The following is a 230,686-nucleotide window of genomic DNA, read 5'->3' as shown; positions in this document are numbered from 1 at the left end:
CTTAGAAAAAGCGGTGGTACTATCGATTATTGCTATTGTGGTGACTGTCGGTATTTATGGCCTAGTTGCAGGTATTGTAAAAATTGATGATGCCGGCCTACATTTGATCGAGAAGCCAGATGCTAGTGCGGGTACGCGTAAGCTTGGTGAATTCATGCTGGCTGCTGCGCCAAAACTGATGAAGTTTTTATCGATTGCCGGTACGCTGGCGATGTTCTTAGTCGGTGGTGGTATTTTAGTACATGGTATTGGCTTTTTAGAGCATGGCGTAGAAGACTTAGCACATCTAACAGGGGTTTTTGAGAGTGCGACCACTATGTTATTAAATGGCCTGGTTGGTCTAATTGTCGGTGTAATAGTGGTTGCTATTATTACTGTCATTGGTAAAATACGAAATAAAGGCTAAGACGCACCTGCTGCCCATTAAATAAGTAGCTGATTAAAACACGTTCAGTCAAGTATAAAAAAGCCCCAAAGTTGCTGACAACTTTGGGGCTTTTGCTTTTAGACTGATTATACTAGCTTCCGTTATCTGAGCTATCTGAGTTATCTGAACTATCTAGGTTATCAGTACCAGACTCTATTTTTTCGGCTTGCGTGGGTTTTTTATGATCAGTCTTAGGCTTACGACTACGTGCCTTTGGTACTTTAGGAGTCGTTAAATTAAACATACCCATTTGCGGCAATAATTGCTCAGCCACATTTTCGATCATATTTTTATAACTGGCTATGGTCGTTTTTGACTTGTTTACCTGACTGTCCTCTTTGGCAGATTCCTCTACTAGCGACTGATCAGTTTGAGGTTGTTCCGCTTGTACAACGTCATCCGCCTCAGCTGTCACGTCGTAATCTTGATCAAGATGTAGCTGTTTCTCGCTATCAGCACTGATATCATCTGCCTGCGCCTCACTGGCTAGTGCAGTCGCTTCAACATCATGAGCATCGATTTTATGAACTGTTTCAACAGAGTCTTGATGCTGAGCATTATCTTGACTGCGTGGCTCATTTTGCTCTGCAGGCACATCTGCACTACTCACCTCGTCACTAGGAACATTTAATACAGCCTGCTCCTGTTGCGGCTCTTGATAGTCAGAATGCTGACCACGGGGATCATTGCCAGCGCGTTTGCTAATCGCACGCGGTTCAACGGCTGTTTTACCTTGCACTGCGGCAAATTGGCTGACGGCTTGAGTCATCACCTCAAAGCGTGACAGATAATCAGCTGTCAGTGGCTGATAGCCATAGTTGCTAAAGTTGAAGTGACTTAAATTGACATAGCTGGAGTCAGCGTTATTGTTATCAGCTTCGTCATTTTTAGCATTATTACTATCAACAGCAGCGTTATCAGCTGTAGATTGAGCTTGTGATGTGTGCAGCGCAATAGCAGCGATGAAACAGTTAATCACACCCTCATCTGTCAAGCGCGCTTGCGCCTCTGGTAAGGTCGCATGAATAAACTCACCAACCGTACCGCGAATAGCTGGTACATTTACCACTGCTTGCTGACCTGCTGATACCACTGGTGTCGCTTGTGGTTGAGTCTGCTGGCTACGTACAACACGTGGGTCATTACTGGCTTGACCGAACTTATTAGCCGTCACATAATGTTCAGAAAATAAGGCCTCATGAGTAAGCTCAAGCGGGGCGCTACTATCGACGTTATTGGCTGCCGGGCTATTGATAGTATTGATAGCATCATCAGTAGCAATGACCTCAACCGTATTATTATCGCTAGTCTGACGACTTTCAGGAACAGCTGGTAGCGTCTCTGCTTGAGCTGCTACTGGACTTGGGCTCTCAGTACCAGTATCAGTATCAGTATCAGACATTGGTTGCTCAGCTACAATCGGTTTGCTGTCCGTAACTTGACTGTCACTGATTTTACTGTCTTCAGAAACGCTAGACGGTGCTGCATCTTTAGTAACGTCGTCCTTCGTCGCTTCAACCCTATCATTATCAACTTGAGTGCTTTCAGCTTGAGTGATGACAGCCTGCGAGCTACCGACAGTTTTGCTATCCGTATCGGCTTGCTGCTGATCAGTATTTTGTTGATCAGTGCTTTGCTGGCCGGCTTTATTAGCTTCTAGTGCAGCACTTTCTGCTAGAGCATTTTCTGCTAGAGCACTGTCGACGCTTTGCGTGGCAGTACTTTGCTTGTCAACGACTTGTTTCCCAGCTGAGTGGCGCGACGCCTGTCCAGACTTACTATCATCTAAGGATAAATGTACCACTTCTGGTGGCTTGAGTTTGGCGGACGCTTCGCTGACCTGCAACGTCACTTCATTAGGGTCTTGGTTGCGGCGAGCGCTAGGCTGGCTTTTGCTGCTGGTAGCCTCAGTAGTCGCTAGTTGTGCACCTTGCTTAGCATTAGCATCAGCGGTTAAGGTCTCACCACGCTCAAGTTGGCCACGTGAGCTACGTTGACTGTGCGGCTTACGCTTAGCACGGGTTTGCTCTTCGCTCGAACTGCTGTCTTGCTGATTGGCGTCATTACGGGCTGCACTGTTACGATCAGAGTCGTTGCGCGCGCTCTCGTCACTACTACGTCCATTGTCTTGACGATTGTTACGGTTGCGATCGCTATTGCGTCTGTTGTCAGGCTGACGATTAGCGTTGCTGTCCGACTGTTTATTACTGTTACTACTAGCGTTACTGCTATCTATCTTATTGTCACTTTCTGCTTTATTGTCGGTATCGCTGCTATCACTACTAGCCGTCTCATCGCGCTGATCTCTTCTTTGATGCGGTTTAGAAGATCTTGACTTGCGTGGCTTGCGTCTTCTTCTATCATCGTCATTGCTGTTGTCATCAGGATTACTACTGTCGACGTTACTGTTGCCAGTACTACTGCTACTAATGTTACTACTGTTGTCATTAGTAGTGTTATTACCGCGCGCTTGCTGACGATTAGCATTGCTATCTGACTGTTTACTATCTGACTGTTTATTGCCATTAGGCTGGCTGGTCTGTGGTGCTGATGAACTCTGAGCACTGCTCAACGCATTGCTATCGACTTGACCAAACGAGCCCAAGCTTTGTGCGCCAGTATTGACTAGTGCCTCGATGGCTTCAGCGGCATCACGACTACTGACGCTATGCGCTGTTTGTGCTTGCGGTGCTTGAGCAAATAGATTGGACAGCCAAGCGACGGCTTGTGGCTTGGCGGCAGTGTCTAAGATAGCGGCCTGAGCCGCGACAGGAGCAGCATTTTGCGCCTGATTGCTTTGCGCCTGATTAGTTTGAGCTTGGTTATTTTGTGCTTGGTTATTTTGTGCGTTACTGTTTTGTACTGTACGGTTTGTCGAGTTCTGCTCATTCGCATTGTTATGGTTGCGTTGGTCATTGCTACCAGGAGTAGGGTGCTGATTAGCCGTTTGACCGTTATTGCTTTGGCCGTTATTGCTTTGGCTGTTGGTATTTTGGCTGTTGGTATTTTGGCCATTAGTACCTTGGTTATTAGTACTTTGGTTATCATTTTGATTGTTATTTGGCTGCGGTGCTCGGCTGCTCTGCTGGCCAGTTGACCGACTATTTTCAGTATCCGATACTTGACGTGGTTGGCGGGTCGGCTGCTGTTCAGGGCGTTCTTTTTCCGCAGTTTGCCAGTCAACGTTATAGCCAAGATCACTGTGCTCTTGTTGCTGAGTGTCGGTAATACGTTCATAACTGGTCGGGGCAAAACCATCACGGTTAAAGTGCAGCTTAAAGTTAGGCGACTCCAAATGCGCATGCGGTAAGATCGTGATGCGGGTACCACTGTCTTGTTCGAGGTAGACTAGACTGTCACGTTTTTCGTTCAACAAGAATGCTGCAATGTCAGTAGGCACTTCGGCCTGTACTTCACCTTGGCGCTCTTTTAGGGCAATTTGTTCAATCTGGCGCATAATGGATAGCGATAATGAACGCAAATCACGAATCATACCGTTGCCATGGCAACGTGGGCAAATATAGCCAGTCGATTCTTCTAATGATGGGCGCAGACGCTGACGGCTCATCTCCATCAAACCAAATTTAGAGATATCCCCAAACTGGACGCGCGCACGATCATATTTAGTTGCATCAATCAGGCGTTTTTCGACTTCTTTTTGGTGCTTGTTGTCATTCATGTCAATAAAGTCAATGACAATCAGGCCGCCCATATCACGCAGGCGCAGCTGGCGTGCGATTTCATCAGCCGCTTCTAGGTTGGTATGATAAGCGGTCTCGGCAACGTCTGAGCCTTTAGTCGATTTAGCAGAGTTGATGTCGATAGAGACTAATGCTTCGGTTTGGTCAATAACGATCGAGCCACCTGAGGGCAGACGTACTTCACGCTGATAAGCAGTTTCGATTTGTTTTTCAATATTAAAGCGCGAAAACATGGGCTCATAGTCGGTATATTTACGCAGCTTTTCCGCTTGGGTTGGCATTACCGCGTCAATGAAACCAGCGGCTTCAATATAAGCGTTTTCGTTATCAATCCAAATCTCAGCGATGTCATCACGTAGGTAATCACGTACCGCGCGCGTGACAACGCCTGCTTCTTGATGCACTAAACGTGGCGATGGGTATTTTTGATTTTGTTCTTGAATGGCTTGCCAGATATTAAGCAAATGGTTCAAATCGTGCTGCAAGTCTTCTTGAGTTTTACCGATACCTGCCGTGCGAATGATAACACTCATACCTTTCGCTAAATCTAGATTACTCAGCATACGCTTCATATCTTCACGAAGTTTGCCAGAGATTTGACGTGAAATACCACCACCACGAGGGTTGTTGGGCATTAATACTAGGTAACGGCCGGCCAAAGAGACGTAAGTTGACAGAGCAGCGCCTTTATTACCACGCTCTTCTTTTTCGACTTGGACGATAAGTTCATCGCCTTCTTTGATCAGTTTTTTGATATTTTCGTCGCGTGGATTACCACTGAGATATTCAGCAGAAATTTCACGAATAGGTAAGAAGCCTTGGCGCTGTGAGCCATATTCGACAAATACTGCTTCAAGCGAAGGTTCGACCCGAGTGACATGGCCTTTATAAATATTAGATTTTTTCTGCTCACGAGTACGGTTTTCTAAATCAAAATCGTACAGGTGATTGCCTTTACATAAGGCGACACGAATTTCTTCGTTTTGAGTGGCGTTGATTAAAATGCGTTTCATAATAGTATCCTATGAGTACGCATAACAACGACAAGACTGTTTTCGTGGCAGCAGCAAGCAGGGCTAATATTAAGATTAGCTGTAGATATTAGAAGCGATTTAAAAGGTAATAAATAAACTAAAATGGCTATTTTATAATGGTTCGTTTGTGTGACGGTTACTCATTATTTTTAACCTATAACTGTCAACCTAAATTCGTTGTTGAGACTGTTCAATGAGACCAGACAGTTTGTAAGGCTGCGATGGCTTAGTTCATATTTGTCATAAGGACAAAAAACGGGTTAGGTATAAAACCTAAGCGTTAAATAATTGTCTCTCAATACTCATAGCTCAAGTAGCAAGCCAATATTTTAAACTTATCTTTGATATAAGTTGTAAGCCTATATTAGAGGTAAGGCCTGCTTTTATTGCTAAGACAGGGTGGCAATATCAAGGTCTTTATAACGCTGGCGCTATAAAAATTATTACATAGCCAAAATGAGCAAACAAATTATCATTGGTCCAGGTTAACTTATTTAGGTTTAGCCTCTTTATCTATCGTTCTATCTTTTAAATATCATTAATACCAGTGTAAGCTGTAGTTAGGGTGTTGCTGCGCTGTCATTCAACGGGGCGTACTTGGCAAACAGGATAAGTAACCGGCTTATTAGCACGGCATCGTGGCACTTATCTAATATCGTGTCACTTATCTAAAAGTCATTCAAATATCATTATCTGTTTGGCCGCCAATTTCAGGCAACGGTACATTCCTAACATCAAGCTATCATCACTTGCTCAACTGCGCTTGCCAATTAACGTTGCAAAAAATATGCAAATCAAGTCGTGGTCATGCGCTAAATGAGTAATTTGTATGTTGTTATCGCTTGATAAATGGACATTTTGTTCATGTTATTCATACGATTATCTGTGGTATAAATACCAGTTGTTAGGCTTTATGCTATATTTTATCAGACATTTTGCCTTAAAAATTAGATGAAACGTACAATCTAGCATGGTATATAGTATTTACCTCGTTACTAGCAAGTAGTAAAGATGGCAAGGGGCTACTTGAAACAATGAGGATTATTGCCGCAACCTATGCGCAATTGGCGCTCAACATGCTAAACTATAGCAAATCTTTGTGTAAATACCTAACTAAAAATGACAAACTCTAAAACGATTACCGACGCACCCGTCCATGAAGCCCCTGGCATCTTTAATAGTAAAACCCGTCCGCAAAGCGCTGACGATGAGATAAGTAACTTCGAAAAAGTTAATTATCTTGAAGTGACCCGTCATCAGCACGATCAGCGAGTGGATAACTTCTTACTTAATCGCTTAAAAGGCTTACCGAAACCGCATATTTATAAGATGATTCGCTCAGATGAGATTCGAGTCAATAACAAGCGCTGCAAAGCCCATGACAGATTGCATCGTGAAGATGTTGTGCGGATTGCCCCTGTAAAGTTAGCCACCCGTGATAAGCCGATTATCAGTACTGAGTTTGCCAAAAGCTTACTGGCGCGCGTGGTCTATGAGGATGATGGATTGATCGTATTAAATAAGCCTTCAGGCATCGCCGTACATGGCGGTAGTGGACTTGACTTTGGTGTTATTGAAGCCATGCGTGAAGTGACGAATAAAAAATACTTAGAACTGATCCACCGTATTGATAAAGACACCTCAGGGTTGCTCATGATCTCTAAAAAGCGCTCGACGCTCAAAAGCTTACAACAGCATCTTATCGATAGAACTATCCAAAAGCATTATTTGTGCCTAATAAAAGGGCAGCCGGCAATGAACGAGCAGCGTATTGATGCGCCGTTACTGCGCTATACAGTCGCTAGTGGTGAGCGCCGGGTCAAAGTTGATCCTCAAGACTCGCAAGCTAAAGAAAGCCAAACCGATATTGTGGTACATGGCCGGTTTATGGTTGCCAGTCAGCCGGTAAGTCTGGTAGAAGCCAAGCCTTTGACTGGACGCACCCATCAAATCCGGGTGCATCTCGCACATATCGGTCACGCCATTTTGGGTGATAATAAATATAATGTCCATGACAAATCAGGTGTCCATCGTCTGTGCCTACACGCATGGCGCTTGGATATTCCAGGTTATGAGCCGATTATTGCACCGCTACCAGAAGATATCGCCGCCTTGTTGCCAGCAGACGTTGAGCTGCCAAAAGTATAAGCCGCTTGTTTTAGGGTTTTAGCAGTGATTGTTTCAGCCGTTACTGCTATGCAAGAGTTATTGTGAAAACATCATAGCTTGAGGTTAATATATGAGTCAGTCAAACGTCAATAGCTCAGTTAAGTCAGAGGTTGCCACAGAGTTATCGTCTATGGAAACTATGAATATCTTAGCCGATAAAACACTGATCATCTTTGATTGGGATGGCACGCTAATGGACTCCATAGGCTTGATCGTTGAGTCTATGCATATTGCTGGAGAAGCGCATGGTTTTCATACCACTGACCAAGCGGTAAAAGACATTATTGGTCTCAGTCTGCTGACAGGGATCGATATTTTATATCCGGATGCTACTGATGAGCAAAAGCTAGCGATTCAGCACAGCTACAGCGACTACTATATTCCTAATAGCCATCGCACGCCGCTCTTTATTCATATAGAAGAAATGCTACAGACTTTGCAAAATCAAGGCAAGCAGCTGGCAGTGGCAACGGGTAAAAAACGACGAGGACTCGATCGGGTATTGGATGCGTCTGATAGCCATCACTATTTCTCGGTAACCCGCTGCGCTGATGAGTCAGAGTCTAAACCCGATCCACAGATGCTTAATGATATTTTGAAGCAGACGCAAAAGCAGATAGCTGATGCGGTATTTATCGGTGACAGTATCTATGATATTCAGATGGCAAATAAGCTGGGTATGACCAGTATCGCGGTTGATTATGGTACGGCAACTCACGAAGATCTAGCCGCGCAGCATCCTACTTATCAAGTGGATACGCCGCAAGGTTTATGCAATTTATTGTGTATTCAATAGACAATACGCGACCAAAAATGTAGTCAGTAAAATTTAGCAAACGAAAAAGGGCGGTATCGCTAATCGACTATTAGCGATACCGCCCTTTTTCGTTTGCTTATTCTGCGTCTTTTGGTTCATTGCCCGCTTGCTGACTGGTTTCTTGCTCAGCACTTTCTGTTTCAACACTGTCTGTTTCAACGATGTCTGTTTCAACGATGTCTGCTTCAGTACTGTCTATGCTATGACTGTCTTGAGCTATACCGTCTTGCTCGATATAGTATTGCTCGTTAACAGCGGGTTTAGTGACTTTTTCTTCACCAAGTTTATATTGGTACCAATTTCCCATCACGCCAGCCAGCTCATCAAGACCTTCTTTTCTAAGCGCCGAAAATAGTTGAATGGTACAGTCTAGCCCTAATTTTTTCAGAGCTTGGCGAGTATTGAGTAGCGCATTTTTAGAGGCGCCATATTTGAGCTTATCCGCTTTGGTTAGCAAGATATGTACGGGTAGATTGCCAGCTTTTGCCCAAAATAGCATTTGCTCATCAAAGAACTTTAATGGATGGCGTATATCGGTCATTAATACCAGACCTGCCAAACTTGAGCGTGATACCAAGTATTCTTCTAATTCCACTTGCCATTCTTTTTTCATCTCAAGCGGTACGGCAGCGTAGCCGTAGCCTGGCAAATCGACCAGCCGCCTATCGGTATCGCCAATATTGAAAAAGTTAATCATCTGCGTGCGTCCGGGGGTCTTGGACGAACGAGCCAACTGTCGCTGATTGGTCAGGGCGTTGATTGCTGATGACTTACCCGCATTTGAACGACCTGCAAATGCCACTTCCAATCCCTCGTCAGGTGGACAGAGACGGAAAGTAGGCGCCGAAGTCATAAACTCAGTTTGTTGTATGCGTTGACGGGCTTTGGTGTTAAACGCCGCATGTTCAGCGGCGACATCTTTAAACGGGGTACTCATAAATGACTCGTTAACATTCAAAAATTAAAAATAAAGTTAAATATAGTAGCGAAGGGCCTTAAGTAAAAATGCCCTAAATAAAAAGGATCTTAAATACAGAGGTCCTAAATAAAAAAATATTAAAGAGTTGTTTTAGACAGATACAGTATGAGAGGTTTGCGGTCAAAGAAGTGACCGTTTAAAACCACTCACAGTGTCATACTATTACTTATCTTCGCTATTGCAATACCTGCTACTAACATCATATTAGTGATAGCATAACACTAAAATGTACAGTCGCTTAGCAAAAGTTACGGGCTTAATTAGGATGTTTTACCAAAGCTAAACCTGATTCGTCTGTATTAATATGATATATATTGTTACAATATTGGTTATACGAATGGAAGGAGGTGTCTTATGCATTTAATCACCATACTTTTCGCCAAAACAGGTCGCGCTTTGAGCGTTAGTATTGCCGCGTTGGTCATCAGTGCGGCAACGATCAGCAGTGTTGCCGCCGCTGACATTCCGACCATTTATAATGATGCTTGTGCCGCTTGTCACGATAGTGGCGCGCTAGGTGCCCTCAAAAAAGGCGACGCCAGATGGCAACAGCTCATACAGCAAAAGGGCATGCCCGCATTGGTTCAATCTGTTAAAGGTGGCATGATTCAAATGCCAGCAGGTGGATTATGTGACAATTGCAGCGATGAAGATTATCGCAAGCTAATCAATTATATGAGTCAGTGATAAGTATGAGTAAAATCAGCAAATAAAAGCGTGAATAGATAGGGTAAAGCGCAGGTTTCACTAACTTTATGCGCTTTTTGTTTTTTTGCAGGGCACGCTACCGTATGGCCAGTAGAAAAATCTCTAGAGGCTACGATTAACTGGGCAAATATCTCAAAGTCTTGCTATAATAATTGAAAATAAACCCTGATATTAGTAAGTACTTTCGGGTTGCTTGTGGTAAAGACCTCAAAATATATGGGTTACCTCGCTATACAGTAGGTTGACGCATATCGAGTGTCTTGTTAAGACAATCACTCTAAATAATGCTTACGTCGAGCCAGTAGGATCTGTATCAATGAAAAAGTTAATTGCTGCCGCCAGCTTATGTGTTGCCAGTTTCAGCGTACAAGCTGCTATGACTGTTCCTGAGTATGACGTTACTGCAGGTAAAAAAATCGTAGAAATGCAATGTGCCGCCTGTCATGGTGTCGACGGTGTGAGCGTGGTTCCTTCGCAGCCTAATCTTGGCGGTCAAAACATTAAGTACGTATATAAACAATTGGTCAACTTCAAGGCAGGCTACCGCAAAAACGGTATGATGCAGGCGCAGGTGGCTAATTTATCCCAGCAAGACTTAGCCGACGTGGCAGGTTACTATTCTGAACAGGCGCCTTGGGGCGTCGGTTTTGGTAATCCGGCGACTGCCGCAGAGGCCTCTAAGTTGTTCTTAGGTGGTGATAAGTCACGTAATGTGATTGGTTGCGCTGGCTGTCATGGCCCAGATGCCGCAGGCAATATCTGGGCTGCGTTTCCGCGTCTAGGTGGACAGCATACTCTGTACATCTCAACCCAGCTCAAATTGTTCCGTGCTGCGGGCCGTAACGATGATATCGATAGTGAAGATCAAAAACGCGTCAACGATGCCGGTAAAGAAGGCGAAATGGGTATGATGCAAACTGTAGCGTCAAGATTATCAGATCGTGATATTCGTATTTTGGCGGACTACGTGAGCGCCATACACTAATTAATTACGCTTTAATGATCGTCACAAAGCACCATTATCTAGATGTCCTTGATCATAGCTCAGTCATTACTTAGTCACTAAACCCCGATTTCGGGGTTTTTTTATAGCTGCAGGTCCCCTATAGTATAGATAGTGATATAAGTTCTAGTTGTTATGACGGGTATCAACGATAGGGGCTATCATTTGCTGTTTTTATTATTAACGTTATTCACTTTTGCTCGTTTGGATTGAGATTATGATGATCCGCTATGCCTCTTATTTTATCGCTACGCTTCTGCCACTATTGCTATTTAGATGGTTTGCACCGGCTTCAATCGGTGAGATTGATTTTTGGTTACTGTGGTTGTTAGCTATGGTGCTGGTATCGTTACCAGTAGTCTATGCTGAGATAGCACTAGCATACCGTAGTACTGAAGCGCCGATGGCAGGCATGCAAAAACTCACTCGCGAGGCAGATGTGAGTCCATTATGGCGTAGTTTTGGTTGGTTGGCAGCGATAGTATCTATCCTCATTGCCGCGCTAGTGATATCAGGTGCCAGTAATGGCATATTGTCTGCACTCACTGAGCTTGATAGTGCGCCGGCTGTGCCAAGCTTTGCCGTTGCTGGTGGCTTAATGGTCATTGCTTTGCTGTTAAGCTTATTGGGTGTGGCACCGTTGCCGATTGGCTTAGGCTTGATGATCGTAGGCTTGATAGTGGGTGTCGTAAACGGTTTACCGCAGATTAATTTTGCCATGACCAATATTAGTTTGAGTGAATGGGGACGTGCAGTCGCCTTAGCACTAGTCAGTGTTGGCGCAGGTACAGGACTGTATTGGTTCGGTCAGCATCTAGTGACCAAGCAGACCATAACAGCAGTAGAACCGGACCACTATAATACCTCGCCATCTCGTGCGCCAAGTGGTTCTAATGCTTATCGCGCCACTAAGTTGGTGCTACCCATTTGGATATTACAGTTGGTGGTAGGCGTTATCGCCTTATTAATTAGTGGTTTGAGTCTGCCTCCTATCGGTCAGCTACTATATTGGGTAGGGGTATTATTCGTCGCCAGCTACCTGCTTCACTATGGCGCTCAGCAGTTGGCGCATAAATTTGGACTGTTGGTCAGCTTAGTGATGACCTTAGGCATAGGGCTGCTATTAGTGATTGCGATACCGACCACTTGGCTGGTTGGGTTATTGGTCGTTATCAGCAGTGTGGCTGTGCTATTATTATCTGTTTTTGCCGGCTGGCGCATGAAAGTTAGCCATTTGCGCAAGTCTTTAAACTTTGGCAACGAAGCGTTATATAATTTGTGGCGAATAGCAATCCGGCTAATCGTACCATTAGCGTTGATTTTAGCCTTGATAGGTTGGATTATTCAATGGTTAAGCTAGTGGCTGGTGATACTGATACGGTGGTTAGTAGTGATAATGAAAACATCGAGCCGAAATCTCAGCAGGTAGAATTAATTACCGTATATTTAGCTTATGCTGAAGACGCGCAGCGCCAACATTATTTAACCTTACAAGTAAGTCATGGGGCAACGCTATACGAGACATTGGTGCAAGCGGGCTGGTTGGTTCAGTTTACAGCGTTAGCATTATGGTGTGAGCAAGTGGCGAATATCACTACGCCAACTGCCAAACTATGGCACGTAGGCATCTATGCACAAAAGCAGCCGCTCAACTATCAGCTACAGCCCTTTGACCGTATTGAAGTTTATCGTAGCTTGAGCGCTGATCCGATGTCTCAGCGCAAAAGTAAATCAGGTGGTTAACGGTTAAGCATATCTGTTGTTGACACTTATGAGGCTGGTAAGGTCTCAACCCCTTCAATTCGATTGACTATACCTTGGTCGTCAAAGTAAACAATGAGATGTTGGCTGGCATCTTTGACATCAGCAATGCCTTTACGACGACCTTCTGTTCCTGCTTGGTAATCATAAATGTAATCCCAGCGATTGGGTTTTAGAGTGTCTCTAATCGCAGGGCTACCAAGAATATAAAGCACTTGGTTTTGGTTCATACCTACTTTTACAGTTTTTGCTTGTGTTTGAGTAATAGGGGTCCCTTGCGGCAATTCAATCTTATACACACTCAGGAACGAGCAGCCAGACATGGCAAGGGTGGCGCTAAACATACCGGTAATGACCAGCTTACGTAATGCGCTTGAACCGTTTAGCGGACGACGATTAAGCGGACGAAAAGTTAATGGCTTTATCATGATAAGATGACTCATAAAAAATGGGTTGGGTGCGGTTAAGTGCATTTGATGCTAGTTTTACCGGCAATCGCCGATAAATCATACGTCATTTACTTGCAATTGCCTACCACTTACGACATTATTTACTAGACTCTATCCGAGGTATCTGGTTCTATATAGTTCCTGTTCATAAACTTGCGATAAAATCCATAGAGAAGGGCATGCTATAAATGAGCCCAAGACCATTCGTTTAGACATTATTTTAATTCCTAACAATCAGTAAATGACAACCCACAACGATTATTTACCTCATATTTTTTTAAGTTTTTATGTGCTAAGACTTTGACAGTCAGGAGGGATATTATGGCTTCTTTTACCAATCAAGATTTACGTAAAGCGGGATTAAAAGTAACGTTACCGCGCATCAAGATTTTAGAGCTGCTGGAACGAGCAGAGCTTCATCATATGAGCGCAGAAGAAGTGTACAAGGCGTTAATTGAACAAGGCGAAGACGTGGGTTTGGCGACCGTTTATCGTGTGCTGACCCAGTTTGAACAAGCGGGTATCGTTGAGCGTCATAACTTTGAAAACAACCTGTCAGTGTTTGAGATTGCTCAAGAAGAGCATCATGATCATTTAGTTTGTGATGTTTGTGGCAAAATCATTGAATTTCATAACGAAATTATTGAAGAAGAGCAAATTAAAGTCGCAAAAGAACATGGTTTTAAACTCTCTGGGCATTCATTAGTGCTCTTTGGTATTTGTAACAAGCAAGAATGCCGAGACAGTGCCAGGTAGTGTGTCAGTATGACTAATAAATAAAAAACGGCCCTCGCTATGAGGGCCGTTTTTTATTGTTGTTTTTTGTTCTTAGATTATAATACCTATAGTCAATGAAAAGTAATATCGATACATAACCTACTGCTGGCATAAGCTTTTCTTACTTGCTGTGCCTACGCAGACAGAGGCTACAAAAAGCTTATACCAGCAGTACCGTCGCGTTTTTAAGGTATTTTAACTATATATAAATAATCGATTTCAGTGAGCTTAACTGAGCAATAAATCATACCTAGGTAGTATTTAACGATAAGCTATCAGCACCTTCATTTAAATCAGTCGTCGTATTTTTACCACTTAGCTTAATCTTTAGGCGCAAATCGTTAGGAGAGTCGGCATGCGTAATCGCCGCTTGATAAGTGATCTCGCCGTTTTCGTATAAATCAAAGAGTGCTTGATCAAAAGTTTGCATACCGCTATCACGAGAGCGGGTCATGATTTCTTTAATGTCATGAATCTCACCCTTGCGAATGTAATCACTAATCAGCTGTGAGTTTAATAAAATCTCAATAGCGGCGCGGCGACTCTTGCCATCGGGGGTTGGAATAAGTTGCTGGGCAACAATGGCCTGTAGGTTCAGCGACAAATCCATAAACAACTGATTGTGTCGGTCGGTCTCAAAAAAGTGAGTAATGCGGTCGATAGCTTGGTTGGCATTGTTCGCGTGTAAAGTGGCGAATACTAAATGTCCCGTTTCTGCATATTGAATGGCATAGCTCATAACCTCACGGCTGCGAATCTCGCCGATTAAGATGACATCTGGTGCTTGGCGCAGGGTATTTCTCAACCCGGCTTCAAACGATAAGGTGTCAATACCCACCTCACGCTGGGTAATAATACAGCCACGGTGCTGATGTATAAACTCAATAGGGTCTTCTATGGTGATAATGTGCCCATGAGAGTTCTGATTGCGATGTCCTACCATCGCCGCAAGCGTGGAAGATTTACCAGTACCGGTTGCGCCGACCAGCAAGATAATACCGCGATTTTTCATTGCCAATTCTTTTAATATGGGCGGCAGCCGTAGCTCCTCGACAGTAGGGATTTTATTTTCGATCTTTCGTAAAATCATCCCTGCCATATCACGCTGCATAAAGGCACTGACCCGAAAACGTGCTTCCTGTGCTTCGTCCATGATCGCAAATTGACACTCATTGGTGTCTGCAAATTCTTGTTGCTGATTTTCTGTCATCACACTTTTGACTAACTTCATGGTCTGATCAGCGGTCAGTGGGGTTTTCCCAACAGCTAAAATCTGCCCATTTATTTTCATCGAAGGCGCCACGTCAGCGGTAATAAATAAATCAGAACCGTTTTTCTTGATCATTAGTTGTAGTAGTTTATCAAAATCCATAGCGTCCCTACTTTCAAAATAAATTGATTAAAAATGGTCTTAAATCATCCTCTAACGATCATTCAGACTAATCATCAAAGAGTGAGGTCATCAAAAGCAAAGGGTATTAAAAATAAAAGTCGTCGACATTCAATAACGATGAACTCGCAGTATTATAAAAATGCCTCTGGCTGTTTAGCATGCGGCCGAGCCACATCCTTACTAATAGTACCCTTGCTTACTAAGTTTTTGAGTGATTGATCAAGGGTAATCATACCTTCACTGGCACCCGTTTGGATAGAGGAGTACATTTGTGCGACCTTGTTTTCACGGATCAAGTTGCGAATCGCCGGTGTACCCAGCATAATTTCATGTGCCGCCACCCGTCCGCCTGTTTGACGGCGCAGTAACGATTGCGAGATAACCGCTTGTAATGACTCAGATAGCATCGCGCGAATCATTTCTTTTTCGGCAGCAGGAAAAACATCAATGACGCGGTCAATAGTTTTAGCCGCCGAGCTGGTGTGCAAGGTGGCAAAGACCAAATGACCAGTCTCAGCCGCTGTCAAGGCGAGCCGAATGGTCTCAAGATCACGTAACTCACCAACCAAGATCACATCAGGATCCTCGCGCAGTGCCGAGCGTAGTGCAGGTTCGAAGCCCAATGTATCACGGTGTACTTCGCGTTGGTTAATAAGGCTTTTTTTGGATTCGTGGACAAACTCGATAGGATCTTCAATGGTTAAGATGTGCTCTTTACGGCTGTCGTTAATGTAGTCAACCATCGCAGCCAGCGTCGTTGATTTACCCGAGCCAGTAGGACCTGTTACCAACACTAAGCCGCGCTTAAAGTCTGAGACTCGCTTAAATACATCACCCATTCCCAGATCGTCTAGGGTCAGAACCTTGGCAGGAATGGTACGAAATACGGCGCCAGCACCACGATTTTGGTTAAAAGCATTGACTCGAAAGCGTGCTAAATTAGGAATCTCAAAAGAAAAATCAGTCTCATAAAACTCTTCAAAGTCAGCGCGTTGCCGATCATTCATGATGTCATATATCAACTGATGCACCACTTTATGGGTCATCATCGGCATATTAATACGGGTCATTTCCCCATCGACCCGAATCATCGCTGGCATCCCTGCTGAAAGGTGTAGATCTGATGCTTTATGCTTGACAGTAAAGCGCAATAGATCTTCGATACTTAGGATACTTTTTGCAGTCATAGTCAGAAATTCCTATCAATCAATAAGGGTAAGATAAAACAACCACCAAAGTATTTTACGAAATACCAGCATATGAAATTATATTGAATTGCTCTTGTTAAAATTACTGTATATTAAAATCACTACATATCAAAATCACTATGTATCAAAATCACTATGTATCAAAATCACTATGTATCAAAATCACTATGTATCAAAATCACTATGTATCAAAATCACTATGTATCAAAATCACTATGTATCAAAATCACTATGATTTTCAGTAGCTTGTTTCAAAATATGTCACAATATCATAACAAGACTATTAAAATTTAACCATCTGTGATGCTAAGAAAATGTAAAGACCACCGTTCATCACCTTATTCTATTGAGTTTCACTTAATGCTATGCTGATCTAATAACAGCTGTCTAACAATAGTTAAAAAATACCCTTCAAGTCAAAAATATACTTTGTGAGTTTTTATGAATACTACGTCTAATCAGCACGATGCCAATAATGTCCAGACCAATACTAGTGAAGGTCCCAATACTAATGAACATATTAGCAATAATATGACTTCAGCTTTTGATAAAGATAGTCTAGTTGATAACTGGCAACAAGTAAGCCAACAAGTCGAGCAGGCATGTACACAAGCAGACGTTACCGAAGCTGATAGCGTACCTATTGTGACTTTACTGGCCGTTTCTAAAACTAAGCCTGCCGAGATGATTGCCACTTTAGCCAGCCAAGGACAGCATGATTTTGGCGAAAACTATCTACAAGAAGCGATCGAAAAAATTGCTATCCTAAAAGATCATCCTGACGGTGAGAAGATAGTTTGGCATTACATCGGTAGTATTCAGCGTAACAAAACCCGTGATATAGCTGAGCATTTTGACTGGGTACAGACCCTTGAGCGCGACATCATTGCCAAAAGATTGAATGATCAGCGCCCAGACGATATGGCACCGCTTAACGTGCTTATTCAGCTCAATATAGATGATGAAGACAGTAAGTCAGGCTGTCTGCCGGAACAGTTGCCAGAGTTGATAGCAGCTATTAAAGGTTATGAACGCTTGCAGTTACGTGGACTGATGATTATCCCGGCCAAAGCGGATAATGATAGTTTTGCTCGAACCCAGCAGATATTTGCAGATATCAAGCAGCAGTATCCAGAACTGCCGGCGTGGGATACGCTCAGTATGGGTATGAGTGGGGATATGGCAGAGGCCATTGCCAATGGCTCTACTATGGTGCGGGTTGGTACAGCGATATTTGGTGCGCGCGCTTAGTAAGTTCAGCTACAACAGCCAAACACACCATATCGCTATTATTAAATAATATCTCTAAATTTTAAATAATATCTTCAAACTTGGTCACTAACAGCTGATTAATTTTGTGGTTATCAGTAGCCAAAATTTCAAAGCGATAGTTGGCGTATTCAATACTGTCCGTCTTCTTAGGGATCTTGCGCAGCATATACGTCATAAAGCCGCTAATAGTTTCGTAATTTTGGCTGTTGGGTAAGTTAATAATTCCTAATGAGCGAATCACATCTTCAATCGGCGTCATGCCGTCGATTAACCAAGAGTTGTCAGTACGTTGGACGATAGGCTGCTCCTCTAGCGTAACCAACTCACCCATGACGATGCTCATCACGTCTTTTAGGGTAATAACCCCAACCACTAGCCCATATTCATTAACGATTACCGCAAAGTCAGCACCAGTAGACTTAAACATTTCTAACACTTCAAATAGCGACAAGGTATTGGGAATAAACAGTGCTGGTTTTAATAACGCCTTGTCCGTTAAGCAAACCTCCTGCTGCTCGAGCACCAAAGCCAAAAAGCTGCGCGACTCAACATAACCCGTAATATGCTCCAAATCATCATCATGACAGACCAAAAACTTATTATGTGGCTGCTCAATCATTACCTTGACCACTTGTTCGGTGCTGGCTTGGCTATCGAAATAGACAATATGTTCGCGAGGATTCATCACCGAAGTTACTGTACGCTCTTGCATTTCAAAGATATTTTCAATCAAATGGTGCTCTTGTTGCTTGAGCACACCGGCTTCAGCACCGGCATCCATCACTGCATAGATGTCTTCTGAGGTCATATCGTCGTTACGTACGGTTGAGATACCTATTAGCTTGAATATCAAGTTCGCTGCGCCATCAAATACCCAAATAATAGGCTTTAGAATAAAGATCAAAAAAATCATTGGCTGTACTAATTTTACGGCAATGAGTTCAGTGTTCGACATGGCGAGACGTCTAGGCATTAAGTCAGCAAATAATGAGAACACACTAGTGACCAGTACAAACGACACCACCGATGCCAACGCCTCATTATTAAACAACAGCTCCAAATAGGGACTGATGGCCGACTCACCAATAGCGCCCGCTGAAATGGCCACGGCATTAAGAACCACTTGTACCACGGTGATAAAGCTACCGGGATGCTCTTGCATATTAAGGACGACCAGCGCTCGTACGTCACCTTCTTTGGCCAGAATTTGCAGCTTGACCTTACGGGCAGCTGCGATCGCAATCTCAGCGCTAGAGACGAAGGCGCTGAGCGCAATTAATAATAAAAGAAACACACTAGCGGTTAGCAAGCTCATGACATACTCGGATAGCAACTGGTTAGGACGACCATTAAGATGTGGGATAGGTGTGGTGGTATAGAATAAGCCATCAGTTTCATTATGCGACTAACAAAATTCTGATAATAAAAAAGCTAGGTAAGTACCCAGCTCATTATAAAATACGCTAATTTCTGTGCTTAAAATCTAAAGCTATTATCATTTCAAACAATCGATATGACAGATATTAAACCGTGATCATTGTCACATCGATTGAGGGATAGTTAAACGTTACCCTTTAATTGACCATTTGTTCACCAATGGATAACGACGTTCACGTCCAAAGGCTTTGTGGCTGATTTTAGTGCCAATAGGCGCTTGACAGCGTTTATACTCACTATTATCAACCATTCTGATAATTTTAGCGACCACATCCGCATCGAAGCCTTTATCAATGATGTCTTGATAGCCCATATCTTCATCGACATATAAGGTCAAGATACCATCCAAGACATCATAGTTTGGCAAGCTGTCTTGATCTTTTTGGTCTGGACGTAGCTCAGCTGATGGTGGCCGTGTTATAACACGCTCAGGAATAACTGGTGTGTCCTCGAGGCGGTTGCGGTAGCTTGCCAAGTCATAAACTTGTGACTTGTAAACGTCTTTTAAGACATCAAAACCACCTGCCATATCACCATATAAGGTAGAGTAGCCGACGGCCAGCTCTGACTTGTTACCGGTAGTGATGACCAAATGCCCAAACTTATTAGATAAGGCCATCAAAATGACACCGCGGGCCCGTGCTTGAATATTCTCTTCGGTAGTATCTGCAGGCGACTTGTTAAATAAAGGCGCAAGGGTGTGGCGAATACCTTCAACCGCGTCAAAAATAGGGCAAACGGTATAAGAAACATTTAAGCGTCGTGCTTGTGCTTGCGCGTCCTCGAGGCTGATTTTTGAGGTGTATTCATACGGCATCATTACAGCATAGACTTTATCAGCACCTAGCGCATCAACTGCGATACATAAGGTTAACGCTGAATCGATACCCCCTGACAGACCGAGAATAATCCCAGAAAACCCGGAAAGATTGACATAATCACGTAGGCCAACCACTAGAGCTTGGTACATCTCTGACTCACGGCTCAATGATAGTGGTGATTTTACTTGAGTATTGAATTTAGACGTGTTGACATCTAGAGTGGCCAGTAATAGCTGATTCAAAAAACGCGGGGCTTCGTGAGCAATAGTACCATCTGCCTGTACCACCATAGAGCCGCCGTCAAATACTAAGTCGTCTTGACCACCAACCGCATTGATGTAAACGATAGGAAGCGTATGCTCGTGGCTGCGTTTCGTCAGCATCGCTTTGCGAGCATCCTGTTTCCCAATCTCAAAGGGAGAGGCATTTAGACTGACGACCAGATCAGCACCTTGCTTTTTTAGATCAGCAATGGGGCTTTTTTCCCATAAGTCTTCGCAGATAAGTAGGCCTATTGTGATGCCCTTATAGTCAAATAAAACCTGATTTCGGCCTTTATCGAAGTAACGGCGCTCATCAAAGACCCCGTAATTAGGTAAGAACTGTTTGTGATAAAAGCCCTTTTGATGACCGTTATGTAGAATAGCAGCAGAGTTAAAAGTACCATGATGGTCGACATGGGGATAGCCGACGATCATCACGATATCGTCAATATCACTTAGGGTAGACAGGGCGCTTTTGACGCGACCTGACAAGCTTGGACGCAACAGTAAATCTTGCGGCGGATACCCTAATAATGCCAGCTCTGGGAAGACGATAACATCAGCGCCTTGCTCGCGAGCTTGTAACGCCAGCGCGCGCATTTTTTCAGCATTGCCAGTGATATCACCGACCAAAAAGTGTGATTGCGCTAAGGCAAAAGTGACGGTATCTTGTGGCATAATAGTTTTGCTAGTCTCATGTGAGGCGGTAAGGTTAGGGTTATCAGTGTCTTTAGACATTTTTATTGTTCCTATCATTATATGGTTTAAAATTTGGTGGATCAATCTCAGTTCAAAATAAAACTAATGCAAAATGAAGCCGCAATTATCCAAAACATAACCCTTAATGTTAAATCCGAATTTCGAATTAGCATTATGAGTGTAAAACTTTAAGCAGGCGCCAACGTACTGCTGATGCACCATACTTAAGAGACTAAGGCCAGCTACTAAAAAGTAGCTTTTAGAGTCCTTTTAAAAGTGATTGTTAAAAGTAATTGTTAAAAGTAATTCTACAATAACAGTCTTAAAAATACATTAAGCACTAAAAGTAGTGAAAACAGACGGTGTAAAATTGATTCAACTTTATTTAGAAAATAAAAAAATAATTTATTCAGTATAGCATTAATTGTTAGTCCTACGAGAACGCAGCAGTGAATTACCCTGACCAGTGTCTGTGTAAGAAGTCGAGATCAAAGGCATTAGTCCGCTACCGTTTTTAAGCATTGTATTCTAAGCATTACCGTTACTATTCAGTTAGACTATACAAAGAAAGTTGTAAGTAAAAATTACAACACAGTATTATTTATTTGCTATCTCTTGCTGCATAATGAGAGCCAATAGCCCCTGTTTTGTCGGGTTGTCCTTTATACTGCGGCACCCCATGCTATACAAAATAATAACCGCTAATAACTATCGCCAGCGATTACAGCTTATGGATATTGCCTATAGGTTGGCGTCTATATATTTAAAAATTTTGCAGTAAAAGCGCACTAGGTTTTTGCTGTCTGTTCTTGGTTTATACCCTATGATTGAAAACTGGACAAAAGAATTTGTTATTCAGCGCTTGCTAGCAATTACTTTGTTAGTAGTGCTGTTTATATTATGTTTTCAAGTGGTGCAGTTTTTTATTGTGCCGGCATTGTGGGCGGCGATTTTGGCCTATGTGACCTTTCCAATTTATAAATTCTTTCATGAAAAAGTGCGGCTCAGTTCGGACTTTAGTGCGGCTATTATGACGGTTAGCATCTCTTTAATAATAGGCGTGCCCCTGGTTATTGGGGTATTTATTCTGCAGCAAGAAGCATTGAGTTTAATCAGCAACTTGGTTTATCGCATTAGAGTGGGCTACGTAGATGTGCCCGATTCTATTAAAGACATACCCATTATCGGTCAGCAAGTCAAAGATGTTCTGTGGAGAATCAACAAAAATCCTGAAGGCACGCTTGAAGCCTTTCGCATTTGGGTTCAGTCGCATCTATACTATGGCAAAGTAGCGTTTGATGTGGTGTTCAGTAGCCTTGCCAAACTTGGGATGGCTCTGATGACGCTATTCTTTTTTTATCGTGATGGTACCAATCTCATACGTCAAATTCGCCAAGCCTTGCGCAATATTATCGGTAATCGTATTGATGGTTACATCGACTCTGTAGGTACTACCACGCGCGCGGTAGTATACGGTATTGGTCTAACCGCATTGGCGCAGGCAGTACTGGCAGGTATCGGTTATTATTTTTCCGGCTCACCAAGTCCAATATTATTGACGCTTATTACCTTTATGGTCGCGCTCATACCCTTTGGGACGCCGTTTGCCTGGGGTGCCGTATCGATTTGGTTATTAAGTCAAGGACAGACCACCGAAGGTATTGGTCTGGCATTATGGGGTGTACTAGTAATAAGTTGGGTCGACAATCTTATTCGTCCTATTGTTATTAGTGGGGCCACTAAAATTCCTTTTATCATTATTTTTATTGGCGTATTAGGCGGCCTAACCGCATTTGGTTTCGTTGGTTTGTTCATCGGCCCTGTCGTACTGGCAATTGGTCTTGCGGTATGGCGTGAGTGGATATCTCAACATAAAAACGAAATTTTTGCACCCCAAGAAGTGCTGTTAACTGACGGGCCAACCGAGAGACCTGTTGATGACCACAATGACCACAATGACCACAATAAGAACAACCCTGACTGAAGCCGTTATGCTGTAGTAAAGACTATATGAGGCGTAACAACGCTGGTGTGAAACAATACGTTGCATAATCATTCTGCATAGATAATACCGCTATCTTAAATAATAATATCTCAACAATAGAGTTGCTCAACGATGCCTAACACCCTATCTTCTACTGTTAATATTCACGAATCAGCTCAAACCATTAAACCTCTCATTATAGTCGCTGATATCAACATCGCCGGCCTTGATGAGTTTTTTAACAGCTCAACACTTGGGCAAGCTACCGAACAGATGGTCAAGATTGTGACTTTGGCAGGACGTGATATCAATGCCCAATTGCTACTAGATATACAGCCTGATGTACTATTGATAAGGTCTGTGACCCCGATAGGTGAGTCGTTATTGGCCGATAATCGTAGCGTAACATATATTGGTTCTACCACTATTGGCACCGATCATGTTGATCAAGATTATTTAAATACGCGCAATATTACTTTCGCTAATGCCGCAGGCTGTAGTAAGCATTCGGTAGCGCAGTATGTGCTGACGGCTATTTTGACTTTACGTCCGCAGCATTGGCAGCAGCCAATGACGCTAGGCATTGTTGGACTTGGCAATATAGGCAATACGCTTGCTCAATATGCTACTGATCTAGGCTGGCAAGTGCTGGGTTATGACCCATTATTACCCGCCTCACGGTTTAATAATGCCAGTTTTGCACAGGTACTTGGTCAAAGTGATGTGGTGAGTTTACATGTGCCCTTGACCGACAATGATGGCGTTAATGGTAGTAAGCAGAGTGACTATCCCACACGTCATCTTATCAATGCCGCCGCTTTGGCCGCTATGCCGCCGCACACCATGTTAATTAATAGCGCGCGCGGGCCGGTAATTAATGCTGACGATCTAGCAGCAGATATTGACCGCACAGCGCGACAAGTGGTGCTCGATGTGTTTGAACATGAACCACAAATCAATGAAAGTCTATTGTCGAAGCTGGCCATTGCCACCCCACATATCGCTGGCTACACTTTAGAAGGTAAACTGCGCGGTACCCAAATAATCTATGATACGTTATGTGAGGAATTAGCCATAACACCGGCCCAGTCCATGCATAACTTACTACCAGTCAACATGTTTTTATGGTCAGATCTACAAGCTTATCCAGGTAGATTAATAAAATATTATGACATTATGCAAGACGATGCCTTATTACGTGGCACGCTAGTCGATGGTCAGGTTAGCGGGGCTGATTTTGATCAGCTGAGACGTGATTACCACTTGCGCCGCGAATGGCAGTTTTAAATGAAAAGTTTTAGATAATATAACAGCAGCGTATCAATAATTAGCAATAAACTGTAGGCAAACATGACCAAAAATAATAGCCACATTTCTGGCTCTATGCCTAATGCTACGCCAACATACGCTCCCACGATGACGTTGGCAATGGCACATAAGCGTGCGCAACTTCTTAATGACATTCGGCAGTTTTTTATAACCCGCCAAGTACTTGAGGTTCAAACGCCACTATTGTCACAAGCGGCTAATACCGACACATTCTTACAATCAGTAGCTGCTAACGTCACCTATCAAGATCAACCACGCATTTACTATCTGCACACCTCACCTGAATTTGCGATGAAGCGTTTGCTTGCCAGCTGGCAGGTGCCTATCTATCAAATTTGCCCAGTCTTTCGTGATAATGAGATAGGGGCGCGGCATAATATTGAATTCACCATGCTTGAGTGGTATCAGCCACATTACAGCTTAGATGCCCTTGCGACCGAGTTGGGCGAGTTGTTAGAAGTGCTTTACGGCTATCAAATAGTAATGAATCACTATCGCTATGTTGATGCCTTTATAGACTTTGTGGGCATTCACCCGCTAACCGCCAGTATTTCGGCGCTGCAGGCGCTGGCAGAAGACAAGGGTTTGATAGGCTTTGATTTTTCTATAGTAGACAGTAGCTTAGAAAATACAGCAAATAGCAGTGACGAAAGGAAGAATGAAAGAAAGAATGAGAGTAATAATGAAAGGAATGAAGACAGCCGCCAAAGCTGGTTAGATCTGTTGTTCAGCCATGCCGTAGAGCCAAACCTAGGCCACGATTTACCCACCTTGATAGTAGACTATCCACCTGCAACTGCCGCCCTAGCAAAAACCGCCCTCGATGAGGACGGTAATATGGTGGCTAAACGTTTTGAGTTATATATCAATGGCATTGAGATTGCGAACGCCTATGATGAGCTAGCAGATGGACCCGCACTAAGACAACGCTTTGAACAAGACAACGACTTGCGACGTCGTCATAACCTACCACAAATGCCTATTGATGAGCATTTACTGGCCTCTTGTAATGACTTAATACCCTGTAGTGGTATCGCTGTCGGTCTAGATAGATTGCTCATGGTAATAACGGGAGCGAGCTGTTTACAAGAGGTAATCTCTTTTCCTAGTAGGTTGGCCTAAGTCGCTAACAAGACCCAGTATACGACTATCCTGCAGTTATTAATGCCTATGACCAACATGCTGATAATAAAAATCAGGTCATTAGTTAAGCCATTCTATGCGCCATAAGCCAGTTAATGGCATGATTTAACAGTGACGACTTCAGTATTTGCGGTGTATAGTTAAAATACCTTAAAAACGCGACGGTACTGCTGGTATAAGCTTTTTGCAGCCTCTGTCTGCATAGGCACAGCAAGCAAGAAAAACTTATGCCAGCAGTATATTATGTATCGATATTACTTTTCATTGACTATATTCGCTCATAGTCAGCAGAGTTGTTATAAGCTTGCGACAGCTTCTTTAATAGGTGTGTCACCATTACGCATGCTGAAGACTTGCTTACTAGTGTTACTAGCGTTTAAAACAGCAACTAGGGTAGTGGCAACATCTGCAATCGTATTGCCTCCAGCATTAGTATCATTTACAGTAATATTACCAGTGCCTGCCTGCTCTTTTAAGGCACCGGCCTGTACGATGGTATAGTCAAGCGTGCTGTCATTTACCAGCCACTGATCTGCATAATGCTTACAGATATAGTAGTCTTTTAAATTCGTAATGGCAGCACTGTCCCATTTGCTGGTATCCAATGAAAACACTGTACTGAGCATGATATAACGTGTAATACCTTTATCTTGTAACGCTTGCATGGTCTTGACCGCACCGTGTAAATCGACTTCTAAAACGCTTGTACCACCCGAGCCTGCTACAAAATAAGCGGCGTCGATATCGTCAGCAATCTGGCTTTGAATAGCGTCTTTACTGGCAGTAATATCTAAATTCAATTGGGTATAACTGTCGACGTCAAATAGCTTCTTTTCCTGCCGTGTGGTTCCTACTACCTGATGGTCATCAGCCAGCAGCTGCTTGACCAAATCACTACCCACTCGACCACTCGCACCAATCACTAGAATTTTCATGTGCTTTCCTATTATTCATTAACGAATTCATTATTTTACATATTTACCGTAAAGCGCGACAAGTGGTATTGGTCATGCATGTTATACATGACTAATATCACTATATAAGCCCTAATGGTAAAAGCTGAATATACAGTAACAAGTACTAGGTACCCACTTTGTTATGAAGCGTGCCAATTACATGATATTTAGTTGCAGAGTGTATAGGGTTTGCAAGATAGGCTTTAAAAGCTAACTATTAACGTACTAGGCTGTTAAGCCCGTCAGCAAAGGCTTTTTTATCACGGTCACCATACGGCTTTTGCCCGCTCATTTGCTGTAGCTCTAGGACTCCAGTACCGCGCATGGTATCCATAAAATCGCGCATATTGAGCTTTTGCTTAATGTTATTTTTATCATAGATGACCCCGCGCGTGGTTAATACCTTGCCACCTTTATCAAGAATATCATTCGCTAATGGGATATCACTAGTGATGGCCAAATCACCCGCTTGTATATGCTCGACAATATAATCATCGGCTTTGTCGAACCCTTGCGGTACTACAGTCATGACCAATAATGGCGATTTGCGCAACTTGATGGGCTGATTGGCGACGAATATCGCCACCGTTTGTGTGCGCTCAGCAGTCTTAATAATCAAGTCTTTGGCAATCAGTGGCACCGCATCGGCATCAACCCAAATTTGCATTATTGCTTTGCCTTATCGTTACTCTTTTCTGGTGTTTTATAATTTGCAGTTATAGTTAATGCGTCCTTTGCAGCGCTGTCAGATTCTTGGGTTTTAGCCTGGTCTGAGGTTGCAGTATTATTGGCGCTATCGAGCTTAGAGTCACGGATCGCTACACTTTTTTTATCGAGACCAACCTTGTTAGGCAGTACCGCAACCAGTTTATTCAATGCTATTTCCAAATCGGTGACGTCATTAGGCATTAAGGTAATATGGGCAATTTTGCGGTCTTCACGCTCCGCTTTATGATAGCTATGATAGTGGGCGCCATCAATATTTAGAACGGCGCTGATATCAGGATATTGTCCCAGTACATTGATCATAATAGAAGGATGAACGTTGTCAGTATCGCCCAAAGGTAGGCCGACCACGGCGCGAATATGGTTTTCAAATTGGCTGGTGATTGCTCCTTCGATACTCCAATGCCCAGAGTTATGGACGCGTGGCGCGATCTCGTTAGCGAGTAGGTAATCATGTCCGCTGGCATCTTTACTGACAAATAGCTCGAGCGCCATTACACCAACGTAGCCAAGATGGTTCATCACGGTCGTAATAGCATCGGTAGCTTGCTTAAATAAGTGACTGGTACCTACTGCTGGCGCTTGGGTTTTGGCGAGGATACCATGGTGATGGTGGTTTTCGACTAAATCATAACAGCGAACACTACCGTCTTGTGCGCGTGCAGCGATGATAGACACTTCGCGGCTAAAGTTAATAAAACCTTCGGCAATTAATGGCGCAGGCGTTGAGGTCAAACTACCTTTACCACTGACCGCCGCTTTTAGCTCTTGCCATGCCGCTTTAATGTCACTGTCTTGCTTGATCACAAACTGACCTTTGCCGTCATAGCCACCGCGACTGGTTTTGAGCACAATAGGCAGACCTAACGTATCGCAAGCTTGCTGTAGTTCAGCTTGCGAGCTGACGACCATAAAAGGTACTGTGGCGATATCTAACGTATTGAACATCTGCTTTTCTTTTAAGCGATCTTGAGCAATGCTAAGGGCAATCGGTGGTGGAAACATACCCTGTTTTGAGCCGCTACTTTTTGAATCTGTACTTTTTACGTTTGACTGGGACAATTGAGCCAACTGTTCAACAGTTGCAGTGGGTGTGTTTTCAAACTCTAAGGTAAATACATCGGCAGCAGCAATAAAGTCCGCTAACTGTTCGCTACTAAATACGCGCCCATAAAGACTGGCAGGGCATTCAGCATTGTCTTCTAAAAATACACATTGATAACCGAGTGGCATGGCTGCCTGTGCGAGCATCATACCGAGTTGACCACCGCCTAAGATGCCAATAGTACGAATGGTTTGGGTGACAGGGTAAGCGTTGGCTGTGGTCATGATAGGCTCTTTGTATTGGCAAGGGGTTTGAATAATTTGGCACGTCAAAATAGGAAAAGGTGCATGATATGCACCTTGTATTTAGTAAAACCTATCTATTAAAAAATATCAAGTTAAGAACACTCAAATGAAATATAATTGAATTTATCTGAGCTAGAAAATCAATTTTCTTGATGAAACATTCACCGTCTGTATATATTAATTTTAGCTATTAATAATACCTGGGATGGGGCTGGCTAGGATAGTTTCGGTTTGTGATTGACGTAGATTGTGTAGCTTAGTTGCAATTAAATTATCATGTAGCGCTAAAATTTGAATGGCCAACAGCGCAGCATTATAAGCGCCCGCACTACCGATAGCCAATGTCCCCACCGCAATACCTTTGGGCATTTGTACGATAGAAAGTAAACTGTCCCAACCACTGAGCATGGAGGATTTTACCGGTACACCTAAGACTGGCAATGGCGTTTGACTGGCACACATACCTGGTAAATGCGCTGCGCCACCTGCGCCAGCGATAATCACCTGTAGGCCGTTGTCTTTTGCACCTTTGGCATAATCAAATAGTCTATCAGGCGTTCGATGTGCCGAGACCACTTCACATTCAAAAGCGATATCAAAATCTGCTAACAATTGAGCAGCCCCATACATGGTTGCCCAATCAGATTGTGAACCCATAATAATGCCCACTTTTGGCTGACCGGCAGGGGAAGTGATAGGGCCGTATTGATCAGTAGAATGGGCAGTAGCCGATGTCATGCTCATAATGCGATATCCTCAAAAAGACCATCATACAAAAGTTTTGCCCTAGTCGTAAAGCTGAGTTTTATCGTTGCTTTTAAAATATGCTTATGAACTAGGCCAAAGCCAAGCGTTTAATCGTGGCGATATTGCACAAAGTTAGCTTTTTTGAGCGGTAAGGGTGCAGAAGTATCTAGTTGATAACAGGTCAAATAACCACTATCAACTGCTGCTGAATAATCGGTACAAATTACCTGCGCGCTAAGGGGTTCAGGCTCACCTGTCAGCCAGTAATGTCCAACAAATACTGGTTTATCAGTCTTAAGGGTAAAGTTGATATGTTCCGCCATGGCATCGATTGGAATTTGGGCCATTCCTGAGCTAGGGGCACGTGCAATTTGATGAATGGTCCGCGAATTTAGCTCATCAAGCCACCATCTTACGCGAACCTGCGTGCGTTCAGCACCATCTTTATCGACCATCACTAGACCATCAGGCAGTGGTGTTTCTACGCCTTTTAATACACGCTCTAACGCTGCATAAGATGAGGTATGTTTTTGCGCCGTCATCATCAGTGCTGCAGGTGTCAGACAGTTATTGTCTGTCAGCAGAGGTTTGAGCACTGCCATACTGTCTACATCCCAGCAAGCATGGACAAAACAAGCATAGTCGGTCTCAAGCCATAAAGGAATCTCATAAAACCGCTGTAGCCAGTATTGATGACTCTCTGAGCCAAAGGGCAGTTCGGCTAAAAAGGCCTCATGCTGGCGCACATGAACGTCATTATGTGAGCGTAAATAATGCTTCGAATAGTGGTTGTCTTGGTTGTCTTGGTTGTCTTGGTTGGCGTTTTGGCTAGAATTGTCACTGGGATCAAGAGTAGCGAAAGTCAGTGCGTTGTACTCATGATTGCCCATAACTGCATCGGCAACCCCAGCGTCTAGCATGGCAAAAACGATCTCCAACGTCGCTAATTGTTGGGTACCGCGATCGATTAAATCACCAATAAACAGCGCCCGATGACCGTCTGGAGGCATAAAACACTCACCATTATGTGTATAGCCCAGTTGCTTAAGCAAACCAGTCAGCTTGTCTGCATAACCATGAATATCACCAATAATATCTATAACCATAAGTCGTCATCAAATCTTAAAATGTAAAAGTGCTTAAAACGTATAATAATGCTAATCAGCACAGCCGCAGTACTGTTCAAACTAGCGCTATGGGACAATAGTAGAGATATGTACTTAAAACACAGCTCTAAAAAGTTGGAGACAGTAGCGCATTAATAAAATGCGGCAGTACTTGTGGCTGCAATATAATAGTCGCTATTACCCCAAATGCGCCGCCCCACAGATGCGCCATATGGTTGATATTTGAGCCGCCTCGCTTATTGGCATAAATGCTATAAGCAACATAAGCGACCGCAAACAATATCGCTGGAATAGGGACGATAGCAAACAGATAAATAGTTTCCCACGGGGCGACTAGAATAAAAGCAAAAAGTACTGCTGATACCCCGCCTGAGGCCCCAAGACTTAAATAGCTGGCATTGTTTTTATTCTTAATATAACTTGGAATCATAGCTATTATAATAGCCACTATATAGAATACCACGAAACCATAGCCGCCTAAAAATGGCTGATATAACCCTTCAATAGCACGACCAAAAAAATATAAGGTAAACATATTAAACAGTAAATGCATACTGTCGGCATGAATAAAACCATGGGTCACAAAGCGGTCCCACTGACCACCGCTAACCGCTGGTGGATAAAAAATCAGCCGGTTAAACAACGTTTTATTTTGCCATGCTAATAAACTGATAATAACAGTGATAATAATAATAAGAGTCGTGTGATTAAACAAAGGGTAATCCTTAGACCAAATCTGATGAACCAATACCATTAAAGTCTAATGGTTAGCGCCAATCAGCTAAATAGTAGTGAAGTGGTGATGCAAACGCGTTAACGACGTCTACCTATTTTATTTCATCCTATTTTCTTTTATCTGAGATAGATTCATTTTAGATAATTAAAGCTAAACCATAATCATGAGTCAACAGAATTTACATAGGTATACATATCTGTCTCTGTTAACGCTCTAAACAAACTTTAATTCCTAATGTTTATTTTGAACGACTTTTGGCAGGTTTTCACCTTAAAATTAATGCCGTTAAAGGCTGTATTTATGAGCATCATCGACCAATTAGAACAAACCGTGACTCCTGCAGTATTAGGGGCCAATAGCAGTGTGGCATATCTTAGCCTGCTTGAGCAGTTTTATGCAATTTTAATCACCCGTCTGGTGGTCCCAGAAATATATACGCAGCTACAACGCAGTGACAGCCTGGTAGAAACAGCCACGAGCAGTACATTATTTGAACAACTATGGCAACAGTCAAGCCAGCGTCATTTATTAATCCAAGAACTAGCAAGCACTCACCATATCGATGAGACCACCACAGAACAGCTGGTTATAAAGGCCGCATATCTAGCGTATCAAGCGCTTAAAAAATCGGCAAACGGGCAGTTTTTACCAGCATTTTTGCAAACGCAGCAGTCTGATATCCGTCAGTATTTACCCGTCTGGACATCAGCGGTCGTTATGCCTGTGATAGCGGTGGCGACAGAAGAAGCAAAGGTGTTGCTAGAGGAGCCGACTTATATTAACAAGCAAGCGCCCAATACAGCCGTTGCTGCTGAGCAAGCGCTTGCGACCGATGATCTGCCCCTAATCATTGAAACCAATGCAGGTGCTACACCTGTTGCCACCGATGCTATTCATGCCAATCCTTCTGCTTATCATGGGCCAGAAATGCGTGCGGAAATACGCAGTCGTAATCAGCATAATAATTTATTATTGCGCTGGTCATTACTTGGTGGGGCCTTGTTAGCGATTGCTTTGGTTTGGGCGTTGTTTTTTAGGAATGATGCTGAGCCCGTACCACCAATCGTGGTCACACCAGTGGTTACCACTCCTGAAATAGTGACACCAAAACCAGTATTGACACCTGTACAATTAATGGTGGCGGTCGACGATAGTGGTAACTTGTATAGCTGTTCAGCAATGGTTGGTGATGTGAACTTACAAACGTCGCTCAAACAGGCTTTGATGGTCAGCTTCAGTGAGCAATCCAGTATTTGTGAGGTGACCATACAGAAAGGGCTGGCAACCACGCTAGCAAACATGAGTATTGCCACGCTGCCCGATATCTTAACTCTGATGAGAACCGTACCATTTTCGAGGCTGCAATTGCAAAATGACACTATCAGCCTAGAAGCACCGAATGATGTTCTATTACAGCGACTGCTAATCGATATGCGTACTTTATTACCGGCGATGACGATTACGACCGCTACCCCTAGCGCAATCGTACAGCCGCCTGCTAATACGTACGACGACACTCATAATAACAATAACAATAACAATAACAGTAATTATAATGACGACTATAATAATAATATAGGTATGCAAGATAGTAGCAGTCGTCCTATAACCAGCGATAACAATCTAATTACCAATCAACCGAACCAACCGCCTGTTAATAATACGAGTAACAACCTTAATAGCAATGTTAATAGCAACGTTAATAGCATCGAGCCTACATTACCACCACCGCAGAGTAGTATTAACAATAATAACAACAGGTCACAAAATAACCAACCTGCTCAGTCTTCAGGGCAAATATCGCAAGCGGAAGTCGATAGAATGGTAAATAATCTAATTATTTCAGAGCCAGTTCAGGGTGGGCGCCCTATCAATCAGTAGCGTTATGAATTAGGAATTAACAGTATTCTAGGTAACGACAAACAGCTTGTTGCTGATGACACAAACAAAAGGATTGCAGAGGGTAGCCATGGTCAATTCTTTTGTTCATTTTAAATATGTTCACTTCTAGCACTTATTTTATTATCTGCCAACTGTTACTATTTTCACCAGTCAAAATGATTCTCGTATTGCAAGTAACCCAACATATCTATTTATGATATTGAACGGTTATGTTGTTTATTTGTAGCGGATAACCGTTATGGTTACGTGTGATAACTGAAACATTACCTATCGTAGCATTTACACTACAGCGATTTTATTGCGATGTGCGGGATATCACTCTTATAATAGTGGCATATTGCTACAAGTGACTCTCTTTGATAGTGAGTCGACTATATTTAAATTATATAAACAGTAACTAGTAGAGGATTTACATTATGGATATTATTAGTCATTTAACACGAACGGTTAGCCCAGCGGTACTTGGAGATGATCGTAGCCCAGCGAAGAAAAGTCTACTTGAACAGTTCTATGCCATTTTTGCAGCTCGGCTAGCAGACAAAGATACTTATGGACAATTTGCGAACGAAGATGTTGCCCGTGATGACCAAGGATTCTATGATCGTGTATGGACTGACGAGACGCAACGTGATCGTATCTCACGTGAACTTGCCGGCGCGCATAATGTTGATGCGACTGCAGCTCGAGGCTTGGTCGTTATGGCGGCGCCATTGGCATATCATGAAATAAAAAGCCTGGCAGGAACCACTCCTGTACCGCAATTTTTAAATGATAATTTAGCCAGTTACCAACATCATATTCCTGCATGGGCCACTAGTGTTGCTCCTGCCGGCACGATAGCTGCTGCTTCTACTGGTAACCGGATCTCAGATACGGTCAGTACAGCGCCCTTACAGCGTGAAGAAGAAAACAGTGGCAGCTTCATGAAAGCATTGTTACCCATTATCGGCCTGATTATTTTAGGTGCGTTGGCTTGGGCTCTACTTAGGGGCTGTCAGGAAAATCCTGAGCCGATTGCAACACCAATTGCGACAGAAGAGCAGGTAGCCGAAGGGGACAATCAAATGGCGGTTGCGGCTGATATTGAGCCTGCGTCACTACGTATTGCAACCGGTGATACTGCCAATACGTTATATGCTTGCCGTATAAATGTGGGTGACGAAGCGTTACAAACCAACGTTATGAATGCCTTGAATACGACGTTTGGTGACGAAGCAAATAAATGTCGTGCTGATGTCGATGATAGCTTTGCTACAGACATGCCAGCAGCAGCCCAGCTTGCTTCTATATTGCCGCTGATCAAAAACGTACCAAACGCCAGTATGTTAATCAAGGGTAATGAGATCGTTGTTAACGCTCCTGACGCTGCGGCATTGGACCAATTAGTTTCTGATTTACAAGCTGTTGCGCCAGCAATGACCGTAACTGCTGAAGAACCATTGGACTTACAAGCGGAGATTGATGACAGCTTAACCGCCTCTCAAGCTGCTGTCGATAAGCTTGGCGAAAATCCAGACCCACGTGATGTTGCTCGCGCATTAAGTCTACAAGTGGTCAACTTTGCAGTGGACCAGGAAATTATTCCTGATGCCAACAAAGCAATCTTAAACCGCGCTGTTGAGATCATGGAACAAGTGCCAGATATGAAGTTGGTTATTATCGGCCATACTGATAAAACTGCCGATGCTGCATATAACATGAAGTTATCACAAGAACGCGCTCAGTCTATGAAAGACTACATGGTATCGAAAGGCGCTGACGCGAGCAAATTGATGACCAAGGGCATGGGCGAAACGGATCCTATCGCTGACAACTCAACTGAACAGGGTCGCTTCCGCAACCGCCGTATCGAGTTCATGGTATATGACGAATCTGCTATGGCGAATGATGGCACGGTGATAAGTGACAACGCGCTTAACCCAGATATGAATCCATTGGATAGTAATAACGATGACTTGCTGCCAGATGGTGATGATCCAAGTCGTGGCACAGCGTTGGACCCAAAAACTAACACTCAGTAAACGACCAGTAAAAGAACCGAACAGCTCTGAGTATAAAACCTTAAGCAAGTAATATACTTAGCAGTTGCCATTTATAATATGATTGATACTGAAAACACTGTATCTTTGAGCAATGGCTCTGACTGGAAGTCATGGCCATCATTTGTTTAGGTCCTTCAGGCAGTCATGTGTTGACTCATTGAATAAACAGTCATGCGCTGAACTTTTTGTTGGCTCAGGTATACCGCAAACGCCTTGCCCTGTAACTCTATTTTCAGGGCAAGGCGTTTGTGCATAAGTGACTGTATAGTTAAAACACCTTAAAAACGCGACGGTACTGCTGGTATAAGCTTTTTGCAGCCTCTGTCTGCGTAGGCACAGCAAGTAAGAAAAACGTATGTCAGCAGTAGCTTATGTATCGATGTTACTTTTCATTGACTATATCTTCTGCTAGCGGTGAGCAAGTTGCTATTGAAAGCGCTGAACGATAACCCTGCAACATAAGGAAATGAACATGTCAGGATCAAATGAAGGTTATAAGTCTGTATTTAGAGAGGGGCTGTTTGCAAATCAAACGCATATCGTGACTGGCGGTGGTAGCGGCATAGGGCGTTGTACCGCTCACGAGCTTGCTGCGCTCGGCGCAAGGGTCATATTGATCGGGCGCAATCAGGACAAGCTCGATGCTACCAGCGCCGAAATTAGTGAAGATGGTGGCGCGGTTGGTACTAGGGTTTGCGACATTCGTGAGGAAGCTGCTGTGACGGATATCGTCAAGAGCATCGTGGATGAGTATGGTGAGATCCACGGACTGGTCAACAATGCAGGCGGCCAGTTTCCAGCCCCGCTCAGTTTGATTAGCCAAAAAGGTTTCGAAACAGTGGTGAGAACCAACCTGACTGGGGGCTTTTTGATGGCGCGTGAAGTCTATAACCAGTCGATGAGCAAACATGGCGGTGCTATCGTCAACATCATCGCCGACATGTGGGGTGGTATGCCAGGCATGGGTCATTCTGGGGCGGCTCGGGCAGGTATGGAGAACTTTACCAAAACCGCTGCTGTCGAGTGGGCCAACAGCGGAGTGCGGACCAATGCGGTAGCACCTGGCTGGATTGCATCCAGCGGACTGGATAAATACGACGTCAGCATGAAGCCCATGATTGCCCAACTTGCCGAGAGTGTCCCGCAAAAAAGACTGGGTACTGAAGCTGAAATTAGTGCAGCGATTTGCTTTCTTCTTAGCGAAGCGGCTTGTTTTGTCAACGGCGCCACGCTTCGGGTTGACGGTGCTGCGTCTTTAGGCAATAGAGTGTGGCCGCTCGCGTACGCCAAACGAAAGCCAGAATTCAATGGCTTTCATCGGAGTGTGGTACCAAAAGTGCTGCGTGAAGACTAGGTTAGCGGTTAGCAGAGAATAAGCAGGTTTATAGGTTCGAAAGTTCGAAAGTATCATAAACGGCGCCTATAAATAATGGCCATAGGTAAGAAGCTATAGGTAAGAAGCTATTATTTATAAGCAGTAGGGTCTTTGGCGGTAGTATTACTGTTATATGTGGTTGCCTTAGGTTGAGCACTAAAAAACGTCTGTGATATCGTTTGTTTGGCTTGTTGCCAATGCTCGAACTGCTGGCAAGTACTCTCAAGATCACCCTGCCATATTGGAATCTGTCCGCGCATCGTTTTAATACGCTTTTGATTCGGATACGGTAAGTCCTGGGCGGCCTCGGCAGCTTCATGGGCGGCGACCCGATCATTACATACCAATGCAATATCACAACCGGCCTCAATGGCTGCGTGTACGCGTGCGCTAATATCTCCTACCGCTTGGGCTCCTGCCATAGATAAGTCATCAGAGAATAACACTCCCTTAAATTTTAGCTGTTTTCTCAAGATATCTTTTAGCCAAATTTTGGAAAATCCAGCGGGCTTGTTATCCACTTGCGAAAATATCACGTGGGCTGGCATCAAGGCATCGAGGCATGATAGCGTTTGTGCAAAGGGTTGCATATCACTGGCCATAATCTCATCAAGGCTACGAGTATCGATTGCTTCTGCCACGTGCGAGTCAGGCGCGATAGCACCATGACCGGGGAAATGCTTGCCTGTGGTGGCCATTCCTGCTGCTTTCATGCCGCGCATCAGCTGAGTGGCTAGGATGATAATAACCTTCGGATCTCGATGAAAACTACGGTCACCGATGACTTGGCTGATACCATCTCTATCGAGCACTGGTGCAAAGCTGAGATCAATCCCTACTGCCAACACTTCCGCTGCCATCAAATAACCACAATCATAAGCACAGCTGAGGGCAAAGCTAGAATTTTGATCAAACAAGTTACCCAGCTTACCCATTGACGGTAAGGGAGTGAAGCCTTCACGTAAACGCGCCACTCGTCCGCCTTCTTGATCGACGCCAATTAAAATGTCAGGATTGTGATAGCGAATATCGTCGCACAGCGTCCGCACTTGCGCCGCATTGGCCACGTTGCGTGCAAACAATATAACTCCGCCAACCTGTGCCTGTTTGATTAAGCTGACATCCTCAGCAGTCAGTGCTGTATTATCAATATCAATCATTAATACGCCATACATTGCATGATCCTCACAGTGTTATACACTGTTATATTCTGGGGTTAATTTTAAATGATGCTGTGGTCTATTTATTGTCAAACTGCTACGGCCTCAACCTTGTTAATCTTACTAACGATTAGTTTGAAATTAAGGTTCTGTTATTGATATTACTTCATTGATATTACTTTATTGATAGTGCTTTATTAATAGTACTTTGAATATGCGATAACAAAAAACAGTTAAGCTTTGCGATTATAATCTAATTATGCCAGCTATTGCTTGCTGAGCGAAACGTGATGGTTTAATAAGCCAGTAGCATTATTTAGTGGTTGCTCAACATCAACGGTTTACCAGTTAATAATGAATCGGCCGTCCATAAGGAATATGACAGAAAGTTTGGTATATATGGTCGCAAAGTGTAATATTGTTTATACAGGTTTGAGACAGTTTAGCGGCTCCAGTCATGCTATTATTAGCTATTTTTTAGCGATGCATAATCAATTAGAAACACTTTTTTAATCTAATGTTATATTTGACAATCAATTTATACGTTCAGTTTAGGCAAATAGTTAAAGTGATGCTTTACCTCAATTAATTAAAATAGATTTTGTATAGAATATTCAGTATTTAGCGACAAAATAAAAATAAGTATGGTGCGTTTATTGGCTTTTAATGCTGGCTCAATTAATCACTCAATAGTAAAGCTTAATAGTAAAGCCCAATAGTAAAGCTCAATAGTAAAGACAGTACTGTAAAAATAGCTAATAATAAAACCCGCTATATGTGACCAGAAGTGATTGATTTAGCCGTTTTTTTTGATAAAAATAGATAATATTCAAGATATTTTTCACTTAAGATAACTAGGTATATATGATGAAAAAACAACCAGCACAGTGGTTACTCAGTGTGGCATCAGTGGGCATCGCTGGTCTTATTCTTACGCAAAGCTACGGCACTGCGGTCGCAAATACCGAGACGGAAGGTTTCGTACAGACACCTGAACAAAAGATAACCACCCGCCAAGTAGCGGCCTTACTTGATCGCAGTCATTATCTCAACCAGCCCCTTGACAGCGCAATGGGTAGTGAGATTTTATCAATGTATATTGATAGCCTAGACCCCAACCATACCCTATTCTTACAATCCGATGTCGACGAATTTAAGAAAAAGTATGCCAGTGATTTTGGTAATCGGCTTAAGCGCGGCGATCTATCTGCAGGGATAGAGGTCTTTGAGCGCTATCGTAAACGCTCAAATGAGTATTTTGAGCTGTCGACAAAAATGCTCAAAACGGATCTCGACTTGACCAGTAGCGATACCATTGTCTTTGACCGTGAAAAGCTCAATCATTTTAAAACTAAAAAAGCGCAGCGTGACTATTGGACACGTCAGCTTAAGTTTCAGTTGATTAGCATCACCCTAGGTAAAGAAAGCGAAACCGCTAAAGAAAAAGTATTTTTGGCCAATCCAGATATTACTCGTGGACAAGACTTGGTACGCGACGATGATCGTACCCCAAGTGAGATTCTACTCAACCGATTATCACGGCAGCAAGAGCAATTCACCCGTCTCAAAGATGATGAGGTCATGGAAACGCTGCTAAATACCGCCATGCTTACTTACGATCCGCACAGTAACTATTATGCTCCTGTGCAAGCGAATGAGTTACAGATTCAATCTAGTCTGCAGCTAGAAGGAATTGGGGTTTCTATTCGTCCTGATCGCAAAAATCCAGACTATACTAGAATTGTTACTTTAGTCGATGGCGGACCAGCGGCGAAATCAGGGCAAATAAAACCTAACGACTTGATTATCGGTATTGCCAAAGATGGCAAAAATATGACCGATGTGGTCGGTTGGTCGACGCGTGAAATCGTCAGTCTGATTCGGGGTAAGCGCGGTACCTCAGTGACGATAAAATTACGTCAGCCCAATATGCCAGATGCCAGTGCCCGTACAGTGATTGTGGTGCGTGATATTATCGCTCAAGAAGAGTCTGGGGTTACTCATCGGGTAGTAGAGGTACAGCGCCCTAATATTGATGCCAGCCCTAAACGCATTGGTGTCCTTGAAATACCTAGCTTTTATCTGAATTATCGCGCCCGCCGTAATGGTGAAGACTACCGTAGTGTCAGTATCGATACTGAAAATGCCATTAAAGCGTTGAATAAAGAAAATATCGACGGTCTAGTAATTGATCTGCGCAATAACCCGGGTGGTTCGTTAGACGAAGTAGCCAAAATGCTAGGCCTGTTTATTAAGAGTGGCCCGCTAGTACAGATCCGTGATAATCGCGGTAATATCCAAGTCTACCGTGACGATGACGGTGGCGAACAGCTGTATGACGGCAAGATGGTGGTGATTACTAACCTAGCGTCTGCCTCTGCTAGTGAAATATTTGCCGCTGCTATTCAAGATTATGGCCGTGGACTGGTAGTTGGTAGCACCACAACCGGTAAAGGTTCAGCACAAATTCAGCTGGATAATTTAGCCTTGGGTTCTGCGACTTTAACCCAGCGTAAGTTCTATCGTATCACGGGTGGTAGTACTCAAAATAAAGGGGTTGTGCCTGATGTTGAGCTGGTCAATATTTATGATGATGCCACCTTTGGTGAGCGTGCGCAGAAAAAAGCCTTACCTTGGGACACTATCAAGACCGCAGCTTACAAACCTGAAGCGAAGTTTAGCGACAGTATACTAACAACACTGAACCAGCAGTCTAAAATTCGTCAACAGCAAAACCCACAGTTTTCTTACTTAACGGCGCTAAATAACATTCGTGATATGGACGATGAGAAAAAACCTATTAACATTAATATTAATAGCCGCCGCGCCAAAATGAAGCTGATTGAAAAGAGTTCCTTAGAAGCTGAGAATAGACGTCTTATAGCGACTGGTGAACGTCCATATGCCAATTGGAATACCTATCAGGCAGCGATGGATGCAAAATTTGAAGAACGTAGTCGAATGAAAGTTAACGAACGCCCACAGTTACTAGAAGATGAAGCCTTTATTAACGAAGCGGCCTATTTAATGCTAAGCGCTGATCCAAAAGTTAGCTTGAGTCCTGAACAAAAGCTGTAGATTATAAGTCACTATAAATTGCATGTAAGCATATGCTTACGTGTAATGACGCCTGAGCCTCTTACTAAGAATAGCCCAATCTGCGATTATACATTCACGGCACGATTGAATGATACTCTTTATTTATACTAGGGATTGGTATTTATAGGTAGTTTGTAGATTGGGTCAAGGATGGCTTGCTGAGTAAGGATGATAGGGCAAGATGCCCGATGGTTACAACATATTTCGGGATTAAATATGGCGTAACAGTAACAAGGATGGTTAGTAAATAAGACCGTGTAACGCTTGTCGTTACACGGTCTTATTGTGTTTGCTATAGCAAAATTTATATCTTACAGTCTTTTGAGTATGATACGACTGTCTCACCTATAGTTAAAATACCTTAAAAACGCGACGGTACTGCTGGTATAAGCTTTTTGCCGCCTCTGTCTGCGTAGGCACAGCAAGCAAGAAAAACTTATGCCAGCAGTAGGTTATGCATCGATATTACTTTTCATTGACTATATATGAATAAGTCGTGTCTGTTGATCGCACAAAAAAAGCCAGTAGATAGTCTACTGGCTTTTTTTAATTTAATAAGTTTTATGCGAAGCGCTAGCAAAGATTAACTTAATGGCACCGCCGCATAAAAATTATTAATAACAATCGAGGTGATTGCTATAAGATTAATGCTCAACGCCGCCGGCACCATGTACATGGCCGTGACCTAGCTCTTCTTCAGTAGCGGCACGAACTTCTTGAATTTCAACATCAAAAGTCAAGCGCTTGCCTGCTAGAGGATGATTGGCATCAACAATTACTTCGTCATCATTAACATCAGTAACGGTCACTAACATCACTTGGCCACCAGCTTCTGACTGGAATTGCATACCAGGCTGAATATCATCAACGCCTTGGAAGTTGTCGCGTGGTACATGTTGTACTGCTTGATCTTGATATTCGCCGTAGCCATCAACAGGCTCAACGACAGCATTGACTTTTTCGCCAGCAGATTTGCCTTCTAGTTGCTGCTCAAGGCCTGGGATGATGTTGCTGTGGCCATGCAAATAGGCAAGTGGTTGACCTTCTGGAGACTGGTCAAGTACGTTACCTTCGTCGTCTTTTAGCGTGTAGTTGAACTTGACGGCAGTATCTTTTGCGATAGTAGTCATAAATTATCCTAAATATATTAATATAAAAATTTAAATACGGTTGTAATAAACCTAAAAAAGCCAATCAGCCAGCCAAAAGCCACGTCAGTAGTCAATTATCATCAGTTTATTAGAGTAACTTTAACAGTTAACATCTTTAATTGAGATGGGAGGAATAACTTTCAAGGCAAAAAACATAAAAAACACTAATTAATGGGGATAAGGTTACGTTTATTAGTATTATCGGCGTTAATACGGTTCATAGGTCACGGTTTACCAGTTGCATTTTTATACTAGGACTTCTACCATGACTGTAAACATAAGGATAAAAATCGCTATGACTTCAATAAAAAATATCTCTGACAGCCAATCAGATGACCGCTCGAATAGCCATCCAGATAGCCATTCAACGAACCTAGTTGCTAAACCAGCTGCTAATATCAGTTACCGACTCGATTTTGAGCGTTTTTTGGAACATTTAATTAACGTCAATCTAACCTTTACAGCTGGCTCTGATGAGCCAAGTCTATGGTTGCCGGCATGGATTCCGGGCAGTTATCTGATGCGTGAATTTGCGCGTCATATTACAGCGGTACATTATCAAATAGTAAGTAATAACGATGAAGCATCTAGTAATGATTATCAAGCCCTTGATAATTACGATCAGACTGAGCCTCATAACAGTATGCACCGTGCCAAAAAAATAGATAAAAATACATGGCAGTTACCACAAGTTAAAGCAGGCCAGACCTTAAATGTGCACTATGAGGTCTATTGCTATGATTTATCGGTGCGTACAGCTTATGTTGATCAGAAGCGTTTATATGGCAATTTTACCTCGTTAGCTTTAGCGGTTGAGGGGCAAGAACAGTCCCCCGTACAAGTGAGTTTGCTGGTACCCGCTGAGTTTTTAACCGCACTGGATATAGCAGATAAACGTTTAGCAGACGAAGGCGAAAATACAAGCAGTGTGGTGTTAGCCTGCGGACTAGACGCTACCCATTTACATAGCGACAGCCAACATGGCTATGGTCTACAAGCAGATAGCTATTATCAGCTGATTGATCATCCGTTTGAGATTTCTATACAGGAAAAGTTTGATTTTATTATTCGAGATAAACAGCATCAAACATTGAGCCATCGCTTTTTTCTCTCCGGTACGCATAGCGCTAACCTGGGGCGGCTTCAGCAAGATATCACTCAGATTTGTCAGACTTACTTAAATTGGCTGGGAGATGCACCGTTCAGTGACTACACATTTATGACTTATGCCAGCGGTCAAGATTACGGCGGTCTTGAGCACATTAACTCTACCAGCTTGATTACCCCACGTCGGGATTTACCGAGTACCAATGAGCCTGAATTACCCAGTGCCGCTTATCAGCGTTTCTTAGGCTTGTGTAGCCATGAGTATTTTCATGCCTGGTGGGTCAAGACTGTACGTCCCGACGTTATGTTGGATGTTGATTTACGTAAAGAAGCCTTTACACCATTATTATGGGTGTTTGAGGGTTTCACCTCTTACATCGATGACTTTATGTTACAAGCATCTGGGGTCATCGATAAAGCCTGTTATCTCACCCTCCTAGCGGAACAGATTAATCGCTACTATCAAACCCACGGACGCGTGCACCAAAGTGTGGCTGAATCTAGTTTTGACGCGTGGATTAAGCTCTATCGCAGTGATGAAAATACTGGTAATGCGGGTATCAGTTACTACAACAAAGGCGCTTTAGTGGCGCTGTGCTTGGATCTGACCCTACTACAAAAAAGCAAAGGTCAATATCGCTTGTTCGATGTGGTCAAGGCCTTTTATAGCCAAGCCAAACAGCAAAATAATCAACGTATTGGCATTAGTTCTGCCGATATGGGCACGGTAATCGGGCAATTTATGCCCACGGCAGATTGGGATGATTTTGAGCGCCGCTATGTCAATGGTGTGGAAGAGCTGCCTATTAAGCAGCTATTGACTGCAAACGGTATCAACGTCCACACTGATCCTAAAGAAACGGCTGATAAGCAGGTTCCTTGGGGTATGCGCTGCAGTGAGACGCCAGCTGGGCTAAAAGTGAATCAGGTACAGCGTGGAAGCACAGCTGCCAAAGCGGGCATCTCGGCCCATGATGTCATTATTGCTCTTGATGGTATTAAGGCTGACAATAAGCAGCTGGCCACTGTATCAACGGTACAACGTGGGATCGAATGTCATCTATTTCGTCGCGATGAGCTGATGTGTGTCAGTGTCATACCCAAAGTAGTCTCTGAAATGCAAACACCACAGGATTCTGAGACTATAGAATCGGACAATATCAAAGAACCTTATTCTCATAAAGTCAGTCTGCTTTTAGCGAAGCCAGATAACTTGTCAGAAAACGCAGTGGGTAATTCAACGATTACCTCTTTTGCATGGCAAGCATGGCTTGAGGTTATGACGCGTTATGACAGTTGAGTTACTCAGTTACCTAACTATAGTTACAATACCTTAAAAACGCGACGGTACTGCTGGTATCAGCTTTTTGCAGCCTCTGTCTGCGTAGGCACAGCAAGTAAGAAAAACTTATGCCAGCAGGATGTTAGGTATCGATATTACTTTTCATTGACTATATTAGCAATCAATTGACCAGTCACTAAAATTCTTGTAATAAAAAAGCCCTTGCCAAACAATTATGTTTAGTAAGGGCTTTTAGTTAGCAATCAGTTTGACATTTAGGTGCTAGATTAACTGGTTTTATTAGCTTCTACGCCTTCTGGCACATTGGTCTTATCAGGAATAACGTTATCATCAGTCTTATGAGTAGCAATCCAGTCTTGCATTAGCTCAATCTCGGACTCTTGCGCATCGATTATTTCTTGTGCCAGCTGACGCATTTCTTCATCTTTGCCGTATTTGAGTTGTACTTTTGCCATGTCCACTGCACTGATATGATGGGGCATCATACCACGAGCAAAGGCCATGTCGGCTACTGGGTCTGCGATACCAAGCATCATCACGTTATTCATGGCGTCCATACCATCGGCATAGGCTTGTTGCATTGCTTGAGTTTCAGGCTTGGGGCTGGCGGCATCAGGGTGGCTGGCAAGCCATTTTCTCATAATATCAATTTCAACTTGTTGCGAGTCGATAATATCTTGTGCCAATTTACGCATGGTCGGGTCAGTACCATACTTTAGCTCAATGGTGGCCATATCCACCGCGCCGCGATGATGTCCGAGCATACTTTTGGCAAACGCGGTATCTGGGTCGTTATAGGTCATACCAATCATCATCTCGTCATGCATATTGCTCATTGATTCTGTATAGTCTCTATGCATATCTGTCATCTGCGAATCATCCATCATACTGTCACCTGCCGCCATGTCATGTCCAGCATGTGGATCCATAGCGTCGGCATCGCTTTCGGGTACTGCAATGGGTGGCGGCATGACCTCTGCTATCGGCGTTGCTTTGGTGCCCTCGGCAGCTGGCTGACAGGCGCTAAGCGCAAGGGCAGCAGTTACACTAGCGGCGAGAAGGGCGAAACGATAAGACGTGGTCATGACATATCCTTAACTTAAACGGGCTAAACTAAATAGCAGGCTGGCGAGATAAGAGGTAAATATATATAAATAGATCATACGAGTTTAGCAGATAAACCTTACCAGTTCGAGACGCTATCTTTGAGATGTCGTAACGGCTGTAGGTAGAATACGTTTTAAATGTGGAAGAGCAAATCAAACCCCTTCCGAAACGTATTAATCGACAATACCCAATTGCCAGCAGCGCTCAGTATTGAGGTGAAGACGGACAAACTCTCCCACCGGCAGTGAGCCCAGCTCAAATCCTGCGACCGACCAACGAATGAGGCGCAAACAAGGCAAGTTCACATGGGCAGTCATCCGCCGGACTTGACGGTTTTTACCCTCATAAATAGTGATCATCAGCCAAGATGTCGGTCGGTTTTTACGCTCACGAATAGGCGGATCACGCTGCCATAAGGCGATAGGTAAATCAACCTCATCGACTATGCTAACGGTTGCCGGTAAAGTCTTGCCATCTTTTAACACAACGCCAGCCGTCAGCTCAGACAGCTGCATTGCGGTGGCCATGCCCTCAACTTGCACCAAGTAAGTTTTGCCTTGTTTATGATTGTCTTGCTTAAAATTATTGGCACGTGGTGGCTGAGTAATGGCTTTATTGACCCGCCCATCATTAGTCAAGATTAATAGCCCTTCTGAAGTAGCATCCAATCTACCTGCAACGCGCAGTGACTTATCGGTAAAATAAGGGGCTAGAGTGGTGTGCGAGTTACCGCCATCATCGCGAAACTGACTTTGTACGCCGTAAGGTTTATTGAATAAAATCAGACTTGAGGTCGGCATAAAATAACTATTCCTGAAATAAATCATGTCCCAAAATAAAACATGAATAAAAGATTGCACCGTACAATTATAACGCACAAAGCATCATGGTTATTTGCGCTAAGAAATTTACAGTAGAAAATCCGTATTAAAGGATCTTAAAACAACCCATATACCAAGTCATATTAATGTAGGGTACTTGTTCACTCAAGTTAAAAAAGGCCGTACTGCCATAGTAGTCGTGACAGTTTTGATGTTTGAACGTGATTTATGTACAAGAAGTATTATCAGTTAGGCCTGTAGTTTAGTACACTGGTGAGAATAATCTGTGATATTTCTTTCAACAATTAATCCGATAAAACAAGCAACCATTACTGATGTTTTATTTCTGCACTACTATTTGCAACAACTTCGCCAAGTGCGCTTGCGACATTTAATATGCCACCAAGGAGTTTGATCACATGTCCTATGATAAGGTTATCCTACCAAGAGACGGTGAAAAAGTAACCGTAAACGCCGATTTATCGTTCAATGTACCCAATCATCCCATCATTCCGTTTATTGAAGGGGATGGTATTGGTGTAGATATTACGCCTGTGATGATTCAAGTGGTTAATGCTGCGGTAGAAAAAGCCTACAAAGGTAAAAAATCCATCATTTGGATGGAAGTATATTGTGGTGAAAAAGCGGCTAAAATTTATAATGGTGCATACATGCCAGCAGAAACCCTGGAGATTTTACGTGATTATGTGATCAGCATCAAAGGCCCATTGACCACGCCAGTAAGTGGCGGTATGCGTTCATTAAACGTTGCCCTTCGTCAAGAGCTTGATTTATACGTTTGCCAGCGCCCAGTACGTTGGTTCGAGGGCGTGCCAAGTCCAGTTCATCATCCTGAATTGACTGACATGATTATCTTCCGTGAAAACTCAGAAGATATCTATGCAGGTATCGAGTGGAAAGCCGGTACTGACGACGCTATAAAAGTGATCAACTTCTTACAAAATGAAATGGGCGTTACCAAAATCCGTTTCCCAGAAAATTGTGGTATCGGTATCAAGCCAGTATCAAAAGAGGGATCGCAGCGCCTTGTGCGTAAAGCGATCCAACATGCTGTTGATAATGATTTGCCAAGTGTGACCCTGGTGCATAAGGGTAACATCATGAAATATACTGAAGGCGCGTTTAAACAATGGGGCTACGAGCTTGCCGCTGAGCGTTTCGGTGCTGAGTTGTTAGACGGTGGCCCTTGGATGACCATGAAAAACCCAAAAACGGGCAACCAGATTATAATCAAAGACGTTATCGCTGACGCATTTTTACAGCAAATCTTAATGCGTCCTGCAGATTACTCCGTTATTGCTACCTTGAACTTAAACGGTGATTATATCTCTGACGCGCTAGCGGCAGAAGTGGGTGGTATTGGCATCGCACCAGGTGCTAATAAAGGGGGCGCCATCGCTGTTTATGAAGCGACTCATGGTACTGCGCCTAAGTACGCCGGCCAGAATAAAGTAAACCCCGGCTCGCTCATTTTATCAGCCGAAATGATGCTGCGTGATATGGGCTGGACAGAAGCCGCTGACCTCGTTATCGAAGGTATTCAAGGCGCTATCAAGAACAAAACTGTGACTTATGACTTTGAGCGTCTCATGCCGGATGCTATCTTATTAACGACTTCTGAGTTTGGTAAAGCGGTGATTAAGCATATGGATGTCTAATCGTGTTATTTAATTTATGCCGTTTGCTAGTTAAGAAGCCATTTACTTAAAGGTATAGTTAATGAAAAGTAATATCGATACATAATATACTGCTAGCATAAGTTTTTTTTGCTTGCTGTGCCTACGCAGACAGAGGCTGCAAAAAGCGTATACTAGCAGTACCGTCGCGTTTTTAAGGTATTTTAACTATAGATGGTTTTTTATGAAGTTTTAAAACCTCCTAATAAATAAAATGTAATAAAAAACACCCCAATAGTCTTAGACCATTGGGGTGTTTTTTTATAGGCTTAAAGTTATTTAAGCCCAAGTAGTTACGCACAGCTATCTAAGCGTAACTACTCAAGCAAAATGACTTAAGCAAAATGACTTAAGCAAAATGACTTAAGCAAAACTACAACGATGCTATCGCGTCATTGAATAAAGTACTTGGACGCATAACTTGCTCAGCTAGTTTTTCATCAGCTAAGTAGTAGCCTTTGATATCCACAGGCTTACCTTGAGCTTCATTAAATTCTTTAACAATAGCGTCTTCATTACTTGCAAGATTTTGCGCAAGTGGTGCAAACTGTGCTTTAAGATCAGCGTCTTGGTCTTGCTCGGCTAGCTCCTGAGCCCAGTACATGGCCAGATAGAAGTGACTACCACGGTTGTCTATCTCACCAGTTTTACGTGATGGGCCTTTGTTATTCAATAATAGTTTTTCTGTCGCCGTATCAAGCGTATCTGCCAATACTTGAGCTTTGGTGTTATCGTCGTGAGTTGCCAAATGCTCCAAAGATACCGTTAAGGCTAAAAACTCACCTAATGAATCCCAACGTAAATGGTTTTCTTCTAATAACTGTTGCACGTGCTTAGGTGCAGAACCACCAGCGCCCGTTTCAAACAAACCACCGCCTTTCATTAGTGGTACCACTGACAGCATTTTAGCACTGGTTCCTAACTCTAAAATTGGGAATAAGTCAGTTAGATAGTCTCTTAAAATATTACCGGTAGCAGAGATGGTATCAAGACCGCGAGCCACGCGCTCTAAGGTGTAACGCATCGCACGAACCTGTGACATAATTTCAATGTGCAGGCCTTTGGTATCATGATCTTTTAAGTAGGTGTTAACTTTTTTGATCAATTCATTTTCGTGTGGACGGTAAGGGTCTAACCAAAAGATAACTGGGGTATCTGATTCGCGTGCACGGCGCACGGCAAGTTTAACCCAATCTTGGATAGGCTCGTCTTTGACTTGACACATGCGCCAAATATCACCTTTTTCAACAAGCTGCTCAAGCAAGACTTCATCGGTTTCTTCGTCAACAATACGAGCCATACCCGAATCGCTGGCTTCGAACGTTTTATCATGCGAACCATATTCTTCTGCTTTTTGTGCCATCAAGCCAACGTTAGGGACAGTGCCCATCGTGGTTGGGTCAAAATTGCCATGCCACTTACAGAAGTTAATCATTTCTTGATAGATACGCGCAAATGTAGACTCAGGCATAACGGCTTTACAGTCATACATTTTTCCATCAGCGCCCCACATTTTACCACCTGAACGAATCATAGCAGGCATAGACGCATCTACAATAACGTCACTTGGTGAATGGAAGTTGGTGATACCTTTCGATGAATCAACCATCGCAAGGCGTGGGCGATGTACTTGGCATGCATGTAAATCGCGTTCAATTTCTTCACGCTTACTGGCTGGTAGCTCGGCAATTTTTTCATACAAACTTGCCATGCCGTTATTAACGTTAATACCTAACTCGTCAAAGAAAGCGCCATGTTTATTGAAGGCATCTTTATAATATGTTTTGACCGCATGCCCAAATACGATAGGATGCGATACTTTCATCATGGTGGCTTTTACATGCAGTGAAAACAAAATGCCGGCTTCGCGGCAATCTTCCATTTCACGCTCATAAAATTCAAGTAACGCTTGTTTGCTCATGAACATCAGGTCGATGACTTCTTTATCAAGCAAAGAAATCCCCGATTTGAAGACATTGATAGTGCCATCTTCAGCCACACGCTCCATACGTACGCTACGCGCTTTATCTAAAGTAATAGATTGCTCGCCAGCATAGAAATCACCATTGTGCATGTGCGATACGTGTGTCTGTGACCATTGTTTCCATTCACCCATAGAATGCGGGTGCTTACGAGCAAAATTCTTAACTGCTTTCGGTGCACGGCGGTCTGAGTTACCTTCACGCAAAACAGGGTTAACCGAACTGCCTAGGCTCTTACCATAGCGCTGACTAATTTCTTTTTCTTCATCAGTTTTTGGCTCGTCTGGAAAATCAGGTATCGCGTAGCCCTTGCTTTGCAATTCTTTAATTGCGGCTCTAAGCTGCTGGACAGAAGCACTAATATTTGGCAGTTTAATAATATTGGTGTTTGGATCCTGCGTAAGACGACCAAGCTCAGCTAAATTGTTAGGAACGCGTTGTTCTTCACTTAAATATTCAGGAAATTCAGCCAACACTCGCGCGGCAACTGAGATATCAGTGGTTTCAATAGCAATTCCTGCGGTTTGGGTAAACGCTTTAACAATAGGCAAGAATGATAAGGTCGCTAGCGCTGGGGCTTCGTCAGTTTTTGTATAAATAATTTTTGACATTGTAGTATGACATTCCTTTGGGTTATCGTTAATAAGGCTCAAATATAATTCAATAGTTCTAGACAGCCTTTATGCAATAATGGGCTATGTGGTTAGATCAAGTACATTATTGATAGTCTCTTGGAGAGTTTCGAGTCTGCTTCGTTGACTGGTCTTTCGTTAGCTGACCTTAACCCTTGCTAGAACTGGCGTTAAATTTCGCTAGAATTCGCTAGAACTAGAATTCGCTAGAACTAGAATAAGGCACTTTACTTATATGGTCTACACTGTTTGAAAGTGAATGGCGGACAGCGTCTTTAGTTAACTCACTATAAATCTGATACGATGTCAATCTCGCACAATGAACTAGGTGACCCGTTTTTGCTTGTTTCTCATGTCTGTGAATTATATTAAAGTATTACGAGGCTTATTCTACCAGTCATCAGCATAAATATCATCTTTTCCATACAAGCACTGCTTTTTAGACAGAAATAATAGAACAGATAATAAAGCTACCAACAAAGATGTGTTGCAATCAAACACACCCCAACAGCCTTAGAGCGTTGAGGTGTTTTTTTATAAGCTTAAAATTGCTTAAGCCCCATCAGCTAAGCTCAGTTAATTGAGTCCAGTTAAAACGCTGCCAAAGTTATAAAGAAGCGATGGTTTCGTTGAATAGTTTACTTGGACGCATAACATTTTCAGCTAATTTTTTATCAAAGAAATAGTAGCCATTGATATCTACCGGTCCGCCTTGAGCGTCGTTCAGCTCTTTGACAATGGCGTCTTCATTGCTGGCTAGTTTTTTAGCAAGTGGCGCAAATTTCTCTTTCAGCTCCTTATCGTCATTTTGTGCAGCCAATTCTTCGGCCCAGTACATGGCTAGATAAAAATGACTACCACGGTTGTCTAACTCACCTGTTTTACGTGCTGGCGACTTGTTATTCAATAATAGTTTTTCGGTTGCCGTATCCAGGGTATCTGCCAATATTTGCGCTTTGGCATTGCGTTCGTGAGTTGCCAAGTGCTCCAAAGATACCGCCAAGGCTAAAAACTCACCTAATGAGTCCCAACGTAAGTGGTTTTCCTCTAACAGTTGCTCAACGAGCTTAGGGGCTGAGCCGCCGGCACCAGTCTCAAACAAGCCACCACCATTCATGAGTGGGACAATGGAGAGCATTTTTGCACTGGTTCCTAGCTCTAAAATTGGGAATAAATCAGTGAGGTAATCACGCAGTACGTTACCGGTGACTGAGATGGTGTCTTTGCCTTCTTTTAAGCGCTCTAAAGTAAGACGAGTGGCTTCTCTAACCGGCATGATACGAATATCTAAGCCGCTAGTGTCATGATCTTTTAGATAATGTTCTACCTTCTTGATTAATTCTGCATGGTGTGGACGATTTTTATCCAACCAGAAAACAGTCGGTATATTACTCGCACGGGCACGAGTGACGGCTAATTTAACCCAGTCTTGGATCGGTGCATCTTTTGCCTGGTTCATACGCCAGATATCTTCAGCTTTTACCGTATGCTCGGTTAACACATTGTTATCACTATCGAGAACTTGCACCTTACCAGCAGAGGGTATTAGGAAGGTTTTATCATGCGAGCCGTATTCTTCCGCTTTTTGCGCCATTAAGCCCACATTAGGTACTGAACCCATGGTAGTGGGATCGAACGCGCCGTGTTCTTTACAGAATTTAATGGTTTCATCATAGATGCACGCGTAGCTACTATCAGGGATAACCGCTTTGGTATCGTGCAGCTGATTATCAGCGCCCCACATTTTACCTGAGCTGCGAATCATCGCTGGCATTGACGCATCGACAATCACATCACTGGGTACATGCAGGTTGGTAATGCCTTTGTCTGAATTGACCATGGCAAGATCTGGGTTACTCTCATAGATGCTCTGAATATCGGCTTCGATTTCTTTACGTTTTTCTTCAGGCAACTCTGCTAATTTAGAGAGTAAATGACTAAAACCATTATTGACATTGACGTCCAGCGCTCTAAAAGTATCACCATGCTTAGCAAATAGCGCTTTAAAGAAAATTTTCACCGCTTCGCCGAAGATAATAGGATCAGAAACCTTCATCATGGTGGCTTTTAGATGCAATGAGAATAAGACATCAGACTCTTTGGCATCCTTGACCTGTTCTTCAAAAAAATTAATTAACGCATCATGACTCAGTATAGCGGCATCAATGACTTCACCAGCCAGTAAAGGCGCTGGCGCTTTTAACTCAGTAACACTGCCATCATCGGCGGTAAACTCAATACGGTACTCAGTCGCTTTATCTATAGTCACTGATTCTTCAGTATCAGCAAAGTCGCCATGGCTCATCGTCGCCACATGAGACTTAGAGTCTGGGCTCCATGCACCCATTGAATGTGGGTTTCTTCTGGCGTAAGCTTTAACCGCTTTTGGCGCTCGTCTATCAGAATTACCCTCACGTAGAACCGGGTTGATAGCACTACCTTTAATTTTGTCATAACGAATACGAGCGTCTTTTTCTTTATCCGTTTCTGGATGATCTGGATAATCAGGTAAGGCATAGCCTTTATCTTGCAACTCTTTAATTGCTGCCTTTAGCTGAGGGATAGAGGCACTGATATTAGGCAATTTGATGATGTTTGCTCGAGGTTTTTTTACCAGTTCACTTAATGCGACGAATGCGCTAGGGATACGTTGTTCTTCGGGTAAAAAATCTGAGAATAAAGCAATAATTCGTCCAGCTAAAGAAATATCAGCGGTTTCAATAGTGATTCCTGCAGTTTGGGTAAAAGCCTTAACGATAGGCAAAAATGATAGGGTCGCGAGCGCTGGGGCTTCGTCAGTTTTTGTATAAATAATCTTTGACATTAGTAGGGCTTTCCTTGGAGTTATAGTTTTGGTCATCGCTAATAGTTGTTATTAATAATAAGGCTCAAAAATAATTCAATAGTTCTAGACAGCCCTCATACAATAATGGGCTATGTGGTTAAATCAAATACATGATGGGTAGTCTCTTGGAGAGCTTTGAGGCTGCTTAGCTTGTTTCGTTGACTGGTCTTTCGTTAGCTGGTCTTTCGTTAGCTGGCGTTAACGGTCGCTATAATAAGGCACTTTGACTATAGCGTCTAAACGACCTAAAAATTGAGTTGCTGACGGTGTATTATAGTTAACTACCTATAAAGCCGATGCGATGTCAATATCGTATGATGAACCAATTGTACTATTTTTTCTCGTTTATTATGTATACAAATTATATTAAGCTATCAAAAGCATTATCCCATCAGTCATCTAGGGTAAATAACATCCTTTGCATACTCGCACTGTTTTTTTGAACATAATTGTGCATGCCCAGATAAGTACAATCATTTATAGTCGACGCTTCATTAGCAGCTGCACCGAGCTGAATAGTCGGTAAAGTAGACCTATACGCCTCCCTGATATGACAAATAATGATTCAAGGTTAATCTGCTTGTATTTAAGCTAAAAATCCAGCTTATTTTTGCAAATTGTGACAGCAGCTTGACCGAAATTTGTTAGTCTAATGGATAATTAAAGAATTAATAATATAGCGGTAATGAGTGATATGACTATGAGTTTACAGTACGCACTAGTCGGTGATATGAGCTGGCAGAAACGCGCCGAATGGCAGACCCCTGATACCCCTTTTATGTCTTTTGCCTTTTGGCAAGCATTGAGTGACACTGGTGCCATTGGTGAGCAGGCAGGCTGGTTGCCTATTTTTGTATTGGTGTATCGCCAAAACGAAGTAGATGCCGATACGGATGCGGCCATAGATAATAGTAGTAATAATAGCGATAATAAGGATGATACAGCGCTCATGCAGCCTGTTGCTGTGATGCCTGTGTTCGTAAAAGGCCATCACCAAGGTGAGTTTGTCTTTGATCATTCATGGGCGGAAGCTTATGCACGTTACGGTATTGATTATTATCCAAGGTTGGTGACTAGCGCCCCCTACACGCCAGTCACCGGCGAGCGGTTTTGGTTGGTGCAAGGTGAAAGCCTTAGTGACAATATTATCCAAACGGCGATTGCAGGAGTCGATGACATTGCGCAGCAAGTAGGCGCATCAGGCTGGCATGGTTTGTTCGTCACGCCTAAGCTCGCCAAACTTGCGACCGCAGAAACGCCTATTATACCTAGCACTGACGAGATAGATAATATAATACAAGGCCGCAATGCCGGATTAGATAAGGCCTCTCTAAATACACCAATGCTTGAGCGCCAAGGCTGTCAGTTCTTGTGGCAAAATAAGAACTTGACTGAAGGCGAGCAACCTTTTACAGACTTTGATGACTTTTTGATGACCTTGAAGGCGAAAAAGCGTAAAACTATTCGTGCTGAGCGTAGAAAGGTCGCTGAGCAAGGTATCATATGCTATCGCAAATGCGGTGATGATATTACTGATGCAGATTGGAAAGCGTTTTACCATTGTTATGTGATGACTTATGCAGTAAGGGGGCAACAGCCTTATCTAAGCATAGATTTCTTCATGGCATTGGCACAAAGCATGCCTGAACATCTGTTCCTAGCGCAGGCGTTTGATAGCAATGGTGAGATTATCGCCAGTAGTTTGTTCTTATATGATGTTCCTGAATCTAAGGACGAATCATCAACGGCTACTTTATATGGTCGTTACTGGGGCGCGCTTGGCGAGTATGACAGTCTACATTTTGAACTGTGCTACTATCAAGGGATTGAGTTTGCCATTGAACAGGGGTTAACTTATTTTGATCCAGGCACCCAAGGTGAGCATAAGCTGATTCGTGGTTTTATCCCTACCAAGACCCATTCCTTACACCGTATTTATGATCCGCGCTTTGTACCGGCGATTGCAAATTTTTGTAGCGAAGATCGTATGCGTATGGCGCAGTACCGTCAGCAAGCTCATGAGGCACTGCCATTTAACGTGGATAATATGCCTGATTTTGATGTAAATGCTTAGCGGTTATTTCCCAAATATGTAGTCTCACTCTTAATGATATTTAGCCCTTAACTATGTCTAACTTCAAACCTTCTTGTGCGCTCAAAAATCATCTACCTTTAGAGTTGTTATCATGGCTCAATACTGAAGGATCTTTGACCGCAGTACTAGAAGTACAAGCGGGACAGCCTTTAAGAGTACAACGTAGCTTTGAAGGCTATCGAGTGCTGTCGCTGACTCAGAAACGGCAATTAGGGTTGCAGGGTTCAGCGCTTAACCGTCCGCTGCTGGCATGGGTGCGCGAAGCGCAGTTATATGGTAATGATGAACTACCCTGGGTATGGGCCCAAAGCATCTTCCCATTAGCTAGCTTGCAAGGGTGTGCACGCCGTTTACAACAGTTAAAAGGCACACCTATTGGCTATGTATTGTTTAAGCGCTGCCGCACCTTGCCCAATCAACGTTTTATTTGTCATACTACTAAGGGTTGGCAACGACAAACGCGTTATGATTGGTATGGTCGCAAATTATTGATCAGTGAGACTTTCTTGCCGCAATTCTACCAAAAGCTGCTGGAGATTTAGCCCTTTTATTGTTGAGCCTAAATAGTTGACCAAGTAGCTAGATATTTTTTGACTTGCTGTTATTATTAGCTGCTCAATAAAATAACTATAATAGTGTTCTACAGGTATCAGCCACGATTTATATTCGTAAGTTGCTGATTTATATTTATTTATATCGATAAAATATCACCGTGCAGCCTACTCAAGCTAAGGTGAGCGTTTTTTGCGTCCGTAACATAAAGTTTCATGGTACACTGGTTTTACAGCAAAAATTAAGATGCAGGATCGTATCCAATCTATTGCTGAGTACGGTGAGCTGATTATAGGCTGCTCTCTTTTAATATCGCTATTCCATAAATTTATTGTCATCGCTTTATGCTAATAAAGCCCTTCTAATAACAGTCACTATATAGGACATGAATATGTTTAAAGATATATCAATTAAGGAATATGATCCCGTACTTGCTGAAGCAATGGCAGCTGAAAGCGTTCGTCAAGAGAATCATATTGAGCTGATTGCCTCAGAAAACTACTGCTCACAAGCGGTGATGGAAGCACAGGGTACTGATTTAACCAATAAATATGCAGAAGGTTATCCAGGCAAGCGTTATTATGGTGGTTGTGAGCATGTAGACGTCGTTGAGCAATTGGCCATTGACCGTGCCAAAGAATTGTTTGGCGCAGAGTATGTAAACGTCCAGCCGCACTCAGGTAGCCAAGCGAACTCAGCCGTATTCCTAGCACTTCTTGAAGCCAATGACACTATTCTTGGCATGAGCCTTGATGCGGGTGGTCACTTGACTCATGGCGCACACATTAACTTCTCAGGTATCAACTATAACGCCGCACAATATGGTTTGGTTGAAGAAACGGGTCTGATTGATTATGATCAAGTTGATAGCTTAGCGCGTGAGCACAAGCCTAAGATGATTATTGCTGGTTTTTCAGCGTATTCACAAGTTGTCGATTGGCAGCGTTTCCGTGATATCGCTGACGAAATTGGCGCGTACTTACTGGTGGATATGGCGCACATAGCTGGTCTTGCTGCGACTGGCGTTTATCCCAATCCAGTACCGTTTGCAGACGTAGTGACTACCACCACGCATAAAACGCTACGTGGCCCACGCTCAGGTATGATTCTTTCTCGTGATGAAAAACTTGCGAAAAAAATAAACTCAGCGGTATTCCCTGGCAACCAAGGTGGCCCGTTGATGCATGTTATCGCTGCTAAAGCGATCTGCTTTAAAGAAGCTTTAGAAGATAACTTTAAGACTTATCAGCAGCAAGTGGTTAAAAATGCCCAAGCAATGGCTACCATCATTCAAGAACGCGGCTATGACATCATCTCTGGCGGCACTGAAAACCATCTAATGCTTATCAGCTTGGTCAAGCAAGAATTGACAGGTAAAGAAGCGGACAAATGGTTGGGTGATGCGCATATTACGGTCAATAAAAACGCTGTACCCAATGATCCAAAATCTCCGTTCGTGACTTCTGGTATCCGTATCGGTACACCAGCAGTAACGACTCGCGGCTTTGATGAACAAGACGTGTCAGAGTTGGCTAACTGGATCTGTGATGTTATCGATAGCCGTGGTGATGAGCAAGTGATTGCCGATACCCGCAAAAAGGTTGAAGCTATTTGTGCTAAAAAACCGGTTTATGCTAAAAACCAGAAAGCAGCTGTCTAATAAGCTAGAAATTAGCCTTCATAAAATTCAGTCAGACTGAAAAATAAAAACCGCTTAGCTTATGCTAGGCGGTTTTTTTGTGTCTCACTTGTTTCAATCTAATTCGATTGCATTATCGGCTTACATAAACGGCAATTTAGTGAATATTTGCAACACAGTAGCGTTGACGATATCGACAAAGAAGGCACCAACCATTGGTACAATCAAAAACGCCTTAGGCGAGGGCAGATAGCGGTCGGTTACTGCCTGCATATTAGCAATAGCGGTTGGGGTTGCACCCATCCCGAAGCCGCAATGGCCGGCTGACAACACAGCGGCATCATAATTTTTGCCCATGACTCTAAAGGTTATAAAGTAAACATATAGAATCATAACGAATGTTTGCACCAGCAAGATAATTAACACAGGGCCTGCCAGTTCAGTCAACTCCCACAGTTTCAACGACAACAATGCCATCGCCAAAAACAGACTCAAAGAAGCATTACCGATTACATCAATAGCACGGTCAAACATGTCAAAATCAAAAGCTATGGTCAAGGAGTTACGAATAATCACACCGCCTGCTAATGCCCAGACAAAGGTGGGCAATTCAAACGCAGTGCCTGCTGCAATTAGGGTCATTATGTCTGCAAAAGCTAGAGCCGCCGCAAATAAGGCTAAGGTTTCAATGGTAGAAGAAGCGGTAATCAGGCGAATGTTATCAGGTTTTTCAAACATCTCTTCTTGTCTATGATCACTATCTTCGCTATGTTTGGTACTATACAGCGACTGCTCAGCAGCGAGTTTTTCCACCTCACTCGGGTTTGGATTGTCTGGTGTGGGGGTTAGGCCAAGATTTTTGATCAATCTGCGAGCAACAGGGCCGCCAACGATCCCGCCCGCTACCAATCCGTAGGTTGCAACCGCGATACCTAATGTCGTCGCTCCAACCACACCGTACTGCTCTTCTAATACCACGCCCCACGCTCCTGCCGTGCCGTGTCCACCAGTTAGAGCAATAGAACCTGTTACTAGTCCGAGTAGAGGATCAAGTCCAAGTGCGCTGGCCATTGCCACGCCAACGACATCTTGCAAGACAATAAAGACGGATACCACGATGGTAAAAATCAATAACGGCGTACCACCTGCTTTAAGCCTACCAAAATCAGCACTTAATCCAATAGATGCAAAAAACATCAACATGGTAGCCGTTTGTAATCCTTGGTGAAAGTTAAAGCTATAGCCCCAAATGAAGTTAAGGGCATAGACAACAACTGCAGCAACTAAACCACCCGCAACTGGCTCTGGAATATTAAAGTCCTCTAAGAACTTAATTCTCTTAACCATAAAACGTCCAAGTAACAGCACTAATGTTGCAAGTATCAGTGTGTAATAGCCATTTAGCGTAACTTCCATAGGTTGATCCTTCTTATAAATATAAATTAACCTAAATTTAGGATAGAATCAGTCTTATCCCAAATTCATATTGTTGTAATAAGTAGCTAAAATGAATTGTTTTGGCGTACATTCAATTTAGTGCGGCTATTGTAATGATTAGCGGTTAAAAAATATACAATTTCTAGAATTTCTACTGGTGATTATATGTTTTTCTTTCCTATTTAAAAGTGGCAGTTTGCGCATAAAAAAACGCCAGCACGGATGCTGACGTTGTAGTATTACTTGTTTTAGACTGAGTCTATATTATCTATGACTGTCTTGGCTGATGTGTACATCATCCACTATTAAGCACGGGTTTCGCCATGACCATAGACAATCCATTTTTGTGAAGTCAGACCTTCAAGTCCCACTGGACCACGGGCGTGAATTTTGTCTGTTGAAATACCAATCTCAGCGCCGAGTCCATATTCAAAACCATCAGCAAAGCGACTTGAGGCGTTAATCATGACGCTCGCTGAGTCCACTTCACGGATGAAGCGTTGCGACTTGCTGTAGTTATCGGTAATAATCACGTCAGTATGTTGGCTACCATGGGTATTGATATGTTCGATTGCTTCATCTAGGCCGCTAACGATTTTAACAGCCAGTATTGGTGCTAAATATTCGGTATCCCAGTCTTCTTCAGTTGCGGCTGATAGATGACCTTTAAGCTTGGCATTGTCATTCAGAATCGCTTGCGATTTGTCATCGAGACGCAGTTGCATGGCATCATCCGCTTTTATTATGGCTTCAGCAATTTGTGGCAATAATTCATTGGCAATTGCTTCATCAACTAATAAGGTCTCCATAGTATTACAGGTGCCATAACGATGGGTCTTGGCATTGACACTGACTTCGATAGCAATTTTTGGTTCGGCATCGCGATCGATGAAGGTATGACAGTTACCATCTAGATGCTTAATGACGGGCACTTTTGCATCACGGCTAATGCGTGCAATCAAGCCTTTACCGCCACGTGGCACAATCACATCAACGTATGCTGTCATAGTAATCAATTCGCCAACCGCAGCGCGATCAGTGGTTTGTAGTACTTGAACGCTATGCTCAGGTAATCCGGCGTTTTTTAGACCGCGGTGGATACATTTAGCAATTGCCTGGTTAGACTCAAACGCTTCAGAACCACCGCGCAAAATAATGGCATTGCCAGATTTGAGCGCTAGTGATGCGGCTTCTAAGGTCACGTTGGGACGCGACTCATAAATCATACCAACCACGCCGAGAGGCACACGCATTTTACCTAAATGAATTCCTGACGGCTGAAAAGTCATATCAGTGACTTCGCCGATAGGATCCGGTAGCGTTGAGACGTCTTTAAGACCTTGGAGCATGCCATCAAAGCGCTCATCATTAAGCTCTAAGCGATCAAGTAATGCGGCATCAAGATTATTCTTTTGGCCGTTATCCATATCAGTCTTATTAGCCGATAAAATATCCTGCTTGGCACTGACTAATTCATCATGAATGGTCATGAGTGCTGAGTTTTTAGCACTGGTATTGGCAGCAGCGAGGGCACGAGAGGCCGCACGTGCTTGCTGACCAACGGTTTGCATATAAGCGGTAATGTCGGTGGTATCTGATTGGCTCATAAATTATTTTCCTTATGGGGATAAATGGGGATAAATGGGGATAAATGGGCGATAAAGAGCACTCTAAATTTTTTATAAATTTCAGAGTGTCATAAAGAGTGTCATAAAAAGGCGGCAAATAATTTGCTAAATGCAGCAAAAGCGCCCAAACAGGCGAAAAATGTGCCAAATATCAGTAATGATTGATAAAAACGGAAGGATTAACACCTTTAATGGCGTTATGCTATTTAACATAGAGGAGATTAGGGTAAGAGTAAAGACGAATTTGTGAACAGCACCCCTTTACAATCGGGTTTTTAGCACTTTTGTGGCGGCCATTCGTATCTTCTATTCGTATCTTCTATAAGGCGCATTCTAAGATATAACTTTTATAGTGGGACTAATTTTAAGAGAAAGAAGCTACCGGCGTGGTGACTGCTAATGCCCCTACTGACTCGATATCAAATGATGACGTGGCTGTGGCTACTGCTGAAGATGGCGTCGTTATTGATGATTCTGAAATATTGGACGGTACTGAAACCGAAGAATATATTTCAACTTACTAAGTTAGCAGATAAAACCACGCTTAGTACGCTAAGATGATAAAATAAAGCCCAGAGCTGTAAGCGCAATCTGAGCCTTATTCGATGCCAGCACAAAACAGCAGGACAGACAGAGAATTTGCCTTTTTGTCTCTATATTTTTACTCATATTCATTGGAAGTCTGTTAAACCATGCTTGATATTGCAAAAAATTCGACCCGACCTATCGCCTTAGATCTTCAAGACGTTCATAAAAGCTTCGGCTCATTGGCAGTGCTAAAAGGCGTGTCCCTCACTGCCTATGATGGTGATGTGATCTCTATCTTAGGCTCTTCTGGCTCTGGCAAATCCACTTTATTACGTTGTATTAATCTGCTTGAAAAGCCAACCCAAGGCAGTATCAGTATCGGTAATGAACAGCTGATACTAAAGCCTAATAAGTCCGGTGAGATGCAAGCGGCAGATATCAAGCAGCTAGAGAGCTTGCGCGCGCGCGTGGGCTTCGTGTTCCAAAACTTTAACTTATGGCCGCATAAGACAATTTTACAAAACATCATTGAAGGGCCGACTCAAGTTTTAAAAATCAAAAAAGATCAGGCCATTAGTGATGCTGAAAAATTGCTTGATAAGGTCGGTCTGCTCGATAAGAGAGACGCCTATCCTGCGAACCTATCTGGTGGTCAGCGCCAGCGCGTAGCGATTGCACGGGCGCTTGCAATGCAACCCCAAGTATTATTATTCGATGAACCTACCTCCGCCCTTGACCCTGAACTGGTCAATGAAGTGCTTGCCGTGATGCGTGAATTGGCAGAAGAGGGGCGTACCATGCTGATTGTCACCCACGAGATGCGTTTTGCTCGGGAAGTGTCCAGCCAGGTGGTATTTTTACATCAGGGTGTTATTGAAGAGATGGGCACACCTGAACAAGTCTTTGATAACCCTACTTCTGAGCGTGTTAAAGACTTTATGGCGGCGCATCGCTAGACTGGTATTATAAAGAGCTATAGAAAACTATTGCTGTGAAATGCTGGTCTGTTATAAAGTCACCTTTGTGGAGTGCCTGCTACAAATTGCTTACCATCAAACGCCTGCTATAAATTGAGAGTACTAAAGCAGTCATGATGAGATGACTGATTTCACGTGCTAACTGGCCATCATCAGCGATTAAACAGTCATTATCAGCAATTAAGTCAAAGTAAATATTTAATGGACTGTTAAGAGGTTAAGGCAATCTTAACCTGACTTTGTATCTTGTTCAAACCCGTTTCTAACAATCCCATTAAACTGCTAAGGTAACCTTTTATTACTGGATAATGACAGTCAATATGTAAAACGTTTGTTTTTGATATTTGAGTCAGGTATTATCGGTAAGATTATAAGCTGTTAATAACAGCCCCTATTTCATTTTTTATTGACTGATTTTATCGTCTGGCAAGGAATTCAGAGGGTAAGGTATCAGCAACACCCATCAGAAAATAAGGAACGCACAATGTCGAACTCCCGTCTATTGTGGTCATCGATGACCATTACCGCAGCCCTAGCGCTAGGTGCCTGTAGCCAACCCGCTAACGAAGCCACCGATGCTGATGCTTCTGCTGCAGACGTGGCCGGCAAAACTATTCGTATCGCTACCGAAGGGGCTTATCCTCCCTTTAACTATACCAATGCCGATGGCAGTATAGCGGGCTACGATATCGATGTTGCTAATGCCTTATGTGAGCAGATGAAAGCCAAATGTGAGATTGTCGCTCAAGATTGGGACGGCATTATTCCAGGTTTGCTGGCACAAAAATACGACGCAGTCGTTGCTGGCATGTCCATCACACCTGAACGTCAAGAAAAGGTCGATTTTACCGAGCCTTATTTTGCTAATACCATGGTGTGGTTGACTGATACCAAGGGTAGCTTTGATCCTATGGCGATCAAAGACCTAACGCTTGGTGGTCAACGTTCAACGACTCCTGGTGCGTACTTACAAGATAATTATGAAGGTAAAGACGGCAATACTGTGCAGTTATATGATAATTATGACAATGCTTATTTAGATCTAAAATCTGGTCGTAGTAACGCAGTATTGGCCGAGAAAGTCTCTGCTAAATCATGGTTAGCTGACAATCCTGACGGTTTTGGTATCGTGGGTGATGAAATTGATAATGATGACAATATTGCTATTGCTGTTCGTAAAGGTGATCCCCTCAGAGACGATTTTAATAAAGCCCTTAGCGAAATCCGTAGTAACGGTGAGCTGGCGCGTCTTGAGCAGGCAAACTTTAACAAGTAAATTGCGAGTCAATACCCTGCTGGTAAATATACTAAGGAATAGCAAATATGACCATTTCAATGACCTCATCAATGAAAACCAAAGCATTATGGCTAGCACCGCTTAGTGCGGCAATAATAATGCTCGCAGGCTGTAATAACAGCTCAACTCCAGAAGACAGCGCAGCAGCCGATACCGCAACTGACGCCGCGCCAATGAAAATAAAAATCGCTACTGAATCCAGCTATAAGCCTTTTAGCTATACTGATGCTGATGGCAAGCTTATCGGCTATGAAATTGAGTTAGTCGACGCCCTATGCGCGCAAATGAAGGCAGATTGTGAGCTTATCTCGCAAGATTGGGACGGTCTTATCCCAGGTCTAAATGCGCAAAAGTTTGATGCCATTATCGCTGGTATGTCGATTACCCCGGAACGCAAAGAAGTAGTAGAGTTCACCGATCCCTATTTTCATACTGGCATCATCTTGATTGGCAAAAAAGGTGATGACATCAGTGTTGACGGTCTAAAAGATCAACCAGTGGCGTCACAGCGCTCAACCGTCGCATCGCAATACTTGCAAGATGAGCATGCAGAGGCCGATATCAAGCTTTATGATACCCAAGATAATGCCTATCTAGATCTCACGTCAGGTCGTGTTCGTGCGATGATGTCGGACAAAGTGACGGGTATTGATTGGTTGAAAACAGAAGCGGGTAAGGACTATGAAGTCAAAGGTCAAGAGATCAGTACTGACGAAGATGCGATGGGTATTGCTTTCCGTAAAGCCGATCCTTTAGTTGCTAAATTTAATAAAGCGTTGGCTGAGCTAAAAGACAACGGCACGTATGACCAAATCACTGGCAGCTACTTTGGCACCAGTTCAACGGCTGCTGCACAAAAAGCAGTCGCAACCGTTGGCGTGAAAGAAGTCATGGTCGTTGATGATGCTAATGTTGAAGAACAACCAGCCAAAGCAGCTGGTTACTAAGCACTCGCTAGCCAATAGCCGTCAGTAAAACTTTTATTAAGGAAGAACGTCAAGGATGACCATGAGCAAAAACTTTGCCCCAACTATAGCCCACACTAACTTCATAACAGCCCGTCGTGGATCGACTTCATTGCTGGCGACTGCTGCTATCTTAATGTTAGCAGGTTGTAGTGGGGGTCAAGATAGCGCTGATGATAATGCTGCTGCTAGTACAGACGCCACAGCTGTAACCACAGAAGAAGTGTTACGTATCGGCACAGAAGGGGCTTATGCGCCTTTTAACTTTACCAATGCTGATGGTACGCTTGGTGGCTTCGATGTCGATATGGCCAACGCTATATGTGCTGACATGCAAGTCACTTGTGAGATTACTGCTCAAGATTGGGACGGTATCATCCCTGGTCTCAAAGCCGGCAAATATGACGCGATTGTAGCGGCTATGTCAGTGACACCTGAACGGGCGCAGCAAGTTAGCTTTACCGATCCGTACTTTAGTAATAGCCTAGTATTTTTGGCCAAAAAAGACAGCAGTTTCGATCCTAGTGATAGCAGCGATATCAATGCGCAATCCATTGCCGCTCAGCGTTCTACGGTTTCTTCACAGTGGTTGGAAGGTGCGTATCCAAAAGCAGATATGAAGCTATACGATACGCTTAGCAATGCCTTTTTGGACTTAGAGTCAGGCCGTGTTGATGCTATGATATCTGATAAACTACCAGCCATAGAATGGCTTAGCTCGCCCACAGGCAGTAATTATGCTTTGAAAGGGGATGAGATTGATATCAATGATAATTTTGCGATAGCAGTACGTCCTGGTGATGAGCTACAAGCAAAGATCAATAAATCGTTAGCGAATATAAAAGCCAATGGCACTTATGATGAAATCAATCAAAAGTACTTTGCCGTTCCGGTCTCCGCAACGCAGTAATTGCTGCCACGACAACTCATGAAGCCCCTGCCACAGACACGGTTTTGCAGTAGCAGCGACTATTAAATAGACCGATGATCAGACCAAAGGATATCGCTATCTAAGCGATATCCTTTTTTTGTTACAAAACTGACCATCCAATCCTGCCGAATCTAAGTGGTTTTTGTGGTTTTTAATAGCATAAGGGTCTCTTTAAGCTGAGCTTTTGCGTGCAAGCGTTAACATAGTTGAGCATGATTATGATAAAATCAGCGCTCATTTTTGTCGAATCAGTTACCGCGTGAATTACCGGCAGTATACACGTGGCTCTAACACCCAGGGGTAATATGCAGCGCTATATAGACGGTGCTAAATTATTAATACTGATTCTGCTATTTGATATTTCGCTAACTTGCTAATATAAAGAGATCGAGTGGACCATTGTGTTTGATTTACAAGGATTTGGCGCGCTATTACTGAGCGGCGCTACCGTTACCATCCAACTTGCCGTGACCAGCTTAATTATAGGTATGGCTTTGGGGTTACTGGGTGCCACTGCCAAGCTGTCTAATGTTTGGTTGCTACGTAAGATTGCGACTGTATACACGGCGACCATGCGTGGTATTCCTGAATTGCTATTAGTGCTGTTTATCTATTACGGTGGCTCTATCTTGCTGATGAGCATCCTCAAAAAGTTCGGCTATAATAATTACGTCGAGATCAGTGCCTTTTGGGGTGGGGTAATGGCATTATCGATTGCTTTCGGTGCTTATGCGACTGAAATACTTCGAATGTCGATCCAAGAGATTCCGGTTGGTCAAAGTGAAGCGGCACAAGCCATTGGGATGCGTCCTTTGCAGACTTTTTATCGCATTACTTTGCCGCAAGTTTGGACAATTGCTTTGCCGGGTTTGGGTAACTTGTTTTTAGTGCTGCTTAAAGACACCGCCCTAGTATCAGTAATCGGTCTCAAAGATATTATGTACCAGTCATCGCGCGCCGCGCAGTCAACTCAGCAGCCGTTTACCTTTTATATGGCAGCGGCTGTTATTTACTTAGGCCTGACGATGATCATTACTGGCTTTATGATGTGGCTTGAATGGCGCGCCAATCCAGCAGCGCGCTATGCCAAAAAGCTGAGCCGTCAATCAACCAACCGTCAATCGACCATAGGGTAGGGAGAGTCTCATGGATTGGAATTGGCAGGTTATTTTTGATCATATCCCAGACTTACTAGGCGGTGCAGTATTGACCGTACAGCTGGTAGTCATCTCCGGCATTATTGGGCTATTTTTTGGCTTGATTTTAGCGCAATTGCGTTTGTCTAAAAGCTGGCTAGTACAGATCTTACCGTTTCTTTATATCTTCTTTTTCCGAGGCACGCCGCTGCTAGTACAGATATTTTTGATTTATTACGGACTTGGGCAGTTTGAAGCCGTTCGTAACTCATTCTTATGGGAACCGGTGCTCAGTCAGGCTTATTGGTGTGCAATCATTGCCTTTACTCTGAATACTAGCGCTTACTTAGCGGAGATTATCCGCGGCGCCATTCAAACCATCCCAGTTGGTGAGCTCGAAGCTGCCGACGCTATTGGTATGTCAAAATGGCAGAAGCTCACACGGATTACTTTACCTCGCGCCTTTGGTATTGTGATTCCTGCTTATAGTAATGAAGTGATCTTTATGCTCAAAGGTAGTGCTCTAGCCTCGACTATCGCTCTGATGGACATCACTGGTGTGGCGCGTACTATCAGTGCGCGTACTTATACCTTGATGGAGCTGTTCTTCGCGGCCGGTATCGTTTATTTGCTATTGTCATGGGTCATTTTATTCAGCTTTAGAATGTTTGAAAAAAGAATGAATCGCTATATGACTTACGTGCCACCAGATGTGACCACCCATACTATTACCTAGGGCATGTTATCAAGTCTTGCTGTCTTTATTACTAATACCCATAAATTTATTATGAGAGCTTAGCATGAGCCAATCGTTACCTAGTCCTGTAGTAAACGCCGCCGAAGAGAATGAGGTCAAAGCTACTGCTAGTTATGACAAGCGTGCAGTTATTGGTAAAGTGGTCTGTGTTGGTCGTAATTATGCTGCGCACGCTCATGAATTGGGTAATGAGGTACCAACCTCACCAATATTATTTATGAAACCAGCCTCATCTGTGGTTTTTGTTGGTAAGGACTCAGTTGCTAATAGTATTGTCCGTCCAGATTCAACAATACACGGTGATACTCACTATGAAGTGGAGTTGTGCATTCAGTTATCAGCTGATTTGAATAATGCCAATATTGAGCAGGCACAGCAAGCGATTGGTGGGGTGACTCTAGGGTTGGATTTAACCTTGCGCGACTTACAAAGTCAGCTGAAAGAAAAAGGCCAACCTTGGGAGCGTGCGAAGTGTTTTGACGGCGCTTGTGTATTGGCTGAATGGATCGACCCGCAAGCGTTTGGCGACTTTCGCAAAGTTAGCTTTCAGTTAACTATTAATGATCAGCTTAAACAAGATGGCGATAGTGCGTTAATGCTATTTCCAGTGTATGAGTTACTCGCTGAGATTAGCCGTGCCTTTAGTCTACAAGCGGGCGATGTCATCATGACTGGCACGCCAAGTGGTGTTGGCATATTACAGGCTGGTGATCGGTTAAGGCTTAAACTTGGTGAGCACGAGTGGCAGGCGCGCGTACAATAAAATTCCTGAGTTAAGACTCATTTTTATAAGTTAAAAATCTCAAGCCTGGCTTGGGATTTTTTGGTTTAACGAGTCCTGGTCAAAACTGAGCCATCATTAAAATAAAGCATCATTAAAAACTATCCTCAAACGGTCAGCTGTTTTTCAACGAACTGTCATAAATGCTAAGTACACTCAGGTATGTTTACGCTTTGGTGGCTTGATAAGTCCAGTCATCAAAATGCCATTTATGATAATCTAGCCTAACAGCAAGGTGACCGATAATGACCGTACTTAATGAGACACAAAACCTCGCCCACGAAGTCGTTGAAGACTCCAACCCTACTAACAATACTGATTTTCAGACCATTATTAAGCGCCGACTGAATCGTCGTAATATCTTAAAGGGTGGTACAGGCCTGACGGCTGCAGCGTTCTTTGGAACTTTGCCATTAGTTGGCTGTAGGGTCGGTGGTAGCAGTAATAATCTAAATCCTATCACCACTACTGATAATAATGTTGCTATCCCTGCGATAGGTGATTTAAAACGCCCTGAGACTTTAAGGTTCACTGCTGTTCCACACTCGACTGCCGAGACCATGAGCGTGGCTGAGGGTTATAAAGCTGAGATAATATTACCCCTAGGGACACCGTTGATTTCTGGCATTGAGAATTGGAAAGACAACCGTGAGCAGTCAGCTGAGTCATTTGATTGGCGTATGGGTGACAATCATGACGGCATGTGGTTCTTTGGCAAAAAAGACAGTGCATATGATGCAAAAGCCTCAGACAACGGCTTGTTAGTGATGAATCATGAGTACGTCAATAGTGCCGAGCTGAGTCCTTTTGGTTATTTCGTGACTCCAGATAAGGATGCTGAGACTATATACCAAAGTCGACGGCTGGCAAGTGATGTACGCCGTGAAGTCAATTGTCATGGGGTTTCTGTGGTTGAGATGACCCGTCGTTCAGATGGCGTGGGTTATGAAATGGTACTCAACTCAAAATACAATCGCCGCCTTACCAGTAGTACGCTGGCGACCTTTACCGGACCAGTTGCAGGCTCAGACCTAGTCAAAACTAAATTTGACCCAACCGGTTATCAGACCCGCGGTATCAATAATAACTGCGGCGCTGGCTTATCACCTTGGGGCACGTATCTAACCACGGAGGAGAATTTTTTAGGGGTCTTTGCCCGTGGGCAGGATGCCAGCCAATTAAGTGCCACGCAAAACGCTGGCCGTGCGCGTTACGGGGCTACAGAAGACTTTTCTGGTTGGGGCTATTTATGGCACACCCCCGATGCTAAGGAGGCCAAAGTCGCCGATGAGTTCTCGCGTTGGGACATGACAGTGGTCGGTGCAACAGCGGCTGATGACTACCGTAATGGTTTTAATACCTTTGGGTTTATGACTGAAATAGACCCTTTTGACCAAAATTCTGTACCGCAAAAGCGTACGGCACTGGGACGTTTTGCGCATGAGAACTGCGCTTATGCGCCGGTTGAGTCAGGAAAGCCGGTAGTCTTTTATATGGGTGATGACGCACGCGGCGAATATATCTACAAGTTTGTCTCTAATGCTTTATGGTCAAACAGTGATATTGGTGGTGGTTTAAAAGCAGGTAGCAAATATATGGACGAGGGTACGTTACATGTCGCTATCTTTAATGATGATGGCAGCGGTAAGTGGCAGCCGTTGATACATGGGCAAAATGGACTGGATGCTGCTAACAGCGCGCTGCCGTTCAATGGACAAGATGAGGTTTTAGTTTTTGCCCGTGCTGCTGCTGACGCATTGGGTGCGACCAAAATGGATCGCCCAGAATGGGTGTCGGTCAGCCCCATAACTGGTGAGGTTTATGTCACCTTAACCAATAATAAGCTGCGGGGCGAACGTGAGGACCAACCAGTCTCGGCCACTAATCCACGCAGTTACCAAGCGCGCGGAAAAGATCGCGGTAATGACAATGGCCACATTATCCGCTGGGCAGAGACCGGTGGTGACCATGCGGCAATGAGCTTTGAATGGGATATTTATTTGTTTGCCTCACCTAGTGATTTGGCCGCAGAAAATTTATCAAAATTAAATGATAACAATGATTTTTCTTCACCAGATGGTTTATATTTTGATCCGCGTGGGGTACTGTGGATTCAGACTGATGATGGTGCATATACCGATACCAGCAGCTGTATGTTACTAGCGGCACTACCAGGCAATGTGAGTGACGGCGCGCCTACAGTAACCTCGGCAGGGCGGCAGACTCGAGTCGGTACGTTCGCAAATAATGATAATATCAAACGTTTCTTTGTCGGCCCTGAAGGTTGTGAAGTGACTGGTATTACCATGACCCCAGACTTCAAAACGCTATTTATTAATATTCAGCATCCTGGTAATACCTGGGGTGCAGCCGATGGTGGCAGTACACCGCGCTCAGCCACAGTCATGATTACCAAAGAAGATGGTGATGTGATATTAGCGGAGTCATTTGGTCCATCGGCGTCTACGACCTAAAAATAGCAGATTTAAATAAAAATTCTACATAAAGTCCCAAGCTATGATTTGGGATTTTTTATTAAATACGGCTTCACTTTAAATAGCACTAGGAAGTAGCATTAAGTAGCACTACTAAGTAGCACTGTAGTATTAACCAGTGATTTAGAAAACGAACGCGGCATTATAATGGTAATAAGAAACGTCAACGCAGTCATCGCTATTATTGGCCTTTGATCTATATTAATATCAAGATGATAGCAGGTGGTGCATTGACTACCCTATAGTACAAATATCCCTTACAACAAGCATACCTGCAACACAAATAATCTACTTTTGTTTATAAAATTATAGGATAGAATACCACTCTATCCTTACTACTGAATATGCCAGAACTATGCCCAGTCCCAATTCGTTACATGACGATTATACTATCCATAATCAGGGTACTAGTGAAGCCAGTACTCAGCCTGAACTTGATACTCAAGCTAGCTCTGAATTCAGTTCTGAAGCCAGCTCTGATGAAGCCAGCTCTGATGCTAGCACGTCACTTCAGGGTGACGTGTATGAGCAGCTGGCTCAGCTGGAATACATTTATGTGGATAAAACAGCCAGTTTTATAACAGAGGAGAGTAGCGCTGCAACCTTAGGCGAGCCCCTTTCTTTAGGCGATATATTTGAAGGGTTGGCTCAGTTGGCAACCATGGGGATAGTAGAAGTCACTGATATAGTAGAAGCCGTCCATCGTGAGATTATTTTACGACCATTAGGGCGCTTGGATGATCGCAATCTCACCAAGTGGCAACGCGGTCTTACTGGACGAATATATAGTACGGTACGTTATGTAATGTCAGTGGTAGGTACTAATTTAACATCAGGGCTTTGGCTGTATAACAACATACGGAATCAAAAAAACGTCCCCCCTCTACCTAGGAAATTGAGGCGGTTGGTCAATATTCTCAATGGCGTTATGGGTGATCATCTTGTTAATCATCATAATCCACTCGCTGTGCCGATGGCTCTATACGATCGCTCTTTACATAAAAAATATAGCCATCTACAGCAAGGTGAAATATCAGGTCGTATTATCATTTTATGTCATGGGCTTTGTATGAGCCATTTAACCTGGAATGTATTCAAGAATAATAATCTAGGTGAACGCATTAGTCGTAGCCAGCCGAAATCTACCATTTTATATCTTAATTACAATACTGGACGACATATTTCAAGCAACGGGCGTAACCTCTCTCAAGTACTACAAGATTTAGTCAATAATAATCCAGGCATCACTCAAATTGATTTAATTGGCCATAGTATGGGTGGCTTAGTCGCTCGTAGCGCCCTATTTTATGGTAAAGAGCAAGGCTTTAATTGGGTAAAACAAGTACACAATCTCGTTACTCTAGGGTCTCCGCATCAAGGCGCAAGCTTAGAACGTATAGGCAGTTATGTGCAAGATAGGATTGCTAAGCTTCCTTTTGCTGGGTCATTAGCCAAGTTAGGTGATTTGCGTAGTGCAGGCATCATTGACCTACGTTATGGCAGTATTCGTGATGCCGACTGGAAGTCTTTAGAAGGTCGCAGCGTTTTGCCACAAGAATTTCGCCATCCTACTCAGCTGCCTTTGCATGTCAATACCTACCTCATTGCGGCCACCTTAGTTGATTCTAGTTACGATTCTAAAATGACAGGATTGCTAGGTGATGGTCTGGTTACGATAGAATCTGCCTTAGGTGAACATACTGGCGAGCATGCTTTGACCGTACCGGAAGAACGTAAGGCCATTTTTTATGGGCTCAGCCACTACAACTTACTCTATAGCAAAAGGGTACATAAGCAGGTCATCGAATGGCTATTAGATAATGAGTAAAGTGATGCTAACCAAGGCGACGGCTCAAAAACTAAGTCTGGGTCTGGAAAGTAGCCCTCATATATATTCTTATCCAAATGACTTAAATATGATGTTATGAAGAGCATCAGTCCTAGTATTGCTGCATGTATAGTCAATGAAAAGTAATATCGATACATAAGCTACTGCTGGCATAAGTTTTTCTTGCTTGCTGTGCCTACGCAGACAGAGGCGGCAAAAATCTTATACCAGCAGTACCGTCGCGTTTTTAAGGTGTGTTAACTATATCAGTAAAGTAGCGTTAATTACCGGCATAAAAAAACCCTCAAGTATTATACTTGAGGGTTTTAGATAACAAGCAGGCTGAGTTAAACTAATAAGTAAACATTACTCAGCAAATATTGCCGCAACATCCTCTTTATTAAAACGATAAATCTCACCGCAAAATCCGCAATCCATCTCAAAAGCGCCGTCTTGTTCTTCGCAAATCTCTAAAGCTTCGGCTTCACCAATCTGCTCAATCGCCATTTCACACTTCTGTTTTGAGCAGGTACAACCAAATGCTAGCGCCACCGGTTCAGGTAATACCACCTGTTCTTCATTGTACAGACGATATAACAGTTCATTGGTCGGTAGCGACGTTAGCTCTTCCGGCTTAATCGTGCGTGTCAGTACAGATAAGCGTGGCCACAAATCGGTATCGACCTGTTCTTGTTCTTCGTCGTCACGGCGCGGTAACAACTGTACCAGTATGCCACCCGCTTGTAGACCGTCTGATGCTAGGTTAATCAGCGTTGGAATTTGTGCCGATTGTTTTTGGTAATGGGCCAAGCAGTCGGCTAGATTGTCATGACTGCGCTCGACAATCCCCTGATAGGGCTCGCCACCCTCAGGTTGAATATTAATAAATAATACCCCTTGGCCTACAGCACCAAGCTCAGCAAATGCGTCATTGGCGTGGGTCATGCTTTCCCACGCCTGTACTTGCTCATCGCTATCCGCTTTCCAGCTGGCTAGCGCACGGATGATACCGTCTTGGTCACATTCAGCCATAGCCCAATTAAGCAGACTGTCACTATCTGATGACTGTAATTGAATAGACAGATGACCATCAATTTTAACCGTACCAATAAGCAAGCTTGCCGCGGTCAGCATCTCACCTAATAAGCGTTTAATAGCTTCGGGATAGGGCTTTTGAGCGATCGTAGTGGCATAACTGCGCGATAGGCGAACCACATCGCCACGCACGGGAGAGTCTTCGATAAAAAAGCGCTGACGTAGGTCATTATCGATAGAGATGCTGTCAGTATTTGGCGTTTGGTCGTTTTGATTTGCTTGAGTCATAAGTCAATTGTCTTGTTAAGAAGTTGGTAGCTTTATGGGGGTTACTCGCAAGTTATCAATAATAAGATTGGGAGGAATACGTCATAAACCAATAGATCAACTATAGTCAATGAAACGTAATATCGATAAATAACCTACTGCTGGCATAAGTTGTTCTTGCTTGCTGTGCCTACGCAGGCAGAGGCGGCAAAAAGCTTATACCAGCAGTATCCTAGCGTTTTTAGTATCCTAGCGTTTTTAAGGTATTTTAACTATATTGGTTGAATGCTTAAACGCTATCATAATAAGTTTTATTTCCACTGCATGAATCCTATCGTCTATCACGACCAGCTCGGTTTATTATTGAGATAAAAAGTCTTTACTCAGTAACAAAAGCAAGAAATTCAAAGCAGAGCGATAACAATTAAATATTTATTCTTAAGGAAAAAGTTACTAACGGTAGCGAAAGTGTTGTACAGTAACATTAAGTTGCATTATGATAACTCACAATAACAGCACGGACGCATAGCGTTAACTTAATTGACACTAGTAGCACGCAAGCTCGCTCCCAATTTTATGATGATGTGATAAAAGGATGTATCTAATGACTTATTCTATCTCCAAACCGTTAACCTTAGTAGCCTGCATAGCATTAGGTTTAGCTGGCTGTAACAACAGCAACCAAACAGCCACTGATGATGCGGCGACCGCCGATGGTGCAGCCACTACTAACGGCACGCTACAAAAAATCAAAGAGTCAGGAACTATCGTGGTCGGTCATCGTGACTCTTCGATTCCTTTCTCTTATATTTCAGATGATCCCAACCAGCCTATCGGCTATGCTCATGATTTAGAAATGAAAGTAGTTGAAGCGGTTAAGCAAAAGCTAAATATGCCAGACCTCAATATTCGCTATAACCTCGTCACCTCACAAACTCGTATCCCATTAGTACAAAACGGTACCATTGACTTTGAGTGTGGCTCAACGACCAACAACGAAGAGCGCCAAAAACAAGTCGCCTTCTCAAACGGTTTCTTTGAAATTGGTACGCGATTATTAACCAAAACTGACTCCGGTATTAAAGATTTTGAAGACCTAAAAGGTAAAACGTTAGTAACCACAGCGGGCACCACTTCAGAGCGTTATATCCGTCAATATAACGACGAAAAGAAGATGGGTATCAGTATCATTTCGGCAAAAGATCATGGTGAAGGCTTCTTGATGTTAGAGAATGGCCGCGCTGATGCCTTTATGATGGATGATGTCTTACTTGCAGGCGAAAAAGCCAAAGCGAAAAATCCTGATGAATGGGTCATCGTTGGTACGCCACAATCATTTGAGATCTATGGCTGTATGATGCGTAAAGACGACCCTGAATTTAAAGCCGTGGTTGATGAAGCGTTGGCCAATGTCTTTAGCTCAGGCGAGATCAATGCTATTTATGACAAGTGGTTCCTAAATCCGATTCCACCTAAAAACGTCAACCTAAACTTTGAGATGTCAGATAACTTAAAAGCACTGATCGCTAATCCACATGATAGTGCCCAGCCTAAAGTTGCTACGGCACAGTAATGACCTTTTGTCCCTCAATATAGCTCACTTGTGCGCCTAAGCCAGTGTTTAACACTGGCTTAGCGCATGAGATGAGCCTATTTATCGCTGCTCGGAGAGACAACAATGAACTATAGCTGGAACTGGGGTGTGCTATTTGAGCATACCGGTATCGGCAATGAGCTGTATATTCACTGGATGATTACAGGTCTTGGCTGGCTGCTATTGATTGGTGGTATCGCGTGGGTCATTGCTATGGTTATTGGTACCATCTTTGGTATCATGCGCACTTTACCGAACAAAGCGGCCCGTGGCATTGGCACCGCTTATGTCACGTTCTTTCGTAATATTCCTCTGCTGGTTCAGCTATTCTTTTGGTTTTATATTGCTCCTGGTTGGTTGACGCCTGCGGTACAAGACTGGTGGTATAAGGAGTTATCTCCGAATACCTCAGCTATGCTCTCAGCCAGTATCGGCCTTGGGCTATTTACAGCTGCGCGCATTGTTGAGCAAGTGCGTACTGGTATTGAGTCGCTACCTGAAGGACAAATCAATGCCGCTTATGCATTAGGCTTGAGCATTCCTCAAGCTTATAAAGAAGTGTTGCTACCACAAGCCTTTCGGGTAATTTTGCCACCGCTTAGCTCGGAGCTGACCAACTGTTTTAAAAACGCGTCGGTAGCGTCCTTGGTGGGGGTAATGGAGCTGATTAGCCAAACCAAAACCATCAGTGAATATACCCAAAATAGCCTGGAGATTTACACTTACGCGACCATCATTTATTTGGTGTTCAACCTATCACTGATTGCCATTATGGGACTGATTGAGCGCAAACTTCGCGTGCCAGGGCTTATCGCAGGGGGTCAGAAATGAATATGATGACCGAACTTACTACCGCTTATCCCGCCTTAATAGACGGTATGCTGACTACTTTAAAGGTCCTGTTTTTAGCGATTGTTGGTGGTATCAGTTTAGGAACGGTATTGGCCTTAATGCGCCTATCTGGCATTAAAGCGTTAGAAATTCCTGCCAAGTTATACGTCAATTACTTTCGTTCAGTACCGCTGTTACTAGTACTGCTGTGGTTTTATTTTGCGGTACCGATGATTTATTTTTGGATAGCGGGCAAATACCTACAACTAGATACTGCCTTTGCTTCTTGTGTACTCGCCTTTATGATGTTTGAGGCGGCCTATTTCTCTGAAGTAGTGCGCGCGGGCATTCAGTCTATTGGTAGTGGACAGGTCAATGCTGCTAGAGCATTAGGTATGAATTACGGGCAATCGATGCGCTTAGTGATTTTGCCGCAAGCCTTTCGTAAGATGCTGCCATTGATTTTGCAGCAATGTATTATTTTATTCCAAGACACCACTTTAGTATTTGCTATTGGCTTGACAGATTTTTTCCGTGCCGCCTATGTGCGCGGTGAGCTAATGGGCTTACTAACACCCTATATATTAGGAGCGGGTGCCGTATATTTTATCATTAGCCTCAGTGCCTCTATAGGGGTACAGCAAGTTCAAAAACGCCTAAGGTTCTAGTGACGACTGTCAGTAGACAGCCTTAAAAATAAGCTTTTGTAGAATACGATTAATTTTTATATAATTATTTAAACATACTACTACCCAACAAGATTAAGGTTAGGAGCCAGCAATGAGTAATGCTGATACGTACATGAATGATTTTGGCGGTCTAGTCACGAATAATGGTCATGCTAGTGATGAGATTGTCATCGAGATGAGTGATGTTAGCAAGTGGTATGGTGACTTTCAGGTGCTAAAAAATTGCACTTCGCATGTGTACAAGGGCGACGTGGTGGTAGTGTGTGGACCATCGGGCAGTGGTAAATCAACCCTTATTAAAACTGTCAACGGCTTGGAGAATTTTCAAAAAGGTCAGATAATGGTTAATGGCATTTCTGTCGGAGCGCCAAAGACTAATCTACCCAAACTACGTAGCCGAGTCGGTATGGTGTTTCAGCATTTTGAGCTGTTTCCGCATTTAACCATCATTGATAATCTGACGGTAGCACAAATTAAGGTATTAGGTCGCAGCGAAAGCGAAGCCAAAAAAAAGGCTATGGCCTATCTAGATCGAGTAGGGCTGACCGTACAAGCAGCAAAATATCCAGCTGAGCTATCTGGTGGGCAGCAGCAACGGGTAGCGATTGCTCGTGCCTTAGCGATGGACCCAGTGGCAATGTTATTTGATGAACCAACCTCGGCATTAGATCCTGAAATGATTCAAGAAGTACTAGATGTCATGGTGGAGCTAACACGCGATGGCATGACCATGATGTGTGTGACTCATGAAATGGGCTTTGCCAGCCAGGTCGCCAATCGTATTGTATTTATGGATGAAGGGCATATCGTCGAAAACTGTAGTAAAGATCAGTTCTTTGAAGGAGCGAAAAGTGAGCGCGCGCAAATGTTCTTATCTAAGATTTTGAATCATTAAGCCATTGTTTATATAAGTTAATCGTTACTAAAAGCGCCTACTAGGCGCTTTTTTTTATATTGTTGAGCATGAACAAAACTGTCCTCTTCATCATAATCTAATAGACAACACTCATTTTTGTTGTTTGCCAGCTCGCACGGACGTTCTTTTATCTCAATAATAACGGATCTATAATACGCCCGAGCCGAATTGATTTTTATAAATAAGGTTAATAAGCTTAGCATGGCTCTTTAGCGCATACTGTTGACGTGAGTCATCCTTAGTTTGCTGTTACAATAGCTGAGGCTATTTTTCATATACAAGCCGCAAGACAAAACCTATCTATTATCCATTTATCATAAATAGCATCGCAGGCAGTGGCATAATAACAACAGCTGAGCGGCGCAACCTTTGGAGCCATCATGAGTGTAGAAAATATGTCCACGTCGCCTATGTCATCACCTCAGAAAGATATTGTGATCATCGGTGCAGGTTTAGCGGGCTGGCATGTCATTGATGCGATTCGTAGCAAAGATAAAGATATTCCCATCACCTTAATCACTACCGATAATGGTGATCGTTATCATAAACCTATGCTGACCATGGCTATCAGCCAGAATAAACGCGCTGCTGACCTAGTGCGTGCAACTGGTATTGAGGCCGCGAAAGCCGCGAATATAACATTACTCACCCATACTCAGGTTATTGATATTGATTCTGACAGCCAGCAATTACATCTTGCGGCAACGGGAGCAGCGGATACCCATACTACTAATCCAACATCTATCCATTATGAAAAATTAGTACTGGCAGTGGGTGCTCATCCTATCTTTCCAAAAAGTCTACCTGAAGATTTGGTCTGGCATGTCAACCATATTGAGCGCTTTGGACAGTTGCAAGAAAAACTGGCCACAGGCAGTCAACGGGTGGCTATTGTTGGTGCCGGTATGGTGGGTACTGAAATTGCAGAAGATTTGCTAAAAGCCGGTCATAAAGTCACTCTAATTGATTTGAATAACGCGCCACTATCGCAAATGCTACCACCGCAAGCGACTGCCCGCATTACAACAGCGATTGAATCACAAGGTATTCAGTTTTTGGGTGGCTGTCAGGTATCAGGCATCACTCGTGATAGCGATGGTCAGTTACATATCAGTTATGGGCCTTTAGATACAGGGTCAGAAGATCTCAGTATTCAACAATTCACCCCGCTGGTAGTCGATCATGTGATTGCTAGTACCGGGCTATTGGTCGATGATAAATTACCTACCGCTGCTGGTATTGAGTTCGATCGTCGTACTGGTATCGTGGTTGATGCGCTCACATTGCGTACTCATGCGGCAAATATTTATGCCATTGGCGATTGCATGTCTATTAATGGCGTGGCGTGTCGTTATGTGGCACCGCTACGGGCGCAGGCAGCAACGATTGCTGATGATATTTTAGGGCATGAGCATGGTGGTTATGATCATAAGCCACCAATGATACGTTTGAAAAATAAAGCTATTTCGGTGATGGTGACTGGCGTACCGAAGGCTACTGGCAATTGGCAAGTAAAAAGCGACAGTGCTGACGAGTTAGTCATGGAACTGCTCGACGATCATGAGGCAGTAAGCGCTACGGTAACCATAAAAGCACCTATCATAGCTAAGGCGTAGCCACTGTTAGATTAATTAATATCTAGCAAGTTACTTAAAATTTAGCAAGTTACTTAAAATTTAAAGCCAGCGTCGCATTATAAGACATGCCGCTGGCTTTTTTTATTTTTACAGTATGAATGAAGAGCTATTCATTTTATTAAGTGATACAGGTTGTATCAATAAAATTGACAGTCTTTCATCGAAGGCATTATAGTACATAGGGTTATAGCAAACATATTTAAGGAAGAATATGGCAGGTTAATAATCTATAACCATTAGCATATTAAGCGCTCACACGGCAATATCTGCTATGAATACGTCTACATGGCAATACAAGCAAGTAAACCAATAAAGCAAAACGAAAGGACTCGTTATGACTCAACCCTCTTATTTTGACACTATTCTTAGTACTATTCCTCACGTTAATATGGGTGCACGTTCTGCCAATGCGCCACTCAGCCAAAGCTATGACAAAGGCCCTGATGTGCCGCTTATTGAAGCGACTATCGGCGACTTTTTTGATGCTATCGTAGATAAATATCCTGAGCGCGCAGCACTGGTGTCACGGCATCAAAATATCCGCTGGACTTATCAAGAGCTGCAACAACAGGTTAATCAGTTGGCCAGTGTTATTATCGAGATGGGACTTGAGATTGGCGATCGCATTGGTATTTGGTCGCACAACAATGCTGAATGGCTTGTGCTGCAGTTGGCAACTGCAAAAGTTGGGGTCATTTTAGTCAACCTTAATCCTGCTTATCGCACTTTTGAGCTGCAGTATGCGTTGAATAAATTAGGCTGCTCAGCACTGGTGTTAATGCGTCATTTTAAAACCAGCGATTACGCACAAATGATCGGTGAGTTGTGCCCTGAGATTTATCATAAGAGCTATCAGCAGCTCGACTTAGTCGAAATGCCTACTGTCGAACGCATCATTTGGATTGATCAGCCTGGTAGTGATGAAGACTTTAATTTTATGCAAAAATTTTCGGCGTGGATAGCAGAGGGCGATGCTAATGATCCGCGCATTGCCGAGCGGCAAGCACAGCTGAAAAATACGGATGCTATTAGTGTGCAGTTTACCAGCGGTACCACGGGTACGCCAAAGGGCGCGACCTTAAGTCATCGTAATATTCTAAACAATGGCTACTTCCTCGGCGAGTCGATGAACTTAACTGAGAAAGACAGACTATGTATCCCTTTGCCGCTTTATCACTGCTTCGGAATGGTTGGTGGTAATTTAGCCATCTTGACCCACGGTGGCTGCGCGGTCTATCCCAATGATGGCTTTGATCCCTTGACCGTATTACAAACGGTAGAAGAGGAAAGGTGTACTGGCTTACTTGGCGTACCGACCATGTTTATCGCTGAGCTTGATCATCCAGAGTTTGAGAGTTTTGATTTGTCCAGTTTGCGAACGGGCATTATGGGCGGTTCTAGTTGTCCGATTGAGGTGATGCGCCGGGTCATCGATAAAATGCATATGAGCGGAGTCACCATTGCTTATGGCATGACGGAAACCAGTCCGGCCTCTTGTCAGACTAATGAGCATACCCCACTTGAAAAAAGAGTGTCCACGGTAGGGTTGGTTTTGCCAGCGATTGAAGTCAAAATTATCGATACCGAAACCGGTGATACTGTAGCGATTGGAGGGACTGGCGAGCTATTGACCCGCGGCTATTCAGTGATGAAAGGTTATTGGGGCAGTCGTTTTAAGACCCATGAAGCCATTCAAGACGGCTGGATGCATACCGGCGATTTGGCCACTATGGATGCAGACGGTTATATCAACGTGGTTGGCCGTAGTAAAGATATGATTATCCGTGGTGGCGAAAACATTTATCCGGTCGAGATCGAAAACTATTTATACCGTCATCCTAAAATCCGCGACGTACAAGTGGTTGGCATACCCGATGAGCGTTATGGTGAGGTATTAGCCGCCTGGATAATTGCCAAAAAGCCGGATAGTTTAACTGAAGACGAGGTACGGCAGTTCTGTCTTGAGCATATTGCCCATTATAAAGTACCGACCTACTATCGTTTTGTCAGCGAATACCCAATGACTATCACTGGCAAAATTCAAAAATTCAAAATCATAGAGCTAATGAAAGCAGAATTGGGATTAGAGTCGATCTAACTTAAAAACGATACAACGATACAACGTTACAACGATACAACATTACTGGGCTGCTGGGATGAATTTTTTGCAGCCTCTGTCACGCGTGCGAACAGCAAGCAAGAAAAATTTATACCAGTAGCACGTTGATTTGAACGACTCTCTTTTATTCTTAACTGACTATAGAGTAGCTTGGTTGGGTAACAATTTACTCATTAATTAAATACTGTTTTTATCAAGTGCTAAAAAAGCCAGCTGTCCATTACACCACTAATTATGAGCTTTTAATTATTTATAATACCTTTCCTAAGGTTTGTTTAAGTGATACATATTGTATCGATATCATTGACAGCCTTTCATTGAAGGCGTTATAGTAGTTGGCAAGATATAAAACAGATTCAAGGAACAATAGAACCTGTTAGCAGGCTATAGTAAAGTAAAATAATAAAGTACAACGAAAGGACTCGTTATGACTAATCCCTCCTATTTTGATACCATTCTTAATAATGTCCCTAGCATAAATATGGGCGCGCGCTCTGCCAATGCTCCTCTCACCCAAAGCTACGATAAAGGCCCTGATGTGCCACTCATTGAGGCCACTATCGGTGACTTTTTTGATGCTATCGTAGATAAATACCCTGAGCGTGAAGCGTTGGTGTCACGCCATCAAAATATTCGTTGGACGTATCGTGAGCTACAACAGCATGTTAATCAGTTGGCCAGTAGCATGATTGAGATGGGACTTGAGATTGGTGATCGCATCGGTATTTGGTCGCACAATAATGCCGAATGGTTACTCATGCAGCTAGCGACCGCAAAAGTCGGGGTGATCTTAGTTAATATTAATCCAGCCTATCGTACCTTTGAATTGCAGTACGCTCTTAACAAGTTAGGGTGCTCGGCGCTGGTATTAATGCGTCATTTTAAAACCAGCGACTACGCTCAGATGATCCGCGAGTTATGCCCTGAGATTTATCATAAGAGCTATCAACAGCTGGACTTGATCGAGATACCGACCATTGAACGTATCGTTTGGATTGATGAGCCTGATAGCGATGAAGATTTTAGCTACATGCAGAAATTCTCGTTATGGATGGCTGAGGGCGATGCCAATGATCCGCGGGTAGCTGAACGACAAGCTCAGCTCAAAAACACCGATGCTATTAATGTACAGTTTACCAGCGGCACCACTGGCACCCCAAAGGGCGCAACCCTAACCCACCGTAACATTCTAAATAACGGTTATTTTATCGGTGAGGCCATGAACCTAACCGAAGAGGACAGATTGTGTATTCCTGTACCGTTATATCACTGCTTTGGTATGGTGCTCGGTAACTTAGCAGTCTTAACTCACGGCGGTTGTATTCTTTATCCCAACGATGGCTTCGATGCGTTGACGGTATTACAAACGGTTGAAGAAGAGAAATGTACCGCTTTGCATGGCGTGCCGACCATGTTTATCGCTATGCTCGACCATCCTGAGTTTGACACCTTTGATTTGTCCACTTTGCGTACCGGTATTATGGCCGGCTCTAGCTGTCCGATTGAAGTAATGCGCCGGGTCATTGATAAGATGCATATGAGCGAAGTCACTATTGCTTATGGCATGACTGAGACCAGTCCGGTGTCTTGCCAAACAAATGAGCACACGCCGCTTGATAAGCAGGTTTCTACCGTCGGACTGGTACAGCCCGCACTTGAAGTAAAGGTTATCGATAGCGAAACGGGTGATATTGTGCCGATAGGGGAAACCGGTGAGTTATTAACGCGCGGCTATTCGGTAATGCAAGGTTATTGGGGCAGTCGCTTTAAATCGCGTGAGGCTATTCAAGATGGTTGGATGCATACCGGTGATTTGGCCACTATCGATGAAGACGGTTATGTCAAAATCGTTGGTCGTAGTAAGGATATGGTCATTCGTGGTGGGGAGAATATCTATCCGGTAGAAATTGAAAATTATCTCTACCGCCATCCTAATATCCGTGACGTACAAGTGGTTGGTATACCCGATGAGCGTTATGGTGAGGTGTTGGCAGCATGGATTATTCCCAAGCAGGAAGGTAGCTTGACCGAAGAAGAGGTGCGGCTATTCTGTAGTGAGCATATCGCCCATTATAAAGTACCCACCTACTATCGCTTCGTTACTGAATATCCAATGACCATTACTGGTAAAATCCAGAAGTTTAAAATCGTTGAGCATATGAAAGAAGAGCTGGGCTTAAAATAGCGAAGCAGCTAAGCAAAGCATTTAAAAAGTAGTATTTAAAAACAGTAGCTAAGCGCAGACTAAGAAAAATAAGTCATAAATAAAAGACCAGCATAAAAGCCAATTATAGAAAGGGATATCATGAGCGCCATCATAACCAGTAAATTGAGTCCAAACGCCGCTGAATTTCAGCAAAATAGCGCCGCTATGCAAGTGATAGTAGATGATCTATATGAGCATTTACACAAAATTGCACAAGGTGGCTCAGAGCGCTCGCGTGCTAGGCATTTGGCACGTGGCAAACTGCTACCACGTGAGCGTGTTGAACGCCTGCTCGATGTTGGGACCCCCTTCTTAGAGATAGCCCCGATGGCGGCATACGATATGTATGATGAAGATATCCCAGCTGCTGGTGTGATTGCTGGTATCGGTCGTGTTAATGGCACTGAATGTTTGATTATCTGTAATGACGCTACTGTAAAAGGCGGCACTTATTTTCCAATGACTGTTAAAAAGCATCTGCGGGCGCAAGAAATCGCACAAGAGAACAATCTGCCTTGTATCTATCTAGTGGATTCAGGGGGCGCAAATTTGCCCAATCAAGACGAAGTGTTTCCTGATAAAGAGCACTTTGGCCGTATTTTCTTCAATCAAGCCAATCTTAGTGCGGCGGGTGTTCCACAAATTGCGGTAGTGATGGGCAGCTGTACCGCTGGCGGCGCTTATGTCCCAGCGATGAGCGATGAGTCTATTATTGTCAAAGATCAAGGGACTATCTTCCTAGGTGGCCCGCCGTTGGTAAAAGCGGCTACTGGTGAAGAAGTGACCGCCGAAGACTTAGGCGGCAGTGATGTGCATACGCGTCTATCAGGAGTGGTGGATCATCTGGCGCAAAACGATACCCATGCGTTGTCGCTGGCACGTAATATTGTCAGTCATTTTAACCGACCAGCCAAGCACATTCCCAATCAAATTACCCCGCGGCCGCCGCGTTATGATGCCAAAGAGCTGTACGGCATTATTCCCAATGATACCCGCCAGCCGTTCGATATTAGAGAGATCATCGCGCGGATTGTCGATGACAGTGCGTTTGATGAATTTAAGGCGCGCTTTGGTACTACCTTAGTCTGCGGTTTTGCCCATATTGAAGGCATGCCAGTCGGTATTATTGCCAATAACGGTATTTTATTTAGTGAGTCGGCGCAAAAAGGTACGCACTTTATTGAGCTGTGCTGTAAGCGCAAAATTCCATTAGTATTTTTGCAAAATATTACCGGATTTATGGTCGGACGTAAGTACGAAAACGAAGGTATTGCTCGTCATGGTGCCAAGATGGTGATGGCCGTTGCCAATGCTAAAGTACCTAAATTTACCGTTATCGTCGGTGGCTCATTTGGTGCGGGTAATTATGGTATGTGTGGCCGTGCGTATAGTCCGCGCTTCTTATGGATGTGGCCGAACGCGCGCATATCAGTCATGGGCGGCGAGCAAGCGGCATCGGTACTTGCGACTGTCAAGCGTGATAATTTTGATCGTAAAGGTGAAGCCTGGAGTAAGGATGATGAAGAAGCCTTTAAAACGCCTATTCGCGAGATGTATGAAGAGCAGGGCCATCCGTATTATGCGACTGCCCGCTTATGGGATGACGGCGTGATTGACCCTGCTGATACCCGCAAGGTGTTGGCACTAGGACTTAGCGCGGCTCATAACGCTCCGATTGAAGAGACCACATTCGGTGTTTTTAGAATGTAAGACAACTAAGCAAGTTACTCATGATTATGTTGGGTTTAATTTAAAATAGATACAGTGTGATTGGCAGAAATTTTTGCAGCCTCTGTCTGGCTTGCGCACAGCAAGCAAGAAAATTTTTGCCAGTCACACGCTCATATCAATATTTAGTATTGACTGGTTTGAAAAGTACTATAAAAATATAAAGAGAAAATTATGCAAAATGATATGGTAAAAAATACTAATAATTATAAAAGCCTACTGGTCACTATTGAGCAACACGTCGCCACCGTCACTTTAAACTGTCCTGAAAAGCGTAATGCTTTCAACGATGAGATGATAAGTGAGCTGACCGTAGCGTTTGAACAGTTAGGGGCAAATGATAACGTGCGCGTCATTGTTCTAGCGGCAGCTGGCAAGGCCTTTTGTGCTGGTGCGGATCTCAACTGGATGCGCGCCATGGCGGATTACAGCTATGAGGAAAATTTAGCGGATGCTGATAAGTTAGCGCAAATGCTTAAGACCATTTATGAGTGCCCAAAGCCGACTATTGCTGCTATTCAAGGGGATGTTTATGCGGGTGGCATGGGCTTAGTAGCCGCCTGTGATGTCGCATTTGCCGTTAAGATTGCTAATTTTTGTTTAAGTGAAGTTCGGTTAGGTCTTGCACCAGCAACTATCAGCCCTTATGTCATTCGCGCAATGGGTGCCCGAGCAGCGCAGCGTTATTTCTTAAGTGCGGAAGTTTTTGATGCCAAAAAAGCGCGCCAGCTCGGCTTTATTCATGAGCGCGTTAGCGAAGAGTCACTTAATGATGTGGTAGCAACTTTCTGTGCCAAAGTCGTCAAAAACAGCCCTGATGCGATGGAAACCTGCAAGACTCTACTTCATGATGTGGCCGGACAACCCATAACCGAGAAGCTTATAAAGCATACGGTCAAAGGTATTGCTGATATTCGTGCCTCAGAACAGGGGAAGGAAGGCGTGCAAGCCTTTTTACAAAAACGTCGCCCCGCATGGCAGACAGAAGACTAGCTATTAAAGACCAATTGGTGATAGCAGCAAAAGTAATACTAAACGGACAGCATCAAACAGTCAGGTCAGGATTCCAACCATAACTGATGCTACGATAAAAATATAAGGCAAAAGACAAGGATAGCTATGTTTTCTAAAATTTTGATTGCCAACCGTGGCGAGATTGCCTGCCGAGTGGCAGCGACTGCAAAGCGTATGGGTGTTAATACCGTCGCTGTCTATTCCGATGCTGACCGTCATGCCAAGCATGTGGCTGTCTGTGATGAAGCCGTCTATTTGGGTGGTTCTGCCCCAAAAGACAGTTACCTTAAAGGTGATGCTATTATTGCGATCGCTAAAGAAACCGGCGCGCAAGCCATTCATCCTGGTTATGGATTCCTGAGTGAAAATGCTGAATTTGCTCAAGCTTGTCATGATGCCGGCTTAGTATTTATCGGTCCATCGGCTGCTGCTATCCGTGCCATGGGCGGTAAGTCTGAATCTAAACGCTTGATGGAAACAGCTGGCGTACCACTAATTCCTGGCTATCATGGCGACAATCAAGATGGCGAATTCTTAAGGGCGCAAGCTGATGAAATCGGCTATCCAGTATTAATCAAAGCCAGTGCTGGTGGCGGTGGTAAAGGCATGCGTATTGTCGAGCAAAGCGCTGACTTTATCGGCCTATTAGAGTCTTGCCGCCGTGAAGCGATAACCAGCTTCGGTAATGATCAAGTATTGGTCGAAAAGTATGCCCTCAAACCGCGTCATATCGAAATCCAAGTATTTGGCGATAGCCACGGAAATTATGTGCATTTATTTGAGCGAGATTGCTCGGTACAGCGCCGTCATCAAAAAGTTCTTGAAGAGGCGCCAGCGCCTGGTGTCGATATCAGCATGCGCGAGGAAATGGGCGCAGCGGCTATCGAGGCTGCGCGGGCAGTGAGTTATGTTGGCGCAGGAACCGTCGAGTTTATCGTTGAGCAGCGTGAGACTTCCATGAATTTTTACTTCATGGAGATGAATACGCGTTTGCAAGTCGAGCATCCGGTTACCGAAGCAATTACTGGTTTAGATTTGGTTGAATGGCAGCTATTGGTTGCTGCTGGTGAGTCATTACCGAAAACCCAAGATCAGCTGGTTATTAATGGTCATGCTATTGAAGCACGAATCTGTGCTGAAAACCCTGACAATGATTTCCTGCCAGCGACGGGGACGTTGTTTACTTATCAAAAGCCTGAACACAGTACCTTTAACATTGCTGATATACGTCTTGATGACGGTGTCCGCGAAGGCGATGTCATTAGCCCCTTTTATGATTCGATGATTGCCAAACTAATTGTTCATGCACCAACTCGTGAGCAAGCGTTAGCCAAACTTGATCGCGCACTGGCACAAACGCGCATCGTTGGACTGCCGAACAACGTAGCATTCTTACGTTATATTATTAATACCGATTCATTTAGCAATGCCAATCTAGATACGGCATTGATTGAGCGGGAGCGGGCTGACCTTTTTGACCAACAGCCTCTTGAGCTATCAACACTCATTAGCACTGCCATTGTTCAGCAGCTTGCCACTGAGTCGGCCGATACGGATGCCAATTCTTTTGACCCTTTTGGCCAGACCTCAGGGTTTCGCGCTTATACCGATTATACGCGGCAGTTTAGTTTGGTTTATGATGAGCAGCCTTATTTAGCTCATATTAGTGATTGGTACAATGGTGCTACATGCTCAGATAGTGGTCTTGACAAGTCTAACGATAAAGCCAGTCGCTTTGATATGGTCATTGAGCATGATACGACTAATAATGATGGTAAAGATACAGACCAAGTTAACGACAAAAATAATACTGCCAGTCCAACCCATAATTTATATAAGGGCCATGTCAGCTACACAAGCAGCGATGCACACAACCATGTTTTATGGTTAGACGGTACACGTATTAGCGCCCAAAGTTGGCTACATAATGAAACTGTATATGTCTTTACTGATGCTGGGCGTGATCAGATTACTTTAATTGATATTATGGCTCATGTTGGTGAGGATAATGCGGCGGTTGGTAGTCTAAAATCGCCTATGCCAGGACAAGTTATTGCCTTTAAGGTAGCCGTAGGTGATACCGTCAAGCAAGGCGAGCCGTTAGCTGTGATTGAAGCCATGAAAATTGAGCATACTATCATCGCGCCTACGGATGGTGTAGTCGCAGAGCTGCTATTTAAAGCCGGCGATTTGGTTGCCGATGGTGATGAGTTATTGCGAATTGATGCTACCGAAGAAGGATAATGATAGCGACAGTTAAAGAGCATGGCGGTTTTTAGAAATAACTGTTTGCGAAATTAGCTCTTTAAAAATTTCAGCCTAGTAGCTTTTAGCCCATTAACCACACTAACAGTCAGATCAGTAAAAACAGATTAATAAAAAGGATGGCAATCATGAAACACTCGTATCCCGACCAGGTACTGATCGTTGACGTCAGTCCGCGTGATGGCTTGCAAAATGAGTCCAAAACCGTACCAACTGCCATCAAGCAAGCACTGATTGAAGACCTGATTGCCGCTGGGATTAAAAAGCTTGAAGCGACTAGCTTTGTCTCGCCTAAATGGGTACCGCAAATGGGTGATAACAGTGCACTGTTGGAAGCGCTTGAGCCCACACGTCATGATGACGTTTGTTATTCCGTATTAGTGCCCAATATGCGTGGCTTTGAAAATGCTATCGTGCATCGTCCTGATGAAATTGTCATATTTGGCTCAGCCAGTGAAACCTTTAGTCAAAAGAATATTAACTGTAGCATCGATGACAGTATTGCACGCTTTGCCCCAGTCGCTGCTGCTGCTAAAGCCCAAGGTATCAAGGTTCGCGGAGTTATTTCGTGTACGGTCGGCTGTCCTTATGAAGGTGATATTGACCCCAGTCAAGTAGCGTATGTGACCAAGCGTCTGGTCGAGATTGGTGCCGAGCAAATTGGCATTGCCGATACTATAGGTGTTGGTACACCCCTCAAAGTTCAGCGTGCTTTACAAGCAGCGCTTGAATATGTTGATATAGCAGCGATATCGGGGCACTTTCATGACACTTATGGTCAGGCATTGAGTAATACCTTAGCGGCATTGCAGATGGGTGTGCGCGAGTTTGATACATCCGTTGCTGGGCTTGGTGGTTGTCCATATGCCAAAGGGGCAACCGGTAATGTGGCGACTGAAGATGTGGTTTATATGCTGCACGGTATGGGTATCCGTACCGGTATTGATCTGGAAAAGTTGGTCAGTGCTGGCGAGCGTATCAGTGCATTTTTAGAGCGTCCCAATGGCTCCAACGTTGCGCGTGCATTGATTAACCAGCGTTAGTCTTGAGCTATTAATCAATAAAAGTACCCTACGCGCTAATAACCTTTAAAAATATTAATAGATTAGAACCTAAAATATAAGGAATAATTATGAGTTTACCCGGATTAGACTTTCAGCTTGGCGAAGATATTGATGCCCTACGCGATATGGTGCAAAAATTTGCGGCGAATGAAATTGCCCCGCGTGCCGCTGAGATTGATTCCAGCGATGAATTCCCAATGGATCTATGGCAAAAAATGGGTGATTTAGGCCTTCATGGTATCACCGTTCCTGAAGAGTATGGCGGGGTTGATATGGGCTACGTCGCGCATATGGTGGTGATGGAAGAGATTAGCCGCGCTTCTGCGTCGGTGGCACTCAGTTATGGCGCCCATTCAAACCTTTGCATCAATCAGCTCAAACGTAATGGCAGTGAAGAGCAGAAGCAAAAATATCTACCTAAACTGCTGAGTGGTGAATTTATTGGTGCGCTTGCCATGAGTGAAACCGGTGCTGGTTCTGATGTCACCAGTATGAAGCTCAAAGCCGAAGAAAAAGACGGTAGCTATATTTTGAACGGTAGCAAAATGTGGATTACCAACGGCCCTGATGCGGATGTGATGGTGGTTTATGCCAAAACCAATCCTGAGCTCGGTGCTAAAGGGATTACTGCCTTTATCATTGAGAAGGGTATGGCAGGCTTTGGTACTGCACAAAAGCTCGATAAATTAGGCATGCGTGGCAGCCATACTGGCGAGATGACCTTTAGCAATGTCGAAGTGCCTAGTGAAAATATCCTTGGCGGCTTAAATAATGGCGTCAAAGTATTGATGAGTGGGCTGGATTACGAGCGCGCGGTATTGGCTGCTGGTCCTATTGGTATCATGCAATCGGTGATGGACAATGTGATTCCTTATATCCACGATCGTCAGCAATTCGGTCAAGCCATTGGTGAATTTCAGCTGATTCAAGGTAAAGTCGCTGATATGTACACCGTGCTACAAGCTGGTCGCAGCTTCTTATATACGGTCGGTAAAAACCTCGACGCGCTAGAAGCCGGTCATAGTCGTCAAGTACGTAAAGACTGCGCCAGTGTTATCTTATGGTGTGCTGAAAAAGCCACATGGATGGCAGGTGAAGGCATTCAAATATTTGGCGGTAATGGCTATACCAATGAGTATCCACTGGGTCGTTTATGGCGCGATGCCAAGCTATATGAGATTGGAGCGGGTACCAGTGAAATCCGCCGTATGCTGATCGGCCGTGAGTTGTTTAACGAGACTAAATAGTCTGACTAATAAACAGCTTGGCTCATAACTAGGCTCATAAGTTAGCCAGCAACTGGCATGACTGAGCAGGCGAATAGACGGACAGACAGCGTGAGGTTGTTTTTGAAAGTTTAATAATTTGAAGTGCTAAAGCTTTTAAAATGATGCCATAACTCAGAATCTATAGTTAAAATACCTTAAAAACGCTACGGTACTGTTGGTATAAGCTTTTTGCAGCCTCTGTCTGCGTAGGCACAGCAAGCAAGAAAAACTTATGCCAGCAGTATGTTATGTTATGTATCGATGTTACTTTTCATTGACTATAGAGCCCACAAAACAGCTCGCACTGTCCGTTAACCCATAAAAAAGCAGTAAGTCTGAGACTTACTGCTTTTTTATGGATTGTTTTTTATCAATAGTTTTTCGCAGGCTAATTACTGTTTGCTATAGTCGAAATATCGCGCTATGCCGTTGAGCAGTAAATCTTCACGAATACGCACTGGACGATTAACATGTTGGGCAATCATATTAGCATCGCCACCGGTCATGATCAGCTCAAAGTTTGGATGACGATTGGTAATCTCATTTACCGCGCCGACGATAGACAACAGGATACCTCGGTGTACCGCCTCATGAGTGTTGGTGCCTTGAGTGATGCGATCAAAGGTACCGTTAGAGATGGTGATTTGTTTAGTACCTGAGAACAACGACTCACGCTGCAGATAGATATTAGGAAAAATATAGCCGCCCAAATGCTCGGCGTGATCAATCAGATCAATAGTCACAGCCGTTCCGCAGCCAATCACACATTGACGCTTTTTCTTATCCACGGCACCCAGCATTTGTAGCCAGCGATCACAGCCTAATTGGTTGGCATCGTAATCACTACGCATGAGTGGATGTTCGGCATCAACATGGACAAACTCGAAAGGAATACCCAGTCGACTCAAGGTTTTTGACACTCGTTCATTAAGCTCGTCACCCAGTACTGACGAGATACCGATAAAGTCAGGAGCATAGCGCTCAAAGCGATCCGTCAAACCCATGAGTAGTTCTGCAGGCGCTTGCAAATGTTGCTTAGCGTCATGCGAGACAATCTGCCCGATATCATCGGTGAGCCAGTATTTAAGACGGGTATTTCCCAAGTCGAGCCAGAGCATAAATATCCTTATATCGAATGAATCAATTATAAAGCAGTTGCGGTGTCAGACGTGCTTAATGCACTTGCTGTGATAAGTGACGTACCCTCTTCACTTACCTGTCTGGTACTTATTTTATATTTGATTCACTATTAGTGCCCAGTGTAGGTGCTTTAAACCTCATTAATAACATCAATACGACCAGTAAAAAGCGCGGAAAGCTTACCGTTATCTTGCCGTAATTGCAAACATCCGTGTGTATCAATACCGCAGGCATACCCAGTAGTAATATGAAGTTGGTCGTTATGATTTTGGCTCACCTGTAGCCGTAACCCTGTCAGTGCGTCCATTGCGGCAAACTGAGTCATAAATTCATCCGCATATTGAGTGTGGGCGGTTAGTTTTTCAGCAGCCAATTGCTCAAAGCAAGTAATCGCTGTTATTAAGGCGTGACTGATTTGCCGATATAAGTCTTGTAGGCTTGGCAAGGTTGCGTTCATTGTCTCTGATCTAGATAGATCGCTATTATTAGAGGAGGGGTTTAGCGTTTCATAAATGTCTTGTAGACTAATCGCTTGATAGCTCATACCTTCGCTGGTTTGGGTGGTCAAGGCTGGGGTTGCTCGTACATTTAGGCCAACCCCCATTACTACGCCAATTAATTTACCTGATTGCCACACTGGCTCAATCAAAATGCCCGCCAGTTTATTAAAATAACTGATTGGTGGCGTAAGATTATGAGCGTCATCAGACTCACGCACTTTATTGGGGTTGATTGATGTATCAGAGTGTTGAGCAGGTTCTTTAGTAGAGTGGTTAGGCGTTTGATAAAACCCTAAATCATTGGCCCATTTTACCCCAATAGTAGCCAATCCTTGCGCTCGTAATTGGTCATTCAGCGTTTGAATCACTGGCATTTTAGCCAATTCAGCCCCGATAACTAAGGATAATAAACCACTGATCGGCATTTGCACTGGATGATACAACGACAGATAGACATTACCCTGCGGTGACTGCCAAGAACGGCCGCGCTGTCCACGCCCTGCGGTTTGGGTGTCGGCAGTTAATAGTTGCGACTCATCTGCACTGAGAGTTCCTGCTTGTACAGCGTCAATCAGCTCGCTATTAGTCGATGGACTACTGACAACATGGCGATGGTTGAGGGTCGTTAAGAGGGTGGTTAGTGGCATAATTTTAGTCGATGTGGTTAATGTAGTGTGGGTAATTTTTGATATACTGAGGCGATTGTGGAGAATAGAAGACAGAAAGTCGACATCATGGATAAAAAAACAAGACCGTCATCTTATTATCATATAAAAGTAAGCACAATAAAAGCCAAGCTCAATAGCAGACGGACACAATAAAAATTAAGTATATTAAAAGGTAAAACGGATGATGTTATATGTATGGTTTGTAATTGCTGGCGCGTTCGCAGGAGTCTGTGCCGGCTTGTTCGGTGTTGGTGGTGGCATGATTATCGTGCCAGCCTTGGTATGGATTTTCACCGCCTATCACTTCCCACCTGAGGTGGTTACTCATTTAGCGATTGGTACTTCTTTGGCGACTATTGTTGTCACCTCAATCAGCTCAATGACTGCGCACAATAAGCGTGGCGGCGTGCGTTGGGATATCTGGCGTAAAATGGGAGTGGGTTTGGTGATCGGTAGTTTAATAGGGGCCGGTGTTGCTGAGTCGATTGATGGCCAAGCACTGAAAGCCATTATTGGTGGCGGGGCATTATTAGTAGCCATAAAAATGTTGTTCTTCTCTAATAAGGAACAGCTTGGCAAATCGCTGCCTTCTACTGGCGTACAATTTGGTGCCGGCACGGGTATTGGTTTGGCCTCGTCTATTTTCGGTATTGGCGGTGGTAGTTTGACGGTACCCTTTTTAAACTGGGCAGGGCTGACGATGAAGCAGTCGGTGGGTACCGCTGCTGCTTGTGGTTTACCTATTGCAATTGCTGGTGCGCTAGGCTTTGCCTGGTTTGGTCAAAATGTCAAAAACTTACCAGAGGGCACTATTGGCTTTGTGCATATTTCTGGATTTTTATGCATTTCGGTGATTAGCTTTATTATGGCAAAAGTCGGTGCGAAGCTTGCGTACAAATTGCCAGCTTTGATGCTCAAACGTGCCTTTGGGGTATTGTTGTTATTTGCTGGCGGGCAGTTGTTATTGAGCGGTATTGGGGTGTTGTAGCTTGGCCTGCTATAGATTTGAATCTGAGTAACAATGTGCTATTAAGTAATTTGTACAAGGATAAAAAGTATGCATAGAAATGATAGAAAATTTGTTATAGCATTAATTCTAACGACTTTTACTGCAATTGCTCTCTATTTCTTTTTAGGCCTTATCGCCCAAAGCTATGCGAAAAATATAGCGGCATCTATTTCAGGCGAAATATCAAAATCTCCGTTTATAGTTATCGACTTATTAAAGGGCGGTGTTTGGCTGCTTTATGCCGCTGCCATACTTGTGCTCATATCAAAATGGTGGTCTAAGCGAATAAAAACTTAATGGAAATTTTCTTATAAAGTGAAAATTTTATCACGGCTTTGATTGCGTCGGGTTTCATTTTATATTTTTATAACTTGGACCACAATGATACTAATATTGCTCATTTACAACCAATCAAAACGAGATGCGATGCTAGGGAAAATGAGTTATATAGCAAGATTAAAAGTTATATATCAGATTATACTCAAATCTTACAAACTCCAAAAATCTCCCAAAATTTCAGGTAGAATAGCCGCCTGTTTTTGCTAAGCTTATTGATACTTCATGCGTTTAAAATCTCTAAAATTAGCAGGCTTTAAGTCCTTTGCTAACGCTACTACCTTTACCTTTCCCCGCGGTATTACTGCTATTGTCGGGCCCAACGGCTGTGGCAAATCAAATGTGATTGATGCTATCCGTTGGGTATTGGGTGAAACCTCTGCCAAGCAATTGCGTGGCGGGGCGATGAGTGATGTAATTTTTGCTGGTACGCAAGATAAAGCAGCAAAAAGTGTCGCCAGTGTCGAGCTGACTTTTGAGCATACCCAAGACGAGCAAATGGGTATTCGCCATGAGTTCAATCTCTATCAAGAGCTGTCTGTCCGCCGTCAGGTCAATTTGGAGGGGCGCTCAGATTACTTTATTAACGGCACGCGTTGTCGTCGCCGTGATGTGATTGATGTATTTTTGGGAACTGGCCTCGGCTCGCGCAGCTATGCAGTTATTGAGCAGGGCATGATAGGGCGTATTGTGGACTCCAACCCAATGCAGCTACGTGAATTTATTGAAGAGGCGGCAGGAGTATCTCGCTATCAAGCACGCCGTGATGAAACTCAAAAAAAGTTAGAAAAAACTAAAGACAATCTGGCGCGCCTATATGATGTGCAGAGTGAGCTGGAACGCCAACAAAAGACGCTATCTAAGCAAGCTGCCAGTGCCCAGCGCTATGATGAGCTGGCCGAAACTCTGGCTGATATCAAGCAGCAACTGGCTATTCAGCAATTATATCAAGCCAAACAGTCGCAGCAGCAGTATAAAGCTGAGCATGAGCGTAGCGTTAATACAGTGGCTAGGCTACAAGCCAATTATGATCAGCTCAAAACCCAGCAAGATAAACTCACTGCGCGTATTAACCAAGAGCAGTGGCTAAAAGACGATGCCCAAAGCGCACACTATCAGCAGCAATTAAGCTATCAACACGCTGAGCACCAATTAAATGATGGGCAAGCACAGCTTGACCAAATTAAGCAGCAACTTGCTGATTTAGCACAGCAACGAGAGCAAGCAATAGCTGAGATTAATGATCTAGAAATAGCACAAGCGCAGCAACAGACTGCGCTAGAAAAACTACGGCCACAGCTAGTCGAACTAACGGCTAAGCGCGACACAGATAAATGCGATGAGCAACCACTACAGCGTACTTGGTATGAGTCACAAAATAAGCTAACGCATCTGCAAGATAGTGAGCGTCTGCTTGAGCAGCAGCAAGCACTCAATACCCAATCACAACACCGTTTGCAACTTAGTCAAGATAAATGGGCTCGCCGCCAACAGAATTGGCAAGACTTATGGGTACAGAGCCAACAGGCTACTCAATCTCAATCGTCCGAAACTACCGCGTTTAATAGCGATAATGCAGCGCCAGGAAGTCAGACCACAAAGGCACAGATTGTTGATTTAGACAGTCAGCTACAGCAACTTAACCGGCAGCAAGACAGTGTTGAGGAACGACTGTCTGAGTTACAACCGCAAGAGCGTATGTTGCAGCAACGTTTGGCTGAGCAACAGCGTGCCCTTACGGAATACGAAAAACGCCATGCGCTATTAGCCGGCGAGTACGATGCCATTCACCAAATACTACATCCTAAACCTACTAACAATTCTCAGCAGCAAACCGCTAATGCAAACAGTGACCTAGATAGTGACTTAAACAGTGACTTAAACAGTGACTTAAACAGTGATTCAGACAGTAAGTTAAAGGGCAGCTTTAAAAGCAACGCGGAGGATAAAGTAGTCAGCGACTACCAACCGCTACCTATCACCACCCTACGTGAGCAGATTGAGCTTAGCGCTCAAGGTCAGCAGTACGCGCATCTGCTAGACAACTTATTAGCGCTATGGCTCGATAGTCATGTGCTCCTACTAAGCCAACATAACGTTAATGATAATGCTCAACGAACAGCTAGTCTGTCGTCACAATTTAAGCGCTATTTGCCGGAGTTGCTGGCGTATCAAAATGGTCAAAAGCAACAGAATACATCTGAAAATGGTCATAGTCTATGGTTGCCCGTAGCTCATACTGCCAATCAAAATGATAGCCGGAAAAATGATTTTATCGACACTTTACCAGGCCAGCTTAAAGATAACGTTTTTCCTTTATCGCAACTGATTGCGCAGCCTACATTGGCATTATGGCAGCGGTGTTACTTATATATTGCTCAACATGATAATAATACTGATTTTGAGAAAAATGCACAGCTGACTCTCATCTTGCAAGCGTTACCCTCATCAGCGCTATTATTAACCACTGATGGTTGGTTAATCAGCAGCAGTGGCACGATAAATCTCAGCAAATTTGTTGGTGCCCAGGATGAGCAGGCTGATAGCCAGAGCAACAGTCAATTTCTAACCCAGCGTCTGAATCAACGCCAGCGCTTAGAAAATTTAGCAACCTTGCTCGATGAGAGTGAGGCGCAGATAATAACGCAGCAAAAGACTATCAATCAAAACCAACGTGAGTATGATACGTTGGTCATCAGTCTTGAAGAAACTCGCGCTCAAGCTGACAATCTGATACGCAATCAATATCAATGCCAGCAGCAATTAACCACTCAGCAAGCTGCTCGTGACCGTCAACAGGCTGATGCACAACGCTTAAATATTGATAAAACAGCACTTGCAGAAGAGCTGCAAGAGTTAGAGCATGAGCAAAAGTCTTTAGACCGCGAACAGTTGAGTATAGAACAAGATAGAAATATGCTCACGCCTAAACTAGCAGAGGCGCGCGTGACCTGCCAGCAACTGCAAGCTGATCGCAACCAATTAAACCGAGTCCGTCAAATCGATACTGAGGCGTGGCAGGCATTACAGTTAAGCCTCCAGCAAAGTGATATCCGCCTTGAGCATAGCGTCAGCAGTCTAGCGCGTGCGACTGATGTACAGGATAAGGCGATACAAAATCAGCAGACCTTGATAGCACGATTTGAGAGTTATCAACAACAGCTGCCAGCCTTGCAAGCCACATTACAAACGGCACAGACAGCACGGGATCAACAGCAAGCATTACTAACCGAGCGTGAAACTATATTAACCGCACTTAAGCATGAATATAGTGAGCAACAGGCAGCGCTAGATACGTTGCAAACTGAGGTACAAGTCAAACAAAGCAAGCTGGTAAGTGACGCAACCGAATTAGCCTTGAGTGAAGCACGGTTAAATGACGCTAGTAACCGCGCTCACGAGAGCTTAGCGGAATACTATCAACTTAGTAATAAGTCTAATAATAGTGGACAAACGCTGCAAACTATCAGTGTCTCAAGCTTATTAACTGACTTTATTACTCATGAGCGCCGCGTACGTCCGGATAAAATCGCTGATCTACATAATAAGCAAAGCCAGCTTGAGCAGCAGCTAAAAAAAATTGGCGCAGTTAATTTAGCTGCGGTGGCTGAGCTGTCTGAAGTCAACCAACGCTTAGCGCCGCTGGTACAGCAAACTGAAGATATTGCCGCCAGCATGAACACCTTGACGAATGCGATCGCCTCTATTGATGAGACGACTAAGGTGCTATTTATGCAAACGCTTGAGGCGGTCAATATAGATCTCGCTGATTTATTTGCCAAAGTATTTGGTGGGGGTCATGCTAGCTTAACGCTCAATCTGGATGACATGCCGGCTAACAGCTCTTCTGATAAACATCAGTCAGAACCATGCTCAGAGCAATGGCGCGCCGGACTCACCTTAATGGCACAACCAAAAGGCAAGCGTAACAGTCGGCTAGCGGTGTTGTCGGGCGGCGAGAAAACTTTAACTGCCCTCAGCTTGATTTTTGCTATTTTTAAGCAGCACCCAGCACCATTTTGCGTCCTTGATGAAGTGGATGCACCACTTGATGATGCTAATGTTGCACGTTTTACCAGTCTTATTCATGAGTTGGCAAACGACTTACAGTTTATATTTATCAGTCATAATAAGCTGGCTATGCAGATTGCCGACGAACTCAAGGGCATCACCATGCCCAGTCCAGGGATTTCAACCTTGGTCAGTGTTTCCTTAGAAGAGGCAGCGCACTATATTGAGAGTTAGGATATTGAGAGTTAATGTTTAGCGCTTGATAGTAATAGCTCACATTAAAAATTAACATTGAGCAATTATTGAATGCTGGCATTACCATTTAGAGTTGATAGCTGATAGTAAGTATCAAATAATGATATTGGGCGGACTATAAACCATCACAATATGGTGACGACTTCGGTCAGCCATGCTAGACTATTGCCGTTCATACCATCTTTTGTTTTTGTTATATATATTAGGATGTATTTCTCATGACCGCTATTCAGTTTATATTAATTGCCATTGCTGCGTTTATCGTGCTTGCAGGGTTGTTTATGGTCATTCGTAGCTTCAAGCGGCGCAAAAATGCTGAAGTGGCGGCGGTCAATTATGATAAGAATGGTATTCCCATTATTCCACGTCATGAGCGTAATATCGTCGATCAGCCAGATCTTGATGACACCGTTGCTGGCGAGACCACTATTGGCCCTAATCGTGATTATTTAAATGCGGTGATTGAAGACGAGCCATTGACTCATGCGCACACCAATGTCGATGCGCAATTGACAGCAGATCGCGGTGATGCCAGCCATGATATTGATAGCGATGAGGACTATAAACGCTGGCAAGATGAGCAGCAGATTGAAGATAATGCTGAGTTTGTGCATGTCGCTGACCAATTGCAAATGAAGGGTTACCAAGAGCCTGACGCCTTTTCTAGCCTAATGTCTGCCACTGACAATCTCATGCCATCGATCGATACTGTAGAAGAGCCGCGCTTTACCGACAACAGTCCGATACTCGACCACCACCTGCTAGAGCCAGTGGATCAAGCACAAAATGGTCCACTCATTAATGCCAAAGACAATATTAATATTACTATTTTGCCGCATCAGTACCGTGATCGCCCGTTAACGGTTATCCGTGGTCGTGACCTATTAGCGTTAATTGATAAATATGGCTTGCGCTTTGGGGCGATGAATATGTTTCATCGTTACGAGAAGAAAGACGGTACTGGTATGCTATGGTTTAGTATGATGGGTATCACGGATAGTGGCATCGCACCCTTTGATCCACACAGTGTGGCGACTAATAATTATAGCGGTATCGTGGTGTTTTTATCATTACCTCATCCGCAAGCATTGCTCAGTTTCGATAGTATGATGAGCATCGCCTATATGATGGCCAGTGACTTAAATGCGATGATGCTAGACGAAAGTAATGAACCGATCACTCCCGAATATAAGCAGCAGCTGCGTAATCAAGTTCGTGACTACGAAGGTTAGAGTGGTGCTCATTAGCAGCTAAATAGCCTAACAACCATAAACCAAATTTAAGTAAACTGTAGGTCTAAAGAAATAGGCTAAAAGGTATAAATAACGTGATGTATGTTACGTTATTTGTATCTATCAATTATCACAATATCCTGCAAACTTGTTATGATATCGGCATCTTGAATCGTAAAGACGCCGACTATGACTGACTCACTCTTACCACCTGACTCGAAAAAAGCAACCTCTCAAGCAGTAACCTCTCAACCAGCCACTTCGCAATCAAGTAGCCCCCAAAATCCAGATTCGCAAAAGCCGACTTCTCAAAAGCTCATCGCAAACGACATTACCGATAGTGATGCCGTTATCGCACAAATGCGCGCGCTTATTGATACGCTCAAAACTCACAACAACGCTTATTATGTGCTAGATAATCCGCTCTTAGAAGACAGTGAATACGACCAGTTGCGTCGCTCTTTGATGGAACTAGAACAGGCTTATCCGGATTTGATCCAGCCTGACAGTCCGATTAATCAGGTGGGTGATGCTCCATTATCTGCCTTTACCCAAGTGACTCATGATATAGCGATGTTGTCGCTTGGCAATGTATTCGAGTATGATGATTTGCGCGACTTTATGCGCCGAGTCAATGACCGATTGAGTGTTGCTCAGCAAAACCCTGAGTATGAGATTGAGCTAAAGCTTGATGGGCTAGCGGTCTCGCTAAAATATACTTACGGTAAGTTTGTGCAAGCGGTCACGCGTGGTGATGGACAAACTGGCGAGGATATTACGCAAAATGCCAAAACCATTCGTAATCTACCCTTATGGTTAGCAGCTGCGGCTAATATCGAGCTGTTAGAAGTGCGTGGTGAGGTGCTAATGCCCAAGGCAGGATTTGAGCGTCTCAATCGACTGGCACAGGAAAACGACGATAAAACTTTTGCTAATCCGCGTAATGCTGCTGCTGGTAGCTTACGACAGCTTGATCCAGCGGTCGCGGCAAGTCGTCCGCTAGCCTTCTATTGCTATTCAGTTAATCAAGGTCTACCAGACACCATCGAAACTCAATCAGCAGCGTTAGCCTGGCTTGGTGATATTGGTTTTACTGTCAGTGCTGTCGAGGTGGTTCAGAACCCACGCGAGGCGCAAGCCTACTATGGGTCAGTGATTGAGGCACGCGCTGAGCTGCCGTTTGAGATTGACGGTATGGTCATCAAGGTCAATAGCTTGGCACTACAGCAGCAGTTAGGCTTTTTATCACGTGAACCGCGCTGGGCAACTGCTTATAAATTCCCTGCCGAGACCGTCATGACCCGTTTACACTCCATTGAGTGGCAAGTTGGGCGTACCGGACAAATCACCCCAGTTGGTAAGTTAGAACCGGTAAAAGTCGGCGGCGTTACGGTCAGTAATGTCACCTTGCACAACTTTGGCGAGATTCAACGCCTCGATGTACGCGCAGGCGACATGGTTAGTGTCCACCGCGCTGGTGATGTTATTCCGAAAGTGACCCGTGTTTGGCAGGATCAGCGTCCAGCCGATAGCGAGCCAGTCACTTTACCGTCTACCTGCCCAGTCTGTGATTCTCCTGTGGTACTACCCGAAGATGAAGCATTGGCTCGGTGTACGGGTGGTCTGTTTTGCCCGGCCCAGCAGCAAGAAGCGCTGATTCATTTCGTTTCTCGGCGCGCGATGGATATCGATGGATTGGGTGAGCGCTGGCTTATTGGCTTTTTTAACCATGGGGTAGTCAAAACTGTCGCTGATATTTATCAGCTGCATAACCATCAAGAAGAACTCATTACCCTTGAGAAGCTGGGTGAAAAATCAGTACAAAAGATCATTGCTGCTATCGAAGCCAGCAAGCATACAACGTTGGCACGTTTCATTTATGCGCTTGGTATTCGCGGTGTGGGTGAAGGTACTGCCCAAAGCTTAGCGCAGCAATTCGGTGATCTGGATATCCTAATGGCCGCAGATATTGAAGCGCTATTGCTAACCCCTGATGTTGGAGCTATTACCGCTGAACTGGCTTATAAGTTCTTCCGTGCGCCCCATAATATCGAAGTCATTGCCGCGTTACGTGAGGCGGGCGTATATTGGGATAAGGTTGTGCAAAAATCATCTAGCGATCTACCACTTGATGGCCAGACCTGGGTTATCACTGGCGCGCTGGCAAGCATGGCACGTGATGAAGCCAAGGCCAAACTACAAGCATTGGGTGCCAAAGTCTCGGATAGTATTTCTGCTAAAACTACGGCGCTACTGGCAGGTGAAAAGGCTGGGTCGAAGATGGCGAAGGCGGAGAAATTAGGCGTTAAGGTGGTGGGTGAAGAAGAGTTTTTGGCGATGGCTGGGGAGTAGACTTTCTCTTTCGTTGTTTAACATTGAATGCTAATTTTAAAAAGCTAATTTTATCTTTCTTGATCTATTTCTAATTATAAGCTCGATTGTCAAAGGAAATCTTGTTTAAGGGATTTTCTTTGACAACCTAATATTTCAATATAATTTCTTAATGGTCCTCAACCCACGCTACTAAACTCTCTATTCTGGCGACTCTCCATGCGGCTTAAGATCGCTTTTCTTACTATCTGGTTTGATGACGATAGGCAAGATAAGCCCTTTAGCAAAATCTTCGGCAAGCACATAATCATAGCTGCTGGCTTTGATATCTGACGTGGTATGAATAATAAGCTCAATATTTTCGCCATCGGTCAGCTCATGGGAAGTATAGCTACTATCGAGCTGGTCCAATACCTTCGATAGCCCTTCGTTACTGGCCATGCCTATGGTGATATTATGCTGAGCAACCGCACTATCAACCTTAAAGTAGTCCGCGTAGGAACGTACCGATTCGCTATCCAGTGGAAAAGGATATTCGTAGTTAGCAAGTTCGGCAGGGGTCTCACCACTTGCTACTGCTTGCCAGTCGATAGTATTTGTTACTGGGGCGGCTGGCGCGCTTGCAACCTCTGTAGCTGCATCTTGTTTCGCCACTTCAGAATTAGTGTTAGTAGGGTCTGCACTGTTATCGCAGCCCGCTAGCATTGCTATGCTAAATGCACTCAAAACCACCATACCTATTAGACGCTTCGCCATTGATACTTTCCCTTTTCTACTTTTATGATTGATAGAGTCAATCCAAAATAACACGAACACCAGGAAGCAGAGTGCCAGCTATACATCAGTATGGCGGGCAGAGTCGACGACGTAGGCGTCTTATAATGAGCAGGCTATAGCTATTAATGAGCTATTAATAACTTCTTACGGTAGCCGTTTATACAGTAACTAATATAGTCGATTCAATTTAAACAAGATACAATGCTACTGGAATGAATTTTTTGCAGCCTCTGCCACGCTTGCGAACAGCACGCAAGAAAAATTTATACCAGTGGCACATTGCTATACACAATTTTTTTTATTGTGAACTGACTATAAGCACCTTATATTACTGCTATTTTGACAGTTTTCCTCATACTTCTCTAGCTAAAACCATCAAAATTAATTATTTACCATCAAAATAGCCATAAAAAAACAGCCATCGCTTGATGACTGTTTGCATTAATAATATAGAGTGTTAGTTATTATAGTTTTTGGCAGTTGACTTGATATTCTTTACCGTTTGCCCATTTCATAGCCAATACCCCTTTATCACCAGTCATATGCCATGCATAAATAACTTCTGGATTAGATTGGTTGACATAGCTTGCCGTTTGACCGGTTACGCCACCATTTAAGGTAACTTGCTGTTGTTTCCAATTAACTTTAGGTAAGGTGGCAGTGATCATTGCTTGTTTTTTATTAATAGATTGTTTGGCCATAATTTGACCGTCATCGGCACAGGTATAACGCTCTGGCATCATACGGTCATAGGCTGTATTGGTCACACTTTCAGCAGCAGCGGGAGTATTTGGTAACGTAGGTGCAGTAGTCGCACAAGCGCTAAGTAAGGCCAGGGCTGGTAGGGCAGTAGCAAGTTTCATCATCGTGTTCATGGCTGTCTCCAAAAGTATAAAAATTATTATGTTATTCGTTTTGATAACGTATTAAGTATGCAGCGGCTATGGTAGCGAAAACCAAAGCTTGATAATGTTAGAAATTGTTCCATACCTGTGCTCTAGTTATCAGCTTGGTTACTGATAGTCAGTTCACAATAAAAGAGGGTCGTGTATAGCAATGTGCCACTGGTATAAATATTTTTTACGTGCCGACTGATAGCTGTCCTGCGCGGCATCACGGCCTTCTAAATTAGCGTTAAATGCTGGTATCAAACAGCCACGACCTTTGCCAATAAAGTCGCTACGTCTCATGCTCTTAAGTGCTTCAGGTAATAGCACTCAGTTTTTGGGATCATGATAGCGTAAGAAAGCGTTGTGTAGCGGGTCCTTATGTAGCGGATATTTATGGGTATGATACATAGTAGTGGCAGTCACCATAAGACTTGGATAAAATGCTTGAACTTGATCAGCTCGGTAGTCTTGGCTTTTGATCCAAAGCGCCAGGTTCATCATATTTTCATCTAAAAATAGGATTTTGTAAGAACAACATTATCTAGGAGTGAAAATGTCTAATCGAATGATAGCCTTTGCACTATTTTTTCTGATTCCACTATCAGCGAATGCTATAGACATGAACCTATCAAATGGGTTGATGACTGTATCTTATATTTTTTATATCGTAGTGCCAGTCCTGCTGGTTCATTTAATAGCGACTGTCTATTTTCACAACAAAGGCTATTACCGCAACAAATCTTTTACTACTAAACATCTGATAATCGCTATGTCAGTTCCTATAATGGGAATTGCTTTGCTCATCTTTGAATATTTGTCGAATATGAATAGGGCAGGCATGCACATTGGCACATTTTTATCCATTCTGTTCGTATATGGGTTCCTCTCTTTAGTTTTTGCTATTCCTTATCTTCTTTATCTTGCGGCTCCCGAGAAGTAGAAAAGTTATTCACTTTTCAATAACGATTGATATAGTTAATCCCGTTTAAAAACGACTCAAGGTTACTGAGCTATTGAAATGAATTTTTGTAGCCTCCGTCATGCTTGCGAACAGCACGCCAGAAAAATTTATATCAGTAGCGCCTTGCTATAAGAATATTCCTTTTATTGTGAACTGATTATAGCTATTAATCTAACAAAATCTTGGTACCACTTTTAGTAAAGTTCATCACAAATTGACTTTTAAAATTGCGCACATTGTTCTCATAAGTCAGCAAGCTGCGCGTGAACTGATGATAGTCGCTCATATTTCTAGCGTTGACCATCAACATAAAAGCAAAGTCGCCCGATACTTCATAGCAGCTCATCACTCGCGACTGCGCGTCCATTAAGCGCTCAAATCGATGCTGCATCGAGTTATTGGAGCGCTCCATCTCTATCATTACCACCACTGTTAGACCGTAGCCAACTTTATCAGGATTGACAATAGCCACTTGCTTGGTAATCACGCCATTATCTATCAGTGCTTGAATTCGGCGCTGAGCAGTGGCGATAGACACATGAGCGTGTTCCGCCACCGTTTTTAGTGGTAGTGTCGCATCGTCTTGTAGTAAGTTCAAAATGGCTTTATCAGTATTGTCTAAAAGCTGACTCATAAGCGTATGTCCTCTTAGATAAAATTTTTAATAAGGGCTGATATTCTCAATGAAAAAGTGCACAGTATCGAGAGAATATAGCTTTATTATCATAATAATTTAAAATTTAATAAATAAATCTATTAATACCCTATTTTTAGATAAATAAAATCATAATTAAGATAATATTGAGATATTTTTTCACTATATCCTTGTAAAATTAATCTTATCAGTTAACAAATATAAAATCAAAGCTGGTAATAGTCTCTTTTTATTTGTATCTCAATTTATGGTGCTCTATATGTCTACGTCAATCCTATCTAATATGGTAGCGTCCACTTTGTCACGGTGGTTATTACCTGCCATTTGGACGAGCGGTAGTCCGCAACAGCGTACTTTAATATTAGGGGTAGTGTTTGCTATCGTGTCCAATATTTTGTTTGGCGTGCTTTATGCCTACAGTAGTCTTCTTGCGCCCTTATCAGGTACACAAGTATTTATTTGGCGCATGCTAGCCATGTGGGCAGTATTGATAGGATATTTACTGCTCAGTGGTCGCCTAAACTTACATATTGATAAGCTACGAGCCTTACGGTCAGTCAAGCAGTGGGCATGGTTACTGCTACCGACACCGATATTTTTAAGTCAATTGTGGCTATTTATGTGGGCACCAGTCAATGGTCAAGGCGTACAGACTGCGATGGGATATTTTTTATTTCCCTTGATGATGGTGGTGTTCGGTTGTGTATTATTCGGTGAAAAGCTCAGCCGGCTACAATGGCTTGCGGTAGCATTTGCAGCGGTAGGGGTGGGCAGTGAAATTATTCGTACCCAAAGTGTATCCTGGGCGACCTTATGGGTGTGTGGTACCTATCCAATATATTATATCCTGCGACGCCTGCAAGGGATTGATGCCATCACTGGCATGCTGGTGGATTTGACTTTATTTGCCCCGTTTGCGCTTGGGTATTTGTATCTAATAGCGCCAAGCAATTTGACCATGGTGGCCGGTTCTGGATTCTTCATCATCATGTTGATAGGCCTTGGGGTACTGAGCGTACTGGCTATGAAAACCAATATTGATGCCAGTCAAATGCTGCCAGTCAACGTCTACGGTATGATGAGTTATTTAGAGCCCGCCTTGTTGTTTATTTTAGCAGTTACCATATTGGGCAACCCGTTTGAGTCGGCGATGATCTACAGCTATGGGTTGATTTGGTTAGGCATTGCCTTTTTAATTGCACATGGAGTCCGGCAACTACGCCGCTCTCGTAAAGAGGCAAGAACAGTTTTAAATAGTTAGGAAGTTAAACTACTAGAAAGTTAAACTATTAGAAAGTTAAATAGCCAAATACCTGAATGACCTGTATATAAATAAAAATGGCACCTAAACAAAAACAGCATCTAAATAGACAAAAAGCTTAGCGTTAAAACTATTCAGCCAAACTGATCAATTAAAAGACAATAAAAAAGGGACGATTCAATAAATAGCTTGAATCGTCCCTTTTGCCCCGCATTAACCAGGGTGATTTTAAATTAAAACCACTATAGTTAAAATACCTTAAAAACGCTTCGGTACTGCTGGTATACGCTTTTTGCAGCCTCTGTCTGCGTAGGCACAGCAAGCAAGAAAAACTTATGCCAGCAGTAGGTTATATATCGATATTACTTTTCATTAACTATATTCTAAAAACGGCTAGTCCAAATGCTGCTTAAAGCCGCGCTGCTTGTCACGTTCCCAATCACGATCCTTTAAGGTCTTGCGTTTGTCATGCTGCTTTTTACCTAATGCTAGCCCAATTTGGCATTTAACTAATGAGTTCTTCCAGTAGCAAGACAACGGTACGCAGGAATAACCTTTTTGATTGACCGCACCAAATAGCTTTTCGATTTCTCGGCGATTAAGCAGCAGCTTGCGCGTACGGATACTATCAGGACTGACATGCGTCGAGCTACTTAACAGCGGTTGAATATGTGACCCGAATAAAAAGGCTTCTCCGTTACGGAAAATGACATAGGCTTCGGTAATGGTCATTTTTCCGGCACGAATGGCTTTTACTTCCCAACCTTGTAATGCCACTCCTGCTTCAAAGGATTCTTCAATAAAGTATTCGTGGCGAGCCTTTTTGTTTGCACAGATTTGATTGTCAGGCTTTCTTGATTTTTTTGACATGGCTACCTCTTTCTAGACGTGGTGTCCTCGTCTGACCAGTTCCTCATCTTATCCTAAATCAACTACCAATCAGCTATGGTGTCAGACTCGCATAATGCACCTACTATTATAAAATGTAACTATTATCATAAGTTGGCGTACCATTTTCTCTCGTCTTGCTCATAACAGATTAATATTTGCTTTACTATATAGCCCAACCCAACTGTCGGGTTCGGACCATAAATACTAGATGAGTCGAACCGCCTATTGTAGCAAAGCCTACAGCGAAAATGTAAGTGGGCTGTTATAACAAATGTAGCGGCTGCGTTGCTATTAAAAATGTCACTAATATTAGCAATTTAGCATAAATAAATGAGCAACTTTGAGTATTTATGAGTAGTAGGCACAAGTTCTTGCTACTAAATTTCACAAGTAATGAAGGTCACTAAATAATATCGAGGGCCAATGGACAACTTTAAATGGTAGATAAGTGTTAAATTTAGACAAAATTTGCTAGCATAGTCGGTAATATTAACGACCAAATTAGCACCGCTATGAGCCTTCCTGCGACTTCTTCAAAATTGCATACCAAAATATTGTATCCTGGTACCTTTGACCCCATTACTAATGGTCATGTGGACTTAGTCACACGCGCTGTAAAGCTGTTTGATGAAGTGGTTATTGCTGTGGCTTCAGGCCACCACAAAAAGCCTTTATTTGACTTCGAAGAACGGGTAGCATTAGTAGAGACGGTATTTTCTGGCTTGCCGCAAGTATCAGTGATAGGTTTTGAAGGTCTGTTAGTAGATTTTATGCGTGAAAAAAATGCTACTGCTGTGCTACGTGGTTTACGGGCGATGTCAGACTTTGAGTATGAGTTTCAACTGGCCAATATGAACCGCGAGCTCGATGAAAATTTTGAAGCAGTATTTTTGACCCCATCTCAGAACTATTCATTTATATCTTCAACTATGATTCGCGAAATAGCCAGACTTGGCGGTGATGTCACTAAGTTTGTTCCTGATTGTGTTGCAGAAGCTTTCACCAACAAGCTAAATATTAAATAAAGTAAACGTTCAAGCACCCAAATTTTAAAGGTTAATGAGTACTAGCAACCGTTATGTGCTCAATCATTCAGTTGAGAAAACTCAGCTGTTAGTAGAATAATAAGGAGCAGTTTATGGCGCTGTTAATCACTGACGAATGCATCAATTGTGATGTGTGTGAGCCTGCTTGTCCAAATGATGCCATCTCAGAAGGGGATGATATTTATGTTATCGACCCCAACTTGTGCACCGAATGTGTCGGGCATTTTGACGAGCCGCAATGCGTCGTCATTTGTCCCATTGACTGCATTCCTCATGACCCCAATTATGTCGAAACACAGAGCGATTTGATGTCTAAATACAAGCGTATTACTGGTCAATAGCTCACTGTGCAATATCATCATTAAAAGCGAGCACTCGCCTCTAACCACCACTCATATTAATAGTGTTTTTAAAAATAAAAGCTCACTAGCAAGAGCCGTGTAAGTCCTATTTTTATAGGTTTGGCGCGTCTCATAATAGTAGTCTTTTTTTGGAATTGCTACAAAGCTGACATTTTAGGGATCACACTATGACTATCAATACAGACAGCTCAACAAGTGACTTCGACCACCAACATCTCTGGCATCCCTACGCTAGCTTGCCACCCACTTATCCCAATATCGTTATTGATCATGCTGATGGCATCTATATTGTCACTCAAGATGGCACGCGTCTGATTGATGGTATGTCGTCGTGGTGGGCAAGCGTGCATGGCTACAACCATCCAAAGCTAAATGCGGCAATTATTGAACAACTGGGCAAAATGGCGCATGTCATGTTCGGTGGTTTGACCCATCAACCAGCGATAGATTTAGGCAAAAAACTGCTGTCAATCGTTCCTGCTGGACTTGATGCGATCTTTTATGCTGATAGTGGCAGCATCGCGGTGGAAGTGGCACTTAAGATGGCGCTGCAGTATCAAGTTGCGGCTCAGCGGCCAAACAAGCGGCAATTTGCATCCACCCATTCAGGCTACTATGGTGATACTTGGCATGCGATGAGTGTCTGTGATCCGGTCGCGGGCATGCACAGTTTATATGGCAATCAATTGCCTATGCAGCATTTCGTGTCCGCACCGCCATTAGGCTTTGAGCGTACCTTGACGGACGATGAGCGCGATGAGTTAACCGTGTTTTTTGATAAGAACTGCCACCAGCTGGCAGGCTTTATTATCGAGCCAATTATTCAAGGTGCAGGTGGTATGCGCTTTTATAGTCCTGAGTATTTACAGCTGTTACGCCAACTGTGTGATCAGCATGACGTGGTATTGATTGCCGATGAAATCGCGACTGGCTTTGGTCGCAGTGGCAAGTTATTTGCGTGTGAGCATGCCGATATTAGCCCTGACATTATGACTATTGGTAAGGCGTTGACCGGTGGCTATATGACTTTTGCCGCGACCTTATGTACGCGCAAAATTGCTGATACGATTAGCCAAAGTGACTATCCGGCATTGATGCATGGCCCGACCTTTATGGGCAATCCGCTAGCTTGTGCAGTCGCTTGTGCGTCGGTTGATCTGATAGTGTCTTATGATATTCCAGTACGAGTCGCACATATGCAAGCGGTTATGGAACAGCAACTCGTACCAGCTGCTAAGTTAGATGGCGTTAAAGAAGTACGCTGTTTGGGTGCAGTAGCAGTGATTGAGATGGATGACGCGGTTGATATGCCTACCTTTCAATCGTTGCTAATTGATAATGGCATTTGGGTCAGACCATTTGGCAAATTGGTTTATATCATGCCGCCATATATCATTACTGATAGCGAGCTTGCAACTTTATGCCAAGCCTTGTTAAAAGTCGTCAGCATTTATTTAGCGCAAACTTCGAACCCAGCTTTACACAGTGAAGCCTAACAATCGTTTTTGATTTTATTAGCTAGCAATTTTTTGTCATAAGGTCAGTTATGAGCGTGCTATTTATCTCCGGTATCGATACCGACATTGGCAAAACCTATGCTACTGGATTAATTGCTAAAGCATTATTGCAGCAAGGCATCAATGTTATTACCCAAAAGTTAGTACAAACAGGTGTGGCGATAGATCCAGATAGCGGCGAGATGGGTATTGCTGATGATATCATCACTCATCGTACATTGATGGACATAGCGCTACAGCCATGTGACCTTGATTATACGACTTGCCCTTATCGTTATCAGAAGCCCGCGTCACCGCATTTATCGGCTAAGCTTGCTAACGAGGTTCTTAACCCCGAGGTCATTACCAATGGCACTCAGCGTTTGCAAGCGGATTATGAGGTGGTGCTACTAGAAGGGGCAGGCGGGTTACTGGTGCCGATAACTGCAGATTTATTAACCTTAGATTATATTGCCGCCCAAGGTTATCCTATCATTCTAGTCACCTCCGGTTGCTTGGGCAGTATCAATCATACCTTATTAAGTTTGGAAGCGATAAAATCACGGGGCCTAACCGTCCATAGCGTGATTTATAATCATATTCATGATGAAGATGCCAGTACCAGCACAGATACCGAAATTGCTAATAGCACCATCGAGTTTTTGCACCACTATCTTCAGAAAAATTATCCAAATACGCATTGGCTACGTTTGGTAGTGCAAAAGGATGATGATCTTAATAATACAGATGTCGTTCTGCCCAAAAACTTTTTAAAATAATAATGACTTACATCTTATCTTTTAAAATATAGGGTAGCGGGCGGAAAATTTCGCAGCCTCTGTCACGCTTATTAATAGGAAGTAAGAACATTTTTGCTAGCTGAACGGTTCTAATGGCACCAATGATTCACTTTAAACAGCCTATAAATTTCTTCAGTGTTTTTGACAATAAAAATAAGCCAAAAAGACTTCCCCAATCAACCAGTAGGTTTGTTATACTAGCGCGCTTGGTAGACTAGGCAATCGCCGCTGCACACTGGCAACAGATGAGCAGGGGAGGAAAGTCCGGGCTACATAGGGCAGCGTGCCAGCTAACGGCTGGGCAGGGTAACTTGACGACCAGTGCAGCAGAGAGTAGACCGCCTTTGGCTTATGTGAGTATCGCAAGATATTCATGTCATCGGTAAGGGTGAAAGGGTGCGGTAAGAGCGCACCGCGTGGCTGGCAACAGTTCACGGCATGGTAAACTCCACGCGTAGCAAGACCAAATAGGCATCGGCATGGCGCGGCCCGCGTTCGATGCGGGTAGGTTGCTTGAGCGTATTAGCGATGATACGCCTAGAGGAATGATTGTCCACGACAGAACCCGGCTTATCGGTTTACCAAACCTTTTTTTATCGTTTAAGTTATAAGCTTTCAAGCTAGACTATTTGAAACTTTAGGATTTTAAGCGTTAAAACGATAATAAGTGCGTATTGTTTTAACAAATGGCTTTATTTTTATTATAAAACCATTTATTTGCAAAAAAATTCTGCTTAAGGGTTGACGTCAGTCTCCTGCTTGGGCATAATACCGAGCCTTAAATGGCGATGTAGCTCAGCTGGTTAGAGCGCATGACTCATAATCGTGAGGTCAAGAGTTCAAGTCTCTTCATCGCCACCATTTATCTGTAGTTGTTCAAATTTAAAATTCCAATCCTCCGTGATTGGTTTTTTTTTGTCTGTTGAATAGTTAACGCTCAAGAACCTTGCTATTAATCGTTATTTAGCCATTGGTATCTCACCATTGGTATCTCATATAACCGCAGACTAAGTCCTCTTCATTGATAAGCTCAGCGATCCTCACTTATAAATCAAACGCTTGCTGATAAAATCGCCTTACTTTACAGTAGAAAACTGCTAGAATACCTGTATATGTTTGCGCGCAACGTTGAGTGACCTTATCGCCGATGGAACATTAATGCTGATTTATTAGGCCTCATGCCATCGAGTGCTAGCGCCATACTTGCGACCGCCGATATTATTAAATATTATTTTCAATAACTATCCCCTTATCCTCTATTTAGTAGGCGCTTTGTGACTGCATTAGCCAATATTCGTAACTTCTCTATCATTGCCCACATTGATCATGGCAAGTCGACCCTTGCTGATCGTTTTATTCAAATGTGCGGCGCGCTGCAAGATCGTGAAATGCAGGCGCAAGTACTCGACTCCATGGATATTGAGCGTGAGCGCGGCATCACCATCAAGGCGCAATCAGTAACCTTATTCTACGAACACCCCAATGGAGAGCGCTATCAGCTCAACTTTATTGATACTCCAGGGCACGTGGATTTTTCTTATGAAGTCTCGCGTTCATTAGCGGCTTGTGAAGGTGCCTTATTGGTGGTCGATGCGGCGCAGGGTGTGGAAGCACAATCCGTTGCTAACTGTTATACCGCAGTTGATCAAGGCTTGGAGGTAATGGCGGTCCTTAATAAGATCGACTTGCCACAAGTAGAGCCTGAACGTGTGATTCAAGAGATTGAAGATATCATTGGTATTGATGCCGTTGATGCGCCGCGCGTCTCCGCCAAATCTGGTCTGGGTGTTGATAAGTTACTGGAAGCCATAGTTGAATTTATTCCTGCACCAACAGGAGATCGTGAAGCGCCACTACAAGCGCTCATCATTGACTCCTGGTTCGATAATTACTTGGGCGTGGTGTCCTTAGTGCGTGTGCGCCAAGGTACAATAAAAAAAGGTGACAAACTTTATATCAAGTCAACCAAAGAAGCGCATCTGGTAGGCTCGATCGGGGTCTTTACCCCGAAGCCTTTAGATACGGGTATTTTGGAAGCGGGTGAAGTGGGTTTTATCATCGCTGGTATTAAAGATATTGCTGGTGCACCGGTTGGTGACACGATTACTCATGCTAAGACGCCTGATGTCGATCGTATTCCTGGGTTCAAACAGATCACCCCGCAGGTGTATGCGGGCATGTTCCCAGTAGAATCTACGGACTTTGAAAAGTTCCGTGAGGCACTACAGAAATTACAAATTAATGATGCGTCGTTATTTTTTGAGCCAGATACCTCAGACGCCCTTGGTTTTGGCTTTCGCTGCGGCTTCTTAGGTATGCTGCACATGGAGATCATCCAAGAGCGCCTAGAGCGTGAATACAACTTGGACTTGATCACTACTGCGCCATCAGTTATTTACGAGATCATGAAGAAAGATGGCACAATTATTTACGTTGATAACCCGTCAAGATTGCCTGAGCCAAATAATATTGAAGAGTTTCGTGAACCGATAGCCCGTTGTCAGATCTTGGTGCCGCAAGATTACTTGGGCAACGTCATGACTCTATGCATTGAACGCCGCGGTGTACAAGTCGATATGCGCTTTATGGGCAGACAAGTTCAGCTGATATTTGATATTCCAATGGGCGAGGTTGTGATGGATTTCTTTGATCGCCTAAAATCAGTCTCACGCGGCTTTGCCTCGCTTGATTATAATTTTGAGCGTTATCAAGCAGACAAATTAGTCAAAGTTGATGTGCTTATTAACGGTGATAAAGTGGATGCCTTAGCCATGATTGTTCATGAAGCACAATCTCGTTACCGTGGTAATGCGCTGGTTGGTAAGATGAAAGAGCTGATTCCAAGACAGATGTTTGACGTGGCGATTCAGGCTGCTATTGGTAGCCAAATCATCGGGCGTAGTACGGTTAAGGCCATGCGTAAAGACGTACTGGCCAAATGCTATGGTGGTGATGTTTCTCGTAAAAAGAAATTATTGTCTAAGCAAAAAGCCGGTAAAAAACGCATGAAACAAGTCGGTAATGTGGAGATTCCACAAGAAGCCTTCTTAGCGGTATTACAAGTAGATTAAATAATTGCTGTTTCAGTTGGTAATTAAGCACCTCAATAACGATTGAGACCAATCGCTATTGAGGCAATTAATTGCTGAAGGTAGTAAATAACCATTGCTAGTCTTATAAATGAAAACGGTCAGATAAGCAGCTCTCTAATAGGCAATCTAGTATGGATTTTGATTTTAATTTAATTTTAGTGCCGTTAACCCTAGGGTTAGGTCTGATTTGGCTATTAGATAAGTTAGCGTTCAAACAGCGGAAAACCCGCGGATTTGGTAAAGAGAGCATGTTGGTACGTTGGGCTTATGACTTTTTCCCGGTACTGGCAGTGGTATTAATAGTACGCTCATTTTTGATTGAGCCGTTTAATATCCCGTCATCATCTATGGTGCCAACCTTATATACTGGCGACTTTATTGCGGTCAATAAATATGCTTATGGTGTGCGTCTACCGCTCACCTATAATAAGGTATTGGATACGGGCTCGCCCGAGCATGGTGACGTGGTGGTATTCCGTTATCCTGAAAACCCGAGCATTTATTATATTAAGCGTTTGATCGGTCTGCCAGGTGATACGGTCACTTACGACCAAGGTCAATTAGCGATTAATGACGTGGCAGTAGACACCAAGTTAGTCAGTTTTGACGCCAATCCTGAACTGACGTCGCAATTGTATTCAGCTGGCAAGGTAGCACCAGGGCAAGTGCTGACTGAGAACGGTGCCATACAGATGGGACAGCAAGAAGAGGATGAGGCGCAATATTTTCAAGAAATACAAGGCGAGCACGATCACTTGGTTCGTTATTTACTCGATATGAACAGCTCACAATATGCCCCATTTTTGCAGCAGCAGTCGCCAGAAGTAATCAGTTCAGAAGGAAAAAAATGGCGTATTACTGTGCCTGAAGGTCAGTACTTTGTAATGGGTGATAACCGTGATCGTAGTGCTGATGGACGTTTTTGGGGCTTTGTTCCTGATGAAAATCTAGCAGGAAAAGCGGTTTATATCTGGATGCACAAGCCACCTGGTCTTAATCTGCCAACCTTTAGCCGCAATGGATCTATTGACTAAAGAGCTAAGTAGACGGGCGATTGTTTTTACGACATAGATCGTAGACGACCCTCTTATGAGCGCATAGTTTGTGCTAATATTGTTTTTATCACTATATAAAATTAAGACTCACTCATAAATTCGCTATCGCATCAGTGTCTATGTGAGTAGCTATTAACAGTGGTGATTTAACTAACGGTTAACAGGTGGTATACGGTGCAGCAGTTGTCTGGTTTGTCCTCTCAACGCGGTGCTAGTGTGACTAGCATGATCTTAATACTGGTTGTTATTGGTATTTCAGCTAAGTTAGCGATTGCAATTATACCCGCGCAGGTCAGCGATTATCAGCTGACCAAAACCTTGAGCTCGCAGCTTCAACAAGCCAATAGTAATAACGAGTCAGCCAAAGAGTTCGTCGAACGAGTCAATCGTCAGTTATCTATTAACGCGAATTACGATACTGATGCCAGAGACGTATTTACTTTCACTAATAAGAAAGTTGGTCAACTGGCTATTTATAAAAAATATGAAGAAACCAATACTCTTTTTGGCAATATTGATATCGTAAACCGCTTCGAAGGCGATGTTAATGCAACAGAGTAGTTAATATAGCCACAAACGGGTTTTTAACTTCTTGGTACTTATCAGCTTTTTCAGTTGCAAAATTCTGTATAGCTGTCTTATTAGAACATTCAAAAAGCCATGTACTATAAATATATTATGACTTTAATAACATCAATTAGTGAGACAAAAGGGATAACCACACGCCACGCATGAAACCAATTTCACAGCAGTATCAGGCGGTGCCTATGGCCCAAAAAAACAACGCACCTATGGACACTTTTATTGTCAGCTCAGACTTTATTCAACAGTTGGCAGTATTGACGCGCAAGCTAGGTTATACCTTTAAGGATCTCAGCTTACCGAAGTTAGCGCTGACCCATCGTTCATTTGACAGTAAAAAGAACTATGAGCGTTTAGAGTTTTTAGGGGATGCGCTATTAGGTATGATTGTTGGTGAGGCTCTGTATCACCGTTACCCTAGCCAAAATGAAGGGCGCTTGACTCGTATGCGTGCCACCTTGGTACGCCAAGAATCACTGGTAACCATTGCACAAAATCTAGAGCTGTCCAATCATTTGATTTTAGGTATCGGCGAGCGCAAAGGTGGGGGCCGTAATCGTGCTTCGATATTGGCCGATGCTGTGGAATCGCTGATTGGTGCTATCTATCTAGACAGTCAGGATATGGCTATTACTCGTACTTGCGTACTGTCGTGGTACGGTGATCTTATTGACAACGTCAACGATCAAAAAGCCCTCAAAGACGCCAAAAGTCGTTTGCAGGAATGGCTACAATCTAAACAATTTGACTTGCCACATTATGAGCTGATGGAAACTCGTGGTAACGCCCCGTATCAAATATTTGTGGTGCGCTGTCAGGTAAATATTAGTAATTGTCCTGACATTACTGAGCTGGGTGAGAGTCGCCGTATTGCTGAGCAAAAAGCGGCGGAGCTGATGATTAATCAACTGCATAAGTTGCCAAATTCGGCCAAAAAACGTCCATAGCTTGAACGTGCATCATTTAGATAGCATTAAGCAATGCATAATGAATAATAAGTATTTCCAAAGTAATAACCGTCTCACTGTCTGTCATATATTTCGATAAAGAGAGTGCAACACAGTTGAGTGGCGTTTATAAACCCCGACAGGATTACCCTATGAGCAATCTTACTGATTTGCCATCTAACCATAAAGATAATGCCGATAATATGACCGAAAACACCAATGATACGACCAAAAATACAGACTTGAGCCCAATTGCAGACACCACTAAAAGTACAGATGCTGTGGCTGATGAGAAGGCGGTTGAGACAGAAAATTCTAGGCTAAAAAATACTGATTCAATAAGTTCTAAGCTAAAAAGTACTGAAATGAAGAGTGTTGGTTCAGAAAGCGCTGACCTAGAAAGCACTGATTCAGAAAGTACTGATTTAGAAAGTGATACGGCGATTGAAGATTTCTTTGCACCAACGAAGCATACCCATCTTAACGATGGCTTTAAGGCTGGTTATGTCGCGATTGTCGGACGTCCAAACGTTGGTAAGTCGACGCTAATGAACCATATGTTGGGTCAAAAGCTATCTATTACCTCGCGTAAGCCGCAAACCACTCGTCACCGCATCCACGGTATTTTGTCTAATGACGAGATGCAAGCGGTGTTCGTTGATACCCCAGGTATCCATCGTAATGAAGTGCGTGCAATCAATGAGCGTATGAATAAAGCAGCCGTTTCGGCACTGGTTGATGTTGATTTGGTACTGTTTGTAGTAGATTCTGATCAGTGGCGTGATGACGATTTATTGGTTCTACAAAAGATTGGCAGTACTGATCTCAATGTGGTGCTAGTGATTAATAAAGCGGATACCTTAAAAGATAAAGGCACTCTGTTACCACTTATTGAGACGTTTAGTGACAGTTTTGATTTTGCTGATATCGTACCGGTTTCAGCATTGAAAAATCAAAATCTTGATCGTTTGCAGGAAGTCATTGCGTCGCATCTGCCAGTTGCGACCCCTATTTATGACACCGAACAAATCACTGATCGCTCAGAGCGTTTTTTAGCCAGCGAAATTATCCGCGAAAAAATCATGCGTAGTGCCGGTGATGAAGTACCTTACGATTTGACGGTTCAGATTGATGAATTTAAAGATGAGGCCGCGCACAACGATCCAAAAACAGGTCGTCCACGTAAAGCTTGTACCTTCATTGATGCGACTATTTACGTCGAACGTAGCGGCCAAAAAGCCATCGTTATCGGTGACAAAGGTCAGCGCATCAAGCAAGTGGGTATGGACGCGCGCAAGGACATGGAGCTGTTGTTCGGCAAAAAAATCATGTTGACCTTATGGGTAAAAATCAAGCGTGGCTGGTCTGATGACGAACGTGCGTTGACCAGCTTGGGTTATTAATCAAATACCTTATCAAGCCCGTGATTGAGTGAGATAATTGCGCTCAGTTATAGCGCGTATTGAGGCTAGCGCTGAGGTAATCAACCATGCGTAATGAAGCATTAATCGGTTATTTATTACATCAGCGCCCGTATCAAGAAAAGCGTGCGCTTTATCACTTATTTTCCCAGCAGCATGGCATAATAAATGGTGTAGGTAAAAAAGGCGCACCACTGTTTGTACCATTACAACTGTTTGCCACTGGTAAACGTGATTTAAAAACTTTTAGTCAAATGAATATAGTGCCACTGGAACGTGATTTTGTGAGCGCTGAAACCCAACGTTACCAGCAGATTAGCGGTCAGCAGCAGTATGCGGCGTTATATCTCAACGAAATACTTTTGAAGTTACTACCTACCGAAGACCCTATGCCAGTACTCTGGCAATATTATCAAGACAGTTTACGGCAACTTAAGCAGCCATTAACCGCAGAAGAATTGCGTTTATGTTTACGGCAATTTGAGCAGCGCCTATTTACCGAGTTAGGCTTTGCATTAACGCTAGCGCATGACAATACGCTGTCTGTCATTGAGCCTGATTGTACTTATCAGTTCTTACCCGATGTAGGCTTGGTACCGATTGTACAAACGGATCATTTAGCCAACACGACAGTACAAGCGGTGTTTGAGGGCAGTGAGATATTACTAATGGCGCAATTGGGGATATCTGCAACCACGCTCAGCGCATGGTCACGTCTGCACCGTCAATTAATCGACCATTTACTCGACTATCAACCCCTACAAAGTCGTTTACTCTGGCAACAACAACAGCGCTATCAGTAAAGTAAAATAAATTTTATAAAAGCCTCTATCGCAGACAATCGTCAGTATGTTAATGGATCATCTTTATTAAAAGGGTTTTTTATGAACACTTCATCGCAACACTTACAACAGCTTTTATTGGGCGTCAATATAGATCATGTGGCGACCTTACGCCAAGTGCGCGGGGTCGATTACCCCAGTCCTTTGGCAGCAGCATTATTGTGCGAACAAGCAGGGGCCGATGGTATCACTATTCATCTACGTGAGGATCGCCGCCATATTCAAGATGCAGATGTTTATGATATTGCGCAGCAACTGACTACTCGATTAAACTTAGAAATGGCTGCGACTACTGAGATGCTAGCAATTGCCTGTGAGGTTGAGCCGTTTTGGGTATGTCTAGTACCCGAAAAACGTGCCGAGTTAACCACAGAAGGGGGGCTCGATGTTGTAGGGCAGATCACTTGGTTGACAGACTATATCAGCCAGTTGCACGCAGCAAACATAAAAGTATCTTTATTTATTGACCCAGATGAAGCTCAAATCGAAGCAGCAGTGGCCTGCCAGGCTGACGCTATTGAATTACATACAGGTGCTTATGCAGAAATGGGCTTGGCCAGCAATACAGCTGGGCAGTGCGCTGAGCTACAGCGAATTGAGCATGCCGTAAGTTATGCACAGCTGGTAGACAATAAGTTGTTAATCAATGCAGGACATGGCTTGTCCCGTGATAACGTCCATGCCATCGCCCAAATTAAAGGTATTTATGAGCTTAATATTGGTCATGCACTCATCGCTGATGCGGTTTTTGTAGGCTTAGCGCAGGCAGTAACGATGATGAAAGCCGCTATGTACCGTTAAGGATTAAGGGTTCAAACTTAAGCTCAACAACCAGTCGGGTGCATACTGCTGGGTTTATACTTAATGATGCCTGATTGGTTGAATGATATTTGATACATTGCTTGATTATAATTTGAGCTTGGGCAGTATTTAATATGGCCAAAAAACCCGCGTGGCTTACCACTATCGCCAGCAAACCTGACATAATCACGATTACCTGCACGTAGATGCAGTGTACCGTATCTAGGGCTTAATGTTAGTTCTACTAATAGCCCGTCAGTATCGGCATCAAAGTCTTGATTACTGTTGTTATCCATAAACAATAATAAGGCTCTATTGCTGTCTCTATCACACCGACCATTGCCGTCAGATAAACACACCAGTAAGTTTTTGCGTCGAATCAGACTCTCCGCTTTAGCCAATGCTAGGGTATTTAGCATGCCGTACCTAATACGTTTGGCCTCCATGTGCGCCAGTTGCGTTAAGACAGTGGGAGTGGCGATTACGGCGATAATCGCTAAAATGGTTACCGTCACGATCAGCTCTACTAGATTAAAACCACCTTCGCTACAGGATATAAAGGAGGTGTTATAGTTGCTAGCTGATGGGCTTGTTCGAACGGCTTTAGAATCAACCATACCCACATTGTCAACTGGCGTTGAATGAACACGTTTACAGTTATTAAGAGCCAGAACAAAGGTAAATGCATGCTGGTTACTCGACGATACTTTATATAACATAGCCATAAGCGATTGCTGCCTATATAAGTAGGGTGATAAGTAGGGTGATAATAAGTAGGGTAATAAAACTGAGTAGTTTCGCTTGCCTGTGCAACACAACATTCAACACAACATTCAACATAATATTTAACACAATATTCAGTCTTTTCTGCCACAAGTATTCCTGTGTTTTAAGTCGTCCTATATTCTTGAAAGATCCTCTTATCTAGTAAGACCGTTCAAGTTTTTAATGCATTACTAGAGCTATGTTGATTAATACGATATAAACAGATGATGTGCCCATTGTTGTCTATTGTCAAAAAATGTTTCAATTAGTGAATGCCGAGTATTAACAATAGAGAAAAAGGGACAACTGTATTAAACTGAGCGCAGATAATGGATACAGTTTGGTAGGTTATCTATTACAACTTAGCATTCAAAAGCCAAAATGTACAAACCCTGTTAGCTCTCAGTAAAATAAATATGTTATTGTTTTTTGTTTGCAACGCTCTCGTGTAATAATGTGTAGCTGACTAACGAAAAAAGTTGTAAACTGAATTGATAGTCGATAAGCTACTTCCTAATTGCTTTTGTTGTATAGTTATACACTTGTAAACGATGTCTGTTTTTGGTCATCTAGGAAGTGGTTGTGCTTAACGCATTACTCAAATCATCCTTTGGAGGAAGTCCATGAAATTGAATAAAATTGCCCTAGCTTTATTTGCCGTAACAGCTGCGCCACTAGCGGCCAACGCTGGCGTTACTGTTACTCCACTATTACTTGGTTATCATTACAGCGAAGGCGCTGATGATGATCAAGCTGCAGTGCTGCAAGATAGCAGTACTCCTACCAACAGCTACTACAAAGAAGATGGCCTATACACTGGTGCGGCACTAGGTATTGAGCTGACTCCTTCTACTCAGTTCCAAGTAGAGTATGGCGTATCAAATACTGACGCTATTCGCCAAGATGGAAATGGCGATGCCGACGCTGAACAAGAAATGATTTCTGGTAACTTCTTAATCGGTACTGAGCAGTTTACTGGCTATACTGATGGCAAATTTAAGCCATATATGCTAATTGGTGCTGGTCAATCTAAACTTAAAATCGAAAACGCAGCTGGGACTGAAGTCGCAGAGACTAAAGATACTATCGGTAACCTAGGTCTAGGTGCTATGTATCGTATCAATGATGCATTGAGCCTACGTGGTGAAGCTCGTGCGATTCATAACTTCGATAATAACTGGTGGGAAGGCATGGCCTTAGCCGGTCTAGAAGTTGTACTAGGGGGCCATTTAGCCCCAACAGTAGCAGTACCACCAATGGTAGAACCTATGCCTATGGTTGATACTGCACCAATTATCGTTGTTGAATCTGATCTTGATTCTGACGGTGATGGCGTACTTGACAGCATGGATGCGTGCCCAGGCACTCCAATGAATGTGGTTGTAGACGAACGTGGTTGCCCAGTAGCAGTAGACATTACTGACGAACTAAAAATGGAACTTCGTGTATTCTTTGATAACGATAAATCAGCTATCAAAAACCAATATCAGCCTGAAATCGCTAAAGTAGCAGAGAAGATGCGTGAGTATCCTAACTCTATCGCCCGCGTCGAAGGTCATGCTTCTAAAACTGGTCCATCAGCACGTTATAACCAACGTCTGTCTGAAGCCCGTGCCGTTGCTGTGAAATCTATGTTGACTAACGAATTTGGTATTGCACCAAACCGTCTATCAACAGTTGGTTACGGTTATGACCGTCCAATCGCGCCAAACGATACTGAAGAAGGTCGTGCTATGAACCGTCGTGTTTATGCCATCATCACTGGTGACAAAACGATGACTGTTGAGCAAACCAAAGATATGGTTATTCAGTAAGTAACTGCTTATCTTAAGTAAGCCTTATTAAGTAACAGATAACTAATAAAGTTACAAAAAAAGCTGCCCATTGGGTGGCTTTTTTTTGTTTGTGCTTGCATATAAATTAAGTTATTGCATAAATTTATGATGCAATAATGCTATACTAGCCGCCCAAACACTTTGTAAATTGACAGGGTGTACACTAGCATGGCTAACGGTACGATGGATGTATCGATATAGATGTTTACTTCTACTGTATTACTTACCCCAGCGCAATTATTGTGCAGGCGTTTAAGAGCAGAGTAAACTATCTGGCTGATCGATGATGACAGCTTATCCAGCGGCGCTTACTGCTACTACATTTTATTAAGACAAAACGAGCATTCTATATGGCGAACGACATTAAACATTTGCGTAATATCGCAATCATTGCCCACGTTGATCACGGTAAAACGACTTTGGTCGACAAGCTTTTACATCAATCTGGTACTTTTGGCGACCGTGCAAATGTTGCAGAACGTGCAATGGATTCAGGTGATATCGAGCAAGAGCGCGGCATTACTATTTTGGCTAAAAACACAGCTATCAGATGGACGGATAAATCCGACGATACTGAATACCGTATCAATATCGTAGATACCCCAGGTCACGCCGATTTTGGTGGTGAAGTTGAACGGGTCATGTCAATGGTTGACTGTGTACTTTTAGTGGTTGACGCCGTTGATGGCCCAATGCCACAAACCCGTTTTGTGACTCAAAAAGCATTTGAGCAAGGCCTGAAACCAATTGTTGTTATCAATAAAATTGACCGTCCAGGCGCCCGTCCTGATTGGGTAATGGATCAGATTTTTGATTTGTTTGATAACCTTGGCGCTAGTGATGAGCAGCTTGACTTCCCCGTTGTTTATGCCTCTGCATTGAATGGTGTTTCTGGTCTAGAAGCAGATAAGCTTGCTGATGACATGACGCCGTTATTCAAGACTATTGTTGATGTGGTTCAGGCGCCGCAGGTTGATGCAGATGCACCATTCCGTATGCAAATCTCAAGCATTGATTACAATAGCTTCGTTGGTGTTATCGGTATCGGTCGTATTCAGCGTGGTAAAGTTAAAACCAACACGCAAGTGACTGTGATAGGTAAAGACGGCAAAACGCGTAACGGTCGTATATTAAAAATTATGGGCTATCATGGTCTTGACCGTATTGATGTCGAAGACGCCCAAGCAGGTGATATTATCTGTATCACAGGTGTTGATGCGCTTAATATCTCTGATACTATATGTGATCCCAATAATGTTGAAGCCCTGCCAGCGTTGACTGTGGATGAGCCAACAGTATCGATGAACTTCCAGGTAAACAACTCACCATTCGCAGGTCGTGAAGGTAAGTTTGTGACCTCACGTAACATTCGCGAACGCCTAGAGCGTGAGTTAATTCATAACGTGGCATTGCGTGTAGAAGACACCGAGTCACCTGAGAAATTTAAAGTATCAGGCCGTGGTGAGCTACATCTGTCTGTGCTAATCGAAAACATGCGCCGCGAAGGCTATGAGCTTGGCGTATCAGGCCCAGAAGTTATCGTTAAAGAAGTGGATGGTAAACTACAAGAGCCGTACGAAAACGTTGTCTTTGATGTTGAAGAGCAGCATCAAGGTCCAATCATGGAGCAGGTCGGCTTGCGTAAAGGCGAGATGACTAACATGGTTCTCGACGGTAAAGGTCGTATGCGTATTGAAGCAACCATACCCGCTCGTGGTCTTATTGGCTTCCGCTCTGAGTTTCTGACTTTGACTTCAGGATCTGGTATCTTAACGTCAAGCTTCTCGCATTACGGACCACAAAAAATTGGTGATGTTGGCGGCCGTGCTAATGGTGTACTAGTCTCTATGGCTAAAGGGGTTTGCTTAGGATTCGCGTTATTCAACCTGCAAAAGCGTGGCAAGATGTTTGCTGAGCCTCAGCTTGAAGTGTATGAAGGTATGATTGTTGGTCTGAACTCACGTAACGATGATATGGCTGTTAACCCAACAACTGCCAAACAGTTAACCAACGTTCGTGCTAGTGGTACTGATGAAGCCTTGACTCTAACGCCAGCGATTAAGTTTACCCTTGAGCAAGCGCTTGAATTCATTCAAGATGATGAGTTGGTTGAAGTAACGCCAAAATCTATCCGCCTACGTAAGCGCTACTTAACTGAAAGTGAGCGTAAGCGTCACGGTCGTAAGAAAGGTGCTTAATATTTATTCTCAATGAGAATTGATATTGAAACAAAAAAGGCTAACGTGATGTTAGCCTTTTTTTATGCTTGGAACATTCTGATTTAACTTCACCTCAGGTATTGAGGCGTTCCTGCTCATAAATTGATAATAAATTATTAAGTCTTTGATTCTGTTATCAAGGAGAGCGTATGGTTAAGGGGCGACTATTATTGTTAAAGTATGATTACAACTAAGGTGTCACTATCACATAGTCATTGGTATTAATCAAAATCTCTGAGGGACCATCGACGACAATACGCACGACATTATCATTGACCACTTGCGACTGCGACTTATAATAATTGTCTTCGGCAACGGTACAGCCCAAACAGCGTGCCATTGCATCCCACGGTTCAACGAATAGCTTTTGCTGCGCTTGATCTGCATTACCGCCAATCAGTGAAAAAGGCAAACTGACAAGATAAGCGGCTGTACCAGCAACAGCGGTCACCAGCTGTAGCGGTTTACCAGCTAGAGTATCAACGACCATGGTTCCGTATGAGGGGCCAAAATCAGTTTCATCAATTTCTATCGCTGCTAAGGCGGGTTGCATACTCGCCACAACGAAGCTCATGCTTGCGATCGCTGTAAGAAGCTTGTGCTTAGTTGTGCGTTGGGTATTGGCTGTAACAGACATGACGATATCCTAAAACTCGTAAACAGCATGATTAATGGCTGCTATTTTTTGTATAGAGGTGAGGGAGTAACGATTACTATTAAAGCAAGATGCGGGGTAATTAGCAACAACAATGCGTACGATGCAGCAGGTGAGTCGACAAAGAATTCTGTGATAGACCAACCATAATCTCACTTGGCATTTAATCACTTGTTCTATATTTTTTCACTATAGCATTTAAGCTTGATAGACAAATTATACCAGTCGTATTAGAAATACAGTTGTCACTATAGGTTATGATTGTTTGTCTTGCCTTATTGAGTTGAGCTTATTTTATGGCACTAAACTTGTTTTAAAGGCTGGCAGGATGGGCAATAAACACTAGCACGTGCGTTCAGCTTGATGTTATCGAGTAGGGTATCGCAGTGCGGACAAGTCTCGCCATGCTTACCGTAGACATTCAGCGTTTGCTGAAAGTAACCTGTTTGACCACTCGCTACTGTGAAATCCCGCAGCGTTGAACCGCCAAGCTCTATCGCCTTTTTCAAGATAGTCTTGATGTGATCGACCAATATAACTATCTGATCGCACGACAGCTGATGGGCGGGTGTCGCGGGGTGAATACCTGCTAGGTATAAGCTTTCGGTCGCATAAATGTTGCCTACCCCAACCACGACTTGCTGCTCCATGATTACTGACTTAATGGCACGAGCTATAGAACGTTTGCTGGACTTATTAGTGGTCTTATCCTCTATTTCATTAGCAATTGGAGTGCGCTGAATCAAATGATATAAGTAGTCCGCGGTAAACTCCTCTGATAAAGGCTCAGGACCCAAATGATTCAGCAATTTATCACTATAGTCTGCATACCATAACACTGCACCAAAGCGTCTAGGGTCGTGGTAATGCAGTTGGGTGTGAGTGCCACTAGCATCGTTAAATATGATGATTAAATGGTCGTGTTTGCGCTTATCAGTGCCGCGGGCATGTTGCTGTAAGCTACCGGACATACCCAGATGAATCAATAGCTGCCGCGCTACTAAGGCAGTAGAAGGCGTATGGGTGTCAGCATTTTTTAGTGTGGGTGGTACAAAGTTCAATATCAAATACTTTGCCCGCCGCTTGACGCTGTGCAAAGTGTAATTGGCTATGCTATCCAAATCATCAGGCATCAACCAGCGTAATTTTGGCTGGAACACCTGGACGTCGATAACTTGCTGTCCTAATAAGGGCGCTAGGCTGGTTTTGGTGGTTTCAACTTCTGGTAATTCAGGCATAGTGGTTTTTTATGATCACTGTAGTATTAAAAGGACACATTATTAAAAGGACATATTGTTAAAACAATGTGCTGTTAAAAAAATATGTTACCTAAAGAATGTATCGCTTAAAGAAAGCGTTATTAAAAATATGAGTACTTGCTCGTAAGAGGCTGCAACGGATAGATTATCATGCAACAGCGCGGCGAGCATGTAAGATGCCATGCTGCTGTTCAAGTTTAGCTAATAGCTTAGACAAGTGCTCCAGCCCCGATACCTCGATATGAAATCTTAGAAAAGCAATATTATCATCGGTACTTAGGGTCTCAACCTGACGAATATTGACGTTTTCTTTATCGATAATTTGGGTCAAGTCACGCAACAGGCCTCGTCGATCATACGCTTCAATATGAATATCAACCGGCTGGTAACGACTAGATTGAGACTTCCAAGCCGCATCAATCTTACGCTCAGGCTCGCGTTCAACTAAGCGCATATATTCTGGGCAGCCGCGGTTATGGACACTGATACCGCGAGATAAGGTAATATAGCCAGCAATAGGTTCGCCATTTACAGGGTGACAGCAGCCCGCTAAATTGATCTCAATGTTATCTAAACCATCGATACATATCTGGTAAGCATCAATTTTACTCGTGGTCTTAAGGTCAACGCTGGGTGAAAATACTTCTTGTTGTTTTTCAGGTTCTAAGTGTAGCTGACGAGAGATATGACCGGTAAGCTGGTTTAGACCGATCTCACCGGTAACCAAGCCGACCACGATATCATCAGTACTATTAACGTGAAAATACTGAAGATAGTCTTTTAAATCAATACTGCTAGGATGTATGGATAAGCGCTCAAGCTCTTTACTCAGCATCCGCCGACCAATTTCAATATTTTTATCGCGATCTTGCTTGTTAAACCATTGACGCAGCTTAGAGCGTGCGCGGTTAGTATGAATGTAACCCAGTGAGGCTACCAACCAATCACGATTAGGCTCACGTGAGGCCTTGGTAATGATTTCGACCTGCTCACCCGTTTTAAGCTGATAAGTCAGTGGCACATAGCGTTGATTGACCCGCGCAGCTTGGGCACGGTTGCCCACTTGCGTATGGACATAATAGGCAAAATCGAGAACAGTCGCCCCTCTAGGAAGCTCGGTAATATCGCCATCACGGCTAAAGATATAAATGCGTTCGAGCTCGTCAAAGTCAACAACTTGTTCTTCATCTTCGAGCTCAGTAAGCTCTATGCCATCGAGCTCCTCACCTGCTGCTAATGCGGTGCGCAGCTGATTGCGAGTTTCGTTATTGACAGATAATAATTGACGGAGTGAACTGATTCTTTGACTGAGGTAATTGTCTTTCTTGTTTTTTAGCCCCTCTTTGTAGTTGACATGGGCACACATGCCAAGCTCGGCTTCAAAATGCATTTCGTGAGTACGAATTTGTACTTCGAGCGATTTATTCTCAGCAATAACAGCGGTATGCAATGAGCGATAGCCATTGGATTTTGGATTGGTAATATAGTCATCGAATTGCTCAGGAATATAGCGCCATAAACCGTGTACCAAACCTAAAACGTGGTAACAGTCTGAAGGGTTGGTGACCAATATTCTTAGGGCACGAATGTCATAGAGTTGATCAAACGATAAGCCTTTAAGCTTCATTTTACGATAAATAGAATAGATATGCTTAACACGTCCTGAGACCTCACCGGTAATACCCGCCTCTATTAAAGCCTCATTTAGCCTGTCTTGGACGCGCTGAATATAAGATTCACGTTCGCTGCGTTTTTCAGATAATAACCTAGCAATCTCTTTATAGCGTTCAGGCGCGAGATAACGAAATGCTAGGTCTTCAAGCTCCCACTTGAGCTGCGCAATACCTAAACGGTGAGCCAGTGGGGCATAGATAGTCATCACTTCACGTGCGACCCGGTGTTGACGCTCAGTATTAGAAAAGGTCAATTCACGCATGGCAAAAGTACGTTCAGCCAGTTTAATGAGTACCACACGCACGTCATTGGTGACTGAGATGAGCATGCTATAAATATTTGATAACTGGTCACGCTGATTATTAACGAAGTGATCTTCCAAGCGTTTGTTACTTTCAATAATTTCAGACAGTTGACCCATTGCTAAGGCATCTTTAACCAAAGTAGAGATGTCAGTACCAAAGTTTTTCTCAATATCAGCCAAACTTATCATAGACTTACGGGCACTACGATAGAGCATTGCAGCGACTAGCGCATCTTCATCTTGATATAAATAAGTCAAGATATCCGTCATACCAATGCCAGTGATGTAGGCACCTGAGCGCTCGGACTCACTAGTATTCATACGGCTACGAATAAACTCACAAGCAGCATTGAGATTGGGTACCGACTCTTGCCCGATACGCTTAGCGACGTTCTCTAGCCAAACAGGAACATCGATGTTGGCATGATCTAAATCAACAGCCTTAAGCTCTTCTGAGAGCAGGGGAGCCTCGTCCAACAGTGTATTGTCTAAGTATTCGTCTGTCAGCTTTGAGTCGTGATTATGGTAAGCCTGTCGCGCTGAGCGATCAAAGGTAGTGTGTAATTTACGAGTAGTTAGCTGTTGCTTGATATCAAATGGTATCTGGGCATAGCTATTGGCAGACTGATGAGAGCGTTGACTGGCGACCAGCTGTGCTGCTAATGTCGCACTATCAGTTTGTGTGGTTTTGCCATCTTTTAGTGGTAATCCTTCACGAATCTTTACCATAGCCGAATCCTCTTAGCTATTTTTAAGTTATTTATGACCTCATTCGCTAGGTGCCTCCTCTGATTCGAATATTGATAAATTATCAGATACAAATCGACACAGCTGCTAAAAAATCCATTTTTCAGCAGCTGTCATAGAGATGAGTACTCAGTGTTTTTGAGGATATAAATGCCAGTGTCTACTACAGGTTTATTAAAAAATCTATAGACCAGTGGGCTATTATTATCTCACTTCAACACCGCAAATCAAGCCAAGCTCTGTAATGATAGTAATGTAGGTAAGCGTAACATAATAGCCGTGTAAATAATGAACTTTACCTTTTATCCAGATAAAAACCTATTACAGCGCTGCCGTAGTGACTCATGAAGTAAGACCAGTAAATACAGTCGATCTTAAGCGGGTACTTTTTCGAAACGTGCAATTGACTCAACGTGACCGGTATGACAGAACATGTCCATGACACCGGCGTGGGTCAAACGGTATCCTTGTTCAAGTAATGCCTTGGTATCACGTGCTAAAGTTGCTGGATTACACGAGACATAAACAATACGCTCAGCATTGAACTTAGGCAAATATTGCATAATATCCCAGGCCCCAGAGCGTGGTGGATCGATAAGTAGCGCATCAAACCCTTGGTTGGCCCACGGCTGATCGGTACAGTCTTGGGTTAAGTCTTGGCTATAAAATTCAGTATTATTGATGCCATTACGACGAGCGTTTTCAGCAGCACGTAGCGTCATGGCTTCGCTACCTTCGACTCCGATTACCGTACCAGATTCACCCACCAAGCGTGCCATTGGTAAACTGAAATTACCTAGACCACTGAATAAATCCAGTACGCGCTCGCCAGCTTTTAAGTCTAATAAATCACAAGCCAGCTTGGTCATCTGTCGATTAACAGACAGATTGACTTGAGTAAAATCGGTAGGAATAAATTCGTAAGTCAAATTATATTCTGGCAATTGATAATACAGACGACCAAATTGCTGGCTCATATCATCGGCGTCAGTCAGCGCAATGCGCTTGATACTGTCAACCCCTTTAGATTGTAAGTATAACTGCCAGTTGCGTGCAGCAAAAAAGACTTTTAGCTTATCCACATCACTGTCTGATAACGGCGATAAATTACGCACAATCAGCGCCACGGGCTGATCGCCATCAGGTAATTCTGGTAGATACTCACCCATGGCCAGCTCAAGCTGAGCGATTTGACTGCGGGCTTCAAGCGAGCTAATCAAGGCTTTTAAGTTCTCAATCTCAAAGCCAATACGCGGGTCTAAAATATGACATTCATTCAGCTCAGCCAAGAAGTTACTCGAACGCTCACGAAAGCCGACCAGTGCGGTTTCTTTTTTGGCAACATAGCGCACACCCAGTCGCGCCTTGGTACGATAACCCAGACGATCTCCAACCACTGGCGCCAGCCAAACATCTGGCTGAACATGGGCTTGGTGCTCTAACATTTCGGCCAGTACGGACTGCTTAAAATTAATTTGTGCATCTGGCTGCCAATGCTGTAAGTTGCAACCACCGCAAACCCCAAAGTGTGGGCAGGGCGCTACGGCGCGCTCTGGATTAGGATTGGCAGTGACGCTAAGCGCATCGCCCTCTTCAAAACTAGTGCGGCTATTGGTCAGTTTGACCAGCACGCTTTCACCCGGCAAAGCAAAGCTAACAAAGATCTTTTTGCCATGTTTGTCCAGTGCATGACCTTCCGCTTCACCCCAGCCATTACCATATACCGCAACGCCACGTCCATCATGCGATAAGCCGTCAATAGTAAAGGGTAGCGGCTCTGCTTCTTTTAGACGTTTGCGCGTTTTTGACGAGGGTTTGGACTTTTTCTTGTTGGGTGGAACCGTAATGTTTTTAGTGTCGCTAGCTGGTTGAGTCGTGTCATGTACGGTAGACGTCTTGGAATCGGTGGGTTGCATAAACCTGCCTTAACAATAAATGAGAAATAATAAAAAGGGCGATAAAAGTAGTATCAAATTGCAGTACTTATATTGCAGTACTTATAATGTGATTACTTATAATGTGATTACTTATAATGTTAGTACTTATGGTGCAGGCGCTGAGGGTAATGAGGTCCAATCAGCGATAAATTCTTGGTGCCGTAAGCTACCATCCGCTTGAGTGAACCTAGCTATGTAATCGCGGCTGTGCTGCTGCCAGTCGTTAAAAGCTGGCGATGACAGCTGTCCGGTTAGGCGCAGCCAGCGCAGGTAAATCAGCCAGGTATTCATTACATCGGACTCGCAGTATATAGATAGCGTCTGCCAGTCATCATTGGCGACGAGATCGCCGACCATGCTGCCGTCAACATCAGTTTTACCCGGTAAACCATATAGACTGGCGACCACGTCCATTGCTTCACGCCGGCTAGCACCGTATTGGCTGAATCTGTCCATCAGATCAAGGTGTTTGGTTTGGAAACGGTTGACGTAATTGTCAAAACGCATGTTCTTAATACGCTCGCCTTCTTCAAACAGCCATGGTGCTGATAAATCGTATTGCATGGCGCGGTAGATGAGTACAGGAATATCGAACCCTGAACCATTCCAACTGATTAACTGTGGCAAGTTATCGATATCACCAAATGCTCGAAAAAACTTAGCCAGAATGTCTTTTTCACTAAACTTGTCTGCGCTCAAGGAAAACAAAGACAGCTGACCGTCCTTGATATACAGTGCAGAGATACAGACAATACGCTGAAGTGGTAGCCGCATGAAGTCGTGCCCCGCTTCTTGGATTCGGATCGCTTGTAGCGCGCTCATAGCATCAGCATCGTTCAGATCAGCCAATTGCGGATAGATACGCCGCGCGGCATCAGTGTCTGCTACCGTCTCAATATCAAAGACCAATGTGGGGTTGTAAGGTAAGGCGTGTGGCATAAATAATCCTGAGCTATCGTTCGTTACGCTGATTGAGCACTGTCGTTACTGCCGATATCAAGAACAGCACCTTCAAAAATACTGTTCTCAAAAAATAGTATCATCAAGGCTATCATCGACATTATATAATCCAGTCGATAAATAACGATCACCGCGGTCGCAGACAATAAAGGCAATAACCGCATTAGGATTGGCTTTAGCAACCTGTATAGCAGCCCATGTGGCAGCGCCCGATGACACTCCGGCAAAAATACCTTCGTTTTTGGCCAATTTACGCATATAAACCTCAGCAGTATACTGATTAATATCCATAATTTCATCGACCAAATCTGCGTCATAGATACCCGGCATATAAGCTGCCGGCCAGCGGCGGATACCCGCGATTGATGCGTCTTCATCAGGCTGGAGACCAATAATTTTAACCGCTGGGTTTTGTTCTTTTAGATACTGAGATACCCCAGTAATCGTGCCTGTAGTGCCCATTGAACTAATAAAATGAGTAATCTTACCATCGGTTTGCTGCCATAACTCTGGACCGGTGGTTAAGTAATGTGCTCGTCTGTTATCAGGATTATTAAACTGGTCTAATACCACCCCTAAGCCATCAGCTTGCATCTTTAATGCTAAGTCCCGTGCTACTTCCATGCCTTCGTCGACTTCGATTAAGGTCGCACCATAGGCAACCATCGCATCTTTACGCTCTTGGGTGGAGTTGGTCGGCATCAACAGCGTTATTGGATAACCCCGCATGGCGGCTACCATCGCTAGTGCAATGCCAGTATTACCACTGGTCGCTTCAATCAGAGTATCGCCGGGCTTAATCTCGCCGCGCTGTTCTGCTTGATAGATCATATTAAAAGCAGCACGATCTTTAACAGAGCCGGCGGGGTTATTGCCTTCAAGCTTGGCTAAAAGTTGCGCCCCATTGCTGATTTGCTCTTGTTCTGGCAAACGATGTAATCTAGCTAATGGCGTCTGACCGACGCAATCAGCAAGATCAGCGACTTGAGTGATAAAGTTGGCGTTCGATGGGGTCGTAGACGACATAAGGCATCCTTGTTGATTTTTTAAATGACTGTTTTTTAAATGACTGCTTAATACAACACTACTGCTACTTATTTATGCTGCAAATAAAAATTGGCTCATTATATCATTTTGTTTTCAGCTGCGCTTATCGCATCAAGGTTTATTGCTAAATAGACAATGCTCAAAGAAGAAGATTTAAAAAATTTGGGTAATCAGGTTAGTTTGCGAAATTCACTATTATTCACTACTAATGGCACACCACTAATCGGTCTATAACGGTTCAAATATAAAAGTTAATATACGGGCTTGATAGCAAGTTATTAAACAAGCCACTTGATGTAAGACTAAGGAGACCATTGTTCCTAAACTCTCAAATTTGCACACTTATTTTTACTAGATTGCATTGGCAGCACTTACATTTATAAATACTGCTAACATGGTTTTAATATTTAACGAGTTATAATAATGTTCGATGAGGTGTATACAAGACCATTAAACATTTATTGAGGTCTCGTTCAGAGGTCTCATCGAATAGCTGATGACCATTATCTCAATAATGGCATACTTGTATAACATGAATACAAACAGCATATCTATTAGTGGTGCAAACTAGTAGTGCAAATAGTGGTGCAAACGTCAGCAGTAGCGCAAACGTCAGTGGAGTTCAAATTTAGCATGGCAAATAAAAAACGCTTTGATACCAGTAGCGCCTATGGTCAGTTGATTCTATTGGTGTTTTTGCCAATTTGTGTGCTGGCAGCGGTTGGTGGTATTTTAGTATTCCATGAGACCATGCGCGCTAGTGATTCCGAGCAAGAAGCTCTAGCAGAGGCATTTTTAATCCGCTATAAACCGACGGTTACTGAGCTTATTCCAGCATTGCTTGAGCAAGAGCGTCAACAGTCAAAAGCCAATGAGGAAAATGCTCAAAACATCGTTGACGGTATGGCAGCGGCCAGTCAAAAGGCACTTGAGAAGGGCTCAGCACCCGAGAACCTACCGTTATCACAAGTACACTCTGATAATTACATGGGTGCGCGCGGCGCCAGTCTAAGCAGTGCAATACTCTCAGAAGAAGAGTTAGGAGGCATACCGACCTTTGTACCATCCAGTACGGTCATCGTCGATGAGGGTTTAACCCGTACAAATGTTGCCCCAAGCGGAGCAATTGCCACTCTGGTATCGATTCGCGACAGGCTCAGCCGTATGCAGTCTGAGCAGCATGTGCAGCGTATTGCCATCATCAACGAGAACAACAATCAAGTATTGGCTACCGTAGGCTATGGTGTGAACGAGACCTGGCCTTCAATAGATGGGTCGCAGAGCTTCTTATCGCAACAAGCCACACCTATCGGTACGGCCTATGGCAGTTTGTTGGGCAATTTTGAAGGGCAAAAACTGTGGCTGTTGGTCGATATGGACAATGAGCCGCTCTATATCGCGCGCTACCGTATCGCGATGTCGTTGGTCATTACGGGTCTGCTCACTATTTTAATCTTATTGTTAAGCCTAAACATCTATGCCAAACGTTGGATTGCCCCCATTTATGAGCTGCGTTTGCAGCTGCAACGCACTCATGTTGATAATCTATATAAACCTGTTTTGGTTGAATCTGATGGTGAGCTGAATCTATTGCAGCAAGATTTGGTCAAGACGTTACGCCGCTTGCATGTTAGTTTTCAAGAGCTTACCGATCATGCAGAACAAACTGAAGATGACCTTCGTTTGGCTTTTGATGAGATGGAAATGCAAAACATCTCAATCCGCGACGCACGAGATGCCGCCATTTCTACCAGCCAAGCCAAGTCTGCGTTTTTGGCCAATATCAGCCATGAGCTGCGTACGCCTCTAAACAGTATTGATGGCTTTATCAATCTGCTGGCGCGTCATGGAGAGCTCAATCCTGAGCAAGACTTATATGTGCAAACGATCCGTAAGTCTTCAGCGCATTTGCTGGCCTTGGTTAATGACGTCTTAGACTTTTCAAAGATTGAGGCGGGCAAACTGGTCCTTGATCGCCATGAATTTGATTTGTATGACACTATCTATGATGTAGTCGATATGTTCTCGCCAGTAACCGCAGAAAAAGGCCTGCGAATGGCCGTGCTGTTTTATAACGATGTACCGATGCGTATCGTTGGTGATGCCCTACGTCTCAAGCAAGTATTGACTAATATTGTCGGTAATGCGATTAAGTTTACCGATATTGGTGACGTGGTAGTGCGGGTTAGTCTGGATGATCATCGAGACAATCATTTGATGATTAGCATTCAAGATAGCGGTAAAGGAATCTCGGACGCTGACCAAAAAATGTTGTTTCAAAGCTTTAGCCAAGGCGATCCTTCAATTACCCGCCAATATGGCGGTACAGGGCTAGGCCTAGTTATATCCAAGCAATTGACGCGGCTGATGGGCGGTGATATTGGCTTTTATGATAATGCCCAAGAAAACATCGCCAATCAAGGAGCGACCTTTTGGTTTCGGATGCCAGCGCATGTTGATGTGTTAGAAGCGGCTACTGGGCAGACTATTGCGTTGCCCGTTCTTGCACCACTTGCTAGTGACACTGATGAGTTTCACGTTTTAGTATGGATTAATCACACGGCTTCTAGACAGGTTCTTAAAGCCAGTTTGCAAAATTTACCTATCAAGCTGACTCAAGCCAACTCCTTACCGGGTGTGTTGGAATCCCTAAAAGAGCAGGGTAATTATTGGGATTGGGTGATTGTTGATGATGATACTCAAGATGACATGATGGCCTTGCTCAAACAAATTCGCCTACATTATCAAGGCAAGCTGGCGGTATTTGGTTATCAGGTTGCCGCTGATCAAGCACTGCTCAACCGCTATCATGCCAACATATTATATGAGCCTCTAGATAAGCGACAACTCTATGCCATGCTTGATACGCAAAAGCGCAGTGCACCAATCCAAGCACAAGAACCGCGCTGGAAAGGAATGACTGTACTGGCCGTTGATGATCACTTACCTAACTTATTAGTGCTAGATGCACTGCTCAGCGAGCTTGGGATTAAAGTCATCACCGCCAATAGCGGTTTTGATGCCATTGAACTAATCAGCAAGCAACATGCTAAAAATACAAAAATTGCCAAAACCAATCAGCAAAGTCTTTCAAGTAAAACCCAAGTTTCTAAGGCTGAAGCCCGTGCAAAAACCAGTAATACCTCGGCTAACTCTGTATCCACTACCGAAGAAAATATTGAATATAAAGTGAGTGCGGATGATGGTAATATCGACTTAATCTTTATGGATATTCAAATGCCGCGCATGTCAGGACGCGAGGCGGCCGAGCAAATTCGTAAAATTGAAGCGACGGACAATCGTATTCCAATCATTGCTCTGACCGCGCATGGCTTAGCGGATGAGCGCGACAAGCTAGTGGCCAGCGGCATTGATGACTATGTTGGTAAGCCTATTAGCCAACCGCAGTTGCTACAAGTCCTACAAAAGTGGCTGGGACGCACGGGGACTCCTCAGCGCTTGACCACATTAGCCTCAGATGTCAAAGCGCAAACGGTCAATTCACCAGATAGTGTGACCCAAAGACCGTTATCCCCAAGTGTAGCGCCACTTATTACTAATATTAGTGGCGCTAGTGATGCTGATGCTGTTTTAACTTATGGGGTGGTTGATCATGATATCCGTACCAAACCAGTAGACCTTCAAGCAGAGCAAAAAACAGCACGGCCATTGTCGCTCAAAAAGATTCGCGATGACTATCTGCGTGACAGTCAGCCTCGTGATGATTACCGCCGCGAACCGCAGCGTACCACTCAGCCACGCTACGAAAACTTGCAATACCAAGAGCATCTACAACAATCATTAACTGAACACCAAGGTCAACTATCAAACTACCCGCCAACAGAAGACTATCCAAAAACCAATATTATTGATACGTTAGATATCTTAAACTGGCAAGACGCGCTGACTCGCTCAGCCAATAAACCTGACCTTGCAGCCAAGCTCATTATTATGATGCTAGATACTATCGTTGATGAAAAAAAGATATTAACCCAAGCCTGGGAAACGCGTGATCGCAGTATGCTGGCGCAAATTGCCCATCGCATCTTAGGGGGTAGTCGCTATACGGGTGTACCGCAATTGCGCCAAGCCAGTCAAAACTTAGAAGATAAATGTTTATTAAATATCCAACATACGACCCCGGCACAGTTTGCTATGCTTGAGCCTTATTATGATGACTTGCTACTGGCGCTGACCAATTTACAACTGCTTGATCTGTCGCCCTATCCACAGTTAACGTATCATCGTCTCAGCGAAAATGACATGACTTGGAAAATGATTTGAGATGAGTGCTTATTTGAGATGTATAGTTAAAATACCTTAAAAACGCTACCGTGCTGCTGGTATGAATTTTTTGCAGCCTCTGTCGCGCCTGTGAACAGCAAGCAAAAAACCATACCAGTAGCACATTGCTATAGACGACTCTCTTTTATTATGCACTTTATTGACCTTGATGGTCGTTTTACCGTTATTAAGGAGTGTTATGCACGCTATCGCCGCCTATCAATATCAAACCCTACAAGTTAGTATGACCCAAGATATCTTGACCATCAGTTTAAATCGTCCACAGAAAAAAAACGCGATGAGTTTTGAGATGATGCATGAGCTGATTGCAGTTGCGGGGCGTATCTGCAAAGACAAAAAACTACGTGCAGTCATTATTAATGGTGCTGAAGGCACGTTTTGTGCGGGTGTCGATTTAAGTGACCTAAACCAACCCAAAAATCAAGCTTATGCATTATGGGAACTGGTTAAGCCGAGTCAAAGTTTGTTTCAGCGAGTCTGTCTGGTCTGGCGAGATCTGCCTATTCCAGTTATCGCTGTGTTAGAAGGGCATTGTATCGGTGCAGGCTTACAACTGGCGTTAGCGTGCGATGTGCGTATCAGTAGCCCTGATTGTAAGCTGTCTATTATGGAAGCGAAGTGGGGGCTAGTCCCTGATATGGGGTTAACCCAGTCAGCGCTTGGGGTTGTGCGCGTAGACGTATTAAAAGAGTTGGCCATGAGTGCCCGTACCATTGATGCACAGCAAGGTCAGAAATTAGGTCTTATCAGCCATTGTAGCGAATCACCATTACAGCACGCGCAACAGCTCGCTATTGAGTTTGCGCAGCGTTCCCCCGATGCAGTGCTAGCAAGTAAGCGTATTGTGAATGCCATGTATCAGCAAGCACCAACTACCTTATATAAAGAAAAAGCTTGGCAGTTAAAATTGATGCTAGGGCGTAACCGTAAACTTGCCGTAAAAAAGGCGAAGGCAGCGGGAACTCTATTTACAAAACGTCAGTTCCACTAATCTAAGTGCATCTAAAGATGTGAAACCGTAGCTTTTACGTAAATTCTACTTACCGAACTTCAGCTACTCGTTGAAATGCTAGCAGACAGTACGATATAACACTGTCTGCTATTGTACGTTCGCGTCTATGCGATGTTGCTTTATGACGCTCCTTTCTTATATTGCTTATAATTATATCAGCGAATAAAAACTAACAATAATAACCCTTATATAAAATGGTCTGAGACATGTCTGCTCCAAAATCTATCCCGCCCAATCAATCTTCTGCCCCCACTCGTGTACGTTCATCAGATCTACCAGTCGCCTGGATTATGATGCTAGGGCTCATTGTCGCCGTTGGGCCTTTATCTATCGATATGTATTTGCCAGCGCTACCAGAGATGGCCGCCAGCTTCGGCGTGCCGACTGCCTTTATTGCCAACTCTGTGCCTGCCTATTTTGTTGGTTTGGTATTTGGCCAGTTGTTTTATGGTCCATTGAGTGATCGTATTGGCCGTGTTAAACCTCTATATTTTGGTATGACCTTATATGTCATCGCCTCCATCCTTTGCGCGACCACTAATAATGAATATGTGCTGTTTGCGGGACGTACCCTGCAAGCACTGGGGGCATGTGTGGGGGCTGTCGTTACTCGCGCCGCGATTCGAGATCGCCTCACTGCTAGACAAACCGCAAAAGCGTTTTCTATTATGATACTGGTCATGGGCTTGGCACCAATATTAGCACCATCGCTTGGCGCATTATTCCTACGGTTCTTTAGCTGGCATTCTATATTCTGGTTTTTAGCGGCTTTTGGCACGCTCAATTTAATACTGACTAAGCTATTTTTCTTCGAAACCCTAACGGAAGAAAACCGCAATGTCCGCCCAGTTAAGGAAGTACTCAGTCAATATTGGGACTTGTTAAAAGATCCGACTTTTAATTACCCAGCGATTGGTGGCGGCTTGTTGATGGGCGCGATGTTTGTCTATATCAGTGCAGCCTCTGAGCTATTGATGGATAATTATGGTATTTCATCCACTCATTTTGGTTGGATTTTTGGGATGAATGCGGCAGGTTTTGTAGCTTTGACCCAGCTCAATCAATGGCTGACCAACCGTTTCCGTATTCTCAGCATATTGCGCTTTGGCGCTGCCATGCAAGTCGTTGCTTCGGCAGGGTTGTTTGTATTGGGTCTTATTTTCGGTAGTGATGCGTGGCTGCCCCTAGTATTAATCTGCATCTTCCTTTGTATCTCCGGTCTCGGTTTAACGCAGCCAAACGCGTCCGCTATTGCGCTGGCGTTTCAAAAACGCCGTGCTGGTATGGCCAGTGCGCTACAAGGCTCGCTGATGTTTTCGGTGGGTCTCTTTGGTGGTTTACTACTGAACCTATTTCCGGTCAATACAGTACTCAAAATTGGTATTACTATGTTTATGCTGATGAGTCTAGGCTGTTTCTTGATTTGGCGTATCGATCGTAATTTGAATCTTGATGATGCTGAGTAATGTAGAGGGTTTTACCCTTGCTCGCCGTATCCATATCAGACTCATGAGCAATAATAACACTGGCAGTACTTAAAGATTTTATGATAAAATACAGCCCAGCTATTTCTATAATCCGTTTTAGAACCTGTTCTAGAATCTGGTTTATAGTTTGATTTTGAACATTTAGTTGAAAGTTAAACGATAGCTCTTTTTTTAACCAACCAATGACACACACATCATGGTAAAAAATTGCTGGGTGTTCGGCGACTTGATTAATTTGCGACAGCACGGTATTAGGCTAGCAAAGCTTTTATCGCCAGCAGATGCGTATCGCTGAATAGGCAGTTTTTGTGATGTGGAGGCATAACCCAACACCAAGGAATTTTACATGGCTAATCAAAATCCAACTCAAATTGCAATGCGCGACTTACTACAAGCCGGCGCTCACTTTGGTCACCAAACACGTTTCTGGAACCCAAAAATGGGTCCATATATCTTTGGTGCGCGTAACAAAATTCATATTATTAACTTAGAGCACACCGTAAAAGCCTTCAATGAAGCGCTAAACTACGTAAACAATCTAGCTAGCAAGAAAAACAAAGTATTGTTCGTTGGTACTAAACGCGCAGCCAGTGGCGTTATCCGTGAACAAGCAGCTCGCGCTGGTATGCCTTATGTTGACCATCGCTGGTTAGGTGGCATGTTGACTAACTGGAAAACCCTACGTCAGTCAATCAATCGTCTAAAAGAGCTTGAAAAACAAGCAGAAGACGGTACTTTCGCTAAGTTAACCAAACGTGAAGCGCTAGAGCGTACCCGCGACATGGAAAAACTTGAGCGTTCATTGGGCGGTATCAAAGACATGGGCGGCCTACCTGACGCTATCTTCGTCGTTGACGTGGATCATGAAGCGATCGCAATTAAAGAAGCCAAAAATCTAGGTATCCCAGTTATTGGTATCGTTGATACTAACTCTAACCCAGATAACGTTGACTACATCATCCCAGCAAACGATGATGCTATCCGTGCCGTGACCCTATATGTCACTGCTATGGCTGATGCCATTATCGCTGGCAAAGAGTATGCACAAACTCAAGCAAGTGGTGGCGCTGACCAAGAACAGGCTGCAGAACAAGCGCCTGTTGCTGCTGAGCAAGAAGCACCAGCTACTGAAGAAGCACCAGCTGCTACCGAACAGTCAGCAGAAGCATCTGCCGTAAAAGCACCAGCAGAAGCACAAGCTGACCTATAAGCTTCAGCACCTAACGTCATAAACAAAAGGCTGACTTGATAATTTACTTATCAGCATCCATATAACGTTAGTAACAGCATAAAATCTCGGACAAGGCATGATGTAGTTTTACTCGTCATGCCTTGTTGTTGATGGATTAGCTATCAGTGATCGAGCCGCTAATGGACGAGTATTATCGTCTATAATAGCAAGCGCTATATCTATAGCGGTAGCTCTTCTAAATATCCGCTGACGATGAGCAATCTTATTAAGTTTACATCAACAATACGATCTCAAATAGAAGTTAAGCACTCCCATACATAACAATACTAAGGTAACTCTTATGACAGAAGTAAAAGTATCTGCCAAAATGGTAAAAGAATTGCGCGACCGTACTGGTCTTGGCATGATGGAATGTAAAAAAGCGTTAGAAGAATCAAACGGTGATGTCGAAACTGCCATTGATAACCTACGTAAGTCTGGCCAAGCAAAAGCGGCCAAAAAAGCCGGTAACATTGCTGCTGATGGCGCTATTATTATTGTTCAAGGCGAAAATAAAGCCTTCCTAGTAGAAGTTAACTGTCAAACTGACTTTGTCGCAAAAGACAATAGCTTCACTGCGTTTGCAGAAAAAGTAGCCAATATTGCATTAGAAAACAATACTACTGATGTTGCTGCTATCTCTGAATTGCCTTATGGCGATGGTCAAACCGTTGAAGAAGCTCGTGTCTCACTAGTACAAAAAATCGGTGAAAACATTCAGTTGCGTCGCGTTGAGACTCTCGAAGGCAATAATATCGCCGCGTACCGCCATGGTCTACGTATTGGTGTGGTCGTCTCTTTTGAAGGTGGTGGTGCAGACACTGGCAAAAACCTTGCCATGCATATCGCTGCATTCAACCCAGTTGCGGTAGATGACAACGACGTTGCTGCTGATGTCCTAGCACGCGAAAAAGACATCATCGAAGCCAAAGCAAAAGAATCTGGCAAGCCGGATAACATCGTTGAAAAAATGATTGAAGGTGGCCTACGTAAGTACCTAGACGAAGTTACTTTGCTACGTCAACCATACGTCATGGACAACGAGAAAAAAGTTGGCGACGTACTAAAAGCGGAAGGCGTAAAAGTGCTAGGCTTTAAACGTTTAGAAGTCGGCGAAGGCATTGAGAAAAAGCAAGAAGACTTCGCTGCTGAAGTTGCTGCTACTCAAGCATTAGCTAACCAGTAAGTTTTCAAGTCGTCTTTAAAGTAAGTGCTGATTAGGGTTTCTAATTGGGTACTTGTAGGTTTGCTTTATATTTAATGCTGTAATATAAGCGATGTGGCAAAAGTATAAAGTGACCAAACACAAAAAAGCCCGTTATTTATCTAACGGGCTTTTTTGTGTCTGCTGTTTACGCTGAGCTTTTAGCCATTAATATTAGCGTAAAGCGGCATAAGCTGAGTTGGCATAACTGGCACTACCACTATTGTTAATAGTCCCATAACTAACTGCCTGCATGCCATTATTAGTAGCGGTATTGCTGGCGCTTGTGGCGCGACTAGATAGCCCTGAGTCATTTTTGTACAAGCTATGATAGCGACTCATGACACTTTTGACGTAGTTGCGGGTCTCTTTAAAAGGGGGAATACCGTTATATTTGTCGACGTTACCTTCACCAGCGTTGTAACCAGCAATGGCAAACTCGACGTTATTATTAAAGCGGCGCATCAGCCAGGCGATATACTTGGCTGAACCCTCGATATTTTCGGCAGGATTCCAGGCATTACTGACTTTAAAGCGACGTGCGGTCGCTGGCATTAATTGCATTAAGCCTTGTGCACCAACAGGAGAGCGGGCATTGGGATTGAATGAAGATTCAGTGTGCATCATGGCTTTCATCAGCCCAGGATCAACACCATGACGTTCTGCAGAGGTACGGATATAATCATCATAGGAATTACGGCTACCGCTTTTACTCGCGCTACTATTGCCATAATTATCATTGTTATAGCCGTTGCTGCTGCTATCGTAATTGTTTGAGTCTTTATAGTAGGTGACTTTTACTTTTTTAGTAAATTTATCAAAGTTGCCGCTGGGACTGACATTGGTGAGCAGTACTTGTCCTCCCTTGTCTTTATAAATATACATATTACCGGCTTGAGCAGTAACAGACAAAGTAGACAGGGCGACAGCAGTCAATAAGATAGGAGACAGCCAGCGGTAAAATAGGGGTGCAACAGTCATCATAGAGGTATCACTTTTTATCGAATAATAGCAAATCTCTTTGCCTACAGGCGCATTAATTTAGCCTTTAAAGCAGTTAACGAGGCTATCTGGTTTTGATATACAAAACTGGCAAAACTCACGTCTAATAAGAAACCACTGACAATAAATACAAAAGATAATAGTTGCTCACTATACCATAAATTGTATTTTAGCCCCATCTGATTGCCTATAAATCTAGACCAGTTAACTTTTAACTGGTTAAAAAATTGATATAAATCAAAACCCTAACATTATCATCTCTGTAGTTTAGAGGGATACTGTACAGATTGATATTGTGTAAATGAGTATTATGTAGATGAATATTGTCAGCCCAGAATACTACCAACACAAGTCGGCGCAGCAGAGGCTACGCTTTATTATGGCTGACGAATCTGTGGCTGTAGGGGTTTTCTTAGAGGCCAGCAAAAATACTGGGTTGAATGGATTGATCAGGTAAGCGCGCTGATGAATATAGGTACCCAAACGGCGGTGACCAAGCCATTAACGGCCAAGCCAAAGGCGGCATAACGTCCAGCAGTATGGCTGATTTGCCATGCTTCTACTGTACCAAAAGCATGAGCGGCCAAACCTAAGGCCAAACCTTTGGCTCGATCATCGTTGACCCCGTGGAATAAGAACCGAGCTAAAGTGCCGCCTATTAATCCTGAGACAATGATGATTAAGTTGGCCATAGCCAGTGGCGCTTGGATGAGGCTGGCGATACTCAGACCAATCGGTGTGGTCACTGAGCGGGTAGCAAACGCTAATATAGTGTCATTACTCAGTGAGAACAGATAAGCGAGCGACATCGGTAATAGGGCACCAATAACACTGGCTATTAACACGATTATCGACAGACGCTTTACTGGTAGGCCTTTGAAGTTCATCGCTGCCAGCGGTATGGCCAGCAGGACGGTCACATAGCCTAAAAGATGGTCAAATATCGGCTTAGCAACGTCGTAGTATTCATTATAGTCCCACTGTAGAATAAATAAAAATAACACAACCAGTGCGATGGCGGTGATTACCATCGGTAGCCCTGATAACTTTTTTGCTAAAACGCGAGCAGATACGTGCGCCGCCAACGTCACCAAGATAGCAGCAATAGTGGCAATGATAACATTATCAAAACTCATGATTGCCCCTTACGCTTAGTGTCAGTATCGACAGTATTACTAAGCCAACGATTAGAAAGTAACGCTAGGCCCCACAGTGGTATTAGCGTGCTAATTGTCATGGTTAATATCACGCCCCATAGCTCGTCACCTAAGGCAAATAATAGCAAGCCTGCGCCAGCTGATACTGGTAAAAAGGCAAAACCACTGTCTACTAATAGTATATTACTGGCCCTGGTCAGCCAAATGGGTAAGCCTTTGACCATGCGCCAAGTTATTAATATTAAAAACATCGCTACCATGCCAACCACATTGGCAGCTTTTGCCATGCCTAATAATTGACAGATAACGACTGCTGATTCACGTACTAGGATTACCATAATCAGCGTTAAGATTACAGCTAGCCATACGGGCAGTTTGGATAAGGAGGTGGGCTTCATAAACAGTCCTTGCCAAGTTCATAATCAATAAGGCGATATTAATTTAATATTCTTAGTAACACAGGGTATACGTCATTGGCGCAGAAGACCATGTTTTAGACTATTATAATGACAATTAAACAGCTGTAATGAGCAGTCGGTAACGACTGTTATTGATTTTAATGGTGACCTTCAGCAGATTATATACATCATATATAAACGAACAAACCCGACCTGATAGCTAGAGGGTATTATGACGGTCAATGTTTTGATTGAGAAAAGATTGTTAATGCCAATCATTATAGCGTAAAGGGCCATCTGTAGTGGCTAAGCGCTAGCAAATACAGATGGCCCTTTATTTGGCTAAAGCAGTTATTTTTTGATTAATGACTGATAAATAAAGCAATTAGTCCTGCGGATCAGACAATGCTGATTTTGGCTCAGAATCAAGGCCAGCCACTGGTTCTTCTGCTAGATAACCGTCTTCAGTTAATAGCTCTTCAACTTCATCTGTCTCACTTTTTGCATTGTCATCTTTTTGTTCAAACGGTTCTAAAACCGGCAACAATAACGTTGCTTGTGCGAGAGGCAATACATCTAGTGGCGATAAGTCTGCTTGACCTAATAGCTGTCTGAGCCGGTCACTTGGCAAGCGAATGGTCAAACGCTCATGGCCGGTATCATCATAGCTCTCTTCTTGAATAACGCCCAGCTCGTACAAGGTGTTTTTGAACTGACCTGCATTATAAGGTAGGGTCAAATCAAAGGTGGTCAGCGTACCGGTAAGCAGTTGCTGCACGGCTAATGACAGCTCTTCCATGCCCAGATTGTCTTTAGAAGAGACATAAACACGATTAGGTTGACCCTCGCTTGCATAACCAATATGGGCGGGCTCATCCGTTAAATCAATCTTGTTATAGATGTTGAGTACTGGCACATTATTGTCAATTTCGGCCAACACATCTTTTACCGCTTGAATTTGCTCATGCATATCTTCACTGGCGGAATCGATGACATGTAGCAATAGATCTGCCTCTAGCGTTTCTTCCAAAGTTGCGTGAAAAGATTCGACCAGTTCATGCGGTAGGTGACGTACGAAACCGACGGTATCGACTAGTACCACTCGGCCAACACCTTGCCAATCTAAACGGCGTAAAGTGGGGTCTAAAGTCGCAAACAATTTATCTGCAGCATAGATATTCTCATCGACCAAACGATTAAACAGAGTAGACTTGCCCGCATTGGTATAACCCACTAGCGAGATAGTCGGTACGTCTGATTTTTGGCGTCTTGCCCGACCTTGAGCGCGCGTTTGTCTTACCTTATCAAGTTTGGATTTGAGTTGAATCACCCGTGTTTGCAGTAAGCGGCGGTCAGTCTCTAGTTGAGTCTCACCAGGACCGCGCAGGCCGATACCCCCTTTTTGACGTTCCAAATGCGTCCAACCACGTACCAAACGTGTCGATAAGTGATTGAGCTGCGCCAGCTCGACCTGCAGTTTACCTTCGTGAGTACGCGCACGCTGGGCAAAAATATCCAAAATCAGACCGGTGCGATCGAGTACTCGGCATTTAACCAAGGCTTCGAGGTTACGTTCTTGTGATGGCGATAAGCTATGGTTAAAAAGAACAATATCGGCATCGTGTTCCCGAACCAGTTCAGCGATTTCTTCCGCTTTACCACTACCAACAAAGTATCTGGCATCAGGTCTTGAGCGTGAGCCAGTTACTAGGGCCAAACGATCTGCCCCTGCCGAATCTGCCAATAATTCAAACTCGTTCAAATCATCAGGGTCTTGTATTTGACGAATGTCCAAATGTACTATAATGGCGCGTTCGCCACCTTTTTGTCTTCCAAAATATTCCAAAGAGTATCACCTATGTATAAAGTAAATAAATCGCTACTGTGAATGCATAAATTCCATTAAAATCTATTATAACAATAGCGTTCAGATGACCATCTATATGAGGTCCTATCACTTGATATTAAAGCGTATTGGCACAATTAGCGATGATTTTATGTTACAGCTCTGATTAGCAAATAGGCTGCTACTAAGTTTATCATCATTAAAATCAGATGTTCTGACGATAAAAAAGTATAAGCTAAGCCATGCCTACCTAAACAATAGGTAATAGCAATCTGTTAATCGTGACTGAGTGAACAAATAGTCACTGACTGACAGAATTTTGTTATACTTACCGCGTTTTTTTCGTTAAGATAGTGGCCTTCTAAACTGACAACTTTCTAAATGAAAGATTTTCTAAGACAGTAATTTTAAGTAACTCTTAGCCACAAATAAAACTTGTTTATGATTTAACGTCATAGGCAAAACAGCACAGTCATCCAATAACGAGGGACGCAGATGAGCCAATCTAAGCCAGGCTTTTCACTTAAAAAGCAATTAGGCCGCGGCAAACAAATTGCTGGCATGACCACCACTATTGCTGGCGGCATGCGCACCGCCCAGCGTATCGGCGCCTTTCGTCAGCCGCCACGTGAAAAGCTACCACGCTATATTCAGACCTTTTGCCGTAAAATGGCCGGCTCCTTTGGGGTCAAGATAGTTGAAGTCGAGCCTGTACCACAGCACCATGGTCTTTGGGTCTCTAACCACGTCTCATGGATGGATATTCCTGTGACTGGTAGTGTGAGTCCGGCGTTTTTCTTATCAAAGGCAGAGATTGGGGATTGGCCTATATTTGGTAAGCTGGTGCAAGCAGCAGGGACTTTATTCATTCAGCGCGGTTCTGGTGATGTAAGCGCGGTATCGACGCAACTTACTAGCTTTTTGAATGAAGGCTATTCGGTGATATTTTTCCCTGAAGCAACGACCTCAGATGGTACAAAGGTGAGACGGATTCATGGCACCCTGCTACAAGCGGCAATAGATGCTAGCGTACCTATTCAGCCGATAGTACTGTGCTACGTCAATAAGGATGGTACTTTAAGTAAAGAGTTACCTTATTATGGCAAACAGACGATGAAAGATAGCCTAAAACGGGTACTAGATAGTAAAAATGTGACTGCTTATGTGCTGCCACTTGCGCCATTAGATCCAAACGGTCATACAAAAAGTGAGCTGACCAATCTGCTACAGCAGCGTATGCAAGAAGGCCTAGTAGAGCTGCATGCACGCGTACTAACTAACACTGCCAGCTAATAAGGTATCAGCATCGGCTTTATAAGTCATACCCTTCCAACCATTCAGTCAATACTAAAAAAGCGCAAATTCTTATGATTTGCGCTTTTTTTATGTCAAGAATAAACTTTGAAAGTGGCAGTAGTGTAGGCCTATGGTGACGGGTTAGGATGCTGCATATGTACCGCTTCAATAGCCTCAAGTACGTCTGAGCTCAAGGTCAGACTGATACTGTCAATGTTAGATTGTAGTTGCTCGATACTGGTTGCACCAATAATGTTGCTAGTGACAAACGAGCGCGAATTAACAAAGGATAGCGCCATCTGTGCCATATCAAGCCCTGCGTCAGCAGCAATCTTGGCATACTGAACCGTAGCGGATTTTGCTTGCTCATTAGCGTAACGATCAAAGCGATCATATTCGGTTAGGCGGGCACCCGCTGGACGTTTACCATCTAGATATTTACCTGATAGCACCCCGAAGCCCAGTGGCGAGTAGGCCAGTAGACCAACATTCTCACGGTGCGATATTTCTGCTAATCCTACTTCATATAGACGGTTGAGTAAGCTGTACGGATTTTGAATAGTAATAGGCGCAATTAAATTATTCTTATCCGCTTCCCATAGATAACGCATGAGACCCCAAGCAGTGTCGTTCGATAGTCCATAAGAACGAATACGGCCTTTTTTGATTTCATCATTTAAAGCAGAGATAGTCTCCAAAAATGACGTTAAGTCTTCTAAAGGCTGTGTCGCCATATCTTCGTCATAACCCCGTTGACCAAAGAAGTTCGCTTTGCGTTCTGGCCAATGCAGCTGATAAATATCGATATAATCTGTTTGTAAACGCTGCAAATTATCATCAATCGCTGCGCTAATTTGTTTAGCGGTATAACGCGTTTGACCCCCACGTAAAAAACTCATCGGTGATATTTTGCTAGCTAAAATCACTTTATCGCGCTGTTTGGTCTTGCTAAACCAGGTACCCATAAAGCGCTCGGTATCGCCTTGCTTGTCTTTATCAGGTGGTGAAGGGTACATCTCAGCAGTATCCCAAAAGTTGACCCCTTCTGCCAGTGCCAAATCCATTTGCGCATGCGCTTGATCTTCGGTATTCTGCTGACCCCAAGTCATAGTGCCCAAGCAAATTTTAGAGACTTTTTCATCGATTTGTGGCAGTGTTTGATATTGCATGCGAGTGTCCTTTTTCGTTCTATTTACAAGTGTATTTTCATGGTGGTCGCTTAATAGTTATACGAGTTGTATACCCGTCACACCAGGCGGCGTTACTTTAAATATCTTAACTTTAAATAGCACTGATTGACCAGCAAGTGGGTGATTAAAATCAACTTCTACCTCATCGTCATCGATAGCAGTAATCGTACCAGGCAAGGTGTTTTTGCCCTTGTCTTCAAATTCTATCATCATACCAATTTCTGGATCGTCTGCGACCAGTGCAAATTTAGTACGGCTAAAATGCTGGATATTATCAGGATTCCAGTCGCCAAATGCCTGCTCAGGATCAAGATGGGCCGAACGTGTATCGCCAGCGCGCAAGTTCATTAGTACTTTCTCAAAACCGGGCAATAAGCTTTCGTCACCGATAGTCAGAGTCACTGGGGCATCACGGCTAAAGGTGGAGTCAACAATAGTACCGTTCTCGAGTGTTACTTCGAAATGCAGCTTAACGAGGCTGCCATAACTGATACGGGTGTCTTCATTAGGATTGATAAATTGAGATTCAGTCATAGTGGTCACATTATTTATTCAATAGGATTAGAGGGATCAACACGTTAAATAGTTTAGCATAATCCGTTGATTACACCCGATTATGTGGTTATCAGGATTAAAAATAGTTGAGAGTCTGCTCTTGGCTTTTTTTATGGGCAACTAAAAAGGCTATAATGATAGTCGATGACCGCTAATGATAAGAAAAGCAGGTAAGCATGAACACCAAACAACAGGGTATTATTAGCAAATGGCAAGCGGATAAAGGTTTTGGCTTTATTGAAACTGAAGATGGCGAGTCGGTGTTTTTTCATATTAGTGAGTTTAAAGCACCATGTCGTCCTGATGTCGGTGAGCAAGTGGTTTTTACTATCGGACAAGATAGTCAAGGGCGACTGCAGGCACGACAAGTACAACAGCTTGGCTTTATTCAGCAACAAATGGCGCAAAAGAATAAGCAAATCCGTCAACGCAACCAAAAACGAAGCGCGCAAGCGGACTTTGAAGCGGGGCAGAAAAAACGTTCATTTCTCGGTGTTGGCTTTTATGCGGTACTGATATTACTGGCAGTCACGAATAAACTGAGCTGGTTAGTAGTGGGCTGGTACGTAGTATTAGGACTAATCACTTATATGATGTATGCCAAAGACAAAGCCGCGGCGCAAAGTCGCGATTGGCGTACCCCTGAATCTACTTTGCATGTTTTAAGTGCGCTTGGTGGTTGGGTTGGGGCAATGGTCGCGCAGAATTACTTGCGCCATAAGTCACAAAAGCCTGAATTCCGAATGACTTATTATTTGACGGTGTTGATTAATTTGGCGGGGCTATTGGTGTTGTTAATCAAGGAGGATGGCTTGCCTTTTTGAGAGCCATTACTCCTATAATATTGCTTACTTTAGAGGACATTACTGTAAACTATCTACTTTTAAAGAGCATTTTATTAAATTATAGTATAGTCAATGAAAAGTAATATCGATACACAACCTACTGCTGGCATAAGTTTTTCTTGCTTGCTGTGCCTACGCAGACAGAGGCTGCAAAAAGCCTATACCAGCAGTACCGTCGCGTTTTTAAGGTATTTTAACTATACTTGAAATTTTTTCTTTAAGCCTTTTATTATAGGCAACTGCGCTGCTAATACCAAAACCCCGCCATAGCATTCTATAATGGGGTTTTTTTGGGACTAATTTTGGTTAATTAACGTTAGCTGTGTCGCTTCTTTTCCAAAAACAGCATATCAATGATAATTAATATCACCCCAATACTAATACCCATATCGGCAATATTAAAGATCGGATAATGCCAGTCGTTTTGATAGTGCACATGGATAAAGTCGATGACATGGCCATGCAATAAGCGGTCAATTAAATTACCTACTGCACCGCCAAGAACCAGTGCTAGACCAGTAGATAACAGTTTGGCTTGGCGCGGGGCTTTGATGAGATAACCGATCAAAAATATGGACATAACCAGTGCTAGACCCGAAAAAAACCACTTTTGCCAGCCGCCTGCATCCGCTAAAAAGCTAAATGCTGCGCCATAGTTGTAGGCAAGCGTCCAGTTAAGAATGGGCTCAATAACCGGCACGGGCTCATTGAAGGTTAGGTTGGTCTCAGCCAACCATTTTGTCCATTGATCCAGGATCAACACCACTAATGACAATAGATACCACATAAAAGCTTTACTGCCATTAGCAATCATCTTTGGGGTCTTAACCAAGCGACTCATAGGAGTCATCGAATTGCCGGTAGTAACATGGACAGCAGTAGGCGCATGTGGTTTAGCACTATTATCGTCGTCAAGTGGCTCGTGTTCGCTAGGCTTGGGTGTATCAGACGAATTAGGCATAATGGCGTACCTCGCCTTTACCACTAACGTTAGTCACGCAGCGCGCGCACAGCTCAGGATGAGCAGAATCTACGCCGATATCATCACGCACATGCCAGCAACGAACACATTTAGTACCCTCGGCAGCGCTGATTGTCACCGTTAAGCTTTTCAACTCATCTGCACTATCTGTATTATTATCTGTTTCAGCATCAGCAGGCGCTTCACCCATTGGCTTCAATGTGGCGCTACTGGTAATCAAGACAAACCGTAGCTCTTCACCAAGCTTGGCTAAGCTATCGAACATGGCCCCACCAGCGTATAAAATTGCGTCAGCGGACAAGTTAGCGTTTATTAATTTGTCGCTACGGGCGGTTTCGATATGCTTATTGACCATATCTTTGGCTACCATGATGCGCTGCCAATCGTCGCTGCTAATGGCACTGAGTTCAAACTCAGGGAATTCATACCAGGTTTGGGTAAATACAAAACCATTCGCTGAATTTGCTTCGGTACCGTGTAGCACTTCCCATGCTTCTTGTGCGGTAAAAGATAGAATCGGGGTAATCCAACGAATCAACGCTTGAGCAATATGATAAATAGCTGTTTGCGCGGAACGGCGTGGTTGGCCATTTGCTTGAGTGGTGTACTGACGATCTTTAATGATATCTAAGTAGAAGCTACCCAAGTCTTGTGAACAAAACGCGGTAATAAGCTGAGTCACTTGATGAAAGTCCATCGCGTCATAAGCATTAATAATTTCTGCTTGTACCGTTTGCGCACGCTCGATAATGAACTTATCGAGACTAACCAATTCATTAATATCGACACTATCAATAGCGGGATCGAAGTCATCGGTATTGGCCAATAAAAAGCGCAAGGTATTACGGATACGACGATACATATCAATCGCACCTTTGAATGCAGTTTTGCCGGCATTCATCTCATAGCGATAGTCATTAGAGGCAATCCATAAGCGCAGCATGTCTGCACCAGTTTTGTTGATCTCTTCTTGCGGCGTGATAATATTGCCGAGTGATTTACTCATCTTACGGCCATTTTCATCAACCACAAAACCATGGGTCAATACTTGCTTAAAGGGTGGACGCTCGTACATCGCTTCAGAAGTGAGCAATGACGTCTGGAACCAACCGCGATGCTGATCTGAGCCTTCAAGGTAAATATCAGCAGGGTTGGTTAGCTCGTCGCGCTGCTCAAGTACTGTAAAGTGAGTCGTTCCTGAATCAAACCAGACGTCTAGCGTATCGGTGGCTTTATCATAATCAGCAGCGTCCTCTCCCAAAAAGTCTTCACAGCTGGCGTCAAACCAGGCCTCCACGCCACCTTTAGCAATTCTTTGTGCCGCAACTTCCATTAGCTCCAAGGTGTTTGGATGCAGCTCACCGGTTTCTTTATGAGTAAAGAATGCAATCGGTACGCCCCAAGTACGCTGGCGTGAGATACACCAGTCTGGACGACCGTTTAACATAGATTCGATACGACTTTGTCCCCAGGCAGGGGTCCATTTCACTGATGGCACATCTGCAAGCGCTCGCTCACGTAATCCATTGGTTTCCATATTAATGAACCACTGCGGGGTCGCCCGAAAGATAATCGGTGATTTATGACGCCAGCAATGCGGATAGCTGTGTTCAATTTTGGTGTGACTAAGGAGATGACCATTTTCATGCAAGGCAGCAATGATCTGCGGGTTGGCTTTATAGATATGCTCGCCGGCGAATACTGCTGCCGTACTTAAATAAACGCCAGTACCACTGACTGGGTTTTCAACCGGCAAGTCGTATTTAAGACCGACAATATAATCGTCTAAACCATGACCAGGGGCGGTATGGACTAGACCTGTACCACTATCGGTAGTCACGTGATCGCCTAAAATTAGCGGGATTTGACGGTCCTTGATAAGTGGGTGCTGGGCGTGTAGACCCTCTAGCTCAAGGCCTGATACCGTTGCGAGTATTCCTTGATTGCTTAGACTTAGTTCAGCTAAGGCAGTATCAATCAAGTCGGTTGCTAATAGTAAGTTGCCTTTTTCAGTAGCGACCACGCTATAGTCATGCTCAGGATGTACGGCAATAGCTTGGTTGGCAGGCAAGGTCCAAGGCGTGGTGGTCCAAATCGCTGCAGCAATACCGTCTGTTAGTTCAGCAAATGCAGCAACTTCATTGCTATCTAACACGTCAAAGCTGACATAAATGGCATCGGACACCTTGTCCTGATATTCCACTTCCGCTTCCGCCAAGGCTGAACTACAGTCCAAGCACCAGTTTACTGGCTTCATACCACGGGTGACGTGACCATTGTCATAAATTTTAGCCAGCGCGCGTACGATATTGGCTTCTTGCGCGAAGTTCATGGTTAGATAAGGATTATCCCAGTCACCAAAAATGCCCAAGCGCTTAAAGTCTGCTTTTTGTAGCTCTACTTGGCTACTGGCATACTCACGGCAAAGGCCACGAAACTCTGTTGCCGAGACTTTTTGACCCACTTTACCGACTTTCGCTTCGACCTTTTGTTCAATAGGCAGACCATGACAGTCCCAACCTGGAACATAAGGCGCATCAAATCCTGATAAAGTTTTTGACTTTACAATAATGTCTTTAAGGACTTTATTAACCGCATGGCCCAAGTGAATCTGACCATTAGCGTACGGAGGACCGTCGTGCAGCGTATATTTAGGCGCACCATCTCGTGCTTGGCGAATTTTGCCATAGACGTCATCCGCTTCCCATGCATTCAGCCAGTCCGGCTCGCGTTTGGCCAGATTGGCTCGCATTGGAAAGGAGGTGTCAGCGAGGTTTAGAGTATCTTTATAGTCGATAGATTCGGTCATAGTCGGCGTCTTTGTCTTTATTTATACAATGGAAAGATAATGGTTAGGGTTTGATAGGTTAAATGGTGACTCATGAACCAGTGGGCATGATCAGCAAAATCAAAGCCACCCATTATAGGATAAATAATTAACTAAAAATAGGGGACATGATACTCAGAATTAAGCGATTGCTAGGCAATCAGCATTTGGTGCAAAGGATGTGCACTGGCTTGGCGTTAGCTCTTTGTCTAGGCGTTGGTATTGTTGATGTTTTCTGTTATATCGAGATGTGTGCGGTCTGCTATGGCACATCAAGGAAGCTCGCGAATGTATGGACGGGCGCTGGTATTAATGCTATCAGTCCTTTTTAGCTATCAGTCCTTTTTAAAACCGCCTAAAAGTCACTGTCGAGCGAATCAAAAAGGCCATTACTCTCAGACAAAAAGTGCTTTTTAATCGTTCAGTCTGAGGTGATGGTCAGCTGTTCTGCTAGGGTAAAGAATGGGGTCGCAGAACGCTGAAAATCAAGACCACTCTCTAAATGATTCAAATGCTGATCAATCAATAAGATAAAGCGTTCTTCATCGTGTGCCTCAAGCGCCTGTACGATACCCAGATGTTCATCTTCGGCGCAGTTAGAAGAGCCAACCTTGTTGTATAGTCCAATGATCAAGGTAGTACGCAGCGTCAGTTCGCTCAAGAATCGTTCCAGAACCTGATTGTCAGCAATTTTAGCCAGATGCATATGAAATATGCGTGATAGGCGCAGCTCTGCTGGTTTATCGCCTTGCGCGCGCGCGTTAGCCTCAGCGGTGATGGTATCACGCATATCAGAGAGGTCTTGTAGGCAGACATTTTTTATCACACTACGCGCTAAGGTGCGCTCAATCGTGCGGCGCGCTTCAAACACATCGCAGGCTTCTTTGGGCGAAGGGGTTGAGACAAAAGCCCCTTTATTAGGCTGCAACTGCACCACATGCATAGTAGCAAGCGTAGAAAGTGCGCGCCTAACATTGGCTCTATTACATTTAAAAATATCACTCAGCATCTGTTCGCCCAGCTTGGTTCCGGCTGGTAGACGCTGTTCTGAAACGGCAGCCGTGATTGAGCTTATGATCGCCTGTTCAGGGGTTTCATCGGTTCCAGCGCTTGGTTTTTCTGCTTTTATTGTATTCATGGCCGCAATTATAGTGTGCTATCTCCCCCTTCACAACAAATAAAGCAAACTTTCGGTTGTTTTGTTAACAATAATGATTAATACTGTTTGTTAACAAAATATAGTTGTTGTTAACAATATTATGATCAACAGTGAGGCTCTATGAAAATCTTAGTTATGAACCCCAATTCGACGACTTCTATGACAGATAAGATCGTAGAAAGCGCGCGTCAAAAAGCCAGCGCTGGTACCATAATTATTGGGGCTTCTGGGACTGATGCCCCTGCATCTATTCAAGGGCATCACGATGAAGCTATGTCGGTACCTGGTTTACTTGCGCGCTTGAAGCAAGCTGAAGAAGACGGTATCGATGGAGTGGTGGTTGCTTGCTTTGATGATCCTGGTATTGGTGCCTGTCGCGAAGTGTTTTCGGGTCCAGTTCTCGGAATTTGTGAAGCGGCAGTTAAAGCTGCCAGCATGATTTCAACGTCGTTCAGTGTCGTTACCACCTTGCCTCGTTCTGTGCCTGTGATTGAGGAACTTATTCACGGTTATGGTTTGTCTCATCGCTGCAGACGTGTTCGTTCTGCCGCAATACCCGTACTAGCACTTGAAGAGCCTGGCTCAGGCGCGCGTGAAAAAGTTCGTGATGAGATCTTGCGCGCTATTCAAGAAGACAATTGCGAAGCCGTTGTCTTGGGCTGTGCGGGCATGGCAGATTTGACAGAATGGTTAACCCAAGAAACTGGTGTTCCTGTTATTGATGGTGTGACGGTTGCCACTCGTATGGTTGAGGCTCTAGTTGGTTGTGGTCTAAAAACCAGCAAAATTGGTGCTTACGCGAAACCCATTCAAAACTAAGTAATCTTAGATTGATCGAGACGTTTTCTCAAGGAAGGAGAATATAATGCAAAACGCAAAACTGGCTACCGCATCAGGGGTTGAGACACTTGACCACAAAGGAGTAGGGCAAGAGAGTCTTGCACCACAAACCACGCGTATTATGGGTCCTTGGTCCTATCTATTTGCTTGGCTAGGTGGCTGCGTATCCATTGGTACTTTTACAGTGGGCTCCGGTCTGGTCGGTACGTTGAACTTATTGCAAGTGGTGGTGGCGATCACAATCGGTTGTACCGTCATTGGTGCGGCGCTGATGATCAATGGTCGCGCCGGCCATAAGTACGGCATTCCGTTTATGGTGCAGTGCCGGTCTGCATTCGGTTTTTCTGGTAACCGTATTCCAGCAATAGTGCGCTCAGTGCCCGCCATTGTATGGTTTGGCTTTCAAAGCTGGATCGGGGCTGGCGCGCTGAACCTAGTGTCAGATACCTTGTTTGGCTACAACAACCTTGTGGTCTTCTTCATTGGTTTTCAGTTCTTACAAATTGGCCTATCGGTTCTGGGTTTTCACGGCATCAAATGGCTTGAGAATATTGGTTCAGTTTTCATTATTGGCTCACTCGCCTATATGTTTTTTAGTGTCATTAATAAGTATGGTGATTCCATCTCGACCAATCTTATCAATGTTGAAGGTACTTGGGGTACCCCATTTTGGGGTGCAACGATGTTATTTTTAGGGGTTTACAGCACGATGATGCTGAACGTCTCTGACTATTCGCGCGAATTGCGCAAGGAAGTTGGGCTATTCCGTCAAGTCGCCATCTATGCCAACTCAATTCTACCTGCAACCCTGTTCATGGGTTTGATTGGTCTGATGGTCACTAGTGCCACTGGTGAAGTTGATCCCATTAGTGTGTTTTCTAGCGCAGTCGATAACAAGCCTTTGCTAGTAATCACTATGATTTTCATCGCTTTTGCACAAGTTACGACCAATATTTTGAACAACGTCGTGCCACCAGCTTATGCTCTAATGGATATTTTTAACCTTAAGTTTAAAACAGCGGCTGTTATTGTTGGTTTGCTTGCATTTTGTACCTTCCCTTGGGAACTAGTGAAAGACGAATCTGCTGCAGGATTAAATATTTTTATCCAAACCTATTCGGCATTCCTAGGTCCGCTATTTGCAATCTTAGTCGTCGATTATTATTTCATTCGTAAGCAAACGCTTGATCTTGACAAACTCTATGATGAAAATGGCCCTTATAAAGGCGTCAATATGGCAGCAGTTATTGCTATGGTTGTCGGCGTGGTAGTTGCACTGACGTTCTCAAGTATCTCTTGGTATGCAGGCTTGCTTCCAGCTGGCGGACTTTATTGGATCCTAATGCATAAGCTGCCTGCTGCAAAACGCTTCTTGCCGTAAACTTACTTACTCAGTTGATCGGTACAAAAAAACCCCACGGTAGCCTATACTTCCGTGGGGTTTTTGTTTTCGATATGGTGATTATCTTATGCAGGCTTTAGGTAGCGTGATATACAAAAGCAGGTGTTATTTAGAGGGTGCTTGACCTTTATTAAGTAAGTTTGACCTTTATTAAGATTGCTTTGTCGCCTAAAACTACTGAGGTAAAATATTAAGATAAAAAGAGCGATGTTTATTATCGCTAAGCTTAGATAAAAAGGTATGAATATTCTTAGCAACGTTTGATTATTATGCTGGTTTATCCACTGTGAGTTAGAAAACTATTTATTAGTAATTGATAATTAATTTTCTAGGCTATAGCTAGCCATACTGTCATTAACTGTGCTATAACTATTGATCACGCTAGTGCAGTTATCTATTTTAGCGTCCTAAAACTAACTGTTAGAATATGGCTATCAACAGCTAGTCTGTAAAAAAGCAGTGGCTACTTAATATAACTGTATTCTTAAATAACAATCTCCTTAAGTAACCATGATTTTCTCAAGTAATAAAAAACGTTTTAATTCGTTCGCTATTATCGTAAAACTTACTATCATCAGCACTAAACCTCTGGAAAACCATCCAAGCCGTCATTATCCGTAGATTAAGTACTCTATCTGCAATATTACAGACCCATTAACGTCTTAAAACTAAGCGACCAAGTACCATTGCCAGCCATATTCGAGCATAACTATGCAAATGGTCGCCGCCTAGACTTACGTCTGTCATTTGAGTCTGTACTTTATATTGAAACTGACACTTAATTGAAACTGACACCTAAAAGCTGACTGTCACGCTTTGTGTTAGGTAATGAATGCCAAATTTTCCAAATGGCAGTAATGACCTAACCATAGTGACCATAAGTAAAATAGGGCACTTAGTTGTTGTTAGACCATTAATTAAGCCAGTATTATCCCAAAGCAGTTCCACTCAAAAACTACTATGCAAGGAATAATTATGAAAATAGGTATCCCAAGGGAAGTTAAAAACAACGAAAATCGTGTTGGTCTACCACCGAACGGCGTCAGCGCTTTAGTCGATAACGGCCACCAGGTTTATGTCGAAACCGATGCTGGTATCGGTTCACAGTTCACTGATGAAGATTACAAAAATGTGGGCGCAACGATCGTTGATAGCGCTGCCAAAGCGTGGGATGTCGAGCTGGTCATCAAGGTCAAAGAACCTCAAGCTGAAGAATACCAATATTTCAGAGAAAATTTGACCCTGTTTACTTATCTGCATTTGGCCGCTGAACCTAAGCTTACTAAAGCACTGGTCAATAGCAAAGTAACAGGAATCGCTTATGAGACCGTGCAGTTAGCAGATAATTCATTACCACTCTTAACCCCAATGAGTGAGATTGCAGGGCGGATGAGCACACAAGTTGGGGCACAATTTTTGCAAAGTTTTTATGGCGGCAAAGGGATTTTACTCGGTGGCATCCCAGGCGTGAAAAAAGGTAAAGTTACCATCATCGGCGGCGGTGTATCTGGTACGGAGGCGGCCAAAATTGCTATCGGTCTGGGCGCAGACGTCATTATTTTAGACTTAGATCCCAAACGTCTCAAACAGCTGTCTGAGCTGTTTGGCAATGATGTACAGACACTGATGTCGACCAAAGTCAATATTGCCAATAGTGTACGCGATAGCGATTTGGTCATCGGTGCGGTATTGATTCCGGGCGCAGCAGCGCCGAAGCTGGTCACTGAAGCTATGATTGAATCGATGAATGATGGTGGCGTTGTCGTTGATATCGCTATTGACCAGGGCGGTCTGTTCGAAACCACTGACCGTATTACTACCCATGATAATCCGACTTATATTAAGCACGGCATCATCCATTATACCGTTGCCAACATCCCTGGTGCGGTACCACGTACAGCGACTTTGGCCCTATCTAATGTCACCTTGCCCTATGTACTAACGCTGGCCAAAAAAGGCTTTAAGCAAGCCTGTATTGACAATCCTGCCTTTGCAAAGGGGGTCAACACGACTCAAGGTTATGTGACTTATAAAGCGGTTGCGGAAGCGTTAGATTATGATTATAAAGAACTAAGCTCATTAATAAGCTAAGCTTTTTAATTGGCTATGTTGTTAAACCAATAAAAACGTGAAGAAAACCAATAGTCTGCTAACTGTGCATGATTGTCATTGCTGTTGTTATTGTCGATGAAGTGCCTATGTAGCAGATTGTTTTTATGGTTTCATGCCATTCGATATTTATGAGAAAACAGTCACTAACTAAGACTGATTAACAGGCAGTTAACGATCAATTCTATCGCTTCTTTGATAGAGATTATTAAGGTTTACATAGGTTTTCAGACAATGCAATCAGGATATTGCTTAAAAGCTATCAGCCAAAGTGTCTAATACTAAAGCTAAAAATATTGCCAGTAAAAGTTATTACTGTTTAACCAAGTGAACTAAACCAAAGTCGTAATTTAAGTGACCATAACGGTTGGATACCGGTTAATCCTTGAGTCATCTCGCCATCTTTTAATATCACATATGATGGCGTTACTTGTCCCTGCCAGTCGGCGAAAATGTCACCTTTTTGATCATTGATGGTCGTAAAGTTATAACTATGTTGGCTCAGATAGCGGTGTAGCTCCTGGTCGGTACCTGACTTTATGGCAACAGTTACCACTGGATAATTTCCTTGCGCCGCAAGGGTATTTACTGATGGAGAAGTCGTGCGGCATATCGGACACCAGCTTCCCCAAAAGTATATCAGCGTTGGTTTTTCGGCACTTAACTGGGCTAAGTCCACAGTCTGCCCTTGATAATCAGTAAGCTGTAACTGTGGGTTGGCGGGCATGACGGGTTGCCGCCACCAATTGATCGCGGTATAAACTACCACAAAGACCATGCCATACAGCAGCACCGTTTTGAGCACTGATAGCAGCTTTTGTCGGGGGCTTTTGTTAGGAGGTTTTTTGTGTCCTTTTTGAGGACGGGGTGGTTTTTTTAATGTTACATCAGCATGGCTAGTATTAACGTTGTCGTCGTTGGCATCAATAGTCATAACATCTGCTTTTTTGAGTGTATGGTGTTGGATCAATCATTTCTTAGACAAAAATAAACGGCTGAATGGTCAGCCGTATTATTAAATCTTTAATTAAATCGTTTTCTTTGAGAATTCGATTTGTAAAACCTAAGATTTTAACAGTTAAGGCTTTTGTGCCCGTCCTTGTAATGGATTGCCCTCTAGCACGCTACCTGAGTTTTCACGGCGTTCTTCATCAGTTAGTCGACTGGCTGAAATGCGCGCTTTTTTCTTCCATTTCAAGCTATATAGATCGTCACGGCGATCGAGCAGGTTATGTACTGAGCCTTCGTTACGAACGTGGGTAAGTTTATCAAGGTTAACATCAGAGAAGAAGATCATCTCAGTATTGGCTGTGGTTTCGGCCATGATGGCATCGTGTGGAAAAGCAAAGTCTGATGGCGAAAAGACAGAGGACTGTGCGTATTGAATATCTAGGCTTTCAACTTGCGGCAAGTTGCCCACTGAACCACAAATCATCACATAGCACTCGTTTTCGATGGCGCGGGCTTGGGCACAGAGACGCACACGTAGATAGCCGTTTTTGGTATCGGTCCAAAACGGCACAAACAAAATATCCATATCCTCAAGCGCCAGCAGACGTGACAACTCTGGGAATTCGATATCATAGCAAACCAAAATCCCAATACGTCCGGCATCAGTATCGAATACTTGAACTTTATCACCGCCTTCAATGACCCACGCGCTACGCTCATGCGGGGTAATATGAATTTTACGCTGCTCTTCAACCGTACCATCACGGCGGCATAGATAGCTGACGTTATATAAAGTATCGTCCTCATCCAACAACGGCATAGAACCTACGATGACGTTGACGTTATAAGTGACCGCTAAATGCGAGACTTCATTTTTAAACCATTCGGTATAACCCGCTAAGAAGCGAATAGCAATGTTTTGGTCGGTAGATTCGCATAGCCCCATCAATGGCGCATTAAAAAACTCAGGCAGACAAGCAAAATCAGAGTTGTAGTCAGCCATCACATCGACAAAGAATTCGACTTGTTGTAGTAGTTCCTCAGGGGATTTGACTTCACGCATTTGCCATTGAATACCGCCAATCCGAACTTCAGACTTACGGGTATTGGGCTTATAATCCTGCGGATCGTAATAAATATTAGACCATTCAAGCAGGGTCGCAAAGCCTTTAGACTGTTTGTCATCAGGTAAATAAGCGGTCAGAATACGTTTGACAATAAAACCATTAGACAGCTGGAAAGACAATGCTGAGTCGTGAATTTCACGCGATTCAACGGCATCAATATATTCGCCTGGCGTTAGGTCTTTATGATTGTAATAATTAGGAATTCGGCCACCGGCTAAAATGGCACGGAAGTTCAACTGTCGGCACAGCTCTTTACGGGCATCATACAGCCGGCGACCAAGACGATAACCACGATATTCAGGATCAATCAGCGCGTCCAAACCATAAATAGCATCGCCTTTTGGATTGTCTTTGATGATCTCTTTTTGTCCAATTAAGTCATCATAAGTATGGGGGTTCGAAAACTTCGCATAATCAACCCGCATGGACAGCACAATCCCAATCAACTGATCATGGTCGAACAAAGCAATTTGCCCTTCAGGAAAGGCGTCAATTAAGGTGTGGATAGTCGTCTTTGACCATGAACCACCTAAGTTGGCATAAACACGATCCATTAAGACTTTTAATTGGGGATAGTCTTTTTTCTTAATTTCGGCAATCGTAAGATGAAAGTCATCGGTTTTTTCTATTTTGCTCATGATATTCCTGTTTTTGTACTGACTGGTTTTATATTTACTGGTATTACAGTAGGCTATTTTACCAGTCATGATATGATTTTTGAGATATTAAATTATTCCGTAATGGCTTAAGACAACTGTCAAAATTGATATCAATAATCACCTGTTACCGTTACAATACCTTAATAATAACAATGATCTTTTAATCTATTGACTATTACCACCGTTAATATGAATATAAACCGATAGCCATATGCTCTGTGGTTGTTAGCAACAATGAGTAATAGAGCAACTGCCCGTTATTGCAAACGTCTATCATGACGAATCGAGCCAATTTATTAAGCGGCAACTGTGCACGCTATCATAACAATCTCATCCATTAATAAAAGCGTAACGTGGTAAGCGTTTGCTACCATTTTGTGAGTGACTAACCATGTCACTAGTTTTGCAATGCCCTGATTTAGTAATAAACGTTGTATGGTTGATAACTTAATTGTCTTGGATATAAGCTATTGCTTATATTTATCTGGGTTTATGAGTCGCATGTTGCCGCTATTTCTAGGATTATCTTACTATGCCTCTACATCATATTGATATGGTCAAAACTTTAGAAAAAATAGAAGAGTCAGCAATGATTCGACTGGTCTATATTAGTAGTCTGACCCTAAAGGGACGAATGAGTGCGTCAATGTTCGAGCAAGTAGAAAAGAGTGCTAGCGCCTATAATCAGCAGCGTGATATTACGGGTATTTTATGTTATGGCAATGGCAACTTCTTGCAGTGTATTGAGGGTAATAAAGCACAAGTCATCGCCTTACAACGGCGTATTTCTTTAGATAATCGCCACAAAAATATCAAAGTGTTATTATTAAAAGAGATCGATCAGCACACATTCCGTGATTGGCGGATGCGCTTATTATTTTTAGAGCGTTGGCTGTGGTCTCCTGCTACTAAGCAACAAGTTGCTCAGTTATCACCATTTTTACCGTTTACCCCCCACAGCTGGACACCTGAGCGTGCTGAACAGTTCTTACAAGTCATTAATACCCTGAATACCCCGCCCCACATTAAAGTCGCTGGTATTACTTATAATGCGTTAGGTAATATGTTTCGTCATATTGCTGCCCCGCATCAAGCGTTTTTGATTGTTCAAGGGGTTCTCAGTCTGCTGATTGTCGTGGCCTTGCTATTGTTGTTTTTATAAGCGCTTGCTAAGCTATCTATAGCTGCAAAAAGCTTATACCAGCAGTACCGTCGCGTTTTAAGGTATTTTAACTATACTTGTTTAACAGGTTATTTACATGTCAAAAATCTTACCCCGGTTCATAATATTATTAGGATCGAAGACTTTTTTAATCTCCTTCAAGTACTCAATCTCGGTCGCACTGCGACTATAGTGTAGATAGGGCTTTTTGGTCATGCCCACGCCATGCTCGGCTGATACTGAGCCACCATATTTTTGCACGATCTCAAACACATACTTATTGACCACCTGACATTCTGTAAAGAATTGGTCTTTGTCCATGTTTTCGGGTTTTAGAATGTTCAGATGCAAATTACCATCGCCAATATGACCGAACCAACAAACTTCAAAGTCAGGGTAATTGCTGCTGACAATATGATCAATCTCATCAATAAAATCAGGCACGTGACTGATCAGCACTGAGACATCATTCTTATAGGGGGTGAATGCCGAAATGGTCTCTGAAATATACTCGCGTAGCTTCCAGAGCTCTCGTGCTTGCGCGATACTTTGACTCATAACCCCGTCAACCACCCAGCCTTGTTCCATACAGTGCTCGAATATCGCCATGGCCTTGTCCATAATCGGCTCATACGGCGTCTCAAACTCCAATAAGGTGTAAAACTTGGTGCGTGAGGCGAATGGTTCTTGCACTTGACCGTGCGCCATTAATTTATCAATGGCGATACTGTCAAAAAACTCAAAGGCAGTCAGGTCAATTTGAGCTTGAAAGGCAGACAGCACATTCATGACATCGGTAAAGTTATCCATGCCCAGTACCATCACCGTCAAGTCTTGCGGTGGACGCTCAAGTTTAATCTGTGCATGGGTGACTAGACCGAGCGTGCCTTCACTACCGATAAACAGCTGACGCAAATCATAACCAGTCGCATTTTTGACCATACCGCGGTTGAGGTTCAAGATATCGCCCTTACCAGTCACCACGGTCAGTCCCATAATCCATTGACGGGTCATACCGTAACGGATGACTTTGATACCGCCTGCATTGGTACCGATATTACCACCCATTTGGCTTGAGCCTGCTGAGGCAAAATCGACGGGATAATATAGGTCTTTGGATTCAGCGAACTGTTGAAGCTGCTGGGTCACGACCCCGGCTTCAACTTCTACCAATCGGTCAGCAGGATAAAAGGTACCGATATGGTTCATTTTATCCATGCTGACTACAATCTCGCCATTGGCCGCTACTGCGCCCGCAGACAAGCCCGTCCGACCACCGCTTGGGGTCAGTACCACATTATGCTCATTGGCCAGTAGTACTAATGCTTGTACTTGCTCGGTGGTTTTTGGGAAGACAATCGCAGCAGGAGCAGGTGCAAAATGTTTGGTCCAATCCTTGCCCCAGTGCTCTAAGCTTTTGGCATCCATTTTGATTTGGGTGGCGTCAAAGTGATGGTTATTAATAAGTGTGCTTAAGATAGCGTCGACAGCAGCGGTATCAATGTTGGCATTAGCGACCAGCGTTTCTGATGCGGTCACGGCTTCTGATGCGGTCATAGTAGTCTCGATTCTTTAATTTGAAACAATAGATGAGGGAGTAGGTAAGAGCGGCTCATAAGTAAGGCAGCTATAGTTGATTGACTATAATACTGCTACAGAGTCAATGTCGCTAACCATATGGATACATGGTCTGCGTTTGGTATGTGGCTTGCGTTTTTCTTGCTCGCTGTGCCTAGGCAGACAGAGGCTGCAAAAATCTTATACCAGCAGTACTGTCGCGTTTTTAAGGTATTTTAACTATAGATAATAAAATATCAGCGCATCACTATTTTTTTGTTCTCTATAAGCAGAATAACCGAGCTTTATGGTCGGTTATTATAGCTGATAGCTATAATGGTCTCATGAGTTATAAAGTAGTTTAAGGTCAATATTAGCACATTGTTCGCTGTTATTTGGCATAGGATAATCACCAGCGAGTTTATCATAGTATAAAATAGTAACTATTTATTTAGGTCTACTTATTTAGGCCTGCGCTCTAACATCGGCGCTGAATTTTGTGTAAGATGATCGAATTGTTTTCGTTTCAGGTTCAATTTCACTCATAGCACACTATTTATAAAATAGTTATAGGGCAGATTTCAATGGCGTTATCATTACAAAAAGATAAAATCCGGTTTTTATTGCTTGAGGGTTTACACGAAAATGCCCTAAAAATATTGAAAAACGCGGGCTACAATAATATCGAGAATCTCAGCCATGCGCTAGATCAAGATGAGCTGATCGAAAAGATTAAAGACGCTCATTTTATTGGTATCCGCTCACGTACCCAGCTGACCCGTGAAGTGCTTGAACATGCTGACAAGCTCATTGGTATTGGTTGTTTCTGTATTGGTACCAACCAAGTCGATTTGGAAGCGGCCCGTGAGTTCGGTATTCCGGTCTTTAACGCCCCGTTTTCAAACACTCGTTCAGTCGCTGAGCTAGTATTAGCCGAAGCCATCATGTTATATCGCGGTATCCCTGAAAAGAACGCCACTGTCCATCGCGGTGGTTGGGGTAAGTCTGCCAAAAACGCTCACGAAGTGCGCGGCAAAACGATCGGTATCGTCGGTTATGGTTCTATTGGTTCACAGCTGTCGGTACTGTCCGAAAGCTTCGGTATGAAAGTTATTTATCATGACGTCGTGACCAAGCTACCATTAGGTAACGCTTATCAAGTCGGTAGTTTAGATGAGCTGTTGTCACAAGCAGATATCGTCACGTTACACGTTCCTGAAGTGGCCAGCACTCGCTATATGATGAAAGCGGCGCAGTTCGCGCAGATGAAAGAGGGCAGCTATTTTATCAATGCCGCACGCGGTACGTGTGTTGATATTGATGATCTGGCGGCTGTACTTGAGTCTGGTCAAGTCTTAGGCGCGGCAATTGACGTCTTTCCCAAAGAGCCAAAATCTGCTGACCAAGAGTTTGAATCCCCGCTACGTAAGTTTGATAATGTCATCTTGACCCCGCACATCGGGGGCTCAACTCAAGAAGCACAAGCCAATATCGGCTTTGAAGTAGCAGAGAAGTTCGTTAGATATTCTGACCAAGGCGATACCATCACAGCGGTGAACTTCCCAGAAGTTGCGATTCCGTTTAAAGAAGGGACTCATCGTCTGCTACACATTCATAGAAACGTACCAGGCGTATTGTCACAAGTTAACCGTTTATTCGCTGAGGCGCATATCAATGTCTTAGCGCAAAGCTTGATGACTGAAGGCGGTGTGGGTTATTTGATGATGGACGTGGATTATCATGATTCCGATGCTGCTATTGATCAGCTTAAAGATGTGGAAGAGACTATTCGCTTACGTATTTTGTTTTAAATTAGCGCTTAAGCGTTAACCTTAACTAATGATCTGTATCAGCAACCCTAGTTCGTATCATAACTAATAGCAGGCAGTTTTTAAAATTGCCTGCTATTTTTTATCACTTAAATGGTGTTTATTTGAGCATTGCTACATATAGTATACTTTTTGCTATATAAGTTAACATTTCCTTCATTGTAAGATTGGTTTGATAATCTATACTACACAGCTGAAGACCATTATCGATGTCAACTTAACGATTTTATAGTAATGTTAATCAGTATGTTTTACTGTTTTTTAATTTAAAGGACGTTTTATGAAAATGAATATAATGAAAGCAGCAGCACTCGGTGGCGCATTGGCCATGACTGCGACTGCCAGCTATGCTGCTGACCAAGATGCTTATCAACTGTCGAGCCATATTCTCGATATTAGCACTGGCAAGCCTGCACCAGACGTGAATGTCCGTTTGATGCAGCAGCAAATTAATGGCAGTTGGAAGTTGTTAGATACCCAGAAGACTGGAGCAAATGGTCGTATCGGTGAATTTTTACCGAACGAAGGTAATATTGATAATGACGGTACTTATAAGCTTATCTTTGAAACCACGCCATACTTCCGTAATCAAGGTTTGGAATCATTTTACCCCTATGTTGAAGTGAACTTTAACGTCAAAGGTGATAACCATTACCATGTACCAATCACTTTATCTCCATACGGCTATAGCACCTATCGTGGTAGCTAAGCACTACTGAGTAAGTGAACATAAAAAAGAGCCGCTCTATTTATTTATAGCGCGGCTCTTTTTTATGGGTGGTAGTTTATAATTAGGGTTCAGTTAAGCACTGTGACCATAGCAATGGGCTAAAGCGCGCTTGACTCTATGATTCGCAAACCTTCAAAGTTGCTCAAAAATATCCATAGCAATTGTAATGTCTCGTAAGCTACCTTGATTTAGCATCCGCTTTGCGGCGAGCTTCAGTCTTAGCCGCTTTGCGTTTTTCAATGACATCAATCACTTCACCACCAATATGTACTTCACCACGTTTTATCGCGAAATGCATTTGACGCTCACGCTCGCGAAACCGTGCCTTTTGCTCGTCAGTGGCTTTACCAATACAATGTGGGCAGGACTCACCTTTGATATAAGCGGCGCTTTGTTGATCCGCTGCTGTGATAGGCATACGGCAAGCAAAGCATTGCTCGTACTCACCCTTTTCTAGGTTGTGATTGACCGAAACCCGGTTATCAAAAACGAAGCAGTCGCCTTGCCACATGGACTCATCGCTAGGGACTTCTTCTAGGTATTTTAGGATGCCACCCTCTAAGTGGTAGACTTCTTCAAAGCCTTGTTGGCGCATAAATGCCGTTGACTTCTCACAGCGAATACCGCCAGTGCAGAACATCGCCACTTTTTTATGCTTGCTGGGATCCAGCTCTTTTGCGACATAGTCTGGGAACTCACGGAAGGTTTCTGTTTTCGGATTGACCGCATTTTGAAAGGTGCCAATTTGTACTTCATAATCATTACGGGTATCGATAAGAAGCACTTCAGGATCTGAGATCAGTGCGTTCCAATCGCTTGGCTTGACATAGCGGCCAGCTGATTGTAGCGGGTCAATATTCTCCACGCCCATGGTGACGATTTCTTTTTTCAGCTTCACTTTGGTGCGATAAAAGGGCTGCTCATCAGTATAGGATTCTTTGGACAGCAGGCTACCAATCGCTTCAATAGTACGTAGGTAGTCAAGGACATTATCAACCCCTTGACGGGTACCAGAAATCGTACCGTTAACCCCTTCAGCCGCGATTAATAAGGTACCCTTCACTTCACTATTGAGCATAGTGTTTAAGAGGGGCTCGCGGTATTGCTTAAAGTCAGCCCAGCGCGTGAATTTATAAAGCGCAGCGACTACAATGTTATTGGTTTCGCTGTCGTATTCGGTGGCATGGGTAGGTGTGCTAGCCACTTTGGCTGGCGTATTTACTTGGGTACTACTCATTACTCTCTCCTGCTGGCTAAGTCGTAAACCTAGTGCATCGGGTTAAAAAGGTTTCTTTATTTAAAGAAGGGTCAATAACATTGGCATAAATGTGGAATTGGCCAAATGCTGGCGCAGTGTAGCAAATTAAGCCTCATTTTTGAATGTTTTATGAGGATTAAAAAACTTTATGGAACTCTTCATGGAATTGTAATTACTTCTGTCTAGCAATAGCGCAGTACTATTAGGATGAATTTTTTGCAGCCTCTGTCACGCCTGCGAACAGCACGTAAGAAAAGTTTATGCTATTAGCACGTGGCCACAAGTCACTCTTTCCTATATTGAATCAACTTTATAACCTAGTGAAATCAAAGTTATTAAAAACAGGCAATAAAAAAATCCAGCAAATAAGCTGGATTTTTTACCATTAAGCTAAGACTGCATCTTACTTACTGACTTATCTAACTTACTTACTCTGAAACCAACGATCTGCTTGGCTACGAGCGTTGGCGATGTCTGAGCTTGACAAGTTCAATGCCAATTGACCAATTTTGCCACGAGCTTTGCTACGTACTTTTTCGTCTAACATACCATCACGGGCAGCCAGGTCATACCATTTATAGGCATCAACTAGATTCTTTTGCTTTTCATCCAACAATGCAAGCGTATAGCTGGCACGGTTATCACCGCGCATCGCAGCTTTTTCTAACCAAACACGAGCTTGTTGTAAGTTTGGCTTGACGCCTTCACCGCGCAAATACATGATAGCAAGGTTAAGCTGGGCAGGAGCGACGCCTTGTTGTGCAGCTTTGGTATACCACTGAATCGCTTGCTGAGTATTTTGAGCGATACCTTGGCCTTTTTGTAAGCGCTTGGCTAGATAAAACTGTGCATGATCGCTACCTTGGGCGGCGCGGGCGGACAACTCACTGACTGGCATAAGCTCAAAACGTGAGGTATCAAGCGGTATATTGGCGGTTAATTCAGCGTTTGCTAGTCCAGCACAAGAAAATAGGGCAGTGAACAAGGCAGCTTTTAATAATTTCATAGCAGCTCCAAAATTAGGCAGTCGATAAGCAATGGATAAAGTTACACCATAAAAATAAGGTTTTTATATGGCAATAACCATTAAGTCAGGCGTTGCAATATTAACTTACCTAAGTATTAGCAGTTTTAAAGTATTTTACGCTAACTCAACAGATAAGTGGTTGTAATAAGGGCGTCTTTGACAACACTTTGCTAGCTTACCACCCAAACTTACGAAACTCAAATACTAATTACCCAGTTTGACATCGGTGTCACCAATATAGTCAGTAACAAAATCATGTAGTTACGAAGTGGTGATAAAAATTGCATGTCAAGCGAAGAATAAGTAAAGTATTCACTACATCCAAATCCTATTTCAAGCTGGATTTAAAACGCAATAGCAACCACCGCTCAGCGAAAAATAATGTTAAGTCGATCTGCGCTTAGTAACCCGATAAATCGCCACATCTGCTAATAAATTAGGCGCTTGCCGTATCAATGCCGTCATTAGAGGCGAATGACCTTTATCAGAGTCACTCACAGCGAAGCGATTAATAATATGAATGTCATGCTGTGCACATAGCTTTTCAAAATCTTTAAAGGTACACAAATGGATATTTGGGGTGTTATACCACTCATAGGGCAACGCTTCTGAAACCGGCATTATGCCTTTGAGCCCCAAATGAACACGGTTTTGCCAATGGGCAAAATTAGGGAAAGTGATAACGGCTTCGCGTGCCACTCGTAGCATATCGAGCAGTAGTACATCAGGCGCCTTGACTGCTTGTAGCGCGCGCGCCATTATCACGGTATCAAAGCTGTTATCAGCGAAGCGCTCTAGACCGTCATTAAGGTCTTGTTCAATGATAGATAGTCCCTTAGCAATACCATCATTAATCTTTTCCTCGTCAATCTCCAATCCGTAGCCAGTGACGCCGCTATTTTTTTGCAAGTGCGCGAGCAGCTCGCCATTACCACAGCCCAAGTCCAGCACATGTGACTGCGGGGCAATCCAACGCTCGGCCAATTGATAATCCATTCTCATGAGCGCTCTCCTGTTGCTTGGCGGCTATCGGTAATAAATGGCGCTGTTAAAAAGCCTCTAACCGCGCCCATATAGCGTGGAATATCGAACAAAAACGAATCGTGACCGTGCGGCGCATCAACATTAATATAGCTGACTGGCTTGCCGGTCGCCATGAGGGCGTTGACAATCTCTTGGGAACGCTCCGGTGCAAAGCGCCAATCGGTAGTAAATGACACCACCAAATATTGGCATTGGGTGTGGGCAAATGCAGCCTTCAAGGCGGTGAGCTCATGGTGGCTGTAATCCTGGTCATCATTCATACTGGTTGTGGCAGTATCATATTCACTATCAGTGTTATGGCCAATAGCTTCTGATGACTCTGCCCATGACGATACTGATGATTTTGCTATTTTTTCTTCGGTTAGTGTTGATTGTTGTGTTGATTGTTGTGCTGATCGTTTTGCTGGCGATAGCTCAGCTGATTCACTTGGATAATCGCGCGTGGGATCAAAATAATCTAAAGCTTTGGTCATTAATAGATAAGTATTGGCATCGAAGTTTTCGCTAAAGCGTTCGCCTTGATAGCGCAAATAACTCTCAACCTGAAACTCCACATCATAGCCATACATAAACTTGCCCGACTTAAGATCGCGACCGAACTTTGCCTTCATCGCATCATCGGTCAAATAGGTAATATGGCCGACCATTCGCGCTAGGATGAGACCGCGCCGTGGATAAGTACCCGCTTGTAGATAGCGTCCATCTTTAAAGTCAGGATCAGATAAAATAGACTGCCGTGCGACTTCATTAAAGGCAATATTCTGTGCCGATAGTTTAGGGGTACAAGCAATAACCACGCAGCGCTTAAGCCGGTTTGGATAATCCACCGCCCATTGCAGCGCCTGCATACCACCCATCGAACCACCAACGATGGCATGCCAGACCTTAATATCTAAGCGATCTGATAACATCGCCTGCGTTTTGACCCAGTCTTTAATCGTTATTAAGGGAAAGTCGGGACCATAAGGGAGCGGGGTGTGGCCCTTTTTAGTGCTGTCGGTATTAACGCTATCGGTGTTAATGCTATCTGGATTAATCGTGGTCGGACCAGTAGAACCAAAGCAGCTGCCAATATTGTTGACACAAACCACAAAAAACTGGTTGGTATCGATGGCTTTATTTGGTCCAATCATATTGTCCCACCAACCTGCTTTTTTGTCATCGCTACTGTAGAAGCCAGCGGCATGATGGCTACCAGACAAGGCATGGCAAATCAATATTGCGTTCGAATGGTCGCTATTTAGCGTGCCATACGTCTCTACTATCAAATCAAACGAGGGCAGCGTACGGTTGCATTCTAAAGTCAACGGCTCAGCAAAGTGAAAAGTTTGGGGTGTGACTATACCGACTGAGCCGATTAAGCCAGACGAATCAGCAGAATCACCTGAGCCGGCTGAATTAGAGCTATCATTGGTGGAGTGGTCACTGGTAATATCAGGACGTGCGTTCAAGGCTACCTCGCAAAACAACAGTCATCAATAAAAATAAAAATAAAAATAAAAATAAAAATAAAAGCAAAAGCAAAAGCAAAACGGCAATATACCCTAAAGCTCTGCTCGCCTATTGTATGGCGATGCGCGTATGAGTACAACCTTCGCGCCAGTCTATTCTACAATACCCAAATAATTGTTCTACGATATGCCTTCAAAATCATTTCATTTGTTATTTTGAGGCACAATTAATTAACGGACTGCGTCTTTTGCGAGGCGCTTGTTGCCTCATAAGATGCTACACTAAAGGGGCTTAATAGTCGTATTATTTAACCAGCGTTTCTTCTATAATCTAATTATTATATTTTAACAATATTTGGTAGCTATTAACTGTGACTTAACAGAAAGTCACTTAAGTTCTTAACCTATTTCTCTATTTTAATAATATACTGAATAACATAATAGATCTCTTTATTCCCCATTTCTCATAACTACTTATAAGATTTGCCGCTATGAAACCTGACTTACCTCCACGTATTGCCGTCTTATTAATCAATCTTGGTACACCTGACGAGCCAACTGCACCTGCGGTAAGGCGTTATCTACGTCAGTTTTTATCAGACCAACGGGTAATCGAGCTTCCTAAGCTTGTATGGGCGGTTATTCTCAATTTATTCGTGTTGCCCAATCGTCCTAAGCGCGTGGCAAAAGCTTATGCCAGTATTTGGGATGGCGATTCGCCGATGCGCAAAATTCTCAATCAACAAGTTGAGATGTTGCAGCCGCGATTGGCTGAGCATGCGGAGCCATTTCGTGTGTCCGTCCATGCGGCGATGAGCTATGGTAATCCGGGTTTGCCTGAAGTTATGGACAAGCTACGTGCTGAGGGTGTTGATCACTTTGTGATGTTACCCTTATTTCCACAGTATTCAGCAACCTCAACGGGTGCCGTCTATGATGCGATTACTAAATGGACGCTCAAACAGCGTAACTTGCCCAACATTACGATAGTGAAAGACTACTTTGCCCATCCGCTATATATTAAGGCTTTAGCAGATAGCATTCGCCGCTTCCAAGCAGTAAATGGTAAACCTGACAAGTTGATGTTTAGCTTTCATGGTATTCCGCAGCCGTATATGGACAAAGGCGATCCGTATCCTAGACGTTGTAAATGTACCGCCGCGCAAGTGGCACATGAGCTAGGACTCAATGAAGATGAATGGATTATTAGTTTCCAGTCACGCTTTGGTAAGCAAGAATGGGTCAAGCCTTATACTGACGTCATACTAGATGAATGGGCCAAGTCTGGGGTAAAATCAGTCCAAATTCTCAGCCCTGCTTTCTCATCTGATTGTCTAGAAACTTTAGAAGAATTAGCGATTGAAAACCGTGAAAACTTCATTGAAGCGGGCGGCGAGGAGTATCACTATATCCCAGCACTTAACGCAGATGAAGCACACATAGACTTATTAGAAGCCATGAGTGCACCATTGGTAAAAGGTTGGGCAGGCACATTAGATGGTTGGGCATAAACCATTCTAACTATAGTCAATCACTAATCACTAATCACCAATTATTAAGCAGTAGCAGTACCGGACATTATGTCCGGTATTTTTTTGCCACCCTGATGCCAGTATTAAGCTTGATGCTGATAGTAGGTTGTTGGTTTATAGATCTTCAATATCACTGTGTTCTGCTGCATCTTTATCTGCAATATCAACAATAGTAGGATAGTCACTGTCATCTAAGTTGTCTTGGACCAATAGGTTTTCAGCGCTCGATTCATCGATATTTTGTCGATGCATTGGAGTGAGACCTTGGGTAGCATCACTACCTGCCTGTGAGTTATCAAACCCTGCACTGTTATCAATCACGTCATCATTGTCTATGGTATGCAGCATTGGGTTGTCCAAATCGACTTGCTGATTGTCATCGCCGTCAATACGATCCATCTCTTTAGGGAGGGGCGTTTTTGAGTTATCCATAAATAATTCCTTGGTGTTGTAGTTAAAAACAATTTTATTTCTTAAATTAGAGAATCCTTTTCTATTTTACTTTATTATTTCTTTCGCACCGACTCTACTGTTGACCCAGCGTAGCAGTGAATCGGGTGCGATTTGTGATAGATTTTGTAATACTTTTGCTGGCATGCCAATAGGGTAATGAGTCCGTGACAATTTTCGGTTGGGACGACAGCTGAGTTTACACATGGTCTTAGCAACATCTTCAACGGTTAAGTTGACGCCCAAGCGTTTGATACTTTCGATAGTCACGTCTTTGGTCATATCCGTTTTGACCCATAGCGGCATGACATCGATGACCTTAATACCAAGTTCAGCGTATTCAATATTTAGAGCTTCAGTTAGCCCACGTACGAAGAACTTACTGGCAGAATAAGTCGCAATTTCAGACTGACCATAAATGGCAGAAGCGGAGGATAGGTTAATAATTTTACCGTTTTTGGCATCTGCTAAATAAGGGGCTAGCTTGTGACAGCCAATAAGTACCCCTTTACAGTTGATATCAATCAAGGATAATTGCTTGTCTAAATCAGTCGTTGGTAGTACACCGCTATTTAGTATGCCGGCATTATTAATTAAGGTGTCGATACCCCCAAAGCTCTCAACCATATGCTCAATAGCCGTATCCCATGCTTCAGGCTCAGTAACATCGAGATGACCGTGGACAATACGCTTCTGTTTCAGTGCTTTTTTAAATACTTTATCATTAAGCGCCCGCTCAAGCTCAGCAGTGTCAATATCAAAAAGACCAACGCTATGACCTTTTGCGACTAGTCTTTTGGCAGTGGCGAGGCCAATACCGCGTGATGCGCCGGTGATTAATAGATTCATAATAGCTCACTTGATAGTTATTAATCATTATTAATAATGATTAGGTAGAGGTGCGGGGCCAGATGACAACATCCTTCTACTATTTGCTAATGTTGGTTCACCTGATTTAGAGAAAATAAGGGTAGTAGTAGCGATAGTTCGAGTGCTCCTATTACAGCAGCACCCCAACAGCCCTCTTATTTGTCGACTGAAATGCCTATTACTCGCCTTTCAAAATCCGCTAATGTAAAGGTCCACAAATAAATCAAAGCGACAATATAGATTATATTTTCAGCCAGTTCTTCGATGATGATACCCAAGGAATAGGGGAATATAATGGCATTTTCTCCCATATATTGAATGAGGGCTAAGACTATAACGCTAAGGTATAGGAATTTAGAAGTGTTCTTTAAAACGCTCCAAAAATAACGCCATGAGTAAGCCAATAAGCCAAGCATAACAACGATGATGACTAAGAGAACCATATCTTCCCACCAATCGTATGAATAACCTAAAAATATAAAGTCGGGTGGTACCATTGAGTCTGATAAATGGCTCAACTCTCTTCGAATAACACTAAAGAATACTAAAACGGATGCAAGCCAAAAACATCGCCCCTGTTTGAGGCGGCTTTGTACTGCATATTGCACACAACGCAGTATGCACAGCACTAAGACCATTGTCTCAATAATTTCGATGACGCCATTTTCAGTAAAAATGGGAATCTCCTGGTAAATAAAATAAAGACTAAAAAAATGAGCCCAAAGACTCACCCTAAATTGTAAGTCATCCTTGTGGAGCAGATTTACTTAACATTCGTCTATTATATTGCTGACCTTCGCAGTTTACTACTGCTTAATCTAAACCACGCCGACAAGGGAAAGCCAATAAAAAATATTGGCCTCACCATAAGCGATTATATCGTACTAATCAATTTTTCAAAGGTTAAGCCTTGATACTGATGTTACGTGGATGTTATTGGGTCATTATCAATACTCAATGATCAATACTCACGCCCAGTTTTTTACTTAGTGGCACTTTATGTTATTTTAAGGCTCAGCAGTTCCTCATAAACTAACCGGCACTACATCCTCGTAATGCTTGATAAAGCAGAATATCTTAACGACAGTTCAAATCTTTAGCCCTGCTTCAGTGCTACTTTGGCCTTGAAGGTAGCGCTATCTCGCTATTAGTGCGCCTCATCCCAATTGCTACCAATATCGGTCTCAACCAATAATGGTACAGCAAAATCAACTTGCCAGCCTTTTTCTGCTGCTGTCGTCAGCAACACATCTTGCATGGCATTTTTGACCAGCTGGCTAATCTCGTTAGCCTTATCGCTATCAACCTCAAACACCAACTCATCATGGACTTGCAGTAGCATCTTCGCCTGCGCCTTTGGCAGTACTTTATCGACGGCGATCATAGCCAGCTTGATAATATCTGCGGCTGAGCCCTGTAGTGGGGCGTTAATGGCCGCCCGTTCAGCCGCTTGCTTGACCATCCGGTTACTATGATTGATGTCAGGCGTGTATAGCTTACGACCTAGCAGGGTTTCGACATAGCCTTTTTCATGGGCACTAGCACGGGTATTTATCATATATTCTTTGACGCTTGGATAGCGAGCAAAATACATATCAATATAGTCTTGCGCCTCGCCGCGACTCATTTGTAATTGTTTGGCGAGTCCAAAAGCGCTCATGCCGTACAACAGCCCAAAGTTAATGGCTTTGGCATTACGGCGCTCAGTGCTGCTGACCTCATCCACCGCTTTGCCCAATACTTCAGCGGCAGTGGCAGTGTGAATATCCAGCCCGTCATTAAAGGCACGGGTTAAGGTGTCATCGCCTGAGAAGTGGGCCATGAGTCGCAATTCGATTTGCGAGTAATCGGCGGCTAAGATAACTCGACCTTCTGGCGCAATAAAAGCTTGGCGAATCAGGCGACCAGTTGCGGTACGAATTGGGATGTTTTGTAAATTGGGGTCAGTAGACGACAATCTGCCAGTACTGGTCAGCGCTTGATGATAGCTGGTATGAACGCGATCAGTCTCAGCATCGGCAACATTATCAAGCGCATCGGTATAAGTACTTTTAAGTTTCGCTAAGCTGCGATATTCCAAGACAATATCGGCCAGTGGGTGGTCAATCTTAGACAATACTGCCTCGCCCGTTGAGTATTGACCCGACTTGGTTTTTTTACCACCAATGACGCCCAGTTTATCAAACAGCATTTCCCCCAGCTGTTTAGGAGACCCTAAATTAAATTCTTCACCAGCCACGTCATAAGCGCGTTTCTCTAGGGCGATAATTTCTTCATCGAAGCGCTTTGATAACTCATTTAAAAAAGGACGCTTGATTAAGATGCCGTGTGCTTCCATTTGACACAGTATTTCGGCCACTGGAATCTCTAACTCATGTAGCAGCTTAAAGTTGTTTTCATCATCAGCAAGTTTTTTGCTAAAGATATCGAACAGCTGATAAGTAATATCAGCGTCTTCACAGGCGTAGTCGCTAGCAATATCAATAGCAACTTGATCAAAGCTGACTTGCTTCGCGCCTTTACCCGCGACATCTTCAAAAGTAATGGTCTGAGTCTGTAGATAATACCGCGCTAAGTCGTCCATACCGTGCCGGGTAATGGCCGCATTAATCACATAGCTGGCAAGCATGGTATCCATGGCCCAGTTATTTTTTGGCGGCTGCTTATTATTAACTGGCGCATGAATGGCACCAATCAGATTAATATCATAATGACTTAAAACGTGTGCATCATATTTGAGGTGTTGGCCGATTTTACCAATAGCTGGATTTTCCAATATGGGTTTTAAACGCGACAATACGATCTCAAGATCAAGCTGTTTAGCAGTCAGCTCATCACCCTCTAAACGGTGAGTGAGCGGAACGTAATAAGCTTCATGCGCTTGGGTCGCAAATGACAGTCCGACCAACTGAGCTTGACGCCAATAGACACTGGTGGTTTCAGTGTCGATAACAAAGTGCGGGGCTGCTTCTAATCGTTCAATTAAACTGTCAAAAGCGGGCATGTCTAAAATAGTATGCCAAGCCTTATCGTGATTTTTACTGTCTTTGACACTATCAATGCTGGTTGATTGCAATGATTTGGCGATTTGTGCTTGTGACTCTGCATTTGCTTGACTGTCTTTTACGCTGTGTGAGCCATTGGCAGGGTGATTTGGATGATCGAGTGAGGCCAGTTCGTTTTTAAATTCAAGCTCAGCATATAAGTCGCGCAGCTCATTAATATAGGCACAAGGGTCAGTGTTGATCTTTAGGTCGTCCCAATTGTGACCAATGTCTAAGTCGGTAACGATAGTGGCAAGCTGTGCATTTAACGGAATGTCATCGGCATGTTCGATTAAACCTTTGGCCCCACGGCCCTTAATAGTGGCGAGGTTTTGTAGCATATTGTCGATATTACCGTATTCATTCAGCAAGTCCATTGCCGTCTTCTTACCGATGCCTGGTACGCCTTTGATACCGTCAGACGAATCGCCCATTAGGGTGAGAAAATCGATCATTTGATCTGGCTTAATACCGAACTTATCGACTACCCCTTGGCTATCGGTTACTTTGCCCGTAAAGCTATCCTCTAAAATCACGCAACCATTGACCAGCTGCGCCATATCTTTATCACCGGTGGAGATGACGACATGATGACCTTCGGCAACCGCCCGGTAAGCAAGCGTGCCGATAATATCATCGGCTTCTGCGCCTTCAATACGTAATAGCGGAATCCCTAATGCTTTTACCAAGCTATGAAGATAAGGAATTTGTTGTGCCAGCTCAATATCCATCGGCGGGCGAGCGGCTTTATAATCTGTTGATAACTGATGGCGAAAAGTTGGTGCACGGGTATCAAAACAGACTGCCATATGGGTCGGATGATAGCGGCGCATCACCTTGAGTAGCGCATTTAATGTGCCGCGAATAGCGTTGGTATGCTGACCTTTAGTCGTCGTCATTGGTGGTAGGGCATGATAAGTACGAAACAGATAATAAGACCCATCGACCAGGATAAATGGCGGCTTGTCTTTATCCACGTGGCTGGTATCCATGGTCGCCACATTGGGCATGGTCTCAAAACTTGGTAAGGTATCAGGATTAAGAGCTAGGTGTGAGTTGTGGTCATTCTCAGTCATAAAGGTCACTTATCAGCTATCAGATAAAAAGATGGCTCTATTATAACGATAAAATCGGAGTGTGCCGAACTGCTGAACCGTTATGATGTGTAAGAATATAGGAAGCTGACATCAGACTGGTATAAAACCAGTATAAAACTGGCATAAAAAAAGAACCCAGCGTTGGCTGGGTTCTTTAGAATGGCATTTAATATTTTATTAGTTTGAGCGACTACTGCTCATTATCTTGGTATTTATTTGACTTCTGAGGTCACTTCAACATCGATATTACCGTGCGTGGCTTTAGAATATGGGCAGACTTCATTGGCCTTTTCGACTATTTTTTGGAACTCAGCCGCAGATAAATCTGTGCTTTCACCAATGATATGAAGTTTTACTGCGAGGTTATAGTCGTGATCATCACCTTGTAGCAAAGACACACTCGCCTCAGTGGTCGAGCCAAAACTGGCTTTTTCCATTTTTTTGACTACGCCTAGCGCGCCATCAAAGCAAGCTGCATAACCCATTGCGAATAGTTGTTCTGGATTGTTGCCATCTTCACTAGAGCCGGGTGCAACCATATTGATGGTCAGATTGCTGTCTTCGAGGCTCGCATGGCCGGTACGACCGCCAGTAACTGTTGCTTTTGTAGAATATAGTGTTTTCATAAGGTGTCCTTTTATATAAATAATTTATAGAGTGGCTTATAAAGAGTGCTTAAGGTATTTTAAAATTTGGGTTTGAATTGTACTTAACCTATCTAGCATAACAAATCATGAGTTTAACTTTACACAGCCCTAGTAAATATATAGTGGCTATTTGTAAGTAAACCTTACCAATAGCACAAGAGCCATACGATCCTTATATTATCAGCTTACCGTCGTTGCTGCCTTCTTTATAAAGCCTAGCAAAAATAGCATCTTGACCGTAAATCCGCTACAATATGCACACTAAAATCTTTCACATCTACTGTTATACCTTTTATTAAACCTTGCTTTTTCTTCCAAAATTTAATGATAAGTTATCCATTATGAGCGCAGATACCAAACTTTTAACCCCCAAGCTCTCAGCAACTAAGCTTGCCCGCGAAGTCGCTAAACGCCGTACCTTTGCCATCATCTCGCATCCTGATGCGGGTAAAACCACCATGACTGAAAAACTGCTGTTATGGGGACAAGCTATTCAGGTAGTAGGTGAAGTCAAAGGCCGTAAAACAGATCGCCACGCCACCTCAGATTGGATGAGTATGGAGCAAGAGCGTGGTATTTCCATTACCACCTCAGTCATGCAGTTTCCGTATCAAAAGCACATAGTCAACTTACTAGATACTCCCGGTCATGCTGACTTTAGTGAAGATACTTATCGCACCTTAACCGCCGTCGATAGTGCACTGATGATGGTTGACGGGGCCAAAGGCGTCGAAGAACGTACCATCAAACTGATGGAAGTTTGCCGGATGCGGGATACACCGATTATCTCGTTTGTAAACAAGCTCGATCGTCAAATTCGTGAACCGCTTGAATTACTAAGTGAGATTGAAGCGGTACTAAAAATTAAATGTATTCCTTTGACTTGGCCAATTGGTATGGGCCAAGACTTTATTGGGGTCTATCATCTCACCGAAAACAAAACCTACTTTTATCAAAAAGGTCATGGTGGCGAGATTGTCGATATCGAGACTCGTGACGGTTATGATTATCCTGATATCCGTGAGCGCTTGGGTGCGCTGATGTTTACTGCCTTTGAAGAGTCGCTTGAATTGGTACAAATGGCGCTGGAAGACTTTAGCGTTGAGGCATTCTTGGCGGGTGAGATGACACCGGTGCTATTTGGTACTGCATTAGGCAACTTTGGGGTCAATATGGTATTGGATACGCTGATAAAGTACTCACCACCACCACAAGCTCATCCTACCAATGAGCGTGACATTGCAGCTACCGAGACTGATTTTACTGGCTTTGTATTTAAGATTCAGGCCAATATGGATCCGCGTCATCGTGACCGCATCGCCTTTTTACGGGTGTGCTCAGGTAAATACGAAAAAGGTATGAAGATGAAGCATGTACGTCTTGGTAAAGATGTGCGTATCGCGGATGCGTTGACCTTTTTGGCAGGAGACCGTACGGCGTTAGAAGAGGCCTATCCAGGTGATATTATTGGTCTACATAACCACGGTACTATCTCTATCGGTGACAGTTTCACCGAAGGCGAAGAACTCAACTTTACCGGTATACCTCACTTTGCCCCAGAGCTGTTTCGCCGCGTTGTACTAAGAGATCCACTCAAATCTAAAGCCTTACAAAAAGGCTTGAAACAACTGAGTGAAGAGGGTGCCACGCAAGTTTTTATGCCGCAAATTAGTAACGACTTAGTCCTAGGTGCGATTGGGGTACTACAGTTTGAAGTAGTCGCGCATCGTCTAAAAGAAGAGTACAAGGTACAGTGTACCTTTGAGCCCGTGTCTATTGCTACGGTACGTTGGATTCATTGTGATGACGAAGTCGCTTTAGCCAAATTTAAGCGCAAAGCTCACGATCAGCTATCGCTTGATGGTGGTGGTTATTTAACTTATCTTGCCCCTTCACGCATTAACTTACAGCTGATGCAAGACCGTTATCCAGAAATTACCTTTAGTAATACCCGCGAGCATTAATATCAAAAATGTGCTTCTGTCATCTCAAGACTGTAACACTTATTTATTGTTATCTTCAAAAGACACGCTAGACGTGTCTTTTTTATTGTCTATGATTTCTGTTGTAAATAGCGCGCTGGTACTAATTTTGTAGCAATAGAAACGCCTTAACAAGACAAACAGTGTTCCAACAATACCCTGCAGTGGTTACGGTAGAATATTAATAAGAGTCATCTATTTATCGAAGAGCACATATGATAATAATAACTCAATCTTGCTTCACTAAGCGGTCTGTGACTCAGTCACTACCTAGTAAATCCAGCGGGTTGCACTTATTGACTGCCTTAGGTTGTGGCGTTTTACTTAGTACAGCAAGTTTACCTGCGAATGCCAGTAGCCTTATTAGCAGTAGTGACTATCTCGATTATGAGCTACCTGCAGAGTTGCAGGGACGTTGTATTGAGCGTGATAATTGTCCACAAATCGAGGTTAAGTATATCAAGACCAATCATGATTGGATAAATAACATCGTTAATGCGCGTATCAATCATGTGGCAGCGAATATCGCACAGACTAAATCTGTACTGATAGCGCCACCTATTAATCATAACCAAGTCAAAAAGTCATTAGATGATTTTGCCAGTGCTTCATTCATCGACCCACCAGAGGGCAGCACCTGGGGTTATAGCTTAACCATAGATCCAGAATATATCGGTCATGTACAAGATTTTGAGCTATTTAGAATTGATTCTTATGTCTTTACCGGTGGCGCGCATGGTATGCCCTATAGCGAATATTTAATATTCGACCCTAGTAGCAAAACACAAATTCAACTTGCAGATATGTTAGTACCTGCTAAGCAAGCACGTAAGAAATCACGTAAGAAAGCCCGTTTTAAAGCGTTGGCGTATGACGCTTATAAAACCTGGGTTAAAACGGTCGATGAGGATGCTGACGGCTACGAGAAAAACTGGCCTTTTACGCTCAGTGATAACGTCACCTTGACCGATAAGGGGGTTGATATTCGTTATCAGCATTATGATATTGGTCCCTATGCTTATGGTATGCCAGCTCTTAGCATTCCTTATGAGAAGCTGGGTGGAATAATCAAGCCTCATTTTATTCCTAAGTAAATATTAGATAAAAGCAATGTCCCTAGTCCCTATATCGTTTCATAGAACTACTAAGACAAAAGAGTCAGCTGATTTATTGAGCGTTTTGAACAGTAAGATAGCAACTAATGACAAAATTTTTTTGTAGTTGACTAAATATTAAACAATAAGGAGTGACCGCATGACGAACAATTTAGAAAATGGAAATATGACAACAGCAGACACGGAAGTAGCCGCAGCGGAAACCAATACTTGGCAACTGAATGCTTTAACAGCAGCACTTGGCGACCTGTCTTTAACAGTTAGTGATAGTTTGTCAGTGGGTCGTGGCAGCGATAAGGATGTGGTGCTAGGTAGCAAGCAAGTATCCCGCAATCACGCGTTACTGAGTGTCTCAAACGGCAAGCTATACCTAAAAGATTTGAACTCATCGAATGGTACTTTTATTAACGAAGAACGTATTGAGAGTAATAAATCTGAGCAGGTAAAAGCTGATGATACCGTGGGATTTGCCAGTTTTTCCTTTCAAGTTATCGCACCGATGGCAACCGCTTTCGATACTGCTACTCGTTTAGAACAGCCAGTTGAAGACTCAATGAATCCTGAGCCCACAACCGTTGATACTCTACCTACCGTAGCCACTGACAACGAAATCACTGACAACGAAATCACTGACAACGAAATCATTAGTGAGGATGTTGAGGACAGCGAAACCGCTGCCGCTAGCGTTATCGCTGCTGAAAATGTTAATGCTGAAGTCATTAAGGATAAGGCTATAAGCCCTATTGCTGAGCCTGAGGTAATTGCAATAGTTGAGCCTACTGCTTTAGTTACTCCAGCGACAGTTGATCCAGTTGTTACAAATAACACAGCCAATGCTAATGACGTGATGACCGATACTGTAAAAGACGATAGCGAAAAAGACGATACTGTAAAAGACGATACTGTAAAAGACATGACCGATGCAAGCCAAACAGAGGAGCCAGTGGTAAAAGAAACCATAATAGCAGAGGTGCTATCTTCTACGGCCAGTAGTTCAAATACATCAGCACCGGCCATCGCTGATGTAGAGTCGGAGCCGACTATCAGTTCAGCATCAATGCCAAGTACGGCAGCCGAGCAGGAGACAGTGATTTCAACTGATATTTCTAAAGAACCAGCAAGTACAGAGCCGCTGAATAACGAATCACTAAATAACGAATCACTAAATAAAGAAACTGGGGTAAATGAGCCAGTAACCAGTGAACCACTAGTGAAAGAGCCGACGGTTCATCAAGAGCCAGCTCCGCATAAACAGCCAATAGTTACGCCAGAGCACGATAAAACTACCAAGACTGCATTACAAGAAGAAGCTGACCCTGATATATTGCGTGCCAGGCAAGCGGCAACTGGGCAATTAACAGGCACGGCTAATTTAGGTCGAGCTCGTGATATTGGTACTGAAGGCAACAATGCCCTAGATCAAGCCACTAACAATTCTACTAATGCTGAACAGGTTGAGACCAAATCTAGTGGCGGTTGGTTTATTTGGGTACTCGTCGCTGTCGTCATCATTGGCTTAGCATTATGGCTATTTAATATGGGCGGTGCCTAACTGCTAGCTTGGACATAATACTAATCTCTGAAATATGCAGCCAGCTTATGAGTATTACTTTAAGGGTAATATAGTCAATGAAAAGTAATATCGGTACATAACTTACTGCTGGCATACGTTTTTCTTGCTTGCTGTGCCTACACAGACAGAGGCTGCAAAAAGCTTATACCAGCAGTGCCGTCGCGTTTTTAAGGTATTTTAATTATATATCATAAAGACTGGATATCATAAAGACTGGCCGCATTCTAATTTACAAACTGAATAGTTAGCCTAAATGATAATAACCTCAGTCAGTTTTGTTATACTGAGCTGCTGATTTTCGGCGGCTCTTGTCACTTTCTAATAGCGCCTCATATTCATCAGGATATTGAAGCGCTATTTTCATTATCTTTCCTGTAACTCCCATCTTTTGCCATTGGGCTAAGAGACTATCTACTATGATGACCTTTGAAGAATATCAAGCCTTTGAAAAGCGTGGCTTTAGTCATGCACCACTGATTAAAAAACGCTTAATGGATGCTCAGACTCCAGTATCTGTGTTTTCCAAAGTACGGGACTTGAGTGGTTCAGCGTACTTATTTGAGTCAGTAGTGGGCGGAGAGCGTTGGGCGCGATATTCGATGATTGGTTTGGGCAGTGATCTAATTTTGCAATATTCAGATGGCAACATGACTATTAAAAAAGACGATCATATTGATATCAATGCGGTTGATGATCCGTTTGATTACATCCGTAAGCTGATGGCAGGTTATAAAATGCCAACAGTAGACGATATAGCGGCGTTACCAACTTTTAGTGGCGGACTAGTCGGTTATTTTGGTTATGACATGGTGCGCGTTATAGAGCCAAGTGTCGGGCTGTCTGACGCGCCCAATCCGATGTCATTGCCTGATATGTGGTTGATGCTATCGATGAGTGTGATTGTTTTTGATAATTTAGAAAATACCTTATCCATCATCGTTTATGCTGACTGCAATGATGAAGATGGCTACGGAGCCGCGATTCGTGAGCTGGAAAAAATCGAAGACAAGCTTGCTGAAATGCCAGACTTAAGTGCACCAATTATGCCAACCCCCAAGTTTGTGTCGCAAACGGGACAAAAAAAATACTGTGCTGATGTCAATAAAATCAAGGATTACATTTTAGCAGGGGATGTGATGCAAGTCGTTCCTGCGCAGCGTCTGACTGCTGATTATACTGGCGACTCACTTGCTGTATATCGTGCGTTACGGTTTTTAAACCCGTCCCCTTATCTATTCTTGGTCCACGGTTATACCCTCGACGATCATAAACGCTTCGACATTATCGGGGCTTCTCCTGAGATATTGTCTCGCATCGAAAATGGTAAGGTTACTGTTCGTCCATTAGCAGGCACGCGCAAACGTGGCCAAGACGAAGCTGAGGATTTAGCGCTTGAAAAAGAGCTGCTCTCTGACAAAAAAGAAATCGCTGAACATTTAATGCTGATTGATTTAGGACGCAATGATATTGGCCGTGTCTGTGAATACGGTAGCGTTAAAGTCACGGAAAAAATGTTCATTGAGCGCTACTCACAAGTCATGCACATCGCCTCCAATGTCGAAGGTACGGTATTGGCTGATAAAGACGCGCTGGATGTCTTTTGTGCAACCTTTCCAGCAGGCACGCTCTCAGGGGCACCCAAAATTCGCGCCATGCAAATTATTGATGAAGTTGAACCCGTACGTCGTACGGTATTTGGTGGTTCAGTCGGTTATCTAGGCTGGCATGGCAACATGGATACCGCTATTGCCATTCGAACCGCAGTCATGCGCCGTGGTAAGATACATATCCAAGCGGGTGCTGGGGTGGTCGCTGACTCGGTTCCAGAAGCGGAATGGGATGAGACTAACAAAAAGGCCTTGGCCTTGGTTAAAGCGGTGAAAATGGCCTGCGATGGCTTGCGTATCCGCTAAGAATAATTGATTGTATAAGTTATAGGCAGGCACTGTTAAAAATACCAGCGCTTTATGCTTATAAAAATGGTAATACAATCAGATGTTTAAAGTTTTTTATTAAAATAATCATAAAAATACGAGGATAGGGGTTGCGCTTTGTCAAATATTTGATAGAATAGCCACCACTTTGAGAGAACAAGCCGACTTAGCTCAGTTGGTAGAGCAACGCACTTGTAATGCGTAGGTCGCCAGTTCGAACCCGGCAGTCGGCACCATATCTCTCAAAGTCGCTTTTTTTAGAATTGCTTTAATTTCGATATATTTTTTGATTAAAAGTAACTTTTATCAAGAGCAACCTAAGGTGGGATTGGGGAGCGGTCAAACCCAACAGACTGTAAATCTGTCGCGAAAGCTTCGAAGGTTCGAATCCTTCTCCCACCACCATATTTTTCTAAAGTTTGTTATAGCGCCAAACATACTCTAAATCAGTTCAATGTAGAGTTTATGCGGGTGTGGTATAATGGTAACACCTTAGCCTTCCAAGCTAATGACGCGGGTTCGATTCCCGCCACCCGCTCCATACATGTGGCACCAATCGCAAATAGTAGCTTTAAATAGCAATGAATAATTAATCACGACAGCCAGTTTTAATCGCTGTTTCGTGATATTTTTTTTAGTATAACCCAGTGGTTGTCTAAAATATGCTCATATAGCTCAGCGGTAGAGCACTCCCTTGGTAAGGGAGAGGTCTTGAGTTCAATTCTCAATATGAGCTCCATTTATTATTCAAGTTTGCGTCGCCTATGCTCGGTTCGAACTTGATCTGAAGAAGCTGGTTATAAATATATTCATAACAATCTTATTCGACATCGTTATAACTTTTTGGCCGATATTGAAAAAAATTAAACAGACTCGGCAAGTAATTATTCAAAGGTAACACCGAGGTGTTGCCTTTTAGTGTTGTCAGTACGTTAATTTTATGCACGACCATACTTTGATCTACTGAGTTTTGCCGTAGCGATGGATTGAAAAATTTAGCACAGTATCCATATAATATGGCTGAGCTAATAAGTAACATTTAACAGATTAACCCTAGCGTCAACGGTTTAATGGTTTTAACTCTGTCATGAGCCGCCAAACAGCTAATTATTAATGATCAACCAATAAAGAGGAAACACTCATGGCAAAGGCCAAGTTTGAACGCAAAAAGCCACACGTCAACGTCGGCACCATTGGACACGTTGACCATGGCAAAACCACCCTTACCGCCGCTATCGCAACCGTAGCCGCTATCACTTCAGGCGGCGAAGCCAAAGACTACGCGTCTATTGACTCAGCCCCTGAAGAAAAAGCCCGTGGTATTACCATCAACACCAGCCACGTAGAATATGACACCGAAGCCCGTCATTACGCACACGTCGACTGCCCAGGTCACGCCGATTATGTTAAAAACATGATCACTGGTGCCGCGCAAATGGACGGCGCAATCTTAGTCGTATCAGCAACTGACGGCCCTATGCCACAAACCCGTGAGCATATCTTGCTATCACGTCAGGTTGGCGTACCATACATCATCGTATTCATGAACAAATGCGACCTCGTAGACGACGAAGAGCTGCTTGAGCTAGTAGAAATGGAAGTTCGCGAATTACTTAGCGACTATGACTTCCCAGGTGACGACACCCCAATCGTTAAAGGGTCTGCGACCCAAGCCCTAAAAGGCGACGAAGGTCCGTACGGTCAACCTGCTATTGTAGAACTACTAGGTATCCTAGACACCTACATCCCAGAGCCTGAGCGTGACGTCGACAAAGCATTCTTAATGCCAATCGAAGACGTCTTCTCAATCTCAGGTCGTGGTACCGTCGTTACTGGCCGTGTCGAATCAGGCATCGTCAAAATCGGTGACGAAATTGAAATCGTCGGCATCCGTGCCACCCAAAAAACCACCTGTACCGGTGTAGAGATGTTCCGTAAACTGCTTGACGAAGGTCGTGCAGGCGAAAACTGTGGCGTATTGCTACGTGGTACCAAGCGTGAAGACGTACAGCGCGGACAAGTATTGGCCAAACCAGGCTCAATCACCCCGCATACCAAATTTGATGCCGAAGTATACGTACTAAGCAAAGAAGAAGGCGGTCGTCACACCCCATTCCTAAACGGCTACCGTCCCCAGTTCTACTTCCGTACCACCGACGTCACTGGCGCAATCCAGTTACAAGACGGTACTGAAATGGTTATGCCTGGTGATAACGTTGAGATGGGCGTAGAGCTTATCCACCCAATCGCTATGGACAAAGGTCTACGCTTCGCTATTCGTGAAGGCGGCCGTACGGTAGGCGCTGGTGTGGTTGCTAACGTTAACGTTTAAGACTGAATGTAGTATTTAAACCGTTAGTCAAAAAGTCGCTCTCTTTATTGAGGGCGGCTTTTTTTATGGACGACGATAAGCGTTAGGATGGTAATATGACTTATTGATAAAAATGAGCGGTGTTTAAAAAGAAAAATAAAGGAAGGATAATGCTAAGTATAAAAAAGCTATTAGACGATGGCGCTGAACGTCAGAAGAATATCCAAGCAGTGGCAGATATTGAAGTGGCTGTTCAGACGCAAGATGCCTGGACTTACCAGGCGCTTACTGACTTACTTACCCAAGACAGCATAAAACTAATCACCGCTACTGATCTAACTAATGATGAGGTCGTTGGTTACTGCCTATATCAGATAGTCTTTGAGCAAGCCGAAATACTGCGGATTGGTACCCATCCACAATTTCAGCGTCAGGGTATCGCCTCGCAACTATTTGCAGTGCTAAATAAAGCAATGGCAGCCAATGAAGTTGAGAGCCTGCTGCTAGAAGTCCGTGCGGACAATGCACCTGCGATAGCGCTATATAAAAAGCAGGGGTTTACGATTATCCATAGACGCAAAGGCTATTATCAACAGCTGCATCAGTTATCGGTAGATGCGTTGATTATGCAGCTTAGTTATATTGAGTAACTCTTTTTAAGAAGTTGGTGTCGTTTGCACTTTACAGTCCTCAACACTGTGCTTGTAGGTAGCGTCTGTTTTCATACGTTCGAGGACAGCAATACGCTCGGCGAGTAGCTCAACCATGAGGTTAATATTGGCCTGCTGTTTTTTAACCTGTTCAAGTTTTTGCTTAGTAACGGTTAGTTGATCATCGAGGTCAAGGTGGCCATCATAATAGTCATTAAGACTGTCTTTAATTTCAGTTAAAGTAAAACCAATGGCCTGTGCGCTTTTGATCAATTCAATACGCTCAATGCATTCGGGATGAAACTCTGTATACAAACGTGATCCTGCCTGACGCTTACGGGATTTTAGTAACCCCAACTGGTCATAATGGCGTACAGTGTCTTTGGTAGTATTGGCCTGCGATGCCAGCGCTCCAATCAGCAAAAATGACCTATCTAGTGCCATAGTAAAACCTTGTGAGCATGAAGAATAAGTTAATATTCAATAAAAAATTAAGAATTAAAACAATAAAATAGTGCGGTAATCGCCCATTTTAAGACTCGTTTTTTTGTATTTGCCACGGTACTGGGGATTCTAGCATAGCAACTGCCCATGCTTGATGAGAGTCAGGTTGCCATGTTACCGAGCGATTGCCAATTAAGGTATCTAATTGGCTCAGAAAATCAGCTCGTGGCAGAGTTGTAGCACCCAAGCTGATCAAGTGCTCATTTGGTAACTGACAGTCGACCAGTGCGACATTACTTTGTACGCATAAACGCATTAACCCCCAAAATGCTAGTTTTGAAGCATTTGAGGCGCGATGAAACATGGATTCGCCAAAATAGATACTGCCGATCTTGAGCCCGTACAAACCACCAATTAGCTGACCATCATCATCCCAAACTTCAACGCTATGGGCAAAGCCACGAGCATGTAGCTCGGTGTATGCTTCGATCATCTCATCATGAATCCAGGTATGCTCGCCCTCTGGTAACCCGTCACTGCGCGGCAAACTACAGGCACGTATAACGTCATCAAACGCTTGATTAAGGGTCAATTGCCAGCGCTCATGTTTGGCCTGGCGACGTAGTGATTTACTCGGCTTATAGTCAGTTGGCACCATGACACAGCGCGGCTCAGGGCACCACCAGGCAATAGGTTCATCTTCATTAAACCAGGGGAATAGCCCTTGAGCATAGGCCGAAATCAGAGTTTCGGGAGCCAGATCACCACCCACCGCTACCACACCGATACCATTAGGGTCGACGTCGGCAGGATTGGGGAAGTCATAACGCCCAAGACTTTTTAAGGTCTCAGGCGTCATATGATCTACATTAGTATGTTGACCATCAGTATCGATTAAAGAATGGTCATTCTCAGCAGGATCATTCACTTAAGCTTCTTTGTCCGCAGTCAAAGTCGACGCGTAAGTATGATCTTGAGCATGGGTTTCACCGATGGCATCTAGATATTTTTCGGCATCAAGCGCTGCCATACAGCCAGTTCCTGATGAAGTGATCGCTTGACGGTAGACATGATCAGCCACGTCACCAGCAGCAAAGACGCCGTCAATACTGGTTTGGGTAGCGTTACCATTAAGACCGCTATTGACAATGATATAGCCATTTTTCATGTCTAGTTGGCCGCTGAACAGGTCGGTATTAGGCTTGTGTCCAATCGCGATAAAGACGCCAAACACATCTAGCTGCTTGGTGCTGCCATCGACAGTAGACTTAATCACCACGCCATTGACGCCCATATCATCACCGACTACTTCTTCGACGCTATGATTCCATTCGATTTTAATGTTGCCGTTTTTGGCTTTTTCGAACAGTTTGTCTTGGAGGATTTTTTCTGAGCGCAAGCTATCACGGCGATGTACTAAAGTGACTTCAGCTGCAATATTAGATAGGTATAGCGCTTCTTCAACGGCAGTATTACCACCACCGATAACCGCCACTTTTTGGTCTTTATAAAAGAAGCCATCACAAGTAGCACAAGCTGACACGCCTAGACCTTTGAATTTTTGTTCTGATTCTAGTCCCAAATACTGGGCAGAGGCACCAGTTGAGATAATCAATGCGTCGCAAGTATAGCTGCCATTGTTGCCCTCCAATTTAAAGGGACGCTCGCTAAGATCCACCGTGTTGACATGGTCATAGACCAATTCGGTACCAAAACGCTCGGCATGGGCTTTCATACGATCCATTAACGCAGGACCCGTTAAGTCATGAGCATCGCCTGGCCAGTTATCAACTTCGGTCGTGGTGGTGAGCTGTCCACCTACTTCTAAACCGGTGACCATAACAGGCTTTAGGTTCGCACGTGCCGCATAGACGGCGGCGGAATAGCCGGCAGGGCCTGAGCCTAAAATAATCAGTTTTTCGTGGCGAGTAGGGTTAGCAGTTGTCATGGATGTTCCTTACTAAATATGAAAATTAAAAGTATAAATATAAATATAAATATAAAATGTAATGAAAAATAATCATTAAAAGTTGGTGCTAATATGTTTTTCTAATGGCTGAGTGATACTAACATAAGGCCATTCAGTAGAAAGCGCAAGTTTGCTAAAATAAACATGGATATCATTAGAATCAAAGCATATTAATTATTGATATAATATCGAATGCATGACTGTCATCTGCAAATACTGCCTTTTTCAAGCGGACTTTTTTGAACGAATAGCATTATATTCTTGCTGTTATTGTTTGCTGGCCTATCCGTTTACCTGCAAATTTGCCTGCTGACTAAATTTTTGTCTTCTTTATTAATAACAGGGTCGCCACCTAAGCTATGTATTTGTTATTATAAGAAGTTATGCTAAATGTAATGAGCATCGGGATGGGATTATTCGCTATCGATAGCATTGACGCAAATAAGTAATCCATACAGTCAATTTGATTTAAAAACGATACAGTGCTGCTGTTATGAATTTTTCGCAGCCTCTGTCACGCCTGCGAACAGCAAGCAAGAAAAATTTATAACAGTAGCACGCTGACACAAGGGCATCTATTTTATTTTAAACTGGCTATAGTCATTAACGAACACCTTATAGAACCAACAGCTTATAGAACGAATACTCTATAAGCTGTCACTATTTGAATCGCAATTATCTTTTAGCGCATTTTCTAGGACATAGCGCACTTTTTAGCACATCTTGTCATCTAATAAAATACCTAGCAGATGACTATTAGCTGCGAAGTGCTAAGGATGTATAGCTGCGAAGTGCTAAGAACGTATTTTACGTCATAAGCGACATCCTAGGTACCCTTTATTGGTACCCTTTATTGGTACCGCATTGGTACGGCATTGGTACTGCATTGGTACTGCATTGGTACTGCATCGGTACTGCATTGGTACTGCATTGGTACTGCGTTACTAGTGCATTGGTACTACCATAATAGGCCAGCAGCTATGCCATAATAGACAGGGTAATAATAGCCTGTTCGCTACCCAAATTTAAATGAGCACTTTATGTCAGCATGGTTAGGTTTAATCATGAGTTGGCGATAATTTAGTATTAATAACAAGGCAGATCCTACGTGATATCAGCAGCACTTATTGAGTATTTAAAAAAAGGCATATTCACCCTTCTTGGGCTAATAGTGGCAGTTTATCTGTTCATTATTTTACTGACCTATACCGGTAATGATCCCAGCTGGTCGCATATCAGTAGCGACATGAACACCATTAATAATATGGGTGGCGCGATGGGTGCTTGGTTATCTGACTTGCTTTATAGCTTTTTTGGTTTTGGCGCATGGTGGCTGCTGGCATTTATAGTGTACGAATCCATCTTAATTTGGTGGGATAATAAATCGACGTTTTGGCTATTACGGTTAATCGCCTATGTGTTTTTAATATTAAGTGCCAGTGCCTTATTTGCCCAATTAGTCGCCTTAATTCAGCAAGTATCAGATCCGGCAGCAGTTGGGCTTAAAGGGCTTGCTGGTGGTATCATTGGGCTTGAATTACAGGTACGTTTGGTTCAGCTGTTATCACAGTGGGGTAGCGTGGCATTTTTGACAGTATTCGTCATTATTACCGCGACCTTTGCGTTTAATATCCATTGGCTTATTCTTTATCATAAGCTCACCAACTTAGCCTGGTTCGGTTCTGGTGTTAGGAGTGAGCATACGGAACCGTCTACTGCGGTAGCAGATAACGGCCTACACCAAACCACTCAAACTCTTGTTGCCGCTAAAGAGTCAACCAGCAAGAAGGCCAAGCAAGGGCAGCCAGACTATGGCCAGTTGCCCCTTGAGCTACAATCTACTTCGAGTACTCATGGCGTTAACGGTAATCCAGTAGCAGAGAATAGTGGTCGTTTCGGTAATGCATTGACCGATTTTTTAGCCAAATCAGGACTTGGTGCCAGCGTTAAAGCCTCTATAGCGTCGGCTGCGGCAAAAAATGCTATGAACGACGGTTTACAAACAGCAGGAGCCACACCCAGCTCCTATGCTAGCCATCCCGGCAACAACAGCCACGGATCAGCGACTGCCTTTAATCAAGCCACAACTGTAATACGCAAAGTGGAACCTAGCTTTGCATGGAATGATGCGGGTACCGTTGAAGAGTTATTAGCAAATAAGCCAGTTATTACTGAGCAACATCTACCTGCTTCTAATAATGCTATGGCTGCTTCAAACATTGATTTTTCAAATACAGACTCACCTTCAGAATTATCTACACCTGCAGAGGCGCACGTCGCTTCCTTCACTGTCGACGTAGACACTTCTGACTCAGAAGAGAATTTTGTTCAAAAAATGCCTGATCAAGCGGGCTCTCATAGCGCTGCTGAGGCTGATGCTGAAAATAATGAACCACATGCCTTGACTTCTAAGGTTAATATATTAGCAGACGCTTGGTTAGCAGAGCATATCGCAGTTCCAGCTTCCGTACTAACACTATCAGAAAGTACAGAATTAGCAGACCAACAATATAGCTCGACCGCGCAACCAGGCTTAGACAAGCCGGCAAACTCAGCTGACGACTCAACTACTGGCTTTGCTAATAATGAAAGTCCTGATAATGATGAAAGCTCTGCCAATAATAAAGGCTCTGAGTTATCAAATGCTTTTGAATCATCAATAGTGCCCGAAACCCCAGATGTTTCTACCGTAGCAAGTAGTATTCAGTCACATCAGCAAGAGCCAAGCGCCGTAGCTGATGTGACCTCAACCAATACGCCACCTACTAATCCACAATCTGCTCCAACGATGGCTACCGCTGGTTCAGTCAAAACTGCTGAGCAAAGCACCAGTGCTGAGACCGTAGTAGATCCTAAGCCGACCTTTAAATTTTTGGTAGCAGATGGCGACTCGAGTAATTACATCACTGACATGATGCCAGAGCATGATAGGTCTGCTGACGATGATTTGGACACACCCGTCATGCCTGAAATTCATGACGATGCTGCTTTTTCTCAGCGTTCACGGTCGATGCAAACGGCCAAATATCGCGACAGCCTGTCGGCCATTCCAGCGGTATCTATCCTCGATAAGCCAGATCCTAATCGTCAGCCCAGCTATACTTTAGCGGAGCTTGAGCAGTTGTCAGAACTGTTGGAAATTAAACTGCAAGAGTTCAATGTCAAAGCGCAAGTAGTGAATGCGATACCGGGGCCGGTGGTCACGCGCTTTGAGGTAGAGCTTGCCGCAGGTGTAAAAGCCAGTAAGGTGACTGGTATTTCGCGTGATTTGGCACGCTCATTATCAATGGCGTCTTTGCGGGTGGTCGAAGTCATTCCGGGCAAACCCTACATTGGTATTGAAGTACCTAATAAACAGCGTGAAATGGTACGCTTAATTGAGTTGCTTGATACCGAAAAGTTTAACGACCCCAAAGCGCAAATTAGTATGGCAATGGGCAAGGATATCGGTGGTAAGCCGATTATTACTGACCTTGCGCGCGCGCCACATATGTTGGTCGCCGGTACCACAGGTTCCGGTAAATCAGTATTGGTTAACGCTATGCTGCTGTCGATGCTGCTTAAATATACGCCTAGTGAGCTGAGACTTATCTTAATCGACCCTAAGCAGCTTGAGCTTGCCAACTATAATGATATTCCGCATCTATTGACGCCAGTCGTGACTGATATGACGGAAGCGGCCAGTAGCTTGTCATGGTGTGTGGCAGAAATGGAACGCCGCTATCAGCTTATGAGCTTACTTAAAGTCCGTAAACTAGATGAGTTTAACAAAAAAGTCCGCGCTGCTGAAAAAGCAGGCAATCCGATGTTAGATCCATTATGGCGACCCAACGATAATGTCAGCATCAGCCAAGCACCTAAGCTTAAAACCTTACCAATGATTGTCATTGTCGCTGACGAATTTGCCGATATGATCATGCAGGTGGGCAAGCAGGCAGAAGAGTTGATCACCCGACTGGCACAAAAATCTCGGGCGGCAGGCATTCACTTGATATTGGCCACCCAGCGGCCATCAGTAGATGTCATCACCGGCTTAATTAAGGCCAACATTCCGGTACGTGCCGCTCTGCGAGTCAACTCTAAAGTAGATTCGCGAACTATCTTGGACAGTGGCGGTGCTGAGGACATGCTCGGTAATGGTGATATGCTGTTCTTAGGGCCGGGGCAAATTGAACCGGATCGCGTCCATGGCGCCTATGTTAGTGATGAAGAGGTCAATAGTATCTGTGATGCTTGGCGTGAACGTGGCGCGCCCGATTATATTGATAATATGGCAGGCAACTTTGAGCTCTCTAGTCCTGGCGGTGGTAGTGCTGGTAGTCCATCGGGTGAAGATGATGATCTTTACAATGATGCGGTTGGCTTTATCATGGAAACTCGTAAGGTTTCTGCTTCTAGTATCCAGCGCAAGTTCAGTATTGGCTATAACCGTGCCGCACGTATTGTCGACTCGATGGAAGAGGCGGGACTGGTCAGCTCTATGGGTAAAAGTGGTAAGCGTGAGCTATTGATGTAAAAACTAATACTGCTGATCGTGTAAATATGAGGCGAGTTACGAGAGTAGCTCGCCTTTTTTGATCCAAAATTAGTCTTACAAAACATTAAAATCAAGAGCGAGAAGTATAATATTTTCGATATAAGTCATTCTACTGACTGGTCATTATCCTTCTTGTGCCTATTGCCTTTTGTTTTAACGCGCTATACTCAGTCAACACTTATATACCAAGGAAGGTCAGACATGTTTAAAGAATATAACCAATATGATGCGTTAGGATTGGCAGCATTAGTAAACTCCAAGCAAGTAAGTGCCAAAGAGTTGCTGGATGCGGCGGTTGATACTGCTAACAGACTTAACCCAAAACTCAACGCCATCATTCATCGTTTTGATGAGCGCGCCTATCATGCAGCGCAAGCAGAATTGCCCGCAGGGGCTTTCACTGGTGTGCCTTATTTGCTCAAAGACTTATCGTTTGATTTTGCTGATGAGCCGCTCACTATGGGCAGTCGCAGCGTCAACATTGTGACCAAGCATGATAGTGAAATTGTTAAACGTATGAAAGCGACCGGGGTCAATACCTTTGGCAAAACCAATACTCCTGAGTTTGGTTTGATCATTACTACCGAACCCAAAGCACACGGTGTTGCCCACAATCCTTTTAAAGAAGGCTATAGCACTGGCGGTTCATCAGGTGGAAGTTCAGCAGCAGTGGCTAGCGGTATTGTTCCTATGGCGGGTGCAGGTGATGGTGGTGGTTCGATACGCTTCCCTGCGGCATGGTGTGGTACATTTGGGCTCAAGCCAAGTCGAGGTCGCAATCCACAAGGTCCATCAATCAGCGAAGGTTGGGATGGCGCTAACGCCGATCATGTTATCACTCGTAGCGTTCGTGACAGTGCCGCGATGCTCGATGCGACCAGCGGTGCCGAAATCGGCTCACCTTACATTATCGCACCGCCTGATGGCACATTTTTGCAGGCGGCGATGCGTGCGCCAAGGCCTTTAACCATTGCTTTACATCAACAGCCATTAGTGGCTAATACTGTAGTGGATAAAGAGGTCTTAGCGGTACTTGAACAGACTGTTGCCCAGTTAGAGTCAATGGGCCATCGGGTCATTCCTGCTGAGCCCAATATAAACATTGACAAGTTTTGGCATGATTTTTTGGTGGTGGTTTGCGCGCATACAGCTTTCACTATTGATAATATTGAAAACTGTTTTGGGGCGGAGCACATAAAAAACCTTGAACCACAAACTTATAATATGGCGATGCTGGGACGTTCATTATCAGCGGTAGATTTGGTCCATGCCAAACACGGCTGGCATGAAAGCCAATATCAAACTGGTAAGCTGCTAACGGAATACGATATGATTCTGAGTCCGACTGTGCCAACAGCTGCAGTAAAACATGGCATATTGCCACCAAGTCGTATGGATGAGATGCTGATGCGCAGCGCTGGCGTGCTCAATAAAGGCTTTAATATGGGTAAATTTGCCTTTAGCTCGGGCATGATCGAGAAGCTAAGCGCACCAGTATTAGGTAAAATGGGTTTTACTATATTAGGTAATATTACTGGACTACCTGCTATGTCATTGCCATTAGGAATGAGCAAAAAAGGCTTGCCTATTGGTATGCAATTAATTGGCCGTATGAACGATGAGGCCACGTTATTGAGTGTCGCAGGAGAGATGGAACGCGCAGGTCTGTTTACTAAACCCGCTTTTGAATTGTAATACTTCTCTCAAAAACAGCTTAACTTTATAAGTACTCAGTACAGTTATTCTACTTCAAAAAGATGCTGTACGGTGTCGCTATTTCCAGAACCCTGGGAGTAGCAACGCCGTATATAGTTAAAATACCTTAAAAACGCGACGGTACTGCTGGTATACGCTTTTTGCAGCCTCTGTCTGCTTAGGCACAGTAAGCAAGAAAAACTTATGCCAGTAGTACGCTATGTATCGATACTACTTTTCATTGATTATAGTAGATGAGAAGAGTGTTCTTACAGATATGAGTCTTGAGCATACGGTTTTAATAACCGGGTGTATGTTGTTTAGTACTGGCTATTAAGCTCAAAAAATCCATCAGTCAAAGCGATAAATATCCATACCAAGGCTATGATGTGTCATGCTTTCATGGACCACAGAGACTCGTTGGCCAGCACCCAACGCAAAAAACAATGGCAATAAGTGTTCGTCACTGGGATGGATATTACGAAAGTTAGGATACTGCTGCCAGTCCAACGCGGTAGGAACATCAGTTTTGAGCTGTTGAAGTAGCCATAATTTAAAATCTTTAGCCGCATAATCGACACTTTCAGATTGCCAGCGTAACGCTTGTAGGTTATGAGTGATGTTTCCTGAGCCAATAATCATTATTTGCTGACTACGCAAGTGCGCCAGCTGCGCGCCTAATTGATAACAGGCGACGCTGTCGTAATGCTGTGGTAAGGAGATTTGGATGATAGGGACATCGGCTTGTGGATACAGATGCCGCAGTGGTGACCATACGCCATGATCACACACACGTATTGGATTGACACTACAGGCAATACCGCGTCCACTCAGCTGCTGAGCGAGGGATTCGGCAAGCGGCGCATTACCTGCTGCTGGATATTCTAACTGATATAGTTCGGGATCAAAGCCCGAAAAATCATGCCAGGTCTTGGGCTTAGGATTGCTACTGATTTCAAGTTTAGAAGATAGCCAGTGTGCAGACATAATGATAATCGCACGCGGCTTGGGTAAGTTCTGTCCCATACGGGCTAATGCACTAGTGGTTGCTGATTGTTCAATCGCAAGGGTTGGCGCACCGTGAGAAATAAACAACGCTGGCAAGCGTGCCGCATTTGTCAGTCCAGCAGGCGCGTCCGACCAAGCAACGGCCCCAGTGATAGGTGTCGTTGTGTCGGCAGCATTGCGATTATAATCGCGATATTGACTAGGATTAGATACATTAGAATTAGCAAATTTTGGATAGCTCATGTTCAGTCTATTAGGGCGTGCGCCAATTTTTCAATCTATTTTACTATTACTATTTGATTGCTAATGAGGTTTTATGGACTGCTCAAAAATAGGAAGTTAAATATAAAACTGATATCTGGCTGCCGATTAAAAATTTTAGCTGAATTATTACAGCGGATTCGTTAGTTGGTCTGCCACCGTAATCGTCTGCTCGTTGGTTTTATACGTAGTGGATCTCATACATTGTTAATTGCCGCGATGATAAGGGTGGTTATTATTAAGACTCATGGCTCGATACAATTGTTCCATCAGCACCACGCGCACTAGAGGGTGAGGTAGTGTCAGTGCTGACAACGACCATTTCATATCGGCCTGTGCCAATACGTCTTGTGATACCCCATCTGCGCCCCCGATGACCAGTGCAATGTCATCGCCTTGCTGCATTGCAGCAGTCAGTTTACCTGCCAAGTCTTCCGTTGACAGCATCTTACCTTTGACATCCAACACCCATAGCTGTTCCCGTCCAGCAGTAGCATGGGCGGCCAATATAGTTTGACCCTCTAGTTCACAGTATTGCGCTACATTAGCATCAGAAGGGTTTTTGGCGCGTTTAGCAGCCGCAAGTTCAACGATTTCGGTGCTCAGCATGGGTTGAATACGTTTGTAATATTCATCAACGCCCTCTTGGACCCAACGGGGCATTTTAGTACCAACGGTCAAAATTCTTGCTTTCATATAGTATTGCTCACCTAATAGTGTCACTTATCTAACAGTTGGTATAATTTTAGTACAATCAGAGTGATATCAACCAGAGTGATATCAAGGTCACTCGATACCAGTAAATATCGTTGAAAACTTTAACACATCCATGGCAGGGAGCGACTTTATATTGAAAGTATAACCGATCGCCATCGAGCTTGATTCTATAACAGTATTTTTTTAGTGAAATATATACTTTACTACTAGACGTATGTGTGGTTTACTACCTTTTAATTGAACGATTGTCTAATAATATTTAAGTATTCATTGGGATATTGTTTTAGATATTCTACTACTCGCGAAAGGAATCGTTTATGAATCGCATTATATCTGGTCTATTAGCCGTCGGCGTAACTACCTTATTATCTACTGCTGCTCTAGCCGCCTCACTTAGTGACACCAAGTGGCAAACTGTAGATGATAAAACTGGTGAGAAAAAAGCCATTGTTTTACTATCAGAAAATAGCGGACAAATATCTGGCAAGATAGTTAAAATCTTTGATCCTGCAGATGCCAAAGAAATGTGTACTCTCTGCTCTGGATCACTCAAGGATCAACCGGTTTTAGGGCTGAAATTCTTGACAGGTTTTAAAACTAGTGGCGGCAATGTATGGACGGATGGCACAGTCATAGACCCTGAAAATGGCAAAACTTATTCAGGTAAAATGACCTTAAGTGATAACGGACAGAGTCTCGAGCTTCGTGGCTATGTCGGTTTGCCTATGTTCGGTCGTACACAGACATGGAGCCGCATAAAATAGTGTTATAGTTTCTAGCTAATTAAATAATAGTTTAAAAAAGGACAGTCAGGCTTATACCACTGTCCTTTTCTATGGGCTTCATTATCATTATAAAAACTATAGCTCTTAGATCACCACCTGAATTTATCCTCACTTTTTCCTTATGTTAGTCATCAAGACTAGTCATCAAGGCTAGTAATTAGGGCTAGTAATCAAGATTTGATCACTAAGTTAACGGCAGAGTAGAGGCATATCCATGATTATCTATTCGTTGTTACTAAGATCCAAGAGGCATCCAACACTCTCAAAGTCAATTTGAGTGCTATAAACACCTTCATCTCAACGAGTCTAAATTTCAGTAAGACTCGGTTTCAATGAATCTAGGTCAAGTTGGCAATAGTCTCAGAAACTTGAACCTCGCCGTCAGCCAGTGCAGAAGATTTGGACTTGGATATGACCGTGAGTTTTGCATCGGACTCAAAGACTATGGCCTCAATATCACTTAAGCTATGGATGCCTTCCGAGCGCATCGCACAATCAAGCTCTTGGCGGGTCAGACGCTCAGCTTGCATGGCCTCAGGTAAATACTGACCCTGATAAAATACAATGCGTGGCTCAGACAAAATAACGCTGCTGAACTGTGGTGAAATAGCAGCGTATTTAGTTACTAAAAACTGTAATAAATACAGCACTATGATGGAAGCGCCACCTTCTATAAAAGGTATGTTTTCGAGCAAAATAGTACTGGCGCCTAAGGAGCCAATCATCACCGTGACGATCCAATCAAAGTTATTGAGTTGGGATGTGGAGCGTTTGCCTGAAACCTTAGTGATCAACACGATTAAGACATATACCATAGCTGCGGTAAGTACAATTCGTCCAAGCTTGTCTATATTGTCAAAAAGTAGCATATCCATATTACTTTACTCCTAATAGTGAGACAAATAGCGATAATGTCGGGTAGCTTATACCTCAACAACACAGCCCTTTAATTTAGCGTAACCAATTTACTCAATAATAGTATAAAAATTTTGTAGCGCGTTATAGTGGCTTGCCTAATTAGTCGCTCGACCCATAAAAATTTAGGTGAGACATAGAGCGACTATCCTAACTGCCTGGCGTCATGGTTTTTATTTAGGGGCAAGTAAGCGATTAAATACCCAAACACCTATACGAGCACTGACCAAAGTGAGTAGTAATATCATTACTAAGGCGCTAAGCAAAGGTAGGGGCTGCTGAGCGGTCATCTCAATCAATACTTCACGATCGATAGCATCGAACAGTAATAGCCATAGACTAAAGAAATAAATAATGGTGGCGAGCCAGACTGCCCCGATACTGCCCACTGTTAAACGATTAATTTCGCTGGCGGTCAGCGCACGCTGGTGATGCTTAATAAATTTATTTACCGCAATATAAGCCCCAATTAAGACCGATAGTACGGTGACCAGTTGTGAGCTAATGGTTACTTTGCTTTGAATCATCATGAAAACCGCGCTTGAGAGCACATAGCCAATCGCAAAAAATCCTACGTATTGCACCAACCTGGTCTTTTCAAGTTGTCCAGAGTGGTTTGGTTGAACCTGGCGCTTACTAAGGGTGGGCCTGTTGCTTGACATATACTTGCCTATATTAGAATCAAAACTATTATTTAATTAACAGGGTAACACTTGGTTCTTAAGAGCTACCTGTCACGGCTGTCATGCTGCTAAAGCTTTCTTAGTCGCCATCAGTGCTGAGCAGTCCAGTCCAACATGATGTCCAATACCGGTCTGGCAGCATAGGGGTTTAACGCTTCTTTGGTATTAATCAATCCTACCACAGTATAGTCTTGGCCTGACTGCCCTTTGACATAACCTGCCATTGCCGTGACATTATTCAAAGTGCCCGTCTTGATCCATGCCCGTCCAATAGCGGCCGAATCTGGTAAGCGCTCGCTATGATGCAAAATAGTGCCACTCACACCAGCGACGCCTAATGAATCAACATAGGCAGCAAAGCTTGGCTGGTGATACGCGTAAGCTAACAGCTCGTCCAAGTTAGCAGCGGTAACGGTACACTCTCGGCATAGCCCAGAACCATTGGTCAGATAGGGTGGCGGCGTGATCAGATGTGTTTGCCACCAGTCATTAATAGTTTGTAGTGCTTGAGGATAGCTGGTAGCGACGGGGCCACCGAACTGATATAAGCTGGTGGCAGCGCTGCTAGTAGGTTGCAATATAGCGTTACTGGTAGATTGTACTGTAGGCATCGCCAAATTTTGCTGATCTTGATTACCCTTGTCGTAAGCCCCTAATGATAGCGTCACTTGTTCGGCCATAACATTATTTGAGAAATGATTGATATCATATATCTGCTGAGTAAGCGTCAGCGATGGATAGCTGACGATCGGTAACGGTGACAGTGGCAATGCTGCTAAACCGCGTCTGGCTTGAGCACCTAGAGCAGGTTTATAAACGGTCTCTTGGGTCAGCACTTGACCGCTAAGCGTATTGCCCAGCTGCTGCCATTTTTTGGCAACCACGCGGGCGGCAAAGTCTTTAGCGTCAGGATAAGTCACATAAAATATATGCTCACCGCAGCTATCGGGTAGCTTGGCATTGAGGCTTAATTTATCCGTTTGCCATTGCGGTGCCAAACTATAACTTGCTTGAGAACAAGCGGCGGGTCGTGTGTCTATCAGCTTGGGTAGCTGATAGTTTGCCAGTTCAGGGGTATATTTTAGTTGTGCTTGGCCATTACCTAGCGGATAACTGTGAATACCCATACTGCCAAAGTTGACCAAAAATCCGTCAGGACTGGCGTTATAAGGTCGTAGTGGGGCGTTGTCAAAAGCCGCAGGATCCTTGCTGATATTTTTAAAGATAGCGCTATCAATAATGAGGTTACCATCAATATGATGAATACCTACTTTTTGTACTTGATATAAGAGTTGTTGCAGGCGCTCGTGAGTCATCTTTGGATCACCGCTACCTTGAATAATGAGGTCGCCATACAAACGATTACCAATTACCATGCCAGTATGATAAACCCGTGTCAGCCAAACAAAGTCAGCACCCAAGGTATCAAGAGCAATAAAGCTAGGAATGAGCTTCATAGTGCTGGCAGGCGTGCGCGCGATATTGGGTTGGTGGCTCAGCAAGGGAGCTAATATAGCTTTAGTGGCTATTGATTCATTATTAATAGTAGCAGAGTCATCACTAGTGCCCTGATTCGTTGGCAGGATGGATGGCTCACTATTGAGACTTTGGTGGGTATAAGGGTCGTCGGTATAAGCGTTTAGCTGGCGTTCTTTTCGTTGAATGACCTGTTTCTCAATAATAATAAGTGTGGCTTGGCTGTTGACGCCTTTATTAATATCAACGCTCTTAGAAGGCTTTTGATCTGTAGTGCTAGCATTGGTAGTTGTCATTAGTTTAGGTTCAGTACTGATATTATTAGGGCTAGCACTGTCAATACGAGTATCAAGAACACGTGAACTATCAATAACCTGAATCGGCAGTGGCAAGCGACTGGCCTGTTTCTCGCCGACTGGCGTTATTATGATACTGATATCATCTGGCGTTAACTCTGCTCGAGTAAGTGCTGTTTGAATGGCCTCTGGTAATATGGCTTGAGCGCTCAAAGGTATTAAGACCATGCACGCACCAAGCAATGTACAGACTGCAGTTGGCCTTGCTGAGGGCATAAAGGCCTTATTAAATAGCCGCAGTTTTACTGGAAAGAATACAGTGTCATTGATAAATGGGCGATGATGGCGGGATTGATGGAAGGACTGATGGCAGGACTGAAAGAGGGTACGCATGAGCAATCTATTGTCAGGTGGCAAAAACCGCCTATGTTAACATGAGTTGCTAAATTGGCGCAGCGACGCCACAAAACTCATATAACAAAAGTATAGTTAATGAAACGTAATATCGATATATAACGTACTGCTGGCATAAGTTTTTCTTGCTTGCTGTGCCTACGCAGACAGAGGCTGCAAAAAGCTTATACCAGCAGTACTGTAGCGTTTTTAAGATATTTTAACTATAGATGCCTGTTTTTAAAAGTTTGCCGCGAGCGTGCAAAAGTAGCCACCATCAACCACCATCAGCGTATGTGTAAAAATGCCATGGCAGTCATTACCGCATCGTTATAGGCATCATGAGTTCCTAATTGAGGAATATTATAATGGGCCAGAATCTTGTTCAAATGCTGCGACTGATTAGGGATATCTTGAGTATGACCGCCCCTCCGCCGACTGTATAGTTGGCGCACATCAATCACTTCATTAGGTAGGGCAGTGCCCATATAATGCTTCACCAATGGATTTAAAAATCTGGTATCTATCTGCGGGCAAAATCCTACTATGGGTCTATTATCAATAAAGGGTAGCAGTAGCGCGAGCATCTCATCATAGCTGATACCGATCTCAACATCCGCGCTGCGTAGTCCATGAATAACGATAGTATCGCGATTAGGCATAACTGGTGGGCGACAGACCAGATGCAGGCCATTACCCGTATCAATAGTATCGCCATTAATATGGATAGCAGCTACTGATAGTAAATGGTGCTTTTTGGGGTTAAGTCCAGTCATCTCGCAGTCAATAGCGACCCAGCACTCAGCTACGGGCGGCGCAAACATAGATGCCAGTTCTGGTCGTTGTAGCTGTGTTTTTTGCCATGAAGTCATTAACTGCTTAAGCCAGCTCATAGCCTTTCCAAATCCGTAAAATATAAGCCATAACACATAAGTTAACCCCTCTATTCTATCTTTAGCTGTCTATCTTATTTCTAATTGCTATTCTATCTCTAATTGCTATCCTATCTCTAACTACTATCCTATCTCTAACTACTATCCTATCTCTAACTGATAGTGCCGACGCAGCTGGTTCTTGAAGCTTTTGACCACCGCTAGACACTCTTTTAAGACGTCACGCTCAAGTGCTGACAAGGTGGTTGGATTAACTTGCCGCGCATACTTATCATCTGTGGCTAAGGCGACTGCCAAACGTTGTGCCATAAAAAACTCTAATGCCTCACCCAGGTTATCTGCGCGCTCTTGCGTCAATGCGCCGGCTTGTACCAATGCTTTTAGTCGGTCTCTGGAGCTTGGGACCTGTAAAATATCATGCTCTAACGCCAGCGTACGAATACCGTGTACCAGTGGGAACAGCCCAGACTTTTTGAGATCAATATCGTGTGAGCTGGATCTGCCAAGGAGAGGGGCAAACTTTTGCCACCATTGATTGACTTCGCCAAACTGTAAGGCGGCACGAACAAACTGCCGTACGAACATACCATCTGCTTGGCGATGTGCCACTTTTAAATGCTCGCGTACTTGGGTCAGTAATGACTCATCACCGCAAACGTAATCACCGTCTAGTATCGCAGACAAATAAATACCATGCATCGGATCGGTATTCTTAAACCATAAGCTAATTTGGGTTTTAAAAGTCTTGAGTGGTTGTCGCCACATGGGGTTGGTCATCATAATATTGCCATCACATAGTGGATAGCCAAGCTTTGCCAATTGATTGTTAAAGGCGTCAGCAAACTGCGCCAACTCAGGATGCGAATAGTCATCGCGGATAATAAGCGCATTATCTTGATCTGTGCGCATGATCTGCTCGCCGCGGCCTTCTGAGCCCATTACAATTACGCAAGTATTTTGCATAACATCATCAGGGACAATCAATTGCCATAGCTTGGTAAACACCTGCGCGTTAAGGGTCTGTACCATCCGGCTGACGATACCAATTTTGACCCCGTTTTGCTGCTGCGCTCGAATATAGCGTCCAATCAGCTCGACAGCTGTATCCAAACTGTCTAAATCTTTGGCTTGTTCAATTTCGATACTGATCAGCTGGGAATGATGGCCGAGATGAGCGAGCATGTCACTTTGACCCAACACGCCTGCTACATTGCCATTAGCATCAATCACCGGCAAGCGGTGAATACGGTAGCGGGTCATGGTCAATAGCGCATCGCCAATCTCATCATGAGCATCGATAGTGCGTAGATTAAAGTTAGCATAGCGTTGACATAAAGTGGTAGCAGGATTTTGCTGATCACTGACGGCGCGGCAAATATCAGTGTCAGTTAAAATTCCTAACGTACGATCTGAGCTGTTTACGTTTTCTAAATGACCTGATGGTCTTACTAGCACATGTTTAAGCCCTGCCTCAGTCATGATACGCGCTGCTTGATATAAGCTGCTATCTGCATCAACAATATGTACCGGTAATAAAATAACATCGGTTATGGGCCGTAACATGATTTGCTGGATTTCTTGCTGCGCAGTATAACTGGTAGCGGCAGCGCCTATTCCTTGGGCACTGCGCCGCTGTTGCAAGGCTTTTAAGCGTTCAGGAAGCTTATCTGATAACAGTTGACGCACCAGATGGTTTTGCGCACTAATCCTATCAATCGCTGCCCCATCAATTTGTAGCAGCAAGGTGTCTTCGGCAGCACGGAACTGATAGTGCTGCGTATTGTCACTCTCTTGGGCATGTGATTCAGGGGTGCGGCGACTGTCAAACCAGTCATTGCTATTAATATGATCGGAGTGATTACTGCCCAAGTAGGCAGCCACAAACTCGCCACCCAGACTTTTCTCAATCTGTCCTTTTAGTACGACAAAAAAGTACTGCAAATCGTCAGCGAGTAAGATTTCATCTTCGGCAAGATAGCGGACTTGGGTATTTTTTTTAAGACTTTGGCGCTCAGCTGGGCTTAAAACGTCAAAGGGAGGCTGGGTAAAATCAAGATGGGGCATGGCATCATCCTTGATGGCACGTTTAGTAAGAACGGCTTGGCAGGTGGCAGATATAGTCAATGAAAAGTAATATCGATACATAACCTACTGCTGGCATAAGTTTTTCTTGCTTGCTGTGCTTATGCAGACAGAGGCTACAAAAAGCTTATATCAGCAGTACCGTCGCGTTTTTAAGGTACTTTAACTATAGTAGCACCATCTTTTACTATAGCACTATCTTTTACTATAGCACTATCTTGCCACTTATCCCTGATAACATTGATATTATCAGGGATTCTTTTAAATCTTTAACATCGCAAATTTTTAGGCTTTTATTCCCTTGGCCTTTAAGCGGCTAGCAATGCCAAATTTTGGCCTTGAGGTTTTTAATTTAGGCGTTAAGCAGTTTACGGATGCGGCTAATAGCCTCGCGACTTTCCTCAACACTAGCAACTAAGGCAATACGGACATAGCCTTGTCCTGGGTTTTTGCCATTCACCTCACGCGATAAATAGCGTCCCGCTAATGCATGAATATTGGCTTGCGCATATAGCGCTTTGACGAAAATCTCATCATCGCAGTCAAACTGTTCAGGGACTTTTACCCAAAAATAAAATCCCGCTTCTGGCATCCGTAGCTGTAATAACCCACCAAGCTCGGCCATCCATAGTGCAAACTTTTCTTGATATAGCGCTCGGTTCTGTACCACATGCTTCTCATCCCGCCAGGCGACGATAGAGGCAAGCTGATGCGGTATCGGCATCGCACAGCCTTGATAGGTACGGTACTGTAAGTATGACTGCAAAATAGTGGCATCGCCAGCCACAAACCCTGAGCGTAGGCCAGGGAGGTTCGAGCGCTTTGATAAGGAGTGAAACACCACACAGTTTTTAAAACTGTTACGACCGAGAGTCGTGCAGGCTTGCAACAGGCCAATAGGCGCGGTGTCGAAATACAGCTCACTATAACATTCGTCACTAGCAATAATAAAACCATATTGGTCTGATAAACGAATGACCAACTCCCAATCATCCATCGTCATCATCGAGCCGGTGGGATTGTTCGGGCTACAGACAAACAACAGCTGCGTTCGCTCCCAAACTTCTCTTGGTACGGCCCGGTAATCACCTTTGAACGCATTATCACGCGTACAGGGCACAAAGTACGGCGTTGCTTGTGCCAGTATCGCCGCGCCTTCATAAATTTGATAAAAAGGATTGGGCATCACGATAGTAGGATTGTGCTTAGCCGAGCCAGTCTGCGGATTTTCTGTACCTACTTCTGTAATGTTCTCTTTATTGGCCTCCGTATCCTTATGATCAACTACTGCTTGCGCAAAGCTAAAAATTGCCTCACGCGTGCCCATTACTGGCAAAACTTCGGTATTGGCATCAACATGATGGAGAAAGAAGCGCTTCTCAAGCCAATGGGCAATGGTTTGACGCAGCTCAAAAATACCTTTGGTGGTTGGATAAAGACATATCTTGTCTAGATTTTCTTTTAGTTCGTCCAACACAAATGCTGGTGGCGCATGTTTTGGTTCGCCAATACCGAGCTTAATCTCAGAATAGTTAGCGGCGGGGCTGCTGCTGGCAAGCAAAGTGGCCATTTTTGCAAAGGGATAAGGGTGCAAGTGCGTTAGATTGTGGTTCATAGGCATAATAACTATAAGTTGTGATTCGTAAGTATGATATCTATAATAGACAAATAGTAATAAAATTATAAAGAAAAATTACATTAGAGCAGTTTAGCACTTCTTTAATTTTTTGTCTTATCGCTGATATCTTATAACAATCGATGTAAGGACCGCCATATAACTTGGTGGGCTAATAATGGAGCTACTGTAAGGATGCTTGACTGACATGCCCAAATTTTCCAATGATAATGCCCAGTACTCTGAGTTTTATGAGCAGCTAAAGCAGCGTGAGCAGCAATGGTGGCGAGCATGTCAGCGCTTTACTATGCTAAAAGAGCGGCAAATGTTTTGGTTTGGGGACAATAGCTTAATCATGTGGCTGCTATGGCAGTTTGTCAGTTTTGTGGTAGTGGCCATACTACTCATGTTAATGAGTAAACTACTAAATATATCAACACCCTTATGGCAATATATGGCCGTACTCGGGTTCCAGATAGTATTTTTTGTCGTTATGTTTAGCTTCAAAGATCAGCTGGCCAATCATCTCCAAAGCAATATCAATAACACTGACTTAGCGCGCGAACAAGCGCTAAACGAGATGGTGGTCTTAGCCAATGATAGTATTTTTCCTGATATTCATGCCCATACGCCGATCTCTTTACAGCATATTCATGACCGTTATGAGGCGCAATTACGTCTGGCGAGCTTGCAATGCCTATTGCAAAAAGAAGTCGATGCCGGACGGCTTTTACTAGGAAAAAATATAATAGAAGCGAGAGCTTTACCACCAGAGCTTGCCGACGATGAATTGACACCCTATGCCGGCGAGATGATCTACAAAAGCATGATCTAAGTGTTTTTAAGCAATACTCTTTAAGCCATAACCTCTATCAAGCCTGCTATCAAACTTTTCACTAAATCTTCCATTAAGCATTCCACTAAGCATTTCACTAAGCATTTCACTAAGCATAGGTACCATCGCTACGTATGCTAAGACTGGCCTTCAGAGCCGCATGTAATGTCTCAAGTTTGTGCGCAGATAGGGGTGCGTCGTTTTGATCACTGATATAAAACATATCTTCTGCGCGTTCGCCCAAGGTAGTAATACGGGCAGAGTGAACTTCAATCTTTTGTTGCAAGAACACCTGTCCTACTCGCGCTAGCAGTCCTGGCTGATCAAGCGTCTGCAAACTCATTATGTGCTGTTCTGACGCCTCATTAAACTCAAAGCTAATAATAGTCTCCACTTCAAAGTGTCTAAGCTGGCGTGGGATACGTTTTTGGGTAAGCTTAGGGGCAGTAGGGTTTTTAAAGGCATCAATCAGTTGCTGCTTAAGCTCTTGTTGACTGTTTTCATCGACTAATAGCGTGCCACTTCGATCTAGTAGCACGTAAGAGTCCAAGGCAAAATCACGGGTAGCGGTGATAATACGCGCATCTAAAACGTCCAAATTCATCTGATCAAATACGGCCATAGTTACGGCAAATAAGTTGACCTGATCTTGGGTGTAAATGAAGACCTGTACGGCATCAAGCGCCAGTTCTCGATGTTCACGCAGCACCACTAACGGTGCGCTATCAGCGTCAGAGGCACGACCAATAGGCGGATGATTCAAGATAGCCTCGGTATGCCATAAGATGTCCTCCACAATCTCCCGCAAAAAGTACTCATCGCCCAAATCATCCCATAATCTGAGCACTTCATCGCGATCCATGTGTTGATTATCAACATTGTCTAACATCACAAGCGCTTGTTTACGCGTGGCACTGATCATATCTTGCCGATTAGTCGGCGCATCAATATCAGCACGCAAAATACGCCGTGTCTGCGAATAAAGCTGCTTCATAAGGGTCGCCCGCCAGCTGTTCCAAAGTTGTGGATTGGTTGCGTTCATATCGGCGACTGTCAAAACATACAGATGATTGAGGTGAGTCACGTTACTCACTAGGTCAGCAAAAATAGTCACGACTTCAGGGTCGGAGATATCTTTTTTCTGGGCGGTCAGCGACATTAAGAGGTGATAGCGGGTTAGCCAGCCGACCAAGTTGGCGTCGGCTTTACTCATACCATGCGCAAGACAAAACTCAATCGACTCAGTTTCACCAAGCTGACTGTGATTGCCACCGCGACCCTTGGCAATATCATGGAACATCGCCGCTAATACTAAAATTTCTTTACGCTCAATACGTTGAAAAATTGCACTGACCAGCGGAAAGTCTTCATAAAAGCGTGGATCGGTAAAACGATGTAAAATTCGAATCAGAAACAGCGTATGCGCATCGACCGTATAACGATGAAATAAATCATATTGCATCAGACCAGTCACTTGCGCAAAGGCTGGGATATAGTTGCCTAGTACGCCATAGCGGTTCATAGCTCGTAGACGATGGAACAGATAGTTTTGTTCTTTTATATTGGCCAAAAATAACACTTGATGCTCAGGTTTATCACGATAAGTCTGGTCGATACCGCGAGCTGCGATTTTTAGCGCACGTAGGGTTCGGGTACGGACATTCTTAATGCCGTATTGACCCATGAGTAAAAACATCTCTAAAATTGCTTCAGGATGCTGGGCAAAAATGCGGTGATGCGCCATCGCAATTTGCTCGCCGATTTGATTGAAACGGGCATTCAGAGGACGTTTGCTCGGACGTTCATCATCAGGCAGATTCGGCTCTATAATGGTTTCATAGTAATGATTAATCAGCATCTCAGATAGCGTTGATATTTGCATCGCACAGCGATAGTAATCACGCATAAAACGCTCTACCGCGGCATTAGGCTGATCATCGGATCGAGTCTCGTAACCCATACGTTGAGCAATATCACGCTGATAATCAAACAACAGCTTATTTTCATTGCGGCCCGTTAGCTCATGCAAATAATGACGTATTTGCCATAAATAACCTTCGGCAAAGTTCAGCTCATCAAACTCTTTTTCAGTCAAAAAGTCTTGTTGCACCAAGTCATAGAGCTTACCGATCCGAAAGTAACGCTTAGTCACCCAGCCGATGATATGAATATCACGTAGGCCACCAGGGGCGGTCTTAATGTTAGGCTCAAGATTATATTCTGTGGCATTGTGTTGCAGGTAACGCCCTTTAGCCTCTGCGATTTTGATGTCATAAAAATCACGCTGTGACCACTGCTTATTAACGATTTCGTCAGGAACGCTTTGTAAGCCCTCATTACCAATCAACAGCCTGGCCTCTAGCAAGCTACTAGCCGTTGTGTGATCGAGCGCGGCATCCAAGCAGTCCTCGACACTACGCACCGATAATGCCGGCTCAAGGCCAATATCCCATAACATAGCCACCAAGCGGTCAATCTTCGTGCTGACATCGCTATCGACTTCGTTAGGGGAGAGTAGCAGGATATCTATATCTGAATATAACGATAGCTCACCGCGACCATAGCCACCAGTAGCAAATAGTGCCAAATCGGTTTTATCAAGCTTAAACCACGAGAATAACGCGATTAGCAAGCCATCAATGGCACAGGCACGTGCGGCTACCAATTGACGAATACTAACGCCGCACTCAAGCTCTCGGCTGATATCCTCATTGATTTGCGTTAGCCATTCAGGAATACCCAGTAGCAAATTGTCTCTAGGAGTGTCTGCTACTGGTACATGAGCTAATAATAGTGGCGGTAGCGGAGCAAGATAAATGGAGGCGACATCGCAAGTGAACATGAGCGTTATCCAATTAATAATTTAAAATAAGAACAATAATAAGTGTAATACAACAATAATAAGTGTAATAAAATCATAATAAGCGTAATAAAAAGTATAAAGGCAGAAAATAAGCAAGCGTAATGCTTACCTTACATAATAGGCCTATAGCAAAACCAGTAGAATACTTTTATAGTAGTTTATTACAGAATTCATTCTGTTATGGCTACCAAAGCACCTCGATAGTATTTTTGATAACTATCAGTCAGGCTCTTTAAGGAATATTATTTAGGAAATATTACCAATATTTCAATAAAATGGGCCAAAAAAAAGACCGCCTAAGCGATCTTCTATTATATTACTGAGTCAAAAAGCTTAAATCTTCTTCGGGGCGGGTAGTAAATACCTCACAGCCATTATCTGTTACGACCATGGTATGTTCCCACTGCGCTGACAGCTTACGGTCTTTAGTAATTGCCGTCCATTCGTCCGGTAGAATTTTGGTTTGCCATTTGCCTTCATTTATCATTGGCTCAATAGTAAAGGTCATACCGGTCTTCAACTCAAAGCCTGTACCTTTTTTACCGTAATGCATGACTTGGGGCTCGTGATGGAACTCATTGCTGATACCGTGACCACAGAACTCGCGTACGATACTGAAGCGTTCAGGCTCGACCACTTCTTGAATAGCGGCGCCGATGTCACCCAAGCGTGCACCATCCTTCACCACTTTCATACCCGCGTACAAGGCATCTTGTGCCACTTTACAAATGCGCTTGGCCATGATGGAGCCATTACCGACAATCCACATTTTTGAGGTGTCGCCATAGTAACCATCTTTAATGACCGTCACATCGATGTTGATAATGTCGCCGTCTTTAAGCAGTTTGTTTTCGGTAGGAATACCGTGACACACCACATGGTTGACCGAAGTACAAATCGATTTAGGGAAGCCATTATAATTAAGCGGTGCTGGGATAGCTTGCTGCACATTAACGATATAATCATGGGCAATTTGATTCAACGCTTCAGTACTGATGCCCACTTTGACATGCTCGTCTAACATGACCAGTAGCTCGCTGGCAAGCTTGCCGGCGACACGCATTTTTTCTATCGCTTCGGGGGATTGGATTAGAGATTTTTTAGTCATCATTATCGTGCTTATAGTTATGGAATTTATGTGGTTGAATTATATCATAAATGCATAGATGACGGTTTTGACCTGATATACGGTCGCCAGCTACTATAAATACACCATTGGTTGCCTATAATGATTACCATAATGACTATATAGTCGTCCGAATAGTCGTCTGATTTTGCAGTAAGTTAACAGAACCTTGTTGAATATTACCAAGGATATTCGTAATGTATTCTAAGTTTCTCCATAATTCTAAGTTTACCCATAAATAGAGGCGTTTCTTTTGCATTTTTACCCACTGTTGGGGCTATTGGTGCCGGTATATTGCTGTTAACCCTGCAAACTATCTTTGCTCAAGCCGCACAATATTACAACTGTGCCAATGCCAACGGTTGCAAACTGGTCAGTAGCAAAAACCCCAGTTCAAATCATACTAAAACCTCTGCTATCAATAACAGTGAGATTCGTGGCGAGTAATTGCTGCAACAGGTTAGAACCATTGCTGCCATCTTAGGAAGTCCAAAAGTAAACTTATTTGGCCACAGTCAGGGCGGTATTGATATTCGCTATGTCGTTGGGGTGGCACCAGAATACGTCGCTTCTGCCACCGCAGTCTCAAGTCCAGAGCAAGGCTCAAAAACGGCAGATGCAGCTTTATTAGTATTTTCAAAAGGCAGTATAACCACTCGGGTTACGTTAGGTTTCTTTGAGCTCATTGGTGGTTTTACGGACGTCGGCTCAGAAATCAGTATTGCAAAAATATAGGAATAAGATGGTTGGCAATCGCTCGTAGCCTTGTCTACTGATGGTGCGTCCCAATTCAATGCCAAGTTTCCAGCAGCACTGCCTACAGAGTATTGTGGTCAACCCAATCCTAAAACCTTATACCGGGATCAGGTCAGTCATCTCAAAAAAGCAAATCTATAAAATAACTGTCTCGTAACATAAAATGATCGAGAGGTATTAATTAGAGAGGTATTACATAATAGTCTTCTACACTCCCTAATAATCAGTTAGCAGGTACCAGTAAAACTAGCAAGGGTTAGTAGCAAAACAACCCTACTTGAGAACAAACTCTGTCTGAAGCATATACATAAACTGTCATGACAGTCACATATTGTCACGGCATACTGGCCCCATTATTTAAGCCAGTAAAGTTTAATTAGTTAAGCTAAATAATAGTAAGTAATAATAGTAAGTTTTATTAAATAGTAGATATTAGGAAAATAAAAATACAGTCGATTCAATTTAAAAAAGTACCAGTACCATTTTTGATTTAACTATCGATTTAACTATCGATTTAACTATCGATTTAACTATTCCAGGAGTTTATATGAAAAACATGACTAAAATAATGATGGCAGCAACTCTGGCTGTAGGTACGCTAGCAGCCGGTTGCCAAACAACCCCAAGCGTTACTACCCCAGTTGCTCAGACGCTTACTAATGATGCGTTACAAGCTTATAACTGGCAGCTCGTTGAAGCCAAGCGTACTAATGGCGCTAAGGTTACCCAGCTATTCTTCGATCCAGCCAAGCCATTAATCCTAAACTTCATGAAGGTTAACGGCAATGATCGCGTTACTTTTATGAATACTTGTAATAACATAGGTGCTGAATACTCGATTGTTAACGGCAATGTTAAATTAAACAATGTACTTAGCACCATGATGGCCTGTCCTGAACCACAAGCCAGCTTTGATACCGCTACAATGGCAACCGTACAAGGTAAATATAGTATAAGTAAAAATGCGAATAATGTGCCTATGTTGATGATTGAAAATGCCAGTCAAGTTGCACAGTTCAAAGCAGTTTCTAAATAAGTGGTTATTAATAATTGCTTAGTCATAACTTTTTAGCTTAAATAACTTTATAACTATAAAAAAGCTAAATGGTTTATATATAAAAAATGCCTCACTATAATCTAGTGGGGCGTTTTTTATGGCACAGAAGAATTAATAGGCAGTATCAATAAGCAGTATCAATAAATAGTCAATTAACCAATAAAAATTAAGTAAATTTTAGCGTATCGTTAGTGCAAAGCTGATGGATAATTGAGTTAAAATATGAGTAGTGTTGTTTATCATATATTATTCATATGTCTGCTTGTGGTCAAAATCAACTGAGTTTTACCTTATGACTAGTCCTACCATTCACCAGTGTCCTATCAATCAAGGCTCCATCCATCAGCGTTCAGTCAAGTACGGCTCGATCGATAGAGTGGTTGCTGTCACTACTATTGCTGCGGCCTTGAGTATTTTGAGTGCTTGCACCACCTTGCCAACCGCCATTAAGCCCCATAATGCTAGTAGTATGGCTAATAATCCGTTAACGGCGGCGATGCCCATCATAGACCGTCAAGGTCGTATTGCTTATGTAGAAGAACAGGGCGCAGGTTCTGCTAAAATATCTACGCTTTATAGCATTCGTCCTGACGGCAGCGAGCGACAATTAATCGAGCAACTCAAGGGTTATATATATGCGCCAGCCTGGTCAACTAATGGACAGCTATTGGCCTATAGTAAGCAAGTGCCACGACAGTCGCCCAAAATTTATATTTATGATCGCAATAGCAACGCTTATAATCTAGTGGTAAACGTTAATGGTAGCAATTTATCTGCGTCATTTTCACCAGATGGACAAAAGCTGCTGTATAGTTCGACGGCTGGTGGCAATGCCGACATATATGAGATGCTTTTGAGCACTGGCGCCACCACGCAATTGACCACTTTACCAAGCACCGAAGTACAGCCGAGCTACGCTGCCGATGGGCAAAGCTTCGTATATACCAGTGATAAAGTCCGCGCTGGCCGTCCACGTATCTATCGTTATAACTTCGCGACGGGTAATGCTACTCAGATATCTACCAGTAGCTATGCAGCCAGTCCCCAGCTCAGTCTTGATGGCACACGTATGGGTTATCTGAACGGTCGTCAAGCAGCGGTGATGACCCTAACAACCGGACAAGTCGTCACTCTAGCAGAAACGGGTCTGGATGAACCAGCACGCCTATCACCAAGTGGTGGTTATGCCGTCTATCCAACCAAAAATGTGCAAGGCAGTGCCCAAAATGGTGGTAGTTTAGTTATACAGTCATTATCTGGCGGTACAAGTTATACTATCAGCAGTAAGGCAGGCGGAGTGGTTCGATCCCCAGTGTGGGGTCGTTAACTTTTAAGTTTTAAAATTAGTGTTAAGTCACTAATGTCCTAAATAATTTAGGTATTAAACAATTTAATGAGAAATATATGGCACAAAAAAAGAAAAATGTACGGAAAAAAGAATGTCCGGTTTGCCTCCGAGAGTTTAGCTGGAGTAAAAAGTTGGATAAAAACTGGGAGAGTATGGTCTATTGCTCAGATCAGTGTCGACGCGTGAAAAAATACGAAGGGCTAGATCATCAAAAAGAAGATAAATAGGCGTTAATAGTGAAGTAGAAATATACGGGAACAAGGAAGCAGACGATGGCACATAAAAAAGTAAACCTACCGCAAAAAATCTGCCCCGTCTGCCAGCGGCCCTTTAGCTGGCGCAAGAAGTGGGAAAAGGATTGGGAGCAGGTTATTTATTGCTCTGAGAAGTGTCGGCGGAGCAAGGCTCACGACGATAGAACAAGTAAGCACTAATATTTCTATAACTCTTGTAGTTGCTTAATTAACCAACTGTGAACGGGACTGTCGCTGGTACGTGGATGCCATGCCGCTATGACCTTGAATGTCGGTGGCAAGTCCTCCACTTCTAATTTTTTAACCTTACTACTGGGTAATAGTCGCGCAGGATAGAAGGCAATCATATCGGTGGTATGTAGGATATCGGGCACCGCCGAAAAGCTAGGAACCGACATAACAATATTTCGCTTAAGCCCTCTTGCTGCAAACCACTGATCGTGAGAGCCGCGCAGATTCGCACGCGAAGGGGATACCACCAGCTGTGGATGAGCGGCAATTTGCGCTAATGTTAACGGCTCTTTTATAAATTCGTTGCCACAGCCGGTAATGCATAAATGCTGCTCTTCAAGCAAAGTCACATACGCTAAGTTATCAGGAATGAATTCTGGAAAGGTAATTAGCAGGTCAAGCTCACCTGCTGTAATAAGCTGATTAATATTGTCGGAGGCAAAGTCGCGTACTATTAATTTTAGACCGGGTGCTTTTCGGCGTGTAATATTAAACAGCTGTGGTAACAGTGCCTGTGTTGCGTAGTCGGTCGCACTAATCGTAAACACACCTTTATAGGTCTGCGGCGAAAACACATCAGGCTCTAACAGTGTTTCTAACTGCTTTAATATAAGGCTAATGGGCTGCTGCATCGATAGCGCTTTTGGCGTTGGCACCATGCTATTGCCTTGGCGAATAAATAAGCGATCATCAAATAAATCGCGCAACTTACGCAGCTGCTCACTAATGGCTTGTTGCGTTAGCCCCATTTTGCGTGCGACTTGCGAGAGGTTTTTTAGATCCAGCAGCGCGTGTAGCACTCTAAGCTGCTTGATATCGAGCCGATTAATACCATTCATAGTTGTATCTTAAACAAAAAACGGTTGTTTCTAATTGTACCTGTAAAACTCTATGCTTACCAATATTGCTTAAGTAACCAATCAAACCTCAAAACAGGTGACGTGGTTCAAATGATAAGCCCATTAGTTTGCTTTAAAAGAGAGTTTTATGACACAGCCTAATCTAGATACCAGCACTTTATTTTCATCTGTAAAACTTGGACCGTATACGCTCAAAAATCGTATTGTGATGCCAGCGTTGACACGCTCTCGTAGCACCCAACCTGACAATATTCCTAACGACTTGATGGCGAGCTACTATGCACAGCGCGCCTCAGCAGGATTTATGGTAACTGAGGGCACACAGATTGAGCCAAGAGGCCAAGGCTACGCATGGACACCAGGTATACACTCACAAGCCCAAATTGAAGGCTGGAAAAAAACAACGCAAGCCGTACATGCAGCGGGCGGTATTATTTTTGCTCAGCTTTGGCACGTAGGCCGCGTGTCTCACACCAGCTTACAACCAAACGCAGCCCAACCTATCGGTCCTTCTGTTATAGCTGCTGATAATGTAAAAGTATTCATCGAAACAGGCCCAGGCGAAGGGGCTTTAGATGATCCAAGCGTACCACGTGCCCTTAGCACAGACGAGGTTGGCGATCTGGTAAATATGTACGCTCAAGCAGCACGTAATGCATTAGAAGCTGGCTTTGATGGTGTAGAACTTCATTGTGCTAATGGTTACTTAGTGAATCAGTTTATCTCTGAGCACAGTAATATACGTGATGACCAATATGGGGGTTCGCTGACCAATCGTCTGCGCTTCTTAAAAGAGATCGTCGCAGCTGTCAGTGACGTCGTTGGTGCTGATCGTCTGGGTGTGCGGTTTGCGCCTTTATTTGCTAGTACCAACGAGACCCGCGTGTATTTAGGTTTAGTAGAATCAGACCCTCACCACACTTATGTTGAAGCGGTCAAAGTGCTCGAACAAGCGGGCATTGCTTACTTATCTATTGCTGAAGCCGATTGGGATAATGCTCCTGATTTACCGGAGTCATTTTATCAAGCGGTCAGAGCAGAGTTTTCAGGACGTATTATCTATGCAGGTAAATATACTGTAGAGAAGTCAGTCAATATGTTATCCAAAGATTATGGTGATTTATTTGCCTTTGGTCGTCCTTTTCTTGCTAATCCCGACTTACCTGAGCGCATAGCCAACAACTGGCCACTCAATGAGGCCGACCCTGCCACTATGTATGGCGGCACTGACATTGGTTATAGTGATTATCCCTACTATCAGAAATAGCTAAAAAATAAAAACAGTTAAAAAATAAGGCCATTCGTGGCCTTATTTTTTTGTTTGTAGGGTTAGCTTTTCTAAGAGTATATGGTTTATTGCTTGGAGCGGTCACAGAAGAATGAATGCTGATAATATTGAATCATAATGAGCCTTATTCTGATAACATGATATCATTCAAGGTTATATGTTTTTAGGTGAGCGTTTGATGGAAAAAATGACTTTTATTGACCTATTCGCAGGTGCTGGCGGGTTGTCGGAAGGTTTTGTGAAAGTAGGGTTTGAGCCAATCGCCCATGTTGAAATGGATGCTCATGCTTGTAAAACGCTTGAAACTAGAAATTACTATTATGCTTTGAAAAAAGCTAATAAATTGCAGGTATATTACGATTATCTATTGGGCAATATTTCGCATGAAGACTTATCAGAAAATGTACTGAATAAGCTTAATAATGTCATTAACGCGTCAATCGGTGATAATAATACAAATATATTCAACCGTATTGATGAGTTATGTCAAGGTAGGGAGGTTGATCTAATTATTGGTGGACCTCCTTGTCAAGCGTATTCTGTCGTTGGTCGGCATCGTATCAATAAATTAGAACAGGATGATCCAAGAAACTTACTGTATAGACAGTACGCTCGTTTCCTTAAGAGATATAATCCAAAAGTGTTTGTCTTCGAGAATGTTCTAGGAATACTAAGTGCAGAAGAAGGCAGGTATTTTAATAATATTAAAGTATATTTTAGAACATTAGGTTACGAGCTAGATTCAAGAGTATTAAATACATCTGATTATGGTGTACTTCAAAACCGTAAGCGTGTAATTATTATTGGTTGGAAAAAAGGTAGTGGCTTTTCTTATCCTGAACTTGTAGCAGAGTCCAATCCATATACCGTAGCCGATATTTTAGAAGATTTAGCACATCTCAATCCAGGTGATTTAAACCCTGTCACTAAGTATGCAAAAGATACTAATGAGTATCTTAAAAAATACGCTATTCGTAGTGATGTAGACTTCGTTACTCAGCATGTCGCAAGATCGCACAATGATAGAGATCTAGAGATATATAGAATAGCTATTGATAAATGGCTGAGTAATAAAGAAAGGCTTAAATATGCTGATTTACCAGAACGATTGAAAACACACAAAAATCAGACTTCATTTACTGATCGCTTCAAAGTCGTAGATATTGATAATTACAGTCATACTGTACTTGCTCATATTGCCAAAGATGGACATTATTATATCTACCCTAGTAGAGAGCAAGTACGGTCGTTGTCAGTGAGGGAAGCTGCTCGCATTCAGTCATTCCCTGATAGTTATTATTTTGAAGGTGGAAGAAGTGCTGCTTTTAAACAAATTGGTAATGCTGTACCGCCATTAATGGCTTTAAGAATAGCTGAAGAAATAAAGGGAAGTTTATGACTGAATTAACATACAACATAAGACCTTCAGCAAGATTAATCAAAACTATTGGAGAAGACTTAATTGGTGACTCTAACGCAGCATTGATGGAGTTGATCAAAAATTCATATGATGCTGACGCTTCATTTGTCAAAATCATTTTTAAGTATAGAATTGAAAACGATGAAGAAGTATTATCGATAAAAGTCATAGACAATGGCCATGGTATGGATTCTAATACCGTTATCAACAAATGGCTTGTTCCAGCTACAGATGATAAATTAATTAGAAAAACTAGCAGGAAATTCGAAAGAGCCCTCCAAGGACGTAAAGGTATTGGAAGGTTTGCATCAGCTATATTAGGTCAAGAATTAACGCTTATTTCACGTGTAGAAAAAGAGCAGACAACAATAATATTAGATTGGAACGAATTTAGCTCAGATAAGTTTTTATCAGACATAGAGTTGTTAGTAGAAGTTGAAGCTGGGCGTTATGAAACGGGTACAACTATTGAGATAATAGCTAAAAACCAGAGTTTAGATGAAGACGATAAAAAATCTTATTGGAATGCAGATAGTCTTGAAAAACTAATTAATGAATTGAGAAAGTTAGTAACGCCTTTCGATGAGTTTGAAGAAGATGACTTTAAGATTAGTTTAGAAGTCATTAATGCTCCATATGATTTCAAGAGTGGAGAGATTGACGTTGAAAGATATCCGATAATTGACTTCTATGATTATAGAATACATGGAACCGTAGATAGTGATGGTAAGGCTAGTTTAACCTATGAAAATGCTGTAGATATAAATGCTAGGCAAATACATTCATTCACGAAGAATATTGCTCCTACTGAAGATGAAAGACATTGCGGTAAAATTGAATTGGATTTAAGAGTTTTTGATAGAGAGGCTGATGCATTTAGTAATCTAATAGACAAAGGTTTGATTGACCCAATATCTCAAGAGAAAATTGGTAAACAGCAAGCTCGTAGAGAGCTAAACAGTGTATATGGAGTAAATATATATAAAAATAAGTTTCGCATTAGTCCGTACGGTAATCAAGGTGTAGATTGGTTGAAACTTGATAATAGAAGAATTCAAAATCCGTCAATGAGAATTGGTAACAATCAAATAGTTGGATTTGTAACGATTCAACCAGAAGAGTTGTCAGGGTTAAATGAAAAAAGTGCTCGTGACGGTCTTAAAGAAAATGCAAGTTTCAAAGGTTTAAAACATATTTTAGAAGATGTTATAAGAGAATTAGAACTGAAACGTTTTTCTTTCAGAAAAAAATCTAGAAAAGGTCGAAGCAGAGAGGATACTATCGATTTTCAAATCAATGATTTGTTTGATTTTGGAGATTTGAAAGATGTAATCAGGAAAAACTTTGATGAACAAGTTGATGAGCAAACATATCAAAAAATAATAGGTCTAATAACAAAAAAGGAAGAGTCGAAATCTAAGCTATTAGAGGATATTAAGAGACAGATAGCTGTATACCAAGGTCAGGCAACTCTAGGTAAGATAGTGAATGTTGTTATACACGAAGGTAGAAAACCTCTACAGTATTTTCAGTTAGAATCAAAAAATTTAATTGACAGTTTTGAAATGTACGAAAAAGGAAACGATGAAGATATTTTAAACGATATTAAAGATATAATTTTTGGTTTCAAAAAAAATGCTCAAGATTTATCTAGCCTTTATAAACGAATAACACCATTAGCTAGCCAAAGAAGATCTAAAAAGAAAAGCTTTTTGATAAATAAAGCAATTCAGAATAGCTTTAAGATATTTGATGTACAGTTGAAAACCTCAAAAATAGAATTTCAAATAGATATCGATCATAATATACTAGCTTATGGTTGGGAGCAGGATTTAGAGGTTGCTTTCACTAACCTAATAGAGAATAGTATTTTTTGGCTCTCTAAAAAAGATACTGATGATAAATTAATTCAAGTCAAAGCTAATATGTCGTTATCAAATGAGTGTTCGATATTTTATAAAGATAACGGTCCTGGAATTAAAGAAGATTATATAGTATCTGGAGACGTTTTTGATCCTGGATTTACTACAAAAGATACTGACGATGCCACTGGTCTAGGACTTGCTATAGCAGGAGAGGCTGTTGAGAGACTTGAAGGCAAGCTTTATGCTTTAGAAAGCGACGAAGGCGCATGTTTTGAAATAAAAATTAAGGTACCAAACGATGTCAAATAAATTAAGAATCCTAATAGTTGAGGATAATCCAGATGTAGTAGAGAGTTATATAAGAACTATAAGAATATTTAATAAAAAACAGGACAAGTATGAGTTTTTCTCAGATGTAGCTAAAAATAAAGCTGAAGCAATTGATATGTTAAGTATCACTGAAAATAGCTTTGATGGTGCAATTATAGATCTTGATCTTGAAAACCAAGGGGGAGAAGACTCTTCTGGTCTAGATGTCATTAAACTCATTAAAAGAACTGAACGGTTTCCAGTATTTATTATTTCTGGAACAACTCATCAGTTAATAGATGATGATGACATAGAAAATGATTTATATAGAATATTTGTAAAAGGTGAGACATTTGATTTCATAGAAGAGTTTGTTAATATTCATTCTACTGGAATTACTGACATTCTAAATCGCACGGGTAAGATTGAAGAATATATTAATACCATATACTGGGAGCATCTCTCGACATCGCTGTCACCTTGGATTGAAGATAATATCAGAAGTGAGGAGGATAAAAAACAATCGCTAATTAGGTATTTTATTTTTCATCTTCAGGAGTATTTAGATATATCTAAGGAAGATCAAGAGTTTTCTGATTACTTTCCCGCAGAGTTTTTCATTACTGGGCCTATAAAACAGAGTATTTTTACTGGCGATATTTTCTACTATGAAAAGAAGCGATATGTTGTGATAACACCAGCTTGTGATTTTGGTAAAGATAGTATTACAAATGTACTATGTTTGCAAATAAGTGATTTATCAGATATATCTGAAGAATTAAATATTGTGAATACAAGTCCTAAAAGCAAAAAAGTTAAAGCCCTAACAAAGTATTTAACAAACTCTCATTCTAATAGATTACATTTCATTCCTTCTTTTATCTACAAAAATGAAGAATTTTCAGCTGGTATTATAGATTTTCAGCATCAGGTAAACTTTCTTAAGTCAGCCTTCAATTCAGATGTCGAAGCATTCAGAAGGGTAGCTACAATTTCTCAGCCTTTTCTGAAAGATTTGATTGGAAGGTATGCAAGTTATTATTCAAGGCAAGGTGCTCCTAATATTTCTGAATCCCAACTTCAAAATTCTTATCTTAAATGGGCTTCTGAATAAATTTGTCACTTAATTGATATGCAATTTAAGATATTAAAGATGTCTAAACCTTTAAGTTTCGACATCTTTAATCCAACTATCTACCCCTACATATTCGGGTTCAACCACTTCTCAGCGGTTTTCATGTCCCAGCCTTTACGGTCAGCGTAACTCTCTACCTGATCCATACTGATCTTACCTACGTTGAAGTAGACACTTTTAGGATGCGAGTAATAAAACCCACTGACCGAGGAAGCAGGCCACATCGCGTAGCTTTCGGTCAAGGTCGTACCGATCGCATCGACCGTGCCGAGCCAGTCGAATAGTTTGCCTTTTTCGGTATGTTCAGGGCAAGCAGGATAACCAGGCGCAGGTCGAATACCGACGTATTTTTCTTTGATTAGCTCCGCATTACTCAAGCCTTCCTCAGGCAAATAACCCCAATAGTCTTTACGAATCAGCTTATGTAAATGCTCAGCGAAGGCTTCTGCTAAGCGGTCAGACAAGGCTTGTACCATGATGGCGTTGTAATCATCGCCGTTGGTTTTATACGCTTCAGCGACTGTTTCGGTACCTGCTATCGAAACGGTGAAGCCGCCAATATAATCAGTACGATCAGTTGATGGTGAGATAAAATCTGCTAGGCTATAGTTGGGTGTGCCACTGGCTTTGTCACTTTGTTGACGTAGATGCTCAAATTGATAGGTTGCTGTGTCGCTGTGCATGTCGTGCATGTCGTGCATGTCATCGTGGTCATAGACGCTAACCGTATCCGCACCAGTACGACGTGCTGGCGCAATTTTAAACACGGCTTTGGCAACGACTAATTTTTCGTCAATCATTTTTCTGAGCATGTCTTCGGCATTGTCAAACAAGTCGCGTGCGGCTTCACCAACTACCTCATCTTGTAATATCTGAGGATATTTACCGGCCAGTCCCCAAGAGATAAAGAACGGAGTCCAGTCAATATAGGGGACTAGATTATCTATTGGATAATCATCAAATATCACTTGCCCTAAATGATTAGGAGTAGGGGGCACATAGTTGTCCCAGTCGTGCTGAAAGCCAATTTCGATTGATTCGGCATAAGACAGTTTCGCGGCTTTCGGTTGGCGTTTTGCTAAGCGTTCGCGTACTTTAATGTACTCTGCACGAGTGTCATCAATTAATGCTTGGCGGTTTTCTTTTGATAGTAGCTTGGTGACTACGCCGACTGCGCGTGACGCATCAGACACATAGATGACCCCGTCGTTCTGATATTGCGGTTCAACTTTGACTGCGGTATGCGCTTTGGAAGTGGTTGCGCCACCAATCATCAGTGGTAAGGTCATGCCGCGTTCTTGCATTTGCTTGGCAACATAGACCATTTCGTCAAGGCTAGGTGTAATCAAGCCTGACAATCCAATGATATCGACTTTTTCAGCGATGGCAGTATCGAGGATTTTATCACAGGGTACCATTACGCCAAGATCGACAATATCATAGCCATTACAGCCGAGCACCACACCGACGATGTTTTTACCGATATCATGGACGTCGCCTTTGACGGTCGCCATCAGGATTTTACCCTTGGTTTCTCCTTCGACTTTTTCGGCTTCAATGTACGGATTAAGCCAGGCGACTGACTGCTTCATCACCCGAGCGGATTTGACCACTTGCGGTAAGAACATTTTACCGGCACCAAATAAATCGCCAACAATGTTCATACCGTCCATGAGCGGCCCTTCGATGACCTCAAGCGGACGCGGATATTTCTCCCAGGCTTCTTTGGTATCCGCTTCAATAAAGGTGGTGACACCTTTGACTAAAGCATGGGCAATACGTTCTTCAACCGTACCCTCACGCCAAGTCATATCAACGGTGCTGTCTTTTTTCTTACCACCAAAGCTGTAGTTTTCGGCAGCAGTCATCAATCTTTCGGTGGCGTCCTGTCCTGTTTCGCCTTGATTGCGGTTGAACATGACATCTTCGATGGCGTCGCGGGCCTCCTTAGGAATGTCATCATACAGCTCCAGCATGGCGGGGTTAACGATACCCATCGTTAGGCCATTTTGTATCGTGTGATAGAGGAATACTGAGTTGATGGCTTCACGGATAGGGTTGCCACGGAAGCTGAACGACACGTTTGATACGCCGCCTGACACCATGGCATTGGGCAGGTTATCGGTAATCCAGCGTGTGGCATTAATAAAGTCAGCACCATAATTGTTATGGTCGGTAATACCGGTGGCAACCGCAAAAACGTTAGGATCAAAGATAATATCCTCAGAAGGAAAGCCTACTTCATTGACCAATACGTCATAGCTACGCTTACAAATCTGAGTTTTACGCTCGTAAGTGTCGGCTTGTCCGTCTTCATCAAAGGCCATGACGATGACCGCCGCCCCGTAGCGCATACATAACTTGGCGCGCTCAACAAACTCAGCATGTCCTTCTTTTAAGGAGATGGAGTTGACGATGGATTTGCCTTGGGTACGCTTCAAGCCTTCTTCGATAATGTCCCATTTAGACGAATCCAGCATCAAGGGCACCCGGCTGATATCGGGTTCACCAGAGACTAGGTTAACGAAGTGAATCATCGCTTGCTTAGAATCTAGCATGCCTTCGTCCATATTAATATCGACGATTTGCGCCCCACCATCGACCTGATCACGAGCCACATCGAGGGCTTCATTATAGGCTTCGGTTTTAATCAAACGTAAGAACTTCTTAGAGCCGGTCACGTTAGTACGCTCACCAACGTTGACGAACAGGCTATCAGAAGTAATGTTAAAGGGTTCAAGTCCAGATAAACGGCAGGCCGGTGGAATTTCAGGAATGACGCGTGGCGCAAACTCAGCGACCATGTTAGCAATTTGGCGGATATGCTCAGGCGTGGTGCCACAACAGCCACCGACAATATTTAAAATACCGGCCTTTGCAAAGCCTTTGAGCAGCGCTGTGGTTTCTTCTGGGGTTTCGTCGTATTCGCCAAACTCATTGGGCAAGCCCGCGTTTGGATGTGCGGACACATACATATTGGCAATATTTGATAGCGTCTGAATATGAGGTCTTAGTGCGTCGGCACCTAATGCACAGTTAAAGCCAACGGAAAGTGGCTTGGCATGGCGAACAGAGTTATAAAAGGCTTCAGCTGTTTGCCCTGATAGTGTACGACCGGACGCATCAGTAATGGTACCTGATATCATAATTGGTAACTCAAAGCCGATATCATCGAACACACCGGTTACTGCAAAAATAGCTGCCTTCGCGTTTAGGGTATCAAAGACTGTTTCGATCAAGATGATATCAACCCCGCCTTCCATTAACGCTAATGTCGCCTCGCGATAATTAAGTACCAAGCGATCAAAGGTAATATTACGGAACGCGGGATCGTTGACATCAGGTGACAGCGAACAGGTACGCGATGTGGGCCCTAACACTCCAGCGACAAACCTCGGCTTCTCTGGGGTCTTAGCATTAAATTCGTCAGCAGCTTCGCGAGCAATTCTCGCCGCGGCCTTATTTAGTTCAGGGACCAGATATTCCATATCATAGTCGGCCATCGATAGACGTGTACCGTTAAAGCTGTTGGTCTCAATAATGTCAGCACCTGCCTCAAGGTGGGCAAGATGAATCTCTTTTACCATGTGCGGCTGTGACAGCACCAATAAGTCGTTATTTCCTCGTACATCTTGGCTAATATTGGTAAAACGCTCGCCGCGATAATCGGCTTCCTCAAGCTTATAGTTCTGAATATGAGTACCCATCGCGCCATCTAACATCAAGATTCTTGATGCCATTTGTTCAGTAATACGCGCTCTTACTGTTAGCTGTTGCGCTTTATATGGAAATACCGCTGGTGGGATCAGGATAAAATCGTCGCCCGGCAGCGTGGCGGTAGTAGGGGTGTTATCAGCTTGAGAAGAGGTTGTCGAGGTCATAGGAACACTACTTATATTGTCAATTTTATGAAATAGGAGTGAAAGCGGAAAGGTTAAAAATTAAAGAAAGAAAAGGGCCAAATCGTTGGTATTTTAGCATGAAAAAGGCGGTGCTCGCGCTCACGTGATTATTCATCTTGAGCAATTAAGAGGCACGATAAATAACAATTATAAATATGAGTGGTCAACTTGCCAGCAAACGGCAATTAATGCACTAGCTCTAGCTAACACTCTCAAAAAATTCAAAGACATTACCATGCTAATATCAGGGCCAACATCAAGGATACTATGGGTTAACAACTATCAAATACTTAATACTCGTACAATAATTTTCAATAACAAAATAAAACTCATAGTTTTGTTTCAAAAGTAGACAAAACTTACACAGGTATTACAAAAAGTAGCATAAACGCAGGTAGTTAAGGTTACTTTATATGTTAATTTAAGTTGATAAGGGACTGCATTTAGTAAGTGCTACTAATTAATTATTAATGGCAAACTATTAGCCAATAATTATGAATATCGATTATAAATGACTGACCTTGGAACAGAACATGCTAAACGGTAAGAACTTAACAAGATAAGTAGCACATACTCAATTATTAAGGATAACACTATGACATTCACTAAAATTGCTGCTATAGGTACATTAGCTGTATCAGCACTTGCTCTTAGCGCTTGTAATAATATGATGCCACAGAAAGATAGTGGTATGAGCGCTCAGGCTATGGCAAATGCTTCCGTGAACACTGAAGGCATGGCAAGAATGAACATCGTACAAGTTGCTCAAAGCAACCCTGATTTCTCAGTGTTGGTTGAGGCGGTACAAGCTGCTGGTCTAGGCGGAATGTTATCTGATCCTAAAGGTAACTACACGGTCTTTGCACCAACCAATGACGCCTTTGTGCAGCTATTACAAGAAAGTAACATGACTAAGGCGCAATTGTTTGCTAATAAACCACTACTCACTAAAGTTTTAGGTTATCATGTGATTGATGGTAAATCGCCAATCTACGCCAAAAGCGTAATGGCGGGCAATCTCATGACGGCTAGCAAGGACACGCTAACAGTTACTGCTGATGGCAAACTGATGGACGAGACAGGCCGTACTGCGGTTCTTCTTAAAACAGATATTGCTGCCAACAATGGTGTAGTGCATGT

Annotated in this window: 168 protein-coding genes, 5 tRNA genes, 1 other RNA gene and 2 pseudogenes (1 of these 176 cut by a window edge); 104 read left to right on the top strand and 72 right to left on the bottom strand. The window is 43.4% G+C overall.

Annotation, left to right across the window (positions count from 1 at the left end):
* On the top strand, positions 1-406 hold the 3' portion of the coding sequence (locus H4W00_RS00875; protein ID WP_209955550.1) for a DUF808 domain-containing protein. 515 nt of this gene lie to the left of the window's left edge; the window shows 406 of its 921 coding nt (coding positions 516-921); its start codon lies beyond the left edge, outside the window; its stop codon occupies positions 404-406.
* 112 nt (positions 407-518) lie between these two features.
* On the opposite strand, the gene H4W00_RS00870 is transcribed toward H4W00_RS00875, so the two are convergent.
* Complete coding sequence (locus H4W00_RS00870; protein WP_209955548.1) at positions 519-5,141, bottom strand: Rne/Rng family ribonuclease; 4,623 nt, start codon at positions 5,139-5,141, stop codon at positions 519-521.
* Positions 5,142-6,281: 1,140 nt separating this feature from the next.
* On the opposite strand from H4W00_RS00870, the gene H4W00_RS00865 reads away from it, so the two are divergent.
* Both H4W00_RS00865 and H4W00_RS00860 read left to right on the top strand, forming a co-directional pair.
* On the top strand, positions 6,282-7,310 hold the full coding sequence (locus H4W00_RS00865) for an RluA family pseudouridine synthase (protein ID WP_209955546.1): 1,029 nt from the start codon (positions 6,282-6,284) through the stop codon (positions 7,308-7,310).
* A gap of 151 nt (positions 7,311-7,461) precedes the next feature.
* Positions 7,462-8,127 carry an HAD-IA family hydrolase gene (locus H4W00_RS00860; protein WP_334684981.1) on the top strand — a complete coding sequence of 222 codons (666 nt, stop codon included), beginning with the start codon at positions 7,462-7,464 and terminating at the stop codon, positions 8,125-8,127.
* 315 nt (positions 8,128-8,442) lie between these two features.
* Here H4W00_RS00860 and yihA read toward each other — a convergent pair.
* Positions 8,443-9,085: pseudogene (gene yihA, locus H4W00_RS00855) on the bottom strand (ribosome biogenesis GTP-binding protein YihA/YsxC); the annotation flags it as partial.
* Positions 9,086-9,481: 396 nt separating this feature from the next.
* Between yihA and H4W00_RS00850 the strand changes: the two are divergent.
* The 4 genes from H4W00_RS00850 (at position 9,482) to H4W00_RS00835 (ending at position 12,581) form a co-directional block, all read left to right on the top strand.
* Positions 9,482-9,814: a c-type cytochrome gene (locus H4W00_RS00850; protein WP_209955541.1), complete on the top strand. Its 333-nt coding sequence runs from the start codon at positions 9,482-9,484 to the stop codon at positions 9,812-9,814.
* A gap of 337 nt (positions 9,815-10,151) precedes the next feature.
* Complete coding sequence (locus H4W00_RS00845) at positions 10,152-10,820, top strand: c-type cytochrome (RefSeq protein WP_209955539.1); 669 nt, start codon at positions 10,152-10,154, stop codon at positions 10,818-10,820.
* A 235-nt stretch (positions 10,821-11,055) separates the two neighbouring features.
* On the top strand, positions 11,056-12,198 hold the full coding sequence (locus H4W00_RS00840; protein WP_209955538.1) for a hypothetical protein: 1,143 nt from the start codon (positions 11,056-11,058) through the stop codon (positions 12,196-12,198).
* Positions 12,186-12,581 (top strand): RnfH family protein, encoded by a 396-nt coding sequence (locus tag H4W00_RS00835; protein WP_209955536.1) that lies wholly within the window; start codon positions 12,186-12,188, stop codon positions 12,579-12,581. Before H4W00_RS00840 ends, H4W00_RS00835 begins: the two co-directional genes overlap by 13 nt.
* Before the next feature lie 26 nt (positions 12,582-12,607).
* On the opposite strand, the gene H4W00_RS00830 is transcribed toward H4W00_RS00835, so the two are convergent.
* Positions 12,608-13,042, bottom strand: a complete 435-nt coding sequence (locus H4W00_RS00830) for an outer membrane protein assembly factor BamE (RefSeq protein WP_209955534.1) — start codon at positions 13,040-13,042, stop codon at positions 12,608-12,610.
* Between the two features lie 327 nt (positions 13,043-13,369).
* On the opposite strand from H4W00_RS00830, the gene fur reads away from it, so the two are divergent.
* Complete coding sequence (fur, locus tag H4W00_RS00825; protein WP_209955532.1) at positions 13,370-13,804, top strand: ferric iron uptake transcriptional regulator; 435 nt, start codon at positions 13,370-13,372, stop codon at positions 13,802-13,804.
* A 271-nt stretch (positions 13,805-14,075) separates the two neighbouring features.
* Here fur and H4W00_RS00820 read toward each other — a convergent pair whose 3' ends face one another.
* Both H4W00_RS00820 and H4W00_RS00815 read right to left on the bottom strand, forming a co-directional pair.
* The gene (locus tag H4W00_RS00820; RefSeq protein WP_209955530.1) at positions 14,076-15,197 is read right to left on the bottom strand and encodes a PilT/PilU family type 4a pilus ATPase; all 1,122 of its coding nucleotides are present in this window, start codon (positions 15,195-15,197) and stop codon (positions 14,076-14,078) included.
* Between the two features lie 152 nt (positions 15,198-15,349).
* The gene (locus H4W00_RS00815) at positions 15,350-16,405 is read right to left on the bottom strand and encodes a type IV pilus twitching motility protein PilT (RefSeq protein WP_209955527.1); all 1,056 of its coding nucleotides are present in this window, start codon (positions 16,403-16,405) and stop codon (positions 15,350-15,352) included.
* A gap of 552 nt (positions 16,406-16,957) precedes the next feature.
* Here H4W00_RS00815 and H4W00_RS00810 point away from each other — a divergent pair.
* Entirely contained in the window at positions 16,958-17,677 is a 720-nt protein-coding gene (locus H4W00_RS00810; protein ID WP_209958765.1) for a YggS family pyridoxal phosphate-dependent enzyme, read from the top strand.
* A gap of 61 nt (positions 17,678-17,738) precedes the next feature.
* Here the strand turns inward: H4W00_RS00810 and H4W00_RS00805 are convergent, their stop codons facing one another.
* Both H4W00_RS00805 and H4W00_RS00800 read right to left on the bottom strand, forming a co-directional pair.
* Positions 17,739-19,013: a hemolysin family protein gene (locus tag H4W00_RS00805; protein ID WP_209955525.1), complete on the bottom strand. Its 1,275-nt coding sequence runs from the start codon at positions 19,011-19,013 to the stop codon at positions 17,739-17,741.
* 252 nt (positions 19,014-19,265) lie between these two features.
* A complete protein-coding gene (locus tag H4W00_RS00800) occupies positions 19,266-20,897 on the bottom strand; it encodes an NAD+ synthase (protein WP_334684980.1) in 1,632 nt (543 codons plus the stop codon).
* 844 nt (positions 20,898-21,741) lie between these two features.
* On the opposite strand from H4W00_RS00800, the gene H4W00_RS00795 reads away from it, so the two are divergent.
* The 3 genes from H4W00_RS00795 (at position 21,742) to H4W00_RS00785 (ending at position 25,353) form a co-directional block, all read left to right on the top strand.
* A complete protein-coding gene (locus H4W00_RS00795; RefSeq protein ID WP_209955521.1) occupies positions 21,742-22,902 on the top strand; it encodes an AI-2E family transporter in 1,161 nt (386 codons plus the stop codon).
* 183 nt (positions 22,903-23,085) lie between these two features.
* Positions 23,086-24,189: a 4-phosphoerythronate dehydrogenase gene (locus H4W00_RS00790; protein ID WP_209958763.1), complete on the top strand. Its 1,104-nt coding sequence runs from the start codon at positions 23,086-23,088 to the stop codon at positions 24,187-24,189.
* A gap of 63 nt (positions 24,190-24,252) precedes the next feature.
* A complete protein-coding gene (locus tag H4W00_RS00785; protein ID WP_209955519.1) occupies positions 24,253-25,353 on the top strand; it encodes an EF-P lysine aminoacylase GenX in 1,101 nt (366 codons plus the stop codon).
* A gap of 317 nt (positions 25,354-25,670) precedes the next feature.
* Here H4W00_RS00785 and H4W00_RS00780 read toward each other — a convergent pair whose 3' ends face one another.
* The 6 genes from H4W00_RS00780 to H4W00_RS00755 all read right to left on the bottom strand — a co-directional run bounded on the left by H4W00_RS00780 (position 25,671) and on the right by H4W00_RS00755 (position 31,034).
* Positions 25,671-26,309, bottom strand: a complete 639-nt coding sequence (locus tag H4W00_RS00780) for an NAD(P)H-binding protein (RefSeq protein WP_209955517.1) — start codon at positions 26,307-26,309, stop codon at positions 25,671-25,673.
* A gap of 238 nt (positions 26,310-26,547) precedes the next feature.
* Positions 26,548-26,997 (bottom strand): YaiI/YqxD family protein, encoded by a 450-nt coding sequence (locus H4W00_RS00775; RefSeq protein ID WP_147223756.1) that lies wholly within the window; start codon positions 26,995-26,997, stop codon positions 26,548-26,550.
* A complete protein-coding gene (locus H4W00_RS00770; RefSeq protein WP_209955514.1) occupies positions 26,997-28,385 on the bottom strand; it encodes a 5-(carboxyamino)imidazole ribonucleotide synthase in 1,389 nt (462 codons plus the stop codon). The genes H4W00_RS00775 and H4W00_RS00770 overlap by 1 nt, the downstream gene beginning before the upstream one ends.
* Before the next feature lie 204 nt (positions 28,386-28,589).
* Positions 28,590-29,150, bottom strand: coding sequence for a 5-(carboxyamino)imidazole ribonucleotide mutase (purE, locus tag H4W00_RS00765; protein WP_209955512.1), 561 nt, complete (start codon positions 29,148-29,150; stop codon positions 28,590-28,592).
* 110 nt (positions 29,151-29,260) lie between these two features.
* The gene (locus H4W00_RS00760; RefSeq protein ID WP_209955510.1) at positions 29,261-30,259 is read right to left on the bottom strand and encodes a metallophosphoesterase; all 999 of its coding nucleotides are present in this window, start codon (positions 30,257-30,259) and stop codon (positions 29,261-29,263) included.
* Positions 30,260-30,386: 127 nt separating this feature from the next.
* Positions 30,387-31,034, bottom strand: coding sequence for a rhomboid family intramembrane serine protease (locus H4W00_RS00755; RefSeq protein ID WP_209955508.1), 648 nt, complete (start codon positions 31,032-31,034; stop codon positions 30,387-30,389).
* Positions 31,035-31,316: 282 nt separating this feature from the next.
* Between H4W00_RS00755 and H4W00_RS00750 the strand changes: the two genes are divergently transcribed.
* The 3 genes from H4W00_RS00750 (at position 31,317) to H4W00_RS00740 (ending at position 36,314) form a co-directional block, all read left to right on the top strand.
* Positions 31,317-32,897: a hypothetical protein gene (locus H4W00_RS00750; RefSeq protein ID WP_209955505.1), complete on the top strand. Its 1,581-nt coding sequence runs from the start codon at positions 31,317-31,319 to the stop codon at positions 32,895-32,897.
* A gap of 437 nt (positions 32,898-33,334) precedes the next feature.
* Entirely contained in the window at positions 33,335-34,939 is a 1,605-nt protein-coding gene (locus tag H4W00_RS00745) for an OmpA family protein (protein ID WP_209955503.1), read from the top strand.
* A 493-nt stretch (positions 34,940-35,432) separates the two neighbouring features.
* The gene (locus H4W00_RS00740) at positions 35,433-36,314 is read left to right on the top strand and encodes an SDR family oxidoreductase (protein ID WP_209955501.1); all 882 of its coding nucleotides are present in this window, start codon (positions 35,433-35,435) and stop codon (positions 36,312-36,314) included.
* 110 nt (positions 36,315-36,424) lie between these two features.
* Here the strand turns inward: H4W00_RS00740 and nagZ are convergent, their stop codons facing one another.
* Positions 36,425-37,510: a beta-N-acetylhexosaminidase gene (nagZ, locus tag H4W00_RS00735; protein WP_209955498.1), complete on the bottom strand. Its 1,086-nt coding sequence runs from the start codon at positions 37,508-37,510 to the stop codon at positions 36,425-36,427.
* Between the two features lie 852 nt (positions 37,511-38,362).
* Here nagZ and H4W00_RS00730 point away from each other — a divergent pair.
* Positions 38,363-40,573, top strand: coding sequence for a carboxy terminal-processing peptidase (locus H4W00_RS00730; RefSeq protein ID WP_209955496.1), 2,211 nt, complete (start codon positions 38,363-38,365; stop codon positions 40,571-40,573).
* Positions 40,574-41,238: 665 nt separating this feature from the next.
* On the opposite strand, the gene H4W00_RS00725 is transcribed toward H4W00_RS00730, so the two are convergent.
* A complete protein-coding gene (locus tag H4W00_RS00725; protein ID WP_209955494.1) occupies positions 41,239-41,724 on the bottom strand; it encodes an FKBP-type peptidyl-prolyl cis-trans isomerase in 486 nt (161 codons plus the stop codon).
* Positions 41,725-42,040: 316 nt separating this feature from the next.
* Between H4W00_RS00725 and H4W00_RS00720 the strand changes: the two genes are divergently transcribed.
* Positions 42,041-44,152: a M61 family metallopeptidase gene (locus tag H4W00_RS00720; protein WP_209955493.1), complete on the top strand. Its 2,112-nt coding sequence runs from the start codon at positions 42,041-42,043 to the stop codon at positions 44,150-44,152.
* A gap of 269 nt (positions 44,153-44,421) precedes the next feature.
* Here H4W00_RS00720 and copM read toward each other — a convergent pair whose 3' ends face one another.
* Both copM and H4W00_RS00710 read right to left on the bottom strand, forming a co-directional pair.
* Entirely contained in the window at positions 44,422-45,240 is an 819-nt protein-coding gene (copM, locus tag H4W00_RS00715; RefSeq protein ID WP_209955492.1) for a CopM family metallochaperone, read from the bottom strand.
* Positions 45,241-45,435: 195 nt separating this feature from the next.
* Complete coding sequence (locus H4W00_RS00710; RefSeq protein ID WP_209955490.1) at positions 45,436-46,062, bottom strand: pseudouridine synthase; 627 nt, start codon at positions 46,060-46,062, stop codon at positions 45,436-45,438.
* Positions 46,063-46,502: 440 nt separating this feature from the next.
* On the opposite strand from H4W00_RS00710, the gene icd reads away from it, so the two are divergent.
* On the top strand, positions 46,503-47,762 hold the full coding sequence (icd, locus tag H4W00_RS00705; RefSeq protein ID WP_209955488.1) for an NADP-dependent isocitrate dehydrogenase: 1,260 nt from the start codon (positions 46,503-46,505) through the stop codon (positions 47,760-47,762).
* Positions 47,763-48,153: 391 nt separating this feature from the next.
* Here icd and H4W00_RS00700 read toward each other — a convergent pair whose 3' ends face one another.
* Entirely contained in the window at positions 48,154-50,373 is a 2,220-nt protein-coding gene (locus H4W00_RS00700) for an NADP-dependent isocitrate dehydrogenase (RefSeq protein WP_209955486.1), read from the bottom strand.
* A 628-nt stretch (positions 50,374-51,001) separates the two neighbouring features.
* Positions 51,002-53,218 carry an NADP-dependent isocitrate dehydrogenase gene (locus H4W00_RS00695; RefSeq protein ID WP_209955484.1) on the bottom strand — a complete coding sequence of 739 codons (2,217 nt, stop codon included), beginning with the start codon at positions 53,216-53,218 and terminating at the stop codon, positions 51,002-51,004.
* Between the two features lie 721 nt (positions 53,219-53,939).
* Between H4W00_RS00695 and H4W00_RS00690 the strand changes: the two genes are divergently transcribed.
* The 3 genes from H4W00_RS00690 to glyA all read left to right on the top strand — a co-directional run bounded on the left by H4W00_RS00690 (position 53,940) and on the right by glyA (position 57,546).
* Complete coding sequence (locus tag H4W00_RS00690) at positions 53,940-55,313, top strand: GNAT family N-acetyltransferase (protein WP_209955482.1); 1,374 nt, start codon at positions 53,940-53,942, stop codon at positions 55,311-55,313.
* A 53-nt stretch (positions 55,314-55,366) separates the two neighbouring features.
* Complete coding sequence (locus H4W00_RS00685) at positions 55,367-55,876, top strand: chorismate--pyruvate lyase family protein (protein WP_209955480.1); 510 nt, start codon at positions 55,367-55,369, stop codon at positions 55,874-55,876.
* Positions 55,877-56,277: 401 nt separating this feature from the next.
* Positions 56,278-57,546, top strand: a complete 1,269-nt coding sequence (gene glyA, locus H4W00_RS00680; protein ID WP_209955479.1) for a serine hydroxymethyltransferase — start codon at positions 56,278-56,280, stop codon at positions 57,544-57,546.
* Positions 57,547-57,666: 120 nt separating this feature from the next.
* On the opposite strand, the gene H4W00_RS00675 is transcribed toward glyA, so the two are convergent.
* On the bottom strand, positions 57,667-58,941 hold the full coding sequence (locus H4W00_RS00675) for a sodium/glutamate symporter (RefSeq protein WP_209955477.1): 1,275 nt from the start codon (positions 58,939-58,941) through the stop codon (positions 57,667-57,669).
* A 326-nt stretch (positions 58,942-59,267) separates the two neighbouring features.
* The gene (locus tag H4W00_RS00670) at positions 59,268-60,569 is read right to left on the bottom strand and encodes a glutamate-5-semialdehyde dehydrogenase (RefSeq protein WP_209955475.1); all 1,302 of its coding nucleotides are present in this window, start codon (positions 60,567-60,569) and stop codon (positions 59,268-59,270) included.
* Between the two features lie 407 nt (positions 60,570-60,976).
* On the opposite strand from H4W00_RS00670, the gene H4W00_RS00665 reads away from it, so the two are divergent.
* The 10 genes from H4W00_RS00665 (at position 60,977) to H4W00_RS00620 (ending at position 72,285) form a co-directional block, all read left to right on the top strand.
* Positions 60,977-61,114, top strand: coding sequence for a hypothetical protein (locus H4W00_RS00665; protein WP_209955473.1), 138 nt, complete (start codon positions 60,977-60,979; stop codon positions 61,112-61,114).
* A gap of 168 nt (positions 61,115-61,282) precedes the next feature.
* Positions 61,283-62,074 carry an ABC transporter ATP-binding protein gene (locus H4W00_RS00660; protein WP_209955471.1) on the top strand — a complete coding sequence of 264 codons (792 nt, stop codon included), beginning with the start codon at positions 61,283-61,285 and terminating at the stop codon, positions 62,072-62,074.
* Positions 62,075-62,579: 505 nt separating this feature from the next.
* Positions 62,580-63,371, top strand: a complete 792-nt coding sequence (locus tag H4W00_RS00655; RefSeq protein WP_209955469.1) for a transporter substrate-binding domain-containing protein — start codon at positions 62,580-62,582, stop codon at positions 63,369-63,371.
* 47 nt (positions 63,372-63,418) lie between these two features.
* The gene (locus tag H4W00_RS00650) at positions 63,419-64,339 is read left to right on the top strand and encodes a transporter substrate-binding domain-containing protein (protein WP_209955467.1); all 921 of its coding nucleotides are present in this window, start codon (positions 63,419-63,421) and stop codon (positions 64,337-64,339) included.
* A gap of 154 nt (positions 64,340-64,493) precedes the next feature.
* Complete coding sequence (locus H4W00_RS00645) at positions 64,494-65,267, top strand: transporter substrate-binding domain-containing protein (RefSeq protein ID WP_327192891.1); 774 nt, start codon at positions 64,494-64,496, stop codon at positions 65,265-65,267.
* Positions 65,268-65,689: 422 nt separating this feature from the next.
* Positions 65,690-66,424 carry an ABC transporter permease gene (locus tag H4W00_RS00640; RefSeq protein ID WP_209955463.1) on the top strand — a complete coding sequence of 245 codons (735 nt, stop codon included), beginning with the start codon at positions 65,690-65,692 and terminating at the stop codon, positions 66,422-66,424.
* A gap of 10 nt (positions 66,425-66,434) precedes the next feature.
* Complete coding sequence (locus H4W00_RS00635) at positions 66,435-67,160, top strand: ABC transporter permease (RefSeq protein ID WP_209955461.1); 726 nt, start codon at positions 66,435-66,437, stop codon at positions 67,158-67,160.
* A gap of 64 nt (positions 67,161-67,224) precedes the next feature.
* Positions 67,225-67,944 carry a fumarylacetoacetate hydrolase family protein gene (locus tag H4W00_RS00630; protein WP_209955459.1) on the top strand — a complete coding sequence of 240 codons (720 nt, stop codon included), beginning with the start codon at positions 67,225-67,227 and terminating at the stop codon, positions 67,942-67,944.
* 263 nt (positions 67,945-68,207) lie between these two features.
* Positions 68,208-70,436 (top strand): PhoX family protein, encoded by a 2,229-nt coding sequence (locus H4W00_RS00625; RefSeq protein ID WP_209955456.1) that lies wholly within the window; start codon positions 68,208-68,210, stop codon positions 70,434-70,436.
* A 376-nt stretch (positions 70,437-70,812) separates the two neighbouring features.
* Positions 70,813-72,285: a PGAP1-like alpha/beta domain-containing protein gene (locus tag H4W00_RS00620; RefSeq protein ID WP_334684828.1), complete on the top strand. Its 1,473-nt coding sequence runs from the start codon at positions 70,813-70,815 to the stop codon at positions 72,283-72,285.
* Between the two features lie 366 nt (positions 72,286-72,651).
* On the opposite strand, the gene hslO is transcribed toward H4W00_RS00620, so the two are convergent.
* Positions 72,652-73,608 carry an Hsp33 family molecular chaperone HslO gene (gene hslO / locus H4W00_RS00615; RefSeq protein WP_209955454.1) on the bottom strand — a complete coding sequence of 319 codons (957 nt, stop codon included), beginning with the start codon at positions 73,606-73,608 and terminating at the stop codon, positions 72,652-72,654.
* A gap of 583 nt (positions 73,609-74,191) precedes the next feature.
* Here hslO and H4W00_RS00610 point away from each other — a divergent pair.
* The 12 genes from H4W00_RS00610 to H4W00_RS00555 all read left to right on the top strand — a co-directional run bounded on the left by H4W00_RS00610 (position 74,192) and on the right by H4W00_RS00555 (position 90,897).
* Complete coding sequence (locus tag H4W00_RS00610) at positions 74,192-75,160, top strand: glutamate/aspartate ABC transporter substrate-binding protein (protein WP_209955451.1); 969 nt, start codon at positions 74,192-74,194, stop codon at positions 75,158-75,160.
* Positions 75,161-75,265: 105 nt separating this feature from the next.
* A complete protein-coding gene (locus H4W00_RS00605; RefSeq protein WP_209955448.1) occupies positions 75,266-76,012 on the top strand; it encodes an amino acid ABC transporter permease in 747 nt (248 codons plus the stop codon).
* The gene (locus H4W00_RS00600) at positions 76,009-76,680 is read left to right on the top strand and encodes an ABC transporter permease subunit (protein WP_209955446.1); all 672 of its coding nucleotides are present in this window, start codon (positions 76,009-76,011) and stop codon (positions 76,678-76,680) included. The genes H4W00_RS00605 and H4W00_RS00600 overlap by 4 nt, the downstream gene beginning before the upstream one ends.
* Before the next feature lie 133 nt (positions 76,681-76,813).
* A complete protein-coding gene (locus H4W00_RS00595; RefSeq protein WP_209958762.1) occupies positions 76,814-77,596 on the top strand; it encodes an amino acid ABC transporter ATP-binding protein in 783 nt (260 codons plus the stop codon).
* Between the two features lie 401 nt (positions 77,597-77,997).
* On the top strand, positions 77,998-79,233 hold the full coding sequence (locus H4W00_RS00590) for an FAD-dependent oxidoreductase (protein WP_209955444.1): 1,236 nt from the start codon (positions 77,998-78,000) through the stop codon (positions 79,231-79,233).
* 355 nt (positions 79,234-79,588) lie between these two features.
* The gene (locus H4W00_RS00585; RefSeq protein ID WP_209955443.1) at positions 79,589-81,352 is read left to right on the top strand and encodes an AMP-binding protein; all 1,764 of its coding nucleotides are present in this window, start codon (positions 79,589-79,591) and stop codon (positions 81,350-81,352) included.
* Between the two features lie 448 nt (positions 81,353-81,800).
* Positions 81,801-83,558 carry an AMP-binding protein gene (locus H4W00_RS00580; RefSeq protein ID WP_209955440.1) on the top strand — a complete coding sequence of 586 codons (1,758 nt, stop codon included), beginning with the start codon at positions 81,801-81,803 and terminating at the stop codon, positions 83,556-83,558.
* Positions 83,559-83,678: 120 nt separating this feature from the next.
* Positions 83,679-85,289 (top strand): carboxyl transferase domain-containing protein, encoded by a 1,611-nt coding sequence (locus tag H4W00_RS00575; RefSeq protein ID WP_209955438.1) that lies wholly within the window; start codon positions 83,679-83,681, stop codon positions 85,287-85,289.
* 204 nt (positions 85,290-85,493) lie between these two features.
* Positions 85,494-86,300, top strand: coding sequence for an enoyl-CoA hydratase/isomerase family protein (locus H4W00_RS00570; RefSeq protein WP_209958760.1), 807 nt, complete (start codon positions 85,494-85,496; stop codon positions 86,298-86,300).
* Between the two features lie 126 nt (positions 86,301-86,426).
* Positions 86,427-88,565, top strand: coding sequence for an acetyl/propionyl/methylcrotonyl-CoA carboxylase subunit alpha (locus H4W00_RS00565; RefSeq protein ID WP_209955436.1), 2,139 nt, complete (start codon positions 86,427-86,429; stop codon positions 88,563-88,565).
* Between the two features lie 149 nt (positions 88,566-88,714).
* Positions 88,715-89,629, top strand: a complete 915-nt coding sequence (locus H4W00_RS00560) for a hydroxymethylglutaryl-CoA lyase (RefSeq protein ID WP_209955434.1) — start codon at positions 88,715-88,717, stop codon at positions 89,627-89,629.
* A gap of 89 nt (positions 89,630-89,718) precedes the next feature.
* Entirely contained in the window at positions 89,719-90,897 is a 1,179-nt protein-coding gene (locus H4W00_RS00555) for an isovaleryl-CoA dehydrogenase (protein WP_209955432.1), read from the top strand.
* Between the two features lie 413 nt (positions 90,898-91,310).
* Here H4W00_RS00555 and H4W00_RS00550 read toward each other — a convergent pair whose 3' ends face one another.
* Together H4W00_RS00550 and H4W00_RS00545 are read right to left on the bottom strand one after the other, a co-directional pair.
* Positions 91,311-92,036 (bottom strand): pantothenate kinase, encoded by a 726-nt coding sequence (locus tag H4W00_RS00550; RefSeq protein WP_209955430.1) that lies wholly within the window; start codon positions 92,034-92,036, stop codon positions 91,311-91,313.
* Positions 92,037-92,188: 152 nt separating this feature from the next.
* The gene (locus H4W00_RS00545) at positions 92,189-93,205 is read right to left on the bottom strand and encodes a biotin--[acetyl-CoA-carboxylase] ligase (protein WP_209955428.1); all 1,017 of its coding nucleotides are present in this window, start codon (positions 93,203-93,205) and stop codon (positions 92,189-92,191) included.
* A 205-nt stretch (positions 93,206-93,410) separates the two neighbouring features.
* Between H4W00_RS00545 and H4W00_RS00540 the strand changes: the two genes are divergently transcribed.
* The 5 genes from H4W00_RS00540 to ligA all read left to right on the top strand — a co-directional run bounded on the left by H4W00_RS00540 (position 93,411) and on the right by ligA (position 102,421).
* Positions 93,411-94,214 carry a sulfite exporter TauE/SafE family protein gene (locus tag H4W00_RS00540; RefSeq protein WP_209958758.1) on the top strand — a complete coding sequence of 268 codons (804 nt, stop codon included), beginning with the start codon at positions 93,411-93,413 and terminating at the stop codon, positions 94,212-94,214.
* A 69-nt stretch (positions 94,215-94,283) separates the two neighbouring features.
* Positions 94,284-94,532 carry a hypothetical protein gene (locus H4W00_RS00535; RefSeq protein ID WP_209955427.1) on the top strand — a complete coding sequence of 83 codons (249 nt, stop codon included), beginning with the start codon at positions 94,284-94,286 and terminating at the stop codon, positions 94,530-94,532.
* A gap of 264 nt (positions 94,533-94,796) precedes the next feature.
* Complete coding sequence (locus tag H4W00_RS00530; RefSeq protein ID WP_209955425.1) at positions 94,797-98,816, top strand: AAA family ATPase; 4,020 nt, start codon at positions 94,797-94,799, stop codon at positions 98,814-98,816.
* A 239-nt stretch (positions 98,817-99,055) separates the two neighbouring features.
* Positions 99,056-100,069: a cell division protein ZipA C-terminal FtsZ-binding domain-containing protein gene (locus H4W00_RS00525; protein ID WP_209955423.1), complete on the top strand. Its 1,014-nt coding sequence runs from the start codon at positions 99,056-99,058 to the stop codon at positions 100,067-100,069.
* A gap of 360 nt (positions 100,070-100,429) precedes the next feature.
* Entirely contained in the window at positions 100,430-102,421 is a 1,992-nt protein-coding gene (ligA, locus tag H4W00_RS00520; protein ID WP_209958756.1) for an NAD-dependent DNA ligase LigA, read from the top strand.
* A 180-nt stretch (positions 102,422-102,601) separates the two neighbouring features.
* Here the strand turns inward: ligA and H4W00_RS00515 are convergent, their stop codons facing one another.
* The 3 genes and pseudogenes from H4W00_RS00515 to H4W00_RS00505 form a co-directional block, all read right to left on the bottom strand.
* On the bottom strand, positions 102,602-103,156 hold the full coding sequence (locus tag H4W00_RS00515) for a hypothetical protein (RefSeq protein WP_209955420.1): 555 nt from the start codon (positions 103,154-103,156) through the stop codon (positions 102,602-102,604).
* Between the two features lie 485 nt (positions 103,157-103,641).
* Positions 103,642-104,052, bottom strand: a complete 411-nt coding sequence (locus H4W00_RS00510) for a hypothetical protein (protein WP_209955419.1) — start codon at positions 104,050-104,052, stop codon at positions 103,642-103,644.
* Positions 104,053-104,205: 153 nt separating this feature from the next.
* A pseudogene (locus H4W00_RS00505) lies at positions 104,206-104,565 on the bottom strand (DUF3362 domain-containing protein).
* Positions 104,566-104,620: 55 nt separating this feature from the next.
* Here H4W00_RS00505 and H4W00_RS00500 point away from each other — a divergent pair.
* Positions 104,621-105,007 carry a hypothetical protein gene (locus tag H4W00_RS00500; RefSeq protein ID WP_209955417.1) on the top strand — a complete coding sequence of 129 codons (387 nt, stop codon included), beginning with the start codon at positions 104,621-104,623 and terminating at the stop codon, positions 105,005-105,007.
* Positions 105,008-105,194: 187 nt separating this feature from the next.
* On the opposite strand, the gene H4W00_RS00495 is transcribed toward H4W00_RS00500, so the two are convergent.
* A complete protein-coding gene (locus H4W00_RS00495; protein WP_209955415.1) occupies positions 105,195-105,662 on the bottom strand; it encodes an Lrp/AsnC family transcriptional regulator in 468 nt (155 codons plus the stop codon).
* A gap of 280 nt (positions 105,663-105,942) precedes the next feature.
* Between H4W00_RS00495 and rarD the strand changes: the two genes are divergently transcribed.
* The gene (gene rarD / locus H4W00_RS00490) at positions 105,943-106,944 is read left to right on the top strand and encodes an EamA family transporter RarD (protein ID WP_209955412.1); all 1,002 of its coding nucleotides are present in this window, start codon (positions 105,943-105,945) and stop codon (positions 106,942-106,944) included.
* A gap of 393 nt (positions 106,945-107,337) precedes the next feature.
* Here the strand turns inward: rarD and smpB are convergent, their stop codons facing one another.
* Positions 107,338-107,814 (bottom strand): SsrA-binding protein SmpB, encoded by a 477-nt coding sequence (gene smpB / locus H4W00_RS00485; protein WP_209955410.1) that lies wholly within the window; start codon positions 107,812-107,814, stop codon positions 107,338-107,340.
* Between the two features lie 533 nt (positions 107,815-108,347).
* Here smpB and coaD point away from each other — a divergent pair.
* The 13 genes from coaD to H4W00_RS00420 all read left to right on the top strand — a co-directional run bounded on the left by coaD (position 108,348) and on the right by H4W00_RS00420 (position 120,279).
* Positions 108,348-108,860, top strand: coding sequence for a pantetheine-phosphate adenylyltransferase (coaD, locus tag H4W00_RS00480; RefSeq protein WP_209955408.1), 513 nt, complete (start codon positions 108,348-108,350; stop codon positions 108,858-108,860).
* A gap of 113 nt (positions 108,861-108,973) precedes the next feature.
* Positions 108,974-109,222 carry a YfhL family 4Fe-4S dicluster ferredoxin gene (locus tag H4W00_RS00475; protein WP_209955406.1) on the top strand — a complete coding sequence of 83 codons (249 nt, stop codon included), beginning with the start codon at positions 108,974-108,976 and terminating at the stop codon, positions 109,220-109,222.
* A gap of 188 nt (positions 109,223-109,410) precedes the next feature.
* Positions 109,411-110,739, top strand: coding sequence for an adenosylmethionine--8-amino-7-oxononanoate transaminase (gene bioA / locus H4W00_RS00470; RefSeq protein WP_209955405.1), 1,329 nt, complete (start codon positions 109,411-109,413; stop codon positions 110,737-110,739).
* A gap of 50 nt (positions 110,740-110,789) precedes the next feature.
* A complete protein-coding gene (gene bioD, locus H4W00_RS00465; protein ID WP_209955404.1) occupies positions 110,790-111,518 on the top strand; it encodes a dethiobiotin synthase in 729 nt (242 codons plus the stop codon).
* Between the two features lie 227 nt (positions 111,519-111,745).
* An RNA gene (rnpB, locus tag H4W00_RS00460) (RNase P RNA component class A) lies at positions 111,746-112,128 on the top strand.
* Positions 112,129-112,323: 195 nt separating this feature from the next.
* Positions 112,324-112,400: transfer RNA gene (locus H4W00_RS00455), tRNA-Met, on the top strand.
* Between the two features lie 413 nt (positions 112,401-112,813).
* The gene (lepA, locus tag H4W00_RS00450; RefSeq protein ID WP_209955401.1) at positions 112,814-114,610 is read left to right on the top strand and encodes a translation elongation factor 4; all 1,797 of its coding nucleotides are present in this window, start codon (positions 112,814-112,816) and stop codon (positions 114,608-114,610) included.
* A gap of 152 nt (positions 114,611-114,762) precedes the next feature.
* Positions 114,763-115,665, top strand: a complete 903-nt coding sequence (lepB, locus tag H4W00_RS00445) for a signal peptidase I (protein ID WP_209955399.1) — start codon at positions 114,763-114,765, stop codon at positions 115,663-115,665.
* Positions 115,666-115,860: 195 nt separating this feature from the next.
* Positions 115,861-116,247, top strand: coding sequence for a DUF4845 domain-containing protein (locus tag H4W00_RS00440; RefSeq protein WP_327192790.1), 387 nt, complete (start codon positions 115,861-115,863; stop codon positions 116,245-116,247).
* A 170-nt stretch (positions 116,248-116,417) separates the two neighbouring features.
* Positions 116,418-117,215 (top strand): ribonuclease III, encoded by a 798-nt coding sequence (rnc, locus tag H4W00_RS00435; RefSeq protein WP_209955397.1) that lies wholly within the window; start codon positions 116,418-116,420, stop codon positions 117,213-117,215.
* Positions 117,216-117,367: 152 nt separating this feature from the next.
* Complete coding sequence (gene era, locus H4W00_RS00430; protein ID WP_442966416.1) at positions 117,368-118,618, top strand: GTPase Era; 1,251 nt, start codon at positions 117,368-117,370, stop codon at positions 118,616-118,618.
* 86 nt (positions 118,619-118,704) lie between these two features.
* Complete coding sequence (recO, locus tag H4W00_RS00425; protein WP_209955395.1) at positions 118,705-119,439, top strand: DNA repair protein RecO; 735 nt, start codon at positions 118,705-118,707, stop codon at positions 119,437-119,439.
* 81 nt (positions 119,440-119,520) lie between these two features.
* Positions 119,521-120,279, top strand: coding sequence for a pyridoxine 5'-phosphate synthase (locus H4W00_RS00420; RefSeq protein WP_209955393.1), 759 nt, complete (start codon positions 119,521-119,523; stop codon positions 120,277-120,279).
* 23 nt (positions 120,280-120,302) lie between these two features.
* On the opposite strand, the gene H4W00_RS00415 is transcribed toward H4W00_RS00420, so the two are convergent.
* The gene (locus H4W00_RS00415; protein WP_334684827.1) at positions 120,303-121,004 is read right to left on the bottom strand and encodes a GspH/FimT family pseudopilin; all 702 of its coding nucleotides are present in this window, start codon (positions 121,002-121,004) and stop codon (positions 120,303-120,305) included.
* Between the two features lie 663 nt (positions 121,005-121,667).
* Here H4W00_RS00415 and H4W00_RS00410 point away from each other — a divergent pair.
* Complete coding sequence (locus H4W00_RS00410) at positions 121,668-122,858, top strand: OmpA family protein (RefSeq protein WP_209955391.1); 1,191 nt, start codon at positions 121,668-121,670, stop codon at positions 122,856-122,858.
* Between the two features lie 371 nt (positions 122,859-123,229).
* Positions 123,230-125,077 (top strand): translational GTPase TypA, encoded by a 1,848-nt coding sequence (typA, locus tag H4W00_RS00405; RefSeq protein WP_209955389.1) that lies wholly within the window; start codon positions 123,230-123,232, stop codon positions 125,075-125,077.
* A 211-nt stretch (positions 125,078-125,288) separates the two neighbouring features.
* Here typA and H4W00_RS00400 read toward each other — a convergent pair whose 3' ends face one another.
* From H4W00_RS00400 to cysM, 6 genes are all read right to left on the bottom strand, one after another.
* Entirely contained in the window at positions 125,289-125,735 is a 447-nt protein-coding gene (locus H4W00_RS00400) for a hypothetical protein (protein ID WP_209955387.1), read from the bottom strand.
* Between the two features lie 320 nt (positions 125,736-126,055).
* On the bottom strand, positions 126,056-126,991 hold the full coding sequence (gene mutM / locus H4W00_RS00395; RefSeq protein WP_209955385.1) for a bifunctional DNA-formamidopyrimidine glycosylase/DNA-(apurinic or apyrimidinic site) lyase: 936 nt from the start codon (positions 126,989-126,991) through the stop codon (positions 126,056-126,058).
* Between the two features lie 169 nt (positions 126,992-127,160).
* The gene (locus H4W00_RS00390; RefSeq protein WP_209955383.1) at positions 127,161-129,719 is read right to left on the bottom strand and encodes a RelA/SpoT family protein; all 2,559 of its coding nucleotides are present in this window, start codon (positions 129,717-129,719) and stop codon (positions 127,161-127,163) included.
* Positions 129,720-130,111: 392 nt separating this feature from the next.
* Positions 130,112-131,653 (bottom strand): 23S rRNA (uracil(1939)-C(5))-methyltransferase RlmD, encoded by a 1,542-nt coding sequence (rlmD, locus tag H4W00_RS00385; protein WP_209955381.1) that lies wholly within the window; start codon positions 131,651-131,653, stop codon positions 130,112-130,114.
* A gap of 126 nt (positions 131,654-131,779) precedes the next feature.
* Positions 131,780-132,613 (bottom strand): 3'-5' exonuclease, encoded by an 834-nt coding sequence (locus H4W00_RS00380; RefSeq protein WP_209955379.1) that lies wholly within the window; start codon positions 132,611-132,613, stop codon positions 131,780-131,782.
* An 87-nt stretch (positions 132,614-132,700) separates the two neighbouring features.
* Entirely contained in the window at positions 132,701-133,660 is a 960-nt protein-coding gene (cysM, locus tag H4W00_RS00375) for a cysteine synthase CysM (RefSeq protein WP_209955377.1), read from the bottom strand.
* Positions 133,661-134,314: 654 nt separating this feature from the next.
* Here cysM and H4W00_RS00370 point away from each other — a divergent pair.
* From H4W00_RS00370 to tsf, 5 genes are all read left to right on the top strand, one after another.
* Positions 134,315-137,965, top strand: coding sequence for an ATP-binding protein (locus tag H4W00_RS00370; protein WP_334684826.1), 3,651 nt, complete (start codon positions 134,315-134,317; stop codon positions 137,963-137,965).
* A 199-nt stretch (positions 137,966-138,164) separates the two neighbouring features.
* Positions 138,165-138,977, top strand: a complete 813-nt coding sequence (locus tag H4W00_RS00365; RefSeq protein ID WP_209955375.1) for a crotonase/enoyl-CoA hydratase family protein — start codon at positions 138,165-138,167, stop codon at positions 138,975-138,977.
* Between the two features lie 227 nt (positions 138,978-139,204).
* Positions 139,205-140,464 carry a multidrug effflux MFS transporter gene (locus tag H4W00_RS00360; RefSeq protein ID WP_209955373.1) on the top strand — a complete coding sequence of 420 codons (1,260 nt, stop codon included), beginning with the start codon at positions 139,205-139,207 and terminating at the stop codon, positions 140,462-140,464.
* 367 nt (positions 140,465-140,831) lie between these two features.
* A complete protein-coding gene (rpsB, locus tag H4W00_RS00355; protein WP_209955370.1) occupies positions 140,832-141,695 on the top strand; it encodes a 30S ribosomal protein S2 in 864 nt (287 codons plus the stop codon).
* 322 nt (positions 141,696-142,017) lie between these two features.
* A complete protein-coding gene (gene tsf / locus H4W00_RS00350) occupies positions 142,018-142,902 on the top strand; it encodes a translation elongation factor Ts (RefSeq protein ID WP_209955368.1) in 885 nt (294 codons plus the stop codon).
* Positions 142,903-143,094: 192 nt separating this feature from the next.
* On the opposite strand, the gene H4W00_RS00345 is transcribed toward tsf, so the two are convergent.
* From H4W00_RS00345 to hflX, 4 genes are all read right to left on the bottom strand, one after another.
* On the bottom strand, positions 143,095-143,904 hold the full coding sequence (locus tag H4W00_RS00345) for a lytic transglycosylase domain-containing protein (RefSeq protein ID WP_209955366.1): 810 nt from the start codon (positions 143,902-143,904) through the stop codon (positions 143,095-143,097).
* Positions 143,905-144,371: 467 nt separating this feature from the next.
* Complete coding sequence (locus H4W00_RS00340; RefSeq protein ID WP_209955364.1) at positions 144,372-145,058, bottom strand: LrgB family protein; 687 nt, start codon at positions 145,056-145,058, stop codon at positions 144,372-144,374.
* The gene (locus H4W00_RS00335) at positions 145,055-145,477 is read right to left on the bottom strand and encodes a CidA/LrgA family protein (protein ID WP_209955362.1); all 423 of its coding nucleotides are present in this window, start codon (positions 145,475-145,477) and stop codon (positions 145,055-145,057) included. The genes H4W00_RS00340 and H4W00_RS00335 overlap by 4 nt, the downstream gene beginning before the upstream one ends.
* Positions 145,478-145,862: 385 nt before the next feature.
* Positions 145,863-147,323: a ribosome rescue GTPase HflX gene (hflX, locus tag H4W00_RS00330; RefSeq protein ID WP_209955359.1), complete on the bottom strand. Its 1,461-nt coding sequence runs from the start codon at positions 147,321-147,323 to the stop codon at positions 145,863-145,865.
* A 495-nt stretch (positions 147,324-147,818) separates the two neighbouring features.
* On the opposite strand from hflX, the gene H4W00_RS00325 reads away from it, so the two are divergent.
* Positions 147,819-148,616, top strand: a complete 798-nt coding sequence (locus H4W00_RS00325) for a lysophospholipid acyltransferase family protein (RefSeq protein WP_209955357.1) — start codon at positions 147,819-147,821, stop codon at positions 148,614-148,616.
* Between the two features lie 131 nt (positions 148,617-148,747).
* Here the strand turns inward: H4W00_RS00325 and H4W00_RS00320 are convergent, their stop codons facing one another.
* Positions 148,748-149,788 carry an aldo/keto reductase gene (locus H4W00_RS00320; protein ID WP_209955355.1) on the bottom strand — a complete coding sequence of 347 codons (1,041 nt, stop codon included), beginning with the start codon at positions 149,786-149,788 and terminating at the stop codon, positions 148,748-148,750.
* Positions 149,789-149,845: 57 nt separating this feature from the next.
* On the bottom strand, positions 149,846-150,343 hold the full coding sequence (locus tag H4W00_RS00315; protein ID WP_209955353.1) for an FKBP-type peptidyl-prolyl cis-trans isomerase: 498 nt from the start codon (positions 150,341-150,343) through the stop codon (positions 149,846-149,848).
* A gap of 197 nt (positions 150,344-150,540) precedes the next feature.
* On the opposite strand from H4W00_RS00315, the gene H4W00_RS00310 reads away from it, so the two are divergent.
* Positions 150,541-151,188 carry a DUF1294 domain-containing protein gene (locus H4W00_RS00310; protein ID WP_209955351.1) on the top strand — a complete coding sequence of 216 codons (648 nt, stop codon included), beginning with the start codon at positions 150,541-150,543 and terminating at the stop codon, positions 151,186-151,188.
* A 337-nt stretch (positions 151,189-151,525) separates the two neighbouring features.
* Here H4W00_RS00310 and lspA read toward each other — a convergent pair whose 3' ends face one another.
* From lspA to H4W00_RS00295, 3 genes are all read right to left on the bottom strand, one after another.
* Entirely contained in the window at positions 151,526-152,170 is a 645-nt protein-coding gene (lspA, locus tag H4W00_RS00305; RefSeq protein ID WP_209955349.1) for a signal peptidase II, read from the bottom strand.
* The gene (gene ileS, locus H4W00_RS00300) at positions 152,163-155,000 is read right to left on the bottom strand and encodes an isoleucine--tRNA ligase (protein ID WP_209955347.1); all 2,838 of its coding nucleotides are present in this window, start codon (positions 154,998-155,000) and stop codon (positions 152,163-152,165) included. The genes lspA and ileS overlap by 8 nt, the downstream gene beginning before the upstream one ends.
* A 439-nt stretch (positions 155,001-155,439) precedes the next feature.
* On the bottom strand, positions 155,440-156,156 hold the full coding sequence (locus H4W00_RS00295; RefSeq protein WP_209955345.1) for a GntR family transcriptional regulator: 717 nt from the start codon (positions 156,154-156,156) through the stop codon (positions 155,440-155,442).
* 141 nt (positions 156,157-156,297) lie between these two features.
* Between H4W00_RS00295 and H4W00_RS00290 the strand changes: the two genes are divergently transcribed.
* The 3 genes from H4W00_RS00290 (at position 156,298) to ald (ending at position 160,510) form a co-directional block, all read left to right on the top strand.
* Positions 156,298-156,996, top strand: a complete 699-nt coding sequence (locus tag H4W00_RS00290) for an aspartate/glutamate racemase family protein (RefSeq protein WP_209955344.1) — start codon at positions 156,298-156,300, stop codon at positions 156,994-156,996.
* Positions 156,997-157,042: 46 nt separating this feature from the next.
* Entirely contained in the window at positions 157,043-158,398 is a 1,356-nt protein-coding gene (locus tag H4W00_RS00285) for an NCS1 family transporter (RefSeq protein ID WP_209955342.1), read from the top strand.
* A gap of 996 nt (positions 158,399-159,394) precedes the next feature.
* On the top strand, positions 159,395-160,510 hold the full coding sequence (ald, locus tag H4W00_RS00280) for an alanine dehydrogenase (protein WP_209955340.1): 1,116 nt from the start codon (positions 159,395-159,397) through the stop codon (positions 160,508-160,510).
* A 337-nt stretch (positions 160,511-160,847) separates the two neighbouring features.
* On the opposite strand, the gene H4W00_RS00275 is transcribed toward ald, so the two are convergent.
* Both H4W00_RS00275 and H4W00_RS00270 read right to left on the bottom strand, forming a co-directional pair.
* Positions 160,848-161,306, bottom strand: a complete 459-nt coding sequence (locus H4W00_RS00275; RefSeq protein WP_334684979.1) for a protein disulfide oxidoreductase — start codon at positions 161,304-161,306, stop codon at positions 160,848-160,850.
* Between the two features lie 300 nt (positions 161,307-161,606).
* Positions 161,607-163,244, bottom strand: a complete 1,638-nt coding sequence (locus tag H4W00_RS00270) for a carbon-nitrogen hydrolase family protein (RefSeq protein ID WP_209955336.1) — start codon at positions 163,242-163,244, stop codon at positions 161,607-161,609.
* A gap of 553 nt (positions 163,245-163,797) precedes the next feature.
* On the opposite strand from H4W00_RS00270, the gene H4W00_RS00265 reads away from it, so the two are divergent.
* Positions 163,798-164,427 carry a BLUF domain-containing protein gene (locus H4W00_RS00265; protein WP_209955334.1) on the top strand — a complete coding sequence of 210 codons (630 nt, stop codon included), beginning with the start codon at positions 163,798-163,800 and terminating at the stop codon, positions 164,425-164,427.
* 93 nt (positions 164,428-164,520) lie between these two features.
* On the opposite strand, the gene H4W00_RS00260 is transcribed toward H4W00_RS00265, so the two are convergent.
* Positions 164,521-165,984: an FAD-binding oxidoreductase gene (locus H4W00_RS00260; RefSeq protein WP_209955332.1), complete on the bottom strand. Its 1,464-nt coding sequence runs from the start codon at positions 165,982-165,984 to the stop codon at positions 164,521-164,523.
* Between the two features lie 578 nt (positions 165,985-166,562).
* Between H4W00_RS00260 and serA the strand changes: the two genes are divergently transcribed.
* A complete protein-coding gene (serA, locus tag H4W00_RS00255) occupies positions 166,563-167,795 on the top strand; it encodes a phosphoglycerate dehydrogenase (protein ID WP_334684978.1) in 1,233 nt (410 codons plus the stop codon).
* Positions 167,796-168,093: 298 nt separating this feature from the next.
* Complete coding sequence (uraH, locus tag H4W00_RS00250; RefSeq protein ID WP_209955329.1) at positions 168,094-168,522, top strand: hydroxyisourate hydrolase; 429 nt, start codon at positions 168,094-168,096, stop codon at positions 168,520-168,522.
* Between the two features lie 199 nt (positions 168,523-168,721).
* Here uraH and trhO read toward each other — a convergent pair whose 3' ends face one another.
* The 4 genes from trhO to metX all read right to left on the bottom strand — a co-directional run bounded on the left by trhO (position 168,722) and on the right by metX (position 173,230).
* Positions 168,722-169,780 carry an oxygen-dependent tRNA uridine(34) hydroxylase TrhO gene (trhO, locus tag H4W00_RS00245; protein WP_209955326.1) on the bottom strand — a complete coding sequence of 353 codons (1,059 nt, stop codon included), beginning with the start codon at positions 169,778-169,780 and terminating at the stop codon, positions 168,722-168,724.
* A gap of 445 nt (positions 169,781-170,225) precedes the next feature.
* Positions 170,226-170,807: a tetratricopeptide repeat protein gene (locus H4W00_RS00240; RefSeq protein WP_209955324.1), complete on the bottom strand. Its 582-nt coding sequence runs from the start codon at positions 170,805-170,807 to the stop codon at positions 170,226-170,228.
* A gap of 405 nt (positions 170,808-171,212) precedes the next feature.
* Complete coding sequence (gene metW, locus H4W00_RS00235; RefSeq protein WP_209955322.1) at positions 171,213-171,830, bottom strand: methionine biosynthesis protein MetW; 618 nt, start codon at positions 171,828-171,830, stop codon at positions 171,213-171,215.
* Entirely contained in the window at positions 171,827-173,230 is a 1,404-nt protein-coding gene (gene metX, locus H4W00_RS00230) for a homoserine O-acetyltransferase MetX (RefSeq protein WP_334684977.1), read from the bottom strand. The genes metW and metX overlap by 4 nt, the downstream gene beginning before the upstream one ends.
* Positions 173,231-173,814: 584 nt before the next feature.
* Between metX and hemH the strand changes: the two genes are divergently transcribed.
* Positions 173,815-174,834, top strand: a complete 1,020-nt coding sequence (hemH, locus tag H4W00_RS00225) for a ferrochelatase (RefSeq protein ID WP_209955318.1) — start codon at positions 173,815-173,817, stop codon at positions 174,832-174,834.
* A 135-nt stretch (positions 174,835-174,969) separates the two neighbouring features.
* On the opposite strand, the gene H4W00_RS00220 is transcribed toward hemH, so the two are convergent.
* The 5 genes from H4W00_RS00220 to H4W00_RS00200 all read right to left on the bottom strand — a co-directional run bounded on the left by H4W00_RS00220 (position 174,970) and on the right by H4W00_RS00200 (position 180,942).
* Positions 174,970-175,287: a hypothetical protein gene (locus tag H4W00_RS00220; RefSeq protein WP_209955316.1), complete on the bottom strand. Its 318-nt coding sequence runs from the start codon at positions 175,285-175,287 to the stop codon at positions 174,970-174,972.
* Positions 175,288-175,353: 66 nt separating this feature from the next.
* The gene (locus H4W00_RS00215) at positions 175,354-176,154 is read right to left on the bottom strand and encodes an SDR family oxidoreductase (protein ID WP_209955314.1); all 801 of its coding nucleotides are present in this window, start codon (positions 176,152-176,154) and stop codon (positions 175,354-175,356) included.
* Positions 176,155-176,330: 176 nt separating this feature from the next.
* On the bottom strand, positions 176,331-176,906 hold the full coding sequence (locus H4W00_RS00210) for a hypothetical protein (RefSeq protein ID WP_327192773.1): 576 nt from the start codon (positions 176,904-176,906) through the stop codon (positions 176,331-176,333).
* A 416-nt stretch (positions 176,907-177,322) separates the two neighbouring features.
* On the bottom strand, positions 177,323-180,211 hold the full coding sequence (gene polA / locus H4W00_RS00205; RefSeq protein WP_442966450.1) for a DNA polymerase I: 2,889 nt from the start codon (positions 180,209-180,211) through the stop codon (positions 177,323-177,325).
* 317 nt (positions 180,212-180,528) lie between these two features.
* Complete coding sequence (locus tag H4W00_RS00200) at positions 180,529-180,942, bottom strand: organic hydroperoxide resistance protein (RefSeq protein ID WP_209955310.1); 414 nt, start codon at positions 180,940-180,942, stop codon at positions 180,529-180,531.
* Positions 180,943-181,304: 362 nt separating this feature from the next.
* Between H4W00_RS00200 and H4W00_RS00195 the strand changes: the two genes are divergently transcribed.
* The 10 genes from H4W00_RS00195 (at position 181,305) to rimI (ending at position 190,528) form a co-directional block, all read left to right on the top strand.
* Complete coding sequence (locus H4W00_RS00195; RefSeq protein ID WP_209955307.1) at positions 181,305-182,927, top strand: peptide chain release factor 3; 1,623 nt, start codon at positions 181,305-181,307, stop codon at positions 182,925-182,927.
* Positions 182,928-183,199: 272 nt separating this feature from the next.
* Positions 183,200-184,039: an RsiV family protein gene (locus tag H4W00_RS00190; protein ID WP_334684825.1), complete on the top strand. Its 840-nt coding sequence runs from the start codon at positions 183,200-183,202 to the stop codon at positions 184,037-184,039.
* Positions 184,040-184,199: 160 nt separating this feature from the next.
* A complete protein-coding gene (locus H4W00_RS00185; protein ID WP_209955303.1) occupies positions 184,200-185,612 on the top strand; it encodes an FHA domain-containing protein in 1,413 nt (470 codons plus the stop codon).
* A gap of 437 nt (positions 185,613-186,049) precedes the next feature.
* Positions 186,050-187,546, top strand: coding sequence for an anthranilate synthase component I (gene trpE, locus H4W00_RS00180; RefSeq protein WP_209955301.1), 1,497 nt, complete (start codon positions 186,050-186,052; stop codon positions 187,544-187,546).
* Positions 187,547-187,727: 181 nt separating this feature from the next.
* A tRNA-Thr gene (locus tag H4W00_RS00175) sits at positions 187,728-187,803 on the top strand.
* An 85-nt stretch (positions 187,804-187,888) separates the two neighbouring features.
* A tRNA-Tyr gene (locus H4W00_RS00170) sits at positions 187,889-187,972 on the top strand.
* Positions 187,973-188,034: 62 nt separating this feature from the next.
* Positions 188,035-188,108: transfer RNA gene (locus H4W00_RS00165), tRNA-Gly, on the top strand.
* 123 nt (positions 188,109-188,231) lie between these two features.
* Positions 188,232-188,306: transfer RNA gene (locus H4W00_RS00160), tRNA-Thr, on the top strand.
* Positions 188,307-188,708: 402 nt separating this feature from the next.
* Positions 188,709-189,899 carry an elongation factor Tu gene (tuf, locus tag H4W00_RS00155; protein WP_209955299.1) on the top strand — a complete coding sequence of 397 codons (1,191 nt, stop codon included), beginning with the start codon at positions 188,709-188,711 and terminating at the stop codon, positions 189,897-189,899.
* Positions 189,900-190,048: 149 nt separating this feature from the next.
* Positions 190,049-190,528, top strand: a complete 480-nt coding sequence (gene rimI / locus H4W00_RS00150; protein WP_209955297.1) for a ribosomal protein S18-alanine N-acetyltransferase — start codon at positions 190,049-190,051, stop codon at positions 190,526-190,528.
* Between the two features lie 6 nt (positions 190,529-190,534).
* Here rimI and H4W00_RS00145 read toward each other — a convergent pair whose 3' ends face one another.
* From H4W00_RS00145 to trxB, 3 genes are all read right to left on the bottom strand, one after another.
* Positions 190,535-190,972: a MerR family transcriptional regulator gene (locus tag H4W00_RS00145; RefSeq protein WP_209955295.1), complete on the bottom strand. Its 438-nt coding sequence runs from the start codon at positions 190,970-190,972 to the stop codon at positions 190,535-190,537.
* Between the two features lie 88 nt (positions 190,973-191,060).
* Entirely contained in the window at positions 191,061-191,831 is a 771-nt protein-coding gene (aat, locus tag H4W00_RS00140) for a leucyl/phenylalanyl-tRNA--protein transferase (RefSeq protein WP_209958745.1), read from the bottom strand.
* A 69-nt stretch (positions 191,832-191,900) separates the two neighbouring features.
* The gene (trxB, locus tag H4W00_RS00135) at positions 191,901-192,920 is read right to left on the bottom strand and encodes a thioredoxin-disulfide reductase (RefSeq protein WP_209955293.1); all 1,020 of its coding nucleotides are present in this window, start codon (positions 192,918-192,920) and stop codon (positions 191,901-191,903) included.
* 1,129 nt (positions 192,921-194,049) lie between these two features.
* On the opposite strand from trxB, the gene H4W00_RS00130 reads away from it, so the two are divergent.
* Positions 194,050-197,457 carry a DNA translocase FtsK 4TM domain-containing protein gene (locus H4W00_RS00130; RefSeq protein ID WP_209955290.1) on the top strand — a complete coding sequence of 1,136 codons (3,408 nt, stop codon included), beginning with the start codon at positions 194,050-194,052 and terminating at the stop codon, positions 197,455-197,457.
* Between the two features lie 222 nt (positions 197,458-197,679).
* Positions 197,680-199,173 carry an amidase gene (locus H4W00_RS00125; RefSeq protein WP_209955289.1) on the top strand — a complete coding sequence of 498 codons (1,494 nt, stop codon included), beginning with the start codon at positions 197,680-197,682 and terminating at the stop codon, positions 199,171-199,173.
* Between the two features lie 351 nt (positions 199,174-199,524).
* Here the strand turns inward: H4W00_RS00125 and H4W00_RS00120 are convergent, their stop codons facing one another.
* Entirely contained in the window at positions 199,525-200,424 is a 900-nt protein-coding gene (locus H4W00_RS00120; RefSeq protein ID WP_209955287.1) for a DODA-type extradiol aromatic ring-opening family dioxygenase, read from the bottom strand.
* Positions 200,425-200,649: 225 nt separating this feature from the next.
* Positions 200,650-201,138, bottom strand: coding sequence for a 23S rRNA (pseudouridine(1915)-N(3))-methyltransferase RlmH (gene rlmH, locus H4W00_RS00115; protein WP_209955285.1), 489 nt, complete (start codon positions 201,136-201,138; stop codon positions 200,650-200,652).
* Between the two features lie 338 nt (positions 201,139-201,476).
* On the opposite strand from rlmH, the gene H4W00_RS00110 reads away from it, so the two are divergent.
* Entirely contained in the window at positions 201,477-201,923 is a 447-nt protein-coding gene (locus H4W00_RS00110) for a DUF2147 domain-containing protein (RefSeq protein ID WP_209955282.1), read from the top strand.
* Between the two features lie 359 nt (positions 201,924-202,282).
* Here H4W00_RS00110 and H4W00_RS00105 read toward each other — a convergent pair whose 3' ends face one another.
* From H4W00_RS00105 to dapC, 6 genes are all read right to left on the bottom strand, one after another.
* A complete protein-coding gene (locus tag H4W00_RS00105; RefSeq protein WP_209955280.1) occupies positions 202,283-202,819 on the bottom strand; it encodes a DUF421 domain-containing protein in 537 nt (178 codons plus the stop codon).
* A 213-nt stretch (positions 202,820-203,032) separates the two neighbouring features.
* Positions 203,033-203,521, bottom strand: a complete 489-nt coding sequence (locus H4W00_RS00100) for an ABZJ_00895 family protein (RefSeq protein ID WP_209955278.1) — start codon at positions 203,519-203,521, stop codon at positions 203,033-203,035.
* Between the two features lie 110 nt (positions 203,522-203,631).
* Complete coding sequence (locus H4W00_RS00095; RefSeq protein WP_334684824.1) at positions 203,632-205,707, bottom strand: D-alanyl-D-alanine carboxypeptidase/D-alanyl-D-alanine-endopeptidase; 2,076 nt, start codon at positions 205,705-205,707, stop codon at positions 203,632-203,634.
* A gap of 287 nt (positions 205,708-205,994) precedes the next feature.
* Entirely contained in the window at positions 205,995-206,600 is a 606-nt protein-coding gene (locus H4W00_RS00090; protein WP_209955276.1) for a 3'-5' exonuclease, read from the bottom strand.
* A 141-nt stretch (positions 206,601-206,741) separates the two neighbouring features.
* Positions 206,742-208,664: a DUF294 nucleotidyltransferase-like domain-containing protein gene (locus tag H4W00_RS00085; protein WP_209955274.1), complete on the bottom strand. Its 1,923-nt coding sequence runs from the start codon at positions 208,662-208,664 to the stop codon at positions 206,742-206,744.
* Between the two features lie 370 nt (positions 208,665-209,034).
* On the bottom strand, positions 209,035-210,297 hold the full coding sequence (gene dapC, locus H4W00_RS00080; RefSeq protein ID WP_209955272.1) for a succinyldiaminopimelate transaminase: 1,263 nt from the start codon (positions 210,295-210,297) through the stop codon (positions 209,035-209,037).
* A 208-nt stretch (positions 210,298-210,505) separates the two neighbouring features.
* Here dapC and H4W00_RS00075 point away from each other — a divergent pair, with 208 nt between their 5' ends.
* Positions 210,506-211,132, top strand: coding sequence for a hypothetical protein (locus H4W00_RS00075; protein ID WP_209955269.1), 627 nt, complete (start codon positions 210,506-210,508; stop codon positions 211,130-211,132).
* Positions 211,133-211,241: 109 nt separating this feature from the next.
* Here H4W00_RS00075 and glnD read toward each other — a convergent pair whose 3' ends face one another.
* Both glnD and map read right to left on the bottom strand, forming a co-directional pair.
* Positions 211,242-213,974, bottom strand: coding sequence for a [protein-PII] uridylyltransferase (gene glnD, locus H4W00_RS00070; protein WP_209955267.1), 2,733 nt, complete (start codon positions 213,972-213,974; stop codon positions 211,242-211,244).
* 337 nt (positions 213,975-214,311) lie between these two features.
* The gene (gene map, locus H4W00_RS00065) at positions 214,312-215,103 is read right to left on the bottom strand and encodes a type I methionyl aminopeptidase (protein WP_442966415.1); all 792 of its coding nucleotides are present in this window, start codon (positions 215,101-215,103) and stop codon (positions 214,312-214,314) included.
* Between the two features lie 312 nt (positions 215,104-215,415).
* On the opposite strand from map, the gene H4W00_RS12520 reads away from it, so the two are divergent.
* From H4W00_RS12520 to H4W00_RS00040, 6 genes are all read left to right on the top strand, one after another.
* Entirely contained in the window at positions 215,416-215,568 is a 153-nt protein-coding gene (locus H4W00_RS12520; protein ID WP_327193697.1) for a hypothetical protein, read from the top strand.
* The gene (locus H4W00_RS12515) at positions 215,569-215,856 is read left to right on the top strand and encodes an esterase/lipase family protein (RefSeq protein WP_327193696.1); all 288 of its coding nucleotides are present in this window, start codon (positions 215,569-215,571) and stop codon (positions 215,854-215,856) included. It abuts the gene before it with no gap.
* 568 nt (positions 215,857-216,424) lie between these two features.
* The gene (locus tag H4W00_RS00055; RefSeq protein ID WP_209955264.1) at positions 216,425-216,913 is read left to right on the top strand and encodes an META domain-containing protein; all 489 of its coding nucleotides are present in this window, start codon (positions 216,425-216,427) and stop codon (positions 216,911-216,913) included.
* Between the two features lie 313 nt (positions 216,914-217,226).
* On the top strand, positions 217,227-218,261 hold the full coding sequence (locus H4W00_RS00050; RefSeq protein WP_334684823.1) for a Xaa-Pro aminopeptidase: 1,035 nt from the start codon (positions 217,227-217,229) through the stop codon (positions 218,259-218,261).
* Positions 218,262-218,338: 77 nt separating this feature from the next.
* The gene (locus H4W00_RS00045) at positions 218,339-218,509 is read left to right on the top strand and encodes a DUF2256 domain-containing protein (protein ID WP_209955262.1); all 171 of its coding nucleotides are present in this window, start codon (positions 218,339-218,341) and stop codon (positions 218,507-218,509) included.
* Positions 218,510-218,554: 45 nt separating this feature from the next.
* Positions 218,555-218,716: a DUF2256 domain-containing protein gene (locus H4W00_RS00040; protein WP_209955260.1), complete on the top strand. Its 162-nt coding sequence runs from the start codon at positions 218,555-218,557 to the stop codon at positions 218,714-218,716.
* 5 nt (positions 218,717-218,721) lie between these two features.
* On the opposite strand, the gene H4W00_RS00035 is transcribed toward H4W00_RS00040, so the two are convergent.
* Positions 218,722-219,606 carry a LysR family transcriptional regulator gene (locus H4W00_RS00035; RefSeq protein ID WP_209955259.1) on the bottom strand — a complete coding sequence of 295 codons (885 nt, stop codon included), beginning with the start codon at positions 219,604-219,606 and terminating at the stop codon, positions 218,722-218,724.
* 148 nt (positions 219,607-219,754) lie between these two features.
* Here H4W00_RS00035 and H4W00_RS00030 point away from each other — a divergent pair, with 148 nt between their 5' ends.
* The 4 genes from H4W00_RS00030 (at position 219,755) to H4W00_RS00015 (ending at position 225,623) form a co-directional block, all read left to right on the top strand.
* Positions 219,755-220,894: an alkene reductase gene (locus H4W00_RS00030; protein WP_209955257.1), complete on the top strand. Its 1,140-nt coding sequence runs from the start codon at positions 219,755-219,757 to the stop codon at positions 220,892-220,894.
* A 199-nt stretch (positions 220,895-221,093) separates the two neighbouring features.
* Positions 221,094-222,314 (top strand): DNA cytosine methyltransferase, encoded by a 1,221-nt coding sequence (locus H4W00_RS00025; protein ID WP_334684822.1) that lies wholly within the window; start codon positions 221,094-221,096, stop codon positions 222,312-222,314.
* Positions 222,311-224,509 carry a sensor histidine kinase gene (locus H4W00_RS00020; RefSeq protein ID WP_209955254.1) on the top strand — a complete coding sequence of 733 codons (2,199 nt, stop codon included), beginning with the start codon at positions 222,311-222,313 and terminating at the stop codon, positions 224,507-224,509. The genes H4W00_RS00025 and H4W00_RS00020 overlap by 4 nt, the downstream gene beginning before the upstream one ends.
* The gene (locus H4W00_RS00015; protein WP_209955252.1) at positions 224,499-225,623 is read left to right on the top strand and encodes a response regulator; all 1,125 of its coding nucleotides are present in this window, start codon (positions 224,499-224,501) and stop codon (positions 225,621-225,623) included. The genes H4W00_RS00020 and H4W00_RS00015 overlap by 11 nt, the downstream gene beginning before the upstream one ends.
* Positions 225,624-225,709: 86 nt before the next feature.
* Here the strand turns inward: H4W00_RS00015 and metH are convergent, their stop codons facing one another.
* Positions 225,710-229,525 carry a methionine synthase gene (gene metH, locus H4W00_RS00010; protein WP_209955250.1) on the bottom strand — a complete coding sequence of 1,272 codons (3,816 nt, stop codon included), beginning with the start codon at positions 229,523-229,525 and terminating at the stop codon, positions 225,710-225,712.
* 616 nt (positions 229,526-230,141) lie between these two features.
* Between metH and H4W00_RS00005 the strand changes: the two genes are divergently transcribed.
* A partial coding sequence (locus tag H4W00_RS00005) for a fasciclin domain-containing protein (protein WP_209955248.1) occupies positions 230,142-230,686 on the top strand: 545 nt, incomplete at its 3' end.

This window comes from Psychrobacter sp. PL19 (assembly GCF_017875835.1).
GTDB lineage: Bacteria > Pseudomonadota > Gammaproteobacteria > Pseudomonadales > Moraxellaceae > Psychrobacter.
The sequence above is the reverse complement of the archived record's forward strand: the minus strand, read 5'-3'. Positions and strand labels throughout refer to the sequence as shown.

Coding starts and splice junctions, on each gene's coding strand:
- H4W00_RS00600 (WP_209955446.1), top strand. CDS start 76,009: ATGAATATGATGACCGAACTTACTACCGCTTATCCCGCCTTAATAGAC.
- nagZ (WP_209955498.1), bottom strand. CDS start 37,510: ATGTATGGCGTATTAATGATTGATATTGATAATACAGCACTGACTGCT.
- H4W00_RS00675 (WP_209955477.1), bottom strand. CDS start 58,941: ATGGAAGTTACGCTAAATGGCTATTACACACTGATACTTGCAACATTA.
- H4W00_RS00870 (WP_209955548.1), bottom strand. CDS start 5,141: ATGAAACGCATTTTAATCAACGCCACTCAAAACGAAGAAATTCGTGTC.
- H4W00_RS00185 (WP_209955303.1), top strand. CDS start 184,200: ATGACGAACAATTTAGAAAATGGAAATATGACAACAGCAGACACGGAA.
- H4W00_RS00535 (WP_209955427.1), top strand. CDS start 94,284: ATGCATAGAAATGATAGAAAATTTGTTATAGCATTAATTCTAACGACT.
- H4W00_RS00830 (WP_209955534.1), bottom strand. CDS start 13,042: ATGAGTCATCTTATCATGATAAAGCCATTAACTTTTCGTCCGCTTAAT.
- glyA (WP_209955479.1), top strand. CDS start 56,278: ATGTTTAAAGATATATCAATTAAGGAATATGATCCCGTACTTGCTGAA.
- H4W00_RS00055 (WP_209955264.1), top strand. CDS start 216,425: ATGAAAAACATGACTAAAATAATGATGGCAGCAACTCTGGCTGTAGGT.
- H4W00_RS00695 (WP_209955484.1), bottom strand. CDS start 53,218: ATGTCAAAGATTATTTATACAAAAACTGACGAAGCCCCAGCGCTCGCG.
- ileS (WP_209955347.1), bottom strand. CDS start 155,000: ATGACCGAATCTATCGACTATAAAGATACTCTAAACCTCGCTGACACC.
- H4W00_RS00730 (WP_209955496.1), top strand. CDS start 38,363: ATGAAAAAACAACCAGCACAGTGGTTACTCAGTGTGGCATCAGTGGGC.
- H4W00_RS00670 (WP_209955475.1), bottom strand. CDS start 60,569: ATGAGCCAATCAGATACCACCGACATTACCGCTTATATGCAAACCGTT.
- H4W00_RS00850 (WP_209955541.1), top strand. CDS start 9,482: ATGCATTTAATCACCATACTTTTCGCCAAAACAGGTCGCGCTTTGAGC.
- H4W00_RS00320 (WP_209955355.1), bottom strand. CDS start 149,788: ATGCAATATCAAACACTGCCACAAATCGATGAAAAAGTCTCTAAAATT.
- hslO (WP_209955454.1), bottom strand. CDS start 73,608: ATGACTCAAGCAAATCAAAACGACCAAACGCCAAATACTGACAGCATC.
- H4W00_RS00860 (WP_334684981.1), top strand. CDS start 7,462: ATGGAAACTATGAATATCTTAGCCGATAAAACACTGATCATCTTTGAT.
- H4W00_RS00545 (WP_209955428.1), bottom strand. CDS start 93,205: ATGCCACTAACCACCCTCTTAACGACCCTCAACCATCGCCATGTTGTC.
- H4W00_RS00095 (WP_334684824.1), bottom strand. CDS start 205,707: ATGCGTACCCTCTTTCAGTCCTGCCATCAGTCCTTCCATCAATCCCGC.
- trpE (WP_209955301.1), top strand. CDS start 186,050: ATGATGACCTTTGAAGAATATCAAGCCTTTGAAAAGCGTGGCTTTAGT.
- era (WP_442966416.1), top strand. CDS start 117,368: ATGAGCAATCTTACTGATTTGCCATCTAACCATAAAGATAATGCCGAT.
- H4W00_RS00315 (WP_209955353.1), bottom strand. CDS start 150,343: ATGACTGAATCTCAATTTATCAATCCTAATGAAGACACCCGTATCAGT.
- H4W00_RS00820 (WP_209955530.1), bottom strand. CDS start 15,197: ATGGATTTTGATAAACTACTACAACTAATGATCAAGAAAAACGGTTCT.
- H4W00_RS00610 (WP_209955451.1), top strand. CDS start 74,192: ATGACTTATTCTATCTCCAAACCGTTAACCTTAGTAGCCTGCATAGCA.
- H4W00_RS00720 (WP_209955493.1), top strand. CDS start 42,041: ATGACTTCAATAAAAAATATCTCTGACAGCCAATCAGATGACCGCTCG.
- H4W00_RS00560 (WP_209955434.1), top strand. CDS start 88,715: ATGAAACACTCGTATCCCGACCAGGTACTGATCGTTGACGTCAGTCCG.
- fur (WP_209955532.1), top strand. CDS start 13,370: ATGGCTTCTTTTACCAATCAAGATTTACGTAAAGCGGGATTAAAAGTA.
- H4W00_RS00380 (WP_209955379.1), bottom strand. CDS start 132,613: ATGCCACACGCCTTACCTTACAACCCCACATTGGTCTTTGATATTGAG.
- H4W00_RS00835 (WP_209955536.1), top strand. CDS start 12,186: ATGGTTAAGCTAGTGGCTGGTGATACTGATACGGTGGTTAGTAGTGAT.
- rpsB (WP_209955370.1), top strand. CDS start 140,832: ATGGCTAATCAAAATCCAACTCAAATTGCAATGCGCGACTTACTACAA.
- H4W00_RS00240 (WP_209955324.1), bottom strand. CDS start 170,807: ATGAAATTATTAAAAGCTGCCTTGTTCACTGCCCTATTTTCTTGTGCT.
- H4W00_RS00795 (WP_209955521.1), top strand. CDS start 21,742: ATGATTGAAAACTGGACAAAAGAATTTGTTATTCAGCGCTTGCTAGCA.
- H4W00_RS00260 (WP_209955332.1), bottom strand. CDS start 165,984: ATGACCGCATCAGAAGCCGTGACCGCATCAGAAACGCTGGTCGCTAAT.
- smpB (WP_209955410.1), bottom strand. CDS start 107,814: ATGTCAAAAAAATCAAGAAAGCCTGACAATCAAATCTGTGCAAACAAA.
- tuf (WP_209955299.1), top strand. CDS start 188,709: ATGGCAAAGGCCAAGTTTGAACGCAAAAAGCCACACGTCAACGTCGGC.
- H4W00_RS00685 (WP_209955480.1), top strand. CDS start 55,367: ATGTCTAACTTCAAACCTTCTTGTGCGCTCAAAAATCATCTACCTTTA.
- lepB (WP_209955399.1), top strand. CDS start 114,763: ATGGATTTTGATTTTAATTTAATTTTAGTGCCGTTAACCCTAGGGTTA.
- H4W00_RS00740 (WP_209955501.1), top strand. CDS start 35,433: ATGTCAGGATCAAATGAAGGTTATAAGTCTGTATTTAGAGAGGGGCTG.
- ligA (WP_209958756.1), top strand. CDS start 100,430: ATGCGCGCGCTTATTGATACGCTCAAAACTCACAACAACGCTTATTAT.
- H4W00_RS00110 (WP_209955282.1), top strand. CDS start 201,477: ATGAATCGCATTATATCTGGTCTATTAGCCGTCGGCGTAACTACCTTA.
- bioA (WP_209955405.1), top strand. CDS start 109,411: ATGACTATCAATACAGACAGCTCAACAAGTGACTTCGACCACCAACAT.
- H4W00_RS00780 (WP_209955517.1), bottom strand. CDS start 26,309: ATGAAAATTCTAGTGATTGGTGCGAGTGGTCGAGTGGGTAGTGATTTG.
- H4W00_RS00565 (WP_209955436.1), top strand. CDS start 86,427: ATGTTTTCTAAAATTTTGATTGCCAACCGTGGCGAGATTGCCTGCCGA.
- H4W00_RS00050 (WP_334684823.1), top strand. CDS start 217,227: ATGACTAGTCCTACCATTCACCAGTGTCCTATCAATCAAGGCTCCATC.
- H4W00_RS00415 (WP_334684827.1), bottom strand. CDS start 121,004: ATGGCTATGTTATATAAAGTATCGTCGAGTAACCAGCATGCATTTACC.
- purE (WP_209955512.1), bottom strand. CDS start 29,150: ATGAGCATGACATCGGCTACTGCCCATTCTACTGATCAATACGGCCCT.
- H4W00_RS00015 (WP_209955252.1), top strand. CDS start 224,499: ATGTCAAATAAATTAAGAATCCTAATAGTTGAGGATAATCCAGATGTA.
- H4W00_RS00690 (WP_209955482.1), top strand. CDS start 53,940: ATGAGTTTACAGTACGCACTAGTCGGTGATATGAGCTGGCAGAAACGC.
- H4W00_RS00530 (WP_209955425.1), top strand. CDS start 94,797: ATGCGTTTAAAATCTCTAAAATTAGCAGGCTTTAAGTCCTTTGCTAAC.
- H4W00_RS00090 (WP_209955276.1), bottom strand. CDS start 206,600: ATGAGCTGGCTTAAGCAGTTAATGACTTCATGGCAAAAAACACAGCTA.
- H4W00_RS00285 (WP_209955342.1), top strand. CDS start 157,043: ATGCAAAACGCAAAACTGGCTACCGCATCAGGGGTTGAGACACTTGAC.
- H4W00_RS00775 (WP_147223756.1), bottom strand. CDS start 26,997: ATGCAAATTTGGGTTGATGCCGATGCGGTGCCACTGATTGCCAAAGAC.
- H4W00_RS00580 (WP_209955440.1), top strand. CDS start 81,801: ATGACTAATCCCTCCTATTTTGATACCATTCTTAATAATGTCCCTAGC.
- H4W00_RS00865 (WP_209955546.1), top strand. CDS start 6,282: ATGACAAACTCTAAAACGATTACCGACGCACCCGTCCATGAAGCCCCT.
- trhO (WP_209955326.1), bottom strand. CDS start 169,780: ATGAGTAGTACCCAAGTAAATACGCCAGCCAAAGTGGCTAGCACACCT.
- H4W00_RS00390 (WP_209955383.1), bottom strand. CDS start 129,719: ATGGTAAAGATTCGTGAAGGATTACCACTAAAAGATGGCAAAACCACA.
- H4W00_RS00760 (WP_209955510.1), bottom strand. CDS start 30,259: ATGGTTATAGATATTATTGGTGATATTCATGGTTATGCAGACAAGCTG.
- H4W00_RS00810 (WP_209958765.1), top strand. CDS start 16,958: ATGACTTCAGCTTTTGATAAAGATAGTCTAGTTGATAACTGGCAACAA.
- H4W00_RS00035 (WP_209955259.1), bottom strand. CDS start 219,606: ATGAATGGTATTAATCGGCTCGATATCAAGCAGCTTAGAGTGCTACAC.
- rimI (WP_209955297.1), top strand. CDS start 190,049: ATGCTAAGTATAAAAAAGCTATTAGACGATGGCGCTGAACGTCAGAAG.
- H4W00_RS00540 (WP_209958758.1), top strand. CDS start 93,411: ATGTTATATGTATGGTTTGTAATTGCTGGCGCGTTCGCAGGAGTCTGT.
- rlmD (WP_209955381.1), bottom strand. CDS start 131,653: ATGCAACCCACCGATTCCAAGACGTCTACCGTACATGACACGACTCAA.
- H4W00_RS00500 (WP_209955417.1), top strand. CDS start 104,621: ATGTCTAATCGAATGATAGCCTTTGCACTATTTTTTCTGATTCCACTA.
- H4W00_RS00570 (WP_209958760.1), top strand. CDS start 85,494: ATGGTAAAAAATACTAATAATTATAAAAGCCTACTGGTCACTATTGAG.
- H4W00_RS00650 (WP_209955467.1), top strand. CDS start 63,419: ATGACCATTTCAATGACCTCATCAATGAAAACCAAAGCATTATGGCTA.
- copM (WP_209955492.1), bottom strand. CDS start 45,240: ATGACCACGTCTTATCGTTTCGCCCTTCTCGCCGCTAGTGTAACTGCT.
- H4W00_RS00510 (WP_209955419.1), bottom strand. CDS start 104,052: ATGAACACGATGATGAAACTTGCTACTGCCCTACCAGCCCTGGCCTTA.
- H4W00_RS00595 (WP_209958762.1), top strand. CDS start 76,814: ATGAATGATTTTGGCGGTCTAGTCACGAATAATGGTCATGCTAGTGAT.
- H4W00_RS00290 (WP_209955344.1), top strand. CDS start 156,298: ATGAAAATCTTAGTTATGAACCCCAATTCGACGACTTCTATGACAGAT.
- H4W00_RS00025 (WP_334684822.1), top strand. CDS start 221,094: ATGGAAAAAATGACTTTTATTGACCTATTCGCAGGTGCTGGCGGGTTG.
- mutM (WP_209955385.1), bottom strand. CDS start 126,991: ATGCCTGAATTACCAGAAGTTGAAACCACCAAAACCAGCCTAGCGCCC.
- H4W00_RS00020 (WP_209955254.1), top strand. CDS start 222,311: ATGACTGAATTAACATACAACATAAGACCTTCAGCAAGATTAATCAAA.
- H4W00_RS00660 (WP_209955471.1), top strand. CDS start 61,283: ATGCTTGATATTGCAAAAAATTCGACCCGACCTATCGCCTTAGATCTT.
- H4W00_RS00195 (WP_209955307.1), top strand. CDS start 181,305: ATGAGCGCAGATACCAAACTTTTAACCCCCAAGCTCTCAGCAACTAAG.
- aat (WP_209958745.1), bottom strand. CDS start 191,831: ATGACGCCTGAGACCTTAAAAAGTCTTGGGCGTTATGACTTCCCCAAT.
- tsf (WP_209955368.1), top strand. CDS start 142,018: ATGACAGAAGTAAAAGTATCTGCCAAAATGGTAAAAGAATTGCGCGAC.
- H4W00_RS00495 (WP_209955415.1), bottom strand. CDS start 105,662: ATGAGTCAGCTTTTAGACAATACTGATAAAGCCATTTTGAACTTACTA.
- H4W00_RS00755 (WP_209955508.1), bottom strand. CDS start 31,034: ATGGTATTGGTTCATCAGATTTGGTCTAAGGATTACCCTTTGTTTAAT.
- H4W00_RS00220 (WP_209955316.1), bottom strand. CDS start 175,287: ATGGATAACTCAAAAACGCCCCTCCCTAAAGAGATGGATCGTATTGAC.
- H4W00_RS00075 (WP_209955269.1), top strand. CDS start 210,506: ATGCCCAAATTTTCCAATGATAATGCCCAGTACTCTGAGTTTTATGAG.
- metW (WP_209955322.1), bottom strand. CDS start 171,830: ATGAGAATGGATTATCAATTGGCCGAGCGTTGGATTGCCCCGCAGTCA.
- H4W00_RS00365 (WP_209955375.1), top strand. CDS start 138,165: ATGCACGCTATCGCCGCCTATCAATATCAAACCCTACAAGTTAGTATG.
- map (WP_442966415.1), bottom strand. CDS start 215,103: ATGACTAAAAAATCTCTAATCCAATCCCCCGAAGCGATAGAAAAAATG.
- H4W00_RS00275 (WP_334684979.1), bottom strand. CDS start 161,306: ATGGTCTTTGTGGTAGTTTATACCGCGATCAATTGGTGGCGGCAACCC.
- H4W00_RS00200 (WP_209955310.1), bottom strand. CDS start 180,942: ATGAAAACACTATATTCTACAAAAGCAACAGTTACTGGCGGTCGTACC.
- rnc (WP_209955397.1), top strand. CDS start 116,418: ATGAAACCAATTTCACAGCAGTATCAGGCGGTGCCTATGGCCCAAAAA.
- H4W00_RS00125 (WP_209955289.1), top strand. CDS start 197,680: ATGTTTAAAGAATATAACCAATATGATGCGTTAGGATTGGCAGCATTA.
- H4W00_RS00400 (WP_209955387.1), bottom strand. CDS start 125,735: ATGTCTGTTACAGCCAATACCCAACGCACAACTAAGCACAAGCTTCTT.
- H4W00_RS00655 (WP_209955469.1), top strand. CDS start 62,580: ATGTCGAACTCCCGTCTATTGTGGTCATCGATGACCATTACCGCAGCC.
- polA (WP_442966450.1), bottom strand. CDS start 180,211: ATGGATACCAGCCACGTGGATAAAGACAAGCCGCCATTTATCCTGGTC.
- H4W00_RS00040 (WP_209955260.1), top strand. CDS start 218,555: ATGGCACATAAAAAAGTAAACCTACCGCAAAAAATCTGCCCCGTCTGC.
- H4W00_RS00360 (WP_209955373.1), top strand. CDS start 139,205: ATGTCTGCTCCAAAATCTATCCCGCCCAATCAATCTTCTGCCCCCACT.
- rarD (WP_209955412.1), top strand. CDS start 105,943: ATGTCTACGTCAATCCTATCTAATATGGTAGCGTCCACTTTGTCACGG.
- H4W00_RS00525 (WP_209955423.1), top strand. CDS start 99,056: ATGACCGCTATTCAGTTTATATTAATTGCCATTGCTGCGTTTATCGTG.
- H4W00_RS00325 (WP_209955357.1), top strand. CDS start 147,819: ATGAGCCAATCTAAGCCAGGCTTTTCACTTAAAAAGCAATTAGGCCGC.
- coaD (WP_209955408.1), top strand. CDS start 108,348: ATGAGCCTTCCTGCGACTTCTTCAAAATTGCATACCAAAATATTGTAT.
- H4W00_RS00335 (WP_209955362.1), bottom strand. CDS start 145,477: ATGAAGCCCACCTCCTTATCCAAACTGCCCGTATGGCTAGCTGTAATC.
- cysM (WP_209955377.1), bottom strand. CDS start 133,660: ATGTCGTCTACGACCCCATCGAACGCCAACTTTATCACTCAAGTCGCT.
- H4W00_RS00265 (WP_209955334.1), top strand. CDS start 163,798: ATGCCTCTACATCATATTGATATGGTCAAAACTTTAGAAAAAATAGAA.
- H4W00_RS00845 (WP_209955539.1), top strand. CDS start 10,152: ATGAAAAAGTTAATTGCTGCCGCCAGCTTATGTGTTGCCAGTTTCAGC.
- H4W00_RS00410 (WP_209955391.1), top strand. CDS start 121,668: ATGAAATTGAATAAAATTGCCCTAGCTTTATTTGCCGTAACAGCTGCG.
- H4W00_RS00215 (WP_209955314.1), bottom strand. CDS start 176,154: ATGAATCTATTAATCACCGGCGCATCACGCGGTATTGGCCTCGCCACT.
- H4W00_RS00800 (WP_334684980.1), bottom strand. CDS start 20,897: ATGCCACAAGATACCGTCACTTTTGCCTTAGCGCAATCACACTTTTTG.
- H4W00_RS00710 (WP_209955490.1), bottom strand. CDS start 46,062: ATGCCGACCTCAAGTCTGATTTTATTCAATAAACCTTACGGCGTACAA.
- H4W00_RS00030 (WP_209955257.1), top strand. CDS start 219,755: ATGACACAGCCTAATCTAGATACCAGCACTTTATTTTCATCTGTAAAA.
- H4W00_RS00270 (WP_209955336.1), bottom strand. CDS start 163,244: ATGAGCAAAATAGAAAAAACCGATGACTTTCATCTTACGATTGCCGAA.
- H4W00_RS00310 (WP_209955351.1), top strand. CDS start 150,541: ATGAACACCAAACAACAGGGTATTATTAGCAAATGGCAAGCGGATAAA.
- H4W00_RS00555 (WP_209955432.1), top strand. CDS start 89,719: ATGAGTTTACCCGGATTAGACTTTCAGCTTGGCGAAGATATTGATGCC.
- lspA (WP_209955349.1), bottom strand. CDS start 152,170: ATGCCTAATTCGTCTGATACACCCAAGCCTAGCGAACACGAGCCACTT.
- H4W00_RS00045 (WP_209955262.1), top strand. CDS start 218,339: ATGGCACAAAAAAAGAAAAATGTACGGAAAAAAGAATGTCCGGTTTGC.
- H4W00_RS00145 (WP_209955295.1), bottom strand. CDS start 190,972: ATGGCACTAGATAGGTCATTTTTGCTGATTGGAGCGCTGGCATCGCAG.
- H4W00_RS00635 (WP_209955461.1), top strand. CDS start 66,435: ATGGATTGGAATTGGCAGGTTATTTTTGATCATATCCCAGACTTACTA.
- H4W00_RS00475 (WP_209955406.1), top strand. CDS start 108,974: ATGGCGCTGTTAATCACTGACGAATGCATCAATTGTGATGTGTGTGAG.
- recO (WP_209955395.1), top strand. CDS start 118,705: ATGCGTAATGAAGCATTAATCGGTTATTTATTACATCAGCGCCCGTAT.
- H4W00_RS00620 (WP_334684828.1), top strand. CDS start 70,813: ATGCCCAGTCCCAATTCGTTACATGACGATTATACTATCCATAATCAG.
- typA (WP_209955389.1), top strand. CDS start 123,230: ATGGCGAACGACATTAAACATTTGCGTAATATCGCAATCATTGCCCAC.
- H4W00_RS00575 (WP_209955438.1), top strand. CDS start 83,679: ATGAGCGCCATCATAACCAGTAAATTGAGTCCAAACGCCGCTGAATTT.
- dapC (WP_209955272.1), bottom strand. CDS start 210,297: ATGAACCACAATCTAACGCACTTGCACCCTTATCCCTTTGCAAAAATG.
- H4W00_RS00750 (WP_209955505.1), top strand. CDS start 31,317: ATGAGCATCATCGACCAATTAGAACAAACCGTGACTCCTGCAGTATTA.
- ald (WP_209955340.1), top strand. CDS start 159,395: ATGAAAATAGGTATCCCAAGGGAAGTTAAAAACAACGAAAATCGTGTT.
- metH (WP_209955250.1), bottom strand. CDS start 229,525: ATGACCTCGACAACCTCTTCTCAAGCTGATAACACCCCTACTACCGCC.
- H4W00_RS00100 (WP_209955278.1), bottom strand. CDS start 203,521: ATGTCAAGCAACAGGCCCACCCTTAGTAAGCGCCAGGTTCAACCAAAC.
- bioD (WP_209955404.1), top strand. CDS start 110,790: ATGAGCGTGCTATTTATCTCCGGTATCGATACCGACATTGGCAAAACC.
- H4W00_RS00725 (WP_209955494.1), bottom strand. CDS start 41,724: ATGACTACTATCGCAAAAGATACTGCCGTCAAGTTCAACTACACGCTA.
- H4W00_RS00605 (WP_209955448.1), top strand. CDS start 75,266: ATGAACTATAGCTGGAACTGGGGTGTGCTATTTGAGCATACCGGTATC.
- icd (WP_209955488.1), top strand. CDS start 46,503: ATGTCCTATGATAAGGTTATCCTACCAAGAGACGGTGAAAAAGTAACC.
- H4W00_RS00590 (WP_209955444.1), top strand. CDS start 77,998: ATGAGTGTAGAAAATATGTCCACGTCGCCTATGTCATCACCTCAGAAA.
- H4W00_RS00120 (WP_209955287.1), bottom strand. CDS start 200,424: ATGAGCTATCCAAAATTTGCTAATTCTAATGTATCTAATCCTAGTCAA.
- rlmH (WP_209955285.1), bottom strand. CDS start 201,138: ATGAAAGCAAGAATTTTGACCGTTGGTACTAAAATGCCCCGTTGGGTC.
- H4W00_RS00585 (WP_209955443.1), top strand. CDS start 79,589: ATGACTCAACCCTCTTATTTTGACACTATTCTTAGTACTATTCCTCAC.
- H4W00_RS00745 (WP_209955503.1), top strand. CDS start 33,335: ATGGATATTATTAGTCATTTAACACGAACGGTTAGCCCAGCGGTACTT.
- H4W00_RS00085 (WP_209955274.1), bottom strand. CDS start 208,664: ATGCCCCATCTTGATTTTACCCAGCCTCCCTTTGACGTTTTAAGCCCA.
- H4W00_RS00770 (WP_209955514.1), bottom strand. CDS start 28,385: ATGACCACAGCCAACGCTTACCCTGTCACCCAAACCATTCGTACTATT.
- H4W00_RS00550 (WP_209955430.1), bottom strand. CDS start 92,036: ATGCTCTGGCTCGACTTGGGAAATACCCGTCTTAAATACTGGCTCACC.
- H4W00_RS00625 (WP_209955456.1), top strand. CDS start 68,208: ATGACCGTACTTAATGAGACACAAAACCTCGCCCACGAAGTCGTTGAA.
- glnD (WP_209955267.1), bottom strand. CDS start 213,974: ATGTTCACTTGCGATGTCGCCTCCATTTATCTTGCTCCGCTACCGCCA.
- H4W00_RS00370 (WP_334684826.1), top strand. CDS start 134,315: ATGGCAAATAAAAAACGCTTTGATACCAGTAGCGCCTATGGTCAGTTG.
- H4W00_RS00295 (WP_209955345.1), bottom strand. CDS start 156,156: ATGAATACAATAAAAGCAGAAAAACCAAGCGCTGGAACCGATGAAACC.
- H4W00_RS00840 (WP_209955538.1), top strand. CDS start 11,056: ATGATGATCCGCTATGCCTCTTATTTTATCGCTACGCTTCTGCCACTA.
- H4W00_RS00645 (WP_327192891.1), top strand. CDS start 64,494: ATGTTAGCAGGTTGTAGTGGGGGTCAAGATAGCGCTGATGATAATGCT.
- H4W00_RS00700 (WP_209955486.1), bottom strand. CDS start 50,373: ATGTCAAAAATTATTTATACAAAAACTGACGAAGCCCCAGCGCTAGCG.
- hemH (WP_209955318.1), top strand. CDS start 173,815: ATGAAACCTGACTTACCTCCACGTATTGCCGTCTTATTAATCAATCTT.
- uraH (WP_209955329.1), top strand. CDS start 168,094: ATGAAAATGAATATAATGAAAGCAGCAGCACTCGGTGGCGCATTGGCC.
- H4W00_RS00515 (WP_209955420.1), bottom strand. CDS start 103,156: ATGGCGAAGCGTCTAATAGGTATGGTGGTTTTGAGTGCATTTAGCATA.
- trxB (WP_209955293.1), bottom strand. CDS start 192,920: ATGACAACTGCTAACCCTACTCGCCACGAAAAACTGATTATTTTAGGC.
- H4W00_RS00345 (WP_209955366.1), bottom strand. CDS start 143,904: ATGATGACTGTTGCACCCCTATTTTACCGCTGGCTGTCTCCTATCTTA.
- H4W00_RS00630 (WP_209955459.1), top strand. CDS start 67,225: ATGAGCCAATCGTTACCTAGTCCTGTAGTAAACGCCGCCGAAGAGAAT.
- H4W00_RS00340 (WP_209955364.1), bottom strand. CDS start 145,058: ATGAGTTTTGATAATGTTATCATTGCCACTATTGCTGCTATCTTGGTG.
- H4W00_RS00815 (WP_209955527.1), bottom strand. CDS start 16,405: ATGACTGCAAAAAGTATCCTAAGTATCGAAGATCTATTGCGCTTTACT.
- H4W00_RS00805 (WP_209955525.1), bottom strand. CDS start 19,013: ATGAGCTTGCTAACCGCTAGTGTGTTTCTTTTATTATTAATTGCGCTC.
- H4W00_RS00420 (WP_209955393.1), top strand. CDS start 119,521: ATGAACACTTCATCGCAACACTTACAACAGCTTTTATTGGGCGTCAAT.
- H4W00_RS00105 (WP_209955280.1), bottom strand. CDS start 202,819: ATGGATATGCTACTTTTTGACAATATAGACAAGCTTGGACGAATTGTA.
- H4W00_RS00785 (WP_209955519.1), top strand. CDS start 24,253: ATGACCAAAAATAATAGCCACATTTCTGGCTCTATGCCTAATGCTACG.